The following is a 228,950-nucleotide window of genomic DNA, read 5'->3' as shown; positions in this document are numbered from 1 at the left end:
CGGGCATCAGCAGAACGTCGTCACCATGCAGGCCGCTCGCAAAGCAGTCCACCAAAGCGTCTTTCATCAAACGGATCGGGCCGTAGCCATGCGGCTGAAACATCAGCAGCAGGCGGCCGGGAAACGCGTGCATGGTTTCGAGCGTGGCCGATATCTTGTCGGGGTTATGGGCAAAATCGTCGATCACCGTCACGCCATTGACAGTGCCCACAACCTCCAGCCGCCGCCGGATGCCACTGAATTCACCCAGATAGAACGCGGCATCTGCCAGCGCCACGCCGCATGCCTTCGCGGCGCAGAGCGCGGCGAGCGCGTTGGCAACATTATGCAATCCTGGAACTTGCAGTTTCACCTCGACGGCCTCGCCGGTGTCGCGGGCCTTGATGCGGAAGGCGATGCCGGCCGGTGAGAGGGCCGGCGACGACGCGAGGAGATCAGCCCGCGCATCGGTCAGACTGTAGGTCGTCGCCTGGCCCGGCTTCAAATCGGGCACGAGTGCCGCGGTCTCCGGATTGTCGAGATTCAGCACGACGGTCTCTGCCTTGACGCTGAAGCCCCGGAACAGGCTACGCAGTTCGTCCAGCGATTTATGATCGAGCGAGATGTTGTTCACGACCGCGATACGCGGCTCAAAAAACGCAATCGAGCCGTCGCTTTCGTCCACTTCACTCACGAATGTCCCGCCCTCGCCGATCCTGGCGCTGGCGAACGGTGAGTCTGCAGCGGCGAAGTTCTTCATATCGGCGCCGTTCATGATGGTTGGGCTCTTCCCTGCGCGATGCAGGATCCAGCCGATCATGCCGACCGTGGTGGACTTTCCGCTCGTGCCGGCGACACCAACGCCCAAGGTGGCCTCGTTGAAGAGGTCGGCCAGAAGCCTCGCGCGCGTGGTAATGGAGGCGCCGACGCGCCGCGCGGCTTGCACGTCGGGGATCGTTTCCTCGACGGCGGCGGAGGTGACCAGGATTTGACCGGCCCGGCGAACGCCGCTGCCATCCTGCGGATGCAGCGAGACGCCGCGCGCGCGCAGAAAATCGAATCTTTCGGTGTTGCGCCCCTGGTCGAGCGCGCGGTCAGAACCCTCGACCCGATCGCCCCTGGCCTGAATGATCAGAGCGAGGGGGGTCATGCCACTACCGCCGACGCCGCAAAAAAAGTAATCTCCAAGCCGGGACATTGGCGGAATCTACAAGCGTTGCCGTTCAAGTGCAACGCGGGCGGGGCGGCAGGATGAGCAAGGAGAAGTGCCGGATCGGCGTCGTCGCGCCGGGGTCGCGGATGTCTCTGGAGGTCGCCGGGAAAGCGCAGGCGCTGGCGGCATCGCTGTATCCGGACAGGCCGCCGGAGATTTTCTTCCATCCGCAGTGTTTTGCTTCGCACGGGCATTTCGCAGGCGATGACGAAACGCGCGCGCAGGCCTTCCTCGACGTCGCCAATGACGAAAGTTTCGACGCGGTGTGGTTCGCACGCGGCGGTTACGGCTCCTGCCGTATGGTGGAGGCGGCGATGGCCGGCTTGACGCCGCCGTCGATGCGAAAGACCTATCTGGGTTATAGCGACGGCGGCACGCTGCTGGCCGCGCTCTATCAGGCCGGCTTCAATTCCGTGGCGCATGGTCCGGTGGTGCAGGACATCGTCCGGGCCGGGGGCGACGCAGCGATCGGACGGGCGCTCGCCTGGATCATCGACCGCGCGCCCGAAGCGTTGGAGCCGGCCGTCCGTCGTTCGGACAAGACGGCGGCATTCAATATGACGATCCTCAGTCACTTGCTCGGCACGCCGCACCAGCCCGACTTCGACGGCCATGTGCTGATGCTGGAGGAGGTGTCCGAGGCGATGTACCGGATCGACCGGTCGCTGTTTCACATCACTGGCAATCCCGGGGTCAGGCGGGCTGCCGGCATCATGCTGGGCCGTTGCAGCGACATCACGCCGAACGATCCGGACTTTGGCATGACCGAAGAGGAAGTCGCCCGCCACTGGTGCCGGAAGTCCGGCATACCCTGGTTGGGCCGTGCCGATATTGGACACGACGCCGGCAACAAGGTCGTGCCGTTCGGGCGCGCCCTCGTGAGCTAGCATGCCCGGAGCATTTCCGCCGTTAGTGCAATCCCACCTGTCCGGCTTCCCAGCCCAGCATCGCCTGCTTGCGGGTGATGCCCCAGTGATAGCCGGTCAGTGCGCCGCCCTTGCCGAGGGCGCGATGGCAGGGCACCACGAACGACACCGGATTGCGTCCGACCGCGGCGCCGACGGCGCGCGAGGCCTTCGGGTTCTGGATCTTGTTGGCGATATCCGAATAGCAGACCGCGCGGCCCATCGGGATCTTCAGCAAGGTCTCCCACACCCGCACCTCGAAATCGGTGCCGATCAGGACCACGCGCAGCGGCTGGTCCGGCCGCCACAGTTTGGTGTCGAAGATGCGCTGGGCGAGGCCTGCCGTGCCGTCGCGGTCCTCGACATAGGTCGCGTTCGGCCAGCGCCGCTTCATGTCGGCAAACGCCGCCGGCTCCTCGCCGGGATCGGCGAAGGCAAGGCCCGCGAGGCCGCGGCCGCTCGCGATCACGATCGCGGTGCCGAACGGCGAGGGATGGAAGCCGTAGCGCAAGGTCATGCCGGCGCCGCCGTTCTTCCATTCGCCCGGCGACATCGCCTCATGGGTGACGAACAGATCATGGAGCCGGCCCGGGCCCGACAGCCCGGAGTCGAGTGCTGCGTCGAGCACGCTGGCGGAGTCGCGCAGCAGGCCCTTGGCGTGATCGAGCGTCAGCGCCTGCATGAATGCCTTTGGCGTCAGCCCGGCCCAGCGGCGGAACAGATGGTGCAGTTCGTCCGGCGTTACGCTGGCGGCTTCCGCCATCGATTCGATGGTCGGCTGCGCGCGCCAGTGCTCGGAGATGAAGGCGATCGCGCGCCGCACCGAATCATAGTCGCGCAGCGCGGCGTTTAGGGGGCCCGGCTTGGTCAGGCGCTGGTCATTTATGGCGAGTGTCATCATGCTCCTTGATGTAGGACGCATCGGTCGTTCCAACCACCCGATTTCCGATAAGCGTTCACGCCACCGGATTATACGTCGGGCCGCGCTTGGCGGCCTGCAGGGCTGCCATTAAGGCCTTGGCAAAACTGGCCTTTTCGTCTGGCCCCAAAAAACTGCCGATCGAGACGCGGCGGCCTCTGGAGACCAGATAAAGCCCTTCGATGCCGAATTCGGCGTGGCTCTTCTGCTCAAACTGCACCCACAGGGGATTGAGCACCCACTCGACGACATGGCCGCGATGGCTGACCCGGCGCACGCGCAATTCCGATGCCGTCACCACGATGTCCTCGGTGGCCTTGGCGCGGCGGAAATTGATCCGGAACGCCCAGTAGATCACCAGCACGTCGAGGCTGAAGAAGCCGAACACCGGCCAGGCGCCCATCATCCAGAACGCTACGCCCGCGACAAAACTGACGACGCTAATGAACGCCATCAGCACCAGAAAGCCGGTGCGGTTGAGCGAACGGTGGGGCGTCAGCCGTGCCGAAAACAGTTTTGGCTCGGGCGGCTCCGGATCAAAGTCGTTGCTAGCGGTCATCACAGGTCAGTATACCCGGATCATGGCCAAAATCATCCGCGCTCAACGCGCCAAAAAAACCAGCGTTCGCTCCGCACCGAGGAAGCCGGCGAAAAAGGCGGCGGCCGGATCGTCGCCCAAATCCGCAGCGCCCAAAAAATCGGTCAAAAAATCGCCAAAGCCAAGGCCCTGGACCTCCGCCGAGGTCCATGAGGCCTTCAGCCGTTTTCGCAACGCCAATCCCGAGCCGAAAGGCGAACTCGAGCACCTCAACCCCTACACGCTGCTGGTCGCCGTGGTGCTGTCGGCGCAGGCGACCGACGCCGGCGTCAACAAAGCGACGCGCGCGCTGTTTCAAGTCGCCGACACGCCGCAAAAGATGCTCGCGCTCGGTGAAGACCAGGTCCGCGACTACATCAAGACCATCGGGCTCTACCGCAACAAGGCCAGGAACGTCATCGCGCTGTCGGAAAAACTGATTGCCGAATTCGGCGGCGAAGTGCCGCGCAGCCGCGCCGAGATCGAAACGCTACCCGGCGCCGGACGCAAGGCCGCCAATGTCGTGCTCAACATGGCCTATGGCGAACACACCATGGCGGTCGATACCCATGTGTTTCGCGTCGGCAATCGCACCGGTTTGGCGCCGGGCAATACGCCGCTCGAGGTCGAGCTTGGGCTGGAGAAAGTGATCCCGTCCGAGTTCATGCTGCATGCGCATCACTGGCTGATCCTGCACGGCCGCTACACCTGTCTGGCCCGCAAGCCGCGCTGCGAGTTATGCCTGATCAACGATCTCTGCCGCTGGCCGGAAAAGACGGTGTAGACTTTTCGCGAGCATCGTCTCTTCGTCATTCAATTTATAGTGATGCCCCGGCGTGCCCGGCATCGGCGGCATCCGAAATATTCGCCACACCGCGAGGTTCATATAACGAGGTACCAGACGCAGGGTGAGTGAGCAGGGTGAGTGATATGAATGACAAGGCCGCACTGGTCTCGCTTGCGACCTCGGTTCCCCCGCATCTGTTTCATCAGAAGCAAATCCTGGAAGCAGCCAGCAAGCTGTTGGCGGACCGCTATCCGCAGTTCGAAACCATGTCGAGCCTGTTTGCCAACACCGGAATACGCCACCGCTACGGCGTCAAACCGATGGAATGGTATCTCGAGCGGCGCGGCTGGCCGGAGCGAACGCGGGCGTTTCTCGAAGGCGCGGAGGCGCTGTTCGTCGACGTCGCGCGCAAGGCGCTGGCGCAGGCGGATCTTTCGGCCGGCGATATCGACACGGTCGTCACGGTATGCTCGACCGGCATTGCGACGCCGACGCTGGAAGCGCGGGTCGCGGGCCAGCTTGGTTTCCGCAGCGACGTGTCGCGCGTGCCGGTATTCGGTTTGGGATGCGCCGGCGGCGTCTCCGGCCTGTCGATCGCTTCAAGGCTGGCGCAGGCGCGGCCCGGCACCAATGTGCTGTTGGTCGCGCTCGAACTCTGCACCCTTGCAGTGCGCCATGATGAATTGACCAAGGCCAACGTCGTTGCTGCCAGCCTGTTCGGCGACGGCGCAGCTGCAGCCATTCTGCGCGCCGGCGACGGCGGCGCGACCCGGATCGAGGCCGCCGGCGAAAAGCAATGGCCCGATACGCTCGACATCATGGGATGGAGCGTCGATCCCGAAGGCTTTGGCGTGATCTTTCAGCGCACGATTCCCGATTTCGTCCGGGACAATATCGGGCCGGCCGTCACGGAAATTCTGTCCCGGATGGCGTTGTCGGCAAGCGATATCAATCGCTTCGTCTGTCATCCGGGCGGCACCAAGGTCATTCTAGCGCTTGAACGGGCGCTGTCGCTCGATCAGGGCACGCTCGACCATGAGCGCGAAGTTATCGCCGACTATGGCAACATGTCGTCGCCCACCGTGCTGTTCGTGCTCGAACGCGCGCGCGCCCACGGCCTGCCGTCGCGGTCGCTGCTGACCGCCCTTGGGCCCGGCTTCACCGCAAGCTGCGTCGCGCTGCGGCACGCTGCGTGAGCCTCGCGGCCGTCATTCTTGCGCTGGTCACGCTGCAGCGGATCGGCGAGCTCGTCTTGTCGCGATACAACACCGGCAGGCTGCTTGCGCGCGGCGCCATCGAGATCGGCGCCGATCACTATCCGCTGGTCGTGGCGGTCCATGCCGCCTGGCTGATCGCGCTGTGGGTCTGGGGTCGCGATCAGGACGTGAACCTCGTGGCGCTGTCGCTGTTCGTCGCGCTGCAGGGCTTTCGCGCATGGATTCTCGCAACGCTCGGGCCGCGATGGACCACGCGCGTCATCGTGCTGCCGGGCGAGCCGCTGGTCGCATCCGGACCCTACCAATATTTTTCGCACCCCAATTATGCCGTCGTCGCCGCCGAGATCGCGCTGCTGCCGCTCGCGCTGCATCTGCCTCTGCTGGCGCTGATCTTCACGGCCTTGAACGCCGCGGTGCTCGTGATCCGGATTCGCGTCGAGGCCCGCGCGCTGTCCGCCGTCGACGGTCAACGCGCATGCAGGGCGCCGTGAGCGAGCAGGCGGAGCCTCGAACGGTCGCGCCGGCCGTGGCGACATGGGCCGGCTTCCTGTTGATGTGCCTTGGCATGTTCATGGCCATCCTCGACATCCAGGTGGTCGCGACCTCATTGCCGGCGATCCAGCATGCGCTTGCGATTTCCCCGGACGCCATGAGCTGGATCCAGACCGCCTATCTGATCGCCGAGGTGATCGCGATCCCCTTGACCGGCCTGTTCACGCGCGTGCTGACCTTGCGGTGGCTGTTCGTAACAGCCGTCTCGCTGTTTACCCTGGCGTCGATCGGTTGCGCCTATAGCGGCCATTTTGCCGTGCTGCTGGTGTTCCGGGTGGTGCAGGGATTTTCCGGCGGTGTGTTGATCCCCGCGGTGTTTTCAGCGGTGTTCCTGCTGTTCCCGCCCCGGCTTCACGCCGTCGCCACCACGGTCGGCGGCGTGGTCGCGGTGCTGGCGCCGACCGTTGGACCCGTCGTCGGTGGCTGGATCACGGAAACCTGGTCGTGGCCGTGGCTGTTTCTGATCAACGTCATTCCCGGAATGATCGCAGCCTCGGCGGCACCGTTGCTGCTGCCGCGTCAGCAAACCGATCTGAACGAACTGACAAAACTGGACGGGTTAACGCTGATCCTGCTGGCGGCGGCGCTTGCCAGCCTCGAGATCGGGCTGAAGGAAGCGCCGCACCGTGGCTGGTGGTCGCTGACATGCATCGGCCTGTTGTCGGCAAGCGCCTTCGGTATCGCCCTCTCGGTCCGCCGCAGCTTGCGATCGGCGCATCCGGTCGTGCAACTCCTGACCTTGAAGCGGCGCTCGTTCGCGGCCGGCTGCGCCTTGAGCTTTTGCCTTGGCGTCGGCCTGTTCGGTTCGGTCTATCTGATGCCGGTGTTTCTCGCCTTCGTGCGCGGCCGTGATGCGTTCGAGATCGGCACCATCATGCTCGTCACCGGGGTCGCGCAACTCGTCACCGCGCCGCTCGCCGCGATCCTCGAAAACCGGATCGGCGCCCGCTTGCTGACGGCTTGCGGCTTCGCTCTGTTCGCGCTGGGGCTGGGCCTGAGCGCGTTTCAGCCTCGCACCGCCGATTTCGACGAGATGTTTTTGCCGCAAGTGGTGCGCGGCATCGCGATCATGTTCTGCCTGTTGCCGCCGACCCGCATTGCGCTCGGTGCGCTCCCGGAAGCGGAGGTGGCGGACGCCAGCGGCCTGTTCAATCTGATGCGGAATTTGGGCGGCGCCATCGGCATTGCTCTGATCGATACCATCCTGTACGGCCGGATCGGAATTTATGCCGAGGATTTTCGCACCCGCCTGCTGGCGGGAGATGTTACGGCCGCGAAGGCGATCGGGCTAAGCGTAGCCACGTTTGTGAACCGGCCGCCGGGACCGCCGGACGATGCTACCGTGGCATTCGTCCGGCCGATGGTCGAAAAAGCCTCGCTCGCATTGAGCATCAACGAGGCCTGGGCGATGCTCGCCTGCGTCGCGATCGCCGGACTGCTGTTGGTGCCATTGGCGCGGAACCGGTCGGGTTGACCCTGCGGCACCAGCCGCGCGGTATGCCTGATCGATCATCTCTGCCAGTGGCCTCACACGACGGTTTGCGGCATGCATCATGCCTTGATAGCCTCGTCCGGCATTCGGAAGAATGAGTGAGGGGATTGCCTTGAGTCAGCAGGAACAAACCAGCCCGCCGCCCGCAATGAAGATAGCTGTGGCGCCGCCTCCGCCGGCTGCTCCTCCGGCCTCACCGCCGCCGGCTGCCTTGCGCAATTCCTGGGGCCGTTTCGCGATTCCGCTGTTCGCGGTGCTAGCCGCATTCGGCTTCATCGCGCTGGCGACGCTGCGCTGGGATGCATGGGTCGGTAATGCCACGGTGCAGACCACGAATGACGCCTATGTCCGCGCCGAGATGACCCGGCTGAGCAGCCGGGTCGCCGGCGAAATCCTCAGTGTTGCCGCCAACGATTTCCAGCGCGTCAAGGCCGGCGATTTGCTGGTTCAGATCGATCCCGCCGACTACCAGGCCCAGGTCGCCCAGGCCGAGGCCAGCGTCGCCGCCGCGCAAGCCGCGCTCGACAATTTGAACAACCAGGTCGAACTGCAATACGCGACCATCGCGCAGGCCGAAGCCCAGCTTGTATCGGCGGCCGCGCAGGAGGTCGAGGCAAAGCAGGAACAGGAACGCCAGCAATCGCTGTCGCAGACCGAATCCGGCACAAGGCAAAAATTCGAACAGGCGACCGCGGCCTACGCCAAGGCGCAGGCCGATGTTCGCGCCAGCCGGGCCGTGATCGCCGCGCAGCGTCACCAGATGGAAGTGCTGGCCGGAACCAAGAAGCAACGCGCCGCCGACGTGCTGGGCGCGCAGGCCGCCCTTGCCTCGGCGCGGCTCAAGCTCGGCTATACCAAAATCGTCGCGCCGTTCGACGGCGTCGTCGGCGAGCGTCAGGTCCAGCCGGGCGATTACGTCAATATCGGCAGCAACCTCATCAATGTCGTGCCGCTGCCCAATGTCTATGTGATAGCCAATTACAAGGAAACCCAGCTCACGCGGGTCAAGCCCGGCCAACCCGTCGACATCACGGTCGACAGTTTTCCGAACCAGAAGCTGCACGGCCGCGTTGAGCGGGTCTCGCCCGCCAGCGGCTCGCAATTCGCGCTGCTGCCGCCCGATAACGCCACCGGCAATTTCACCAAAGTGGTCCAGCGCGTTCCGGTCCGGATCGAGCTCGACAAGAACCAGCCGTTGCTGGAGCGCCTGCTGCCGGGAATGTCGGTCGTGACCAACATTCAGACCGATGACTGACACGATCGCAGCCGACCAGGCGCTCGGGCCGGTCTCGCGCGGCGGCATCGCGCGCCACCCGCTGTTTGCGGTCGCCGCCGTGCTGCTCGGCTCTTTTCTGGCCAATTTCGACAGCCGGCTGACATCGGTCGGATTGCCGGATCTGCGCGGCGCCTTTTCGTTGGGGTTCGACGAGGGCGCCTGGCTCAGCACCGCGGCGATCGGTTCGCAGATCTTCATCGCGCCGGCCGTTGCCTGGCTCGCCACCGTATTCGGCCTGCGCCGCGTGCTTGGCATTCCAAGCCTTGCCTATGCCCTGGTCTCGCTGACAATCCCGTTCGTCCACGACTACACCACGCTGATCGCGCTCAGCGTCGTGCACGGCATGTTGCTGGGGACGTTCGTGCCCGCGACGTTGATGATCGTGTTCCGCAATTTGCCGATCCGATGGTGGCTGCCGGCGATCTCGATCTATTCCATCCGGGTCGGCTTCGCGCTCGACAGCGGCACCTCGCTGGTCGGCTTTTACGTCGATCATTGGGGCTGGCAGTGGCTGTACTGGCAGGGCGTGGCGATCGCGCCGCTGATGGGCTTGATGGTCTATCTCGGTACGCCGGCCGAACCGGTCAACCGCAACCTGCTGCGGGATGCCGACTGGGGCGGCATGCTGCTGCTCGGCACCTCGGTCTCGATGATCTATGCCGGTCTCGATCAGGGCAATCGGCTGGACTGGCTGGAATCCGGCACGGTCATGGCACTGCTGCTCGGCGGCGGCGTGCTGTTTGTCCTGTTCCTGATCAACGAGGCGCTGGTTCCGCAGCCTTGGGCCCACGTCAACGTGCTGTTCTCGCGCAATGTCGGGCTCTCGCTGGTTGTCATTCTGCTCTACACCCTCACCAGCCTGTCCAATTCATCGCTGGTGCCGAACTTTCTCAGCGTCGTCGGTCAGCTCAGGCCCGAACAGACCGGTGTGCTGCTGCTGACCTGGGGCGCGCTGCCGATGTTCGTGCTGGTGCCGGTATCGATCTTTCTGCTGCGGCATTTCGATCCCCGCACCGTGCTCGTAGTCGGGCTCTCGGCTTTCGCCACGGCCAATTTGCTGGGCACGCAACTCAGCCACGACTGGGCGCGCGGCGATTTCGTCACCATCGTCGTTTTGCTATCGATCGGGCAGGCGTTCACCTTGCTGCCGATCATCATCCTCGCTGTGTCCAATTCCGATCCGGCGCGCGCGACCTCGTTCGCCGCCTATATCCAGATCATGCGGCTCGGCGGGGCCGAGATCGGCGTGGCGCTGATGGGGACCTGGCTGCGCGTGCGCGAACAGATCCACTCCAATTATCTCGGACAGCACATTGAAAACGGCAGCGTCGATGTGACCCGCATGCTCAAGCAGCTCTCGGATTTCTTTGCCAGCCACGGCGCAGGAACAGCCGCAGCGCGCGCCATGGGAACGCTTTCGGCCCAGGTGGCACGCGAGGCGAATACGCTGGCCTATATCGACGGCTTCTGGCTGTGTTTCTGGCTGGCGATGGTCGCGCTGTTGCTCACGGCGTTGATCACCCGGGCGCCGCCGGGTCCGTTCACGCCGGCGCCGTTCGGTTTTGCCAAGGGTGTGCTGCGGAAGTGCGGCGTAGCTGTGCCGCCGTAAGCGGCAGATGCCGTCAGCGCGCGGAAACTTCCCGCCGCCGCGCCTGCTCGATCAGTTCCGGCCGCGGGCCGCTCAGTCGCTTGTGCATGTGAACCATGAAGGCCATGCCGAACAACGGCGTCGCCAGATTGACGATCGGGATCGATACGAAGGCTGCGATGATCAGGCCTGCGGTGAAGACGATGGCGGCGTTTTCCTTGCGCATCGCTTTGGCTTCCGCCGGCGAGCGGAACCGCATCGCCGCAAGTTCGAAATATTCACGTCCCAACAGCCACGCGGTCGCGATGAAAAACGCGATGAAGCCGGCGCCCGCGACGAACACGAAGGGCAGCGCGATCAGATAGACCAGGATGGTCAGCAGCGCGGTCTTGACGCCTTCCGGGATCGCTGTGCCGAGCGGCAGCGCGGTGCCGGGAAGCTCCGCCGGATAATGTTCGCGCTCGACATGATCGGCGACGTCGTCGACGAACACGCTGGCGACCAGCGAGGTGATTGCAGGCATCAGGAAGATGCCGCCGAGGCCGGCGGCGATCGAGATGATCCAGGCGAGGACATTGAGGGTCGAGTGGAAGCCGGGGCCCAGCATGGCCTCCGCCCAGGTTTCGCCATTCTCCGCAAGCCAGCTCAACAACCGCTGCAATCCGATCGCCAGCACGCTGACCAGCACCAGCGCCAGCCCGATCGAGCGCCACAGAATGGTGCGCATCGGCGGCGACAGGATTTGCGATAGCGCCTTGACGGCGGCGTCCAACATGGCGGTCTCATCCTTTGTTGCGAAGGTTTGTGATCTTCGCCTTCACCTTTTCGACGGCCACTTGCTTGACCGGTCCATATCCCCGAATTTCCATCGGCAGGGACGCGATTTCGGCCAGCGAACCGGCAGTCCCCGCATGTAGAAGGGGAAGCAGCTCCGTCAAGAGGGCTTCGTACCACGCGATCAAATTTCGTTCCATCCGGCGTTCGTGGGTGTAACCGAACAGGTCCAGCGGCGTGCCGCGCAAAATCTTCAGACGCGCCAGCATCCGGAAAGCGGGCTCGATCCATGAACCGAATTGCCGCTTCAACGGCCGGCCCCGCGAATCCCTGCCCGCGGACAGGAAGGGCGGCGCCAGATGATATTTGATGGTGAAGTCGCCTTCGAACTCGCGCCGCAGTTTGTCCTGGAGCCCGGTCTGCGTATGCAGGCGCGCCACCTCGTACTCGTCCTTGTAGGCCATGAGCTTGAACAATGCGCGGGCCACCGCTGATGTGAGCAACTCCGATCCGGCTGCCCGATCGCGCTCGGTCGCACGAACGCGGTCCACGGTGGCGCGATAGCGCGCGGCATATTCTGCGTTTTGGTAAGATGTGAGGAAATCGGCGCGGCGCGCGATGACCTGATCCAGCGTCTCCTCGGGCTGCGTTTGTCCCAATAGCTGCGCGGTGAAATGTTCATCGGCCACGGCAAGGCGGCCGCACGCAAGCGCCCGCTTGTTCTGTTCGACGGCAACGCCGTTGAGTTCGATCGCCCGCATCAACGCTTCCATCGAGACCGGAACCAGGCCCTGCTGCCAGCCGGCGCCGAGCATGATCACATTGGCGAAAACGGTGTCGCCGAACAAAGCGTCCGAAATCCGGTTGGCGTCGAAACTCCTGATATTTTGCGATCCAATGATGCGCGTGATGCTTTGCAGCCGCATCGGTCCGGCCAGGCTTGCATCCGGATTCCGCACAATGTCGCCGGTCGGCATCTCAGCCATGTTGATGACGGCGCGCATCGCCGGACGATAGGTCGTCGTTGCCTTGGATGAAGAGCTGACGACGATGTCGCAGCCGATCAGCGCGTCGGCGGCGCCGCGATCGATGCGGACCTGATTGATGTCGGAGGGCTCCGCCGAGAGCCGGATGAAACTCATGACCGGGCCGAACTTTTGCGCAAAGCCGGTGAAGTCGAGCACCGACGCGCCCTTGCCCTCGAGATGTGCCGCCATCGTCACCAGCGCGCCGACCGTGATGACGCCGGTGCCGCCGACTCCGGTGACGAGCAGGTTGAAGGGCGTGGTGATCTCCGCGCGTTCGGGTTCCGGCAGCGGCTTCGCCCGGGCCAGCACGTCGATTTCAAGACCCTGCTTCTTGCGCCGCGTAGCGCCTTCGACCGTGACAAAACTCGGGCAGAAGCCGTTGAGGCAGGAAAAGTCCTTGTTGCACGAGGACAGGTTGATCTGGCGCTTGCGGCCGAACGGGGTTTCCTTCGGCTCGACGCTGAGGCAGTTGGATTCGACCGAACAGTCGCCGCATCCCTCGCAGACGAGATCGTTGATGTAGGCGAATTTCGGCGGGTCGGCCAACTGACCGCGCTTGCGCCGGCGGCGTTTTTCGGTGGCGCACTCCTGCTCATAGATCAGGACGCTGACGCCGGGAATCTCGCGCAGCTCGCGTTGAACCGCGTCGAGCTCTCCGCGCGAATGGAAGGTGACGTCGGCGGGAAAATCCCGCGCATTGAATTTCTCGGGCTCGTCGGAAACGAACGCGATCCGCGCGACGCCGTTGGCGCGGACTTCGTGGGCGATGCCGTGGACGCTGATCGGGCCATCGACGGGCTGACCGCCGGTCATGGCGACGGCGTCGTTGAACAGGATTTTGTAGGTGATGTTGGTTTTGGCGGCGACCGCCTGGCGGATCGCCATCGATCCCGAATGATAATAGGTGCCTTCGCCGAGATTCTGGAAAACGTGATCGCGGCCGGTAAACAGCGAGGAGGCCGCCCAGTTCACGCCTTCGCCGCCCATCTGGATCAGCGACGTGGTCTCGCGATCCATCCAGCTTGCCATGAAATGGCAGCCGATGCCGGCCAGCGCGTGCGAGCCTTCGGGCACCTTGGTCGACGTATTGTGTGGACAGCCGGAACAGAAATAGGGCGTGCGGTTCGCGCCGGATATCTCGACGATGCCGGTGCTTTGTGGCGCAAATCTTGCGGCGCGGGACTGCAGGTCGAGATTCGGGAATATCGCATCCAGCCGCCGCGCCACGATCGGCGCCAACAGGCGCGGCGACAATTCGCCGACCCACGGCACCAAGGGTGCGTTGTTCTCGTCGGTCTTGCCGACCATCCATTCCGGCTTGTGGCCGGGATAATCGTAGAAATACTCCTTGAACTGGCTCTCGATGATGCCGCGCTTCTCCTCAATCACGAGGATTTCGCGTTTCTCGCGCACGAATTCCAGCGCGTCGTGGTGCGCCAGCGGCCAGACCATGCCGACCTTGTAGATATCGATGCCGAGCCGCCGGCATTCGGTCTCGCCAAGACCGATGAGCCGCAACGCTTCGATCAGATCGAGGTGAGCCTTGCCGGTGGTGACCAGTCCGTAGGTCGCATCCGGAATGTCGTAGATCTTGCGGTCGATCGGATTTGCCGCGGCGAAGGCCAGCACCGCATTCTTCTTGGCTTCGAGGCGGTGCTCGATCTGCGGACCGGGAAGATCCGGCCAGCGGTAATGCAAACCGCCCGGCGGCATGTCGTATTCGGGCCGGATGAAGTGACGCCGGGCGGGAAGATCGACCGAGGCGCAGGATTCCACGGTTTCCGAAATGGCCTTGAAGCCGACCCACATTCCGGAAAACCGGCTCAGCGCGTAGCCATATTCGCCGAGGGCAAGATACTCGCTGACGCTGGCCGGATTGAGCGTCGGGATGAACCACGCCATGAAGGCGACATCGGACTGGTGCGGCATCGACGACGAGACGCAACCATGGTCGTCGCCGGCGACGACGAGGACGCCGCCGTGCGGGGAGGAGCCGTAGGCGTTGCCGTGTTTCAGCGCGTCGCCGGATCGATCGACACCGGGGCCCTTGCCGTACCAGAGGCCGAATACGCCATCGACTTCGCGCTTCGGGTTGGTCTCGACCTGCTGCGATCCCAAGACTGCTGTCGCCGCGAGGTCTTCGTTGACGGCGGGGAGGAATTCGATACGGCGATCGGCTAAGAATTTTTTGGCGCGCCAAAGCTCCATGTCGACGCCGCCGAGCGGCGAACCACGGTAGCCCGAAACGAAACCGGCGCTGTTGATCCCATCAGCGATGTCGCGGTCGCGCTGATCGAGCAGGATGCGCACCAGCGCCTGGGTGCCCGTAAGGAACACCCGGCCGCTTTGCCTGATGTAGCGGTCCTCGAGCGAATAATGGTCCAGGTTCGGCTGCGGCGCGTCTGATATGTCCAGCATGTCCGTCGTCCTGATGAGGAGGTCGACGGAAGTATCTGCCAATTCACGGACAGGATTTTCCAGATTTCCCGGGAAATACGGGGATTTGGGTATAAATGTTCGGCAATTGGCCATATTCTGGATAAATTGTTCAGATCAGGGAAGGCCAGGAAATGATCGACCCGCTTGATGGGCGGCTGTTGCAGCAGCTCCAGCACGACAGCCGGCAGAGCAACCAGCAACTGGCAGACAGCGTCGGCATGTCCTCGTCCGCCTGCTGGCGCCGCGTCGCTTCGCTGGAGGCGGCGGGCGTCATTGCGCGGTACACGGCGCTGGTGGATCGCGAGAAGGCCGGGTTTTCGATGTCGGCCATCCTGCATGTCTCGCTCGACCGCCACGACGAGAAATTCGTCTCCGAATTCGTCGTGCGCGTTCGCAAGCGGCCGGAGGTTCTCGAATGCTTTGCGACCACCGGCGACGCCGACTATCACCTGCGGGTCGTCGTCAGCGACATGGCGGCCTACAACCGCTTTCTCGATGACTTCATGTTCAAGATCCCCGGCATCCGTCACGTGCGGACGAATGTGATCCTGAAAGAGATCAAATACGACGTCGCGCTGCCGTTCTGATTTCCCGGAAGTCCAGGACGCGGCGGCCTCGGAGCTACGGCTCCGCCACGATGCTGGCCCAGCAGGTGATGGCGCTGCAGACCGAGCTCCACCGCCCATAACCCTTGTAGATGGTGGCGGCGACCTGCGCCTGCTGCCGCAGCGTCCCTTCGGCCTTGATCTGCGGGTCGGAGACATTGCGGATCGCGAGCCAGCGCGGCGCGCTCTTGCTCATGTCCTTTGCCACCAGTCCCAGAATGGCGTCGCCCATTTCGGAAACGTCGCCGAGCCCCTGCAGCTTGTAGTGATTGTCCGACGTATCGAAGCCGAACAGGTCGGTGGTGACGACCGAGGATTTCAAATCCGCCGGCGCCACCTTGATGATCTTGGGCGGGCGCGTGTTGTCCTTCGGCAGCTGGGCGGAATTGGCCTTGAACAGCCCTTTTGCCACGGCAAATTTCGACGATTTGGCCGGAGAGCTGGTGTAGTGCGCCATCGCAAACGGCTGCTTCTTGAACTTCGAAGTACAGTCGAAGCGGACCACCGGGCTGACCACGACGTCGCCGACCTCGACTAGCTTGCCGATGCCGCCCGCGGTGCCGGTGGTAATCACCAGCTTCGGCTTCACTTCCTGGATGATCTGACGCCAGACGTCGATGTTCGGCAGTTGCGGACCATCCTGCGACATGTGGGAGTCCGACTTGAAGACCACGACCGATTTCTTGCCGATCTTCGTCGTCCAGTAGGCGCCGAGCCGTTTGGCCTGCAGCGCCGGGGCGCCTTTACGGAATTTCTTGGAAAGGGTCGCGAAATTGTGCGTGTAGGAAACGTAGTCGTTGCGGGAGTCCTTGCCGGGGGTGAGCACGCGGCTCAGCGCGTGGCCCTCGTCGACGGTCCAAGTCACCACCAGCACGTCGGCCTTCGGCAGCGGGCCGTTGCCCGTGCCTTTTGGCTTCGGTCCGGTCTGCGGCGCCAATCCCTTCGGCCACGGGATGTCGGTGAAGCGCGACAGTCCGGTCGCGGTGCTGAAGGCGACAAACTCGCGGCCTTCGGGCGCCTCCGAATCGAAGTCGATTATTTCGCGCTGGAAATCTTCCGGAGCGACCTTGGCGGAGCGCTTGACGGCGGATGCCGCCACCGTCTTGACGGTGAAGGCCGCGGCGGGCGGGGGCGTCGAGATCGGATCGAAGCCAAGATTTCTCTCAACCCATTTGCGATCGGCTATCATGGCGCACTCCTCGGTCCCCAAGGTTGCCCGCGCGCAGCCTATCGCGGGTTACGCCCGCGCGCAACCTAAGATCGAATGTCAGGAGCGCGCGATCAGGCGTCGAGCGGCTTGCCGCGGACGTTCGGACCGAAGGTCGCGATCGCGATGATGACCAGGATCATGGCCGAGGTAATCAGGCCGAACACTCCGTTGACGCCGCCGACGCGCAGCATGTAGGCGACGATGAAGCCCGAAAACATCGCGCTGACCCGGCTCATCGAATAGACGAGGCCCGACGCCCGGGCGCGGATCGCGGTCGGAAACACTTCGGTCTGATAGGCGTGATAGGCGTAGGACATCGTCATGTTCGCCGCCGTCAGCAGCACCCCGCTCAGGATCAACAGCGCCGGCGCGGTGAATTGCGAAAACGCCGCGCCGAACGCGATGATCGCCACGCAGGCGCCGCAGATGATCCATTTGCGCTCCAGCCGGTCGGCAAAGCTTGCGGCCAGCAGGGGTGCAATGGGATAGGCGAACGCGACGATGAAGGAATATTGCAGGCTCTTGGTGACGGTGATGCCCTTTTCGACCAACAGCGTCGGGACCCAATTGGCAAAGCCATAAAAACCAAAGGCCTGGCAGAAGTTGAACACCATGAACAGCACGACCAGCGACAGATAAGGCGGCCTGAACAGCTCCGCAAAACCCACTGCCGCAGGCGCACGTGCCGGCGTCTTGTTCGTGACGGGTTTCGGGCGCGCGGCGGCAGGGCCTGCGGCGGCTTCGAGCCTGGCCAGGATCTTCAACGCTTCATCGGTCCGGCCGTGGCGCGCGAGCCAGAGCGGGCTTTCCGGCACATACAGCCGCAACACCCAGATCACCATGCTGCCGGCGGCGCCGATCAGCACCACCCAGCGCCAGCCGTCGACGCCGTAGGGCTGCAGCGGCACCAGCCACCACGACAGGAACGCGACCAGGGGAACCGCGATGAACATCACGCATTGATTGACGGCAAAGGCGCGGCCGCGCATCCAGCTCGGCACCAGCTCGGTGATGTAGGCGTCGATGGTGATGATCTCGACGCCGATGCCGATCCCGGCGATGAACCGCCACAGCAAAAGGCCTTCGGACGACGTCTGACACGCCATGATCACCGACGCCGCGCTATAGCCGAGCAGCGCGAAGGTGAAGATCGCCCGCCGCCCGAACCGGTCGGCGAGAAAGCCGAGAAAAAAGGTGCCGACGAACAGGCCGGCAAAGGTCGCGGCCACGAAGGCGCCGATCCCCGAGAAACCGAAGAAGGCCTGCGTCGTGGTCGTTAGCAGGCCGCTGCGGTTGAGGCCGGGCGCGATATAGCCGGTGAAGAAAAGGTCATAGATTTCGAAACAGCCGCCGAGCGACAGCAGGATCACCAGCCGCCAGACATAGGACGAGGCCGGCAGGCTCTCGAGCCGCCGCGATATCTCGTCCGCCCCACCGGATGTGGCCGCGACATCGCTTGCCGCGCCGATTTCGATTGCGCTCATGAATTCCTCCCCGAAACACCCGATCAGCCGTCCTTCTTCGCGAGGACGTGCCAGCTGGAGCCATGTTTGGCGCTTACGAGCCAGAAATCCAGAAGAACATATCGATCAAAGCGTTCGATATCTTCGATAGCGTAGCAATTTAGATCAGCAGCGTCGCCTCCCAGGCGCCGCGCCCGACCTGCTCGGCGATCAGCGCCAGCATCAGCCGCCGCATTTCCTCCATCACATAGGTCATGGGCCGGTTGCGCAGCCGGCACAGATAGAGCGTGCGCGTCAAAGTGGGTTCGATCACCTCGCGGGCGATCAGCGTTCCCCCTTGAAGCTGTTCCTGCGCGAACAGCTTTGTCGCAATCGCGCAGCCCAATCCGGCCAGCAGCGCGCCGGTGGTGCCACTGATCGAGTTGAGATGCAGGATCGCATTGGCCTCGAGCCGCTTGAGCAGCACGGGATCGTCGAGCAAGGCGCGGGATGAGAGCCCGTGGCGCAGCAGGATCAGCGGCAGCCGCGTCAGCTCCTCGAAGGTGATCGGCGCCTTGCTCTTGCCGATCAGTTTTGCGGTGCCGACGCAAAACATCTGCTCTTCCAGCACCGGTTCGGCGATCAGGTCCTTTTCCGACGGCGGATTGTAGACCAGCGCGAGATCGACCTCGGAGGCCATCAGGTGCAGCAAGGTCGCGCCCGAGAGGCTCTCGGTCAGCGACAGCTTTAGATTGGGATATTTCGCCAGAACGGTCCGCATCAGGGGCACGCCGATCGCCTTGACGCCGGAATTCGCCATGCCGATCGAGATGTCGCCGGCGATGACGCTGCCGCCTGCCTTGATCTCGCGCTCGGCTGCCGCCATCGCGCGCAGGATGATGCGGGCATGCTCATAGAGCCGTTCACCCGCCGCGGTCGGTTCCATGCCGCGCGGCTTGCGCTCGAACAAGGGCATTGCGAACTCGGCTTCGAGGTTGGATATGTGATGGCTGAGCGCCGATTGCGCCACATTGGCCTGATCCGCCGCCCGCGACAGGTTGCGCTGCTCGTAAACGGCGATGAAATATCGAAGCTGGCGCGAATCCATTGAATTTGCGTTCTAGAAGGGTGAATGCACTATTCGACAGATTATATTTTTCAGATGGCGTGTGAAGGCCTAGCTTAGGACCAAGATCCAACAAGTACGGGAGAAGACATGACCGGGACGAGACTGCCGCTGGACGGCGTAAGGGTCGTCGAGATGACCCATATGGTGATGGGTCCGACCTGCGGCATGATTCTGGCGCAACTGGGCGCCGAGGTGATCAAGGTCGAACCGCCCGCCGGCGACAAGACCCGCTCTCTCGGCGGCATGGGAACCTCGTTCTTCCCGCTGTTCAACCGCGGCAAACGCAGCGTCGTTCTCGACTTCGCCAAGGCCGAAGACCGCGAGACGATGCATCGGCTGCTCGCCAGCGCCGACGTCTTTCTGGAGAATTTTCGCGACGGGCAGTTGGAGAAGCAGGGCCTCGGCACCGAAGAGCTGCGCAGAAAACATCCGCACCTGATCGTCGCTGGCCACAAAGGCTTTCTGTCCGGACCCTATGAACACCGCCCGGCGCTCGACGAGGTCGTGCAGATGATGTCGGGGCTCGCCGCCATGACCGGCACCCAGGAAAAGCCGCAGCGGGTCGGCTCGTCCGCCAACGACATCATGGGCGGCATGTTCGGCGCGATTTCGATCCTCGCCGCGCTGTACCAGAAGCGCGGCGGCAGCAAGGACGGCGCCGATATCCGCATCGGGCTGTTCGAGAACTGCCTGTTCCTGGTCGCGCAGCACATGGTCGAATATGAAATGACCGGCCGGAAGCCGCGCTCGATGCCGGAACGCGAGCACGCCTGGCCGATCTACGACATTTTCGACACCGCCGGCGGCGGCCGCATCTTCATCGGCGTCGTCACCGAGGGCCACTGGCAGAGCTTTTGCCGCGAGTTCGGCTTGCAGGAATTTTCCGACGATCCGACGTTGCGCAACACCACCGACCGCATTCTGGCGCGGGCCCGGATCATTCCGCGCGTGGCTGAAGTGATCAAGCGCTGGAACGTGGCGGATCTATCGGCCAAGCTCGACGAACTCAATATCTGCTTCTCGCCGATCAACCGCCCCGAAGATTTGTTAAGGGATCCGCACGTGCTGCGCCCCGGCGGGCTGGTGCAGAACTTCAATGCCGACGGTGCCCCGTTCCGGGTTCCCGCGCTTCCGATTGAATGGAATGGCGGTAATATCGGCGAAGGACTCAAAGTGCCTGTGCTCGGCGCCGACACCGATGCCGTTCGCGCCGAACTCGAACGACAGAATCGTTCCTCAACCGACAACGCTGCATGAGGCCTGAGATGACCCGCGTCCAAGATGTTTATCCCGACAACAAAGTGATCCTGCGCGAAGTGGGCCTGCGCGACGGCCTGCAGCTGGTGAAGAAGTTTCCCTCGACCGCAGCAAAACAGCGTTGGATCCGCGACGAATACGCCGCCGGCGTGCGGAATTTCGAGGTCGGCTCATTCCTGCCCGCCAAAACGTTTCCGCAATTCGTCGACGTGCGCGATATCGTCCAGGCCGTGGCGTCGCTGCCCGGCGCGTACGGTATCGCACTGGCGCTGAACGAGCGCGGCGTCAACGAGGCGCTGGCTTCTGGCGTTGCTGAAGTCGCCACCGTGGTCTCGGCGACCGAGGAGCACAGCCAGGCCAATGCCAACCGCTCGCGCGAATCCGCCATCGCCAACGTCAAGCGTCTCTGCGAATTGCGCGACGCCAGCGCGCACAGACCGGTCGTCAATGCCGCGATCTCGATGGCGCTGGGCTGTTCGATCGTCGGTCCCGTCGATCCCAATGAGGTGCTGCGGCTGACCGAAAAATTGTATGAGGCGGGCGTCGATATGGTCGCGATCGCCGACACCGTTGGCTATGCCGGGCCGAAGCAGGTGGGTGAGTTGACCAAGGGCGCGGTCAGGATCGCCGGATCAAAGCCGGTCTGCGTTCACCTGCACGATACCCGCGGCATGGGCATTGCGAACGCGTCCGCCGCGCTCGATGCCGGTGCGCGCGTGCTCGACGGCTCGCTCGGCGGGCTCGGTGGCTGCCCGTTCGCGCCCGGCGCCACCGGCAATGTGGTGTTCGAGGACCTCGTGTTCCTGTGCGAGAGCAAGGGATTTCCGACCGGCATCGATCTGGAGAAACTGATCGCGGTGCGCGCGATCCTGCGCGCGGAAATGCCGGGCGAGACGCTATATGGCGGGCTGGCCCGCGCCGGGCTGCCCTGCGGAACGGCGGCCAAGGCGGCGTGATAACCCGAAGCCGGCAGGCGATGCGGCTGAATTACAGCCGCGTCACCCGCAGCCGCAGCGCATTGCCGACCACGCTCACCGATGACAGCGCCATGGCAGCGGCGGCGATGATCGGCGACAGCAGCAGGCCGAACGCCGGATAGAGAATGCCGGCCGCAATCGGAATGCCCGCGGCGTTGTAGATGAACGCGAAGAACAGGTTCTGGCGGATGTTGCGCATGGTCGCCTGCGACAGAAGGCGGGCGCGAACGATGCCGCCGAGATCGCCCTTCAACAGCGTGATGCCGGCGCTCTCCATCGCAACGTCAGTGCCGGTGCCCATGGCGATGCCGACTTCGGCGGCGGCAAGGGCCGGGGCGTCGTTGAGGCCGTCTCCGGCCATGGCGACGATCCGGCCGGCCTTCTGCAACCTGGCGACCACCGCGCTCTTCTGATCCGGAAGCACTTCCGCCTCGACATCTGTGATCCCGAGCGTCCGCGCGACGGCGCTCGCCGTGGTGCGGTTGTCTCCGGTCAGCATGATGACCTTGACGCCCTCCGCCGCCAGCGCCTTCAACGCCTCCGGCGTCGTCGCCTTGACGGGATCGGCGATGGCAAACAGTCCGGCCAGTTTGCCGTCGACGGCGATGTTGATCACCGTGGCGCCGTCGCCGCGCAGGCGCTCGCCCTGTTCGTGCAACGCCTGCGTTTCGATGCCGAGCGACGCGAAATAGTTCGCATTGCCCAACAGAACCGTCTTGCCGTCGACCTTGCCGGTCGCGCCCTTGCCGGTCGGCGAATCGAAATCCTCGACCTTGGTCACATCGAGGTTGCGCTCGCGGGCGGCCCTGACGATCGCGTCGGCCAGCGGATGCTCACTGGCGCGCTCGACGCTGGCGGCCAGCCGCAGGATTTCGGCTTCCTGAAAGCCGGCCGCGGCAACGATCGAAACCACCTTCGGCTTGCCCTCGGTCAGCGTTCCCGTCTTGTCGACCACCAGCGTGTCGATTTTTTCCATCCGCTCCAGCGCTTCGGCGTTCTTGATCAGGACGCCGGCCTGCGCGCCGCGGCCGACGCCGACCATGATCGACATCGGCGTGGCAAGCCCGAGCGCGCAGGGACAGGCGATGATGAGCACGGAGACGGCGGCAACGAGGCCGAACGCCATCCGCGGTTCTGGTCCGAACCAGGCCCAGGCGGCAAAGGCGATCAGCGCCACGACGATCACGGTCGGCACGAACCAGCCGGCCACCTGATCGGCCAGCCGCTGGATCGGCGCGCGCGAGCGTTGCGCCTCCGCCACCATCTTGACGATCTGCGAAAGCAGCGTGTCGCGCCCGACCTTGTCGGCGCGCATCACAAACCCGCCGGATTGATTGAGCGTGCCCGCGATCACTTTGCCGCCGGTCTCCCTGGTGACCGGCATGGATTCGCCGGTCACCAGCGATTCATCAAGCGCGGAGCGGCCTTCGAGAATGACGCCATCCACCGGCACCTTCTCGCCCGGCCGGACGCGCAATCTGTTGCCGACCTGCAGGCTGTCGATTTCGACCTCGTGGTCGGCGCCGTCGTCGCCGATGCGCCGCGCGGTTTTGGGCGCCAGTTCGAGCAGCGCCTTGATGGCGCCCGATGTGGCCTCGCGCGCGCGGAGTTCGAGAACCTGGCCAAGCAGGACGAGCACGGTGATGACGGCGGCGGCTTCGAAATAGACCGCAACCGCGCCGCCATGTCCGCGGAAAGTCGCCGGAAAGATATCTGGCGCGATGGTGCCGACGAGGCTGTAGACATAGGCTACGCCGGTGCCCATCGCGATCAGGGTGAACATGTTGAGATTCCGCGTCACCAGCGATTGCCAGCCGCGCACGAAGAACGGCCAGCCCGCCCAGAGCACGACGGGTGTTGCAAAGGCCAGCTGAATCCAGTTCGACAAGGTCTGATCGATCAAGCCGTGCCCGCCGATCAGATGTCCGCCCATTTCAAGAACGACGGCCGGCAGGGCCAGCACAAGGCCGACCCAGAACCGGCGCGTCATGTCGGCAAGTTCAGGGTTGGGCGGCGTATCCAGGCTTACGACATCGGGCTCCAGCGCCATGCCGCAGATCGGGCAGCTTCCGGGGCCGGCCTGACGGATCTCTGGATGCATCGGGCAGGTGTAGATCGCGCCATCAGGCACGTCGGCTTTCGGCTTGCTGCCTTCGAGATAGGCTGCGGGATCGTCGGCAAATTTGGTCCGGCAGCCGGCCGAGCAGAAATGAAAAGTCTCGTCGCGGTAATCAAACCGATGCTTGCCGGTCGCGGGATCGACCGACATGCCGCAGACGGGGTCGCGCGCAGTTGCGTGGCTGTGGGCATGATGGTCGCCATGGCCGTGGGCGGCATGATCGTGAGCCCCGCTGCAGCAACCGGTCTTCGCTTCGCTCATCGCACCTTCCCAATATCCACTTGTAACCTATACCCTGGAGGGGTATATAGGCGGGATGCGAAAAGACATCAAGGCTTCCTGTCAAAAGCGCCTGAGCCGGATAGAAGGCCAGGTCCGCGGGCTGTCGAAAATGGTCGACGAGGACCGCTACTGCATCGACATCGTCACGCAGATTTCCGCGGTGCGTGCCGCGCTGCGGCGCGTCGAGGAAGAGGTGTTGAGGGATCACGTGTCGCATTGCGTCGAACATGCGATCACCAGCGGCAACAAGGCCGACCAACGGGAAAAGATCGCGGAACTGATGGCGGTGATTGGCCGGTCTGACCGCTAGTCTCACGCCGGCTGGCTCGCATGCTCGGAGCCCAAGCAGGAGTTGCAGCCTGAAGCTATCCGCATGCCCATCGCGCGTTGATCCGGATCACGCCTCTGTAATGGGACAGCGGAATATCCGCACCATGGCGACGCAGGGCCTTCCGTGCGACGGTTCCGTGCCCACATTGGCCGGAATGACGTCCTCCCGGCGTCAGGAATTCAGGAGTGCGCGATGGGATTTTACAACGACGTCATCCTGCCGAGGCTCTGCGATCTTGCGATGCGCAACAAGCAACTCCTGCCGTTTCGCGAGCGCGTGATTGGTGCAGCGGAGGGCAGGGTGCTCGAGATCGGTGTCGGCTCGGGATTGAACCTGCCGTTCTATCGTTCGTCCGTGCAGGAGGTCCTGGCGCTCGAACCGTCGCCACGGCTTGTGCGTATGGCGCGTGGCGTCTCAAACCAGGCGAAGACGCCGGTCAGCTTCCTCGAGGCTTCCGCCGAGGCCATTCCGCTCGACCAACATTGCGTCGATACCATCGTCACGACCTGGACCATGTGCTCGATCCCGCACGCCGCTACCGCACTCGCAGAGATGCGGCGCGTATTGCGGCCGGGCGGCAAGCTCCTGTTCGTCGAGCACGGTCAGGCACCCGACGCGGGCGTGCGCTGGTGGCAGGATCGGCTGACGCCAGTATGGAAATGCTGCAGCGGAGGCTGCCATCTCAATCGCCCGATTCGCTCGATGATCGAAGGCGCGGGTTTTGCTATTGACCGGATCGAGACCGGCTATATCCCGGGGCCGAGGCCGATGACGTTCATGTATGAAGGCAGCGCCCGGCCGAACTGATGATGCCGAGGAGAGGGCCATCGATGCACGGTCTAAGCGGCCACCTTCCCGCGGGGACGGGCGCGGCGCTCTGGGGGTCGCACCGAAACATACTCGACCGCGAGGAAATGCTCTGACACGGTCACGCGCTCGACCCGCGCGGCTTCGCTCACTTCCGCAACCGGAAGCGGCGCTTCTTGGTCAATCTCTTCAGGAACAGTTGTCGGCGACTCGATCTCTGGAAACACACCGAATTCGCCGGCTACCTCCTGGAGCGGCTTCTGCTTGTCGGCCCAGTGCAGGGCCAGATAGTCGAAGCCGTGCACGATGGTGGGTTTGACGACTTCGAAATAGGGCGAGATATCGAAATCGCGCGGCATGTACAGCGACGAATCGCGGATGTGCAGAATTTCGCGCCGGGCCTTCCGGGAGGCGGCGCGGGTGATCTTGGGCAGGATCGGATAGCGCACGGCGTCGAACGCCTGCGCGATCAGCGCCGAACAGATGATCTTGGTGGGATCGCCGGAGCCGAACGCAATTATGCGCCGCCGCCAGCGCTGCGGCACCGGCAACGGAATCAAATAGCGCAACAGATCGACGATGTTCTTGGTGTCGTAGCCGAAGCCGATCCGGTTGATGGCATAGCGGCACACCGTGGTGCGGTCTTCATAGGACAGCCCAACCGGGCGGCACACGCGGGTGTGATAGGGAAAATATTTCGACAGCGGCGCCGAGGTGACGCCTTCGCCGATATTGGCCTCGATCAGGACATGCGGCTCGCCGTCGGGTTCGGTCGCGCCATCGATTGCGCCGACATACAGCGCGGCATGCGACCAGGTCGACTGCGTGAGGTATTTGATGATGCCGGAAATCCGGTTGTTGCCTTCGACCAGCAGGACGTCGCCGGCCTGGATCACGCCACGCAGATGTTCCGGATCGCTGGGCGTGAACGGCTCATAGCCCGGGACTTCCTTCTGCAGGTACCCCGCAATCAGCTGGCCGATGGTATCGAGCATTACGCCCATGAAACTCTCCCCAAGAGCGGCTTCCCGTCCGCTTTTTTCTTGTCCCTTAGCATGGTCGCAAGCCGTTTCAATTTAGTTCATGCACCGCGTCGATCAATCATGATTGATTTACCATGAGTGTTGCTGCGCGCCGTGAGATGCGGCACAGTTCGCTAGCTGTTCTCTTTCTTTCAAGTCTCCGGAAACCATGACATGACAATGACCCGCCGCGATTTCCTGTCGGCGTCCGCTGGCCTCGCGGTGACGCCGATGCTTGGCGGCAGGGTTTTTGGCGCGCAATTGTCACGCGAGGCTGACATTGTTGTGATCGGCGCCGGCGCCGCCGGCATTGCTGCGGCGCGGCGGATCCAGGCCGCGAACCGCAAGGTGATCGTGGTGGAGGCGGCGAGCCAGATCGGTGGCCGCTGTCAGACCGATATCTCGACCTTCGAGGTGCCGTTCGATCGCGGCGCGCGCTGGATGCACAATCCCGAGACCAACCCGATGATCAGGCTCGCGCGCGCCGCGGGGCTTGAGATCACGACCGCGCCCTCAGGCCAGAAGATTCGCATCGGTCGCCGCAACGCTCGCCCAGGCGAAACCGAGGAATTTCTGGCCGCTCTGGTGCGCGCCAACCGCGCCATCGACGACGCCTCGCGCAAGGCCGACGTCGCCTGTGCGGCGGTGTTGCCAAAGGATCTCGGCGACTGGGCGGGCACGGCGGAGTTCTTGCTCGGCGCCAATTTTTCGGGCAAGGACCTCAAGGATGTCTCCGTCGTCGACAAGGCCCGCGCGCAGGATCGCAACACTGCGATCGCCTGCCGTCAGGGATTGGGCGCGCTGATCGCAAAACTTGGCGAACAGCTGCCAGTGTCGCTGTCGACACCGGCCAAACGCATTTCCTGGAGCAAACGCGACGTCACGGTGGAAACGCCGGCTGGCAAGATCGTCGCGCGCGCCGCCGTCATCACAGTGTCGAGCAATGTTCTCGCCGCCGGCAACTTGAAATTCGACCCCGACATCCCCAAGCGAACGTTAGATGCCGCCGCCAAACTGAGCCTCGGCAGCTACGACCGGATCGCGCTGCAGATATCAGGCAATCCGCTCGGCTTATCGCGCGACGACATCCTGGTTGAGCAGAGCAACTCAACGCGCACCGCGCTGCTCTACGCTAACATGGGCGGCTCATCGCTCTGCACGATCGACGTCGCAGGCTCGTTCGGCCGCGACCTGTCCGCGCAGGGCGAGCAGGCGATGGCGGCGTTCGCGGTGGAGTGGCTGACAAAGCTGTTCGGCAGCGATGTTGCCGCCGCCGTGAAGAAATCCAGCGCGACGCGCTGGAATGCCTCACCCCACGTGCTGGGCGCGATGTCGGTGGCCGCGCCGGGCGGGCAAGCCGCGCGCAAAATCCTCACCGATCCGATCGGCTGCATGTATCTCGCGGGCGAAGCGACCCATGAGACGCTGTGGGGAACCATCGACGGCGCCTGGGAGAGCGGCGAACGCGCGGCCGAAGCGGCGCTGCGGCGGATCGGCGCCCTGAGGGATGCCGAGCCAATGGAAGCGCCCGCGCGGGCACCGAAGCAACGGCGGCGTTCGGCGCCGGCAAGATCGGCAACGCCGATCAATTGATGGTAGGGCCGAAGCGCGGATCGCGTTACACCGGCAGCTTCAATTCCATCAAATCCCTGGCGATGATGAGGCGGCCTTTGAAGTGCTTTTTCGCCTCGCTGCTCCATTGCTCGTCCGTCACGTCGAGTTCGCCGGGCACGAGGTGGCTCATGACCAGCACCTTGACCTGCGCGGCGTCGGCGATGCGGCCGACGTCTTCGGCGGCGGCGGTGTGGCTCTCGAGCAGGTGCTTCTTGAGCGTGGCGCCGTTCTTGACCCGGGTCACCAGGCGATCGACCCACGGAAGATAGATCGCTTCGTGCACCAGCACGTCGGCTCCCTCAGCGAATTCGGCCAGCTTCGGATTGTAATTGGTATCGCTGGAGAACACGATCGTGCCATCCGGCGTCTCGAACTTGTAGGCGAAATTGTCAGTGATCGGCGGGTGCGGGGTCCGGAACGCGGTCACCTTGACGTCCGGCGTCTGCAGCACCACGCCGTCCTCGGTGATGTCCTTGGCGATCAACAGCTTGCGCGGATCGGGGCGGCCTTCGTCCTCGATGCGTGTATCGATGTCGAACTTGTTCAGCTCCCAATAAGTCTGCGTCATCGCCTCGATGCCCTTGGGGCCGAACGAGTGGATCGGCGACGACAGGCCGGTGGCCCAGGCGTTGTAGACGAGGTTGCCGTATTCGAGGTTGTGATCGGAATGGTGATGGCTGATGAAAATATACTTCACCGATTCCAGCGGCACGCCGGCGCTGACGAGTTGGTGGCTGACCCCCATGCCGCAGTCGATCACGAACGGCGTGTCGTTCACCATCACCAGATTGGCCGGGTTGGAAGGTCCGACGCCGACGCGTGGCCCGCCCTTGGTGCCGAGGAACACGATTTTCGTGCGCGGTTTCGTCGGTGCCTGCGCCAATAGGGCAGGCGCGGCCAGTGCTGCGGCACTGCCGAGCGCCAGTTTCAGCGCATTGCGGCGATCGATCATAACGCTCTCCCCCTGAATTTTCTTGTCCGTTGCAGCCAGCCTAGCCGCTGCGCAGCACGCCGTCGAGCGCCGGCAGGCCGATGAGAACCGCCGCCGCGATCAGGGCGTAGCAGATCGCGCGAAACAGCGCCTCGCTGGCCTTGCCGAACAAGGACGCGCCGAACCAGACGCCGATGGCGTAGACCGGGCCGACCACCAGCGAAAACTTGATCGAATCCGCCGTGATCAACCCGGTGAGGGAGTAACTCACCACGGAAAAGAAATCCGAGGCGCCGAAGAACAGCAGGATGTTGGCGCGCGCGATCGTGGAAGCGATCGGCCGTCCCAGCCAGTAGCCGACGATCGGCGGCCCGCCGGTCTGCGCCAGCCCGCTGCAAAAGCCGGATAGTCCGCCGATGCCGACGGAAATCGCCGCATGGTCCTTGCCCCGGTAGCGCCAGCCCGAAAGCAGCAGCAGCAACAGCGCGAACACGAATCCCGAGATGATCCAGCGTGTCGTCACCGGCTCGAGCCGGCTGAGGAAGTAGGTCCCGATCGGTACGCCCACCAGGGCGCCAACCACCATGACCGCGGTGGCCTTGCGGTCGGCCTGCTTCCAGGCATTTGGAAGCAGCGGCGCGGCCGCGATGAAATCGATAATCAGCAGCAGTGCGGCGACCAGACGAGGGGCGGCGATGCTGCTCGCCAGCGGCATGAAGATCAGCGCGGAGCCGAAGCCGGAAAATCCGCGCGCGGTGCCCGACACAAAGGCGATGGCGCAAACCGCGATCGCGGCGTTGAGGCTGACGTCGGAGGGGATGAGGCCCAAAGGACTCATCCCTATTCCCTGAGCATGATGTTATCGCCGCTCCACACGTTTCCGCATCATCCCCGCAATGTTCCGCCCGTCTTCTTCGTGACTTCAGCGACGATCTTCGCGGCGACCGCGTCGATCTCCTGATCGGTCAACGTCTTTTCGCGCGGCTGGATGATCACCGCAATCGCGATCGATTTTTTGGCCTCATCGATGCCCTTGCCCTCGTAGACGTCGAACACCGTGACATCCGTGACCAGCTTCTTGTCGACACCCTGCGCCGCGCGCGCGATGTCGCCGGCCTTGACGCCGCGATCGACGATGAAGGCGAAATCCCGCGACACCGGCTGGAATGCGGAGAGTTCAAGCACCGGCTTGGCGCGGGTCGGCCGCTGCTTGGCGTCGGGAACGCGGTCGAGGATCACTTCGAACGCGATCAGCGGACCATCGGCGCCGAGTGCCTCCAGCGCGCGCGGATGCAGCTCGCCGAAATATCCAAGCACGTTTTGCGGACCGATCTGGATCGTGCCGGAACGGCCCGGATGCAGCCAGCCGGGCCCGCCGGGCACGATTTGCAGTGCCTGCATCGGCGCGCCCGCGGCAGCGAGCACCGCAAACGCATCGGCCTTGGCGTCGAGCGCATCCGCCATGGCCGAACCCGACCAATGCCGCCCCATGCCCTTGCCGGACGCAAAGCCGTGGCGCACGCCGGCAGCCGCGACCAGTTGATTCTCGGGCTTGTCGCCCTTGAAGACCTGCCCGACCTCGAACAGCGCGACGTCGGACGAGCCGCGATTGGCATTTACCTGCGCGGCTGCGACCAGACCCGGCAGCAGGCTCGGCCGCATGTCCGAGAGATCCGATGCGATCGGGTTGGCCAGCGCGAGTTCGGCTTGGCCGCCGCCGAACAATTCGGCTGATGGTTTCGAGATGAACGACCACGTCACCGCCTCGACCATGCCGCGCGCGGCGAGCCCGCGCTTGGCGCGGCGGGTGCGGAGCTGGATCGTGGTGAGCACCGGCTTGCGCGGTGCGTCGCCGCGATCGAACGGCTTCATCGGCACCTTGTCGACACCGACGATCCGCACGATCTCCTCGACGATATCGGCCTTGCCGTGAACGTCGGTGCGCCACGACGGTATCGCGACCTTCACCATCGGGCCGCTGCCGGCCACCATGAAGCCGAGATGGCCGAGGATGCGCCGCACTTCGGGGAACGGCACCTCGATTCCGGCGAGGCGCTTGACCTCGGCGAGCGGGAAATCGATCACGCGGTCTTCGCCGAAGGGATTGCCGACGACGACGTTCTCCGACGGCGTGCCGCCGCACAATTCCAGCACCAGCCGGGTTGCCATCTCCAGCCCCGGCACCATGAAGGCCGGGTCGACGCCACGTTCGAACCGATAGCGGGCGTCCGAATTGATGCCGAGCTTGCGGCCCGACTGGGCGATGTTGATTTCGTTCCACAGCGCCGATTCGATCAGCACGTCTGTCGTGTTCTCGTCGCAGCCGGAGGCTTCGCCGCCCATGATGCCGGCCAGCGATTCGACGCCGTGTTCGTCGGCGATGACGCAGACCCCGCTGTCGAGCGTGTAGGTGCGGCCATCCAGCGCCAGCAGGGTCTCGCCGTCGCGCGCGCGGCGCACGGTGAGATTGCCCGTCACTTTCCTGGCATCGAACACATGCAAGGGACGGGCCCGGTCGTAGGTCATGAAGTTGGTGATATCGACCAGCGCATTGATCGGCCGCAATCCGATCGAGGTCAGGCGCTTCTGCAGCCACTCGGGCGAGGGGCCGTTCTTGACGCCGCGCACCAGCCGCAGTGCAAAGCCCGGGCACAGCGTGGCGTCCTCGACCGTCACCTTCACCGGGCAGGGGAATTCACCCTTGATCTGCTTGATGCCGGGGTCCCTGAACTTGCCCATATCGGCGGCGCTTAGATCGCGCGCGATGCCGTGCACGCCGGTGCAGTCCTGCCGGTTCGGCGTCAGATTGATCTCGAGCATGGGATCGCCGAGCCCGGCCCATTCCGCATAGCCTTTGCCGATCGGCGCATCGGCCGGCAGTTCCATGATGCCGTCATGGTCTTCCGAGATTTGCAGTTCGGCGGCCGAGCACAGCATGCCGCGGCTCTCGACGCCCCTGATGGTGCCGACACCGAGCGTGATGTTCTTGCCGGGAATGAAGGTGCCGGGAGCCGAGAACACGCTGATGAGGCCGGCACGCGCATTCGGCGCGCCGCAGACGACTTGCACCGGTGCGCCGCCGTCGCCGGTATCGACCATGCAGACGCGCAGGCGATCGGCGTTCGGATGCTGCTCGGCGGAGATCACGCGCGCGATGCTGAACGGCGAAAGCTGCTTCGCCTTGTCCTCGATACGCTCGACCTCGAGCCCGATCATGGTGAGCTTGTCGGCGAGCTTTTCCAGCGGCTCGTCGGTGTCGAGATGTTCTTTCAGCCAGGAGAGCGTGAATTTCATGGTCTTTGCTTCTCTTGTCCCCTCTCCCGCTTGCGGGGGAGGGTCAGGGTGGGGGCTCTCTCCGCGAGCGCGGTGGCAATTGTTTCGAGCACGCCGGTGCGATTTGTCATCACGTCGAGATTGCTGAAGCGAAGAACCTGAAACCCTCTGGCCTCAATCACGGCCGAACGAGTCGCATCGGCACGCTCGGCTTGATCGGAAAAATGCTGCCCGCCGTCGAGCTCGACCACCAGCTTTGCTGCATGACACACGAAGTCGGCGATGTAGTTTTTGATCGGTACCTGGCGCCGGAAGCCGGCGCCGTTCAGCCGGTGATCGCGCAGTTCTGACCAGAGAATTCGTTCAGCGTCGGTGGATTTCTTTCTGAGCTCGCGCGCGTTTGAGCGCGATTGAGAAGATACTCTCCACGTAGGTTCTTTCTCGTCGCCCATTGAGACCTCCGATGCGGAGAGACCCCCACCCCAGCCCTCCCCCGCAAGCGGGAGAGGGAGTCCGACCTCTCGGGCGGATGGAGTGGTCGTACCCGCGATTGTGATGAAAGCTTTTCGACCCGACGGCAGTCCATTCCCTCTCCCGCTTGCGGGAGAGGGTAGGGTGGGGGCTCTCTCCGCCATCGCGGTCTCGACGAGACTCACGAACTCAACCCTCCCGCCAGCGTCGGGACATCGAGCGGCTTGAAGCCGTAATGGGAGAGCCAGCGCACGTCGCTGTCGAACAGCTGTCGCAGATCGGACATGCCGTATTTCAGCATCGCGATGCGGTCGATGCCCATGCCCCAGGCAAAGCCCTGATAGACGTCGGGATCGATGCCGCAGGCGCGCAGCACGCTCGGATGCACCATGCCGCAGCCGAGAATCTCCAGCCAGTCCTCGCCTTCGCCGAAACGAATTTCGCCCTTGTCGCGGCGGCACTGGATATCCACCTCGAGCGACGGCTCGGTGAACGGAAAGAACGACGGCCGGAACCGCATGTTGATGTGATCGATCTCGAAGAACGCCTTGCAGAACTCGTGCAAAATCCATTTGAGGTGGCCGAGATGCGAGCCCTTGTCGATCACCAGGCCTTCGACCTGATGAAATTGCGGCGTGTGGGTGGCATCCGAATCGATGCGATAGGTGCGGCCCGGACAGATGATGCGGATCGGCGGCTTCTGGGTGAGCATGGTACGCACCTGCACCGGCGAGGTGTGGGTGCGCAACAGCATGCGCGAACCGTCTTCCCCAGGATTGAAGAAGAAAGTGTCGTGCATCTCCCGCGCCGGATGGCCCTCGGGGAAATTCAGTTTCGTGAAGTTGTAGTCGTCGGTTTCGATGTCCGGTCCTTCGGCGATCGAAAATCCCATGTCGGCGAAGATGACGTTGACCTCTTCGAAGACCTGGCTGAGCGGATGGATCCGGCCCTGCTCGGCCGGGGCGTCGCGCAGTGGCAGCGTGACGTCGATGGTCTCGGAGGCAAGGCGGGCGTCCAGTGCCGCCGATTTCAGGATATCGCGGCGCGCGGTCAGCGCCTGCGTGACCTTGTCCTTGGCGAGGTTGATCGCGGCGCCCTGCGTCTTGCGCTCGTCCGGCGACATCTTGCCGAGCGTCGACAGCAGCGCGGAGATCGAGCCCTTCTTGCCGAGCGCCGCAACGCGCACGGCTTCCAGCGCGGCCTCGTCGCCGGCGGCGGCGATTTCGGTGAGAATGGTTTGTTCGAGGGTTGCGAGGTCGGACACGGTCAAAATCTCTCTGCAAAAGGCGACCGGTTGTCGCCGCTCCCGGGCCAAAACGTCAAGCAAAAAGCCTGTAACAGGAAGCCGGCGATCCGGCGCGTTTGAACCCTTATCCCGGGCGCCCTACCAAGATGAGTTCGATCAAGGAGTGCGCGATGCGTTTTGGTCCCTCGGTAGCCGTTCTGGCCGTCATTTTGTCGTTCAGCGCCGGTCCCGCGCTCGCCTCGATCTGTCTCGGCAAATCGATGACCCTCGAGGAGACCATCGGCGCGATCAACACCACGCCGGGATGCGAGCGGGCGATGAAGCTGTTTCAGGACTGCGCATACAGCACCAGCGGCGATATCCATCTCGGCGCCGCGGTCGAGAAGAAATGCGAGGGCGATTTCCTGAGCCGCCTCAAGGCACCGCAAAAACGGGCCTATCAGCGCGAGATGGACGTTTGCGATCGAAAGTACCAGAACGAGTCCGGCACCATGTATCGCTCGTTCACGGCCTTTTGCCGGGCGGAAGTCGCCCAGCGCTACTCGCAGCGGGCGCTGAAAGCCGCGAGGCCGTTGAAGCCCCGGTAGCGCTGTTGCCTCAGGCCGCCAGTGCCTTAGGCCGCCAGCGCGGCCTTGGCCTTTTCAGCGATCGCCTGGAACGCCGCCGGCTCGGTGATCGCGAGATCCGACAGCACCTTGCGGTCGACCGTGATTCCCGATTTGGAGAGGCCGTTGATAAAGACGCTGTAGGTCATGCCGAACGGACGCACCGCGGCATTGATGCGCTGGATCCAGAGCGCGCGGAAGGTCCGTTTCTTGCGCTTGCGGTCGCGGAAGGCATATTGCCCGGCCTTTTCGACGGCGGCCTTGGCCGCGCGAATGGTATTCTTGCGGCGGCCGGAGAAACCCTTGGCGGCCTTGTAGACTTTCTTGTGCCTGGCGTGAGAGGTCACACCGCGTTTGACGCGAGACATGACTGTTATCCTTGATCTGAAAATTCGGTGACGGATTGCCGCGCGGACGCGGCCGGCTCAATGGGATCGCAAGAACGATCAGGCGTTCGGCAAGAAATACTTCTTGATGTTGTCGCCGTCGGTCTTGAACAGCACGCGGGTGCCGCGGAGCTGACGAATCTGCTTCTTCGTCCGCTTGATCATGCCGTGGCGCTTGCCGCGTTGGGCGGCCATTACTTTGCCGGTGGCAGTCACCTTGAAGCGCTTTTTAGCGCCTGACTTGGTCTTCAGCTTGGGCATTTGGCTCTCCTGTTGCCGCACAAAAGACGCGCCCGAGGGGCGCTTTTGCGGCGAAAATGCTCGTTAGAGCGTTGAAAATGCTTGGCTATTTCCGAAATGAGACAGCCCGCATGGACATCGACACGGCAGCCCTTGATCAGCCGGGCGATGAAGGCTGGGCTTATGGCAGACCAAGAGCGAATTGGCAACGATGAACCGCGGGACCCTCTGCTGTGACGTAGTCTCTGATATCTCTATTTCCTCAGCCCGGAACCGTAAGAAAATGACCAATTTTGATCGATCGATTGCTCGATTTGCTACCTTCTCCAACCTGCGTGCCCTGCGATGGCTACCGTTAATCGCGGCCCTTGCCGCGGGTGCGGCACCGGCTACCGCTGACGCGGCGACGAGAACCAGGCGCGCCACCGTGGTGGGTGCCTATGACGGTATCTGGAACACAGTCTTCGCCACCACGCGAGGCAATTGCAGTTCGGGCTATAGCGTCCCGTTCACGGTGAGGGGCAGCCGGGTCACATCGGCAGGCGGCGGCAGGGTTTCGGGTTCAATCAGCCGCGGCGGAGGCGTCGCCGTCAGCGTATCGGTTGGGGCTTCCCGGGCCAGCGGCGGCGGCCGGCTCGTCGGCAATAGCGGCGCCGGTTGGTGGAGCGGCATCATTACCGGTGATCGCTGCAGCGGCACCTGGCAGGCCACGCGGAGCTGATCCGCAAACGAAACCGGCCCGCCAGATGATCTGACGGGCCGTTGTTATTTCCAGCAATCACGGATTCGAATCAGCGCGGCGCCAGCACCATGACGACCTGGCGGCCTTCGAAACGCGCGTCCTGCTCGACCTTGGCGTATTCGGCGACGTCGGCCTTGACCTTGTCCAAAAGCTTGGTGCCGATCTCCTGGTGCGCCATTTCGCGGCCACGGTAGCGCAAGGTGATCTTGACCTTGTCGCCTTCCTCGAAGAACCGCTGCATCGCGCGCATCTTCACGTCGTAATCGTGATCGTCGATCATCGGCCGCAGCTTGATCTCCTTGATCTCGACGACCTTCTGCTTCTTGCGGGCTTCGGCGGCTTTCTTCTGCGCGGAATATTTGAACTTCCCGTAGTCCATGATCTTGCAAACGGGAGGATTGTTGTTCGGCGAAATCTCGACAAGATCCATGCCCGCTTCAAGGGCCATCTTGACGGCGACCACGGTTTCGACCGTTCCGTGGTTGGTGCCGTTCTGATCGATCAGCTGGATCTGCGCGTTGCGGATTTCATCATTGGTGCGCGGCCCATCTTTTGATGCGGTGGGCGGGGCTCTGTTGGGACGGCGAATGGGTAACTCTCCAAAGTTGTGAAGGAAGGCTATAGTTTGAAGCAATACGCGTCGACGGGCAAGCGAACTCGCGGCTTACGCGCGAAAACCGTCAAATGCGAGGCATTTTGGTCACGCCGGGCAAATATAGCGCGACGGGATGTTCCGCAAGGACAGACCGCCATCGGGATCCGTTAATCGATGGCGTGTGCTCATCGAAAAAGCAACGGGCAAGAGTCGAGCAAGAGTAGCTAAACCATGACCAATTCGGCGGTAATCGATAAGGAACCGGCCTTCATTGAGGTGGGGAAGGATGACGGCGGGCGCCGGATCGCGGTGCGCGCCCGCGCCGGGTCCGGCCCCGGGCTGTTCTGGCTCGGCGGTTTCAATTCCGACATGAAGGGCACTAAGGCGCTGGCGCTGGATGCGTGGGCTGCCGAGCAGGGCCGCGCCTGCGTCCGGTTCGATTATTCCGGTCACGGCGAATCCGGGGGTGCCTTCATCTACGGCACCATCGGGCGCTGGCTGGAAGAGAGCGTCGCGGTATTCGAGCGGTTCTGCCGAGGTCCGCAGGTCGTGATCGGCTCATCGATGGGTGGCTGGATGGCGCTGCTGCTGGCACGCGAAATCGCCAGGCGCGAGCCAAGCCACGCCTCGCTGGCCGGGCTGGTGCTGATCGCGCCGGCGCCCGACTTCACCGAACAATTGATGTGGAACGGCTTTTCGGAGGACATTCGCGAGGAGATCCGGACCAAGGGGGTGTGGCAGCGGCCGTCGGCTTACGGCGATGGCGCGCCGTATCCGATCACCCGCGCACTGATCGAGGAGGGCCGCAACCATTTGCTGCTCGGCAGCGCCATCGAGGTTGGATGTCCGGTCCGCATCCTGCAGGGCGCGCAGGATCCGGACGTGCCGTGGCAGCACGCCTTCGCGCTGGTGCACCGGCTGCCGAGCGAAGACGTGGTGCTGACCATGATCCAGGACGGCGACCACCGCCTGTCGCGCCCGCAGGACATCGCGCGGATCATCGCGGCGGTGGCGGAGATGGGGTAGATCTTCTTCCCTTCTCCCCTTGTGGGAGAAGGTGGCATAGGCGGCCTTCCGGCCGCCGTCTCTTCGAACGCCGATGCTTTGCATCGGCTATGGCGCCGGATGAGAGGTATCTCTCCGCGGACACCGCAGTTGCGGAGACGGACCCCTCACCCGTCGCCTCACTTCGTGAGGCGCCACCCTCTCCCACAAGGGGAGAGGGGAAGGAAGACACGGCTCGCTGTAACCGAGGATACACCATGCACATTCCGACCATGCTCCGCGCGTTCTGCGATGCCGTCGAACAGCGCAACGGCAAGGCGTTTTCGGAATTGTTCACCGAGGATGGCGTCTATCACGATGTGTTCTACGGCGCGTTCGCAGGCCGCGCCAACATAGCTGAAATGATCGACGACTGGTTCTATCGCACGGCGACCGATTTTCGCTGGGACATGCACGCGCCGGTCAGCGACGGCCATACCCTCTATGCGCGCTACACGTTCAGCTATCGTTCGACGTTGCCGGAAGCCAATGGGGCGCGCGCGATGTTCGAGGGGGTCGCGATCATGACGCTGCGCGACGGCAAGATCGCGACATATCACGAGGTCGCCAACACGGTGCCCGGCTTCGTCGACATGAACTTTGCGCCCGAGCGCATCGTCAGGATCGCTGCGAAACAGGGCGCGGCGCTGAAGGCTCGGCCCGAGATGGGGCGGCATCTCACTTAGCGGCCCGTCATTCCGGGTTCATCGCTGCGCGATGCCCCGGAATGACGAAGCATCGTTACGGCGGCGGCGGATTTGTCATCGGCTTGCGTTGCGCAAGGGCTGCGACCGTCGACGTGCCGATCGGGCCCTTTTCGTCATAGAGCCAGCACTCTCCGATCGCGATGCCATCGGTGGCATGATGGTTCACCACCTCGAACCCGATCCAGTTCGTCACCGGCAGGCGATGCAGATAGATCGTCACGTCGCTGTTGATGTAGCCGAGGCCCTGATCGCCGGCATTGGCGAAGGGGCTGGCGAAATCGGCGCCGGTGGCGACATGCACGAACGGCGTCACCGGCACGCCTTCGACGAGTTCGCGCACTTCGCTCATCCATAGCCGGCGCGGCCCGAGCGAACCCATGTGGCCTGCGATCGGCCGCGTGGTCCATTTGCCGTTCATGCCGAGCCTGGGATCGGTGGGTTTGGCAATGTCCGCCGGCCGCGGCACGTCCCAGTTCGGCGGCGACCACACATTGCCCGGCGCATTTTCCGTCTTGCGCAATAACTGGCAGGAAGCGCGCGCCATGCTGGTGCCGCCGGAGAAGAACTCGGCCTCGATCACCTTGATGCGCATCCCGTCACGGATGATTCTTGTCTTGACCTCGATCGGCGCCATTTTCGGCAGGCGAAACATGTCGACCGTCAATCGCACCGGCACGAAATCGTCCGAGCCGTGGCGCTGTTCGATCTCGAAGGCCAGCAGGCCGATGATGACGCGGCCGTGCAGCGAGTTGGGGTCCCACGGCCCGTTCGCGACGAACGTGGGGATGAAGGCGTCGCGGTCTTTGGTGAAGAAAGGCTGATTTTTCATGGCGCGCGACCATGGCGGAATTTGCGCGATGAAATCAAGGGTGCTGATCCTCATGGTGAGGAGGCGCGCAGCGCCGTCTCGAACCATGAGAGCCCGGCTCTCATCCTTCGAGACGCGCGCAAAGCGCGCTCCTCAGGATGAGGGACTGGCAGTGGATGAGCTGCCATTCCTCTCGCACGCTGTCATCGGCCTCGGTGCCAAGCGTCTTCGCCGCCAACGCGTCGAACTTCTCGCGCGCCAGCAATTGCGACAGCGCCCATACCGCAGCACCACGGACCAGCGGACTTTCGTCGCCGAGCAATCGTTCGGCCTCAAGCGCCAGGGCGGCCTGGTTCGAGTTGCCGATCGCAATCAGCACATTGCGAATAAAGCGATCGCGGCCGATGCGCTTGACCGGTGATTTCGCAAACAGCGCACGAAACGCCGTGTCGTCGAGCCGTGCCAATTCCGAAAGCTGTGGCGCACGCAATTGTTCGCGCGCGGCAAGTTTGGCTTCGCGCCCCCGCTGCGCGAACTTGTTCCACGGACACACGGCCAGGCAATCGTCGCAGCCATAGATGCGGTTGCCGATCGCTTTGCGGAATTCGTGCGGGATCGGGCCCTTGTTCTCGATCGTGAGATAGGAAATGCAGCGCCGCGCGTCGAGCTTGTAGGGCGCGGGAAACGCCGCGGTCGGGCAGATATCCTGACAAGCCTGGCATGAGCCGCAATGATCGATGTCGGATTCATCGCGCGGCAGGTCGGAGGCGGTGAAGATCGCGCCCAGGAACAGCCATGAGCCGAATTCACGCGACACCAGATTGGTGTGCTTGCCCTGCCAGCCGAGGCCCGCCGCCTGCGCCAGCGGCTTTTCCATTACCGCTGCGGTATCGACGAATACTTTCACCTCATCGCCCGTTGTCGCGACCAGCCATCGCGCCAGCGCCTTCAGGCGCTTCTTGATCACGTCGTGATAGTCGTCGCCTTGCGCATAGGCCGAGATCGCGCCGCACGAGCGTTTTTCAAGAATCTCCAGCGGATTTTCGTCGGGCCCGTAATTGACGCCGAGCATGATGATCGAACGAACGCCGGGCCACAGCACGCGCGGATCGGTGCGGCGCACGGGGCTGGCGGCGAGCCAGTCCATGGAACCATGGCCACCCGACTCGAGGAACTCGCGAAAGTATTTTCCGGCGGCAGCGATTGCCTCCGGATCGGTGACGCCGATGCAATCGAAGCCGAGCGAACGGGCCTGGCGCGCAAGCGCGGTTTTCAGATCGGCCGGGGAAAGCTTGACGGTTTCGTTCAGAAGTCGAGGTCCACGTAGGTCCGCGACGCCGGCACGCCCGCCAGCCATTCGCTCAGGAGCGGGCGGAACGACGGGCGGGATTTCACCCGCGCGTACCACGCCTTTGCCGCGTCGTCCTCGCTCCATGGCACGTCGCCCAGATAATCGATCGCCGAAAGATGCGCCGCGGCGGCGAGGTCCGCGTAACTGATCCGGTCGCCGGCGAGATAATTCCGCGTCCGCGCCAGCCAGCCGATATAGGTCAGATGATAGCGCACATTGACCTTGGCCGCGCGGATCACTTCCGCCGCCGGCGCGCCGCCGCCATACTCTTCGCTCATGAAGCGCTTGTAGATGCGCTCGGTCACCAGCGGATTGGAGGCCTCCTCGAAGAATTTATCGTTGAACCACGCCATCAGCCGGCGCACCTCGACGCGCTCCGCCATCGAAGCCGGCAACAGCCGCCGTTCGCCCGCCTCCAGGCCGTGCGCCTCGTCGAGATATTCGGCAATGATCCCGGCGCCCGGAATAGGAGGGAAGCCCTCCGCGATCAGCACCGGCGTCGTCGCCGCGGGATTAAGCGCGAGAAATGCTTCGCGCCGTTCCCAGACCCGTTCCTCGACCAGCCGCAGATCGAGGCCGTATTCGCCAAGGACCAGGCGAATGAAGCGCGAATGCGGGCAGAACGGATGATGAAACAGCGTGTACATGAAGTCCTTGGGTTAGTAAGTCTTGGGGTTAGTTCGCGGCGCTTAAGAAACCCTCAACCGGGCCGGGCCGCGTATCGAATGGGGTACACTGGAGCTTGTTCAACTCTGTTTGAATCAGGGCCGAGGCTCCAGCCTTAGTTTTGACGCGTTTTCCTTACGCGAACCAGCATCCACCCCGATCAAGTCCGGGACAGGCTCTCGCTCGAAAACGCTATAGCCAAGCAAGCGCCCGAGGCAACCTGTGTTTGCCGTTTTTTTGCGATTGCAGCAAAAGGGGGAATAGGCGAGAAGAGCCCGGATTTTCCAGTCAAAATGGACCCCATCATGATGTCGGATACATTGAGGGCGGTAATTCTTGGCATCATCGAGGGTGTCACGGAATTTCTGCCGGTTTCCTCGACCGGACATTTGCTGCTGGCGCAACGCTTCTTCGGGCTCGGCGAAGGCAGTTTCTGGCAGACTTTTGCGGTGTTGATTCAGCTCGGCGCGATCCTCGCGATCGTCGTGATCTATTTCGCCAAATTGTGGCAGATCGCGCTCGGCATGTTCACCAATCCCGCCGACCGGCGCTTCGTGATCGGCGTGCTGGTGGCGTTCCTGCCGGCGGTAATCATCGGCCTGATCGTCGGCAAGTACATCAAGGAAGTGCTGTTCAATCCGTGGGTGGTGTGCTTTTCGCTGATTGTCGGCGGCGCGATTCTGCTGTGGGTCGATCAGCTCGATCACAAACCGCACGAACACGATGCCACGAAATTTCCGCTGCTGATGTATCTGTGGATCGGCGTTGCGCAGTGCCTCGCCATGATTCCCGGCGTGTCGCGCTCCGGCGCCAGCATCGTGGCGGCGATGTTCCTGGGCGCGGACAAGCGCGCGGCGGCGGAATTCTCGTTCTTCCTGGCCATCCCGACCATGGTCGGCGCATTTGCCTATGATTTTTACAAGAACCGCGCCGAGATGACGACCGATCACGTGGGCATCATCGCGATCGGATTCGTGGTCTCGTTCATCACCGCGATGATCGTGGTGAAGACGTTCCTGAATTACGTCACCCGCCACGGCTTCAGGTTCTTCGCGTGGTGGCGCGTGATCGTCGGCACGCTCGGCCTGATCGCGCTGGCGATGGGCAGGTAGGAACTCCGCTGCGTCATCCTGAGGTGCGCGCTCTTGCGCGCCTCGAAGGATGAGTCACGCACACCGACTTTGTCATCCTTCGAGGCTCGCCGAAGAGGCTCGCACCTCCAGCGATAACGGCGAAGCCGTTACGCAGGGATGACGTGCCCAAATTACGCGCCATTCCTCTGGAATTGCCCGGCGGCGCGGAAGCGCCAGAGATATTGCGGGGCGATCGCTTCCATCGAATCCGGCGCGATCCCGAGCCCTTCCAGCGTCAGCCCCGCGGCCTTTGCCGCATCGGAGACCACATTGTCGGACCGCAACAGCACCACCTGGTCCGGCGTCAGCTTCAGCGCGCCCGGCGCGAACTGCAGGAACAGCGCCTGGAGCTGGGCCAGACCGAACGGCAGCGGAATCAGCATGCGCTTGCGCTCGGTGATATCCAGGATGATTTCCATGATCTCGCGCATGGTCAGCACTTCCGGCCCGCCGAGCTCGTAGGTCGCGCCAGCCTTGGCCTTGCCGTCGACTGCATCCGCAACTGCGCGGGCAACATCGCCGACATAGACCGGCTGCATCCTGTTCACGCCGCCGCCGATCAAGGGCAGAGCCGGCGACAGGCGGGCGAGCGCGGCGAAACGGTTGGTGAATTGATCCTCGGGCCCGAATACCACCGAGGGCCGCAGGATCGTGGCGGAGGGCACGGCCGACCGCACGGCCTGTTCGCCGGCGGCCTTGGAGCGCGCGTAAGCGGATAGCGAATTTTCGTCGGCGCCGATCGCCGAAACATGCACCATCCGGGCGCCTGCGGCCGCCGCCGCCTTGGCCACCGCGCCGGCGCCCCTGGCCTGCACTGCGTCGAACGTCTGCGCGCCGCCCGGGGCCAGAATGCCGACCAGGTTGATGGCGACATGGGAATCGCGCATCGCGGCCTCGACGGACGTCGGATAGCGCAGATTGGCCTGCACGGCGTGGATCTGGCCGACCCGGCCGAGCGGCTGCAGATGCCCGGCCAGTTCCGGCCGCCGCACCGCCACCCGGACCCGGTATTCGCGCTTGCAGAGCGCCCGCACCACGCTTCGCCCGATAAAACCCGATCCGCCAAAGACTGTGACGAGCGTTTCCAGGTTCGATGCCATAGGTCAGTTCCTGCGGGTCAAATTCAGCCGATAATGGGCATATTTAGCGGATTCGCGATACGCCATCATGTCAGCGCTGTACAGACCATTTGGACCGCAGTTTGCCAATTTGACAAGCGCGCCACCGGTCCTTAGTAACCGGCCCGGGCCCAGGTGGCGGAATTGGTAGACGCGCTGGCTTCAGGTGCCAGTGGCTTAACGGCCGTGAAGGTTCGAGTCCTTTCCTGGGCACCATTTTGCGCGGATTCGCGCAGAATGGTGCCGCCGCCCGGCGAGTCACGACCGCCGTCGTTTTTGGCGACCGGGTCGCCGCCGCAAGCCCAATGCCCTGTCTCAGACAGATCGCCTGCCGGTCCGCTTCGCGATCGGCTTCTGCACAAAGTACATTGTGATCAGCGAGACGATCGACGTCGCGACGACGATGTAGCCCAGCCAATCGAAATGCCGGAGCGAACCGTCCGGATTTTGCGCGATGATCGCTGCGGCGAAGACGGACCCGAGCCCGCCGGAGAACTGCTGCAGGGAAGCGCTGACCGCGCTGAACGAGCCGCGTTGACTGGCGTCGGGTATCGCCGAGATCAGCGCCTGCGACGGGATCATGCGCGAAAAGATGCCGACGAACATCAGGACGTTAACGATGATCGCGGTCGTCAATGTGACCTGACCGAGGTGGGTGTAGATCAGCACCATGACCACCGACACTGCGCTGCCGAACATGAAGGTGGGAAACTTACCGAAAGCGTCGCTCGCCCGGCCGACCAGCGGCCCGGTGAAAATGCTGAACAGGCCGGAGACGAGGTAGATCGTCGGAAGGTGCAGGATATCGATACCGAGATTATGCACGGTGTAGGCGCTGCCGTACGGCATCAGCATGAACCCGCCGGTTGCCAGCAGGGTCGTCACCGCGAAGGCCAGCGTATAGCGCGGCTGTCCGACCGTCGCGATCAGGTGCCGAAAGGCGTTTTTGTCCTGCTTGAGCCGCAGATGCGCGTTCACCGGCTGCATCACCAACAGGATGGCCGCCATGGTCGCGATCGACAGGCCGACGATCGCTCCGAAAGCTGTGTGCCAGCTCCAATGATTGGCGAGAAAAAGGCCGGCCGGAATGCCGAGCACCTGGCTGGCGGCGAAGGAGGTTTGGACGAAGCCCATCACGCGGCCGCGCAAATGTAGCGCAAAAAGGTCGGTGACGATGGCGAGCACGACGGAGCCGATCACGCCACCGAACAGGCCGGTCGCGATTCGGCCGAGCAAAAGCAAATGATAGTTCGGCGCCAGCGCGCAGAGCAGCGTTCCCAGCGTGAAGCCGACATAGAAGAACAGCAGAAGCCGCTTGCGGTCGAATCGATCGGCGAAGCCGGCGGCCAGGACGCCCGAAATCCCGGCGCTGAACGCGTAGGCCGAAACCGCCACGCCGAATTGGGCGGCGGTAATATTAAGTGCGGGCATCAGGATGGCGCCGAGCGGCGACATGATGGTGAAGTCGAGAATGATCGTGAACTGCGCGAGCGCAAGCAGCGCAATGAGGAGTGACTGGTAGCGTGAAAAACCGCGTTCCTGTTCCTGCTGGTCGTCGATTGGCGTGGCCAAAGTTTGTTCGGTCATGCAGACTCTTTTTGTGGCGGGAGAGAGCGGCGGTGCGGATCGCCGGCGGATGCCGTGCTTGCCCGCAACAGATAGGGTGGGTCTCGCGCGATTTCACGAGCCCGGCACGCTGCAAAGTTTCGCGTCGGCATGGTTGAGAGCGAAAAATGGCGAGAAGCAAGAGATTGTAGGATCCAACGCAACGTACCGAAAGGATGCGGCGCAAGGTTCCGAACGGATGCGATCTTGTTATTTCGATGACGTGAGGAGAAGTTTCAGCGCCTGCTCGGCGCGGTGCAGCGGCGTCGGATCGCGATAGGTCCGCGCCAGCAACAGCGCGCCTTCGACCTGGCTGAGCACGATGGTCGCAAACAGATTGGCTTCCGCCGCCGTCATGCCGAAGCGCTCCAGGCCGCGCTTGATTTCGTTTTCCCATTTTTGAAACGCGGTGCGCGTTGCAGCGCCAAGCACCTCGGACTGGGCGGAGGTCTCCAGTGCGGTGGTCGCAATCGGGCAGCCCTCCCGGTAGTCGGAGCGTTCGAGGTCCGCGGTCATGCCGCGCACGATCCGCACCAGAAAGACTTCGGCGCTCTCGGACGCTTCGGCGGCCCTCGCGATGCCTTGGCGCACGGCCTCGCCGGCCAGCGTCAACGCCGCCTCGCCGAATCTGCTCCTTGCCTCCGGGGAAATGGAAATACAGCGACCCGCGCGGCGAGCCTCCGGCGGCCAGAATGTCGTGCAGTGCGGTGCCGTGATAGCCCTGCTGGCGCAACAGTTTCGCCGCGGCGGCCAGTGTTTTTCCTTTGGAATCAGTAGCTTTGGCATGCAAAAAAATATCAGTTGCAAATCGGTATGTCGACCTTCATAATATGTAGGTCAGCATACATATTACAAAGGTCCTCGCTGCCGCCGGTCTCCCAACCCGTTTGCGCGGGTTCGTGACGATCACCGTGGCGCTGCCGATATTCGACATGTCGGTGCTGTCGCTTGGCGGTGTGACACCGCCACTCTTTCACCCCATCGCACTCGCGCTCATCGCCGTCACAGCGGCCCTGCTGTGGCGGCGTGCGGCGGCAACGGAGAAGGAAACATCGTGACTGTTCTAACCGAGCCAACGGCCCCCGCCGTCATCGCACCCTGGTACAGCCTGTTCAATGTCGCCAGCCGCGGCGACGTCAAAGCCATTCAGGAACAGATCCTGACCGAGGATTACGAATCCTGCGCCGGCTATCTGCCGGGCGAATGCTGGGGCCGCGACACCTCGATCAAGGTGGTCACGAATTTCGCAAACACGATTCCGGACATGAAACTCGACATCAAGGAAGTGCTGGTCGCGGGCGACCGCGTCATCGTGCGCGGCGAAGTGACGGGCACGCCCGCCGGCGAATTGTTCGGCGTGCCGCATAGCGGCAAAAGCTTTCGAATCATGGCCGTCGATATCCAGACCATCCGGGACGGCAAGATCGCGAAAACCTTCCACATGGAGAACCGGCTCAGCGCCATCGGCCAGCTTCGCGCCAAATAGCCGCCGCGCCGCCGGAAAATCGCGCCGATATGGCTGTTTTATAGCGTCCGGGGCGTGCCCGCCGCTCGCCTCACGGGGCTTTGGACGCTAGTGTCTCGCGTCGAATCGACCAAAGACACGAGGCTTCAATTCATGACCATCCGCCTGCATCGCGGCGACCTGCCCGATCTCTCCCGCTACAAGGAATCGGTTGCGATCGATACCGAGACCATGGGGTTGCACCCGCATCGCGACCGGCTCTGCGTGGTGCAGATGTCGAACGGCGACGGCAGCGCCGATGTGATCCAGATTCCGAAGGGTCACACCGACGCGCCGAACCTGAAGGCGCTGCTCGGCAATCCGAACATCACAAAAATCTTTCACTTCGCCCGCTTCGATCTCGCGGCACTCTACAACGCCTTCGGCGTGATGCCGCAGCCGGTCTACTGCACCAAGATCGCCTCCCGCCTCACCCGCACCTACACCGATCGGCATGGCCTGAAAGACCTGGTGCGCGAGGTGCTCAATATCGACCTGTCGAAGCAGCAGCAATCGAGCGACTGGGGCTCGCCAGCTCTCAGCGAGGCGCAACTGGCCTATGCTGCTTCCGACGTGCTGCATCTCCATGGCCTGCGCGAACGGCTCGATGCCATGCTGGCGCGCGAGGGCCGCACCGAACTGGCAAAAGCCTGTTTCGAATTCCTTCCGACCCGGGCCAGGCTCGATCTGGACGGCTGGGAGGCCGAGGACATTTTCGCGCATTCCTAACCGTGACCATTAGAAAGGCCGCCGAGGGTCGTTTCCGCCCCGTTTCCGTCACACTGCTGGGACCACGTCCGGGCTGCACTGTCAGGCAATGCCGGGTACAATGGCGGGATCGTCTCGCGCTTTGGAGCAGCGGTGAACTCGATACAGAACCCAGCCTACCTGATCGGACTGGAGGCGCGCTTTGCCCGCGCGGCGCGCCACAGCCGGATGGTGCGGCTGTTGCGCATCGCGGTTCCGGCGGCGGTCGTCCTGGCGCTCGCGGGCATCGTGCTGGTGTCGTCGGTCCTCAACCCGTTCCACAACATGCAATTCCCCAAGCTGCCGGTCGACATCGGAAATCTCGTGGTATCCGGCACCAAGGTCACGATGGAATCGCCGCATCTCGCCGGGTTTTCGACCGACCAGCGGCCCTACGAAATGTGGGCCAAGGCCGCGATCCAGGATCTGACCGATCCCGATCACGTCGAACTCAAGACGTTGCGGGCCAAGGTTTTGATGGAAGACAAGTCGACGGTTACGATGGACGCGCGCACCGGCTACTACGACAGCAAGCGGCAAATGCTGGACCTGCGCAAAGATATCTTCCTGCAATCCTCCACCGGCTATGAAGCCCGCATGTCGCAGGCCTATGTCGATATCAACAAGGGCACGGTGACGTCGGACGAACATGTCGACGTCAAATTGCTCAACGGAACGCTCACATCAGACAAACTCAGGATTCTCAACAGCGGCGAGGTGGTGCGGTTCGAAGGCAATGTCGTGATGAACCTGGACAAGCTGGGTGACGATAGCGCGTCCGGCCAGCCCGCTAACGAACCCGCTGCACCTGAACCTGCCGCGCCGCAGCCGAAGACGCGGTCGGTTGCCGCCAAACCGTCCCATACGAAATGATTTTCAAGATGAAGTTTTCTTCGCGCAGTTTTGCGGTAGCGGCATTCGCACTCGCGCTGATCGCCGGCGGCGAAGCCTGCGCGCAGGGTGCAGTGTCGGGCGTGCCCAACGCGATGCAGGGCTTTTCGCAGAACAGAGATCAGCCGATTCAGATCGAGGCCGCTTCGCTTGAGATGCGCGACAAGAAAAAGGAAGCGACCTTTGCCGGCAATGTGAAGGTGGTGCAGGGCGATACCACCATGACATCGAAAACGCTGGTGGTGTTCTACGATTCAAGCTCGTCATCAGCCACGCCGCCGGCAAATTCGAAGGGTACGAAATCCGCTCCGATGCAGTCGGCAACCCCCGGCCCGGGCGGCAGTTCGTCGATACGCCGGCTGGAGGCGAAAGGCAGCGTGGTCGTGACCCAGAAAGATCAAGTGGTGACCGGCGAAACCGCGATTTTCGACACCAAGGAAAACCTGATCACGATGCTCGGCGGTGTGGTCCTGACCCAAGGCAAGAATGTGTTGCGTGGCGACCGGCTGAAGGTGGACATGGCGACGGGCGTGTCGCGGGTGGAATCCGACAGCGGACGCGTCCAGGGCCTGTTCCAATCGTCAGGCCAAGGTGGGCCGGCAATACCCGGAGCACCGCTTCCCGCGGTCCCGCCGGCCCCGGGCGGCTCAAATAAACAGAAATAAGATCAATCACTTAAATACTATGTTGGGGTCGCGAGGTTGAAGCGCGCGGTGCGAGCCTGTATCTACTGAGCCGGTCTTGGTTGGGTATCGCCGCAGGGGATTGAGGCTGATCGCTGGGCAAGGGGCGCCCATTAATTCATGGTTCGCGAGCGAATCGAATCACCGCGGATGGGTCGCGGGATCACCGTGAAAGGCTTAAGCGAAGCGGGATGGTGGACATTCTCGGCATCTTCCGTCGACGTCCTGCGAAACGCGGTCCGGCAGGATTTGCGCGCTCGCGCGACGACATCACCGCGCTTGGCGACTCCTTCGGCGAGATGTTGACGAGCCCGGTGCGCGACGCGCCGCCGATGGCGCGTACGGCACCGGTGCCCGGGCTGGATCTGCCGATCCCGCAGCCGGCAGCCGAACGGCCCCGGGCGGAAGCCCCGCGTCCCAGCCCCAAGCCCGGCAAGCCTGCCGGCAAGACCAACGGCGCCGCCGCGCCGCGCCTGATCAAGCGGCCGGGCTATCTGGCTGTGCATAGCGTGGAAAAGAGCTTCGGCACCCGCCAGGTCGTGCGTGGCGTCAGCATCTATGTCCGGCGTGGCGAGGCGGTCGGATTGCTTGGGCCCAATGGCGCCGGCAAGACCACGGTTTTCTACATGATCACCGGCCTCATCAAGGCCGATCGCGGCGCCATCGAACTCGACGGCCACGACGTCACCAAGCTGCCGATGTATCAGCGCGCGCGGCTCGGCATCGGCTATCTGCCGCAGGAAGCCTCGATCTTTCGCGGCCTCACCGTCGAGCAGAATATTCGCGCGGTGCTGGAGGTGGTCGAGCCCTCCAGAAAAAAACGCGAGGCCGAACTGAATTCGCTGCTCGATGAATTCAACATCACGCGCTTGCGTAAAACGCCGTCGATCGCGCTGTCCGGCGGTGAGCGCCGCCGCGTCGAGATCGCGCGCGCGCTCGCCACGCGTCCCAATTACATGCTGCTCGACGAACCCTTTGCCGGCATCGATCCGATCGCGGTCGGCGACATTCAGGACCTGGTCCGCCACCTCACCAATCGCGGCATCGGCGTCCTGATCACCGACCACAATGTGCGTGAAACGCTCGGCCTCACCGACCGTGCCTATATCGTCTATGCCGGGGAAATCTTGACCGAGGGAAGTCCGGATGAGATCGTCAACAATCCGGATGTACGCCGTCTTTACCTTGGCGAGGAATTCCGCCTGTAGCCCATTTTTAGCGTTCGTCAAGCCGTGTACATCGGCTCCGGACTAATATAAGCAAGAATCGGACCAACTTTCAGGGAACGGTTCTTGCCTCCATGGCGCTAACGCAAAGACTAGAGTTCCGACAGTCGCAGTCGCTGGTGATGACGCCGCAGTTGATGCAGGCGATCAAGCTGCTGCAGCTGTCGAACCTCGACCTTTCGGCGTTTGTCGAGGAGGAACTGGAGCGGAACCCGCTGCTGGAACGCGCCAATGACGGACCGGAAGCGCCGGTCGCCGGCGAACCTACCCAGGAGCGGGCCGACGAACGGGCGGAATTCTCCGAATCCGGCGATTCCGGCAGTTTTGGCGACGATTCCGGCGCCGAATATGCCGCGGGCATGGCCGGCGGCTCCGTCGGCGACAGCTTTGAGCCCGGCCAGGAAGAGTGGATGAACCGCGATCTCGGCACCCGCACCGAGATCGAGCAGACGCTGGATACGGGCCTCGACAACGTATTCTCCGAGGAGCCCGCCGAGGCGGCCGCGCGTGCCGCGCAGGACGCGGCGCCGACCGCCTATACCGAATGGGGCGGCGGCGCCTCCAACGACGACGACTACAATCTCGAGGCCTTTGTCGCCGCCGAGGTCACCCTTGGCAGCCATCTCGCCGAGCAATTGTCCGTCGCTTTCACCGAGCCGGCGCAGCGCATGATCGGGCAGTATCTGATCGATCTGGTCGACGACGCCGGCTATCTGCCGCCGGATCTCGGACAGGCCGCCGAACGGCTCGGTGCGCCGCAGCAAGACGTCGATGCCGTTCTCGCGGTGCTGCAGAAATTCGATCCGCCCGGCGTTTGCGCGCGGGGCTTGAGCGAGTGCCTGGCGATCCAGCTGCGCGAACTCAACCGCTATGACCCCGCCATGCAGGCGCTGGTCGAGCATCTCGATCTCCTGGCCAAGCGCGACATCGCCAGCTTACGAAAACTCTGCGGCGTCGACGACGAAGACATCACCGACATGATCGGCGAGATCCGCCGGCTCGATCCAAAACCCGGTTTGAAGTTCGGCTCGGCGCGGACGCAAACCATGGTGCCGGACGTGTATGTGCGGCCGGGTCCCGACGGCGGCTGGCATGTCGAACTCAACAGCGATACGTTGCCGCGCGTGCTGGTCAATCAGGTCTATTATACCGAGCTGTCGAAGACGATTCGCAAGGACGGTGACAAATCCTACTTCACCGATTGCCTGCAGAATGCGACCTGGCTGGTCCGCGCGCTCGATCAGCGCGCCCGCACCATCCTGAAAGTCGCGACCGAAATCGTGCGCCAGCAGGACGGCTTCTTTACTCATGGCGTAGCGCATTTGCGGCCGCTCAACCTCAAGGCGGTAGCGGACGCGATCCAGATGCACGAATCGACGGTGTCGCGGGTGACGGCCAACAAATACATGGCGACCAATCGCGGCAGTTTCGAACTGAAATATTTCTTCACCGCCTCGATTGCGTCGGCCGACGGCGGCGAGGCCCATTCGGCCGAGGCCGTCCGCCACCACATCAAGCAATTGATCGATGCGGAAGCGCCCGCCGCGATCCTCTCCGATGATACGATCGTGGAACGATTACGCGAATCGGGCATTGATATCGCCCGCCGCACCGTTGCGAAATATCGCGAAGCGATGCGGATTCCTTCGTCGGTGCAACGCCGCCGTGACAAGCAAAGCATGCTCGGTAACGCCCTCTCAGCCCCTGCCGCATCCTCCGACCGGTCCCGCGATACCGCACCCGCCTGATTGCGTTCGCGTCAAATCGCGCGATAGTGTCGGTTCCCTTCCAGAGTGGTCGAGGCATCAAAGCAATCGAGGCACCAAATGACCCTTCGAATCTCGGGAAAAAGCATCAGCGTGGGCGAGGCGCTTCGCTCGCGCGTCAGCGAACGCACCGATGAGGTGCTGCGCAAATATTTCGATGGCAATTATTCCGGCCATATCACGCTGAGTAAGGATGGCTTCGGTTTCCGGACCGATTGCTCGCTGCACCTGGATTCCGGAATCACGCTCGAGGCCGATTCCAACGCCACCGACGCCTATGCCAGCGCCGACCAGGCGCTGTTGATGATCGAAAAGCGCCTGCGCCGCTACAAGAGCCGCCTGAAGGATCGCTCGGCCCGCAAGACCTATGTGGAGGCTACCGCGGCGTTGGCCGGGATGGGCGCACCGGTGCTCGACGCACCGAGCTATGTCATCGAGGCGCCAGGCGAAGGCGACGACGAGGTCACCGCGTACAGCCCCGTCATCATTGCGGAGGCGATCACGTCGCTGAAACGGCTTTCGGTCAGCGAGGCGGTCATGGAGCTGGATCTGACCGGGGCCGCCTGCCTCGTGTTCCAGCACGGCTCGAGCGGCCGGGTGAACATCATTTACCGGCGCACCGACGGCAATGTCGGCTGGGTCGACCCCCCGGCGGTTACCCCCTGACATATATGCCTGCAAGCATTGACGCCCGAAAAACCCCTCCCTATGGTCCGCCGCCCCTTAAGGATAGGGCCCGGAAACGGGCTCTCGGGAGTTGGCACCGGTCATGCGTTGGAGTAGAAGCCCCCAAATCGGGACCCCGGGCCTAAGCCCGCCTGCCGTCTCATCTTCTTGACGCCGCCGTACTAAAACCTATCTCGCACCCTGACGGTTCAATTCACCTCGGAACGCCCAATGACGATTACCGATCTGGTCGCACCCGAGGCGATCCTCCCGGCGTTGAAGGTCATCAGCAAGAAGCAGGCGTTGCAGGAACTTAGCGCCCGGGCCGCCACCTTGACCGGGCAGAACGAGCGCTCGATTTTCGAGGTGCTGCTGCAGCGGGAGAAGCTTGGAACCACGGCCGTCGGCTATGGCGTCGCCATCCCCCACGGCAAGCTGCCCAAACTGGAAAAGCTGTTCGGGTTTTTCGCCCGTCTCGAACGCCCGATCGATTTCGAGGCGATGGACGGTCAGCCGGTCGATCTCGTGTTCCTGCTGCTGGCGCCGGAAGGCGCGGGCGCCGATCATTTGAAGGCACTGGCGCGGATCGCGCGACTGCTGCGCGACCAGGACGTCGCCAAGAAGCTGCGCGCCTCGCGCGATGCCCAGGCGATCTATTCGGTGCTGGCCTTGCCGCCGGCGAGTGCGGCGTAGACAACACCCGACGGTCTCGATGTGCAGCGTTAGCTAAACGCTGGCGCGGCCAGCGAATGCGACAGGTAACGGACCGTTCTGCTGCCGCCATAGACACTCGCGCTACCGACCTCGACAAATCCTAACGCTGCATGAAATGCGTCCGATTCCGGGTTCGGAGGGCGCGTGTTGACTTCGCAGACGATACGTTCGTGTCCTGCCCGCACCGCATGTTCGAGCAGATCGTGATAGAGCCGGCGCGCGCAGCCGCGCCCGCGTGCGGATGATGCGACCGCGACCCGGTCCACGTAAACGAAGCGCGGATACCGCGCGCGAAACCAGAGGAAATTAGGACTGTCGTATTGGGCATCCTGGTCAAGGGCGAGGATGAACGCATCCAGATTGCCAATTCGTCGCGCGAGGAATGCCTGTTTGACGAGATGCTGGAGCCGCTCCGGCTCCAGCCAGGACAATTCCTGCGCATGGGCGTTGTTGAGGACGAGCAGCGTCTTGCCGAGCGGCGCGGTCGGTGATGCGTCCACGCCTGTGATGGATTGAAGCTCACCGTCAGTCATGTGACCCGTCCAGCGGCGTAGCCGTTCAACTTTCTAGGTTGGTGCGTACTGCATTTCGCCATTGCCAAATGACCAATCCTCCCGCGCCGAATCGATCAAATTGATGAACACGTCCTGCTTCCGCACGCCCGTTCGCGCGTGAAGATCGTCGGCGATCTTGCGGTAAAACGCCTTTTTCACGTCCGTGCTTCGTCCCGTGACCCAGAAAACCTGGATAAAAATGATGCCCGGCGTGTAGTCGATTCCAAGATAGCCTTCGGATGGGTAGATCAGCTGCTCGGCGGCGTGACGGGTGATGATCTGGAATTTGTCGTGTTGCGGCACTTTGGCAATTTCGATCATCGCGGCGTAAACGACTTCGCCGATTAACTGGGCCAATTCCGGTGTCGCGGTATTGCCGATATCTATTCTTACCAGAGGCATGGTGGACCTTTCGATCGATCGGCTGGGTTGAAGGCGCCTTAAGGCTGTGCAAGCTCAAACCTGTGCTGCCTTCCGGTTTAGCTTCGACTGAATCGCGTAAACGGCCGCTTTTTCATCTCCGAGCCGCGCCTGCATCGTCTGCTGCGCTTTCGCCCAAAGCGGAAGCGCCTTTTCAAACCTCGTCCTGCCCTTTGGGGTCAAGCTGACGAACTTGCTGCGCTCATCCTGTCCCCCGGACAGCTGCACATGGCCGGAGCGTTCGAGCACTTTCAGATTTCGGCCGAGCGTGCTCCGATCGAGATCGACGATGCGCGCCAGCTCGCTGATCGTCGGCTGCCCCGCTTCCGATATCCGGCGCAGCAGGCGGAACATCGTGATCTTCAGACCTGACGGCTCAAGTGCCTCATCATAGATCTGTGTCGCCGCCAGCGCCGCCTGCCGCAAGGACGTGCATAGACAGGGATCATCATTCATATTACGGGTATATACCCGTATATGCGTGCCGTCAACGAACCATCCATGCCAGGGAGACCAAAATGCCGACATATCACTGCACGTCGCCTGCCGGCCTGCTCGACGCAGCCAAGAAATCGGCGATCGCCGCCGAAATCACGCGCATCCATAATGCGGTGACCGGCGCGGCCTCGTTCTTTGCGCAGGTGATCTACACCGATGTTGCCAAAGGCAACCACTTCATGGGCGGCGCGCCGCTCTCATCGGAGCAGATCTTCGTTCACGGGTTCATTCGTGCCGGCCGCAGCGTTCCCGACCGCCAGCGGCTCGTGACCGAAATGGTGACCGCGATCGCCGATCTCTCGGGACTTACGAAGCGTCTGGTGTGGGTTTACGTGACTGAAATTCCGGCCAGGCAGATGGCCGAATACGGCCATATCCTTCCCGAGCCGGGCGATGAGAAAGCCTGGCTGGACGGGCTTCCGGCAGAAGACCGGGCCTACATGAACTCGGTTGGCAAATAAGAATGCACGCACGTGCGTGACGCGGCTCCAAGACAATACGGGCGTCTGTATCCGGCCAAGCCGGTCACAGACGCCCGCGCGCCTCGAATTCTGATGTAGCGCACTGTCAGCCGCGAACGGCTACAGTCAGTGACACCGGCAAGCCCAGGTCAGTGAACGCTGACGGCCTGCAGCTCGTTGCTCCATGCGTTCGCGACCGCCGCTTCGCGGCTGTCGGTCAGCATGATCGGCGTACCGTCGGCGGCATGCAGCGCGAAAAGCTTCAGTCCCGGCGCGATCTTCGGCGCCTGGGGAAACAGTCCCGGCACGTCTTCGGAACGGACTTGCTTTACATAGGCGATATGACCCTCGCCCAGATGGGCCAGCGCCTCGATCGTGACGCTTTCGGGTTCGAACGTCGTACTCACTTCACTCATGGTCTCGACTCCTCTGTCAGACTAAGCGGTCGAGTCCGCTCCTCGTTCCATTATTCATGTTCATTGATAGCAATTGTCTTAACGACCCTTTCAGGTTCCGGCCTGGCAAGGTCGATCGACAACAGCCCGTTTTTCAGATCCGCGCCCAGCACCTGCATCCCCTCCGCCAGCACGAAGGTGCGCTGGAAGTGGCGCGCGGCGATGCCGCGATGGATGTATTGCCGGGCCTTGTCGTCCTGCTGGCGGCCCCGGATCACGAGCTGGTTTTCCTCAATCGTTACATCGAGTTGGTCGCGGGTAAATCCCGCCACCGCCAGCGTGATGCGTAAGCGTTCGGGCTGGCCGTTGTTACGGTCGCACCGCTCGATATTGTAGGGCGGATAACCGTCGGCGCCTTTGACGACGCGATCGAGCGCACGCTCGATTTCGTCGAATCCCAGCAGGAACGGACTTGATAACGAAGGAACACGAGACATTACAAAGTCCTCTCGAAGCGACTTTGAGGGGCCCTTACGGCACCCCATTCGACTGGATGACGGTCCGCCGTCCGGTCACAAGGGAATATGGGGTCGATTCGGATAGGGTTCAAGCCTCTGTAGAACCGCGACAAAATGACCAAAAAGGTCATTCCGGGGCGCGTCGAAGACGCGAACTAGGTGCGCAATTGCGCACCTGAGAATCTTGAGGTTCTCCAATGCGCTAGTTGCGCATCTGAGGTTCGTGCTTCGCACGCCCCGGAACGACGGTCACGGGCCGATCCGTTTGCGGCCATCGGCGGTAAATAGATGCAGCTTGTCCGGCGCCGCGACCGCCCTGATCCGCTCGCCGATGGCGGGGCCGATGGCGCCGGGGATCCGCACCAGCACCTCGCCGGGCGGCAATTCGCCGGGGTTGGCGGCGACGCCCTGCACGTCGCGCTCGCGGGTGCCGTAGATGAAGGTTTCGGCGCCGACGCGCTCGATCGCCTCGACAGTGAGGCCAAGCGCGACGCCGCCGGCGACGGTTTCGTTCGAGACGACGAAGTCCTCGGGCCGGATTCCCAGAATGCCGGCTTCGTTGATACGGCTGTCGCCGGCCAATTGCGATTTGAGTTCATCGGCGCTTAGCTGCATCAGGTTCATCGGCGGGGCGCCGATGAAGGAGGCGACGAAGGTGGTCGCGGGCTTCTGGTAGATGTCGAGCGGATTGCCGATCTGCTCGACCTGGCCGCCATTCATGACCACGAGGATGTCGGCCAGCGTCATCGCCTCGAGCTGGTCGTGGGTGACGTAGATCGACGTCGTCGAGAGCCGGCGCTGCAATTTCCGGATTTCCACCCGCATCGCGATGCGCAGCTTGGCGTCGAGATTCGACAGCGGTTCGTCGAACAGGAACACCTTTGGCTGCCGCACGATGGCGCGGCCCATCGCGACGCGCTGGCGCTGGCCGCCGGAAAGCTGCCCCGGCCTGCGGTCCAGCATCGCGCCGAGTTCGAGAATTCGCGCGGCTTCCTGAACGCGGGTGTCGATTTCCGGCTGCGGCATGCGGCGGTTGCGCAGGCCATAGGCCATGTTGTTGTAGACGCTCATATGCGGATAGAGCGCGTAATTCTGGAACACCATCGCGATGTCGCGTTCGGCCGGCTCGACCTGGTTGACGATTCGTCCGCCGATGTCGATCTCGCCGCTCGAAATGGTCTCCAGCCCCGCCACCATGCGCAACAGCGTGGACTTGCCGCAGCCGGAGGGGCCGACCAGCACGCAGAATTGGCCGTCGGCGACGTCGACATCGACGCCTTTGATGGCCTCGAATCCGTTGGGGTAGGCCTTGCGGACGTTGCGGAGGGTTACGTTCGCCATTTCACTTTTCCGTCTCGATCAGGCCCTTGACGAAGAGGCGTTGCATCAGCACGACGACCGCGACCGGCGGCAGCATCGCAAGCACGGCGGTCGCCATCGCCACTTGCCACTCGGTCAGTGCGTCATGCACGTCGATAATCTTCTTGATGCCGATGACGATGGTCTGCATGTCGTCGCGGGTCGTAATCAAGAGTGGCCAGAGATACTGATTCCAGCCGTAGATGAAGAGGATGACGAACAGTGCTGCGATGTTGGTCACCGAAAGCGGCAGCAACGTATCCCAGAAAAACCGGATCGGTCCGGCGCCGTCGATTTTCGAGGCTTCGACCAGTTCCTTCGGCACCGTCATGAAAAACTGGCGAAACAACAGCGTCGCGGTGGCCGAGGCGATCAACGGCAGGATCAACCCGGCATAGGAATCCAGCATGTGCAGGTCGCTGGTGATCTTGTAGGTCGGAAAGATGCGCACCTCGACCGGTAGCATCAGCGTGATGAAGATGGTCCAGAACGCCGTCATCCGGAACGGGAACGAGAAGAACACGATCGCGTAGGCCGAGATGATCGAGATCGCGATCTTCCCCGCAGCGATTCCGAGCGCCATGACCAGGCTGTTCAGCATCATGCCGCCGACCGGCGCGCGCGTGGTCTTTCCAGTGCCGGACACGATGGTGTTCCAGTAGGTCTCGATCGCGTGCGAGCCCGGATAGAGCGGCATCTGGCCGTTGGCGATCACCGTGTTGTCGTGGGTGGAGGCGATGACGGCGAGATAGACCGGAAAGGCGACGATCGCGACGCCGGCCAGAAGGACCAGATGAGGCAGCAGGTTTCCAAATCGGCGATGCTCGACCATGGCGATCAGTAATGAACTTTCTTTTCGACGTAGCGAAACTGAAATGCGGTCAGCGCGACCACGATCACCATCAGGATAACCGACTGCGCCGCCGAGCCGCCGAGGTCGGTCCCGACCTTGCCATCCTGAAACACCTTATAGACCAGCGTTTGCGTGGCGCCGTTGGGGCCGCCGCCGGTCGCGGTGTCGATGATGCCGAGCGTGTTGAAGAAGACATAGGTGATGTTGACGATGATCAGGAAGAACGTCGTTGGCGACAGCAGCGGGAAGATGATGGTCCAGAACCGCCGCATCGGCTTGGCGCCGTCGATCGCGGCCGCCTCGATCACGCTCTTGGGGATGGCCTGCAGGCCCGCGAGAAAGAACAGAAAATTGTAGCTGATCTGATTCCAGACCGCGACGACGACAACGAGGATCATCGCGTGGGTGCCGTTGAGCACCGGATTCCAGTCGATGCCGTTGCGCTGCAGCGCGCGCGCAATCATGCCGAGGCCGGGCTGGAACATGAAGATGAAGAGCACGCTGGCAACCGCCGGCGCCACCGCGTAGGGGACGATGAGAAAGGTGCGATAGATCTGGACGCCCCGTATGTTGCGGTTCGCCATCACCGCGAGCAGGAGACCGATCGTCAGCGAGAAGAATGCCACCAGCGCCGAAAAGACAAAGGTGACGCCGATCGCGTGATAGTACTCGGGCGTTTGCAGCAGATTGATATAGTTTTCGAACCAGACGAACTCGGTGGAAAGCCCGAAGGCGTCCTGCACCAGAAACGACTGTTGCAGGGCCTGCAGCGCCGGCCAGTAGAAAAAGATCAGCGAAACCGCGAGCTGCGGCAGGATCAGAAGATAGGGCAGCAGCTTGCCTGAAAAGATCGCCCGGTTTTCCATGATGCCTCGCTGAACGGATCGCGGCCGGGGTCGACCCCGGCCACGATCCTCGTCGCCGTTACTTGGCGGCGGTGCGCTCAAACTGGCGGAGCATCGCGTTGCCGCGCGACACCGCGGCGTCGAGGGCCTCCTTCGCCGACTTCTTGCCGGCGAGAGCTGCCTCGATCTCCTCGGACCAGACATCACGCATCTGCACCATGCCGCCGAAGCGCAGGCCACGCGAATTTTCGGTCGGCGGCCTGTTGGTCAATTCCTTCAGCGGGACTTCCAGGATCGGATTCTTGTCGTAGAAGCCCGAGGTCTTGGTCTTGTCGTAGGCCGCCTTGGTGATCGGCAGATAGCCCGACACCTCGTGCAGATAGACTTGGCGATCGGTGTCCGACAGGAAGGTGAAGAATTTTGCAATTCCCTTGTATTCCTCCGGCGTCTTGCCGCCCATCACCCACAGCGAAGCGCCGCCGATGATGGAATTCTGCGGAGCGCCGTTGACGTCGGGGAAGTACGGCATCGGGACCGCAGTATAGGTGAACTTGGCGTTCGCCTTGACGTTCGGATAAAATGCCGAGGAGGTCATGTACATCGGACATTCACCCGACGTAAAACGCCCTTCGCCGGTGTTGGTGCGTCCCGAATAGTCGTAGCTCTTGTCCTTCTGCAGATCGACAAGGCCCTCGAGCAGCTTGGTCTGCAGCGGGGTGTTGAAGGCGAGCACGGTGTCGAAACCGTCCAGCCCGTTGCCCTTGCTGCCGATCGGCACGTTATGCCAGGCCGAAAATTGTTCGATCAGGCCCCAGGTAATCCAGGACGAGGAGAAGCCGCAGGTCGGGTTGGTCGTGTGCAACTTCCTGGCGTCGGCGAACACCTCCGGCCAGGTCTTCGGCGGCTCGGCGATATCGGCCTTCTTCAGCGCGTCGAGATTGATCCACATCACCATGCTCGACGAATTGAACGGAAACGACAGCATGTCGCCCTTCGAGGTCGAGTAGTAACCGGTGATCGCCGGCAGATAGGATTTGGGATCGAAGCTTTCGCCCTGCTCCTTCATCAGTTCGGAAACCGGTTTGACGGCGCCCTTGGCTGCCATCATGGTCGCCGTGCCGACCTCGAACACCTGCATGATGCCGGGCGCATTGCCGGCCCGAAACGCCGCGATCCCGGCATTCAGGACGTCGGCGTAACTGCCCTTGAAGCTCGGGACGATTTTGTAGTCGTTCTGCGAGGCATTGAAATCATTGGCGAGCTTGACCACGACGTCGTTGTTCGGGCCGGTCATCGCGTGCCACCACTGGATCTCGGTCACAGCGTGGGCAGGCGTTGCGAGCGCGAGCGTTGCCGCGACTGCCGCAGCAGCGCCGAGTTGTCGAAGAGCCATAAAATTCCTCCAGGTTGGGCCGTCATCTTCGTTTCGCGCGATAACAGCGGCGGATGACGTGCAAATGACCGTATAGGCGAAAGGATGCTATTGGGAAAGCACAGGCCAAGGGAAGCCGGAAAATAGGCTGAGGGTGCTATCGGATGCAACGCGCCGCGCATTTGCGGTGCACCGTCGAGCGACGCTGCACCCGCATCCGGGAGCCGGTATCGCGGCTCAGCGCTTCCGCTCGGGCCCGCTGACCACGCCTTTGGCCACCAGGGCGTCGATCTCGCCCTTCGAGTATCCGAACTCTCCCAGGACCTCGGCCGAGTGCTCCGAAAACTTCGGCGGCGTGCGGCGCAGGCTGGGTTTGGTCCGCTCGAGGCGGATCGGGGAGGCGACGCCCTTGTACCAATCCTTCTCGATGACATCGCCGCGATGGACGGTGTGGGGATTGGTGAGCGCCTGGTCGATCTTCTGCACCGGACCTGCCGGCAGGCCCGCGGCGAGCAGGCGATCGCAGAGCGGTTCGGCGTCGTGCTGGCTGAACACGGCGGCAAGCTCGGCGCGCAGCGCGTCGCGGTTGGCGATGCGGTCCTTGTTGCGGGCAAAGCGCGGGTCGGTGCCAAGTTCGGGCTTGCCGATCTCCCTGGCGAGCTTGCGGAAGGTGCCGTCATTGCCAACGCCGATGAAGATATCGTCGGTGCGGGTCGGGAAGATCGCGTACGGCACGAGATTGGGATGCTCATTGCCGGTGAGGCGGGGCGGCCTGCCATGCATGAAATAATTCGCGGTGTGCGGATGCATGATGGCAAGGCCGGTCTCGTACAGCGTCGTCTCGAGAAACTGACCGAGACCGGATCGCTGCCGCTCCGACAGCGCCATCAAAATGCCGATCGCCGCATAAAGCCCGGTTGAAATATCCACCAGGGGGACGCCGATCCGCATCGGGCCGCTTTCGGGCGAGCCGGTCGCGGCGATCATGCCGGTCATGGCCTGGATGATCGCGTCATAGCCGGGATTGCCGCCGCGCGGGCCGTCGCCGCCGAAGCCGGAAATCCGGCAATGCACGAGCTTTGGAAATTTCTCGCGCAGCACGTCGTTGCCGATGCCCCATTTGTCGAGCATGCCCGGCTTGAAATTCTCGATCAGGACGTCGGCGCTCTCCAGCATCTTCATCAACACCGCGCGCCCGCCTTCGGCGGCGAGGTCGAGTCCGATTGAGCGCTTGTTGCGGTTGATGCCGACGAAATAAGCGGCGTCCTCGTCGTGGAACGGAGGTCCCCAGTCGCGCACCTCGTCGCCGGCGGGCGGTTCGACCTTGATCACGTCGGCGCCATGGTCGGCCAGGATTTGCGTGCAATAGGGGCCGCCGAGCACGCGCGTCAGATCGATCACGCGCAGTCCGGTCATCGCGCCGGGAGCGGCTTGGGCATTCATGGAAACAACCTTCGCTCAGGTAGGATTCACGTAGAATTCCTGAGCTAGCGGTCTTCAGGCGCGGCAGCAATGGCTTGGCGCACGTAGGCGTATGCCGGGGTTGCCATCGGGGCGCGCCGGCCAAATTCCACGTCGCGAAAGGCCCGCCGATTTCTCGGCGGACCATTCGGCGAACTCGTTACACAACGGTCAGCTGGACATCCACGTTGCCGCGGGTGGCGTTGGAATAGGGGCATACCTGATGGGCCTTCTCGACCAGGGCCTCCGCTTCGGCGCGCGGAACGCCGGGCAGGGCGACCGCAAGGTCGACCGTCAGGCCGAAGCCGCCGGCCGCACGCGGGCCGATGCCCACCGTGGAAGTCACCGACGCATCCGCGGGCACCTTCGGGCCGCCCTGGGAAGCCACGAACTTCATCGCGCCAATGAAGCAGGCGGCATAACCGGCAGCGAACAGCTGCTCGGGATTATTGCCGGCGCCGCCGCCGCCACCGAGTTCCTTCGGGGTGGTGAGCTTGACGTCCAGGGCGCCGTCGAGCGTGGCGGCATGGCCATCGCGGCCTCCGGTGGCTTTGGCGCTGGTCTTGTAGAGCACATTGACGGACATGGTGATCTCCCTTGTTGCGGTTTCGATGATTATTATATTGCACGCAATTCAATTGTGTACAATATATATTATCTGGGCTCACATTTAATTGTTCGCAATTGAATGCCGGCGCGAGCCGTCCCAGTATGGACCCGAGTTCTATTCGCTGGCGAGGTTGCAAAATGGCTAGGAAGCAGGCGGCGGACCAGATGCTGCGGCTGGACAATCAAATCTGCTTCGCGATCTATTCCACCGCGCACGCGTTCAACCGCGTCTACAAGCCATTGCTTGACCGGCTCGGCCTGACCTATCCGCAATATCTGGTCATGCTGGTGCTGTGGGAACGCGACGACGTGCCGGTCAAGGATATCGGCGAACGGCTGCTTCTGGATTCCGGCACGCTGACGCCGCTGCTGAAGCGGCTGGAGGCGGCCGATCTCATCAAGCGCACGCGCAGCACCGAGGATGAGCGGCAGGTGCTGATCGCGCTGACGTCGCAGGGTCAGGCGCTTCGGGAAAAAGCCCGGAGCGTGCCGCAGTCGATCCTCGCCGCCTCGGCGTGCTCGATCGGCGAGCTGTCGGCGATGAAGAACGAGATCCTCGCGCTGCGCGACCGGCTGAATGCGGTGTTGGGGGAGTAGGGGGTGGGGCAGCCGTCAGAGGCGTTTTTTCGCGAATGCCCGGCCGGAGGGGGATTTGAGATACCGTTCGAATTCCAGCGCTTTGTATTTGTCGGGAAAGGCACAGTACCAGACCAATTGCCAAGGTTTGAACTTGGCGGTGTGGGTGGACTTGCCAGCATTATGCTCCGGCAGCCGCCGTTTTAAATCTGCGGTCGCGCCGACGTATTCCTGTTCGGGAAAATTGATGCTGCGAAGGATGTAGACGTACCACATAGGCGCTCACGGACGGGTGAGCCTAGATGCTAGATGGAATGTGCCTGCGTCCCCAGCCCGTCTTCGCCCTTTGGGCTACGCCGGGCACCACGCTTCGTCCTTCAGGCAACTCGTAGCTGCGCCACGCGTAGCCCGAAGGGCGAAGCGTGGTGGAGCCAGGCGGGATCGAACCGCCGACCTCTTGCATGCCATGCAAGCGCTCTCCCAGCTGAGCTATGGCCCCTTAACCTAACCCGCGGCACCTTGGGCGGCGCGCGGGGAAAAACCCTGAACACAGTTCAGGGCTGATCTCAAGTCTCTTCGTCGCCGCCGACGTCGCCAATGATATCGGTGACGTCCTCGTCGCCTTCTTCCTCGTCGGGGATGAAGGTGGAATCATCGTCGTCATCGTCTTCGATGGTCTCGTCGATCTCGATATCGTCTTCCGATTCGGGAACGGCGGCCTTGACCTTGCCGGTGTTCTCCTCGGCATCGGCCTCTTCCAGCGAGACCAATTCCTCGGCCTCGGCGGGCTCCGGCACATCGGCGGCGGTGGCGGCCGATGCGGCGGCGGCGCGCGCGGCATCGCCACGGGCGGCCCGCGGCGGCGCGATCGGCGCAATCGGCACCACTTCGCCGGTGTAGGGCGAGATCACTGGACTCTTGTTCAAGTCGTAGAATTTCTTACCCGTCGTCGGGCAAATACGTTTGGTTCCGAGATCGGATTTGGCCACGTGTGCAATCCTGGGGATTTCTGAAAAACGGTGCTTCACTTGGCTAGTTGAGGGGCTGCTGTCAATAGCGCTTTGCAGGCATTTGCTGACCGCGTGACGCCGTGTGGCCCATGTGATACTGCCGCCCGCGCAGAGGACACAATCTTGACCCATTCAGACGACCTTGCAGCCGCCCCCACCCCGCTCGAATCCCGCGCTAGCGGCCCCCTGACCGGGAAAGTCCGAGTTCCCGGCGACAAGTCGATTTCGCACCGCGCCCTGATCCTCGGGGCGCTTGCGGTCGGCGAAACCCGGATTTCCGGCCTGCTTGAGGGCGAAGACGTGCTCAACACCGCCAAATCCATGCAGGCGCTGGGGGCGAAGGTGGATCGGACCGGCCCGTTTGCCTGGACGGTACAGGGCGTGGGCGTGGCTGGCTTCGCCGAGCCGGCCGCGGCGCTGGATTTCGGCAATTCCGGCACCGGATGCCGCCTGGTGATGGGGGCGGTGGCCGGTTGCCCGATTACCGCGGTGTTCGACGGCGATGCTTCGCTGCGCACCCGGCCGATGCGGCGGATCCTCGACCCGCTGGAATTGATGGGCGCCAAGGCCGGCGAAGCCAAAGAAGGCGGCCGCCTGCCGCTGACGCTGCACGGCGCGCGCGATCCGGTGCCGATTCTCTACCGGACGCCGGTGGCGTCGGCGCAGATCAAATCGGCGGTGCTGCTGGCGGGATTGGCCGCGCCCGGCGTCACCACCGTGATCGAGCAGGAAGCCAGCCGCGACCACACCGAACTGATGCTGAAGCATTTCGGCGCCCGGATCGTCTCGACCGCGGAAGGCAGCCACGGTCGTCGGATCGCGCTCACCGGACAGCCCGAGCTGCATGGGGCTGAAATCGTGGTGCCCGCGGATCCATCCTCGGCCTCGTTCCCGATCGTGGCGGCGCTGATCGTCGAGGGCTCCGACATCGTGTTCTCCGATGTCATGACCAATCCGCTGCGCACCGGCCTGTTCACGACCCTGCGCGAGATGGGCGCTTCGATCGAGGAAAGCGAACTGCGCGGCGATGCGGGCGAGCCGATGGCGCAGCTGCGGGTGCGCGCCTCCAAGCTGCGCGGCGTCGAGGTGCCGCCGGAACGCGCGCCTTCGATGATCGACGAATATCTGGTGCTGGCGGTGGCGGCGTCGTTTGCCGAAGGCACCACCATCATGCGCGGCCTGAAGGAATTGCGCGTCAAGGAATCCGACCGGCTGGAAGCGACCGCCGACATGCTGCGCGTCAACGGCGTCAAGGTCGAGATATCCGGCGACGATTTGATCGTCGAAGGCCGCGGTCACGTGCCCGGCGCCGGCCTCGTCGCCACCCACATGGACCATCGCATCGCGATGTCGGCGCTGGTCATGGGGCTCGCGTCCTATCAGCCGGTCAAGGTCGACGACACCGCCTTCATCGCCACCTCATTTCCGGATTTCATTCCGATGATGCGCTCGCTCGGCGCGGAGTTTTCTAGCTGACCGGCATTGAGTGGAGGGAAAACACGGTGCGCCCAAACACGCTAGCCGAGGCCGTCGAAAGAATTAGGATGGGCACTTCGCAAGATGTAGCGTTGGCTGAATTCGTTGATGCGTTCGATCTCGCGCGGACGACCGAGGCGCGCTATGCGACGATCGCGGAGGAGCCAGCCTTGACCTACGACAAAAGGCTCGACGCGCTGGTTGGGGCGATTGCTGAATATCTTGCCAAGCAGCGTAAGCTGGGGCGCGTGCCGCCTTGGGTTGGAGAGTCGGCTCGTTACCTCGATCAGCCCTGGCATACCTGTTCCCCTGCCAATGCCGCCATGCGCGAATATCTCACCTTCAGCAGCCCCGGGGAATTCGCGTCGCGCAACATCTTCACCGAGGAACGGCCGCTGCGACGGGCGCGCGGTCTCCAATCAACCTAAGACACAGGCTTTCATGATCATCGCCATCGACGGACCGGCCGCATCCGGCAAGGGCACGCTGGGAAAACGGCTCGCCAAGCATTACGGCTATCGCCACCTCGATACCGGGCTGATCTACCGCGCCGTCGCCAAGGCGCTGCTGGATGCCGGCGCCGACCTCACCGACGAGGTGATCGCGGTCTCCGCGGCACTTGAGCTCGATCCGGAAAAGTTCGGCAATCCCGCGCTGAAAACCCAGGCGGTGGGTGACGCCGCCTCGGTGGTTTCGGCGATCCCGAAAGTGCGGGAAGTGCTGCTGAATTTTCAGCGCCAGTTCGCCGCCGATCCGCCGGGCGCGGTGCTCGACGGCCGCGACATCGGGACCGTGATCTGCCCGCATGCCGATGTGAAGATTTTTGTGGTGGCCGATCCCCACGTGCGGGCCCGCCGCCGGACGCTGGAAGCCCGCGCCCGCGGCGAAGAGGCCGATGAGGCCCTGGTGCTGGCCGATATTCTCAAACGCGACGAACGCGACCGCAATCGCGCGGTGGCGCCGTTGAGGCCGGCCCCCGACGCGCACACGCTCGATAATTCAAACCTCGATATCGAGGCCGGCGTGCGTGCCGCTATCGCGATCGTGGAGGCGGTCCGCGCAGCGCGCTAGGACGCTACGCGAGGCCTCGGATCAGGTCAGTTTAGTTCTTGTTAGTTCTTGGACCAATAGCGGTCGAACGGCAGTTCCTGGTCGGCCATGGTCACGACCGGCTGGGCGGCAGACATGGTGCGCATGGACCCGGCAGCACCGGGCATCGCGGCAATGGCGCTGCCGATGGTCAGAGCGGCGACGGCGGTCAGGACAATAAAGCTCTTCATGACGGTATTCCCCCTGTTTTAATTGAACGGTGCCATTGTGTGGGGGGCCGCTTAAGACCAGGTTCCGGAAAAGACATCGGTGGCGGCTTTCGCGGAATGCGGTCAACAACCCGTTGAAACGTCGATTTGTCGTCCCGGCGTTCAGTCCCCGTCAGCCTTAAAGCCCCGTAAATCAGGCATTTCCAGCTTGCCGAAAACGGCCTTGGGCGCTATATCCCGAGCCATCCGGGCCGCCATCGATGAGATCAGGGCTGTCCGAGCGGGCCGGCAGGAGGTTTGAACCCCCTGCCGTCATTGGAGGAAAGCCCGCTCCAGGTTCTTGAAGTCGATACGCTCGTTTCAGGCTCCGGATAAAATCAACGTATCGAACGTGCAGGCATGCTGCCGGCCCGCTTTTGCGACTTATCGCAAACAGCGGTCGTCAGGGTTTGCGGAACCCTGACACTTCACGCGCGATACGCCCTTTAACCCGAAAAGCCGGCGATACCCGCATCTGGAGAACATATGGCTTCGACTGCTGCTTCTTATAATCCTACCCGCGACGATTTCGCTGCGATGCTGGACGAGTCCTTCGCCGGCGGCAATTTGCAGGAAAGCTCCGTCATCAAGGGCAAGGTAGTTGCAATTGAAAAGGACATGGCCGTCATCGATGTCGGCCTCAAGACCGAAGGCCGCGTGGCGCTGCGCGAATTCGCAGGACCCGGCCGCGAGAGCGACCTCAAGGTCGGCGACGAGGTCGAGGTGTTCCTCGACAGAATCGAAAATGCGCTCGGCGAAGCCGTGCTGTCGCGCGACAAGGCGCGCCGCGAGGAAAGCTGGGGCAAGCTCGAGAAGGCCTTCAACAACAACGAGAAGGTCCACGGCGTCATCTTCAACCAGGTCAAGGGCGGCTTCACCGTCGACCTCGACGGCGCGGTCGCCTTCCTGCCGCGTTCGCAGGTCGACATCCGTCCGATCCGCGACGTCGCACCCTTGATGAACAACTCGCAGCCGTTCCAGATCCTCAAGATGGATCGCCGCCGCGGCAACATCGTGGTGTCGCGCCGCACGGTTCTCGAAGAGACCCGCGCCGAGCAGCGCCAGGAGCTGGTGCAGAACCTCGAAGAGGGTCAGGTGATCGACGGCGTGGTCAAGAACATCACCGATTACGGTGCGTTCGTTGACCTCGGCGGCATCGACGGCCTGTTGCACGTCACCGATATCGCCTGGCGCCGGGTCAATCACCCGACCGAGGTGCTCACCATCGGCCAGACCGTGAAGGTCAAGATCATCAAGATCAACCACGAGACCCACCGTATCTCGCTCGGCATGAAGCAGTTGCTGGACGATCCGTGGCAGGGCATCGAGGCGAAGTACCCGCTGAACGCGCGCTTCACCGGCCGCGTCACCAACATCACCGACTACGGCGCGTTCGTCGAACTGGAGCCCGGCATCGAAGGCCTGATCCACGTCTCGGAAATGTCGTGGACCAAGAAGAACATGCACCCCGGCAAGATCGTTTCGACCTCGCAGGAAGTCGAAGTGCAGGTCCTGGAAGTCGATTCGGTCAAGCGCCGGATTTCGCTCGGCCTCAAGCAGACCATGCGCAATCCCTGGGAAGTGTTCGTGGAGAAGTTCCCGGTCGGCTCGACCGTCGAAGGCGAGGTCAAGAACAAGACCGAGTTCGGCCTGTTCCTCGGTCTCGAAGGCGACGTCGACGGCATGGTCCATCTCTCCGACCTCGACTGGAAGCTTCCGGGCGAGCAGGTGATCGACAACTTCAAGAAGGGCGACATGGTCAAGGCCGTGGTGCTCGACGTCGATGTCGAGAAGGAGCGCATCTCGCTCGGTGTCAAGCAGCTCGAAGGCGACCCCTTCGCCGAGCCTGGCGACGTCAAGAAGGGCGCGGTCGTGACCTGCGAAGTGCTCGAAGTGAAGGAAGCCGGCATCGAGGTGAAGATCTCGGGCACCGACTTCACCACCTTCATCAAGCGCTCCGAACTGGCCCGCGATCGCAACGATCAGCGCGCCGAGCGCTTTGCCGTCGGCGAGAAGGTCGATGCGCGTGTGATCCAGTTCGACAAGAAGGCCCGCAAGGTGCAGGTCTCGATCAAGGCGCTGGAAGTCGCCGAAGAGAAGGAAGCCATCGCGCAGTACGGCTCCTCCGATTCGGGGGCGACGCTGGGCGATATTCTCGGCACCGCGCTCAAGAACCGCGACAAGTAAGCTTACGCTTTCTCGGTCACCATCAATCGGGCCCCGGTTTCGACCGGGGCCCTTTTTTGTTGCCGGATAACAGAACTCTCGTTCGTCATGCCCGCGCTTGTCGCGGGCATCCACGTCTTCCTTCTTCGAGCCAAAGACGTGGATGGCCGGGCATAGGCGAGCGGAAGCGATGCCGTCCTTCGGGCGGCTATGCCCGGCCATGACGACGGAGAGAGCGCCTCCGGGGCCTTGTTTTCTTCATATTGCATCGCAATTGATGTAATTGGATAAGGCGTTGGTGACGCTGCGGATGCAAAACGCGCGGGATATTTCAGGAGAATTTCAATGTCGCTTGATTCAGATGTGATCGTCGATCGCCGCAGGATCCGCCGCAAGCTGACCTTCTGGCGCGTGGCCGCCGCGGTGGTCGCGATTGCCGCGATTGGCGCCGTCGGCGTGATCGCGACGGGCGAACGCGGCTCGCTGACGGGCGGTGGCTCGATTGCACGCATCAATATCGAGGGCTTGATCCGGAGCGACCAGGAACGCGTCGCGGCGCTGGAGCGGCTGGAAAAATCGAAGGCTGCGGCGGTTATCGTGCATATAAACTCGCCGGGCGGCACCACGGCGGGCTCCGAGCAGCTCTACGACGCGCTGGTGCGCCTCAAAGCCAAGAAGCCGCTGGTCGTGGTCGTCGAGGGGCTGGCCGCGTCGGGCGGCTACATCACGGCGATTGCGGCCGATCACATCGTTGCCCAGCAGAGCTCGCTGGTTGGTTCGATCGGCGTGCTGTTCCAGTTTCCGAATTTCACCGAGCTTCTGAAAACCGTCGGCGTCAAGGTCGAGGAAGTGAAGTCTTCGCCGCTGAAAGCCGCACCCAACGGCTTTGAACCGACCAGCCCGGAAGCCCGCGCGGCGCTCGACGCGCTGGTGAAGGATTCCTACGCCTGGTTCCGCGGCCTCGTGAAAGAGCGCCGCGGCATGGACGACGCGCTGCTCGAAAAGGTCGGGGACGGACGGGTCTTCACCGGCCGCCAGGCGGTCGATCTCAAGCTGATCGACCAGCTCGGCGATGAGAAAGCCGCGATCGCATGGCTGGTCGCGGAGAAGAAGATCAAGAGCGATCTGCCGGTGCGCGATTTCAAGCTGAGCCCGCGCTTTGGCGACCTGACTTTCCTGCGAACGGCGGCTTCCATTACGTTGGATGCCCTCGGACTGGGCTCGGTGGCGCGCCAGATCGAGCAGGCCGGCGTGGCACAGGCGGTAGATCGCTTTGGACTCGACGGAATGCTGGCATTGTGGCGTCCCGCAGGACCGAATTGAACCGCGCGGGTGCGTCCTTGCCGCGGTTTCCCGCTGTGCTTGTATGGTCACAAACCCCCTTCGGGGCGTTTGTCACGTGCTTTCGCGTCGCCCAATTTTGATTTAGCGTCTTGACAGTTCAAGGCATTTTCACGGAAATGCATATCCGCACGCTCCCGGATCCCAGTTTCGATGATCAAATCCGAACTCGTTCAGCGCATCGCCGAGCACAACCCGCATCTCTACCAGCGGGATGTGGAGAACATTGTGAATGCGATCCTCGATGAAATCGTCGCAGCCCTGGCGCGCGGCGACCGGGTCGAACTGCGTGGTTTCGGCGCTTTCTCGGTGAAACATCGTCCCGCCCGGGCCGGCCGCAATCCGCGCACCGGCGCGCATGTGCCGGTCGACCAGAAGAGCGTTCCGTTTTTCAAGACGGGCAAGGAGATGCGCGAGCGTCTGAACCGCGACAGCGGCTCACCGGAAGCCGGCGCGTAGGGCGTTACGGGGTCCGACGATCGGGTGCCGTGTTGCGGGACATCTTCCCGCCAATCTCCATCAATACGAGAGATGGTCATGCGAAAATTCCTTACGGCGCTGGTCGTCATTCCCCTGGGGCTCATCTTCGTCGTATTCGCGGTCGCCAACCGTCATTGGGTGACGGTGTCGTTCGATCCGTTCAATTCCACCGATCCGACCGTCGCCGTGACGCTGCCGCTGTTCGTCGTGATCATCGCGGTGGCCATCCTGGGGGTGGCCGCGGGCGGCTCGGCGACCTGGTTCCGCCAGCGCCGCTGGCGCCGCGCCGCGCGCCAGCACGAGGCCGACGCTCGCCGGGCGCGGGCGGAAGCCGCCGATTTGCGGGCTGCTTCGCTGGCCTCCCGGGGCGAACCGCAGCGCCTGCCGGCATTGACGCAGCGCGGTATTTACGGGGCCGCCGGGCGAGACAAGCAGGGCGCGACGTTGTAGAACCCGCCCCGTCAGCTCCGTTCCAACCCTGTTCTGGCGGCTCAAACCCGCGCCCGAGAGACCATGTCCCTGCTTGTCAAAATTTGCGGCCTGTCCACGCGCGAGACGCTCGACGTCGCGCTGCAGGCCGGCGCGGACATGGTGGGCTTCGTGTTCTTTCCGCCGTCGCCCCGGCATCTCGGCCTCGAGACGGCGCGCGAACTGGGCAAGCAGGCCAAAGGCCGCGCGGTGAAGGTGGCGCTGACCGTCGATGCCGACGATGCGACGCTCGAAAACATCGTCGAGACGCTGCGGCCGGACATTTTCCAGCTGCACGGCAAGGAAACCATCGCGCGGCTGCGCGACATCAAGCAAAAATTCGGATTGCCGGTCATGAAGGTGCTTGCCGTCGAGACCGCGGCGGACCTTGCGGCCCTGCCGGGCTATGCCACCGTCGCCGACCGGATACTGTTCGACGCCCGCGCGCCCAAGGGCGCCACCCGTCCCGGCGGTCTGGGCGCGGTGTTCGACTGGCATGTGATGGAAAAGCTCGATCTCAAGCTGCCGTTCATGGTCTCGGGCGGGCTCAATGCCGACAATGTCGCCGAGGCCGTTCGCGTCACCCGCGCCGGCGGCGTTGACGTGTCCTCCGGCGTCGAGCGTTCGCCCGGCATCAAGGATCCCGAAATGATCCGCGCCTTTATCCGCGCCGCGCGCGCCACCGAACATGATGCGGCACTCACGGTCGCAGGTGCTCGATGATCGCGGCAGACGGCTCAACAGCGTCATGCCCGGGCGTAGCCGTCCGAAGGACGGCGTCGCTTAGTCTCGCCTATGCCCGGGCATCCACGTCTGTTGAAACTCACAGCAAGCAAGGCGTGGATGGCCGGGTCAAGCCCGGCCATGACGAAGGACAAAGATGAATCCCAATCTACCCAACTCCTTCCGCAGCGGTCCCGACGAGCGCGGGCATTTCGGCATTTTCGGCGGACGTTTCGTCGCGGAAACGCTGATGCCGCTGATCCTCGACCTGGAAAAGGCCTATGCCGACGCCAAGGCCGATCCGTCGTTCCAGGCCGAGATGAACGGTTACCTGAAGGACTATGTCGGCCGGCCGTCGCCGCTGTATTTCGCCGAGCGCCTGACCGGGCACCTTGGCGGCGCAAAAATCTATTTCAAGCGCGAGGAGCTCAATCACACCGGCTCGCACAAGGTCAACAATGTGCTCGGCCAGATCATGGTCGCCCGCCGCATGGGCAAGAAGCGCATCATCGCCGAGACCGGCGCCGGCCAGCACGGTGTTGCGACCGCGACCCTGTGCGCGCGGTTCGGGCTCGACTGCGTGGTCTATATGGGCGCGGTCGATGTCGAGCGGCAGCAGCCGAACGTCATTCGCATGGAGATGCTGGGTGCCAAGGTGATCCCGGTGCAGTCCGGATCGCGCACGCTGAAAGACGCGATGAACGACGCGCTGCGTGACTGGGTCACCAATGTGCATGACACGTTCTACTGCATCGGCACGGTGGCGGGACCGCATCCCTATCCGATGATGGTGCGCGATTTCCAGTCGATCATCGGCATCGAAACCCGCAAGCAGATGCAGGAGGCCGAAGGCCGCCTGCCGGATTCGCTGGTGGCCTGCATCGGCGGCGGCTCTAACGCGATGGGGCTGTTTCATCCGTTCCTCGACGACCCCTCGGTCGAGATCTTTGGCGTCGAAGCGGCGGGCCATGGGCTGACGCAACTGCATGCGGCCTCGATCGCCGGCGGCCGGCCGGGCGTGCTGCACGGCAACCGCACCTATTTGCTGATGGACGATGACGGCCAAATCCAGGACGCGCATTCGATTTCGGCGGGGCTGGATTATCCCGGCATCGGACCGGAGCATTCCTGGCTACACGAAACCGGGCGCGTCACGTATCTGTCGGCGACCGACGATGAAGCGCTGGCGGCGTTTCAATTGCTGTCGCGCCTCGAAGGCATCATCCCGGCGCTGGAGCCGGCACACGCCATCGCCAAGGTGATGGAACTCGCGCCGAAGCGGCCAAAAGATCATCTGATGGTGATCAATCTCTCCGGCCGCGGCGACAAGGACGTGCCGCAGGTCGGCGATATCCTGAAGGGCAAGAAGAAGTGACTGTCGGACGTCGCTCTTTCCTGCACCTCTCCTCTAGCACAGCGAATGCCGTACCATGACCACCCGTATCGACGCACGCTTTGCCGAACTCGCCAAACAGGGCCGCTCGGCCTTCGTCACCTTTGTGATGGCCGGCGATCCCGATCCAAAGACCTCGCTCGACATCGTCAAGGCGCTGCCGAAGGCGGGCGCCGACATTATCGAAATCGGCATGCCCTTCACCGATCCGATGGCGGACGGGCCGTCGATTCAGGCGGCAGGTCTGCGCGCGCTGAAAGCCGGCATGACGTTGAAGAAGACGCTGGAGATGGTGCGTGGCTTCCGCAAGGACGACAACGCGACGCCGCTGGTGCTGATGGGTTATTACAATCCGATCTACATCTACGGCGTCGACAAGTTCCTGGTCGATGCGAAGGCCGCCGGCGTCGACGGATTGATCATCGTCGATCTGCCGCCGGAGGAGGACACCGAATTGTGCCTGCCGGCGATGAAGGCCGGGCTCAATTTCATCCGCCTGGCGACACCGACCACCGACGACAAGCGGCTGCCCGCGGTGCTCGCGAATACGTCGGGCTTTGTCTATTACGTTTCGATCACCGGCATCACCGGCAGCGCCAGCGCCGACTCCAACGCGGTCGGCGAGGCCGTCGCGCGCATCAAGCGGCATACCAAGCTGCCGGTCTGCGTCGGCTTCGGCATCCGCACGCCGGAGGCCGCACGCGCGATCGCCGAAAATGCCAATGGCGCCGTGGTCGGCACCGCGCTGGTCGATGCCTTGCGCGCCAGCCTCGATGCCGAAGGGCGCGCGACCGCCAAAACCGTACCCGTCGTGGCCGATCTGGTATCCTCGCTGGCGCAGGGCGTCCGGGGAGCCAAACAGGCCGCGGAATAAGCCATAATTGCGGTGGAGAAGGCTGGGCATGATCCGGAAAAGCGGGTCCAGCTTTCCATAAAGATCATGCCTAACTAAAAGTCGGCGGCTTGCCGGGCTCGGTCCGGGCCGCCATATAGTCAAACGTAGCGTTTTCGAGCGAAGTGGGCATCGGTTCGCATGAAGAAAACGCGTCAAAATAAAACAGATGCGTATTTGACCGCATTTTGGAGCGAACCATGAATTGGCTCACCAACGTCGTCCGGCCGAAGATCCGCAACATCCTGCGCCGCGAAACGCCGGAGAATTTGTGGATCAAGTGCCCGGATTCCGGGCAGCTCGTGTTCTACAAGGACGTCGAGGCCAATCAGTTCGTCATTCCCGGCTCGAACTACCACATGCGCATGGGCGCGACAGCGCGGCTGAAATCGATCTTCGATAACGAGACCTGGTACGACATCGCGCTGCCGGACGTGTCCGCCGATCCGCTGAAATTCCGCGACGAGCGCAAATATGCCGACCGCATCAAGGATGCCCGCGCAAAAACCGGCCTGAACGACGCCATCAAGGTCGGCTACGGCAAGCTCGAAGGCGCCGGCGTCGTCGTCGCGGTGCAGGATTTCGATTTCATGGGCGGCTCGCTCGGCATGGCCGCGGGCGAAGCGATCGTGCGCGGGCAGGAGCTCGCGGTGGAAAAGAAATCGCCGTTCATCGTATTCGCCGCGTCCGGCGGCGCGCGGATGCAGGAAGGCATTTTGTCGCTGATGCAGATGCCGCGCACCACCGTCGGCGTGCAGATGCTGCGCGAGGCGAAGCTGCCCTACATCGTGGTGCTGACCAATCCGACCACCGGCGGCGTCACCGCGTCCTATGCCATGCTGGGCGATGTGCAGATCGCCGAGCCCGGCGCGCTGATCGGCTTTGCCGGCGCGCGCGTCATCGAGCAGACCATTCGCGAGAAATTGCCGGAAGGATTCCAGCGCGCCGAATATCTGCGCGACCACGGCATGGTCGACATGGTGGTGCATCGCCATGAGATGCGTCCGACGCTGGCGCGGCTCTGCCGCTTGCTGATGAAGTCGCCGGCGCCGGAAACCGCCTCGAAGCCCACACCGCAGGTTATCGATCCGGCCCAGATCGTGCAGGCTCCGGAAGCGGTGCCGGCAGCACCCCACGCGTGAACGCACCTGCGGCCAAACCGCAGCCTTCGGTCGGCGAATTGATCGCGCGGCTGTCGGCGCTGCATCCCAAACGCATCGATCTCAGCCTCGATCGCATGCATCGGCTGCTGGCCCGGCTCGACCATCCCGAACGCAAGCTGCCGCCGGTGATTCACGTCGCCGGCACCAATGGCAAGGGATCGACGATCGCCTATCTGCGCGCGATCCTCGAGGCCGCGGGCCTGCGCGTCCATGTCTTCACCTCGCCCTATCTGGTCCGGATCAACGAATGCTACCGCCTCGGCCATGCCGGCGGCGGCCGGCTCGTTGGCGACGACGAGTTGGGCGCCGTGCTCGAGCATTGCGAGCGCGCCAATGCGGGTGATCCCCTCACCATTTTCGAAGCCGAAACCGCCGCGGCCTTTTGCCTGTTCGCGCAGCATCCGGCCGACGTGGTGCTGCTGGAGGTCGGGCTCGGCGGACGGCTGGATTCCACCAATGTGATCGAGGCGCCGCTCGCGACCGTGATCGCGCCGGTCAGCATGGACCACACCGAATTCCTCGGCGACACGCTCACCGCGATTGCCGGCGAGAAGGCCGCGATCATCAAGCGCAACACGCCCGTGATCTGCGCCGAACAGTTTGCCGAGGCCATGGCGGTGGTCGAGGCGCAGGCGGGTCGCATGCGCGCCCCGCTGCACGCGGCCGGGCAGCAATGGCATGTCAGCGTCGAGCGCGGGCGGCTGGTCTATCAGGACGATCGCGGCCTGATGGATCTCGCCGCGCCAAAACTGTTCGGGCGGCATCAGTTCGACAATGCAGGGCTCGCGATTGCGACATTGCGTGCACAGTCCGTTTTCAGGATCGATGCGGCGGCGTTCGAGGCCGGCATCGTCAGCGCCGAATGGCCGGCGCGGATGCAGCGCCTGGTATCGGGCGCGCTGGTCGATCAGGGGCCAAAGGCTTGCGAGGTCTGGCTCGACGGCGGGCACAATGCCGAGGGCGGGCGGGTCGCCGCGGCCGCGCTCGGCGATCTCGAGGAGCGGGTGTCGCGCCCGCTAGTGGTCATCGCAGGCATGATGGCCAACAAGGATGCGGCTGGATTCCTCGCCAATTTCGCGGGATTGACGCGTCACATCATCGCGGTGCCGATACTGGATCGCGACAACGCGATGCCGCCGGACCGGCTGGCAGACGCCGCGCGCGCGCTCGGGATGCGCGTGGAGATCGCAGCCAGCGTCGAAGCCGCGCTGCAGACGCTGTCGCGCCTCGCCTATGAAGTGCCGCCGCGCATCCTGATTACAGGCTCGCTGTATCTCGCAGGCCATGTTCTGGCCATCAACGGCACGCCGCCGCGATAGATGCCTGGAATGACGATGCGCTTTGCAGCGATTGCGGATGTTCACGGCAACTATCTGGCGCTGGAAGCGGTTCTTGCCGATATCCGCACGCTAGGCATCGAAGAGATCGTCAATCTCGGCGACATGGCGAGCGGCCCGCTCGACGCGCGGCGGACGATGGACGCCCTGATGGCGCTCGATGCCGTACACGTGCTCGGTAATCACGACCGCTATCTGATCGACCAGGCGCCGGAGAAGATGGGGTCATGGGACCGGCCGGCGCATGCGCAGCTCGAGTCCAGGCATCTCGATTGGCTGCGTGCGCTACCGCCGACACGGGTGTATCGCGATCAGGTCTTTCTCTGTCACGCGACACCCGCGCATGACGAGATCTACTGGCTGGATACGGTTCTGCCCAACGGTACCGTGCGAATGTCCTCGCTGGAGGCGATCGAACAGGAGGCCAAAGGGATCACGCAGCCATTGATCCTGTGCGGCCATACCCATCTTGCGCGCGCGGTGCGGCTTGGCGACGGACGCCTGATCGTCAATCCCGGCAGCGTTGGCTCGCCCGGCTACCGCGATATCCATCCATTTCCGCATGTCGTCGAAGCCGGCACGCCGGACGCGCGCTACGCGATCCTCGAATTGGCCCGAGGCAACTGGCGCGTCACGTTTCGGCATGTGCCGTACGATCACGATGCGATGGCGGCGCTGGCCCGGCAGAACGGCCAGCCTGAACTCGCGTCGGCGCTGGCGACGGGCTGGATACGCTGAAAGCAAGACGGCCGGCTATTCGCCGACCGTCATACAAATTCAGAGCGAAAACGGATCAGACCGCCGCAGTAATCCACTGCTGCAGCTTCTGCTTCGGTGCGGCGCCGACCTGGCGCGAGGCCATCTCGCCGCCCTTGAAGATCATCAGGGTCGGGATCGACATCACGCCATACTTCGAGGCCGTCTTCGGGCTCTCGTCGACGTTGAGCTTCACGATCTTGACCTTGTCGCCCATCGCGCCGGAAATCTCGTCCAGCGCCGGCGCGATCATGCGGCATGGGCCGCACCATTCGGCCCAGAAATCGACCACTACCGGGCCGGTCGCATTGAGCACCTCGGCTTCGAAATCGGCGTCAGAAACCTTGCCAACGGCCATCGCAGTACCTCGTTCGGTTGAAAGAGTAGGGCGCGGATGAGAATCGCGCCTGACATGATGGGCTCAAACCTATGAACGCGATCCTGCCGGGTCAAGCACGGTCATCCCTTTGGATAAGGGTTGCCAGTTGCGCGTCCAGCGCAGGGGTAGAAATCTCCATTAATTCAGGGGTTTCGGTCCAAAGCAGCGCGGCCCGGACCGGCTTCTGGGGATAAAGTTTTCGTAGCACCGCCCGGTAGAGCGCAAGCTGCCGGACATAGCCTTGGGGTGCCTTTTCCGGGAGGCTCGGCGGGGCATGGTTGGTCTTGTAGTCGACGATCAGGACCTCTGACGGCGTCACCACGAGCCGGTCGATCTGTCCGGAAACCAGCGCTTTTGGCTGTCCCGGCCGCTCCAGCCGCCCGACGATTGACACTTCCGCGCGGCTGCCCGTCGCAAATACCGGCGCAAAGCGGGCATCCGCAATCAGGGCCAGCGCCGCTTCCGCCAGCGCGTTCTGCTCGTCCGCGCTCCAGCCGTCGGCATTGCGGGCGAGATAGGCCAAAGCGGCCTCGCGGCGGCGGTCGGTGGCGATATCGGGCAGCGATTGCAGCATCCGGTGCACCAGCGTGCCGCGCTGCAGGGCGCGGGCGCGCAGCGTGATCGATTCGCCGGTCCGGACCTGATGGCCGTCGCCATCGCCGGGATCGGAAGGGCGCAACAGGCCCCCGGCGGCCGTCTCCGAGGGCGCCGGCGTCCGCAGCCAGGATGGCAGGTCGATCGGCGCGGCCGCTGCCGAAGCCGCGACTGTGCCATTGGAGATCTCGGCCTCCTCGGCCCGCGCATAGCGCCTCACCACGCCATGAGGTGTTTGCAGCTCCGCAAGCTGCAGTCCGGAATTGGCGAGGCCTTTGGTGATCAGGTCGTACCAGGAGGATTTGCGCACGCTATTCATGTTGCCGGGCAGGCAGCCGCCAACGACCAGCCGGTCGGCGGCGCGCGTCATCGCGACATAAAGCAGGCGGCGGTATTCATCTTCGGTGTCGGCCAGCATCGCGATGCGCGCGGCGGCGACACTTAAGGGATCGTCAGCCTTCCGGCCGGCCCAGACCACGACACCGGGCGCATGCGGCCCGGCATTGCCTTGCGGCAGGTTGATCAGTTTCAGCCGCTGGGTGTCCGAAGGCGACGTCGTGGTGTCGACCAGGAACACGACGGAGGCTTCCAGGCCCTTGGCGCCGTGCACGGTCATGACGCGGACTTCGTCGCGCGAGATCTCCATGTCGCGCTTCACCTCGGTGTCGGCCGCGCGCAGCCAGGCCATGAAGCGCTGCAGCGAGGCCGGCGCCTTGCGCTCATAATTCAGCGCCAGCTCCAAAAATTCGTCGAGCGCGTCGTTGGCTTCATGTCCCAGCCGCTTGAGGATGCGCGTGCGGCCGCCGTCGCCACCGAGCAGCCAGGCGTAGAACGCGAACGGGGCTTCGCTCAGGCAATGGCGCTCGCAGTGCTGCAGACGCGTCAACGCATCCCGGAACTTGCCGTCCGTCGCGGCATGCGCGGTCAATGCCTCGCGCAATGGCATTTTGCGCTGCCAGGCCAGTTGGAACAGATCGTCGTCGGTGAGGCCGAACAGCGGGCTCTTGAGCGCCACCGCCAGCGCCAGATCGTCCTGCGGCAGCAGCAGCGCGTCGGCGAGGTTCATCAGGTCGATGATCGCGATGTGTTCGGTCAGCTTGAGCCGGTCGGCGCCTGCGACCGGGATACCGGCGTGCTTCAAGGCCTGGATCACCGCGTCGAACGCATTGCCGCGCCGCCGCACCAGCACCAGCACGTCGCCATAGCGCAGCCGGCGGCGGCCGCCGGTGCTGCCGGTCATGGAGCCGCCTTCCACCAGCGATTTGATCTCGGCCTGGATGCGCTTTGCCAGTTTCACTTCCGGGCTGGTCACCGAGACGCCGTCGAACGGCGCGCGCCAACCCTCGATATCCTGCTTGCCGTCGGCTTCCGCCAATTCCCAGAGGTCGATCAGGCCGGGACCGGCGTCGGCGAGCGAATGGTGGATCGGGTATCCGTTCTCGACCGCATGAATGCTGCGGTAGATCGCCTCGTCGCGAAACACGTGGTCGACCGATTGCAGGATCGTCGGTCCCGACCGGAACGAATAGGTGAACGATACCGGGTCGAATTTCAGTCCGGCGTCGGTGAACTTCTTCTGCAGGCCGCGGCGGCGCAGGTCGAATTCGCGCGGGGCGGCGCCCTGAAACGAGAAGATCGACTGCTTCTCGTCGCCGACCGCGAAGACTGTTCGCACCACACCGTCGCGCGCGCCGGCGCCCGAGGTGAATTCGGAGATGATGTGCGCGACGATGTCCCATTGCCGAGGGCTGGTGTCCTGCGCCTCGTCGATCAGCACATGATCGACGCCGCGATCGAGCTTGTAATGCACCCAGCCGGAAGAAACGCGGTCCAGCATCTCGAGGGTCTTGTCGATCAAATCGTCATAATCGAGCAGGCCGCGTTCCTGCTTCTCGCGCCGGTAGTTCGCCGCCGCCGCGGTCGCGATATGCAGCAGCGCCTCGGTACGGTCGCGCGTGATTACCGCGCGGCGTTTCTCGATCAAGGGATCGAGGCGACTGATTTCGGCTTCGAACAGACGGCCAATTGCAGGATTGTTGTCGACGAACTTTTTCGTCACCACCGATTTGCGGGGCTCGCGCGCGTCGGTGAGGAACACGCCGAGATATTCGTCCACTTGCGCGCTGCCGGTAAAGATTGCCGCTGCGCGCAGCCGGCCTGCCTGGTCCTGATCGGACTTATTACCGGTATCGAGAACAAGCGCCGTCTGCTCCCAGCGCGATCGCGGCAGATTCGGTCCATCCAAAATCTCGCGCTCGACGTCTTCGATGCGGTCGCCGGCGGCAACGCCGAGCGCGGCCGACATTTGCGCCGCTGCGGCGTGCGCGCTGCCGGCGGCATCGGTCCAGGCCATGAAATGATCGCGGCTGAGGCAGGCCTCGCGCACCACATCCTTGAAGGTGACGTCGGCGGCGCTGGCCATCGCCATGGTGAGCGCGCGGCCCGTGGCGCTGTCGGGATTGCGGGACGCCTCGAGCAGCACGGACAGATTGGCGCGCTCCATCATCTCGTTCTGGTCGCGGTCGTCGAGCACCGCGAACCGCGCCGGCACATTGGCCTCGAACGGAAATTGCTGCAGCAGGCGGGTGCACAGGGCGTGGATGGTCTGCACCTTCAGCCCGCCCGGCGTCTCCAGCGCGCAGGCAAATAGCTTTCGCGCGGCTTTCCGCAGCTTTGCATTGGTGTGCGGGATGCCCGCCTCGCGGATCGCGGCATCAAGCGCCTCGTCGCCAAGCGCGACCCAATGGCCGAGCGTGGAAAACACCCGCTCGGCCATGTTGGCGGCGGCGGCCTTGGTGAAGGTGATGCAGAGAATCTTTTCCGGCGGCACGCCTTGAAGCAGCAGCCGGATCACCCGTTGCACCAGCACATGGGTCTTGCCCGAACCGGCATTGGCCGAGACGAACGCGGAAGCCGCCGGATCGGACGCGCGCGCCTGCGTCGCGCGGACGGCATCGGGAATGGTGCGGGGTGCCTTCACCATTCCTCGATCCCCAGGCCGCCGGCCGCCGACCATTCCTTGATGCGGGCGAGGTCGTCGTAGGAGCCGTAGCGGTTCGACCACATCGACAGGCTCAACGAATTATACGCCTGTTCCTCGTCCTCGAATTTGCGGATCAGCTTTTCGAGTTCCAGCCGCGCATAGTCCGCCGCTTCATCGGGCGGCTGCGGCGCATCGTTTTGCTTGATCTTCAGCTCCAGCGATCGCTGCTCGCCCGGCGGATTGTTGCCGCTGAGCCGGACATAGACGAGTTCGCCGACCGAAGAATCCGCCGGAATGTCCTTAAAACCGCCTTCGCGCAAGATCGCCGCCTCCAGCGTCAGCTGTGGCGACAGGCCCATGCGGACCTGCTTGCCGGTCGGCGGCTGTCCGGTCTTGTAATCGAGAATCGCAAAGCTGCCGTCATGGCGGCGCTCGATCCGGTCGGCGCGTGCCGAGAGGATGAAAATGCGCTCATTGTCGAGGGGGATTCCGATCTCGCCCCGGATCTCGGCCTTGATCGCATCGATATTGCCGCGCCGCGCGATTTCCCAATCCGCAAACCATGCCGCGATGCGTTGAAAGCGCGGCCACCACAGCGCGCGCGCCTCCGGCCGCTCCATTAGCGGCGCAAAGTATTTCTCGCCGATGCCGCGCAGCGCCCGCACGGGATCGTCCGGCAGCGCGTTCGCGAAGGTATCGGTGAATTCGCCGAGCGCCTCATGGATCGCCGAGCCGCGATCCGCCGCCGACAGCGGCATGTCGACGGGATCGAGCGGGTCGAGCCGCAAAATACATTTGGCGTAGATCGTATAGGGATCGCGCAGCCAGTCCTCGATCGCCGTGACCGACAGTTTCAGCGGCCGTGTCGCGAGTGGCGGTTTTGGCGCGGGCTGCTGGATCGGTTCGACCTTGTCGGGCCGGTCCAGTTCGGCGGCGAAGCGAGCATAGTTTTCGCCCGCGCGCCTGGCGGTCTCCCAGCGATCTTCGCCTGCGACCGCTTCCAGCCGGTGCAGAAAGCGCGAGGCCACCGCCGGTGCGCCGCCGACCTTTGCTGAATGGGTCAGGATCACCTCGTCATGGCCGAGCAATTGCGCAAAATCGTGCGCGGAGAGGCCGATGCGCCGCTCCGGCAGATCGAGCCCGAGTTCGTGCCGCATCGGCCGGCTCAGCCAGGGATCGATCCGCGGCGAAGGCGGCCACACACCCTCGACCAGTCCGCCGAGAATGACGCGGTCGGATTCCGTCAATCGCGCTTCGAGCTGGCCATAGATATGCAGATGCGCGCTTGCCGATTCCGGCCGCCGCACCATGCGATCGGCAAACGCGGTCTGGAATACGTCGGGATAATCGCCAAGCTGGACCATCAGTCCGCTCGGCCGCCCATGGCCGAGCAAATCGTCGAACGCTGCGGCCAGCGCCGATCCCTGACTTTCCTCGAACACCAGCGCGACCCGGTTTTGATCGGATGACAGCGCCGTCAGTGCGTCGCGATGGCGTTGCGCCAGTTCGGCGAAGTCATGAGGTTTCGATGAGCCAAGGCTTTCGAGCGGCAAAAGCGCCTTCTGCAAGGCCGAGATCAGCGCCTGGGCCTGATCGAGCTCTTCATCCCGCAATTTTGCGCGCTGTTCGGCCGCATGAAGCGAGGAGGTTTCGCCGCTCCTGAGCTTTCGAAGTTCGGTGCGGAAGCGATCGAAGTCGCGCGCGAGGCCGCCGCTTCCCGATTGCGGCCGCGTGCCGCGCAAGATCGCCATTTCCAGCACTTCGATGGCGCGCCGGAACGCGCCATGCGCAGCCCCGAGCCGGAACAGCGGATGCTTCAGCAGCGCCAGCAGCGTCGGCGGCTCCAGTCCCTTCGCCGCGGCCTCGGCGGCCAGCCGCGCAAAATTGCCGGCCGCCGTGTCCATCAGCGCGTCGCCGCCGGAATCGTCGAATGCGAGATTCCAGCGGGTCAGCGCTGCCATCACCCGTCGTGCCAGCGCGCGATCCGGCGTCACCAGCGCTGCCGATTTGTTCAGATGCCGTGCCTCGCGCATGGCCACCGCAATCGCAAGTGCCTCCATCTCGGGGTTGGGCGCCTCGACGACGGCAAGATTGGTCATGCCGCCTGAAATCTTCGCGGATATCTCCGGCTGTTCCAGCCGTTCGTGCCATTGCTCGGTCGCGGTGGACGGCCGCATCGTCTCGGACACCAGCACCTCGCGTCCCCGCGGCGCCGGCGTCCCTAAGATTTCGACGTCGCCGCGTTTGATCCCGAACCGGTCCAGCAGTCCCTGCATGGCGTATTGCGGATGGTTCGAGGCCGGCGGCGTGGTGAATTTGCCTTGCGCGTCCCGGATGCCGCCGATGGTTTGCCAGGCGTCATCGTCGAGATCGGGATCGAGCCCCGGCAGCACCACCGCGCCTTGCTTGAGGAGGGCTACCGCATGCAGGAATTTTGCGGTGGCCGGCATCGAACCGGTCGAACCCGCCGCGATCACCGGACCATCGTGATGCGCCGTTAGCCGCGCGGCTTCCGCCTCGATCAACCGGTCGCGCCGCGCCGCCGGTTCGATCCTGCCGATTTCCTTCAAATGATTCGGCCACGCCTTGTGGGCGATGCGAAGGAAATCCAGCGAGTGCTGCCAATATTTGTCGAACTGGTCGGGCACCAGTTTGTCGAGCGCGTCCCACGCGACGCCGCGCGTGACCATGTCGTCCATCAGCCGCGCCAGATCGCCCGCCAAAGCCAGCGTCGATGCCGGGCCGCCGACCACGAGCGGCGCCAGCACCGGACCCTTGGCCCATGCCGCGACCAGTGTCGCGAGCGTCAGCCGGCGCTCGAGCTCGCCGAGCCGGGGCGGGATCTCCAGCGGCGCAGTGCCGCCGTATTGTTCGGAGCCTTCCGCAAAAGCCAGTTCGTCCTCGTCGATATCGCCGAGGGCGACGATACGCGGCAATATCGCCGCGTCGACGTCGAGCACGTCGAGAAAAATTTCACGCGCCAGCCGGCCGGCGCGCCGCGTCGGCAGATACAGCGTTGCCTGCGCCAGCTTTGCGGGGGTGCTGCGCGCCTCGAATCCGTCGACCAGCCCGCCATCGACCAAAGCGGCGATGACGGTGCGCAAGAACGGCACGGAGACTGGAACGCTGAAAACGCGCATGGGCTTCCTGATTCGGGATCGGGCTGTATCATGGCATGGGCACGTTTTGGGCGGCGATCTTTAATTCGTCATGCGCGGGCTTGACCCGCGCATCCATCAAAAGAGAGTTTTTGAAAGAGCGATGGATTGCCGGGTCAAGCCCGGCAATGACAGGGCCCCCTTACGCCACGCTTTCCAGAAACGCCTCTTCCGCGGCCTCTATCGCGTCCGGGGTTCCGACGTGCATCCACACGCCGTCCAGCCGCAGGCCGAACAGCCGTTCCTGCTCGTTGGCGCGGTCGAACATTTTCGTCAGCGAAAATTCGCCTTCGGGCGCATCCGCAAACAGCGACGGCGACATGATCGCAATGCCCGCATAGACGAACGGCACCACCTGATGCTCTTTGCGCTTGCGCAGCGCGCCATCCGCCAGCATCGCGTAGTCGCCGCGGCCGGCATAGCCGATGCTGCTGGTCGTCGGTGCCATCAGCAACAGGATATCCATGCGTTCGGGATCGAAGGCTTCGGCGAGCCGCGCCAGATTGGGCCGCACGCCGTCGATCCACATGGTGTCGGCATTGAGATGGAAGAACGGGGCGGGACCGAGCAAAGGCAGCGCCTTCACCACAGCACCGCCGGTGCCGAGCACCAGGTCGCGCTCATCGGAGATGATGACGCGCGGCCGGGCGCGGGCGGCGACGTGTTCGATGATCTGGTCGGGCAGATAATGCACGTTGACCACGGCTTCGGTGACGGCGGCGGCGGCGAGCTTGTCCAGCACATGGTCGAGCAGCGGCTGGCCCGCGACGGGTATCAGCGGTTTCGGCATATGGTCGGTCAAGGGGCGCATGCGCACGCCGAGACCGGCGGCGAGGATCATGGCTTTGGCAGGCGTGACTAACATCTGAGGGATTTCTCGAACCGTTTAATTCTGTGCGCGGTGGATCATATCACGGTGATTCGGCTGAACCAGCGACTGTGAGGCCATAGTCATCGGACATGACGGCCGTACGACGGCGGCAGCGATACAAAATTCAGGCTTCCGTGGTCTGCTCCGCACCGCGCTTGCCCGCCTTCTTCTTCTTGTCGCCCTGTTTCAGGAAATTGACGCCGATCTGGTCGCCATTGACCCAGGCCAGCTCGCAGCGGCGGTAGGCGAGGCCGGTGGATGACAGCAGCAGGAAGAATTCCTTGAGGTGCAGACCCTCGATGGAGCCCTCGACCGTGAGCTTGGCGCCGGTCTCGGAGACGTCTTCCATCACGCAGTCGCGCCGCCAGGTGCCGTCGATGCCCATCATGTGCGCCGTGAAACCGCGCTCAAATGTGACGCGCTCACCCTTGCGCCGTTCCGCAGCCGCCATGGTTGTGTTTTCCTGCTTCCAAGGAAGCCGCGTCCGCACGGGGACCACAGCCTGCTCCAGATTAAAGGCAGGCTGGCTAACAAGTGGTAAATCAGGGAACAGGCGGGGGGACGTTGGCGGCGTACCATGCGCGAAAGCCCGATAGGGCCGGGTGAGCCAGCGACCGGTTCAAATAGGTCCAGATCCGGGGCTGGTGACGCAGATAGTGCGGCTTGCCGTCGCGCCGGTTGAGCCGTGCGAAGGTGCCGAGCAGGCGGGTGTTCCGCTGCGCCGACATGATGGCGTAAAGCTCGGCAAAGTGGGCTGGATCGAAGTGCTCGTCGGCCATCCGCCGCGCCTTGATGTAGCGGGTCAACAGCGCGAGTTCGAGTTGCTCGGGGACGTCGATCCGCGCGTCCTGCAGCAGCGATACCAGGTCGTAGGCGGCAGGTCCCAGCACGGTGTCCTGGAAGTCGATGACTCCAACCCGCAATATTCCGCCCCGCTCGCCGAGCCAGATGATGTTGGGCGAATGGAAGTCCCGCATCACCCAGGTCCTCGCCGCCGCCGCGGGCCTTTCCAGCAGCTGGCGCCACATCGCGACGAATTCGGCGCGCAATTCCGGGGTCGGCTCGGTGCCGCGATCGGGCATGTACCACTCGAGCATCAGCCCGACCTCGACCAGCCACGCGTCGATGTCGAAGACCGGGATGTGGTAGGTTTCTTGCGGCGTCAGCAGCAGGATGTCGGGCAATCGCTCGCGATGCAGCGCCGCCAACATGTCGGTCGCGGCCTCGTAACGCTCCGCGATCGGCCGCGGCGGATCGCCTTCGACGATGCCGTCGCTGCCGAAATCCTCGGTGATCAGAAAGCCCTGATCGAGGTCGGCGTGCCGGATCGCAGGTGCCGAGAAGCCGCGCTCGCGCAGGCCGCCCGCGATCGCGACGAACGGCTTGACGTCTTCGGCGAGATGAACCGCCGCGCTGTAGGATTTGCCGCGATAGATCGCCGGTCCATCCGGGCGCCGCGGCGAATTCATCAGGATCTCTGTGCCATCGTCGCCGAGCAGCCGTGCATAGGAGCGGGTCGAGGCGTCGCCGGGCATGCGCTGGCGCTTCGCGTCCATATGACCGGCGCCGTCGAGAAACATGCGCAGCGCGCTCAGCCGTGCAACCTGCGCGGCTGCCTTGCCATGGCCGGTGATTTCAGCGGCGCGCGCGGAAGATCCGAACGCCGGACGGTGGCTGAACGCGATGTCGATGCGGTCGTCGGGAAGCGCGCCCTGGGCGCGCTCCGGCCATTCGATCAGCGCCAGCGTGCCCTCGGGCAGCGGCGACAGCCCGATCTCTTCCAGTTCGCTGGCATCGTTGATGCGGTAGAGATCGGCATGAATCAGCGGAAACGGCGCGAGATCGTAGCTTTGCGCCAGCGTGAAGGTCGGGCTTGGAACCTCCAGCGCATCGTCGTCGGCGAGATAGCGGATCATCGCGCGCGCCGCCGCGGTCTTGCCGGCGCCGAGATCGCCCGAGAGCGTGATGACGTCGCCGGCGCCGACCAGCAAGGCGAGGTCGGCCATCAAATGCGCAGTCGCCGTCTCGTTCGCCAGCGCAACCGAGAATGTCGCGGGCTCGGTCATTCGGCGGCGTTGCGGTGCGCGTTCTGGTCGATCGGAAAGTCGCACGTCACCGACGTGCCTTTGCCGACCGCCGAATCGACCCGCACCTTGCCGCCGTGCAGTTCGACAAAGGAGCGCACCAGCGACAGGCCGAGGCCGGCGCCGCGGTGCCGCGAGCCGTCGGTATGGCTCTCGAACCAGTCGAACACCTTGTCTTTCACGTCCGCCGGGATGCCGGGGCCGGAATCGGTCACGGTGAAAATGACGCGGTGATCGGCGCGCCTGGCGCTGATGGTGACGGCGGCATCATGCGGCGAGAAGCCGACGGCGTTGGCCAGCAGATTATAAAGCACCTGCACCACGCGGCGTTCGTCGCCGGTGAATTCGCCGATCTCGGGATCGATGTCGACCTTGAGCGCGATGCGATCGGTCGCGAGCCGGTCCTGAATGCCTTCGGCGGCGGCCTCGATGGCTTTTGCGATATTGACCGGGCCGAGTTCGAGCTTCATCGCGCCGGCATCGATGGTGGCGAGGTCGAGGATGTTGTTGGTGAGTGCGAGCAGCGCGTTGGTCGATTTGGTGACGTAGTCGAGATACTCGGCCTGCTTGGGCGTCAGCGGGCCGGTGGAGGGGTCGCTCAGGAAATGCGCGAAGCCGATGATGGTGGTGAGCGGCGCGCGCAGCTCGTAGGACACGTGGTGGACGAAATCCACTTTCATCTGGTCGGCGGCCTCGAGCGCTTCGTTGCGCTCGCGCAGCGCGCGCTCGACATTCTCGGTGTCCGAGATGTCCTGGAAGGTCAGCATGGTGGCGCCGTCGGGCAGCGGCATGGTCGTGCAGTCGAGCACACTGCCGTCCTTGCGTTCCAGCTTCAGCGCCACCTGGGCGCGGCTTTCGATCGCGGTGATCGCCTCGCGCAGGGTCCGCCAGGTCAGCGCGTTGTCGAACAGCGGCTTGCACCAGCTTTCCACGGTCTCGATATGCGGCTGTTCGCGCAACGCCTCGGGCGACAGCTTCCACATCTTGCAGAAAGCCGGATTGAACAATTGCACGCGGCCATTGCTGCCGAACACCGCGACGGCTTCGTTGAGATTGTCGAGCGTCTCACGCTGGGTGCGGGCCAATCCGTCGAGCCGCCGCGCCAGATCGAGGCTTTCCGTGACGTTGTCGAACAGATAGGTGACGCCGCCTTCGAGGTTCGGCGTGGTGACGACGGTGACGGCGCGGCCGTCGGGCAGGAACCAGGTGTAGGTTTGGGATTCGACGGCGCGATAGGCCTCGTGCAGCTTCGCCTTCCAGGCCCGGAAGTCCGGCTGTTCCGGCAGCTTGCGCGTGGCACGGAGCCGGTCGAGCACGCTCGAATCGTCGGGATTGGAGTCGAGAAACGTCTGATCGAGGCCCCACAGGCGCCGATAGGATTCGTTGTAGAAGGCGAGCCGCCGCTGCGCGTCGAATACCGCCACGCCTGACGACAGCTGGTCGAGGGTGCGGCGATGCGCCTCTGCCATCCGCTCCAGCGCGGCGCGCAACGCGGTCGCCTCGCTGGCGTCGATCGCGATGCCGGCGCTGCCGCCGCCGAGCTTCAGCGCCCGGATGTCGTAGATGCGCCGCTCGCCGCCGACCACGATCGGGAATCGCGCGGAAAAACTGGTATTGTCGTTCAGCGCCCGGCTCATCTCGGCGCGCTGGTCGTTTTCGAGCAGCTCGAGGTTGCGGTGGATGGCGTCCGCGACGCTGGTGCCCTCGGTCGCCCGGACATAGGCGGCGTTGGCATAGCGCAGGTCGCCCTGGGCGCTCTTGGCCCAGATCGGCCAGGGCGCGGCAGCGGCGAAATCGCGCAGCAGTTCGGTCTCTTCCTGCAGCGCCCTGTAGCGGAGATTCGATTCGGCGAGTTCCCGGCGCAAGCCCCCGAGTTCGCGAATCCTGATGATGGCCTGGCCGCCGATGGCGCGGCCCATGGCCTCGATCGCGCGGCCGTTCGAGGTCGAGAGGTTGAGCAGAAAGCCTTCGCCGGCCTCGCGCAGCGCATCGACGGCGTGATCCATCTGCAGCGCCGGTTCCGGCGGCAGCCAGGTTCCAAAGGCCAGGATACGCTGGGGCGAGTTTTGCTGGGCGTCCTGCGAGATCAGCAGCGAGGTGTCGCCGCTGATCTGGGGCCGGTTGTCACCCGCGGCCCATGAAATCAGGACCTGGGGTTCGGCGAACAGCAGCGTGCGCAGCCGGTCGGCCTGGACTTGCAGTTCGGCGATGTCGGAGCGCAACCGGACTTCGGTCTGGGTGGCGCGAACGCGGGTGCGCATCAGCAGGATCGCCGCCACCACGGAAAAGCCGACCAGCGACAGGGCCGTCGTCAGCACAGCGAATTCCTGATGATTGAGGTCGAACCAGGCCGAAACCACCCGTGAGAGCAGGGAATCGCCGGCAAAGGCAGGTTCCGGCGCCGACGATGAGGCCATGGCGAGTACAATCAGGCCGTTGCGCGCCAGTGAGGTGCACGACAGCAGGGTTCGACGCATCGCCGCGACTACGCCCGACATGATTTGCCCCAGAACGCACGACTCTGAGCCCGGCGTACTCCCCCGCCGCGCACGAATCGAGCAACAATATCCCCTTCGGGAGTCAGCGGGTAAGAGTCCAGACCGTGAACGTGAATCCCTCGGGGAAAAAATGCTCGGTGAAACGATATTCGGCGCGAATCATTTGAAAATGAATCCGCTTTTTTGCGGGCATTGGCGGCCGGTCGAGCCGAATCCTCTACTCAGCGACGCGCGGCAAGCTGCAATTTCATCACCGCGCGCCGAATTCGTCATCGCTTCCTGTCATGGCATCGGGCGCAGGTGACCTCGCTTTGCCCAATATGTCGCTCCGTTGTTTGATCCAAGACCGCGCCGGAATCCAGCCGGATTCCTGATCCATGTCCCGGCCCGGTAGCTCCCGTGCTCGTCACGGAGGTCGCCGGACAATATGAATATCTCCTCGCCGCCCGGACAGTCCATCTCGGCCGGCTGCCCGCCGGCCGCCAGCCGCTCGATCACGACGCATTCCCCGGTGTCGGAGGCCGCATGCAGCGGCAGTTGCTCAAGGCCGCCTGGATCGCGCGCTCTCCACGTCGTGTTTTTGGTGTCGATGACGACCCGCTGCGCTTCCGTCGGCGACATCTGCCGTAACTTGACCAGGATGGTGCATCCGGGCGCGGTTCGCGGCGTGTGACGGCTGCGCGGCGGGTTGCGGACATAGGTGCCTTCGCCGTAGTCGCCATACTCGTCGGAGAATACGCCGCCGAGGACCAGAAATTCTTCGCCGCGGGCGTGCTCGTGGGCGGGAAAGCTGCTGGCGGGCGCGTAACGCACAAGCGAGGTGGCGCGCGCGACCTCGCCGCCGATACGATCGAGCATGCGCCGCTCGACGCCGGCCTGCGGCGACGGAACCCAGGGCATCGTGTCGGTCGCGATCACGACGCGTTGCGCGAAGTCGGCGTTGATGAGTTCACTCGACATAGTGGGCTCTCCCTGGTTGTGACCCGCCCCGGCAAACCTCCCGGTGCAGCAGGGTGTACCTGCGAGGGCGGGCCATCTTCGTCAGATCCAGCGCAGGATGCGTGCGCGCCGCCGTCAGATCACGAAGTGCAGCAGGCGCGCGAAGAAGTATACCACGACCGCTGCCTTCGTTGCCGCGTTCGAGATGCCGAGCACATGCGCGGTGAGGACGATGGGCGCGAAGATCGCGAGGTTTTCGACGGCATTGGTGTGAGCCTACCGCGATCGCCGCACGGGGAGGCTGCCCGCGAAACGTCAGATCAAGCCGGATGGAAGGGCGTCAGCGTCCGGTCGAACCAAACCCGCCGCCGCCGCGGTCGGTTGCCGAAAGCGCAGTTACCGGAACGAGTTGCGCCTGCATGGCCGGCGCGATCACCATCTGGGCGATGCGTTCGCCGCGCCGGATCGGAAACGGCGCCTGGCCATGGTTGATCAACAGCACGTTGATCTCGCCGCGATAATCCGCGTCCACGGTGCCCGGCGAATTCAAAACGGTGACGCCATGCTTGGCGGCAAGGCCCGAGCGCGGCCGCACCTGCGCCTCATAGCCCGGCGGCAGCGCGATCGTCAGCCCGGTCGGCACCATCGCGTATTTCCCCGGCGGCAGGATCAGGGGCGTCTCTGCGGGCACGGCCGCCAGCAGGTCGAGGCCTGCGGCGTCCGCGCTCTGATAGGCTGGCAGCGCCATGCCCTCGCCGTGCGGCAATTGCCTGATGTCGACCTTGATCGTTGCACTCACGAAGCTTTCTCCACGGTCTTAGCAATCCGCGCCACCAATTCGGTCGCGACTTGTTCCTTGGTCATGACAGGCCAGGAATCAACGCTGATGTTGTCGGCATCCGCTCCCTCGCGCGTGAGCAGGTGGACGGTGTTGCGGTCGCCACCCATCACGCCGGCCGCGGGCGAGACATCATTGGCAACGATCCAGTCGCAGCCCTTGCGCGCGATTTTTGCCTTGGCGTTGTCGATCAGGTGCTCGGTCTCCGCCGCGAACCCGATCACCAGCGGCGGACGCTTGTCCTGCAACTTCGAAATCGTCGCCAAAATGTCGGGATTTTCGATCAGCTGTAGCGGCGGCATGCCGGCGGAAGTCTTTTTCAGTTTCTGCTCGCGTTCATCGGCGACCCGCCAGTCGGCGACCGCGGCGGCGAAGATCGCGATATCCGCAGGGAGCGCGGCTTCCACCCGATGCAGCATGTCGCGCGCCGACTCGACGCGCATGACCGTAACGCCGGGCGGATCGCGCAGTTCGACCGGGCCCGAGATCAGGATGACATCGGCGCCGGCGGCCTGCGCCGCCGCGGCAATCGCATAACCCTGCTTGCCGGAAGAGCGGTTGGCGATGTAGCGCACGGGATCGATCGGCTCGCGCGTCGGGCCTGCCGTGATCAGCACGCGCTTGCCGGCCAGCGGGCGCGGGTGCGGCGGGCGCAAAATGTGTTCGGCGGCAGCCGCGATTTCCGTTGGCTCCGCCATCCGCCCGACGCCGACTTCGCCGGCTTCGGCCATCTCGCCGGCATTGGGGCCGACGGTGGCGACACCGTCGCGCCGCAGCTGCATCACGTTGCGGCGGGTGGCGGGATTATTCCACATCAGCGGGTTCATCGCCGGCGCCAGCAGGATCGGCTTATTGGCCGCCAGCAGGACGGCGCTGGCGAGGTCGTCGGCGTGGCCCTGCGCCATCTTCGCCATCAGATCCGCGGTCGCCGGCGCCACCACGATCAGGTCGCAGTCCCGCGCGAGGCGGATATGACCGGCATCGAACTCGCTCTCGGCATCGAACAAATCGGTATAGACCCGCTCATGCGACAGCGCGCTGGCCGCCAGCGGCGTGACGAATTGCTGCGCGGCCTTGGTCAGCACGCAGCGGACCTCGATATGCCGCTCCTTGAGCCGCCGGATCAGGTCCAGCGCCTTGTAGGCGGCGATGCCGCCGCCGATCATCAGCGTGACGCGGGCCTGGCCGGTCTCGCTGGCGCGCCGGATAGCTGGCGAAGCAGCCTCGGCGGGAGCCAGCGCGGCGCCGGCCTGCACCGGACTACCCTCCAGATATTCGCGCAGGATGACCCGGACCTCTTCCTCGACCGAGCGGCCGTTCTTGGCGGAGCGAAGCCGTAAGTAGGTCTTGATGCCTTCGTCGAGCTTGCGGATGGTCAGGCTCGCCATGGCGGCCTCCAGAAAGTAGGTGTGATTGCAATGCTAGCACAAGGTGCAGGCAATGCAATCAAAGTTGCCGGACGGCGATCAAAATTCCGATAAAGGTCGCCGCGATGATCCAGAGCGCGATGGTGCGCCAGCGGCTCTTGCGGCCCTCGGTCCGGCCCATGGCCGCGATCGTCTCCGGCGACAATGTAACGCCTTCGCGGACCATCTTCTCCAGATGCTCCAGCACCGCCACCGAGCGCGCGGCGATCGCCGGCGCGCCTGTCAGCACCCGGCCAAGGTCGCCGGCGCCGGACATCGCGCCCTGGATGCGCCCGATCGGTCCGAGGTTGCGCTCGATCCATTCCCGCACCACGGGATCGGCGACCTTCCAGATGTCGAGTTTTGGGTCGAAGCCGCGCGCGACCCCTTCGACCACCACCATGGTCTTTTGCAGCAGGATCAGTTCGGGGCGGGTCTGCATGTCGAACAGGCCGGTGACCTCGAGCAGAAGCGTCAACAGCTTCGCCATCGAGATTTCCTCGGCGGTGCGGTTGTGAATCGGCTCGCCGATGGCGCGGATCGCCTGCGCGAAATTCTCCACCGAGTGATGACCGGGCACGTAGCCCGCCTCGAAATGCACCTCGGCAACGCGGCGATAGTCGCGGGTGATGAAGCCCAGCAGGATTTCGGCGAGGAAGCGCCGTTCCTTCAGGCCAAGCCGGCCCATGATGCCGAAATCGACCGCCACCAGCCGGCCGGTATCGTCGAGGAACAGATTGCCGGGATGCATGTCGGCATGGAAGAAGCCGTCGCGCAACGCATGGCGCAGAAAGCTCTGGATCACCTTGCGGCCGAGATCGGGCAGATCGATGTTCGACTGCGCGAGGCGGGCGTGATCGTTCAGCGCGATGCCGTCAATCCACTCCATCGTCAGCACGTTGTGGGTGGTGCGGTCCCAGTCGACGGTCGGCACACGAAAATCCGGATCGTCGCGCGTGTTCTCCGCCATCTCGGACAATGCGGCCGCCTCCAGCCGCAGATCCATCTCCATCGCGACCGAGCGCGACATCGTGTTGATGACCTCGACCAGCCGCAGCCGGCGCGCTTCGGCCGAATGGGACTCGGCATTGTACGCAACAAAGAAGAAATCGCCGAGGTCGCGGCGGAAGCGCGCGGCGACGTTGGGCCGGAGCACCTTGACCGCGACCGATTTGCGGACCCCGTCGCGCTCGGTCTCGCCGCGATGCACTTGCGCGATCGAGGCGGCGGCGACCGCCGGCCCCAGGCTCGCAAAGGCCTGCGCCACAGGCCGTTCCAGCGATTGGGCAATGACGGATTCGGCCTCGCCTTGCGAGAACGGCGGCAGCCGGTCCTGCAGGCTTTCCAGGTCGCGCGCCATCATGACGCCGACCACGTCGGGCCGGGTCGCCAGAAACTGCCCGAGCTTGAGATAAGCGGGGCCCAGCCGCGTCAGCGCCCGCGACAGCCGCTGACCGGACTTGGTGCCGGGCCGCTCGATCAATCGCGCCAGACGCAACGCCAACTGCCCGGGCGGCGGCACCAGGCTCGGATCGACGACGCCGAACACGCCCTCGCGCGCGAACACATAACCGGCGCGGACCAGCCGCGCGATGTGGGTCGTCGCAGAGATCACAAACGCCAGCCCGAATGCAACGCCACGATACCGCCCGAGAGGCTCTCCCACTTCACCCGCGAAAAGCCGGCGGCGCGGATCATCTCGGCAAAGGCACTGGGCCGTGGAAATTTCCTGATCGATTCGACGAGATATTGATAGGATTCGGCGTCGCCGGTGACGGCGCGGCCGAGCGGCGGGATTATCTTGAACGAAAACAGGTCGTAGATCCGGTCAAGCCCGGGGACATCGACGGTGGAGAATTCCAGGCACAGGAAGCGGCTGCCGGGCCGCAGCACGCGATAGGCCTCGCGCAGCGCCAGGTCGATCTGCGGCACGTTGCGGATGCCGAACGCGATCGTATAGGCGTCGAACGTGCGATCGGCAAACGCCAGCGCCTCGGCATTGCCCTCGACGAACGACACCTGCTCATCGAGATGACGGGCCGCGGCGCGGGTACGTCCGACCGCGAGCATGTCGCTGTTGATGTCACAGACGGTGGCGCGAAAACCCCGGCCGGCCGCCTTGGCGGCGCGGAACGCGATATCGCCGGTGCCGCCGGCAACGTCGAGTAGCGCAAACGGCGCATCGCTCTTCGGCGGATTGAGGGTGTTGATCATGATGTCCTTCCAGACCCGGTGCAGGCCCATCGACATCAAATCGTTCATCAAATCGTAGCGGGACGCCACGCTGTGAAATACATCGTTCACCAGCGTCTGTTTGTCCCCCAAGGGCACGTCCCTGAAGCCAAAATGCGTGGTTTGATCCGGCCGATCCATCAACTCATCTCCACTGGTGCCGCCGATTTGAAGTTTCTGCAGAATTTGCTGCAACTTCGATCAGAAACTTCAAATCGATCAGCGGCACCAGGATCTCTATTTACTGGTGCCCCCTGACTTTCCGAAGTTCGTACAGGAGGTGCTGCGAGGGTTTACGAACTTCGGAAAGGGGGCGCTGGCGGACCATAGCGCGCCCGCCGCAATGGCGCTATCACGTCACCTTCATAAGGTGAATGCCTGCATGCCCGAATTACCCGAAGTTGAGACCGTCCGCCGCGGCCTGCAGCCCGCCATGGAGGGGGCCAAAATCGTCAAAGCGGAGGCCCGGCGCAAGGATCTGCGGTTTCCGTTCCAAAAAGACTTTGTCGCGCGGCTGGAGGGCCAGATCGTGACCGGCCTCGGCCGCCGCGCCAAATATCTGATGGCGGATCTGACCTCGGGCGATGTGCTGCTGATGCATCTGGGCATGTCCGGCTCGTTTCGCGTCCAAAAAGCTGACGGCAACACGACGCCGGGGCAATTCCACCATCCGCGCAGCGAAACCCGCACGCATGATCACGTCGTGTTTCACATGTCATCGGGCGCTGCGATCGTGTTCAACGACCCGCGCCGCTTCGGCTACATGAAGATCATTGCCCGCAACGCGCTGGAGGACGAGCCATTGTTGAAGGGTCTCGGCCCCGAACCGCTCGGCAACGAATTCGATGCGGCGATGCTGGCGCGTTCCTGCGCCAACAAGAAGACCAGCCTCAAGGCCGCACTGCTCGATCAGCGCGTGGTCGCAGGGCTCGGCAACATCTATGTCTGCGAGGCGCTCTATCGCGCGCATTTGTCGCCACGCCGGCTGGCGGCGACGCTGGCTACCAAAAAGGCCGAGCCGACCGATCACGCCAGGCATCTGGTAAATTCGATTCATTCGGTGCTGAACCAGGCGATCAAGGCCGGCGGCTCATCGATCAGCGATCACCGCCAGACCTCGGGCGAGCTCGGCTATTTCCAGCACTCGTTTCAAGTCTATGACCGCGAAGGCGAAAAATGCCAGACCGCAGGTTGCAGCGGCATCGTACGGCGTTTCACCCAGAACGGGCGCTCGACCTTCTGGTGCCCGAAATGTCAGAAGTGATTGTCGTCAGGTAGTGCTACGGATGCGCCATCGCGAGCCACCGGGTCGGCGCAAAGCGCCGCCCGATGACAGGCTCCGCAATCCAGCGCGGCTCGCGGCTGGATTGCTTCGTGCGTCCGCCTTCGCTCGTTGAGCTACGTCGGACAGGTTGCTCCTCGCGGTGATGCTGCGGGAATGTTCGGTTAGGCCCTCACGGGCCCAGTACGGTGCAATGATGCCGGATTATGAAAATTATGGCTATTCCGGGAGAATACTGGCGTAGTTCAGCTGTATTACTTTCATAGACCGTGGAGCGAGAGACAAACATGATCAGTAACTGGCGGGATCGCGCGGGCACCAAGTTCCACTGTCAGAAACAGCCGGCGTCCTCGAGCCGCGGCATGGTGGTCAGCAATCATCCGCTGGCCTCGGCAGCAGGCGCCGAAATGCTCGCCGCCGGCGGCAACGCCATCGATGCTGCGATCGCGACGTTGTTTACGCTGACCGTGGTTGAGCCGATGATGGTCGGCATCATCGGCGGCGGCATGGCGCATATCCGGCTTGCCGATGGCAGCCATCGCTTCATCGATGGCCAGAGCACCGTTCCATCAGCGGTTCGGCCCGACACCTACACGTCGAAGCCGGGCTCGGCGCACGACGTGTTCGATACGATCGGCGACGAAAATCTGAATGGCCCGAAAGCGGTCGCCGTGCCCGGCTCGCTGAAAGCCTGGTGCGAGACGCTGCACCGGTTCGGGACCATGAGTCTCGCCGACGTGATGCAGCCCGCGATCAAGCACGCCGCGCGCGGCTATGCCGCGACGCCCTATTTGCACGAATGCATCACCGACTGCGCCGACGAGATGCGCAAGGACAAGGCGATCTCGGCGATCTATCTCCCCGGCGGGATGCCGATCAAGCCCGGCGAGCGCGTGATGCAGTCGGAATATGCGGAAACGCTGACCTATATCGCACAACATGGCGAGGCGGCGCTGTATCAGGGGCCGCTCGGCGACATCCTGGTCGACTACATGAAGACCAATGGCGGTTTCATCGCCCGCGAGGATCTCACCAGCTACAAGACCGTCGAGCGTCAGCCGGTCCGGGCCGATTATCGCGGCTGGGTCATCCTGGGGCCGCCGCCACCCGCCGCATCCGGCGTGCACATCGCGCAGATGCTGAATATTCTGGAAGGCTACGATATCGCCGAACTCGGCTTCGGCACCGCGGAGACGATTCACTATCTCGCCGAGGTCCTGAAGATCGCCTTTGCCGACCGCGCCGCCGCCAGCGGCGATCCCGATTTCATCAACGTGCCGGTGGAGCGGCTGACCTCAAAAGCCTATGCCGACGAGCGCCGCGGCGCGATCGATTCAACCCGGGCGCAGAAATGGGGCGCCGGCGTGCAACAGCTCGAAGGCGCACACACCACGCACATGACGGCGGCGGATGCGTTTGGCAACGTGGTCGCGACCACGCAGACCATCAACAATCTGTTCGGCGCCAAGATCATGATTCCCGGTCTCGGCACCGTGCCGAACAATTACATGAACTTGTATGATCCCCGTCCCGGCCATGCGCTGTCGCTGGCGCCGGGCAAACGCGTCACCACCTCGATGTCGCCGATGATGGCGCTGCGCGACGGCAAGCTCGCTTACGCGCTCGGCCTGCCCGGCGGAAAACGGATTTTCCCGAGCGCGCTGCAGGCGCTGGTCAATCTGATCGACCACGGCATGAGCCTGCAGGAAGCGGTCGAGGCACCGCGGGTCTGGACCGAGGGCAATGCGCTCGAGGTCGAACTGGCGGTGCCGGACAATGTTCGATCCCAACTCGCGTCGATGGGCCACAAGGTGCTGGCGGTGCCGACGGTCGCCGGCGGCATGAACGCGATCCAGTTTCACGACGACGGCCTAATGTCGGGCGCGGCCTGCTGGCGCGCGGATGGTACGCCGATCGGCATGGCCGGCGGGCTCGCGCGCGCGGGCGTGCGGTTCGGGCTGGCGTGAGGAGCGATGCGCGGCAGGATTAACGGACGTCATACCCGCGAAAGCGGGTATCCAGTACGCCGCGCCTTCTCGGCTATTTCACAGGTCTCTGGGATACTGGATCATCCGCTTTCGCGGATGATGACCACTAGTGATCTACTTCCTCACGCAGATCACGCGGACCACCGACGCTTTTGCATCCGACGATCCGCCCGATGCATTGACGCCATTGGCTTTGAGGAAATCGCGCACGGTGTCGGCCGGCACCAGCGTCGCCTGGGCAGGCGTGGCATTCGCCGGACCCGCAACCAGCACCGGCTTCAACAGGGCGATGCCGGCGAACTTGCCGTCGGCATCGACCGCCGCCGCGCCGGAAAAGCCGAGCGCCGGTGGCGGCGACAGCGCCACGTCGCTGCCGCCGCCGATCTGGGCCACCGTCGCCTTGACGCTGCTGACGGCCGCGCCGCCACCCTGGTTCTGCGGATCCGATATGCCGGTGAGGTCGAGCGCCGTCTTCGACGCGCCGCCCGTGAGGTTGAGCGGCTTCAGCCCGCGCGCGCCGTAGATGCGCAGCAAAGCGAGATCATGGTCCTTGTCCTCGGCGATCCGGTCGGCGTTGCCGTAGCCGCCGATCGTGACCGCCAAGCATTCGTCGGTGACCTGACGGTCGGTCACGATCGCGCCGTCGTCGCTGACCACGATTCCGGTACCGTATTCCACCGTCTTGCGCGGCGGGGGCCCTGCGACCTGCGCGCCGGTCGGGAACGCGTTGAAGGCGCTCGACATCGCGATCACGACAGGCTCGACGGTATTTTCCGTGGCCTGATCGTAGAGGATGGTGAGGATGCGGACCTCGTCACCCCTGAAGGTCCCGCGCAGATAGAATTTTTTCAGGCCCTGCAGGCCGGACAGCACGAAGAAGTCCGGCTTGACCACGGTGTAGTCGATGTTGCGCCCCGGCTCCTTCTTTTCCCGCTCGGCCAGTTTTGCGGTGGTGGGGTTGGCTTCCTTGCGCCGCGCCAGTTGAATCTGGATCGTTCCAGTGGACGAGGTCCATTTGGCGCCGTTGGCGTCGCTGGTCTGCTGTGGCGTCAGTTTTGAGGGAATGCCGAGCCGCATGCCGGTCCCGGGATCGGTGACGATCTTCCAGCCGACACTGTCTTGCCGCCGTTTGGCGGTGTCGGCGAGGATGCCCCGCTCCTGCGGATTGAGCACGCCGGTCGGCTTGCCGCCGCGGGCTTTCTGGAATTCCTTGATGGCGGCGACCATGCGCTCGCTGACATCGCCGGTGATGGCGCCATTATACTGGCCGACCCAGGCGAGATCCGACTGCAGCGCCAGGCGTTCCGCCTGCGCCATCGCATTCGCCGTCTCCTCCGGCTTTTGCATCGCGGGGCGGATCGGCACCGTCGTCACCACCTTCGGCTTGGCGCCCGCCGTGGTGGGCGCCGTCAGCTGCGCCTGCGCGGAGGCCCCCGGGACGACAAAAATGTTGGCCACGACCATCAATGTTGCTGAAAGCACGGATCTCATGACAAATCCCGGAAGCCATTGACGTGCCGACAATTAAGCACATCTGCTTGGTCGGCAACAACCGCGCCCCGGTTCAGGGAACGGGACGGTCCTCCCTCATCCTGAGGAGCCGCGAAGCGGCGTCACGAAGGATGGGCCAGGGGCTTCATGGTTCTCCTGGCGATGCGAAAGCATCGTCCGGAGACGCGCGAAGACGCGCTCCTCACCATGAGGATCGGATAATTGCGATGCGGCGGAAGGAAGTAATGCGACGATGCTGAGAGCCGACGAACTCGAACGCTACGCCCGCCATATCGTGTTGCGCGAGGTCGGCGGCCCCGGCCAGACCGCGCTGAAGGAAGCGCCCGTGCTGGTGATCGGCGCCGGCGGATTGGGCGCCCCGGCGCTGATGTATCTCGCCGCTGCCGGCGTCGGTACGCTCGGTGTGGTCGATGACGACATCGTCTCATTGTCCAATTTGCAGCGCCAGATCATCCACACCACCCCGGACATCGGACGGCGCAAGGTCGACAGCGCGGCCCTGCAGATCCATGCGCTCAATCCGCACGTGAATTTCGAGGCGCACGCGGTGAGGCTCGATGCGCGCAACGTGATGTCGCTGATCGGCGGCTACGACCTGGTGCTCGACGGCTCCGACAATTTCGAGACGCGCTATCTGGTTTCCGATGCCTGTTTCCTCGCCGGCAAGCCGCTGATCACGGCGGCGCTCGGCCAGTTCGACGGCTCGCTGACCACGATCCGCGCCCATGAGCGAAATGCCGAAGGCGAGTTCAATCCGACCTATCGCTGCCTGTTCCCCGAACCGCCGCCGCCGGGCACGGTACCGGCCTGCGCCGAGGCCGGCGTGATGGGCGCGCTGGCAGGCATGCTGGGATCGATGATGGCGCTGGAGGCGATCCGCGAAATCGTCGGTTTCGGCGAAGGCCTGGTCGGGCGATTGCTGATGGTCGACGCCCGCGCGATGCGGTTCGAGACCCTGCGCTATGCGCGCGATCCGCAAAATCCGCTCAACGGCGATGCGCCGACGATTACCGATTTGAGTTCGTATCGGTAGCCGTGAGGCGTTCCCCGGATGCTGCGCAGCGCCATCAGCGCGTTCACGCGCGTCTTCGACGCGCTATGTCTTGCGGCGTGATGCGCTGCTGATCCGGGGTCCATCCGTATCAACTCGCGCGTGGGTCCCGGCTCTGCGGCGCAGCGTGAAGAACGCTGCACCGCGTCCGGGACACGTAAACACCGATCGAAGGCTCACAGCATGCTGGGCAGCACGCGATCCGGCGGCTTGTGATTGTCGAGGAAGGTGCGGATATTGATGATCACCTTCTCGCCCATCTCGACGCGGCCTTCGATCGTGGCCGAGCCCATATGCGGCAGCAGCACCACCTTGCCGGCACGCGCCAGCCGCACCAGTTTCGGACTGACCGCGGGCTCGTTCTCGTAGACGTCGAGCGCGGCGCCGCCGATCTCGCCGGCTTCGATCAGCTTGATCAATGTGTCTTCGTCGATCACTTCGCCGCGCGCGGTGTTGACGATATAGGCCTCTTTCCGGATCAGTTTCAGCCGCCGTGCCGACAATAGATGGAATGTCGCCGGCGTGTGCGGGCAGTTCACCGAGATGATGTCCATCCGCGCCAGCATCTGGTCGAGGCTTTCCCAATAGGTCGCGCCGAGTTCTTCGGCGATGCGCGGCGCGACCGGACGGCGGTTGTGATAGTGGATTTGCAGCCCGAACACGTGCGCCCGCCGCGCCACCGCCTGGCCGATCCGGCCCATGCCGACGATGCCGAGGCGCTTGCCGCCGATGCGATGGCCGAGCATCCAGGTCGGCGACCAGCCCGGCCAGTTCTTGCCCTCGGTCAGGATCGTAGCGCCCTCGATCAGCCGTCGCGGCACCGCAAGAATCAGCGCCATGGTCATGTCGGCGGTGTCTTCGGTCAACACCTTCGGCGTGTTGGTCACGGTGATGCCGCGCGCATGCGCTGCGGTAACGTCGATATTGTCGACGCCGTTGCCGAAATTGGCGATCATCTTGATCTTGCAGTCGGGCGCTTTGAGAATCTCTTCGGTGATCTCGTCGGTGACGGTCGGCACCAGCACGTCGGCGGTGCAAACCGCTTGCGCGATCTGCTCCGGCGTCATCGGCGTATCGTCGAGATTGAGCCTGGCGTCGAACAGCTCGCGCATCCGGGTCTCGATCGAGTCCGGCAGCTTGCGGGTGACGACGACGAGAGGCTTTTTCTTAACCGACATGTTCTGCTCTCATGAAGCTCCGGCGTGCCAGGCTTTAGCTCGTCAAAGGCCGCGCCGTTCAGACCTCATTAACCCGGTTGTTCGACACTGCGATTGTCGCGCGTCCAGGTCTCTACGTGGGTGGCTTCCTCGGTCGTTTTCTCGGTCGTCGTCTTGGCGTTTTCTTGGGTTCCAGGAAAAACTTCGAGACAGGGTTCGAGAGAAAGTTCGGGGAAAAATTCGGCCGTTCTGGGTCTCAACCGTTCCGCTCTCTCTAGCAGAAGGCCGGGCCAAGACAAGAACCCCCGGGGATGGGATGCCGGGGTGCGACCGGGACGGACGCAGGGGTCTGGGGTTTTAGGCGTTGGCAGGCGGGTTCAACCCGAAGAATACGGGTTGAGGGTTTCTCGGCAGGAGACGGGTTGATGGCGTTGGGGCGTTTCTGTTTGGTCGCGGTGCTGGCGGGGTGCTGGCTTGGCGCGTCCGTCAGCACGGGATTTTCGGCCAAGGATTCGGCCGTCACCACCAGCGGCCTGCCGGTGCCGCGTTACGTCAGCCTCAAATCCGATCATGTGAATGTCAGGGCCGGCCCGACCAAGGACAATGACGTCGCCTGGGTCTACACCCGCTCGGGCCTTCCGGTCGAAATCACCGCCGAGTTCGAAAACTGGCGCCGGGTGCGCGATTCCGAAGGCGCCGAAGGCTGGGTCTATCATTCGTTGCTGTCGGGCCGCCGCACCGCAGTCGTCACCATGAAGACCAAGGACGAACTCGCGCCACTCTACGCTCGTGCCGATCCGGGCAGCGCGGTTGCCGCGCGCCTGCAGGCCGGCGTCGTGGCCCAGGTCAAGAAATGCGCGGCCGGCTGGTGCCGCGTCACCGGCGATGGCTTTGACGGCTGGATCGAGCAGCAGCGGCTGTGGGGCGTTTACGCCGATGAGAAGGTGGAGTGAGTATGCTGTCGTCCCGGCCCATATGCGCAATTGCGCATCAGGCGCCGGGACCCATACCGCGTGATTCATCGATGAGGCGCGACAGCGGACGCCTTCGCTAAACAACAAACATTTGTGGTTATGGGTCCCGGCGTTCGCCGGGGCGACGAGGCTCAGCGCTTCCTGCGCAGCCGCACGACCATGTCGACGCGGGCGATCTCGTAGCCATCAGGCACTTCCGGCATCTTCGACAGCACAAGATGCGGATCCGGAATGTCGACCAGCTCGTGATTGTTCTCGAGATAGAAGTGGTGATGCGCGGTGACGTTGGTGTCGAAATAGGTCTTGGTGCCGTCGACGCTGACCTGACGCAGCAGGCCGGCATCGGTGAGCTGGTTGAGGGTGTTGTAGACGGTGGCGAGCGACACCGGAACCTTGGCCAGGGTTGCTTCCTCGTAGAGCATTTCCGCGGTCAGATGCCGCGCGCCCTTGCCGAACAGCAGCCAGCCCAGCGCCATGCGCTGACGGGTCGGCCGCAGGCCGGCGGCCTGCAGCATTTCGTTGACGTCGTGCCAGGGACAGCCGGTCAGCGCCGGCTGATGTGCGGCACTGCGGGTTGCCGGATCGACGGCGTCATCGCTCAAAACCGTGATTTGGTTGGTCATATCTACTTTGGGTACCGCACGCGCTAATTTGGGCAACATTCTTGCCGAATATAGAAAGGAAGCCAGTTAGATGCAAGTTTTTCGCAACTAGAACCGGCCCAAGGGTTAAGGAGGAACCCGGTGGGACGCGGCGATTTACCCCGTTCCGGTGCTTTGCCGGCTGCGGAGGCCTATGTTACAGAGCGCGCGGACCACATATGCGATTTCGGCAGAGGCGATTGCCGATAGCACCCTAAGTAGCGCCAATTTGCGGGAAGCGGTCTTCCCGTGGGAAACAGGTCCGGTTCGCTCGAAAGCGCTCCATCGGGACATCTAGAGAGGCTGAAGACGATGCTGAATCGGCGCGGCGGTTATGAATATGAGGATTTGCTGGCGTGCGGCCGCGGCGAGCTGTTCGGCCCCGGCAACGCCCAGTTGCCGCTGCCGCCGATGCTGATGTTCGATCGCATCAGCGAAATTTCCGAGAGCGGCGGGGAATACGGCAAGGGCATCGTTCGGGCTGAACTCGACGTGAACCCGGATCTCTGGTTCTTCGGCTGCCATTTCAAGAACGATCCGGTCATGCCGGGGTGCCTCGGCCTCGACGCGCTCTGGCAGATGGTCGGCTTTTATCTCGGCTGGACCGGCGGCGAGGGACGCGGCCGTGCGCTAGGCCTCGGCGAGTTGAAGCTCGCCGGTCAGGTGCTGCCGAGCGTCCGCAAGATTGTGTACAACATCGATATCAAGCGCGTGATGCGCCTAAAGCTCTGGTTAGGCATCGCCGACGGCTGGCTTTCGGCCGATGGCGAGATTATCTATCGCGCGAAGGATCTGAGGGTCGGGCTGTTCAAGCAGGGCACCGACCCGGCTTGAGCAAGACCATCACGCTAGAACACACACACGCTAAAACATAACGGCAGGGCGAGGCGATCATGAGGCGGGTTGTCATCACGGGGATGGGTATTGTCTCGTCCATCGGAAATAACACCCAGGAAGTGCTGGCGAGCCTTCACGAGGCGAAGTCAGGGATTACCCGCGCGGAAAAATACGCCGAGCTCGGCTTCCGTTCGCAGGTGCAGGGCGCGCCGACGCTCAATCCGGCTGACGTGATCGACCGGCGCGCGATGCGGTTCCTCGGCGAGGGCGCGGCGTGGAATCACATCGCGATGGAGCAGGCGATCCAGGATTCCGGCCTGGAGCCTGCGGAAGTTTCCAACGTCCGCACCGGCATCATCATGGGCTCGGGCGGACCATCCGCGCGGACCATCGTCGAAGCCGCCGACGTCACACGCACCAAGGGACCGAAGCGGGTCGGACCGTTCGCGGTGCCGAAGGCGATGTCGTCGACGGCATCCGCCACGCTCGCCACCTGGTTCAAGATCAAGGGCGTGAACTATTCGATCTCGTCGGCCTGCGCGACCTCGAACCATTGCATCGGCAATGCCTATGAGACGATCCAGATCGGCAAGCAGGACGTCATCTTCGCCGGCGGCTGCGAGGAGCTCGACTGGTCGCTGTCGGTGCTGTTCGACGCCATGGGCGCGATGTCCTCGAAATACAACGCGACGCCGGCAACCGCCTCGCGCCCCTACGACGTCAGCCGCGACGGCTTCGTGATCGCCGGCGGCGCAGGCGTGGTCGTGCTGGAAGAGCTCGAACATGCCAAGGCGCGCGGCGCGCGCATTTACGGCGAAGTGGTCGGCTACGGCGCGACCTCCGACGGTTACGACATGGTCGCGCCGTCGGGCGAAGGCGCCGAGCGCTGCATGCGCATGGCGATGGCCACCGTCGATACCAAGATCGATTACATCAATCCGCACGCGACCTCGACGCCCGCCGGCGATCCGCCGGAAATCGAGGCGATCCGGAAAGTGTTCGGGACCGGCGACAAATGTCCGCCGATATCGGCGACCAAGGCACTGACCGGCCATTCGCTCGGCGCCACCGGCGTGCAGGAAGCGATCTATTCGCTTTTGATGATGAACAACGGTTTCGTGTGCGAGAGCGCCAACATCAGCGAACTCGATCCGGTGTTTGCCGACATGCCGATCGTGCGCAAGCGCATCGACAATGCCAAGCTCGGCACCGTGCTGTCGAATTCCTTCGGCTTCGGCGGCACCAACGCCACGCTGGTGTTCAAGCGGATGGATGCGTGAGATCTTTTTGTCATGCCCCGCGAAAGCGGGGCATCCAGTACGCCGCGGCCCTCGTGTTCCATCACAAACGCCTCGTGATACTGGATCACCCGCTTTCGCGGGTGATGACGTCAGGGATGAGTGGAGCGCGGTAATATGCAGGACCTGATGAAGGGCAAACGCGGGCTGATCACGGGCGTCGCCAATGATCATTCGATCGCCTGGGGCATTGCCAAAGCGCTGCACGCGCAGGGCGCCGAGCTGGCGTTCACCTATCAGGGCGATGCGCTGGGCAAGCGCGTCAAGCCGCTGGCGCAATCGCTCGGCGTCGACACGGTATTGCCGTGCGATGTCGAAGACCTCGATAGCGTCGATGCCGTGTTCGCGGCGCTGCGCGAGAAATGGGGTCAGCTCGACTTTCTGGTCCACGCCATCGCCTTCGCCGACAAGAACGAGTTGAAGGGACGTTATGCCGACACCTCGCGCGAGAATTTTTCGCGCAGCATGCTGATTTCCTGTTTTTCGTTCACCGAGCTTGCGAAGCGCGCGGCCGAACTGATGCCCGAAACCGGCGGCGCGATGATCACGCTGACCTTTGGCGGCTCGACCCGCGTGATGCCGAACTACAACGTGATGGGCGTCGCGAAAGCCGCACTCGAGGCGTCCGTGCGCTATCTGGCCTCCGATTTCGGCTCGCGCGCGATCCGCATCAATGCGATTTCGGCGGGTCCGATCCGCACGCTGGCGGGCTCCGGCATCGGCGACGCGCGCGCAATGTTTGCTTTCCAGCAAAAACATTCGCCGCTCGGCCGTGGCGTGACGCTGGATGAACTCGGCGGCTCGGCGCTTTACTTGTTGTCCGAGTTGTCGGGCGGCGTTACCGGCGAGATCCACTACGTCGATTCCGGCTACAACGTCATCTCGATGCCGCGGCCGGAAGATTTGAAGGCGGAGTAGGAACGCTCGACGCGGCCGTAGGGTGGACAAAGCGAAGCGTGCCCACCGCAACGAGTAACAATCGATCGAGATGGTGGGCACGGCGCAAGGGCGCCTTTGCCCACCCTCATATGAGGCCTTTTGAGTCAAGCGTCGCGCCGGAGGCTCGGGTTTAATTTTTGGTGTTCGGCGTAGAGGCGGCGCGCGGAGCCATGCGTAGCGCAGCGTGCCGCCGCGGTCGAGGCGCTCAGGGACTGGCTTCCGGCGATTTATGCAGCAGCTCACTGCATCACCTCATATCCGGTCGGACCGCTTTGGCCCGTACCCACATTCCGCATACTTGCGGCGAGGAAGCCATGAGGATGAGACCCATCTACGAAACAGCCTGTTTTTGGCCCAAGGGTGGCACGGTCACCATCCATCCCGCGCTGACCGCGGCAGATGCCGCGACGCCGACGCGTTGGTTGAAAGTTTAGACCTCTGCCGTCTTGAGCATCGCTCCCTCGGGTACAAGGCCGGTTGTGAGATAGTGCCAGAGCGCCACGATCAGCTTGCGCGCCAAGGCCACGATGGCGACGCGCTTGATGCGCTTGCTGGCATTGAGTGTGCGTCGCCGATACTCCTGGGTGAGTTTGCTGTCCGGCTGATGTCGCAGCCACAGCCAGGCCATCTCGATCGCGGCGCAACGGGCGCGCGGGTTGCCCGCCTTGCTGATCCCTTGGTCGCGATCGATCCCGCCGCTCTGCCATGGACTGGGCGTTAGTCCGAAATAGCTCGCGACCTCACGCCGATTGCGAAAGTCCTTGTAGAACACCTCGTTGGTCAGCGTCGTTGTGAACGCCGGGCCGAGGCTTTTGAGCCGGAGCAAGAGTTCGCTGCGCTGTGCCATCTGAGCCGCCGCTGAGGTCAGATCCGCCGGAGCCTGCGCCAGCGCATCAAGCTGCTCGCGCACCAGCATCAGCCGCGCGTGTTCGCGCTTGATCTCGGCCATGATCTGCGGCGGTACCGCCTGGCCTTGCCAGTCCCGCTGCTTCACCAGCCAGGTCAGCCAGTCGTGTCGGCGCGGGTTCCCCACCGCCATGCCCAACAGCCGCAGCAGCGCCTTGATCCGGGTGGTGTGAGCCGTCTGTTCCTTGGTCAGCCGGCCGCGTTCGCGGCTGGCGCGGCGGGCGTCCTCCTGCTCGGGGGTCGGCACCCGCACGATCCGCACCACCCGCGGCTCGCCGCGCAGGTACGCCATCAGCGTGCGCAGCATCTTCTCGCCATCGATCCGGTCGGTCTTCACCCGCCGCGCCCGCTGATCCACTGCAATACTCGCAGGGTCGAACACGTGGTTCGTGATCCCCGCCGCCATCAGAAGCCGATGCAGCCAAAACCCGTCGTAGCCCGCCTCATAGCAACTCACCACCGCCGGGACCGCTCCCAGCGTTCGCGCTGCCCGCTCACGCATCCGCTCGATCAGCGTCAGCAAGCCGACATGATCGCCGCCCTCCAGCTTATGGTGGGATATCTTATCCTTGTCCGGGCAGTGCATCGTCACTAGCCAACTCCTCTGGCTCAGTTCGATCGCTACAAAAATCGTGCTAACATTGCTCTTGATGGGCGTGCTTACGTGGGATGCTTGCATCTGACGTCTCCGCGGGTTCGAGTGTGGAAACCCAAACCTAGCGGATGCACGCCCATCGCCACATGGAATCTACGGATCACCCCGCCGCGATCTTTTCCGCGCGCTGGAACGCGGGCCGCGCCATGCAGCGTGCGATATAGGCGTCGAACGACGGCCGCGCCGGGATCATCTTGAACAGCCGGACCGCGAAATTCAGCCCCGAGCCGATCACGATATCCGCAGCCGAAAAGTTTTCGCCGAGGATCCACGGTCCCTTCTGCAGCGCGTTGTCGAGCACGTCGATCACCCGCTGCGCGTCACCCCAGCCGGCCGCGACCGGGTTCATCTCGATCTTGGTCGCAAGCTGCACCATCGCGGGCTCGATGCAGCCGGGGCCGAAGAACAGCCAGTACAGATACTTTGCGCGCAGGGGATCGCCGAGTGGCGGCGCCAGTTTCGCTTCGGGATAGCGCTCGGCGACATAGGCGCAGATCGCTGCCGATTCCGCGAGCGTGGCGTCGCCGTCTTTCAGCGCCGGCACCTTCCCCATCGGATTGATTGCGAGATATTCGATCCTTTTCTGCGCGCCGGTGGAGATGTCGGTCAGCACGCGCTCATAGGGCTGTCCGGTCTCTTCCATCAGCCACAGCGAAGAGAACGAGCGGGAGCGGGGCGACCAGTAGAGCTGCATCATGGTGCGATTCCTTCTTTCTTCCATCGATAATATTTCATGGCAAATCCCGTCATCGGCTCGACCTGTTCCTTCTCGAACACAAAGCCTTCGCGCTCGTACCAGCGCCAGGCCTTTTCGTTTCCGCGCACACAGCGCAGCCAGATTTCATCGGGCAGATGTTTTCGCGTGAAGGCCAGCAATTGCCGCCCGAGATTTTGGCCCTGATATTCCGGCGCGACGAAGAGCTGGTCGAGATAGCGGTCGCCCAGGTGCAGGGCCAGCATCGCCGCCAGCGTCCCATTGTCGTCGGCGACGTAGAGGCTCCAGCCCTTCTCGATCTCCTGCGGCACGCGCGCCCGCAATTTCGCCAGCAGGAAATTGCTGGCATCTTCGAGCCCGGTCGAAACCCAGCTGTTCATCCAGACGCACGCGACCTCGTCATATTCGTCGGCGCGGGCGGGGCGGATGGTTGGCGTGGGCATTGTCATCTCTCATCCAAATCGCGGAAAGCTACTCTACCAACAGTCGTCATACCCGCGAAAGCGGGTATCCAGTACGCCGCGGCTTCTCGGTCGATCACTTCTGTCTCTGGAATACTGGATCATCCGCTTTCGCGGATGATGACAGTTGTGGGTGCCGATGCACTGCGCCCAAACAAAAAGGGCGGCCTTTCGGCCGCCCTCCGTTATTCTCACGCTAGCGAAACTTACTCGCCGGCGGCTTCACGGGGTGCCGAGGCTTCCGCGGCCTTCTGCTTGGCCTCGAGGTCCTCGCCGGTGGCCTGATCGACCACCTTCATCGACAGCCGCGTCTTGCCGCGATCGTCGAAGCCGAGCAGCTTGACCTTGACCTTGTCGCCTTCCTTGACGACGTCGGATGTCTTCTGCACGCGGCTGGACGCGAGCTGGCTGATGTGGACCAGGCCGTCCTTGGCGCCGAAGAAGTTCACGAAGGCGCCGAACTCCATCACCTTGACCACGGTGCCCTCGTAGATCTGGCCGATCTCCGGATCGGAGGCGATCGACTTGATCCACTTGATCGCGGCCTTCATCGCCTCACCGTCGTTGGAGGCGACCTTGACGGTGCCGTCGTCCTCGATGTTGACCTTGGCGCCGGTCTTCTCGACGATCTCGCGGATCACCTTGCCGCCGGTGCCGATCACTTCACGGATCTTGTCGGTGGCGATCTTGAAGGTCTCGATGCGCGGCGCGTATTCGCCGAGCTCGGCACGGGCATTGGTCAGCGCCTTCGACATTTCGCCGAGGATGTGGATACGCCCATCCTTGGCCTGGCCGAGGGCGACCTTCATGATCTCTTCGGTGATGCCCTCGATCTTGATGTCCATCTGCAGCGAGGTGATGCCCTGGTCGGTGCCGGCGACCTTGAAGTCCATGTCGCCGAGATGATCCTCGTCGCCGAGAATGTCGGACAGAACCGCAAAGCGCGAACCTTCCAGGATCAGGCCCATCGCGATGCCCGCGGTCGGCCGCTTCAGGGGAACGCCGGCATCCATCAGCGCCAGCGAAGCGCCGCAGACCGAAGCCATCGACGACGATCCGTTCGACTCGGTGATCTCCGAGACCACGCGCACCGTGTAGGGGAATTCGTGGTGCGGCGGCAGAACGGGATGGATCGCGCGCCAGGCGAGCTTGCCGTGGCCGATTTCACGCCGCTTGGTGCCGCCGAGACGTCCGGTTTCACCGACCGAGTAGGGAGGGAAGTTGTAGTGCAGCAGGAACGTCTCTTTGTAGGTTCCCGACAGCGCGTCGATATACTGCTCGTCCTCACCGGTGCCGAGGGTGGTCACGACCATCGCCTGGGTTTCACCGCGGGTGAACAGCGCCGAACCGTGGGCACGGGGCAGCACGCCGACTTCGGCGACGATGTTGCGCACCGTCTTGGAATCGCGGCCGTCGATGCGCTTGCCGGTATCGAGGATGTTCCAGCGGACGATCTTGGCTTCCAGTTCCTTGAACACGCCGGCGATGCGCAGCTTGTCGTATTTCGGCTCCTGCCCTTCCGGGAAGTAGTGTGCCATCACCTTTTCCTTGGCCTTGCCGACCGCGGCGTAGCGGTCCTGCTTGACCGGGATCGCGTAGGCGGCGCGCAGGTCCTGCTCGATCAGGCCGAGAATTTCCTTCTCCAGCGCGCTTTCGTCGACGATCTTGACTTCGCGCGGCTCCTTGGCGGCCTTCTCGGCCAGTTCGATGATCGCCTTGATCACCGGCTGGAAGTGGCGGTGGCCGAACATCACGGCGCCGAGCATGATGTCTTCGTTGAGTTCCTTGGCTTCCGATTCCACCATCAGCACGGCGTCGGCGGTGCCGGCGACGACCAGATCAAGCTGGGTCTCGAGCATTTCGTCGAGCGTCGGGTTGAGCACATATTCGTCGTTGGCGAAGCCGACGCGGGCAGCGCCGATCGGGCCCTTGAAGGGGGCGCCGGAAATCGTCAGCGCCGCGGAAGCGGCGACCAATGCGACGATATCGGGATCGTTTTCCATGTCGTGCGACAGCACGGTGACGATCACCTGGGTTTCGTTGCGCCAGCCGTCGACGAACAGCGGACGGATCGGGCGGTCGATCAGGCGGGAGACCAGCGTCTCCTTTTCGGTCGGACGTCCCTCGCGCTTGAAATAGCCGCCCGGAATGCGGCCCGCGGCGTAGGTCTTTTCCTGATAGTCGACGGTCAGCGGCAGGAAGTCGACGCCTTCGCGCGGATTTTTCGCGGCGACGACGGTGGCGAGCACGATGGTCTCGCCATAGGTTGCCAGAACCGCGCCGTCGGCCTGACGGGCGATCTTTCCGGTTTCGAGCTTGAGGGGACGGCCACCCCAGTCGATCTCGACTGAATGAGAGTTAAACATTGTGGTCTTCTTTCATGGGTTCGCGAAAGAACGAACGCCTGAAGCACAAAGACCATGCGCAAGATTGCGGGACGCTGATCGCAATACGAGATCAGCATCCGGCGATCCTGCCATGGTCTTTATATTTCGGATGGCGGCCATCCTCTCGGTCGTACGGGCACCTTGCCCGTTATGCCCAGCGGCCGGATTGCTGCTGGACGTCTATGTTTGAGCGCGATCTTTTCGGAAAACCGGGATCCGCTTTTCCGTAAATCGTGCTCTTGCACATGATCGTCTTTCGAAAATCGAAAGTCCGGCTTTGCGGAAAATCATGCGAAAACGCGCGCCAGAAGCGCGCGTGAACCAGGGTATCAGCGACGAATGTTGTGCTTTTCGAGCAAGGCCTTGTAACGCGCCTCGTCCTTCCGCTTGATGTAATCGAGCAGGGAACGGCGTGTTGCGACCATTTTCAAAAGACCACGGCGTGAATGATTGTCTTTCACGTGGGACTTGAAATGTCCGGTGAGGTTGTTGATGCGTTCCGACAGGATCGCGACCTGAACCTCGGGCGAGCCGGTGTCGCCGGCCTTGTTGGCATTCGTCTTGATGACTTCCGCTTTGCGTTCTGCGGTAATCGACATCGTCAAACACTTCCATTGTTGCGAGCCGAACTGGCAGTCAGTCCGGTCAGGTTGAACACGCGCTTGGGGATGAGTTCGCCATTGCCAATTTCGGCGAGGGCCAGAAGCCGGCCTGCCACCGTGACATAGACTGTGCCGCTACTATTGGGCGCATCCCGTCCGCGCAACAAAACGGCCTGACCCCGGTGGAGCCTTGCCGCATCAGCCCGTGTGACGGCCAGTGCCGGGATGTCGTCCAGCGCGGTCTCAACGGGCAATAGCGCGTCGGCGAGGCTGCCCTCGCCCGACGCGGCTCTATTGCACAAAGCCTCCAACTGTTCCAGCGGAATCATGTCTCGTTCGGTAAACGGACCGACCAGGGTCCGCCGCAACGCGCAGATATGGCCGAAACAGCCCAGAATCCGGCCGATATCGCGGGCCAGCGCCCTTACATAGGTACCTTTTCCGCACTCGGCCTCGAACACGGACTGGCCGTTATCGCCATGTTCGACAAGGGTTAATTGGTGAATCTCGACCGGCCGCGGCTTCAATTCCACGGTCTCGCCGTCCCGCGCCAGATCGTAGGCGCGCTCGCCCTGGACCTTGATCGCCGAATATTGCGGCGGGATCTGCTCGATCAGGCCGGTGAATCGCGGCAGCAGGTCCCGGATCGCCTCGGCGGAGGGCCTGACATCGCTGGTCTGGGTCACCCTTCCTTCGGTGTCGTCGGTATCGCGTTCCTCGCCCCAGGCCACCGTGAAGCGGTAGCGCTTGCGGCCGTCCATCACGAAGGGAACCGTCTTGGTGGCCTCGCCGAGCGCAATCGGCAAGCCGCCAGAGGCGAGCGGATCGAGGGTGCCGGCGTGGCCGGCGCGCTTGGCGGAAAACAGCCGCTTCAACACCGCGACCGCGTGCGTCGAGGTCATGCCGATCGGCTTGTCGAGCACCACCCAGCCATGGACGTCGCGTTTGTCGCGGCGCGGCTGATTGTTCTGCCGCGGCTGCTTCTGGCGCGGGTCGTTGTTGCCGCGCCGCTGCTGCTCATCGCTGCGCGGTTCCTGAAAAATATTTTTCTGGACGTCGCTCGATTCAGCATTCGGCTGCTCGATCACGCTGTTTGCGGTGGTCACGATCATCACTTGTCGTCCGAATCGGGTGCGAGGTCTTTTTGCACCGCAGGTGTTCGCAGTAATTTCTCTATTCGTTCCGCTTCGTCGAATCGCTCGTCGACGCGGAAGCGAATATCAGGGGAAAATTTCAGGTTAACGCGGTGCGCGATCTCGCCGCGCAAATACTTCTTGTGGCGCTCGAGGGCGGCGATCACGACATCGGTGTCGCGTCCGCCGAGCGGCATCACGTAAACCGTTGCGAGCTTCAGGTCCGGCGACATTCGCACCTCGGGAACGGTGATGATGTGGCCTTCAAGATCGGGATCGTGGACGCTACCCTGCGACAGAATATCGGCGACGGCGTGGCGTACGGTCTCGCCGACGCGCAACTGACGTTGCGAGCCGCCGGGGGCGGAACTTTTCTGGTGATGGCGGGGCATTCTCAAAATCCCAATGTCTTCATCACCCGCAAAAGCGGGTGATCCAGTATCCCTGACCAAAATCAGTTCGCTGACTAGTAGATGCCCCGCCTTCGCGGGGCACGCCGGTTCAGATTGAAAATCCCAGGCGCTCTGTAAGACTTGGACTTACAGAGAGCGCTGGATGGTTTCGACGCGATAACACTCGATAACATCGCCGACGCGCATGTCGCCGTAATTCTCGAAAGCCATGCCGCATTCCTGGCCGGACTGCACTTCCTTCACTTCGTCCTTGAAGCGCTTCAGCGTCGAGAGCTTGCCCTCGTGCACGACGACGTTGTCGCGAATCAGGCGCACATTGGCGCCGCGTTCCACGGTGCCGTCGGTGACGCGGCAGCCGGCGACCTTGCCGACCTTGGATATGTTGAACACTTCCAGGATCTGCGCATTGCCCAGCATGGTTTCGCGCAGCGTCGGCGCGAGCAGGCCGGACATCGCCTTTTTGATGTCGTCGACGAGATCGTAGATGATGTTGTAGTAGCGGATCTCGATGCCGTTGCGCTTGGCCGCGGCCGCCGCTTCCTTGTTGGCGCGGACCGAGAAGCCGATGATGGCGGCGTTGAAGCCTTCCGCCAGCGTGACGTCGGATTCCGAGATGCCGCCGACGCCGGCATGCAGGATGCGGGCGGCGACTTCGTCGGTGCCGAGCTTTTCCAGCGAGCCGAGAATGGCTTCCAGCGAGCCCTGCACATCGGCCTTGACGATCAGCGGGAAATCCTTGCGGCCCGAGGTCTTGAGCTGCGACATCATCTGTTCGAGCGAGCCGCGCATGCCGGAAATCGAGGCAGCGGCGTTTTCGCGCTTCTGGTGGGCGCGATAGCTCGTGACCTGGCGGGCGCGGGCTTCGTTCTCGACCACGGCCAGACGGTCGCCGGCTTCCGGCGGGCCGTTGAAGCCGAGCACTTCGACCGGCACCGAAGGTCCGGCCTCGTCGATGGTGTCGCCCTGGTCGTTGATGAGGGCGCGGACGCGGCCCATTTCGGCGCCGGCCACGATGATATCGCCGACGCGCAGCGTGCCGCGCTGCACCAGCACGGTCGCGACCGGGCCGCGGCCGCGATCGAGCTTGGCCTCGATCACGGTGCCTTCGGCGGGACGTGACGCATTGGTCTTGAGGTCGAGCAATTCGGCCTGCAGCGCGATCATTTCCAGGAGCTTGTCGAGATTGGTCTTGTTCTTGGCGGAAACCTCGACGTCGACGACGTCGCCGCCGAACGATTCGACCTGAACCTCGTGCTGCAGCAATTCGGTGCGCACGCGCTCCGGCTTGGCGTCGGGCTTGTCGATCTTGTTGATCGCGATGATCATCGGAACCTTCGCCGCCTTGGCGTGGTTGATCGCCTCGATGGTCTGCGGCATGACGCCGTCATCGGCGGCGACCACCAGGATTACGATGTCGGTGACCTTGGCGCCGCGCGCGCGCATCGCGGTGAACGCGGCGTGGCCGGGGGTGTCGATGAAGGTGATCTTCTTGCCGCTTTCCGGCGAGGTCACCTGATAGGCGCCGATATGCTGGGTGATGCCGCCGGCTTCGCCGGAGACCACATTGGCGTGACGGAGCGCGTCGAGCAGCGAGGTCTTGCCGTGATCGACATGGCCCATCACGGTGACGACCGGCGACCGCGGTTCGGTATCGCCGGAGTCGTCGACCGCATCGAACAGGCCTTCTTCGACGTCGGAGGCGGCCACGCGCTTGACGGTGTGGCCCATTTCCTCGGCGATCAGCTGCGCGGTGTCGGCGTCGATCACGTCGGTGATCTTGTGCATCGCGCCCTGCTTCATCAAGAGGCGGATGACGTCGACCGCGCGTTCCGACATGCGGTTGGCGAGTTCCTGGATGTTGATGGCTTCCGGGATCACCACTTCGCGGATCAGCTTTTCCTTCGGCTCGTTGGCGGCGTGCCCCTTCAGGCGCTGGGTGCGGCGACGGAACGAGGCGATCGAACGCTCGCGGACGTCATCGGCATTGAGCGCGGTGACCAGCGTCAGGCGGCCGCGTTCCTTTTGCGGTCCAGGCTTCTGGGTTGTCTTCGGCGGCACCGCGGGGCGCATCGCGCCGCCGGGGCCACGGCGAACCTGGCGCGGGCCTTCATCCTCGTCGGAGGCGTCGGCGGCGACGCCGGGGGCGCGCGCCGGCGGCGTTGCAGCCGTCGTGGCCGGACGGGCCGCGGGCCGCGCCGCCGTGGCGGCGGTGCTGGCCGCCGGCTTGGCCTCGGCCTCGCCAAAGCGCTTTTTGGCCTCGAGTTCGGCCTTGCGTTTGGCTTCCTCTTCCTGCCGGTGACGTTCTTCCTCGGCCTTGCGGCGCGCTTCGGCGGCCTCGCGTTCGGCCTGTTCGATGCCTTCCTTGCTCGAGCGGCGCTTGGCTTCTTCCTCGGCCAGCCGCCGTTCCTCGATGTCGCGGACCCTGGCGTCGGCCAGTGCACTGGCGCGCGCGGAACGCTCATCCTCAGTCAGGGTACGCAGTACCACGCCCGAACCGCCGCGCGGCGCAACCGGAGCTGACGGGCGGGCGAGCGGGGCTTTCGGCGGCGCCGCCTTGGCGACCACCGGCTCGGGCGCATGCGCTTCCGTTGCGGGCCCGTCGCCGCCGACGCGGCGCTTGCCGCGCTTTTCGACCACGACCTGCTTGGTCCGGCCATGGCTGAAGCTCTGGCGTACGGTGCCCGTCTCGACGCGCGGCTTGAGCGTCAAGGTCTTGGTCGGGACACTCAAAGTCTTGTCGCCAGGCGTTTTGGTATCAACCATTCAGCAGTCCTAATCTCGTTTGCTTGTGCGTATCCGCACAGTCGTTGAAGCAAGTCTTGTTAGTCAGAATTTCTGGCCGCTACCTTCGGTCTTGTCGTCATCGGCCATCCGGTATCGGACCAGGATCTGGCAGCGCGACAGGAACGTCTTGCTCGCCGGGCCCGCGAGCAGGGCAGCATGTATCACATTTGACCGGCCCAGTGCCAAATCCAATTCTGCCGAGGTCAAAACATTGACGATCGGAAAATCCGGCGATTCAGCAATATTTCCGGCCTTTTGACGCACGATCGCGTCCAATTTGCGGATTCCGTCGGCCGCGCCGTCGGAAGCGTGGATCAGGGCCTGGGCCGCCCCTTGCGCGAGCAGGCCCTCGACCTTGGCAAAACCGGCGACGACCTGACCGGCCTTGGCGGCCATGGCCAGCGCCTCGGTGACGCCGCGAATCAGCAAAATTTCGGTGTCCGCGGGAAGGCTCGGCGCGGCGCGAACGTCGCGCTTGAAACCCTTGCTAAACTGGTGACGCCGCACCGCTTCCGCAACGGTCCGGCGCGAGGCCGAAACCCACAGGCCGCGGCCGGGGAGTTTTCGCTTCAAATCCGGGATCACCTCGCCCGTCGGGGCGACCACGAACCGGATCAGTTCGTCGATTCCGCGCATCTCGCGGGTGACCGCGCACATCCGCATGGTCGCGGACCTGTCGGTCCGCGGTCCATTGTCGAGATCGGGGTCAGCCACGGCAAGCATGCGCGGGTCATCTCCTTACGCCGTCAGGTCTTCGGGGGCTTCCGCCGCCTCGGACTGCTTGGCGAGGTCGGCCTCGGTGATCCAGCCGGCAATGACGCGGGCCTGCATGATCATGGCTTCCGCGTCGTCGCGCGAGATGTCGTTGGCGTCGAGAATGCCGGGATGCTTGGTCGGCTCGCCGCCTTCCTTGCGCTCGGTCCATCCGACCAGATCGTCGGTGGCGCAGCCGGCCAGATCCTCGACGGTCTTGATGTCGTTCTCGCCGAACTTCACCAGCATCTTCGAGGTCACGCCGGGCACCGTCTTCAAAGCGTCGTCCACACCGAGCTCCTTGCGTTTGTTTTCCAGCTCGGTTTCGAGCTGTTCCAGGTATTCTTTCGCCCTGTTCTGCAGTTCGTTGGCGGTTTCGTCGTCAAAACCCTCGATGCCGGCCAACTCCTTGATGTCGACCAGTGCGAGTTCCTCGACCGAGGTAAAGCCTTCCGACGCCAGCAATTGGCCGACCACCTCGTCGACATTGAGCGCTTCCATGAACACCCGCGTCGAGTTCTCGAAATCGGCCTGGCGGCGCTCGGATTCTTCCTGCTCGGTGAGGATGTCGATGTCCCACCCGGTCAGCTGCGAGGCGAGGCGCACGTTCTGGCCCCGGCGGCCGATCGCCAGCGACAGCTGGTTATTGGTATCGGGCACCACCACTTCGATCCGCTCGCGCTCTTCGTCGATCACGACCTTGGCGACTTCGGCGGGCGCCAGCGCGTTGACGACAAAGGTCGCGATGTCGGGCGACCACGGGATGATGTCGATCTTCTCGCCCTGCAATTCATTGACCACGGCCTGCACGCGCGAGCCGCGCATGCCGACGCAGGCGCCAACCGGATCGACCGAGGAATCCCGCGAAATCACCCCGATTTTCGCGCGCGAGCCGGGATCGCGGGCCACCGCCTTGATCTCGACGATGCCGTCATAGATTTCCGGCACCTCCTGCGCAAACAGTTTGGCCATGAATTGCGGATGGGTGCGCGACAGGAAGATCTGCGGCCCGCGGGTTTCACGGCGGACGTCGAAAATATAGGCGCGGACGCGGTCGCCGTTGCGGAACACCTCGCGCGGCAGCATCTCGTCGCGGCGCACGATGGCTTCGCCACGGCCGAGATCGACGATCACGCTGCCATATTCGACGCGCTTGACGATGCCGTTGACGATGTCGCCGATGCGGTCCTTGAATTCCTGGTATTGCCGGTCGCGCTCGGCCTCGCGCACCTTCTGCACGATCACCTGCTTGGCGGATTGCGCGGCGATGCGGCCATATTCCAGCGGCGGCAGCGTATCGGCGATGGTGTCGCCGACCTGGGCGCCCGGATTGGCGCGCTGCGCGTCCGCCAGCGAAATCTGGTTCGACGAGTTCTCGACGACGTCGACCACCAGCATGTGGCGCGACAGCCGGAGCTCGCCCTTCTTGGCGTCGATTTCGGCGTGAACGTCGGTCTCGCTGCCGTAACGGGCGCGGGCCGCCTTGGCGATGGCGTCTTCCATCGCCGCGATCACGATGCCGCGGTCGATCGATTTTTCGCGGGCGACCGCGTCCGCGATCTGCAGCAGTTCAAGTTTGTTGGCGCTGACAGCTGCCATGGCTCAGTCTCCTTCGCTGGGATCGAATTCGCCGCCGGGCAATCCTTGCGCGGCGAGGCGGTGTTTCTTGGTATTCTTCGGCAACGGCTTCTTCGGCAATTTCGGCTTCGGCTTGTTGCTTTTCGCCGGGTCGCTTTTCTTCGCATGCGGCGGGGGCGGCGGCGCCAGCCCGAGATTCTGCTTGAGCTCGCGCTCGGCTGCCTTGCCGCGCCGCATCGATTCCGCGACCAGCTCGTCGGTCAGCACCAGTCTCGCATCGGCGATGTCTTCCATCACCAGCAGCACATCGGCATCTTCGTCCGCGCGCGGGTCATCGCGATGCAGCCGCACCGCGTCGCCCTCGACACCTGCGAGGATGCCGCGGAACCGCTTGCGGTCCTGATGGGCGACCGCCATCTCGACCTTCACCAGATGGCCGGCATAGCGCTCGAAATCCGTACGCCGCACCAGCGGGCGATCGATGCCCGGCGACGAGATCTCCAGCCGATAGGCCTTCTCGATCGGATCGGCGACGTCGAGCACCGGCGACAGCGCCCGCGAAATCGCCTCGCAATCCTCGATCTGCATGGTTCCGTCGGGCCGTTCCGCCATGATCTGGACCGTGCAGCCGGATTCGGCGGATATCTTGATCCGGACCAGCCGGTAGCCCATGGCCTGCAGCACCGGACCGGCGACCGCCGACACGCGCGCAGCCAAGCCCGGCTCGACCACGAGACGAGGCTCGGCAAGCAGGTCTAGGTCCACGGAACCAGTAGTTGGATCGGTCATATCCAGGGTCAAAAGCGTCTTACGTGCATGGGTTGAAGCCGGGCCTTCACTGCGATCCGGCCGGTTCCCTGAACCGGGCCTGCCACCCGTTCCGGGCTGGGCTCGTTCAGGTAATAAAAAAGAGCGGGTCCGGGGGGGCCCACTCTCAATACGCGATCGTATGAGAACGATAAGTTGCCGCGGATATAGCGGTTTTCCCGCAATCCGGCAAGGCCCGGGACCCCGTTAAGAGCGATTTTACATCACCTGCGAAGCGATGCAAACCTAACCCTTCATTCACCTACCCCGCCTAGATTGCCGCAAAACCAGCCAATGCGGCCGGTTTAGGTAGGTTTATGACAACAGCGACCACGCTGATCCCCGGACTCGACGAGATCGTCCGAGGAGGCGACCCCAAACGCCGCGCCGATGCCGCGCGCCGGATCAGCGAGCTGTTCCTGCAGGGCGCAGCGACTTTCCGCGCCGATCACGTCGATCTGTTCGACGGTGTCCTGACCAGTCTGGTCCCGCACGCCGAATTCGCGGCGCGCGCCGATCTGGCCGAGCGGCTGTCGCTGCTTGCCAACGCGCCGCGCGGGCTGGTCGGACAACTCGCGCACGAGGACGAAATCGCGATCGCGGGGCCGTTGCTGCGCCGATCGCCCGTCATCACTGAGCAGGTGCTGATCGAAATCGCGGCGGCAAAGGGCCAGGGCCATCTGCTGGCGATGTCGGAGCGGCCGGCGCTTTCGCCCGATCTCACCGACGTCATCGTGCGCCGCGGCGACCGCGACGTCGTCCGGCGCGCGGCACGCAATGCCGGTGCACAGTTCTCGTCATCGGGCTATTCGACGCTGATCAAGCGCGCCGGCCAGGACGGCGTGCTGACGCTTGCGGTCGGTCAGCGCGACGATCTGTCGGCCGAGCAATTGAAGGATCTGCTGGCCGGTTCGATCGATGTCGTTCGCCGCCGTCTGTTCGATGTGGTCAAGCCCGCAAGACAATCGGCGATCAAGCGGGCGATGAGCGAAATCTCAGGCTTAACCGAGCGGGTCGAGAGCCAGCGCGATTTCGCGCCGGCCCAGCGCACGGTGCTGGCGCTGCACCGGGCCGGCGAACTGAACGAGAGCGCGCTGCTCGGCTTTGCCAAATCCTACAAATACGAGGAATCGGTTGCGGCGCTCTCCGCCATGACCGGCGTGAAAATCGCAACGCTGGACCGCCTGATTGCCGGCGAACGCTACGATCCGATCCTGATCGCCGGCAAGGCGGTCGGCCTCGAATGGGCGACCGTGCGTGCGCTGATCCTGCTTCGGCTGGGCCCGAACCGGGTGGCGTCGCCGGCCGACATCGAAAGCGCGCGCGTGAATTTCGCGCGCCTGATGCCGTCGACCGCCGAGCGCGTCGTCGGCTTCTGGAAGCTCCGCCCGTCGGGGTGAATTTCGACCGTCATTGCGAGCGGAGCGAAGCAATAGTGCTACGGCGTCATTCCGGGATGGTGCGCGAGCACCAGACTCGGAATCTCGAGATTCCGGGTTCGATGCTTCGCATCGCCCCGGAATGACGATGGAGAATGCTTCTTATCCGACTCTCCGAAACCGCAGATACGCCGCTTTCCGCCCCTCGCGCTCGGCTTTGCGTCCGTAGCGCGTCATGGTGTAGCCGGCCCAGGGCGAATGCCAATCCGCGGCGCGCTCTGCCGTCCACAAAAAATCCGGCGAGCGCAACAAATGCGCCAGCGTCCACGCGCAATAGTCGTCGATATCGCTGACGAAACGAAACTCGCCGTGCGGCTTGATGATGCGCGCCATCGCCGCAACCGTCGCGTCCTGCACGAAGCGCCGTTTCCAGTGCCGCCGCTTCGGCCAGGGATCGGGATGGATCAGGTCGATCCGGGCCATCGATCGCGGCGGCGCCCATGCCACCAGTTCGGCAGCGTCGCCGGCGTAAAGCCGGATGTTTCTGATTTGGGCGGCCTCGATCTGGGTCAGGATCTTGGCCATGCCGTTGACATAGGGCTCGCAGCCGATGAACCCGATGGTGGGAAATGCCTGCGCTTCGGCGATCAAATGCTCGCCGCCGCCGAATCCGATTTCGAGCCTGACATCGTCGAGCGGCATCCCGAAGAGATCGGCGAGACTGGCCGGCGCGGGGCTGCCGATATCGAGCGCCAGCTGCGGCAGCAGATGCGCGATCAGGTCGGCCTGGTGGATGCGCAGTTTGTGGCCCTTGCGGCGGCCGAAGAACGAACCGCGCGCGTGAGCGGCGGCGCCTTCGTCAGACGGGGTTTCGCGATCTTCGGGATCGCCAGGCAACGCGCTCATCGCAGCGTCTGGTACAGCCGATGCAGCAGCCGCGCCCGCGGCTCGATCGATGAAATGTACATCTGTTCGTAATGGGTGTGCGCGCCCTTGCCGTCGACGCCGAGGCCGTCGAGGGTTGCGGTATGAGGTGCGGTGAAATTGCCGTCGGAGCCGCCGCCGGTCGATGTATCCACCAGATCGAATCCGATTTCGGCCGCGAGCGTTTTTGCATGCTCGTAGAGCGCTGCGCCGGCGTTGCCCTTTTCGTAAGGCGGGCGGTTCAATTCGCCCGTCACCTTGACGGTGACGCCGTCGGTGCGTGATTTCAAACCGAGGATTTTCGGTACCAGCTCGTCGGAATCGGCAATGGTCGGCACGCGCATGTCGACCTCGGCATAGGCCTCCTCCGCAATCACGTTCGGCCTGGTGCCGCCCCTGACCACGCCGACATTGACGGTGATGCCGCGCTTGAGATCGTTCATCGCCTCCAGCGTCTGAATGATGTTGCCGAGTTCGCGGATGGCGCTGCGGCCGTCCCCCGGCCGCGTGCCGGCATGGGAAGGCACGCCCCGGATGAAAATCTCGAAGCGGCCGACGCCCTTGCGTCCGGTGACGATTTTTCCGCCGTCCCGCGCGGGTTCGGTCACCAGCACATATTTCGCTTTGCGTCCCTCGGCCTCGATCAGCGCCCGCGAGGTCGGGCTGCCGATTTCTTCATCGGAGACGTAGAGCTGGGTCACGCCCAGCGGCGAGCGCGCGCCATTGGCGCAAACCTGCCGGAAGGCGTGGTAGGCGAGATAGGCACCGCCCTTCATGTCGTAGATGCCGGGGCCGAACGCGACGTCGCCCTCGATCTTGAACGGCAGCCGTGTGATGAATCCCATTGGATGAACCGTATCGAGGTGACTCAGCACCAGGATTCCCGGCTCGTTCTGGCCCCATGCCGAACGCGCGACGAGATGGTCGCCGCATCCGCTTTGGCCCGCGATCCGCTCGACGGTCGCGGGCAGGTCGCGATAGCCCGCAGCGACGAGGTCGGCGAGCTTGTTGACCTGTTCGGGCGCGTCGGTCGGCGTCTCGATCTCGACCCAGCGGCGGATGCCGTCGAGGATCGATCCGGAATCAAAGCAATTGGCTGACGTGGCTGTCATCGGTGCATCTTGCCTAAAAAGAATTCAACCGGAGCATCGTTCTGATTGAATCAGAGCCGATGCCTGGATTCCTGTCTGACGCGTTTTCTACCGCAAATAAGTCCACGCAATTTGCATAAACTTGATTGCTATGCGAACCGGCATCCACTCCCGGATCAAGTCCGCATGCTTCGCTCGAAAACGCTCCAATGTCATGCGCCGACGCCCGCCTGTGCGTCAATTGCCACGTCAGGGGATGACAGCCGATCTCAGCGCTTGTCGGGGCCTTCGCGGGCGGCGATCTGTTCGACCAGTTCGACGATGCTGCGGCGGAGCTTGGCGTCGCCGATGCGCGTGAAGGCGCGCGTCAGAGCCAGGCCTTCCGAGGTTGCGAGAAAATCGGAAACATAGGCCGGCGAAGTGCCCTCGCTGAAGCCGTCGCTGTTGACGGCCCCGCTCGGGCCGCCATCGAACAGAAAGGAAACCGGCACCTGCAATATTTCGGAGATCTGCTGCAGGCGGCTGGCGCCGACCCGGTTGGTGCCCTTTTCGTACTTCTGAACCTGCTGGAAGGTGAGGCCCAATGCTTCACCAAGCTTTTCCTGGCTCATGCCCAGCATGATGCGCCGCATGCGAACACGGCTGCCGACATATTTGTCAACAGGGTTGGGCGCTTTGGTCGACATCTCCAACACTCCTAGGAGGCGCCCAGAGGATGAGGCATGACGAATGCGAAGTATGCCTCAGGCGCCAGTATCGTCAAATCCTGCTCGGAGGATCGGGAAGCATGCGGATGAGCAATGAACTGACTGGGGCTCTGTTCTTGATTGGAACCCTAGAATGCGAAGTACACGGACAGTCTGTCAACCCGTGGATTCGCGCATGCGGGAATTTCCACACCGGCAACATTCGGCAATGTGACGGCGTCAGGAATTTCGCCGCAAAGTCCTGCGCCGGATGACAAGCAACAAAGCGGCAACCACAATTGTGGCAGCCGGAATATCGCCGGTGCGCGCATAAACCGTCGGCGGAATTGCGGCAGGCAGGCCGGCATCCAGTACGCCTTCGATGCCAAGATCGAGCCGTGCGACAATTCGTCCCTCCGGATCGATGACCGCGGAAATGCCGGTGTTGGCTGCACGAACAACAGGCAACCCTTCTTCGATCGCGCGCAGGCGTGCCTGCTGCAGATGCTGATAGGGCCCCGTTGAAATTCCGAACCAACCGTCATTGGTCAGATTGACGATCCAGCCGGGTCGATCGTCGCGCGCCGAAATATTGCCGGGAAAAATCGCTTCGTAACAGATCAACGGCAGCACGCGGGGCGCGTCCGGTATTTCCATCGAGCGGCGGCGCGTGCCGGGAATGAATCCACCCTGAACTTTCGTGAGCTGCACGAAGCCGAGTTTTTCCATCAAGTCCTGGAACGGCAAATATTCGCCGAACGGCACCAGATGCAGCTTGTCGTAGACCGACAATACGCTGCCATCGTGGTCGATGACATAAATCGAGTTGTAGGCGCGCGTGATGCGGACGCCGGGCGGCACGTCAGGCGCGCGCACCGAACCGGTGATCAGCACGGTGCCCTTGGGTAGCAAATCGGCGATCTGCGCCATCGCATCGGCTTCGCGCGTCAGGAAGAACGGGAAGGCCGATTCCGGCCAGATCAGGATGTGCGCATCGCGCACGCCGGTGGATTGCGGCCCGGACGCGCGGTCGGACAGCGTCAGGTATTTTTGCATCACGTCCGGCTTGGCGGCGTAGTTGAAACGGACGTCCTGCTGCAGATTGGGCTGCATGATGCGCAGCTTGACCTTCGTCATCGCCGTCGGCAGCAGCGTCAGGCGGACGGCGCCGAAGATCCCCATGACGACGAGCAGCAGCAGCGCCGTCACCGGCGCGATCCAGGGCTTTCGTCCGCGCGAACTGCCCTCGATCAAAACGGCCGGGCTGGCGAAGATCGCAACGGTCAGGAACGTCATGCCCCACAGCCCGATCAGCGAGGCGGTCTGGGCCAGCGCCAGCGGCTCCGTCAGCGCGTAGCCGAATGCATTCCACGGAAATCCGGTCAGCACGTGGCCGCGCAGCCACTCACCTGCCGTCAGGCTGATCGCGAGCGCGAGCGGACGCGACGCGTCGCGGGTCCAGAGCAGGCGCGCCAGCGCGAAGCCGAACGCGGTGAACAAGGCGAGATAGGCCGGCAGGCCCAGCACCGCGAACGGCATCAGCCAGGCGAAGGTCGGTGCATCGACCAGGAAGGCGTAGCCGATCCAGTAAAGCCCCGGCACGAAATAGCCGAGCCCGAACCAGAAGCCCGACATCGCCGCCGCCGGCACGCCGCGCCATCGCCCGGCCGCGGCGCCGTCGATCAGCCAGACCGCGACCGGAAAGGTCAGGAACAATACCGGCCATGCATTGAACGGCGCCATCGCCAGCGCCGACAATGCGCCGGCGACCAGCGCAATGGCGGCGCGCTTCCATCCCCAGGTCAGGATGATCGCGAGAACGGCGGTGCGGAATTTTTTGGCGGATATCACTGCGAACCGGCTCCATCGCCGGGCGGCGGCGCGTTGTCATTGGCCTGCGGCGTGTTGCCGTCGGGGGAAGCTTCGCGGCGGCGGCTTTCGCGCTGCGTGCGCGCCGCGGGGCGTTCCTTGCGGATGGCGATGCGCAGGCGCTTGACCCGTCTCGGATCGGCATCGAGCACTTCGATCTCGAAATGACCCGGGCCCGAAATGACCTCGCCGCGCACCGGCAGGCGGCCGACCTGCGACACCAGATAGCCGCCAAGGGTCGCGACCTCATCGCTGGCTTCGCCGGTGATGAAATCCTCGCCGATCACCGAACGGACGTCGTCGAGGCTGGCGCGGGCGTCCGCGATGAAGGAATTGTCGGCCTGCCGCACAATCGCCGGCGGCTCGTCGCTGTCATGCTCGTCGTCGATTTCGCCGACGATCTGTTCGACGATATCCTCGATCGAGACCAGCCCGTCGGTGCCGCCATATTCGTCGACCACCAGCGCCAGATGGATGCGCGAGGCCTGCATCTGCGCCAGCAAATCGATCGCCCGCATCGACGGCGGCACGAAGAGCAGCTTGCGGATGATGTTGGCCTCGGCGAGCGGCAGCGCCAGATCGACGGCGCGCAAATCGAGCCCGGCCGGGAACGGTTTTTTGCGCCTGGTTTTTCCGGGTTCGCCGATCCGCGCCCGCGCGGTCATGAACGCCAGCAAGTCGCGGATGTGAACGATGCCTTCGGGATCGTCGAGGGTCTCGTTGTAGACGACGAGGCGCGAATGCGCCGCGCTCTCGAACAGGCTCATCAGCTCGCCGAGCGGAATGTCGCGCTTGACCGCGACGATGTCGGCCCGATGCACCATCACGTCGGCGATCCGCCGTTCGTGCAGGCCGAGGATATTGCGCAGCATGGTGCGCTCGATCGCCGAAAAGCCTACCTCGTCGGGCTGCGAGGCGTCGAGCACGACCTGCAGATCGTCGCGGACCGATCCCGGCTTCCAGCCGAACAGCGTGCGGATCGCCCGCGTCAGCCAGTTTTCGGCGGTCGGGCGCAGCACCTCGCCTTCCGGCACCACGGCGGGCAGATTGCGCGTGTTGCGCGGGTTGTCATGGATCGGATCGGAGTCCGGCATTTCAGTCCATCCGCTCCCGGTCCGCATAGGGATCGGGAATGCCGAGCTGCGCGAGAATCTCCTGTTCGAGACTTTCCATGGCTTCGGCGTCGTCGTCCTTTTCGTGATCGTAACCGATCAAATGCAGGAATCCGTGCACAGCGAGGTGGCTCAAATGATGATCGAACGGCTTCTGTTCGTCATCGGCCTCCTTGCGCGTCGTCTCAAAGGCGATGGCGATATCGCCGAGCATGCGCGGCGCATCGTCGTTCGCGCCCGCACCGGTCGGCTGCAGCGCCGGAAACGACAGCACGTTGGTCGGCTTGTCGATGCCGCGCCAATTGCTGTTGAGGGTACGGATGCCGGAATCATCGGTCAGCATGACCGCGAGCTCGGCGTCGCCGACGCCGGCATCGGCGATCTCGGCCGCAGCGCTGATGGCGCGATGGATCACCGCTTCGGCGTCGGGCTCGGTCTGCCAGCAGTCGGCGACAACCAGGACTTCGGTGAGGGGGAGAACGGAAGACACGATCGTTCCAGCGGTTTGCGTTCCAGAGTTTGGCGTTCCAGCATTTGGGTTGCGGCCGGAACCTGCGCGCCGCAGGTCCGCGGCCGAATATTTTGCTATCAAGATCTGCCGGTTGCCGGCTTTTGCGGCAATCCTTCGTAAGCGGCAACGATCCGCGCCACCAGTTCATGGCGGATCACGTCCTCGGCGGTGAATTTCACCTGCGCGATGCCGTCAACGCCGTCGAGCAGTTTTGCGGCCTCCGCCAACCCGGAGGTCTGGCCGTGCGGCAGGTCGACCTGGGAGGGATCGCCAGTGATGATCATGCGGCTGTTCTCGCCGAGCCGGGTCAGGAACATCTTCATCTGCATCGAGGTGGTGTTCTGCGCCTCGTCCAGGATGATGACGGCATTGGTCAGCGTGCGGCCGCGCATGAAAGCCAGCGGTGCGATCTCGATCTCGCCGGTCTGCAGCGCCCGCTCCACGATCCGCGAATCCATCAAATCGTACAGCGCATCGTAGATCGGGCGCAGATAGGGATCGACCTTCTCGCGCAAATCGCCGGGCAGGAAGCCGAGCCGTTCGCCGGCTTCGACCGCCGGCCGCGACAGGATGATGCGATCGACTTCCTTGCGCTCGAACAATTGCGCGGCATGCGCCACCGCGAGCCATGTCTTGCCGGTGCCGGCGGGACCGACCCCGAATACCATCTCATGGCGCTTCAGCGCGCGGATGTAGGAATCCTGGGCGGCGGTGCGCGCGCGCACCGGGCGCTTGCGCAGATTGATGGTCTCGAACGAGGTTTTGGCGGTCTTGGCGTCGAATTCGAACAGCGACCCCTGCGCGATCACGGCGCGGATGGCGCCTTCGACGTCGCCCTGCGCCAGTTCGTGGCCCTGGGTGGCCTGGGCATAGAGCGCTTCCAGCACGCGCCGCGCGGCGTCGCAGCCGTCGCGCGATCCGGCGATCGAGATGTGGTTGCCGCGCGAATCGACGACGACGCCGAGCCGCCGCTCGATCAGCGCCAGATTCTGTCCGTAAGGTCCGACCAGCGCGGACGCGGCACGGTTGTCGTCGAAGTCGATGACGACCTGTGTTTCCGGTGGAATTTGCATGTCGCGGTCAAATTTGCGGCTGGGAGCGAGTGAAGGTGAATCCGATGCGCTTTTGGGCAAGGGTTCAGGCTCCCGTGGTCATTGGAGAAAGAGGCGATGGCTCAGGCGGCGCGGCCGGAGCTGCGAGTTCGCCGAGCAGGCTGTAGCGCTCGAGGCTTTCGATGGTAACCGGCAGCACCTGTCCGATGATGTCCGGCGATGCCATCACATGCGCGGGCTGCAGCCAAGCGGTGCGGCCGACGATCTGGCCGGGGTTGCGGGCCGCGCGTTCGAACAGCACATCCACGGTTTTGCCAATCATGGCCTTGTTGAAGGCCGATTGCTGGCTGTCGATCAAATCCTGTAGCCGCACCAATCGCTCGTCCATCTCTGCCGCTGACACCGTCTCCCGCATGTCCGCCGCCGGCGTGCCCGGCCGGGGCGAATATTTGAACGAATAAGCGCCAGCGTATCCGATTTGCATGACAAGCGCGAGGGTGGCTGAGAATTCTTCCTCGGTTTCGCCGGGGAAGCCGACGATAAAATCCGATGAAAAAGCAATATCTTGCCGCGCGGCACGAAATCGGTCGATGACTTCGTGGTAATCGCGTGCGGTATGCCTGCGGTTCATGGCCGCAAGGACCCGGTCGGAACCGGATTGCACGGGCAGATGGACGAACGGCATCAGCGCCGGCAGGTCGCGATGGGCCTCGATCAGGGAATCATCGACGTCGCGGGGGTGGCTGGTCGAGTAGCGCAGCCGCACGATGCCGGGAATTTCGGCCAGCCGCTGCAGCAGCCGGCCGAGCGGCCACGCCCGGCTATCAGGACCTTCGCCATGATAGGCGTTGACGTTCTGTCCAATCAGGGTGATCTCGCGCACGCCATTGTCGGCGAGCCGCATCACGTCGTCGATGATCTTTCCGACCGGACGCGACACTTCCGCGCCGCGCGTGTACGGCACCACGCAGAAGGTGCAGAACTTGTCGCAGCCTTCCTGCACGGTGACGAAGGAAGAGATGCCGCGCGCGCGGATCGCCGCCGGCTTCGGAGGGGCCAAAAATCCGAACTTGTCCTCGACCGGAAATTCCGTCTCCAGCGCGCGGCCATGGCTTTTCGCGCGCGCCAATAGCTGCGGCAGATGATGGTAGCTCTGCGGACCGACCACGACGTCGACGGTCGGAGCGCGCCGGATGATCTCTTCGCCCTCGGCCTGCGCGACGCAGCCGGCGACCGCGATCTTCATCTCGCGGCCCTGGCGCGCGGCGTCATCCTTGACGACGCGCAGCCGCCCAAGCTCGGAATAGACCTTTTCGGAGGCTTTTTCGCGGATGTGGCAGGTATTGAGGATCACCAGATCCGCATCGTTGACGCTGGCGGTCTCGACAAAGCCTTCGCCCGCCAGGGTGTCCACCATGCGTTGCGCATCGTAGACGTTCATCTGGCAGCCATAGGACTTGATGTGCAGCTTGCGCGGCGGCTTCATGGAACCTGAATGCGGGGCTGGAATGGCGCCAATGCGGCGCTGGGGGTCAAATATAGCCTAAAGGGCGGAAAATCCAGCCACATAGCACGTCATTCCGGGGCGGTGCGCCGGCACCGAACCCGGAACCTCGAGATTCCGGGTTCGTGCTTCGCACGCCCCGGAATGACTAATTCTAATTTTCTCCGATTCGCCCGATCAGCCCCGGTAACCGACGCATATCGTCGAACGTTGCGGCGGCGCCGGCGGCGCGAAGCGTGTCGGCGGTGTCCGGACGGCAGTGGCTGCCACCGTGATAGCCGAGCACGGCCATCCCGGCCGCCAGCGCTGCGGTGACGCCGGCCACGCTGTCTTCGATCACGAGGCATCGCGCGGGCGATGCCTGCATCCGTTCCGCGGCGAATAGAAACAGATCCGACGCCGGCTTGCCGTGGCGCACCTGCACGGCGGAGAAAATGTGCGGCGCGAACCGGTCGTACAATCCGACCCGATTGAGACTGGCGCTGATCTTCTGCGGCGGGCCGCTCGACGCCACGCATTTGGGCAGCGCAATCGCGGCCAGCGCCGCGCCGATATGCGGCGTGGCTTCCAGCGATTCCGCAAACAACCGGAAAATCTCGCCATAGACCTGGGTGTGGAAATGGTCCGGCAGGCTGCGGCCGAGTTCCGCTTCGACCTCGCGCGTGGCCTGCCGCGTCGAGCGGCCGAGGAAACGATCGCACACCTGTTCCGGCGTGATCGGATAGCCGTGACGCGTCAGGGTTTCCGCATGCACGCGGCAGGAAATGACTTCGCTGTCGACCAGCACGCCATCGCAATCGAAGATGATGAGGTCGAAACTGGCGTTCAAGTTCTGCACGCTATCAGGATTTGTCGTCGTCCAGCGGCACGCAATACAATTCCAGCCGGTGGTCGACCAGCTTGTAGCCGAGCTTGCGGGCGATCTCGGCCTGCAGTTTCTCGATCTCTTCGGAGGTGAATTCGATCACCTTGCCGTCGCGCAGATTGATCAGATGATCGTGGTGGCTCTCGGGCATCTGTTCGTAGCGCGCGCGGCCTTCGCGAAAATCGTGCCGCTCGATGATCCCGGCATCCTCGAACAGCTTGACGGTCCGGTACACGGTCGAAATCGAGATCTTGTCGTCGACCATGACGCAGCGCCGGTAGAGCTCCTCGACGTCGGGGTGGTCGACCGAATCCGCCAGCACGCGGGCGATGACGCGGCGCTGCTCGGTCATGCGCATGCCGGTGGCGGCGCAGCGCGCCTCGATACCGGTATTCTTGAGCGCGGACGAAGATTTCAGTGCGGTCATGTATTTAGCCTTGGAGGCAGCCATTGAGGGCGATGTTGGGCTGTTTTGCCACCGCGCGCATATTACGACAAGTCGCGCCGCATCAGAAGCGCATTCAATTGCTCTCCGCCGGGCTGCTGGTAATAGCGCTCGCGGCGGCCAATGACGCCAAATCCGGCCCGTTCATACAGCCGTCGCGCCGGCTGGTTATTTTCCTCGACCTCCAGAAATATCCTGCGCACGCCGCGGCCGGCGAGATGGCCGAGATGCGTCAGCAACAGATGGCGCGACAGGCCACGGCCGCGCTGGGAGGCATCGATCGCGATCGACAATATTTCGGCCTCATCGGCGGCCAGCCGCGATACCGCAAAGCCGATCACCTTGCGTCCGAGCCGGAGGCGATGCACCAGCGTATTGCGCTCGGTCAGCATCGCCTCGAATTCGCCCTCGCCCCAGCCGCGGTGAAACGATGCGCCGTGCAACTGCGCCAGGCGCGCCGCATCGCGCAGGCTTGCGGGTTCGACCGCAGCGCTGCCGCCGCCCCACCAATCGGCAAGCCGGGAATCTGCAAACCATGCCATCATGGTGCAACGAACTGCGAGGGATTGGCCAGCGGGTCCTTCGGCGGCTTGGCGTCGGGGGCGCGCAGATAAAACGGCCGCGCCGGCGCCATATCCGGACTGACCGCGGCGCCCAGCCACGCCACCCAGCCGATGTCGGGCGCGGCCTGCGGATCGATCCGCAGCGGCGACGGCGCATCCGCCGGCCAGCGGTCGGCGAGGATGCTGGCGGCGTTGCCGACCAGATGCGGCGCGCCGAATTTCGCTGCCGCCAGCGCCTCGGCAATCGGCGCCACACGCGGCCGGATCAGCGAACTGCCGTCGCCGCTGACGACCTGGAAATAGACGTGATCATGCCGCGCATCGATCGCGGAGATGATCGGATGTTCGCCGTTGTCGGCCACGACCGGCGCGGCGTAGGCGGCCAGCGTGGTCAGCCCCACCACCGGCTTGCCGGCGGCGAGCGCGATGCCGCGTGCCGCCGAGAGGCCGACGCGCAATCCGGTAAAGCTGCCGGGCCCGGTGGTGACGGCGATGCGATCGAGCGCCGCGAAGGCGATGGTGGAGGCCTTCATCACGCGCGCGATCAGCGGCATCAGGGCTTCGGCATGGCCGCGCTTCATCGGCAGCGATTCCTGCGCGACGATCTTGCTCGCATCGGTGTCGAGCACCGCCGCGGCGCAGGCGTCCAGCGCCGTATCGATAGCCAGGATCAGCATGGGACGACGATATCATTGTCCACAGTGAAATACCCGTGTGTTCCCGTCGTCATGGCCGGGCATAGCCGTCTGAAGGACGGCGTCGCTTCCGCTCGCCTATGCCCGGCCATCCACGCCTTTGTTGCTGGGCAAAGCTACCGGGTCGCGCGAATGCGCGCCCGATGGCAGGCTCCGCGTGCCCACCGTTCGCCACAACGATTTCGTCGATAGATGGTGGGCACGGCGCGAAGCGCGCCTTTGCCCACCCTACGCTCTGAGCGTCCAGCCTCACATCGGCCGGACTTCGACCACGTCGGGCACGAAATGCCTGAGCAAATTCTGGATGCCGTGCTGCAGCGTCGCCGTCGATGACGGGCAGCCCGCGCACGAACCCTTCATGTTGAGATAGACGATCCCGTCCTTGAAGCCGCGGAAGGTGATGTCGCCGCCGTCATTGGCCACGGCAGGTCGCACCCGCGTCTCGATCAGGTCCTTGATGGTCGCGACCGTGTCGGCGTCGGCCTCGCTGAAGAACTCGTCTTGCTCGTCGAGCGCCTCGTCATTGCCGGCACTGCCGTCGGCGAGCAGCGGCGCACCGGACATATAATGTTCCATGATGGCGCCGAGGATCGCGGGCTTCAGATGCTGCCAGTCGCCGTCCGCCTTGGTCACGGTGACGAAATCGGCGCCGTAAAACACCCCGGTGACGCCGGGTACCTCGAACAGCCTTGTCGCCAGCGGCGAACGCGCCGCGGCTTCGCGGCTGGCGAATTCCATCGTGCCGGTGTCGAGCACAATGCGGCCCGGAATGAATTTGAGGGTGGCGGGATTGGGGGTGGCTTCGGTCTGAATAAACATCTGATATCTCCGGCGTCGCCGGTTCAAGGCCGGCGCGTGAGGTTCCCTTAGCAGATGGCGACGGGGAACGCACGGATCAAGGGCGCAGACCAGCGGTTCCAAAGCTGCATTAAAGCCTGCATGAAAGGCCGCATCGATCACCTGGCGGCTTACGAAAGCCCGTCGATATCGGCGTCGCTGAGGTCGCCCGGCACGATGACGATCGGGATCGGGAACGAGCCGGCGGCCTGGGCCATGATGGTAATCAGCGGGCCGGGGCCTTCGGGGCCGGGATTGGCCGCCAGCACCAGCATCGCGATATCGACGTCCTTGTCGATGACGTCGAGGATCTGTTCGGTCGGTTCGCCCTCGCGGATCGCCCGCTCCGGCGTGATCGCGGCAATGCCGTTGGCGCGGCCGGAGGCGCGATCGAGCGCCTCATTGGCGGCCTCTTCGGCCTCGGCGCGCATGATGTCGGCGACGCCCAGCCATTGCTGGTTCTGGTCCTCGATTTCGATGATGCGGAGCATCACCACGCCGCCGCCGACCCGAACCGCCCAGCGGCTGGCGTAATAGACCGCACGGTCCCATTCCGCGGTGTCGTCAACGATGACCAGACATTTTGGCTTGTGACCCGTCTGGTAGCTTCGTCGCTGGGTGGTCATGCATGTCCCGGTGCTGCGCCAAGCAAGCCGCATGCTGCCACGGCGCGGCCGCCTTCGACAAGCGGCGTCGCTGTGCAGCAATATTGCGGCAACGGAATCTCACCCTCCCCTGGAGGGACCCTCCAGGGGAGGGTGATCAGCCCAGCTGCGGAAGTCTTTTCAGCACGCAGTTAGCGCGGGCGGATGAAGCCGACGATATCCTTGGCCGCCCGCATGGTTTCGTCCGCAAGCGCCCGGGCGCGGTTGGCGCCGTCGATCAGGATGCTGTCGACATGGCCGGGATCGGCAACCAGCCGCTTCATCTCGGAGGCGATCGGCGAGAGTTTTGCGACGCACAGTTCCACCAGCGCGTTCTTGAAGCTGGAGAACTGCCCGCCGCCGAACTCGGCGAGCACCGCGGCTTTGCTGACGCCCGCCAGCGCGGCATAGATCCCGACCAGATTGTCGGCTTCGGGGCGCGGCTCGAGGCCCTTTTCTTCCGACGGCAGCGGCTCCGGATCGGTCTTCGCCTTGCGGATCTTCTGCGCGATGGTGTCGGCATCGTCGGTGAGATTGATCCGCGAATTATCCGACGAATCCGATTTCGACATTTTCTTGGTGCCGTCGCGCAGGCTCATCACCCGCGTCGCAGGGCCCGTGATCAAGGGCTCCGGTTGCGGAAAGAACAGTCCCTCATTGAAGCCGTGGCTGCGGATCGAATCGCCAAAATCGTTGTTGAATTTTTGCGCGATGTCGCGCGACAGTTCGAGGTGCTGCTTCTGGTCCTCGCCGACCGGCACGTGGGTGGCGCGATAGAGCAGAATGTCGGCCGCCATCAGCACCGGATAGTCGTAGAGACCCACCGACGCATTTTCGCGATCCTTGCCAGCCTTCTCCTTGAATTGCGTCATGCGGCTGAGCCAGCCGACGCGGGCGACGCAGTTGAAGATCCAGGCAAGCTCGGCGTGTCCCGAGACCTGGCTTTGGTTGAACACGATGTGCTTCTTCGGGTCGATGCCCGAGGCGATGAAGGCCGCGGTCACCTCGCGGGTGTTGCGCGCAAGCTCCGCCGGGCCGCCCCACACATCGACGCCCTGCGTGATTGCGTGCATGTCGACGACGCAATAGAGACAATTATGCGTCTCCTGCAGTTTGACGAAATTGACGATCGCGCCGAGGTAATTGCCGAGATGCAGATTGCCCGTCGGCTGGACGCCCGAAAAAACCCGTTCAACGAATGCCATTGTCAGCTTCCCGCCGATATCCCTTGGATTAGCGCCGTCGTTTGCCACTTAAGCTCCAGCCGTGCAAGCCTTGACCCTACAAGTCACGCGGCGCGGTTTTGCCGGATCGCGCCGACCGCCTCGCGCCAGCCGGTGACGCCGAAAAGCCCTAGAAACAGGCCGTAAAGCGCAATCCCGCCGGCAATCACCACCAGCAGGATCACGGCCTGCACGAGGCCATGCGCGCTCGCGCCCGCGGGCAGCGCGAAGGCCGTCGCCAGCCAGAGCAAGCCGCCCATCGCCAGCGCCGCAACCACAATGCGCGGCAGCCGCCGCCGCGCCGCGGCGTCGATCGAAAACCCGAAGGTCTCCGCCCCCCTGCGGACCAGCGTGAACGCGTTGCTCCATGCGCCGAGCGCGATGGCGGCGGCGATGCCGGGCGCGCCGAACCAATGGCCGAGCAGGAAGCCCAAGGCGATCGCGAGCACGATGGCTTTCAGCGTCGCCGTCAGCGGCGTCATCGTGTCTTCGCGCGCGAAAAATGCCGGCGACAGCGCCTTGACCAGCACATGGGCGGGCAGGCTGAGCGTCAGCCACATCAGCGCCTGCGCGGTCGCCGCGGTATCGCTTGACGTGAAGGCGCCGTGCTCGAACAGCATCCGCACGATCGGTGTGCTCAGCGCGATCAGGCCGAGCGTTGCCGGCAACGCCAGCCCGACGGCGAGTTCGAGGCCGCGCGATTCCGCATGCGCGGTCACGGCCGGATCGTCGCCGCGCAACGCGCGCGTCATCTCGGGAATGAGCACGGTGCCCATGGCAACGCCGACGATGCCGAGCGGCAGCTCGATCAGGCGGTTGGCGAAATAGAGCCACGATACCGCCGATGGCGATGACGAGGCGATGATCGCGCCTGCGACAACAAGCCATTGCGGCGCGCTGCTGGCGATCATCCCGGGGATCGCCCGGCCGAGAAAGCCGCGCATCTCGCCGTCGAACGAAATCCGCAAGGGGGTGGCGATGCCGCCGCCGCGCAACACCAGCATGGATAATTGCAGCAGGCCGGCGATGCCGATGGTGGCGGCCAGGATCAGCGCGGCATCGACGGCGTCCTGCCGCCATCCGAGCAGCACGGCCATCACAGCGATCAGCGCGATGTTGAACAGCAGCGGCGAGAACGCCGTCAGCGCAAAGCGGCCTTGCGCGTTCAGCAACGCCATCATGACCGTCACCGGACCGGCGAAGGCGAGATAGGGCAGCATCAGGCGGGCGTCGTTGACGGCAAGCTGCAGGGTTTCGTGCCCGGCAAAACCCGGCGCCAGCGCGGTGATGAGCAGCGGCATCAACAGGCCGATCAGCACGGACGCGGCGATCAGTGCCGCGCTGACGGTGCCGAGCACGCGGCCGGCGAAGGCCGCCGCGGCGACCGCGCCATCGGCGTCGCGCACCCGCAGCCATGCCGGCACCAGCGCCGCGTTCAGCGCGCCTTCCGTCAACAGCCTTCGCACCACATTGACCAGTTGAAACGCGACCAGAAATGCGTCCGCGACGGGACCGGCGCCGAGCAGCGCCGCGATGATGGAATCGCGCACGAATCCGAGCAGCCGCGAGGCCAGTGTTCCCGAGGATACCGTGAGGAAAGAGCGGATCATTTGGGCTTCTATAGAGCATGACCCGGAAAAGTGGTTACCGGTTTTCCGAAAAGGTCATGCTCAAACAAACAGAGCCTTGGCTTGCTGGCGCTAGGCGGGTCGTGATAGGCCGCAGCCTTATCAAAATTGCCGTAAACAGGACGGATAAATGACTGACGCAAAATACGACGTTCTCGGGATCGGCAACGCGATTTTCGACGTGCTGGTGCAGACCGACGAGGGTTTTCTCGGCCGCCACGGCATGACCAAGGGCGGCATGGCGCTGATCGACGAGGCGCGCGCCACCGCGATCTACGCCGACATGGGCCCGGCGACCGAAATGTCCGGCGGCTCGGCGGCGAATACGATTGTCGGCATCGCCAATCTCGGCGCGCGGGCGGCCTATGTCGGCAAGGTCAGGGATGACCAGATCGGCCGGCTCTACAGCCACGATATCCGCGCCGCCGGCGTCGCGTTCGAAACCCCGGCCGCCGCCGGCGGTCCCGCCACCGGCTGTTCCTACATTCTGGTGACGCCGGACGGCGAGCGCACCATGAACACCTATCTCGGCGCGGCGCAGGACCTGACGCCTTCAGATATCGACGCCGCCCAGATCGCGGCAGCGAGCGTGATCTATCTCGAAGGCTATCTGTGGGACCCCAAGAGCGCCAAGGAAGCCTTCGTCAAGGCGGCGACCATCGCGCATGGCGCCGGCCGCCAGGTCGCGCTGACCTTGTCGGATTCGTTCTGCGTCGATCGCTATCGCGACGAATTCCTCGACCTGATGCGCAAGGGCACGGTCGACCTCGTGTTCGCCAACGAGGCCGAACTGCATTCGCTGTACCAGACCTCGGATTTCGACACCGCGCTGAAGCAATTGCAGGGCGATACCAAACTCGGGGTCGTCACCCGCAGCGAAAAGGGCTGCGTGGTGGCGTCGAAGGACGGCGTCGTCGCGGTGCCGGCATTCCCGATTGAAAAACTGGTCGACACCACAGGCGCCGGCGACCTGTTCGCCGCCGGTTTCCTGTTCGGCCTGGTGCGCAAAGCCGGCTACGAGGCCGCCGGCCGTCTCGGTGCGCTGGCGGCGGCCGAAGTGATCCAGCACATCGGGGCACGGCCGCAAGTGTCGTTGAAGGAACTGGCGCAGCAGAACGGGTTGCCGGTGTAGGGCGGCTGAAGAGCGCAGATCTCTCAACCCGTCATGCCCGGGCATAGCCGTCCGAAGGGACGGCGTCGCTTCCGCTCGCCTATGACCCGGGCATCCACGTCTTTCTTGCTTGGATGGAGTCAGGACGTGGATGGCCGGGACAAGCCCGGCCATGACGAGCCTTGTTGAGCTGCGTCGCTCGCCCGCCCGACGGGCAAATCACTCAGACGAGTGGCGATTCCAATGTCGAGTCATTTTTTTACATCGAAGCGAAATTTTTCTGTTCATCCCGACGGGCAAATCAAAGCTACAACTCTCGCCGTCCCGGCCCGAAGAGGGGCGTTTCGCGATCGTCATTAACGCGGGGCGGGATGCGGTGGACGCGGCAGCGTCGGGCGCGATCGTCGTCGCAGGGCGGGTCCTTTGGACTCGTGAGCGAAGAGACGACGCACCAGACGAACGGCGCTGAGGCGTACGGCGAAATCGTGTGGTCCTGGCACCCGTTGCTGGTGCTAAGTCGGCGGAGGTTTCCGCAGGCCCGACCGGGTCCGGCAAAACCATTAATCCGTCGATGACGGTGGCAAAAGGAATTCGTCGCCGGGGAGAGCGCGTTATAAGCCGTAAAACCATTGCGCAGGGAATGCCGGAGTGCCTCCGCTGAACCTGTATGCTCGTGTGCGTTTCTTCGCACAGCTTTTGCACACGAGACCGCGGGTGCAGCGTGCATCCGGCATTCCCCGCGCCCTCTTTTCTTGTGGCGCGAAACCAAGGGCATCACCCGGGCGAACCGCGCCGCGGGATCGGGAAGGTGTGTCGGCAATTACCGCCGTCATTGCGAGGAGCGAAGCGACGAAGCAATCCATTCTATCTTTATGCGGCACGATGGATTGTTTCGCTTCGCTCGCAATGACGGTCCAGGCCTCAGTGATAGAACCGAGAAGCCGCGGCGTACTGGATACCCCGCATGCGCGGGGTATGACGACCGTCTTACGCCGTCTTCGCCGCCTTCAATCCAAGCTTGGCCTCGACTGCGTCGCGCATCAGGAACTTCTGGATCTTGCCGGTCACGGTCATCGGGAATTCGTCGACGAATTCGATATAGCGCGGGATCTTGTTGTGCGCGATCTGGCCCTGGCAGAAGGCGCGGACCTCGTCGGCCGTCAGCGTCTCGCCCGCGCGTATCCGGATCCAGGCGCAGAGCTCCTCGCCGTAGCGGTCGTCGGCGACGCCGAAAATCTGCACGTCCTGGATTTTCGGATGACGATAGAGAAACTCCTCGATCTCGCGCGGGTAGAGGTTTTCGCCGCCGCGGATCACCATGTCCTTGATGCGGCCGACGATGTTGCAATAACCCTCCGCGTCGATCACGGCGATGTCGCCGGTATGCATCCAGCCATTGGCGTCGAGCACGTCGGCGGTTTTTTCTTTCTCATCCCAATAGCCCAGCATGACGCTGTAGCCGCGGGTGCAGAGTTCGCCGCGCTCGCCGCGCGGCACGACGCGGCCTTCGAGATCGACAACCTTGACCTCGACATGGGGATGAATGCGGCCGACCGTGGACACCCGGCGCTCCAGCGGGTCGTCGGTGGCGCTTTGAAAGCTGACCGGGCTGGTCTCGGTCATGCCGTAGGCGATCGTCACCTCGCGCATGTTCATGGATTCGTTGACCCGCCGCATCACCTCGATCGGGCACGGGGCGCCGGCCATGATGCCGGTGCGCAGCGACGACAGGTTGAATTTGGCGAAGTCGGGATGGTCGAGTTCGGCGATGAACATCGTCGGCACGCCGTAGAGCGTGGTGCACTTTTCCCGCTCGATGGTCTGCAGCGTCACCAGCGGATCAAAACCTTCGCCGGGATAGACCATGGCAGCGCCCGAGGTAACGGCGGCGAGATTGCCCATCACCATGCCGAAGCAATGATAGAGCGGCACCGGAATGCAGATGCGGTCGGTTTCGGTCAGGCGCATCGCGCGGCCGACGAAATAGCCGTTGTTGAGGATGTTGTGATGCGTCAGCGTGACGCCCTTGGGCGATCCGGTGGTGCCGCTGGTGAACTGGATATTGACGGGATCGTCAAACTGCAGGGTTTTGGCCAATGCCGCCAGCGTATCACGGTGGCGCGCGCCGCCCATGCGCGTCACTTCGTCGAACGCGATGGTGCCCGGACAAGCCGGACCGCCGATCTGGATCACCGCGCGCAGTTGCGGCAAACGCGCCGCGCGCAAATCGCCGGGTGGCGCTTGCGCAAGCTCCGGCAGCAGCGTGTTCAGCATCTCCATGTAGTTGGAGGTCTTGAACGCGGTCGCGGTAACGATCGCGGCGCATCCGACCTTGGCGAGCGCGAATTCCAGTTCGCTGAGGCGATAGGCGGGGTTGATGGTGACGAGAATGAGCCCGGCCTTGGCGGCGGCAAATTGCGTCAGCGTCCATTCCGGCCGGTTCAGCGACCAGACGCCGATCCGCGCGCCGCGCTCGAGGCCGAGCGCGAGAAACCCGGTGGCCAGCGCGTCGACCCGCTCGGCCAATTCCGTCCATGTCCAGCGAACGCCGTGGCTCGGCGAAACCAGCGCCTCGCGTTTCCCCCAGCGCCGCACTGCCTGGTCGAGGCTGTGCCCGATGGTCTCGCCGAGCAGCGGCGCATCGGCGATGCCGCAAACATAGCTTTCCGCAAGTTCTGTCAAGGCAATGACTCCCTGCGTCGATGCGCGTGGGTGGGGGAAATGCAAACTATCGGCAAAATCGGGCAATCGGCAATGTCCCGGCGCGATCGTTCGACCGCGCCGGGAAGAAGGTGCGTGCGCCTAAGCCGCCTTCTGGCCGCTACCGGCATCGAGCCCGGCATAGACGCCACGCTCGAAGCCCGCATAGGCTTCCAGGCATTTCCTGTCCACGAACGGCAACAGCTGCATCAGGATCACGCCACTGACGTTACGCGACGGGTCGATCCAGAAGTAGGTGTTGGCAAGCCCAGCCCAGGCGAGGCTGCCGGCGTTGCGGCCCTCCGGCGTCTTGGCGGTATTGATCATGAAGCTGAGCCCCCACTTTTTCTCCATGCCGGGATAGAGATCGACATCGTTGGTCGCCCACGCGACCGCCGAGGTCATTTTGGTCATGTTGAGTTCGCCAACCTGGTTCTGTCCCATCATCGCGACCGTCTCGGGCGTCAGTACCTGGATGCCGTTGCCTTTTCCCTTGTTGAGGATCATCTGGGTGAATTTGATGTAGTCGCCTGCGGTGCCATAGAGGCCGCCGCCACCCATGTGGAATTCCGGATCCTGCTCGAGCTCGAACGGGATCGGCGCCAGCGATCCATCCTCGCCGCGTTGATGCATGCCGACGAGGCGCTTGCGTTGCGCATCGCCGAGCTTGAAGCCGGTATCGGTCATGCCGAGCGGCGCCAACAGGTGGTCGCGCAAATACGCGTCGAGCCGCTTGCCGCTCACCGCCTCGATCGCCTTGCCGACGAAATCGATATTGGTGCCGTATTCCCAGCGCGTGCCGGGATCGGACATGATTGGAGTTTTCAACGCGGCGTTCTTGCAACTGGTAATGTCGGGCGTGCCGGTCTTCTCCAGGTAAGCCGCCATGTCGCCGTTCCACAAATTGTAGCAGAAGCCGGCGGTATGCGTCATGAGATGGCGCAGCGTGATCGGCTTCTTCGCCGCGCGCAGTTTCGGTTCACCCCTGGCATCAAAACCTTCCAGCACCTGCGGGGCGGCGAGGTCCGGCAGCACCTTGCCGATCGGCTCGTCCAGCGACAGCTTGCCCTGCTCGACTAGCTGCATGCCGGCCGCCGCGGTGATGGCCTTGGTCATGGAGGCGATCCAGAACACGCTATCGGCGGTCATGGCATCGTCTTTTGCCAGGTCGCGTTTGCCGAACGCACCCTGATAGATGATGTCGTTGCCCGTCGCCGCGATCGCGACGACACCGGGAATCTCCTTGGCGTCGGTTTTCTGACGCAGAACCTGATCGATCTGAGCTTTGCTTTGCATGGGGGGTCGCCTCCGGTTTATTTTTTGGAGTGGGTCAATCTTCCTCCCGTCCGTCGCGTCCCGCAAGCGCGGGCAAGTGGCCGCGGCCGATGTCGCGATCTCGTGATGGGCACTGCAACGCGAAGGAGAGAAGCAACCCAACTGCAACACTTCGCCACAATTAGCGGTGGACGGAATGCAATGTCGGTGATCGGTCCGAGCATCCACGATAAATTGATCGCATTATGATTTGCGGTGCCGATTTTTGGAGTAAGACATTCAGATTCCAGCCCAAAATGGCGCTGCGGGCGCTGAATGATTTGATTCAAATGGTTGTAACTTTGGAAGTTCCGAGGGAGCGGTGATGATCTCGACGTGGAGTGAATGGAGGCGATATCCCCGCGCCGGGCGCGGCGAGAACATCGAAGCCCCGATCAGCCCTGGCCTTTACGAAGTACGCTATGCCGGTACCGGCGCACTGCATTCATTCGAGGCGGTCGATAACGTTGCCCAGGCGCTGGCGCTGCTGACGGTCGGTTCCAGGTCGTGGTTCGGCCGCCGCGATCCCGCTTCCCTGCCGGACCTTGAATACCGCACCTGCGCGACCTCGTCCCGGGCCGACGCCAAGGCCGCCGCGGAACGCATGATCGGCCGCCGCGAAACCTATATGAGCGGCGCGGCCTGATCCGAGACTGTCATTCCGGGGCGCACGAAGTGCGAACCCGGAATCTAGAGATTCCCCGGTGCGCAATGGCGCACCTGAGGTCTGGTCCTTCGGACCATCCCGGAATGACGAGCGTTGGTCCTCAAAATTGCTTGAAGCAGCCGCGCGTTTGCGGCCGATGCATTGAGGGCGGCTTCGGCCTATACTCGGGTCCAATAGCCAAGAAATCCGAGGAGTAACGCCATGACCCCGCCCGTCGCCGCACGCGCTTCGCAACCCGCCACACCCTCGCTTCGCGACCGCCTGAAGGATTCCTCGCTGCTGCGCGAGCAGTGCTATATCGACGGCGCCTGGACCGGCAAGGCATCGCGGCCGGTGACCAATCCGGTCAACGGCGTGGAGCTTGCGAAAATCCCGGTCATGAGCACGGCCGAGACAACGCAAGCCGTCGAAGCCGCCGAGCGCGCGTTTCCAGCCTGGGCCAAGCTTACCGCCAAGCAGCGTTCCAACATCCTGCGCAAATGGTTCGACCTGATCATCGCGAACCGCGAGGATCTCGCGCTGATCCTGACCTCCGAGCAGGGCAAGCCGCTGGCGGAGGCGCTCGGCGAAGTCGATATCGGCGGCGCCTATGTCGAGTTCTTCGCCGAAGAAGCCCGCCGCGTCTATGGCGAAACCATTCCGACCCAGCGGGCCGATGCGCGCCTGCTGGCGATCAAGCAGCCGATCGGCGTTTGCGGCGCGATCACGCCGTGGAATTTCCCGTGCTCGATGATCACCCGAAAAGTGTCGCCGGCGCTGGCCGCGGGCTGCACCGTAGTGCTCAAGCCCGCCAATGAAACGCCGCTGACCGCGCTGGCGCTGGTGGCGCTGGCCGAGAAGGCTGGCGTACCGAAGGGCGTGTTCAATATCCTGACTGGCAATTCGTCGGCGATCGGCAAAGTGTTGTGCGAGCATCCCGCCGTGCGCTTCGTCGGCTTCACCGGATCGACCGAAGTTGGGAAAATTCTCTATCAGCAGGCCGCGGTCGGCGTGAAGAAACTCGGCCTCGAACTCGGCGGCAACGCGCCGTTCGTGGTGTTCGACGACGCCGATATCGATGCCGCGGTCGAAGGCGCCATGGTCTCGAAATACCGCAACATGGGCCAGACCTGCGTCTGCGCCAACCGCCTCTATGCCCAGGACAAGATCTACGACAAGTTCGTCGAAAAGCTTTCGAAGAAGGTCGCGGCGATGAAGGTCGGCGACGGCACCGAAGCAGGCGTGGTGCAGGGCCCACTGATCAACATGGATGCGATCGACAAGGTCGAAAAACACATCGCGGACGCAGTCAAAGGCGGTGCCAAAATCGTCACCGGCGGCAAGCGCCATGCGCTCGGCGGCAGCTTCTTCGAGCCGACGGTTTTGTCGAATGTCGCGCCCGACGCCTTGGTCGCGCATGAAGAGACCTTTGGGCCGCTGGCGCCGGTGTTCCGCTTCAAGGACGAAGCCGATGTGATTGCGATGTGCAACAACTCGCCGTTCGGTCTGGCCTCGTATTTCTATTCACGCGATCTCGGCCGGGTCTGGCGGGTGGCGGAAGCGCTGGAATCGGGCATGGTCGGCGTCAACACCGGCCTGATCACGACCGAAGTTGCACCCTTCGGCGGCGTCAAGGAATCAGGCCTTGGGCGCGAAGGTTCGCATCACGGCATGGAAGAATATGTCGAGATCAAATACGTGATGATGGCGGGGGTGTAGGCCGGGAGGCGGCTAAAGGCTCTCCATGAACTGACGCAGCCGCGGCGCCCATTTGTGGGCGTCGAGGCCGGATGCCGAATGGCCGTACTCACTGTCGAGCAGGAAATAGTCGGCATCGACGCCGGCGGCCTTCAGTGCCGGCATCACGGAAGCCGCGAGTTCGGGTGGAAACAGTTTGTCGGTCCGGGACAGGACATAGAGGACCTTCGATTTGATCTGGCCGAGTTGCGCCGTGACGTCGAAGCCGCGCAGCGCCCTGGCCAGGGTGATCAACGAATTGGCATCGAAGCTTTCAGCCCATCGCTTCGCTTCCGCGCGGACCGCCGCTTCGATCCGTTCGGGGTCGGACATCGTGGTGCGCAGCCGGGTCTCGATGCCATAGGTCTTCAGCGTGGCAGAGCGGATCTGGATCATGCTCTCCAGCATCCCGCCATGATCGTAATAGTCGCCGCCGTTCCAGTTCGGATCCTGCGACAGCGTTGCGAGCAGGCGCGCTACGTTGCCTTCAGCGCGCTCGCGCGGCACGGCCGGAGACGTAACGACAGCGGCGATCCCGCGCATCATGCCGGGATAGTCGACCGCCCATTGAAAGCCCTGGAATCCGCCATAGGAGGGGCCAACGATCGCAACCAGTTTTTCGATGCCGAGGTCATCGACCAGCAGACGCTGGGTCGCGACGATGTCGCCGACGGTGATATCGGGAAATCGAGGTCCGTACCGCGTGCCCGTCTTGGGATCGATGCTCGCCGCATTGGTCGATCCGTAGGACGACCCCAGCATGTTCGGGCAAATGACGAAGAAACGGTTGGTATCGGCCGCCTTGCCGGGACCGACGAGTTCGTTCCAGCTTCCCTCGCCGGTCGATCCGCCGGGATCGATCATCTGCGGGCCGCTGGTGTTGCCATGCGTGACCAGCACCGCGTTGTCGCGCTGCGGTGATAGCTGGCCGAGCGTCTTGTAGGCGATCGTCACGGCCGGCATGACCGTGCCGCTCTGCAGGCGAAAATTCTCGATCTCAAAGGTCTTGATTGTAAAAGCCTTGGCGTCAGCCGTCGAAATGTGTGCCGTCATGTTCTCGACCCCGGTGGACGCAGTACCTCAGCACGCCAGCGGTCGAAATACAAAGCCCTATCTCCGCAGCACCGCGATGGTGCGGTTGGCGAAGGTCAGTCGCTCGGCCATGACCGAGACGAAATAGGTCAGCAGCTTGTGGCTGAGTTCGGGGGCGGCGGCCTTGATCGCCTCGAACTGATGGGTGTTCAGCACGTAGAGCACGCTCGCGACTTCGGCCTGGATCGTGGCGCTGCGCGGCGCCTGCGAGACCAGGCCCATTTCGCCGATCGTGGTGTAGCGGCCGAGGCTTCGCACCCGTGTGGTGCGGGCCTCATCCGCCGGAACCATGATGCCGACGCGGCCGTCCAGGATGAAGTGCATGGAATCGGCGGCATCGCCGGCGCGAACGATGATTTCACCGGCCTCGACCTCGATGCGATGGCAGCGGCGGACCAGTTCGTCAGCGTCATATTCGTCGCCGAGAATCTGGGCGAACCAGTCGCGCAGGCTGGCTTCCTCCTGTTCCAGCCCCTGATGTTGGGTAATGAGCTCGTTCTCGCACCATTCCAGGGCATGATCCAGTTCGGGAATGACACTCACCTCGTTCGAGATGAACTCGCTCGACCGCAGGACTTTCTCGGCCGCGGCGGAAAGATGCACCAGCACCAGCTTGACACCGAGGTCGTGCGCGCTGCGCTTGATCTGTGCGAAACTGTAGGCGGCCGATGAATCGATGCCGGTGACGAGCTTGAAGTCGAAGATGAGATAGCGGCATTCGGGACAGCGCTGCAACAGCGTCTTGACGTGCTGATAGAGCCGGTTGGCTGAACCGAAGAACAGATAGCTCTGCAGGTTCAGGCCCTGGATCTTGCCGCCATGGGCCAGCAGCACCTCCTGGTCGCCGCGCGAGCGATCCAGCGAGCTGCGGTATTCCGAGCCATCAAAGCTGTATTTGATCGATTCGATCCGCGCTGCGCTCAGCGCGAAGGTCGCGCAGCCGATCACGACGCCGATCAGCACGCCGGGAACGAAGCCCCACCCCACGATGATGACGATGATCGCCAGCAGCGACACATATTCGGTCTTTGAGAGCCGCTTCCGCGACTCAACGATCCATTTGTGCAGCTGGTCTGTGCCCAGATAGATCAGGAGGCCGCCGAGAACGAATTTAGGCATGTAGCCGAGCAGATCGGGCGCGACCGCCAGCATCAGCGCGGAAATGGCCGCGGCGGTGAGGCCGGAGAGGCGGCCAGTGCCGCCGCTGCCGAGATTGAGAATCGAGCGGCTGATGGAAATGCAGCCGGGATAGCCTGCCAATGCGCCGGCCAGGATATTGGCGAGGCCGGTGACGTTCAGTTCCCGCTCCAGATCGGCCTCGCGATGGACGGCGACTTCGATGCCGGTGGTGTTGAAAAGCGTGCTTGAGGCGGTGACGAAGATGACGGCAATCAAATTGCCGATCAGGTCCGGTATTGCGTACCAGGGATAGTGGCGGATTTCGCTGGCGTTCCACGGCAGCATGAAGTGGGTCGGCGGTGGCGGCTGAAAGGTCCAGCCCGACGCTTGAGCCTCTTCAGGCGAGATGCCGAAGATCCAGAATGCGAGATGCGCCGCGACCATGCCGCCGATCAGAATGACCGGCAACCCCAGCGAATGGCGCGAGCGATGCCAGGTCAAATTCAGGATCAGCGCCATGGCGCAGGCGGCGCTCAATTCGGACAACGTGGTGATGTTGGCGAACCGGTCGAGCGTTCCGAATTGCAACCGGTGACCGGTGATCACCCGGATGGCGCCCAGAACGATCAACAACCCGGTCGCGCCGAGAAATCCGCCGACGACGGGATAGGGGACATAGCGGATGGCGCGACCCATTCGCGTCACGCCGAAACCGCAGAGCACGACGCCGGTTGCCATGGTGGAAAAGCCGAGCGTGATCAGGGTAGGTGCGAGCAGCGGCGCCGAGGGATCGGTCGCCGCCATGCGCTCGACCAGTGAAGCGGCCAATATGCCGGTGGTCGCCGCCGTGGAGCTCTCGGGACCTCCGATCGCGAAGGGCAGGGAACTGCCCAGCGCGAGCACGGCGGCGACCACGGCCGACGAAATGAACGTGGCGGCGACGCCATAGGAAAGATACGGCGCCAGCGGCCCGGCGAAGATCAGCAGTGCGTAGGAAAGGCCGAATGTAATGCTCAGAACGCTCGCGGCGCTGCCGCCGAGAACATTGTTAAGTGCACGGCGTGCCCGCGGACCGAAATTAACGAATTGATTGACCATTTGCCCCTTGCTTCCGCTGTCAGTCGTAGACGACTGCCGAGCAGGGCGCCAACAAGATTTTTATAACAGCAGAACTCCCCGGGGTGGCGTCGGCGCAAATGCCCCGTCAACCATTCCCTGCCTCGCCGCCGAACGCGCCATGGCGGCCTGCGCCGGAGGCAAAGCGCGTCGCGCCGGACAGCGTCTCGCCCGAGGCGATGACCTTGAACCCACCGCGCATCTCATTGGCGATCGCCTCCTCCTCTTCGAGGTCCCATTGCCGCAGCGCCGACAGCCGGTCGGCGCGCAGGCAGGTCTGCGGGAAGCGCGCGATATCCTTTGCCAGCGCGATCGCATGCGCGCGGGCTTCGCCTTTCGGCACCAGGCGATTGGCCAGGCCCATGCGTAACGCTTCCGCGCCGCCGACCGGACGCCCGGTCAGGATCAGGTCGATCGCCTGGGAATGGCCGATCAGCCGCGGCAGCCGGATGGTGCCGAGATCGATCAGGGGCACGCCGAACCGGCGGCAGAAGATGCCGAAAGTGGCGTCCTCGGCGACCACCCGCATGTCCGCCCACAGTGCGAGCTCCATGCCGCCGGCGACCGCAAAACCTTCGACCGCCGCGATCACGGGTTTTGACAGCCGCAGGCGGCTCGGGCCCATCGGCGCGATCGAATCGTGGCCGCCGACCTCGCGTTTCTTGTTAGGATCGCCGGAGGCGACGGCCTTGAGATCGGCGCCGGCGCAGAAATAGCCACCGGTGCCGGTGAACACCGCCACCGAGGCTTCCTCGTCGGCATCGAAGGCGCGAAAAATGTCGTACAGCTTTCGTGCGGTGGCGCCGTCGACGGCGTTGCGGCAATGCGGACGGTTGATGGAAACGATGGTCACCGGCCCATCGCGTTCGACGAGTACGGCATCGGTCTCGGTCATGTCAGGCGTCCTCCATTTTATTGGTTGTCCGTGGTTGTCAGATGGACAAGCTCTTATGAGGCGAGCCTAGCGTTCCCTGTTATTCAATGCCATCGACAAGATCAGCCCCGGAATTTCCGGCGAGCGTCCTCGGCCCGGCACTCAAAAGGATGGCCCCGTTAAGGGGGCCATTCTTCATTAGTCGTCCCAATGACGGTGACGTTTGATGATTATCGTTCGGTCGCCATCATGGTTGTACCAGCCGCGATGCCAACCGCGATCATGTTCGTAGAATCCAACGCGAGGGCCGCGATAGTAGTCATCACGGTCGCGATAGTAATAGTCTCGGTCGCTGCCGACGCGGAAGCTGAAACCCTGCGCGCTCGCGACGGTAGGCGCCGCAACTGCGATGGTCGCTAACGTGGCCAGAACGCAAGAAAGCTTCTTCATATCGCTTCTCCTATCGTTGTTGCGCAGGGAGAAAACGTGTGAGCAATCGCCACGTTCCTGGAACTACATCGGAACTTTCTTGAATGGATATTCAGCTAGATTGCCTGTTTTTTGGATGTGATCGCACGCCGGATAGGAACTCCGATGAGAGCGAATCGATTGCGCTGGCGTCAGACCTTGAGTTCAGCGCCCGTCACCCGCCGATACGCTTCGAGATAGCGCTTGCTGGTCGCCTCCACCACGCTGGCCGGCAGCGGTGGCGGCGGGGCGTCGCCGTTCCAGCGGCCGGCGCGGCGCTCCGCGTCGAGATAATCGCGCAGCGGCTGCTTGTCGAAACTCGGCTGCGGCTGGCCGGGCTTGTAGACGTCGACCGCCCAGAACCGCGAACTGTCGGGGGTCATCACCTCGTCGATCAGGATGATGCGGCCACTGCCGTCGCGGCCGAATTCGAACTTGGTATCGGCGATGATGATGCTACGGTCGCGGGTGATCTTTTCGCCGAAATTATAGACCGCGCGCGCCATGCTCTCCAGCGTGTGGGCGACCTCGTCGCCCAGGATCTCACGGACCCGCGCCACCGTGATGTTCTCGTCATGGCCGGTCTCGGCCTTGGTCGCCGGGCTGAAGATCGCGGGCTCGAGCTTGGCGCTTTCGACGAGGCCCGGCGCCAGCTTCTCTCCGGCCAACGTGCCGTGTCGCGCGTATTCCTTCCACGCCGAGCCGGAAATATAACCGCGGATCACGCATTCGATCGGGAACACTTCTGTGCGCCGGCACAGCATCGCGCGCCCAAGGATATCGGCGCGATGGGCTTTCAGTGCGGGCACCTGCGCGATGATCTCGTCGGCGTCGGCGCTGATCATGTGATGCGGCACCACGCTTTCGAGTTGCCGGAACCACCAGGCGCTGATCTGGGTCAGCACCGCGCCCTTCATCGGGATGGTCTCGGCCATCACGACGTCGAACGCGCTGATGCGGTCGGTGGTCAACAGCAGCACGCGATCGTCGCCGACGGCGTAGATATCGCGGACCTTGCCGCGGCCGATCCGTGGCAAGGGCAAATCGCTGGCGAGCATCGCATTCATTCGGTCAGGCTTTCAAAGGCGATGCGCTCGCGCGAGAGGCGCGAGCGCAGGGAAGGGGATAGCGGAGGAGATAGCTCACTCCGGCAGCGGAATGAACTCATGTTCGTTGGGAACATGGGCGAAACGGCCGGTTTTCCAGTCCTGTTTGGCCTGTTCGATCCGCTCCTTGCTGGAGGAGACGAAATTCCACCAGATATGGCGCGGGCCTTCCAGCGCGTCGCCGCCGAGGAACATCATCCGGACCGGCTTGATTGCCTTCACCGTGATGCGGTCGCCGGGCCGGAAGACCAAGAGGCGCGGGCCTTCATAGCGCTCGTTCGCAATCTCGACCTCGCCGTCGACCAGATAGATCGCGCGCTCTTCATGGTCGGGATCGAGCGGCACGCTGGTGCCCTGTTCAGCGCTCACCTCGGCATAGAACCATGGCGATACCATCGTAACCGGTGAGGATATGCCGAACGACTGGCCGGCGATCACGCGCGCCGTAAAGCCCCGTTCCGCGATCATCGGCAGATCGCCGGCCGCGTAATGCTGAAACGACGGCGCGACTTCCTCCGATCCTGCCGGCAGCGCGATCCAGCTTTGCAGGCCCAGCATCTTCTGGCCGTCACGGCGCTGTACGTCGGGCGTGCGCTCGGAATGGGCGATGCCGCGGCCGGCGGTCATCAGATTCATGGCGCCGGGCTGGATCTCCTGGATGTTGCCCTCGCTGTCGCGGTGCATGATGCTGCCGTCGAACAGATAGGTCACGGTGGCGAGGCCAATATGCGGATGCGGGCGGACGTCCATGCCCTTGCCGGCCAAAAACTGCATCGGCCCGAAATGATCGAAGAAGATGAAGGGTCCGACCATCTGCCGCTTGCCATGCGGCAGCGCGCGGCGGACCTCAAATCCGTCGCCGAGATCGCGGGTGCGCGGCACGATGACGAGATCGAGCGCGTCGCAGGATTTGGCATCGCCGAGCACGGGGTCGTTGGAGGGTTGCCAGCTCATGGGGGGACTCCTTTGGTTTTGTCGCGATCATACTCCATCCGTCGTCCCGCGAAAGCCGTGTGTGGGTCTTGCAACGAACACCTCGACGTCATTGCGAGCAAAGCGAAGCAATCCATCTAGCCGCGCAAGGAAAGAATGGATTGCTTCGTCGCTTGCGCTCCTCGCAATGACGGCGGTAAGCAAATACACATAAGAATAGTTGCAGAAAATAAAGGCAGGAAACGATGATTCCTCCATTGAAGCCGGGTGCCAGGCTGTTGCAGCCCAACGGCCCGGTCATCGAGACCGAACGCTTGCTGCTGCGGCAATGGCGCGGTGACGATGTCGCGCCCAACACGGCGATGCTGGCCGATCCCGGCACCGCGCGGTTCATTACCGTGGACGGCAAGCCCGTTACAAGCGTGCTCAACGGATGGCGCAATGCCGCCATCATGGCCGGGCACTGGGTGCTGCACGGCGTGGGCATGTTCGTGGTCGAGGAAAAATCGAGCGGAAAATTTGTCGGGAGGGTCGGGCCGTGGTTTCCGCCGGGTTGGCCCGGCTTCGAGGTCGGCTGGGGCATCGCCACGGAATTTCGCGGCAAGGGTTTTGCGGTGGAAGCGGCGCGGGCGTCGATCGATTGGGCATTCGCGACCTTCGACATCGACCGGATCATTCATTGTATCGACCGCGAAAACACCGCGTCACAGGGCGTAGCGCGTCGGCTCGGCGCCAGCAAGGATGGCGAGTTCGATTTGTTCGGCCATGTCGCTGACGTCTGGGTGACGCACCGCAATACCTGGAAAGGCCAGGTCCGCCAAAATTGAACGGGCCGGCGATCTGCACTAAAACCATGATGCGCCGATAACCGCGCGGACCGGGTTCACTCGATGCTGCTTCCCACTGTCGATATCGCACTGCGCGCCGGAACCGTGGCGCTGCTGCTGGTGCTGGCGGCGTCGCTGTTTCGCGGCTTCGGGACCGTCCTTGCCGGACGATTGGCTGCGGCCTTTGCGCTGGGCTCGGCGGCGCACGCCGTGAGCTATTCGATCGGCGCCGCGTCGCCGGTGTCTATCTTGCATGCGCCGTTGATCGCGCTGTCGACCGGCAATGTGGTGGTGTTCTGGCTGTTCACCCGCGCGCTGTTCGACGATGCCTTCAAATTGCGCGCGTGGCATGGGCTGGTATGGGCGGCGGTGGCCGCGTTCAGCTTGGTCAATTGCCTGTGGATCGCGCCGGTGCCCGGCGGCAATCTGCGGATATCCATCATTGCGATCAACCTGCTGGCGCTCGGTTTTATTGCGCTTGCGGTCGTGCAAACCATCGCTTCGTGGTCATCAGATCTGGTCGAGGGCCGCCGCCGCATCCGGGTGTTCATCGTCGTCGCGGCCGCGCTGTACGGCGGTGTCAACGCCATTCTGCAGATGTTGCTGTCCGGTGGCGAAGCGGCCGGCGTCGCCAACACGGTGAATTCAGCCGTTTTGGCCGCCATCGTCGCCACGATTTCATGGTTGATGATGCGCGTGGACGGCGCCGATGTGTTTCCGGTCGCGGCCGAGATTGCCGCAGCGCCGGATGTTCCGAACCCATCGGCCGCATTTGAGCATTCAAACGACCAAAAACTGGTCGACGCACTGATGCGGCTGATGGCCGACGAGCGCATCTATCGCCACGACAACGTCACCATCGGCACGCTGGCGACCCGGCTCAAAATACCCGAATACAGATTGCGGCGGCTGATCAACCAGCGGCTCGGCTACCGCAACTTCAACGTCTTCCTCAACAATCACCGGATCGAGGAGGCCAAGGCGGCACTGGCCGACCCGACCCAGGCCGAAGTCCCCGTTATCACCATTGCGATGGATGCCGGGTTCCAGTCGCTGGGTCCGTTCAACCGGGCGTTCAAGGCGACCACGGGGGTCACGCCGACCGAATACCGCCGCCTGAACGCGACCGCGGCTTGATCGGTAAGTCGTTGTAATTTGATCAAGATTTCGGAATCGGCGAGGCCCTTCCAGGTTCCGGCTACTCTGATTTCCAAATCCGGCGAGCGGTGATCGGATTGTTCGCCATCATGGCCGGCACGCGCTCATGCGTCATGCCGGAGGCCAATGTGACCCGACGAAATCTGCTTCTCATTCTCACGACGACCACGGCCCTCAGCGCGCTGGCGCTGACGGCTGCGCGGGCCCGCGACGTGCCAAAGGTCGCCACGGGTTTCGTCGCCAACATCATCTGTTCGGAAACCTTTGTTTCCGGACAGGATCCGCAAAGAATTTTCTCGGAGACGACGGCGGCGATGCCGGGCACCGGCCTGATCTCCTGGGCACTCAATTATAGCGTCGATCGAACGCGCAAGGATGTCACGGTGTCGCTGCTCGGCCTTGGCCGCAGTCATGCCGTCTATCGCGAGGGCATGGGCTGTTATCTCGACCACGGTGGCGCGGTCGCGGATATTTCGCCGCCGGCGGCTGAAAGCAAGCCGATGCCGGCGTTGTTGCCCGACATCGCGGGACCTGGCGTCGCCACGCCGGCCAACCCCCAACTGGCCGCAGCGCTGGATCGCGCTTTCGCCGAGCCTTCAAGCCCGCCGTTCCGCCGCACGCGGGCGGTGGTCGTGGTCAAGGACGGCCACGTCGTGGCCGAGCGCTATGCCGAAGGCTACGGCATCGAGACGCCACTGCTCGGCTTCTCCGCGACCAAGTCGGTGATCTCGGCGCTGACGGGCATTCTGGTGCGCAAGGGCGCTCTTACGCTCGATCAGCCGGTGCCGATCGCGGCGTGGCAGGGCGCCGGCGATCCCAGGCACGCGATCACGGTCGATCATCTGCTGCGCCACACCGCAGGTCTTGCGATCGGCAGCTCGCTGGAGGCCTCGTTGGGCGCCGCCTTCGAGCCGGTCAATCGCATGAAATTCATGGAATCCGACATGGCGGCTTACGTCGAAAGCGTCGGGCTAGCGACACCGCCCGGCAGCACGTGGAATTACAATGACGGCAACTTCATCATTCTCTCGCACCTGATTCGCAATGCGGCCGGCGGCCATGCGTCTGACGTGATCCGGTTCGCGCGGCAGGAATTGTTCGCACCGCTCGGCATGCGCAACGTGACGCTCGAATTCGATGCTTCCGGTAATCCGGAAGGATCGAGCCAGATGCTGGCGACGGCGCGCGACTGGGTGCGGTTCGGCATGCTTTATCTCAATGACGGCGTGGTCGGCGGCAAGCGCATCCTCCCCGAGGGATGGGTGAAGTATTCGGCCTCGGCGACGCCGAACGCCTGGGTCGGATATGGCGCGGGCTTTTGGACCAACCTCGGCGACAGCTTTGGCGCCAATTACCGGATCGAACACGGCATGCCGCGCGATGCGTTCTTCGCCAAAGGGACCATCGGGCAATATGTCGTCATCGTTCCCTCGGAACGGCTGGTGATCGTCCGCCTCGGCCGCTCGCCCAACTGGCCGCCGGAGGTCGATGGCGTGTTCGGGCTTGTCAGCGATGTCGTTGCGGCAACCGGCGGCAAGGCCAGGCTGGCAGGCAGCGATGCGCCGCCCGTTTTGGCGTCGCGTCCTCCAAACGAGTGACATTTGCCACAGCCAGGACGCGACAATGTGAATTGAACTATTCGGCCGGCGACGGTTGGATGCCGCGCCGCCATCGATCGATGCGCGGCGCCATCCCCGCATATTTGCGAACGTCTTCTGCCGGAGGAAATGATGCCGAAAGCCTATTGGATCGTGCACGTCTCGGTCCACGATCCCGAGCACTATCCCGAATATCTGGCAGTTGCGATACCGGTGTTCGAGAAATTCGGCGCCAATTTCATCGTGCGGGGCGGCGCCTATGAGGTGATGGAAGGAACCGAGCGGGAGCGTAATTTCGTCATCGAGTTCAAGGACAGGGCCACCGCGACGGCCTGCTATCAGAGCCCGGAGTATCAGCGGGCGGTCGCGATCCGCAATAAATACTCGGACGCCGATCTCATCATCATCGACGGCGCCGCATGATGCAGGGCCGTATGGCCAAGGTTTATTGCCGGCCCAACTGCGTGGCTTGCTCGACGCGATCAAATCTTTCAAGTGAGAGAATCGCGTCCGCAAGCTGATCGGCGCGGCCGTTGAGCACGGGACGGGCGAGCGTCAAAAACTTCTGCTGCATCGCCTGTGCGTCCGGGAATGAATTCGGCTCGCCGGATGGATCGGCATAGAGCCGCTCGTGGACGCCATCATCGGTCGTGATTGAGACGCGCGCGCCAAAGGGATGGGTGCGGCCGATCTCGAGGCGGTCGTCCTGCACCACGTCGAACTTGTCGGCCAGCGCATTGACCGCGGCATCGCCGAGCCGCTCGTAATCGTCCCAGCCGAAGCGACCCTGGTCGAGCGCCAGCGCGCCGGTGAAGAACATCGAAAATTGCCCGCCAACGATCGACGTCGGATGCCGCTTGGTGGCGGCATCGCCGGTCAGCGTGATGCCGTTGCGGTGCAGGCCGATCTCGACCCGCCTGATCTGGTCCGGCGTCAGATTGTGCTCCCGGCGCATCGCGATCAGCGCGTCCAGGGCTGCATGGGTATAGCGGCAGCTCGGATAGGGCTTTACGCCGATCTTCAGGGTCTCGTAGATCTTGCCGAGTCCGGCGATCGCCTTGTCCGGATGCGCATCGTCGCTGTAGCCGACAAGAAGCCCATGCTTGCCCTCGACCGATTCGGTCGAGCCGACAAAATCGTTGCGCGCCAGGGTGGCTGCGATCACGCCATTCATCGCGGCCGCGCCGACCTGGTAGCGCTTGTTCCAGGCGCCGTTGACCAAAAATTGCAGCGATCCCGCGGCCTGGCTGCCGGAGACGCCGAAGGCTGCGATGATCTGGTCCTTCGACAGCCCGAACAGCTTTGCCGCCGCCGCAGCGGCGCCATAGGTGCCCGCAGTCGCGGTCGGGTGAAAGCCGCGCGCGTAATGCGAAGTGGGGTCGAGCGCGTTGCCGAGCCGGCAGCACACTTCATAGCCGGCCACGATGGCGGTGAGCACGTCGCGACCGGATGCACCGACCATCTCGCCGACCGCAAACGCCGCCGGCACCACGGGCGCGCTCGGATGCAGCGAAGAATCCGCATGCGTGTCGTCGAAGTCAAGCGAATGGCCGAGCGCGCCATTAAGGAGTGCGGCTACCGCCGGGGTCCAGGTCTTGGCATCGCCGAACACGGTGGAGTGGCCCTTGCCATCCAGCGCCAGCGATTCCAGCATTTTGAGCAGGGAGGGCGTCGATTCCGCGTCGCGCCGGGCCCGGATCGCGCTGCCGAGGAAGTCGAGCGTCAGCACTTTGGCGCGCTCGAGTACCTCCGGCGGAATATCCTCGAATTTCAGGTCGGCGACATAAGCTGCGAGCGTTGCGGTTTCGTTGGCCATCGTGTTTCCTCGTTTTGCCGCGCAGGGTAGGCGGGCTGATTTCGCGTTTCAAGCCGCCTCCGGGGGGCGGGCATCAGCTATGCTCAAAGCCGTCTATTACGGGTACAGTCTGCCGATTCCGGAACGCGACGCATGATGACCTTCTCAAAACGCATATTCGGCCGGTTCTGGGCCCGGAAGACGCAATTGGCGCTCGCGGTCAGGATTGCCGCGGCGGCCGTCGCCGCCTACGCGATCGCGGTCGCGTTGCATCTGTTGCTGCCGCTATGGGCGGTGCTGACGTCCCTGATCGTGACCCAGATGAGCGTCGGCCGGTCGCTGAAGGCGACCCGCGACTATATGCTCGGCACCATCGGCGGCGCGATCTATGGCGGCGCCATCGCGGTGCTGATCCCGCATTCCGGCGAGGGCAGTCTGCTGGCGCTGCTGGTACTGGCGGTGACGCCGCTGGCCTTCATCGCCTCCCTCAACCCCAGCCTCAACTCCGCCACCGTTACGGCCGTGATCGTGCTGCTGCTCCCGACCATGCATCACGGCAATCCACTGGATTCCGCGATTGATCGCGTCATGGAGGTCAGCGTCGGCGCGGTCACGGGATTGGTGGTTTCGTTCCTGGTGCTGCCGTCGCGCGCCGTCAACCAGATCCGCGCCAACGCGGCGCGCTTGCTCGAGCTGCTGGCCGCCGCATTCGCCGAATTGCTGGCTGGCCTGACGCGCGGTCTCGACAACGACGCCCTGCACCGCATCCAGGACGGCATCGGCGTGGCGGTGACTGGCCTGAACGCGACCGGCGCCGAAGCCGAGCGCGAGCGCTCAGCGCATTTGTCGTCGGGCCCGGACACCGGCCCATTGCTGCGGACCATCCAGCGGCTGCGCCACGACGTCGTGATGGTCGGGCGCGCCAGCGTGGTGCCGTTGCCGGCGAACGTGCAGGCCCGGCTGGCACGACCGCTGTCCGAGGTCAGCAACGCGATCGTCAGCTATATGCAGTCGGTTGCGGTGTCGTTGCGAAGCGGCGCCGGCTCCGCGGAAATCCAGCCGGTCGACGCGGCCTTGCAGGCCTATGCGACCGAAGTCGCCGCGTTGCGGAGCGATGGCTTGATCCGCGGCCTGCCGGTGGATGCGGCCGAGCGATTTTTCGCGCTCGGTTTTTCGCTGGAGCAGATGCGGCAGAATTTGAACGATCTCAGCCGCTGCCATGCCGACTGGTGCGAGGCGGCGGCCACGAAACCGGCCGACGCGAAGAGCTAGTTAGGCGCCGGCAACCTGTCGCAGCAGGGTGGGGACGATCAGGCGGTGAAACGGCAGGATGATCGCCAGATAGGTCCGGCCGAGCCGGTTATGCGTCAGCACCAGCGTGGTCGCGGTGACGTTCTGGGTGGAGGCACCGGAGGCCGCCACATCCACGACGATGCGAAAATCCAGATGCGTGTCGTTGAAGCCGGCGACCAGCCGGTCCGGGGTCGCGCTCAGAACCGGAAATATCCCGATCATTTCGCGGGGCGCGGTCTTGCTGGCGCCTGATGTCTTGAGGCCAAACGGCGTGACGAGAATATTGCGCAGGGTCAACAAGGCTTCGGCCCATCGCGGCTGACGCGCGAGCATGCGCTCCGCGGCGTGGCGCGCATCCAGCGCGTGACCGTCTGTTTCAAGGCGGAAGGCATCGACGAACTGCGCGCCGGGCAGCAGCGTATCGGTGTCGGTCTCGGGTTTGATCTCGCAGACTTTCATCGCGCGAGCCTGTTCGCCAGCAGCCGGAAACGCAAGACCAGAAGAACGGCATATACCGCGGTTCCGCACGACAGCCCGATCCAGACGCCGACCGCGCCCAATGGCGTCCGGAAACCGAGCAAGCAGGCGCATGTAAATCCGATCAGCCAGTAGCTGACGGTGGCGAACAACAGCGGTATCCGCGTGTCGTTCATGCCGCGCAGCGATCCGGCGACGACGGTCTGGATGCCGTCGGCGATAAAGAACGTCGATCCGACCAGCAACAGCGTTGCGGTGAGTTCGGCGGTGGCATCCGTGGTTTCGCCGAGGAAAATCGCGGCAATCGCAAAGCGTCCGAGGATCACGGCAAGCGTCATCGCGGACATGAAGACGATGCCGAGACCGGTCGCGACAAATCCGGCGCGCTTGACCGCCGGTGCGTCACCGCGCCCAACGGCGTGACCGACCCGCACGGTGGCCGCCATTGCGATCCCGAACGGCACCATGAACAGGATGGCCGCGATCTGCAGCGCGATCTGATGCGCCGCGAGCGCCGTCGTGCTGATCAGTCCCATCAACAGGCCGGCGGCGCCGAACAGGCCGTATTCCAGCAGGAACGAGAGCGAGATCGGCGCGCCGACGCGGACGAGTTGCCGCATCAGGTGCCAGTCGATGCGCCAGATGCGCCCCAGCACGTGATATTTCCGGAACGGGCGGCGGCGGGCGGTGAACCACAGCACTGCGAGGAACGTTCCGAGATTGACGATCGAGGTCGCAAGGCCGGCGCCAAACAGCCCGAGCTGCGGCAAGCCCAACGCGCCGTAAAGGAGCAGATAGACCAGCAGCGCATTGGCCGGGATCGCCGCCAACGTGATCCACAGGATCGGCTCCGGCCGGTTGACCGCGCTCATGAAGCCGCGGATCGCGATGAACCACAGCGCCGGCAGGACGCCCCAGGCGAGGCCGAACAGATATTGCTGGGCGAGATGGGCAGCCATCGGGGCCTGACCGAGCGCGAGCAGGATCTGCTCGCCGCGAAACGGCAACGCCATCAGCGGCAGGGCAATCAGCAGCGCGGCCCACAGGCCGACCCGAAGCGCCCGTCGCACCATGCGCGGATCGCGCGCGCCGAACGCTTGCGCGGCCAGCGGCGCCACCGCCGACACCAGTCCCATGCCAAAGGTAAAGCTGACGAAGAACACGGTATGCGCCAGCGATGCCGCGGCGAGCGCCTCGCTACCGAGCCGCCCGATAAACGCGATATCGGTGGTCATCATCGCGATCTGCCCGAGCTGCGTCAGCGCGAGCGGCACCGCGAGCTTGAGCGTCTCGCCAAGCTCGAGGCCGAGATGATGGCCGGATGCCAACGCCGCCGGGTGCGGCGTGATCGATGATAGGTCTACTTTTTCGGAAACGGCCATGGAACGAGACTAGCATTGCGTAAGGCGAAACAATGGAAGTCAAGCGGTGGGGACGTCAATCTGGCCCAAAATCCAACCTTCGCAATTTTTTGAGAACGTCATCGAACCAGGCGCCTCCGCCCGGCGCCCGTCGGAGACTTCGATCATTCCGCAAAGCCCAGCAACGGCGTCGAATGGGTCCTCGCCGTCTTCCCGTTCGCCAAAACCATGCAGTATGGACTGCTCGATTATCGGCAAAAACGTCACTCTGTGCCTGAACGACCAGGCCAACATTGCCTCGCCGCCAGCCCTCCGCCCATCTTGGGAGCGCTTCTTGACCGTGCGCCTCATACCAATGTGCTGGTAAGCTTCGCCGGGATAGGTTTCTGCGACCGTCAAGATATTCGAATCAAGCGATGACAGCGGACCATCGAATGGCCAGAGACGGGCTTGGCGCTCGAGTGCCGGTATCAATACTTCCCGCCAGCCGGAAAGCGCTGCTTTGCCCACCTGTTTTGGGCCTACCGTCCAGAAGATCGATTCTGCTCTCGATCGGATTTTTGTTTTTTTGTCGCATTCTCGTAGCAGTTCGCTGAAGGTCTTGCACTTCAGAGCACGGAGCAGATCGGCATGACGTCCACCGCGAGGATGTCTTCGATAGAACGGTTGAGCTGGAGATATGTCGGACAGAGTCTCTGCAGCCGTGAAGAAGAGTCGAGCCGGGTGAGAAGCCGGGTCGGAAAGAAGCTGGTAATATTCCAATCCTGTCTTTTTCAAATAGAATGATGGCAAACCGATTGGAAAGTCGAAGCCCGCCAACGTTTTCCTTCCCCGATCGAAGAGGAAATCTAGAAATTCGTTTACGGCCGGCGTCTGTCCTAGGCTGTCTACCAGCCAACCGTCTCTCGAACGGAGGGCGACCGCCGTCCAGCGCTTATTCGGTGAAATACTCCAGTCCGAATGAACGAGCCGATCAAAGGCCAGACGGGTACTCATCTGACCTCATGCCTCACACATCGACTTCGGCGCTGTGAGCTGTCCTGGATACATTCGCGGTTCGCTCTGCATCACAAATAAGATGTTGTTGGTCTCGCGAGGCAACGCACGAACCTGATCGTCTTTTCCGCGTCAGGTCCGTTCCGGCACCCGGGTGATCTTCGCGCCGAGCGCGTTGAGCCGCTCCTCGATGCGCTCATAGCCGCGTTCGATCTGGTCGGCATTGTTGATCGTCGAGGTGCCTTCCGCGGCGACGGCGGCCAGCAGCATGGCCATGCCGGCGCGGATGTCGGGGGATGTCATCGGCGCGCCGCGCAGCCGGCTAGGCCCGGCCACGATTGCCCGGTGCGGGTCGCACAGCACGATCCGGGCGCCCATCGAAATCAGCTTGTCGACAAAGAACATCCGCGACTCGAACATCTTCTCGAACATCAGGATCACGCCGTCGCATTGGGTCGCAGTGACGATCGCGATCGACATCAGATCGGCCGGGAAGGCCGGCCAGGGCTGGTCCTCGAGCTTTGGCACATGGCCGCCGAAATCGTCGTGGATCTTCATGGCCTGGCCGGACGGCACGACGAGGTCGTCGCCTTCGACGCCGCAGACGATGCCGAGCCGCTCAAAGCCCATCCGGATCGAGCGCAAATGCTCGACGCCGGCGCGCGCGATCCGAAGCGGCGACCTTGTCACCGCGGCAAGCCCGATCAGCGAGCCGACCTCGATGTGGTCGGGCTGGATCGCGTAGCGCGCGCCGCCAAGCGTCGCCGGTCCATGGATCACGATGGTGTTGGTGCCGATGCCTTCGATCCTGGCGCCGAGGGCGACCAGGAAGTGCGCGAGGTCCTGCACATGCGGCTCGGACGCGGCATTGCGCAAATAGGTGGTGCCGTGGGCGCCAACGGCTGCGACCAGCGCATTTTCGGTCGCGGTGACGCTGGGCTCGTCGAGGAAAACGTCGGCGCCCTTCAGCCGCGAGGCGCGGAATTCCAGACGGTGGGTCGCGGTGACGGTGGCGCCTAACTGCTCGAAGGCCAGGAAATGCGTATCGAGCCGCCGCCGGCCGATGACGTCGCCGCCGGGCGGCGGCAGCGCCACCTCGCCACAGCGGGCCAACAGCGGTCCGGCCAGCAGGATCGAGGCGCGGATCCGCGCGCACAGTTCCGGATCGAGATCGGCGGCGCGGATGTCTTTGGCGTGAATGACGAGCGTGTTGCGCTGTTGCCATTCGGCAGATGCGCCGACCGAGCGGACCAGCTCGACCAGGGTTTCGGTGTCGCGAATGCGCGGAACGTTTTCCAGCGTGACCGGGTGTTCGGTCAGCAGGGACGCCGCGATGATCGGCAACGCGGAATTCTTGTTGCCGGACGGCTCGATCGTGCCCGCGAGCCGGTGGCCGCCTTCAACAATGTATTGAATGGGCGGCACGGGCGCGTCCTGGCCTTACACGTCGACGTTGGCGCTGAGTGAATGTTCCTGGATGAAATCGCGGCGCGGCTCGACCACGTCGCCCATCAGCTTGGTGAAGATGTCGTCGGCCTCGTCGACCTCCTTGATCTTGACCTGCAGCAGCGAGCGCTCGTTGGTATCGAGCGTGGTTTCCCAGAGCTGGGAGGGGTTCATCTCGCCAAGGCCTTTGTAGCGTTGCATCGTCACGCCCTTGCGGCCGGCGTTGGTGACCGCGTCGAACAGGTCGACGGGACCGTGAATGGTGTCCTCGGAGTCCTTCCGACGAAGCTTGCCCCACTTCGCATAGAGCTTCTGCAACTTCGGCGTATATTCGTCGAGTTTGCGCGCGTCGGCCGAGCCCAGGAACGCATCGTCGATGACGGCAACTTCCTTCACGCCGCGCACGGTGCGCTCGAATCGGAAGCCCTGTCCCTCGGTGAAATATCCCTGCCAGCCGCGCTCAACCTCTTCAGTAAGATCATCGAGCCGGGTGGCTATGTAAGCTGCCGCAGCATTGGCTCGTTCCAGATCGCCATAAATATCCGACCGCAGCACGCCCGCAATAGTTGCCTGCTCGATCACCTTCCGATTATAGCGGCTGTGCAGGTTGCGCAGCAGGGCGCGGATGACGCGGGCATCCTCGACCAGCGCTCGAAGGTCGCTGCCCGCCCGATCTTCGCCCGTCCCCGATTTATACACACAGTCGTCCAGCCCGGTATCGATCAGGTAATCTTCCAGCGCGCGCTCGTCCTTCAGGTATTGCTCGGACTTGCCGCGCGAGACCTTGTAGAGCGGCGGCTGCGCGATATAGAGGTAGCCGCCGTCGATGACCTCGCGCATCTGCCGGTAGAAGAAGGTCAGCAGCAGCGTGCGAATATGGGCGCCGTCGACGTCGGCGTCGGTCATGACTATGATCTTGTGGTACCGCAGCTTGTCGATCGAAAAATCATCGCTGATGCCGGTACCGAGCGCGGTGATCAATGTGCCGATCTGTTCGGACGACAGCATCTTGTCGGGGCGTACGCGCTCGACATTGAGGATCTTGCCGCGCAGCGGCAGCACCGCCTGGAATTCGCGGTTGCGGCCCATCTTGGCGCTGCCGCCTGCGGAATCACCCTCGACGATGAACAGTTCCGACTTGGCAGGGTCCTTTTCCTGGCAGTCGGCGAGCTTGCCGGGCAGCGAGGAGACGCTCAGCGGATTTTTCCGGGTCAGTTCGCGCGCCTTGCGGGCGGCTTCGCGGGCGGCAGCGGCCTGGATCACCTTGCCGACGATCACCCTGGCCTCGGTCGGATGTTCCTCGAACCACGCGGCCAGCGCCTCGTTGAGCACGTTCTCGACCACCGGGCGCACTTCCGAGGACACCAGCTTGTCCTTGGTCTGCGACGAGAATTTCGGATCCGGCACTTTCACCGACAGCACCGCAGTGAGGCCCTCGCGGCAGTCGTCGCCGGTCAGCGCGATCTTTTCCTTTTTCGCGTTGGCCTCGGCATAGCCGTTGACCTGGCGCGTCAGCGCGCCGCGGAAGCCGGCGAGATGGGTGCCGCCGTCGCGCTGCGGGATGTTGTTGGTGAAGCACAGCACGTTCTCATGGTAGCTGTCGTTCCACCACAGGGCGGCCTCGACGCCGATGCCGTTCATCTCCGAGCGGACCATGATCGGGGCGGGCACCATCGCCTTCTTGTTGCGGTCGAGATATTTGACGAACACCTCGACGCCGCCATCGTAACGCATCGCCTCGCGCTTCTCGACCGCGTGGCGCATGTCGGAGAGCACGATGTTGACGCCGGAATTCAGGAACGCGAGCTCGCGCAGGCGATGCTCCAGCGTCGCAAAATCATATTCGACATTGGTGAAGGTTTCGGTGGAGGCGAGGAACGTGACCTCGGTGCCGCGCTTGCCATTGGCCTCGCCGACCGTCTTGAGCGGCGCCACCGCGTCGCCATGGGCGAATTCGATGAAGTGCTCCTTGCCGTCGCGCCAGACCCGCAATTGCAGCTTGCTCGACAGCGCGTTGACGACGGAGACGCCGACGCCGTGCAGGCCGCCGGAAACCTTGTAGGAATTCTGGTCGAATTTACCGCCGGCGTGCAGCTGGGTCATGATGACCTCGGCCGCCGAAATGCCCTCGCCCTTGTGGATGTCGACCGGAATGCCGCGGCCGTCGTCGCGCACGGTCACGGAGCCGTCGGCGTTGAGCACGACTTCGACGGCGGTGGCATGGCCGGCGAGCGCCTCGTCGATGGCGTTATCGACGACCTCGTAGACCATGTGGTGCAGGCCGGAACCGTCATCGGTATCGCCGATATACATGCCGGGCCGCTTGCGCACGGCGTCGAGGCCTTTCAAAACCCGGATCGATTCCGCGCCGTATTCGACGGGAATGGGATGCTCAGTGTCGGCAGGTGTCTGCCGGGCAGGTTCTGTCATGTGAAGCCTTCGAGGATGTCCCGAATCAGCTGCGCAATATGAGGCGCTGATTGATCTATTTGTGCCATGAAAGAGGCATTGCGCCTAGCGCAAAGTCTGTATCCACAAGCTATTGAATAGATGGTATTTTTTGGCTCTCTTTCAAGGTGCCCGAAGGCCGATTCCGGGCGCTTCGAAAAGCCCGATTCGAGGCCCGATTCCAGGCCATCGAAGTCCGCCTTTTTGGGGCCGCTGCGGGAGAAAATGGCAGACCGCCGCGAACCTGCTAGAGATGGCGGCAGTGCAGGTTGGCAACCCGATCTGCCTGCTGTCGCGTTCCCGGATTAGCCGCAATTGTCTTCACCCTCACCGCAATATCGGCCGGATGTCGACGGCCTCCGGGCCATCGCCGTGTTGCTGGTGATGAACTATCACGCGTTCCCGGAAGCGATACCGGGCGGCTTCATCGGCGTCGACATCTTCTTCGTGATCTCGGGATTTCTGATCACCGGCATCATCGCGCGCGAGCTCGACCTCAAGCGGTTCAGCCTGGTTGGCTTCTACGTCAGGCGGATCAGGCGCATTTTTCCGGCCTTGATCGTCGTGCTCTGCGCTGCGCTGGTGCTGGGCTCGTTATGGATGCTGCCGGCGGCCTATGCGCAGCTCGGCAGCGACGTCTTCGCCAGCGCGGCGTTTTTCGCCAACATCGCGCTGCTGCTGCAGTCCGGCTATTTCGATGTCGAATCGGCCAAAAAGCCGCTGCTGCATTTGTGGTCGCTGGGCATCGAGGAGCAATTCTATCTGTTCTGGCCGCTGCTGTTGATGCTGGCCGTCCGCTTGCGCCTGAGCATCGTGGCTGTCGCGTCGATCCTCGGCGTCGGGTCGTTCCTGCTTAACGTGGCGCTGATCGGCTCCGACCCGGTCGCGACCTTCTATCTGCCGTTCACGCGGGCGTTTGAACTGCTCGCCGGCGCGGTCCTGGCGCGCGGCTGGAGCGGGATCAGTCAGACCAGCGCGGCCGGCAATCTGCGCGCCTTGATCGGCGTCGGGCTGATCGCGGTTGCCGCCGCTGTGCTCGACCCCCATCGCGCCTTTCCGGGCTGGTGGGCGATCCTGCCGGTCGCGGGAGCCGCACTGCTGTTATCCGCACCCGGTGCCTGGTTCTGCCGCGTCGTACTCGCCAGCCGGCCGCTGGTCGGGATCGGGCTGATCAGTTATCCGGCCTATCTCTGGCATTGGCCGCTGCTGGTGTTCTTCACCATCATCAAGTTCAACCCGCTGACGCTGCTGGAACGCGAGTTGATATTGCTCGCCAGCGGGCTCCTGGCTTGGGCGACCTATCAATACGTCGAAAAGCCGTTTCGATTTGGCGCCCCGAGCCCGCGCCGGATTTTTGCCTTGTGTGCCGGCATGGTGCTGGTCGCCGTCGCTGGTTCCGCTATCGTTTGGGGACGCGGTTTCGATTTCCGGCTGCCGGCGGAAATGCGCGCGATGGCCAATGTGCCGACCCAAAATGCGAAATGGCGGTTTCACCGTTGCCTGCTCGATCTCAGCCACGAGATGTCGTTTGCCGATGACTGCGTCGATCGGACCCGGCGGCCGCTGGTTCTGGTGTGGGGAGATTCGACCGCAGGCGCGCTGATGCCGGGGCTGCTCAAGGCCCAGCAGACGCGAAATTTTGGCATCGGACAGCTCACCTCCAGTTCCTGCATTCCCGCGTTGAATGCCGACATCCCGTCCACGCCCAACTGCCGCGCCATCAACGACAAGGTGCTGTCGCTGGTCCGCGACATCAGGCCCGATATCGTGCTGCTGCACGGAACCTGGGAAAAGCACCTCGACCATGTGGCCGAAACGGTCGTGGCCCTGAAGACGTTGACCACCGCGCGTGTCGTGGTGCTCGGTGGGGTGCCAGCGTGGCGACGCGGGCTTCCGTCCGAGGTGCTTCACTACTTCATGCTGCATCGCCGGCTGATCCCGGCGCGATCGAACGCCGCCGCGCAATCAAACGGCTATGATGCGGTCATGCGCGCGAAACTGGTTCCGCTCGGCGCCGAATTCATCTCCGCGTCAGACGCGCTGTGCGATGAGGACGGTTGCGTGACCCGCATCGGCGATAGCGCCGGGGACATCTCGACCAGCGATCAGGTCCATCTCACCGAAAAAGGCTCGGAATATTTGGTCAATACGGTGATCGACCGCTTGCTCGGCGGGCCGGCGCCCGCGAGCAAGCCGTGAAAGCATGCCGCATTAATACATCTGCACCGGCAGCACCTCGCCATTGGGCGCAATCATCAGGCCCCAGGTTTCGTCGGCCGCGATCTCGATCTGGTTAGATCGGGCAGGGCCGCCCGCAATCTTCAGCGAGTACTGGTATTTGCCGGGCGGCAAGTCGAGCGTCGGTCCTTTCGGCGATTGCGGTCCGCCGGCGCCGGCTGCGATCTTGATTGTCTGCTTGTTGATGGTCACGGCGACTTCGCCGTCGCCCATATTGCCGAACATCAGCTTGGCCAGACCGGGCTTCGGCATGACGTCGGCCTTCGCCGCCGCCGCCGGATTCTTCTGCGCGAGGTTGATCGTCGTCTCGCCATTCTGGCGGCCGAGCTTCAGCACGGCCGGACCTTCGGGCGAGGTAAACGCCAGTTGTACCTGGTCCGCTTTCACGACGGCGTGCGCTGCCGTCTCCTTCCATCCACGTTTTGTGAGCTCGCTGCGATAGAAGGCGAGCACCGAGCCGAGCTCAGCGGGCACGCTCGCCCCAAGCTCGCGTCGGAACGGGGTCTGGCCGCCCGGCAGATGGGAGGCGCCCATCGAGCTTACGGTATGCCGCTTCGGCACCGGCAGCGCGGAATCGGGCTCGGCTTCGAGGTCTTCCACGGCGGCCTTGCCCGGCGACGTATCGGACGGTCCGCTGGCGGCCTGGCTGCCGGCAGAACCCGCCTTGGCGCGGGCCATCACGAGGCCCGATCCATCGGCGCTCACATTCACCTTGGGCCCCATCTGCATGGCCGTGAACGACAGCGCCTTGCCGCCCCTGGAGAACTCCATCACGACCATATTGGATTTGTTGATGACCGACGGCTGTTCTTTCCAACCCTCTGACTTCAGCAGGCCGCGGTAGAATGCCGCGATCGCCTTCACGCTTGAGGAAGAATCGAATTCGAGCTTGCCGTCGCCGCCGTCGAATTTCAGGTTCTCGGCGTTTTCCGGCACCGGCACCGGCGCGGATGAATTGGCGAGCGCATTCAGGGGCGCATCGGAAAGGCCGGCCGCCTGCGCTTTCCGCCGCACCTCGTCCGCGGCGATCATCTGCCTTGCCGTCGCCTCGGCATCCTTGAAGAAGTTGTCGTCGGCCTCCTTCTTCGCTTTGGCGCGCGCCGCCAGTGCCGCCTCCTTCACCTGCGTGACGAGAATGACGAGGGTCAGGTCGTATTTGCGGCTGAGCTTCAGCGTCGCGGTCTGGTCGGCGGAAGAAAAGTTCAGCGTGACGTTGTCGGGGGCAACGACGGCGCCCGCCGTCTCTTCGGTCCAGCTCCGCGCGCCAAGTTCGCGGCGATAGAAGCTAAGCACCGGAGCAAGTTCCGCCATCGCGGCCACGTCGATCTTGCGGCGAACCGAGTTGGAATCGCCGACGCCTTGCGAGCCCTTGGCCGGCTTCGGCCGCGGCAGGCCGGCGATCTCGGAATCGGCCTCCAGCGTTTGCGGCAACGCAAAGGGTGCGACCTGGATATCGACGCCGGTCCTGCCATCGGTCCGGCGCTGCAGCGTCAGCATGATCGGCTTCTGCCGGTAGAAACCCTCGCTGTCGGCATGGGTGTAATAGGCGCGCGCGCCGTTTCCGATCGTTTCGTTCAGCGTCGCGTTGGGCCAGTGCCCGGCGGCGTCGGCCGCGGTGAGTGGCTGCCAGCCGAGGGCGGCAAGCTCCTTGCGGAAGAAATCGAGGGTGGCGTCGAGCGCGGCCGGGGCGACGCAGCCGAGATATGGCCGGTTTTCGTCGAACACGATTTCGGTCGCGTCAGGTGGAAACGGGACATTCGCGGTGACCCGTTCGGACGAGTAGTACACCACCGACTGATCCGGCCGGCCGAGGCCCTGCGTGAAAGAGACGTAAAGCCCTTGCTGCGCCTTCTTGAAGGTCAGCGCGGCGCTCTTCTCATCGAGCGGCCGCAAATAGGGCACCCAGCCATTGGCGGCGAGCAGCTTTTTGGTCGCATCGGTGGTAATCGCTAGCACGGTCGGAACGCCATATCGCAGGCTATGCGGCTCGGTGCGGGCAACCTCTTCCACCGCGCCTTCGAGGCGCGGCAAGGTCCGAACGTCGACCAGGCCGTCGTCGGCCCTGGCGGCGATTGGCGCACTGGCCGCCATCAGCAAGATCAGCGGCAGCAGGCGTTTTCCGGCCGGGATGATCCGGCGCGACGTTCCGAGCATTTCTTGACTCCAGGGTTTGAGAGCACGCGACCACTGACGCACGACCCACGCGGCCGCCAGGCGGCGGCGACGTCAGTGGAACCATTGCCGAAAGCTAGTCGCGTGGTTGCAAGATTCGGTTCAAACCGGACCTATCCGCGCCCCTCAGGCGCGGCGGGCGATCTGGCCCGATTCCACGTCGAAAATCTCGCCGGTTGGGCCGATATCGGTGAACGCCGCAGGGTCGGCGCCGGTCATCCAGACCTGGGCGCCGAGTTTTGCCAGTTCCTCGAACAGCGCCTTGCGCCTGTTGGGATCGAGATGCGCCACCACCTCGTCGAGCAGCAGCAGCGGCACGATGCCGGTCATCTCGGCCACCAGCGTGGCATGCGCCAGCACCAGCCCAATCAGCAGCGCCTTTTGTTCGCCGGTGGAGGCGTCGCGGGCCGGCATGCTCTTTGGCGCATACATCACCTGAAGGTCAGTGAGGTGCGGGCCGTCCAGCGTGCGTCCGGCTGCTGCGTCGCGCGCCCGGCCGGCGCGCAAAATCTCGCGGTAGCGATCCTCCACCGCGGTCGCGGGCTCGCTGACCAGCGCATTTTCCATCCAGCCGTCGAGCATGATCTGCGCCGAGGGAAACGCCGAAGTCGCGCCGCGCTCCCGCAGCATCGCTGCGAGTTTGGTCACGGTCTGGCCGCGGGTGGCCGCGACCGCGACCGCCAATTCGGCGGTTTCGCGCTCGATCGCGTCACACCAATGGTCGTCGTAATTGCGCACCTCGAGCAGGCGGTTGCGCGAGCGCAACGAGCGCTCCAGCGCCGAAACGCGGCTGGAATGTTCGCTGTCGATCGCCAGCACCAGCCGGTCGAAGAACCGCCGGCGCTCGGACGCGGCGCCGAGGAACAGCCCGTCCATCGCAGGTGTCAGCCAGACCATGCGCAAATGATCGCCAAAGGCGGTTGCCGAGTTCACCGGCTCGCGGTCGATGCGGCAGCGCCGGCTCGTCGAGGCCGCCTCGCTGCCGGGCGCGTCGATGCCGGTGCCGAGCGTGGCCAGCCCCAGCGCGCCTTCGACTTCGGCGGAAACCGCCCAGGAGCCGTCGCCCTGATTGTCGGCGACGTCTTCCAGCGTGGCGCGCCGCAGGCCGCGTCCCGGCGACAGAAACGAGATCGCCTCGAGGCAATTGGTCTTGCCGGCGCCGTTCGGCCCGACCAGCACCACGACATCGCCGCGCGCCTGCAAACTCGCCGCGCGATAATTGCGGAAGTGCGTCAGCGACAGCCGGTGGATGCGGGAGGGGGTCATGTGAGGTTGTCATTGCCGGGCTTGACCCGGCAATCCATCGTCCGCGTCAGCGGACAATCTCTTCGTATAGATCCTTCCAGTCGGGATTGCTCGCGACGATCAGGTCGATTTTCCACTCGCGCGACCAATGTTTGATGTTCTTTTCGCGTTGAAGCGCGCCCGAAATTGTTTCGTGCGGTTCAAAATAAACCAGCGTCTTAATGCCATATCGTTTGGTGAAGCCATCTGCCAAACCCTCGCGATGCTCGTAGACCCGTCGCACCAGATTGTTCGTCACGCCGACATATAGCGTTCCACCAGGTTTACTTGCGAGGATGTACGCCCAATAGGTCATTTGGTTTGATGGATGGCCGGGTCAAGCCCGGCCATGACGAGAGGGGAATCACACCCGCATCGGCATCAGCACGTAGAGTGCGCCCTTGTTGTCCTTGTCCTGCACCAGCGTCGGCGAACCCGGATCGGCCAGCCTCAAGATCGCGACCTCGCCTTCGATCTGCGCGGCGATGTCGAGCAGATAGCGCGAATTGAAGCCAATATCGAGCGCGTCGGAGGCGTATTCGACTTCGAGTTCTTCGGTGGCGCTGCCGGAATCCGGATTGGTGACGGACAGCACCAGCTTGCCGGGGGACAGCGCGAGCTTCACCGCGCGGCCGCGCTCGCTCGAAATGGTCGAGACGCGGTCGACCGCGGCCTCGAAATCCTTCTTGTCGACGATGAGTTCCTTGTCGTTGTTCTGCGGAATGACGCGGCCGTAATCCGGAAACGTGCCGTCGATCAGTTTCGAGGTCAGCACCACATTGCCGATGGTGAAGCGGATCTTGCCCTGGGACAGTTCGATCGTGACTTCGGCCTCATTGTCCTCGATCAGCCGCTGCACTTCGCCGACGGTCTTGCGCGGCACGATCACGCCGGGCATGCCGGTAGCGCCCTTGGGCAGCGGTAGATCGATTTGCGCGAGGCGATGCCCGTCGGTGGCAACCGCGCGCAGCGTCGCCGTCTTGGCGGTGCCGGCCGCGTGCAGATAGATGCCGTTGAGATAATAGCGGGTCTCTTCGGTGGAGATTGCAAACTGCGTCCGATCGATCAGGCGCTTGACGTCGGCGGCGGCCAGCGTGAACGAATGCGTCATGTCACCGGCGGCGAGATCGGGAAAATCGCTCTCCGGCAAGGTCTGCAGCGTGAAGCGCGAACGGCCGGCGCGGATCGCCAGCACCGAACGGTCGCCGTCGCCTTCCAGCACGATCTGCGCGCCGTCCGGCAGCTTGCGGACGATGTCGTAGAACATGTGCGCGGGCACGGTGGTAGAGCCGCCGGTTCCGCCTTCCGCCGCCAGCGTTTCCGTCACCTCCAGATCGAGGTCGGTCGCCTTCAGCGACAGTTTGGCGTTTTCGGCGCGGATCAGCACATTGCCCAGGATCGGGATGGTGTTGCGGCGCTCGACCACGCGGTGGACGTGGCCCAGCGATTTCAGGAGTTGCGCGCGCTCGACGGTGACCTTCATTGCAATACCCGCCTGATCCCTAAGATGGAAAAGCCGGGCGGCCCTGAAGGCGCGCCGCGGCAATTGAAACCCGAAAAGCCGGATCAAAGCTGGATTTGATCAAATTCCCCGGGGGGACCGCAAGGTGGCGCGGATGCGCCCCAAGCGCAAGGGATTGCGACGCCGTTCCCCACGTTTTGCGAGGAGGAAGACCTTTTCCCGCCCCGGCTAGGGGCGGGAAAAGGAAGAATTCATTCCTGCAGCTGGCGCTTCAGCGATTCGACCTCTTCGGACAGCGCCGTATCCCTGGCGACCAGTGCCTCGATCTTGCGCACGGCATGCAGCACCGTGGTGTGATCGCGCCCGCCGAACCGGCGGCCGATCTCGGGCAGCGAGCGCAGCGTCAGCGTCTTGGCCAGATACATCGCGACCTGACGGGGCCGGACCACATTGGCGGTACGGCGAGAGGACAGCAGGTCCGAGCGGCTCACATTATATTGCCGGGCGACCACCCGCTGAATGTCCTCGATCTTGATCCGCTTCGGCTCCTGCGGACGGATCAGGTCGCGGACTTCGCGCTCCGCCATTTCCAGCGTCACCGGCTGGGCATTGAGTTTGGAGTGCGCCAGCAGGCGGTTGATGGCGCCTTCGAGGTCACGGCCGTTATGGGTGATGGTCCGCGCCAGATAATCCAGCACCGGTTCCGGTACGTCGAAGCTCGCATGATGGGCGCGGGCCGCGGCGACGCGCGATTTCAGGATTCCGAGCCGCAGCTCTTCGCCGAGCGAGCCCATCTCCACGACGAGGCCGCCGGCCAGCCGCGAGCGGACCCGATCGTCGAGGCTTTCGAGATCGGACGGCGGACGGTCGGCGGCGATCACCACCTGACGGCCGGCGTCGATCAGCGCATTCAGCGTGTGGCAGAACTCGGCCTGGGTCGATTTGCCCTGCAGGAACTGCAAATCGTCGATCACGAGCACGTCGATGCCGCGCAGTGCCTCCTTGAACGCCAGCGCTGTCTGCGTTTTGAGCGCGGCGACGAAGCCGTACATGAACTTCTCGGCGGTGAGATACAGCACCTTGCGTTCGGCGCCCGAGTTGCCGGCCCATGTCACCGCCTGCAACAGATGGGTTTTGCCGAGGCCGACGCCGGCGTGGATGTAGAGCGGATTGAACATCACGGCATCGCCGCGCCGGCCTTCGGCGACCTGACGTGCGGCGGCGTGCGCCAGCGTGTTGGAGCGGCCGATCACGAAACTTGCGAATGTCAGGCGCGGATCGAGCGGCGAGCCGCCCAGCGCATCATGGCTGGCGGACACCGGCGCGGTCGCGGTGGCCCGCAATTCGGGCGCGGGACGGCCATCGGCGCGCTCGGGACGGCGTTGATCGGCCGGCGCAGGAGCTTCCTTGACCGGGGCCGCGCAGCGCATCGCCGTGCGCACGGTGAGATCGACCCGATGCACTTCCGGCATTTCGGCCTGCCAGCAGGTCAGAACGCGGTCGGCGTAATGCGCCTGGATCCAGCTCTTGAGGAACCGGGTCGGAACCGACAGATGGACGCTTTCGTCCTGCACGCTCTCCAGGTCCATGCGCGCAAACCAGCTCGTATAGACGTCTTCGCCGACGCTCGAGCGCAACCGGCCTTTTACCCGCGACCAGCGATCCTGTTCGATATTTGTCATTGCCTGAGAACTTTTCTGAAAGAGTAGTGGTGTTGTGAAATCGCCGTGCAGGTTTCCTGCCACGGCGCGACCTCAAGCGAAGCTTCCCGCTCCGGACATAGATCAACCGTTCGGCGAAGACGCCGTCGGGCAAATCATCGGCTGGAGAAGAAGCGCCCGCGAGGTCAGCGCGTACTCGACGGTCTTTCCGGAGTTCGCGCAAAGGGCTGGGTAAAAGTGCAATCCAGGGTGTCGGATACGGTTCCGTTTGAAATCTGCAATTCGAATGCCGCGATGATTCCGTAAAGCATACTACCTCCCCCTCCCACCGCGATTACGCGCGGCGAGTTGTCAACTCGAAAGTGTTTTTCAAAGCCAGTCTGCCGCTACCGAACATCACAATGCCCAGCGCTGCCCCACCGCGTACCTCAGTCTGTCGTCTTCAACACGTTCGCGGGCTCCGCATTCCCATGCAATGGTTGCCGGCTGGCGCCGTATCTCCCTTGTCCGTAGCGCACGAAAGCCACGCCGAGAAATTTAGACACAGAACAGCCGTCCTCATATTGCTATGAGTTATCAACTTAGCATCGCTTGGAAAGCGTCGCTAACGCGCACACCGCCGCCGATTTGCACGTCCGCCCTTGGGTCTCAAACCGCGCTGATCTGGAGAGCCGTAGGCGTCGCGAACGATCTAAGAAATACACTATGCGCGAGTTCTGACAATCCGTTGAATCGACGGAGACGAACGAGTCTTCGCCGGTGTTGCCGCGCTGCAATTGCGAAATCGGAAAGCAAGTTTTTGAATCCGTGCACAGAATCGCGCGCGCCGGTCGCCGTCACAAATCTCGCGGCACCCGCAAAAAATATTCATAAAATATTTACGTTCGATCTCGCGCGAGCCAATTTTCAAACCGCTTGGACTTGCTATGGGGATAAGTGATTAGCGAAGCGAAGTTTTTCGCGGTTGTTTTTTCGGGTAACTCCCGCCCGGCTTTCGCGGATCGGAAACCAGGCGCTATGTCGTGTTCCCGGCATAACGAGCCGGTTTCTCGCATTCGAGCGCATAGCACTGCCGGTGCAACAACCAGCACCTCGTAAAAATACGGGCGTGAAGAAGCATGACACGCAGTCAGCTGTGCAGCAATCGAACAATCGAATATCAAAAAAGAAAAGCCCGGCTGAGCCGGGCTTTTTTGACGAATATCTTCTTCAGTCAGTTCATTTCGCAAGCTTGGCGATCTGGTGCGTCAGGCGCGACACCTTCCGGCTCGCGTTGTTCTTGTGAATGATGTTGCGCTGCGCTGCCTGCATCAGTTCTGGTTCCGCTTGCGCCATCGCCTTCAATGCCGCATCGCGATCGCCGCTCTTGATAGCTTCCTCGACGGTGCGAACCGCACCGCGCATCTGGGTGCGGCGCGACTTGTTGATGATGGTGCGGCGGGCAATCTTGCGGGTCGCCTTTTTGGCGGAAGTGGTATTGGCCATGTTCTCAACTATCCTTCGGCGCTGGTCGCTCAGTGGTCGGGCTTGAGCGCGCCGGCCGTTCAAATCGTGTGATCGACGCTGGTGTGTCTTACAAGGGTGTTCATCAAGGGCGTTCTTGAGGATGCCATGCTCCGGAGCGGAAAGGCTCACACAGCAGCAATGCTCAAAGAACAGCGGCGGCGGGATTGCGCCCGCCGCCATTGGGGGTCTTATAGAGGGCGCGCCCCGCACCGTCAACGCTTTCCGGGCTCCCCGAAGTTGCGGGAATCCGGCCGGAAAGGGCGCATAAGTTGCTGATGAGGTTGAATTTCTCCGGGCCGCCCGCTATTGGCTGACGGCCCAGGGCACCCGACAGATATTAAGGTGACGCATGATCCGCGGTTTCTTTCGACTTATCGGCCTGTTGCTGCTGGCCGGCGGATTTATCTTCATGGTCTATGACGGCGCCCGCTTCGTGGCCGACCAGACCCTGCGTTTCACCCGGTTCGGCCAGTTCTGGAACGATATTCACCAATCCAGCCAGCTGGCGTTCCGGACCTGGCTGGAGGGCAAGGCACCCTGGCTGTGGAACAGCGTCATCAAGATCATCCTGGACCAGCCGGTGTTTGCCGTGCTGGGCGTGGTCGGCATCTTGCTGATGATCTTGTTCCGGCCGCGCAAGCCGTTGATCGGCTATTCGCGCAACTGACCCCGGAGGTTGGACTGCACCGCAGCACCGGCCCACCAGGACGGCCGATCCAGCAAGGCTGCTGACTTAACAAAGCTCGCGCAATGGGGCTGCGGCGATCGGCGTAAAGATATATAGAAGTCAACCGGCCGACGCCTCTCCACCTCGGCCGATGTTCCGCCTGGAGGTCATCCATGTTGTTCATGCGCAAGACCACTGCGTTGCCGACTGCCGCTGAAGCGCTGCAAGGCCGCGCCACGCCGATGCCGACCGCCGCCACCCACTTCGTCAATGGCCGCAAGCTGCAGCCGCCTTATCCCGCAGGTCTCGAGCAAGCGGTGTTCGGGCTCGGCTGTTTCTGGGGCGCGGAGCGCAAGTTCTGGCAACTCGGCGAGGGCATCTACGCGACAGCGGTCGGCTATGCCGGCGGCCACACGGCGAACCCGACCTATGAAGAGGTTTGCTCGGGCCGCACCGGCCACACCGAGGTGGTGCTGGTGGTGTTTGATCCGAAGCAGATCGCTTACGAAAAACTCCTGAAGACGTTCTGGGAAAATCACAACCCGACGCAGGGCATGCGCCAGGGCAACGATGTCGGCACCCAATATCGTTCCGCGATCTACACCTTCGGCGACGCCCAGCGTAATGCCGCCGATGCATCGAGATCGATGTATCAGAAGGCGCTGACGGCAAAGGGTCTTCGCGCCATCACCACCGAGATCGCGCCGTCGGGCGAATTCTATTTCGCCGAGGACTATCATCAGCAATATCTCGCCAAGAATCCGGCCGGATATTGCGGGTTGCGCGGCACCGGCGTGTCGTGCCCGATCGGTGCGGATATAGCGGCCTGACTTCTTCCCTCTTCACCGCGTCCGCTAGCGTGGTGAGGCCGAAAAAACGATTTGTTAACCATAACCGGTGCAAGACTGGAGCTGTCTCGCTTTGAGGGATGGCTCCGGTGCGGGTTGCGCGCGCGTTTCGATTACCGATCACTGCGATCATGACCGCGCTCGCTCTGTCGGGCTGCATGCGCACGACCGGTCCCGTCGCTGTCGCGCAGCCGCAGAGCGATCTCGATTCCATGGCTTACGGCCAGACCTACGCGCCGGCCCCGGTGGCGGCCGCCGATTCCGGCGGCGGCGCGATCAGCGCGCTTCGCTCGGCCTTTGCTGCGGCCCCTCGCGGCTATTACGAGCCGGCGCCAGCCCAGGCGGTCTATGCAGCGCCGGTCGAACCGGTGCGATACGACGCGGGCTATCACCTCGATGCCGGCGACAAGCTGCGCGTCGTGGTCTACGGCCAGGATGGCCTTACCAATACCTATGCGATCGATGCCGGCGGTTCGATCACCATGCCGCTGATCGGTCCGGTGCCCGCGCGCGGCCGCACGCCGGCGGGGCTGGCGGCGGGGATATCAGCCAAGCTGCGCGGCGGCTTTATCCGCGACCCCTCGGTCGCGGTGGAAATCGAAGGCTACCGCCCGTTCTTCATCCTCGGCGAAGTCGCCGCTCCCGGCCAATATCCTTACGTCCCCAACATGACGGTCGAGAGCGCGGTGGCGATTGCTGGCGGCTTCTCGGCCCGGGCGCGGCGCGACAGCGTCACGCTGACGCATACCGACGAGTCCGGAACCGGGCGCTTTGTGGTTCCGCTCGGCACGCCGCTCAGTCCGGGCGATACGGTGCTGATCGGCGAGCGCTGGTTCTGAACCAACTCGTCATGCGCGGGCTTGACCCGCGCATCCATCCAACAAGCGAGTCTACCGAAAAAGATGGATTGCCGGGTCATAGGCGAGCGTAAGCGACGCCGTCCTTCAGACGGCTATGCCCGGCAATGACAAGTCTTATATCTTCAGATGCTTGGCGAAGAAATCCAGGCTGCGCGGCCAGGCGATGTCGGCACTGGTCTTGTCGTAGCTTGCGCGTTCGTCGCAGTGAAAGCCGTGCTGCGCGCCGGGATAGACGTGGATCTCGACCTCGGGCCGTTTCGTCTTGATGGTGTCGACATCGGTCAGCGGGATGCCCGCATCCTTTTCGCCGAAATGCAGTTGCGTCGGCACGTCGGGCGTGTCGTCCGCAAAGCGGACGATGGCGCCGCCGTAATAGCCGACCGCAGCCGACAGGCCCGACAATTTGGTCGCCGCCGCATAGGCGACGCTGCCGCCGAGGCAGAAACCGACGATGCCGACCGGCCCGACATTTTTGACCGCGTCGATCGCGGCCTGGGTGTCGAGCAGCATCGCGGCCCAGTCGGGATTGGCGACGAATTTGCGCGCGTTGGCAATCTCATCGGGCGAATAGCCACACTGGAAGTCCGGTTCGATGCGGTCGAAGATCGACGGCGCAATTGCGACATATCCGGCGCCGCCCAGGCGATCGCAGACCGCGCGAATGTGGTGATTGACGCCAAAAATCTCCTGGATCACGACGATCGCGGCTTTCGGCGCGCCGGCGGGGTCGGCGCGATAGCCGCCCAGTTTAAATCCGTCCGAAGCCGTCAGTTTGATATCTTGTCCCACGGGTCATCCATTTGCGTTGAGGGTTGCACGAAGTTTTTTTGAGATGATCAAAGCGGCCGGTTACTGCCACATCCAGTTGTGGCCCCAGTCGCCCTTCCAGCCGGCCAGCCTGCCTTTGCGGAACTGCAGGTAGAGCCGATCCTTGATGAAGAACAATCCGCTGCCGCCGACATTCCGGAACGTAAGGTAGATTTCATTGCCGGGGCGGCCGCTGACATAATTCAGCGGCGTGCCCAGCGCGCGCGACGCCTGTTCAGCGTCCATGCCGAAGGCCAGCGGCGTGTTGTTCGACAAGGTCGCGGTGAAGGATGGCGGGTAGGGGCCGCCGGTCGGCGGCAGGTGTTGCGCACCGGCCGGCACCGAGGCGCCGGCGATCACAAGCCATACGGCTACAGCAAGCGTTTTCATGACGCGGCCCTCTGCGGTGCGCTGGCGTCGAGACCGTCAAGGAACGGCAGCACCGCGTCGATAAAGGCCTGCGGCTGGTCGATGTTGACGGCATGTCCCGCGGCCGGGATCACCACTTTCCGGGCGCCGGGAATCTTCGCCGCCATATAGTCGGAGGCGGCCAGGAACGGCGTGTCGTCGGCGCCGACCACGACCAGCGACGGCACCTTGATATCGGGCAGCGATTCGATCACGCGGGCATCGCGCTGGGTCAACATGCCGCGTGCGGCGCGGGCCAGGCCCGAGGCATCGCGGTGGGTCACGCTGGAGCGTTCGCGGCTGCCCGACTTCAAAACCTCGAGACCCTCGCGCTCAAAGCGATCACCGGTGTCATGGGCGCGCTTGTTCCAGATTTCGCGGGCGTCGTCCTTCTTGAAGCCCGGTCCGGTGTCGATGATCAGCAGCGCCCGCACGCGCTCCGGATGAGTGCGATAAAACGCCAGCGACATGTAGCCGCCGAGCGACAGCCCGCCGACGATCGCCTGGGCGGCGCCGACTTCGTCAAGCAGCGTGGCCATATCGGCGACCGTCAACGCTTCGCTATAGGCCGCGGGATCGCTGGGGTAATCGGACTGGCCGTGGCCGCGCATGTCCCACAGCACGAGTTTGTGATGTTTCGAAAGCGCCTCGATCTGGCCCTGCCACATGTCAGAGGTCGATGAATAGCCGTGGGTCAGCAACAGCGGCGGGCCGTTGCCATGAACCTCGTAATAGATATTGACCCCGTCACGACTGAGCTTTGGCATTGCAGCTTCCCAAAGTGATGATGAGCCTTCCGGCCCGGAAGCATCCTAGCGCGATCCATTCGCCGTTGGGAAATGCAGAAACGGCAGGTGATGTCTGCGGCGGCGACCCCCATTGACAATACGATGACAAAATCGTGCCGCACCGCACAACGTTAGATTTCAAAATGACGTTCTCTTCGCGCAATCCCAAATTGCATTGCCTCTGGAAAGGAAGCGCCAATGGCGAGAAGGCCACCGGCGTCGGCGAGCCGGCGGTGACGGTGATCGCGCCTGCGCTCGGCAACGCGATCTTCAACGCCTGCGGCGCCCGCGTCCGCTCGTTGCCGATCACGGCGGAAGCGGTGAAGGCGAACATGAAGGCGTAAGGACGCTTACCTCGCGACAACAACGATCCGCCGGAGGTTCCTCCGGCGGATTTTTTTATGGGGCGATCGTGGGGGAGTATTGCGTCGCCGGCAGCCGTCATTGCGAGGAGCGTGAGCGACGAAGCAATCCAGTTTTGCTTGCTGCGCGATGGATTGCTTCGCTTGCGCTCGCAATGACCGCGGGGACGGGATCATTAAAATTGTAACATCATCACTAGGTTAACTTTCACGATGCCTCTTAAGCCGCAAGGAACGCCTTCTCCGGTAGCCTTTGGCGTCGGTCACTACTGCAAGGCTCTGGGGTCCCATGACAGCTTTAACCAACAAAACTTCGTCCAAACGCCGGCTGCTGCTGGCGTCGGATCGAAGCGATCAAAGCAGTGAATTGGCCAGCATTCTGCAGTCGGTCGGCGAGGTCGATACCATCACGACATCGCAAATTCCCGACGCGCCGGCGCACGATCTCTCGGGAATCGTGGTCGATATCAACCTGCGTTCCGCCGAGAGCGTGCAGCTCGTGCGCAACAAGCTGCGGGCCGAAGCCTACCGCGAGATGCCGCGGCTGTTTGTGCTTGCCGATGCGCTTCATCATGGATCGATGCAGGCCTGGGCGCTGGGCGCGACCGACACGATTTCGCGGCCGTTCGACGCGCAGGGCATTTTGCAACGCATCCGTGCCGCGTTTCCGGACAGCGATGGGTATGACGAGACCGATCGCGGCGAGGCCCTGAACCGGGGCGTTGCGGCGGCGCACGCCGTGATGGTCAAGATATTCGAGAAGCTTCCGGCGGGCATCCCGCTGAAATTCAGCGACGTCGTGGAAGCCGAAAACAAGATTCTGAAGGCCATCAAGCACTCCTCGCTGCGCGAATGGCTGACGACGGTCGGCTGTCATCACACCGATACCTATCGCCATTGCCTGTTTGTCACCGGCTTTGCGGTCGCCTTCGCACAGCATCTCGGCATGCGCGAGGACGACCAGCGGCGTCTCGCCCGCGCCGCCCTGCTGCATGACGTCGGCAAGGCGTTCATTCCGGTTAGCCTGCTGGACAAGCCGGGTCCGCTCACCGAGGCGGAAATGGAGCTAATGCGCGAGCATCCGCGCCGCGGCTACGAGGCGCTGTCGGCCCAGGGCGGCTTTCCGCCGGAGATGCTGGACGTGGTGCTGCACCATCACGAATTCCTCGACGGCACCGGGTATCCGAACGGGCTGAGCGGCAATCAAATCAGCGACATCGTCCGCCTGACCACGATCGTGGACATCTATGCGGCGCTGGTGGAGAAGCGGGCCTACCGGCTGCAGTTCACGCACGCCAACGCGTTCTCCATGATGGAAGAGATGGGCGGCCAGCTCGACCAGCAATTGCTGCAGGCGTTCCGCCCGGTGGCGTTCGGGTATAATTGAGCACTCACTCAATCCGGCGCCAACGCTCGCGTCCCCGGGATGATGCCCGCCTGCCGCCAGCCGCCAGCCGCTCAGCGCAAGTATTGGGGCTTCTCAGCCGGCTAGCTATCGGCGATCATCGCACGCGCGTTGCGCGCGTTCATCAACGATAACCGGCAGGAAACCCATGGACTTAAGGTTAGCCTCAGACGATGTCGATATCCCAGCCGACATTGCCGCCACCCTCGTCAACCCGGCCGCCTATGCCGATCACCGCATCCATGACAGCTACCGCTGGCTTCGCGCCAACAATCCGCTGGGAATTGCACGGACCGAGAAATTCGATCCGTTCTGGGTCGTCACCAAGCATGCGCATATCCAGGCCATCAGCCGCCAGAACGAGCTGTTCCACAATGCCGATCGCCCGACCATCGTGGCGTCGCGGGCGTTCGAGGAGCGCGCCCGCAAGATCACCGGCGGGCCCAATCTGGTGCGCTCGCTGGTTCAGATGGACGCCCCCGACCATCCGAAATACCGGGCGCTGACCCAAGGCTGGTTCATGCCGGCCAATCTCGGGAAATTCGAGGCGCGGGTTCGCGAGATTGCACGGCATACCGTGGCGCGCATGCTGGAAAAGGGCGGGAGTTGCGATTTCGTCGCCGACGCGGCGCTCGGCTATCCCCTGCACGTCATCATGGAAATTCTCGGCGTGCCGGAACGGGACGAGCCGAGAATGCTCAAGCTGACCCAGGAACTGTTCGGCGCGCAGGATCCCGATACGGCGCGGATCAGGGAGGCGCTCTCGCCCGAACAGTTTTCCGTCATGATGCAGGCGGTCGTGAACGATTTTGGCGCCTATTTCAGGGCAATCACCGAGGACCGGCGCCGCAGCCCGCGCGACGATCTGGCTACCGTGATCGCCAATGCCCGGATCGGCGGCGAATACATGCCCGACCATGACGCCACCAGCTATTACATGATCGTCGCGACCGCAGGCCACGATACGACGTCATCCTCGACCGCCGGCGCGATCTGGGCGCTTGCCGAAGACCCCGAACAATTCGCGCGCGTCAGGGCCAATCCGGAGCTGATCCCGGGGCTCGTCGACGAAGCGATCCGCTGGATGACGCCGGTCAAGCATTTTATGCGATCGGCCACCGCCGACACCGAATTGGGCGGGCGCCAGATCGCCGGGGGCGACTGGCTGATGCTGTGCTACGCGTCCGGCAATCGCGACGAGGATGTGTTCGACGAACCCTTCAAATTCCGCTGCGACCGCAAGCCGAACCGGCACATCGCCTTCGGCTATGGCGCGCATCTGTGCCTCGGCCAATATCTCGCCAAGCTGGAAATGCGGATCCTGTTCGAGGAACTGCTGCCGCGACTGAAATCGATCGCGCTCGACGGCGAGGTGAAGATGACGCAGGCCACCTTCGTCAACGGACCGAAGAAATTGCCGATCCGCTTCGAGCTGAACTGAAGACGATTCGGCGATAAGTCATCGCGCTCTGGAGCGTGATGATTTCGGGTTGGTTTTGCATTTGTCCCACAGTCGTCTGTCAACAGCCCGTCATTGCGAGGAGCGATAGCGACGACGCAATCCAGACTTTCTTTGCCGCTCTTGGATTGCTTCGCTTGCGCTCGCAATGACGCGGAAAGATTCCGATTGCCCGTGGTCTTGTCGTCCAACCACTATCCCAGCATCTTGCGCAACTCCGCCTTCGCCACCTTCTCCAGCGTCGAACGCGGCATCTGGTCGACGAATCGAATCTCGCGCGGCACCTTGAAATCCGCCAGCGACTTGCGGCAGGCGGCCATCACGGTGTCGTGCAGATCCTTCGGTGCGCCTTCGATGCCGGCCTGCGGAATGATGAAGACGACCGGCACTTCATCGAGCATCGGATGCTTCTTCGCCACCACCGCGGCCTCGCGCACGCCGGGCACCAGCGCGATCACCTGTTCGATCTCGGAGGCCGCGACGTTTTCGCCGCCAACCTTCAGCATGTCCTTGGCGCGGTCGCCGAACTTGATGAAGCCGTTGTCCAGGAGCGTGACGCGATCGCCGGTGACGAAAAAGCCGTGCTCGTCAAAGCTTTCGCTGGTGGCTCTCTGATTGTGCAGATACTCCGAAAACAGCGACAGCCCGGGAATGCCCTTGATGAGCAAATTGCCGGTGTCGCCGACTTCGGTAGTTCGGCCGTCATCGTCGGTGATGCGGATGGAATATTCCGCCGCCGCGCGGCCGATCGACATCGGCGTGTTGGGCTGGTCGACCTCGCCGATGATGCCGTGAGTGATGGTCTCGGTCATGCCCCACCAGCCGATGATCTTGATGCCGAACACCGCGAACGCCGGCGGGTCGTTCACGGCGGTGCCCCAGAGCCGGAATTTGTGGTTTTTGGGGATCTCGTGCTCCAGCAGCGCCTTCATGCAAAACGGGATGGTCGAGGTCCAGGTGCAGTTGTGCTCCAGCGCGACCGGCCAGAAGCGGCTGGCGGAAAACCGCGGCTGGATCACGCAGGACGCGCCGACCCACAGCGCCGCCAGCATCGAATAGGCCAGCGCATTGGTGTGGAACAGCGGCAGATAGGTCTGATGCACGTCGCCTTCATGCAGGTCCTGATGCGCGGCATTGATCTTGGCGCCCCACAGCGCGTTGGCATGGGTCCACAGCACCGCCTTCGGGCGCGAAGTGGTGCCGGAGGTGTATTGCACGCTGCAGGGCGCAAGCGGATCGACGCCGCGGCGCGGCCGGTCGACGCTGTCGGCGAACAGGGCTTCGAAACGCTCGGCGCGCGGCGCGCCGTTCGTGGGCGCAGCTCCAGCGTCGTGCGAAATCACCGCGATCCAGCGCAAGCCGCGGCAATGCGCCGAGATCATCTCGGCGTAGGCGGGCTGGGTGATCGCGGCCACCGCGCCGCAATGACCGGCGAAATATTCCATCTCTGCCGGCGCGGAGCGGGTGTTGGTGGTGACCGCGATGGCGCCGAGCTCGACGCAGGCGAACCAGGCCAGCATGGCCTCGATGCAGTTATCGAGATGGATCAGGACATACTCGCCGGGCCTGACGCCGCGTTTGACGAGGCCCGCGGCCAGCGCGCCGACGCGGTCGTGGAATTCGCCGTAGGACCAGCGCCGCGCCGGCGCTTCGAACGGGGCCCAGATCAGGAACGGATGGTCGCGGCGGGTCTCGGCGCGCATCCGTAAGAGCCACGGCACGTCCATTCCCGCGAACGGCCCGACGATGCCCGGCGTTGGCTGTGAAGCGGTCATTGATCCTCCCGTGCAGCGTTACAGCCGCCTTGGCTTTGCTTGGGAGTAGTTCTGCCACTGGATGGGGCGGGGGGCAAATCGGCAATAGTGGGCAGGTCTCTTTGCACGTCATTGCGAGCCAACGGGTCGCGCGAATGCGCACCCGATGACAGGCTCCGCGAAGCAATCCATATTATCCTTGCGGCGCTATGGATTGCTTCGTCGCTTCGCTCCTCGCAATGACGGGTTGGGGCTAACCCGCATCCCCCTCATACGACGAAATCTCGATCAAACTCCCGTCCGGATCCCGGCAATAGACCGAGTGCAGCGTGCCGCAGGCGCCTTGCTTGGCGACCGGGCCCTCCTCGATCGCGACGCCGTGCGCCTTGAGATGCGCGACCACCTGGTCCGGCGTGCTCGCGGTGAGGAAGCACAGATCGTCACTGCCTGCGGTTTCGTGATCGGCGGTGAACCATTCGACCTTGTCTGCATCGCGCGGCCGCACATTGATCTTCTGGTTTCCGAACAGCAGCGATGTCCGCGGCGTCTTGCCCTGGCCGGGGTCGAACACCCTGACCTCCATGCCGAGAATCGTGCGGTACCATTCGGCGGAACGCGCCACGTCGGCGACATTGATCACGAGATGATCGAGCGCATTCACCTTGACAGTCATGCCTAATCCTTTCGTCGCGGTCGGGAGTGCAAGTGTCGCACTGGCCGCTTCACGCTTTGTTTGTTACAACGCGGGCCGTTGTCAGTTCAATAGAAACGGATCGGGGTCTGAACCCGGTCACATCGGGAGAAACTAGATGATTTCACGCCGAACCGCGCTGGGCCTGATCGGCACCGGCGTATCCACGCTTGCGATTGGCCGCGCATTTGCAGCGGAGTATCCGGCCCGGCCGGTGCGCTTCCTGGTCGGCTATCCGCCGGGCGGCGCCACCGATATCATTGCGCGCCTGATCGGCCAGCGGCTGTCGGAGAAACTCGGACAGCAATTCGTAATCGAAAACAAGCCCGGCGCCGGCAACAATATCGGCACCGAGGCCGCGATCAACGCCGAGCCCGACGGCTACACCGTGCTGCTGGTCAACCCGGCCAACTACATCAACACCACGCTCTATGCGAACCTGAAATTCAATTTCGTCCGCGACGTCGCCCCGATCGCGTCCTTCAACCGGGTGCCGAATGTGATGACGGTTAGCAAGGACGTGCCAGCCAAAACGGTCGCCGAGTTCATCGAATATGTGAAGGCCAATCCGGGCAAGGTGAACATGGCCTCCTCGGGCAACGGCACCTCGGTGCATCTGTCCGGCGAGATGTTCATGGCGATGACCGGCACCAAGATGCAGCACGTGCCCTACCGCGGCGCCGCGCCCGCGATTACGGACATGCTCGGCGGCCAGGTGCAGGTGATCTTCGACAACATGCCCTCGATCATCCAGCACATCCGCTCCGGCGCCTTGCGCGCGCTGGCGGTGACGACGGCAGAGCCGTCCGCGCAACTGCCCGGCGTGCCGACGGTGGCCGAAACCGTTCCCGGCTATGAGGCGAGCGCACTGTTCGGCATGGGCGCACCGAAGAACATGCCTAAGGAGATCGTCGCCAGGCTCAATACCGAGATCAACGCAATCCTGGCCGAGCCAGACATGAAGAAGCGCCTGGTCGAACTCGGCGGCGAGCCGCTGATCCAGACGCCGGAAGCCTTTGGCGCCAACATCGTCGCCGAAACCGAGAAATGGAAGAAGGTGGTCGAGTTCGCTGGCCTCAAGGTGGAATAAGGCGCCTTCCCGGAACCTTATGACGGGCATCGCCGTTCTGCATTTCGGGGCGACGCAACAGCCGCTTCCGGCCAATGCGATGGAGGCACGATCATGCGCATGGTGATGTTGGTATTGATGGCGGCCGCTGCCGCCACCTTCGCCGGCTCGGCTCCCGCCGCGGCCTACGATTATCCCTGGTGCGCGCAGGGCAGGGGTTTCGGCTTTCCCGGCGACTGCTCCTATCAGACCTACGCCCAGTGCATGGCGAGTGCGTCCGGCCGCGCACTCTATTGCAACATCAACCCCCGCGCCGCGTACGGCCAGCAGCCGCGGCACGGGCGCCACTACCGGAATTATTACAACGACTGATTTTCGTTGCGGGTCGGCTTGACTCGCGGCGGTTGGGCATTATACTAAACCAAATGGTTAAGTATCGAGAAGAAGTGCTGGACCGCACCTTTGCCGCGCTGGCGGATCCGACCCGGCGCGCGCTGCTGGCGCGGCTGGGCGGCCGGGAAAGCGTTTCGGTGAGCGAACTGGCGCAGCCCTTTGCGATGTCGCTGCCCGCGATCATGAAGCATCTCGATGTGCTGTCGGATGCCGGACTGATCGCGCGCGAGAAGACCGGCCGCACGGTGGCGTGCCGGTTGACCGCCAAGCCAATGGAGCGGGCGACGGACTGGCTCAACCGCTACCAGCGCTTCTGGTCCGAAAATCTCGATCGCCTTGCCGCTTTTGTGGAGGAAGATCCATGGCCAGCCAACCAAATGTCGCCGCCGCCGCCGATCGCGCGGCGCGACCAAGCCTCACCTTCACGCGCCGGCTCAATGCGAGCCCGGCGAAAGTCTACGCCGCCTGGACCGACCCGCAAAAAATAATTCAATGGTTCGGGCGCGCCGACGCCCGGCGCGATTCGTTTCAGGCCGATATCGACCCGAAGGTCGGCGGGCGCTTCCGCGTCAGCTTCTCCACCGACCAGGAGTATTACCAGGTCGGCGGCGTCTATCGCGAAGTGGTGCCGAACCGGCTTCTGGTGTTCAGCTGGGCGTGGCACTCGACGCCGGAGCGTGAATCGCAGGTGAGGGTGTCGCTGCAGCCGGACGGCGATGGCACGCTCATGACTGTGCACCACGAGCAGTTGTTCGATTCTGCCGCGCGTGACGGCCACGAGCGCGGCTGGATGGCGTCGCTCGACCAGCTCGAAAAAAGTCTCGCCTGATACGCAAGAAGCAAGGAGCCTCTCATGCAACCGCACAAAATCGTCTCGCGCGCAGAGTGGATCGAGGCGCGAAAGGCCCATCTGGCGCACGAGAAGGAATTTACCCGCACCCGCGACCGGCTGAGCGAGGAGCGCCGCGCACTGCCGTGGGTCAAGGTCGACAAGGATTATCCGTTCGACGGGCCTGCGGGCAAGGTGGCGCTGGCCGATCTGTTCAAGGGCCACAACCAGCTCGTGGTGCAGCATTTCATGTTTGCGCCCGACTGGAACGAGGGCTGCAAGAGCTGTTCGTTCTGGGCGGATGGATTTGAGCGCATGATCCCGCATCTTGCCGCGCGCGACACCGCGCTGGTCGCGATCTCGCGCGCGCCGCCGGAAAAGCTCACCGCGTTCAAGCAGCGAATGGGCTGGAAGTTCGACTGGCTCTCATCGGCGAATAGTGATTTCAACTATGACTTCGCGGTTTCGTTCACGCCGGATGAAATCAAATCGGGCGCCAAGGTCTATAATTTCGGCACCTCCGGCTTTGGCGTCGAGGAGGCGCCGGGAATCAGCGTGTTTTACCGCGACGAAGCCGGCAGCATCTTGCACACCTATTCCTGCTTTGCGCGCGGCCTCGACATGATGAACGCCGCCTATCACTATCTCGACCTGACGCCGCTCGGGCGCCACGAGGAGGGCCTGCCCTATCCGATGGACTGGCTGCGGCTGTGCGACCAGTACCAGCCGGCACCGGTTCAGGCGTCGTGCTGTCACAGCTGAGCGCGTGATCACAGGCTGGTTCCACGGCAGAGCCTAGGGCGATACGATTTTTTGCCAGGCGTGCACGAACTGTTCACGCTTCAAGAGGTCGAGGTAAGTTAGCGCGGGCAGGCCCAATGTCGGAAAGCTGAGCACCCCCGGCCTGTCCGCGACATACCGCGTCTTTATCTGCTCGCGATCGGTGCCCAATCCCGTAACCGAAAGCCCAAACGCATCGGCGACAATCGCCTGGTCGGACTCGGAAAGAACGTAGTTGAGAAACTTCTTGGCGAGCGCCGGGTGCAGCGCCTTGCGCGGGATGACGATGTTGCGCGCGAGCAGGTCGCTACACGCCGCCGGGCTGCACGTAGCAATAAACGTAGCCGCCGCGGCTCAGGAACAGGATCCCGTGCCCGGTCGGATTCGATTTGTCCCATTTGAGCTTGTGGTTCGGAATCTCGATTTCCGTTCCGACGTCGACATGCGGCCGACGGCGCGGCTCGTCCGGCCGATCGTCCGTGATGGTCGCGTAGGTCTTTCCGTCCCTGACGTGAATCTCGTCGGCCCAATAGGCATCGGCTTCGCCACAACACGAAACCGCGGGATTATCCGGCTGCATCAGCGCTTGATACCATTCGCGGATCGCCGGATCTCCCGCCTCCCACTGTCCGAGATCGCGGGCATTTGAAACACCAAACATGCAACCGAACGCCAGACCGAGGACAATGCGTTTCATTCCGCACTCCCGAGTTTTCCAGCCGCGATATTCAAAAGCAATGTTTGTGCCGCGAATCAGTTAGTATCCGCATGATACGAGAGAAAATCGCGGCATGGCGTCCCGCAAGACTACGGACACGGGCGTCGCGTGCTGCCGGTGCAATGCGCCAGGCTGCTGCCCGGCGCACTCAAGAATCCTATCCCTGATTTGCGGGGAACGCTTCGCGCCGTCAGCTCCTATCCGAAACCGGATCGAGAATTTTTCCGCAATCTTCCGAAGACAAATCCAGGCAATCTGCGCCGCTCGATCGCTGCGCGAAGAGCGATCCGGCAAAATCCGGGTTGGACGAGCCTGCGCTCCGGTATAACAAGGAAGATCAGCCGGACAGGATCGATCAGGACGCCGGCCGAAACCCTGAGTGTCCGTCCATGACAGCTCGGTTCAGCCGGCGTGATGCCCTGGTGCAAACGGCAGCGGTCGCAGCCGCGAATGCGATGCCGGGCTTGTGTTTCCCCGGCCTTGCTGCGCCGTTCCGCGCGCTGTCTCGCGGCAGTGGAATCGACGCGGTCTTGCAAAAAAGCGTCGCGGCGGCGGCGGTGCCTGGCGTTGTCGCAATGGCCGCAACGGCGCAGTCGGTGATCTACCAGGGCGCGTTCGGCATGCGCGGCATGGGCGCGGCGCCGAAGCTCTCGGTTGATACGGTCTTTCGCATCGCCTCGATGGTCAAGCTGCTGACATCGGTTGCGGCCATGCAGCTTGTGGAAGGCGGCAAGCTTGAACTGGACGCGCCGGCCGAACGGATCGATCCGACGCTGGCATCGCCCTGGGTTCTCGCAGGCTTCGACCAAAAGGGCGCGCCGCAATTGCGCCTAGCGCAAAAGCCCATCACCTTGCGCAACCTGTTGTCGCACACATCCGGATTTAGTTATCAGCTTTGGGACCCCAACCTCGTTCGCTACCTCAAGCTCTCGCGCAAGGACCCTGCGCTGCCCCAAATGCCGCTGACGTTCGATCCCGGCACCAAATGGGCCTATGGCGGCAGCCTCGACCGGGTCGGCCGGCTGGTGGAAATCGTCAGCGGCGAGACGCTGGACCGCTATTTCCACGACCACATTCTTGCGCCGCTCGGCATGAAGGACACCGGGTTCACGGTCACCGAGGTGCAACGCGCACGCCAGGCGAGCCTGTATTTGCGCAAAGCGGACGGAGCGCTGGTTCCGCAGCCGATCGAGAAGCGAACGATCCCAAAGGTGTTCTCAGGGGGCGGCGGCATCTATTCGACCGCGCCGGACTACCTGACCTTGCTTCAGGCGCTCTTGAGCGGTGGGAGCCTTGCCGGAAAAAGCATCCTGCGGCCGGAGACGGTTGCGCTGATGTCGGCCAACCAGATCGGCAATATCGAAGCCGGCATCATGAAGACGACCAATCCGGCCTTGTCGAACGACGTCGATTTCTTTCCAGGTGTCCGGCTGCGATGGGGTCTCGGACACATGATCAACCTTGATCCGGTGCGGGAGGGCCGCAAGGCCGGCAGCCTGACATGGGCCGGGCTCTACAATACCTATTACTGGATCGATCCCGCGTCTGATATTGCCGGGGTGATCATGATGCAAATCCTGCCGTTCGCCGACGCGCGTGCGCTCAACGTCTATCGTCAGTTCGAGCATGGCATTTACCGCGCGCTCGGGCCGGCTTGACTCCAGGCATCGCGAGCAATTGCTGCGGGCGACGCCGGCGGCGAACCTTTGCGGGATCGAGGGTTGACACGGGCGGCGCGGCGGCGAGACTTGGGCCATGCGCATCACCCTCGTCCATGCCCTGAAACATTCGATCGTGCCGGTCGAGACCGCGTTCGCAAAACTTTGGCCGGAAGCGCGTCTGATGAATTTGCTCGACGACAGCCTGTCGGCCGATCTGGCGCGCGAGGGCCGGCTCTCCGAGGCGATGACCGAACGCTTTTTGGAATTGGGGCGCTATGCCGCCGGCACCGGCGCCGATGGCATCCTTTTCACCTGCTCGGCGTTCGGCCCCTGCATCGAAGCCGTGGCCCGCGCGCACGCGCCGATGCCGGTGCTCAAGCCCAATGAGGCGATGATCGAACAGGCCGTCGCACGAGGCCGCAGAATCGGCTTGCTGTCGACGTTTCCGCCGACATTGGCGTCGATGCCGCCGGAATTCCCCGCTTCCATCGAGATCGTGCCAAAGCTGGCGGAGGGCGCTTTGGCGGCGCTCGACCGCGGCGACCGCGCCGAGCACGATCGCCTGGTGACGGAGGCGTCAAAGGATCTGCGCGATTGCGACCTGATCGCGCTGGCCCAGTACAGCCTGGCGCCGGCGGCGGCCATGGTCGCCGAGGCAACCGGACGGCCGATCCTCACGACGCCGGACAGCGCGGTGCTGAAATTGAAAGCGATGCTTTCGGGGGGCTAGATGCCGCCGGTGCCGGGTCGCTCCGGTGATGACGGGGTCCGGCGGCGGGGAATACGCGACCGGGGCGGTCAGGCTTCTTTCTTCTTGACCGCTTTCTTGACGACTTTCTTGGCGGGCATTTTTGCGGGCGGTTGTTCCGCCGCGTTCTTGATCGCCCGGGCGTAGCTATCCGCGGTGTTTTCCGCCGAGTTCTGCAGCCGCTTCGCCGCGGCTGCGCCATGCAACATGGTGCTTTTGGCCATCAGCCTGAAGCGGTCCCTGGCTTCCTTGTCCTTCGCCTTGGCCGCCCGGGCCGCATACTGGTCACGCCGCTTCTTCGCGGCGGCGATCAGGCTCTTGTTTTGCTGCTTTGCGAGCTGCCGGATTACGACGTCTAGATCGGCTTCAGCCATTCCGGGTCACTCATCACCACACTGGCACCCCTCGGGGGTACGAAAATCCTGGCGCACCCGACACGATTCGAACGTGTGACCTTTGCCTTCGGAGGGCAACGCTCTATCCAGCTGAGCTACGGGTGCGTAGGGGCTCATTTAGCCGATTGGCCTGGTATCGGCAACGGCCTTGCGGGGGCCGATTTGGGAGGAGCAAGGCTCCAAAGGCACCGGTCAGACGTTCGAATCGTGCAGGGGGCCTGTGCCGAGCGTGCCGGGACTGTGGCACGAGCGATCCTCGGAGGGATGTCGCGGAAGATAGTTCATTGCCCGCCGGGAGTTGCCGGGGACGGCAAATCAGCCATGCTGCTGAGTAAAACAAACTGTTTGCCCGAAGGGAATACTTTGTAGTGTTTGGCAGAGCCTGATGTTCCCATGGAAGATCGAGCCATTTCGGAGGAACTTCTTCCATGGACAAGGATATCTTACGCAAACTGGAGGAACGTCTCGGGCCACTCCACGCAAGACAGCGATTGGGGATCGAGGCGGATCACGAAGCCCAAGTCTTTGGCCAGGGGCTGACCTTCTTTCATTTAGAGAACTTGTATCTGGCGCCCGCGATAATTCGAAATGCGCTGAAGCTAACGGGCCTCTATTGGCGTGCTCGCCGGAATGCAGAGCGGATTATTGTTCGGCGAAACGACGTGAAGTTTGCGGCGTTACCGTCGGTTTTCGACCGCTACATCATTCTTCATATCAGCGACCTGCATGTGGACATGAACGAGGTTGCCATGCGGAACCTGATCCAACTGGTCGGCAGTCTACAATACGATCTGTGTGTTCTAACCGGCGATTATCGAGGAAAGACTTTTGGACCGTTCGAGGCGGCCATAGAGGGCGTAGCAAAACTGCGAGCCCATCTAAAGCAGCCGATCTATGGTGTGCTCGGCAACCACGATACAATTCAAATGGTTCCGGCGATGGAAGCGATGGGAATACGGATGCTGCTCAACGAATGTGAAGTGATCGCGCGCGGTGATCAGCGCATCTTTCTGGCCGGCATCGATGACGCGCACTTCTTTAGGGTCGATAATATCGAAAAAGCGGCGTCGCAGATCCCCGATGGTGAGTTTTCTATATTGTTGTCGCATACACCGGAAGTATATCGCCAAGCTGCGCATGCTAATTTCAACCTGATGCTCAGCGGACATACACATGGTGGTCAGATCTGTCTGCCCGGATCTATTCCGATCAAGCTGGAGGCAATGTTGCCGCGGCGAATGGGGGCGGGAGCCTGGCAGTATCAAAACATGAGCGGCTACACTTCTGTAGGTGCGGGATCGAGCGTCGTTCCTGTGCGCCTGAACTGCCCGCCGGAAATCACCCTGCATTGCCTTCGGCGCGGCTGACCGCGAGCAATTGCAGTATAAGCAAATGTTGCATCGCCGCGGCGCTGAATCCTTCGGGGAGCGCCAACCGAACAAGTCCGTTTAGACCTCGCGGGTGTCAATGCTCGCCACGCGCACACCTCCTTTCGGAAAGAGCATCTGACTTCGGTGATTCCGTCTATTCGGCCAACGTCGCGATGTCGGCCAGCGGCCCCGCGCCGCCGGAGGGTGAGACGCAAATCCAACGCTTGAGCAGACCCGAACCAGAAATGCGAGAGGGCTCGAACCGGAAATGGCCGGAATCCTCTATAGTGCCCGTCGGAGCCGGATGCCCCCAGGGAAGGTCGAGCCGATTTGGGAGGAAGTTATTCCATGGACGAAGATGTCTTGCGCAAACTGGCAGAACGTCTCGGACCGCTCCACGCGAAACAGCGACTGGGCATCGAGACCGACTCCGAGGCGCAAATCTTAGGCCAAAGCCTCTTCCTCCTTCACATCAGGAATTGGTATCCGGTCCCTTCTGTCATTCGAAATACCCTGAAGCTGACCGGTCTCTACTGGCGCGGACGCCGGAATACAGAAAGCATTCTCATCAAGCGCAACGACGTTATGTTCAAGAACTTACCGCCGCTTTTTGACGGCTTCACTATATTACACATCAGCGACATGCATGTGGATATGAATGAGGGTGCAATGCGGCGCCTGATCGAACTCATCGGCGGCATGCGTTATGATCTATGTGTTCTAACCGGCGACTATCGAGGGAAGAGTTTTGGACCGTTCGCGGCAACCCTGGAGGGCGTCGCACGAGTGCGAGCTCATCTAAATGAGCCCGTTTATGGGGTGCTTGGCGACCACGATACCATCCAGATGGTTCCGGGGCTGGAAGCGATGGGAATACGGATGCTACTCAACGAGTGCACGGTGATCGAGCGCGGTGATCAACAGATCTATCTCGCCGGAATCGATGACGCGCGCCACTATAGGGTCGATAACATCGAAAAAGCTGCGTTGCAGATACCGCATGGCGAGTTCTCCATCCTGTTGTCGCACACACCGGAAATCTATCGCCAGGCGGCTCATGCCGATTTTAATCTGCTGCTGAGCGGACATACCCACGGTGGGCAGATCTGTCTGCCAGGGTCTATTCCGATCATACTTGATGCAGTATTGCCGCGACGAATGGGGGCGGGAGCCTGGCAGTATCACGGCATGAGCGGCTACACCTCGGTAGGTGCAGGATCGAGCGTTGTTCCTGTGCGCTTCAACTGTTCACCGGAAATCACCCTGCATTGCCTTCGGCGCGGCTGACTGCAAGCTAATATGGTTCATCGCGCACGTGGACCTTGTATAGAAGGCGGGACAGAATTAGCTCGCCGATAAAAAAGATCCCGACGCCAAGCGCTATGTCTGCGATCGTCAAGGAAAGTAGATCGCGGCATGCCAGCATCGGAAATAAGGATTCGGGCACCTGATCGAGGCAGAGCGCCTGGCTGCTCGGCGGAAAGTTCAGGCGGCGCTTCACGAAACTGGAGAACAGGTCCCCCGCCATTGCCGCGCCTGCCACGATAGCGCCGATAGTCAAATCCAGGCCGATAAGCGGGGCGCTTGCCGTCGTGATGAGGATCGAAGCCGTGATGCCGCGAATGGTTTTCGAGCGACCAAACAACGGCCGCCGATCAAAAAACTTGATTCCGCCATCCAGCGGGCGAGCAAAACGCTGGCCAAATATCTTCTTTGCGACGATCGGCGTGCCGTTGGCCAACGTCAATAGCGCCAATAACTGCAGTATGTGCAAAAAATGCATCCTCGCAGGCTATCGCAGCCCGCGCCGTTGCGCGACCCCTCATCGCCATCTCGTGATTCGGCGATCGTTGCCGGGTGGGGCTTGCACCCACCGGAAGGCGCCGCCCTGCACGGCGCACAACCGAAGCAGACATTTGACGCCCGGCGCGGCGAGCCACCCGTCATGAGGTGAGCGGGACAAAATCGTGCTCGCCCATCCCCTGCAAGACCAGAAATACGGCCGAGGTGTCACCGGCATTAACGACAAGGTGAGGCCGCCCCGGACGAACAGAATAGGTCATACCGACCGTCAGGCACACCTCTTCTTCCGGCTCGCGCGTAAAAACACGTATCGTTCCGTTGATGACGTAGAACGTATCCTGCGCTTCGGTGTGGTAATGCCAAGGTACCGTTTGGGTCGGACCGATCTGCATCTCGGCGATGCGGAAGCCGGGCCGTGCAGCGTGACAGGCGCGACGTTCAACATCATAGGTCCGGCCTGCGGAGTTTAGCGGCTGCATGTGAACTCTCTCCAATTCTGCGCAATATGTGGCGGTCAACCTCATTCCGGCTTGATATTGGCCAGCCGGATTACTTTGCCCCACTTCTCGGTTTCGTCGGCGATGAGCTTGCCGAAATCGGCGGGCGAGCCGCCAAGCGCGGTGCCATCCAGGTTGTTCCTGGGCGCACCGAGGCCAAAGACCGAGCTTGCCTCGTAGCCCGGAACGAACTCGCTTACGGTCGGGATGTCCGGCAGCGCGTCCGAGCGGGTCGCCGTAGTTATTGCGAGCGCGCGCAGCTTGCCGATCCCGATATACCCAATCAATAGGGCGAGGTTGGTAAAGAGGACCTGCACCTGCCCGCCGAGTAGATCGGTGAGCGCGGGCGTCACGCCGCGATAGGGCACGTGCACAATGTCGAGGCCGTCGGCCTCTTGCTTGAATAGCTCGGCGGTGATGTGGGTGATCCCGCCGACGCCGCCCGAACCGTAGGAGAGCTTGCCCGGATTCGCCCTGGCATAGGCGATGAACTCGGGAAGTGTCTTGGCCGGAACCGAGGGATGTACCACCATGACGAGGGCGCCGCGGATTAAGCCCGCGATCGGTGCGATGTCGCGAATGAAATTGAAATTGAGATTGTCGTAAAGCGTCGCATTGATCGCGTTCGGCGTACCGACCAGGAGCAGCGTGTAACCGTCCGGAGGCGCACGCACGACCGCCTCGGTGGCGATATTGCTGCCTGCGCCTGCCCGGTTCTCGATGACGAATGGCTGGCCGAGCCGCTCCGACAACCATTGACCGATCAGACGCGCGAGGATGTCGTTCGGGCCGCCGGCGGCAAATCCGACGATGATGCGCACCGGTCGCGACGGATAGGTTAGCGCCCAGGCGAAGCCCGATACGGCAGGGAGGGCCGCGGCGGCGGCTGCCAGATGCAGAAATTGGCGGCGTCGAAGGTTCATGGCGTCCTCCTCCGGTTCCGGGCTTGCGAGAGGTGCGGTCCTGGGTCGCCGGCTGTTCCGCGAGGTCGACGGCGAAAATACGTGAATGCTGCTATACGCGCATAATGCTATGTTTTGATATAGCTATATCAGTCTTGCAATGGGTGCCGAGATGCAGTTGTGCGATCGTATCGGACTCCGGATGAAGCTGCACGACCTCCATGTCCTGATGGCTGTCGTGCAGGCCGGCAGTATGAGCAAGGCGGCCGCGCTCCTCAACACAACCCAACCCGCCATTTCCAGATCAATCGCGGAATTGGAACGTACCATTGGCGTGCGACTGCTTGAGCGCAACCCCCAGGGCGTCGAGCCGACCGAGTACGGTCGCGCCTTGCTCGATGGCGGAGTGGCCGTATTCGATGACCTGCGCCAGGCGGTGAAGAACATCGAGTTTCTCGCCGACCCTACGTCCGGGGAAGTGCGGATCGGATGCACCCCCATTCTGGCCGCAAGCTTTGTTTCTGCCGTCGTTGATCGGCTCTCCCGGCGCTATCCGCGCATCGTGTTTCATCTCGTCACCGCATATCTGGAGCCACTGCGCCGTGAACTGAGCGATCGTAACGTCGATCTCTTGATCGTACGGAGATTCGGCCCCGCTGCAGACGAGCGACTGGACTTCGAATTTCTCTTTGATGACTCCTATGTCGTCGCAGCGGGCGCGCAAAATCAGTGGGTTCGGCGGCGCAGGATCGAGCTTGCCGAACTGGCGAGCGAATCGTGGACGCTGCCACCGCCGAAAAGCGTGATTGGGTCGATCGCAATAGAGGCGTTTCGCGCCTGCGGGCTCGATTATCCCCGCACGACTGTGGTTACCGATTCCCCCGAGGTGAGGATTAGTCTCTTGGCGACCGGGCGCTTTGTCACGATTTTCCCGGCGTCCATATTGAGATTTCCCATAATGCGCCCGGAGATCAAGGTCTTGCCCGTTAAACTGCAAATGGCCCAGGTGCAAAATGTAATCGTCACCCTAAAGAACCGCGCGATCAGCCCCGGCGCACGGCTTTTCATTGACTGCGCCCGCGAACTCGCAAAGCCGCTGGCGAAGCGAAAATGATAGATGCCCTGTCGAGTTGTGGCCCATCGTGTCGATCCCCGGGGTGGTACGGCACGGCGGCTATCGAGGGGGTTGTGTTCCAAGGTGGCGCCTCAGAGGCGGCGGGGTGTTTCGCGGTTCATGTTGCAGCGCTTCCATAAGATGCATTGCGGCGGCGGGCTGGCGCATCGCCCCTTTACTGCTCGCGGTACGGGCCGCCGGGCGCTAACATCGGGTTGTGCAATCGAACTGGATGTCGCCAATGAGCGGAGCGAGCGCGACATTTGCCTGGGGTAACGTGTCGGAGGACTTCGCTCTGTTCAGAACGCTCAGTTCGGAACAGCGGCTGAAGGCGCTCAACGCAATGGTCCGCCGCGATCTCGTGCGCGGGCAAATGCTCGTTGCACAAGGGGGCCCCTCGGACTCATTATTTATGGTGCTGCATGGTGCGCTCGCGGTGTGCAGGCACGGCGATCCAGAACCTATCGCCGAGCTGCGCGCCGGTGAAATAGTGGGTGAAATCGGTTTCTTCGCGAATGTTCCGCGCACCGCCGATGTGATCGCTATCCGCGACACCAGCGTGCTGGCGCTGACGCGCGCAGCCTACCAGGAGCTTGCCAGGGACGCCCCGGCCATCGTCGAGGCACTGCTTGCGGCCCTCGCGCGCCGTTTCGCCAAGGAGACTGCGCGCCTCACGCCGCTTCGCGCTTCGCCGAAGGCGCGAACCGTGGCGCTGATCGACGGTGGACGCGAGCCGGTGCCAGGCGCCTTTGATCGTCGAATACGTGATGGGCTCGCCGCTATCGATGCCGAGATCGTCGATCCCGTTCGAGTCAACGCCATGTTTCCTGGGCGAGCGCTGGACGCGCCAGAGGTCGCTGACTGGCTTAACAGACTCGAACACGCCGCGCCGCTGGTGGTTTACCTCGGAGGTCGCGAATCGTTGGCATGGGCGCGCAAGGCTATCCGCCAGGCCGACATGGTTGTGTTCGCGTGCCGTGGAGATGCCCCCGCGGGAGCCTTGACGGACGTCGAAGCGTTCGCTTGCGAGGTTCATCCGATGTCGGCGCGCCGCCTCGTTCGCGTTCATGACCGACGGAGCAGTCAGGTCAGTGGCACCGCGGCCTGGCTTGCCCGGCTGCCCTCCTTCATGCATCACCATGTTGCTCTGGAAGATCAGGTTGATATCGACAGTCTGATCCGTTTTCTGTCCGGCCGCGCGATTGGATTCGTGGCCGCCGGCGGCGGTAGCTTTGGAACCGCACATGTAGGTATCTACAAAGCTTTTCGTGAGCTCGGCGTGATGTTCGATATCTTTGTCGGCACCAGTGTCGGCTCAGCCATGGCGGCGGGATTTGCCAAGAATTTCGAGGCCGAGGATCTTGAGCGCGGCACACACGAAATTTTCGTCAGAAGCCGCAGCTTCCGGCGGCCAACCTGGCCGCGCTACGCCCTGCTGGATCACAAGGCTTTCGATCGTGCACTCGCCGATCAATACGGCCGCGACTGCCGGATCGAGGATTGCTGGCGGCCTTTCGCGGCGGTCGCAACCAATCTTTCGACTCACAGTCTGGAATTGATCCGGTCGGGACCGCTGTGGCAGGCGGTGCGTGCATCGAGTGCAATTCCTGGACTATTGCCGCCCTTCTATACGGCACAAGGCGCGATGCTTGTCGATGGATGCCTGATCGATAATGTGCCGCTGGCGCCGATGCATCAACTAAAGAGCGGTCCCAATCTGGTCGTGCATTTCGGCGAGCCGGCGGCCGAGATGTTCGACGTCGCGTATGAGGCGCTGCCTGGACGGATCGAGCTCTTTGCGGCCATGCTGATGCCGTTCCGCAAGAAGCTGCTTCCCGCCGCACCGAGTGCGGTCAACGTGCTGTGGCGAAGTCTCGTGGCGCATCAGCGTTACGATACTCTGCCGACCGCGCCGCTCGATTTGGTACTGCGGCCGCCCTGTCCGCCCGGAATCGATGTGACAGATTTCGACCGCCATACGGAGATTTTTGACGCGTCTTACCTGTGGGCTCGACAGGCTATCGCTGCGCTGGAGGCAGAGGGCAACGCGGCAGTCGCCGCCATCCTCGCCGACGGCAACCCGGCCACAGAACGACCTCGCCATCTCGTCGAATTCGCCGGCAACGCCCTATCCAGCTGAGCTTCGGGTGTGCAGGGGCTCATTTAGCCGATCGGCCCGGTGCGGCAACGGCCTTGCGGGGGGCTCGGAAAAGGGGGACCCGGGCGGAGGCCGCCGCCTTTTACCTGGGTCTAAACTTGCGAAGGGCCAAAAATCTGATCCGCCCCGGCCGATTGGTGCTAGTCTTTGCTCGTCTCGACCATCAATGGGAGCGCCTGATGTATAGAAAGGTTCTTCTCGCCTATGACGGGTCAATCGAGGGACGGCGCGCGTTGCGGGAGGGCGCCAAGCTCGCGCAACTTTGCCGTGCCGAGGTCTTTCTGCTCGCGGTCGTCGAGATCTCGTCCATCATGACCCCCGAGGCCGGGCTTGCGATCCCGATCGAGCAGCAAGCCGACGATTACAAAGCCATCCTGAACGAAGGCTCGGAACGGCTGAGGGCGTTGGGCTTTTCCCCGACGTCGCGACTGGAAGTCGGAGATGCCGGGCAAAAGATCGCGGAAGTCGCCGAGCAAATCGGGGCCCACCTCGTCGTGGTCGGTCATCGCCCGCAAGGGCCGCTGGCGCGATGGTTCGGTTCGGTCGGCAGCTACCTGGTCAAGCGGCTCCGCTGCAGCGTGCTGGTCGCCCAGACCGAAATCAGCGACGACGAGTTCGAGCAGCTGAAGCCGCCGATGGAAAGAGCGGCCTCGGGTTAGGCCGGATATTGCGCTGACGCCATCAGGCCGGAACGATGGTCTTGCCGATCGGCCAAAGTGCTATTCCGGCGAGCTTCAGATGCGCCCAGGCGAACGGAATGCCGATGATGGTCACGGCCATGACGATCGCGGTGATGACATGCCCGAGTGCCAGCCACCATCCCGCGAGCACCAGCCAGATGATGTTGCCGATCACGCCGAGCGGTCCGGTGCCGATATCCGACTGTCCGGTATAGGCATCGCGCGACACCGCTTTTTGGCCGAACGGAAACAGGGTGTAGGCCGCTATATTGAACGCGGCCCTGGCCCAGGGCAGGCCGATGATCGTGATCGCCATGATGACCGCGGCGACCAGCCAGCCGACAGCCATCCATGCGCCGCCGAGGACGACCCAGAGAATATTCAGGAGCAGTGAGACCGGGGACATGGCGCCATCTCTACCTTGCCAGACGCAGGATTGAAATCAAAAATCGCGGCACGGTGGAGGCCGGCTTGCGTCGGGGCTCCGCACCAAGCCGATTGCCGCGGGGAACCCAGACGGTAAACTGTTTCCCAATGCGATCAAGCAACCCGTCCAAAGGGAGAAGTGTCGATGCGTCCGCTCGAATTCGGCTGGTATCTGCCCACGCATGGTGACACCACGGCCTATGGCCTGATGGAGGCGCAAATCGCCGGGTCGCCTGAATTGTGCGACCGCGTGGTGCAGGCGGCGGAACTGGCCGGCTTCGAATATCTGCTGATCCCGGTGGGTTCGACCTGCTGGGAGGCCTGGATATCCGGCGCGTTCATGGCGGCGCGTTCATCGAAGATCAAGCCGCTGATCGCGGCGCGGCCGGGCTACATCAATCCGGTGCTGCTGGCCAAGATGATCTCGACCTTCGACCAGATGTCGGGCGGACGAATCTGCATCAACCTGATCGCCGGCCAGAACGAGAGTGAAGTCGAAGGCGAGGGCGTGCGTTATGCCAAGGAGGAGCGCTACGCGCTGATGGAGGAAGAGGTCTCGATCCTCAAGGCGCTCTGGACGACGCGCGGCCCGCTGAATTTCGAGGGCCGGTTTCACAAGCTGTCCGGCGCGCACATCAGGCCGCGGCCGCTGCAGCAGCCATTTCCAAAATTCTATCTCGGCGGCGGCTCGCGCCAGGCCTGGGAATTGTCGGCAAAGCATTCCGACGTGCATCTGTTCTGGGGCGATCTGCCGGAGCGCATCGCGCAGAACATCGCCGAGATCAGGCAGATGGCGCGCGCGCATGGCCGCGAGAACGAGATCGGCTTCGGGATGCGGCTGCAGGTGATCTGCCGCGAAAATGAAGCGGATGCGTGGGAGGCCGCAGATCAACTGGTGCGTCACGCCACCGAGCGGCAGAAGCAGGAGATGAAGACGCTCTACAACAGGTCCGAGGCGAATCAGCGCGTGCAGCAGCTCGCCCGCGAACATGGCGACCTGCTGCTGCCGCATTTATGGACCGGCATCACGAAAGTCCGTCCGGGCGCCGGCATCGCCGTGGTCGGCAATCCCGCCCAATGCGCCGGCACGCTGCAGCAATTCATCGATGCCGGCTGTCATTCGTTCTGCCTGTCCGGCTATCTGCATGACGAGGAGGCCGAGCGTTTTGGGCGGCTGATCCGGCCCATTCTCGCCGAAACCAATCGCAACCGGTGGGCGGCGTAAGGCGCGCCCGATAGTCGTTGCAGCGGACGACATCAGGCCAGCGCCTGCGCCTTTTTGCGGCTTGCACCGAGCAATCGCCTGACCTCGAGGGCCGGCTTGGCCGCGCTGAACAGGTAGCCCTGCATCTCGGTACAGCCGAGCTTCCGCAATATTTCCCGCTGCTGCTTGGTTTCGACGCCTTCGGCCGTGGTGGTCATGTTGCGCGCCGCGGCGATATTGACCACCGCCTGCACGATCGCCGCCGAGCCGTCGACCTCGATGTCGCTGACAAAGCAACGGTCGATCTTGATCTTGTCGAACGGGAATCGCTTCAAATAGCTCAGCGAGGAGAAGCCGGTGCCGAAATCGTCGAGCGCGATACGGACACCGATGGCGCGCAGCTGATGCAGGATCGCCAGCGCGGTCTCGTCGTCATGGATCAGCACCGCCTCGGTGATCTCGATCTCCAGCCGGCTTGGCGTGAGACCGGAGGCCGCGAGCGCACTGGCGATCCGCAGCGCCAGCGTCTGGTTCTTCAACTGTATCGGCGAGACGTTGACGGCAAGCCGGATCTGATGCGGCCAGGTGGCGGCCTCGACGCAGGCGGTTTGCAGCACCCAATCGCCGAGCTCGTTGATCAGACCGGTGTCCTCCGCCAGCGGGATGAACTCCGCGGGCGAGACCATGCCGCGTTCGGGATGACGCCAGCGCAGCAGCGCCTCGCAACCCGTTATCTCGTTGCTGCGGAGATCGAGCAGCGGCTGGTAATGGATTTCGAAACCGCCATCGACCATCGCCTGGCGCAGATCCCGTTCCATGGTGAGCCGGGCCTTGGCGCGGGCGTCCATGGCCGGCTCGAAGAAGCGATGGGTCCGGCGTCCTTCGGCCTTGGCGGCGTACATCGCCAGATCGGCGTTCTTGATCAGCTGATCGAGATCGGTGCCGTCCTGCGGCGCCAGCGCGATGCCGATGCTGGCGTCGGTGGAGAGATGATGGCCGAGGCACCGGCAGGGTTGCCGGATCGCGTCGTGGATTCGCGTCACGAATTCTATCGTGTCGGCGACACCGCCGACTGCGGTCTGGATCACCGCAAATTCGTCGCCGCCAAGCCGCGCGATGAGATCGGTCGGCTTGATGCAGTCCTTGATGCGGGCGGCCACGGTCTTCAACAGCTCGTCGCCGACATGATGGCCGAGCGAGTCGTTGATACCCTTGAACTCGTCGATATCGATATAGAGCAGGGCGAATTTTTCGCCCTTTACCGCCTTGCGAAGCTCGCGCTCGATTTGCTCGCGGAACAGCACCCGGTTCGGCAGGTCGGTCAGTGCGTCGTAATGCGCGAGGTGCGCGATTTTTTCGTTAGCACGCCGGCGTTCGGTGACGTCGTCGACGACGTGGATGATGTATCGCGTCTCGCCCGCGGAATCGCGAATTCCGATGCGTCTCGACGTGATGTAACGCGCGCCCATCGCCTGGGTTTTCCAGAGGTGTTCGTCTTTGAACAGTCCATCGGTGGATTGCAGCGCGGTCTCGTCATCGGCCGTGACGATCTCGGCGGAAGCCTTCGGAAATATATCGAAGGCCGTCTTGCCGACGATGAGATCGCGTGAAATGCCGAATTGTGCTTCGGCGACGCGGTTGACCAGGAGATAGCGGCGGTCATGCGTCCCCTTTACAGTGATCTGCGAGGGAATGTGATCGACGATCTCGCGCAGGAATGCATAGTTGCGGTCGCGCTCCTGTTCGAGTTTGCGGCGCTCCGTGATGTCTTCCATCGTGGCGACCCATCCGCCGTGCGCCAGCGGCTTGCTGATAGCCAGAAAGGAGCGCCCGTCCGCGCATTGCACGATGCTGTGGTCGACCTGGCCCTGTGCGATGTTATGCATAACGCCGGAACAGAATTCGTCCACCTCGCCTGCAAAGGACCCGGTGTCCTTGCGGTGCTGCATCAGCTCACGGAAATGACAGCCTGGCTTCACGACCTCCGTCGACAGGTTGTACATGTCGACGTAGCGCCGGTTGAAGGTGACAATGCGAGCTGAGGCGTCGAAGAGTACCAAACCCTGGATCATGTTGTTGAGCGCGGTGTCGAGCTGGCCCCTTTCCGATTCCAGCCGCTGCTGCGCTTCCCGGCTCTGCCGGGTCATCTGCCGGATGATCAGAAGCAGGATCAGGGCGATCACCAACGCGGCCAGGGTGGCGGCGGTGATCAGGAATCTGGTTTGCTCGCGCCAGTCGGCCAGCGCGGCCGAGACCGTGTTGGTCGCGACGACGACAATCGGAAAATGGCTGAGCTGCGCCGCGGAACCGAGCCGGTCCAGTTGGTCGACCGGGCTTTGCACCCGCAGCGTCTGCGGGCCTCCCTGACTCAGGACGCGCTGCAGCAGCGGCGCCGTTGGAAACTTCTGCCCGATCATCTGATCGACGTGCGGATAGCGCGCCAGCAGGGTGCCATCGGCATGAAACATGGAAATGGCTGCATCCATTCCGATGGCGACGGAGGCAAAGAATTTCTCGTAATTGGCGGGGTCGATGCGCCGCGTCATCACGCCGAGAAAGATCCCGTTTTCTCCGTTCAATCGATGGGCGATGACGGTGTTCAGGTTGCCGTCGAGATGGCTGCGAACCGCCTCGGTCAGAATTGCTTCCGATTGCGGGTTGGATTTGAAGCTCTTGAAGTAGGCCCGGTCGGCGATACTGAGGGGTGGTGCCGGCAAGGGTCTCGACCAGTTGATCAGGTCTCCGCCGGTATCGAGGATGGAGATGTCGCCGAGATAGGACAGTCCGCTGGTTTTGGATCTCAGGATCTCATGCGCTTGCGGACTCGACATCCGTTCCCGGAACGTCTGCGACGAGGTGATGCCGGAAATGCGCAGCTGGGAGATCACATCGGCCGCGATCTTCTCGGAGTCCTCGAACTGCTGGTCGAAATGGCGTGTGAGCAGCAGAACGGTATTCTGCAGCTCGCGCTCGCTGTTATGCAGCGCGCGCTCGCGGAATTCGCCGACCATCATGATGGTGCCGATGAAGATCGCCGCGACCAGCAACCCGCCGCAGAGCGCCAGCCAAAGCACCGGGCCCCGGATCGTCGCGGTACGGTCTCGTCCGGTCGCTGCGGCTTGTGACATCAAGCCTCTTATGTCGTTAAACGGATTGCGCATTCCCTTCCCCCCGAGGGAATTCATACGACGCAGAAATGACATAAGCGGTTAGGAAATCCGGTTACCCAAGACTTAATCGGGCTCGAGACTTAATCGGGCTCGAGGCTTAATCGGGCTTGAGGCTTGATCGGCGTTGCGCGGACCGGTCGCGGCCGCCCTGGCTCGAGGCTGTCGCGACGCGCGCTGGCGAAATTGCAGCCCTGATCCCCGGGCAGGGGCCGTTCAATACCCCATTGAACCAGTCGTCCATCGGGCTAGGCTATTTGCCGCAGGAATCAGCCAATGCGGCGACAAGCCCGCGCCTGTCAGGGAGAGAACAATGAAAAAATGGCTCGCCGTATTCGGTGTTGCGGCGCTCGTTGCAGCGCCGCCCACAAGCCGTGCGGAGGAAATCACCCGCTTTACGCCCTTGAAGGCCGAGCAATTGACCCCGCCGCAAAAGGCCTGGGCGGACATGATTGCAGTGCCGCCGCGCAACGCAAAATTCACCGCGCCGCCCTACCGCGCCTATATCCGCAGCCCCGATCTGGCGCCGCGGCTGTCGGCGCTGTCGGACTATCTGCGCTGGAATACCTCGCTGCCGCCGCGCCTGAGCGAACTTGCGATCCTGATCACCGCGCGGCAGTGGACTGCGCAATATGAGTGGTTCGCGCATTATCCGCTTGCGCTCAAGGGCGAGCTCGATCCCAAGGTGGCGGATGCGATCGCGGCCGGCAAGCGGCCCGACAATATGCGGGATGACGAGGCGGCGCTCTATGATCTGGTGACTGCGCTCTACCGCGACCGGAAGGTCACCGACCCCGTCTACAAGGCGGCGCTCGAAAAATTCGGCGAGCGCGGCATCATGGATATCATCGGCATCATCGGCTATTACGACCTGGTCTCGATGACGCTGATCACGATGCAGGCCGGGGCGCCGAACGACAGCGTGCCGCCGCTGCCGGCGCTTTCGAAATAGGTCGGTCAAGTCGGAATTCGATCGAGCGGCGGATGCGCCGTTCTTGTCCTCCCTCTCCCAGCTTGCGGGGAGAGGGTTGGGGTGAGGGGCTCTATCCGCGAAGTTGGTGTCAGTTGATGGATCTGTACCCCCTCACCCGGATCACATCTGCGATGTGATCCGACCTCTCCCCGCAAGCGGGGCGAGGTGACCGGGACGCCGGTGCCGCTTCAACTCATTGCCATCCACCGTGCTAGCCATCCAGGTCGGCAGGCTCGCGGGCGTTTTCGAAGGCGGCCATGGTTTCCCTGAGTTCGTCGAGGGCCGCGCCGAGTTCGCCGGGACGATCGGTGAATTCCTTCGCAAGAGCCTCGCGGCGCTTCTCGATTGCCCGATCGATCGAGGGACCGAAGCGTGCGGCCGACGCGATCTCCTTGGCGAGCCGGGTATATTCCAGCCACACCAGATACAGCATCAGCGGCGGCACCTGCTGCGCCGCCAGCATTTGGCTGTAGCGTGCATCGGCGCCCTCCATCGCCCACCATTGCTGGCCAAGAACGATGATCTTTCTGAAGGCGCTGAGCGTCCCCAGAAATTTCTCCCGGTTGACCTCCACCAGGCTGGCGCAGTGATTCAGCCAGTTGAAGCCGGCGACAACAGCGATCGCCAGATCGGCCATCGTTGAACCCGTGAATTCAATCACGGTATCGTCGTGGGGCCGTTGCCGGAGATAGGCGTCGAGCATTTCCGGCTGACGGGCGGGGTCGCCCAACAGTTCGAACTCCCGCCGGGGCACCACCATCACATAGCGCATGGCCTCCAGCCGGGTGTGGTCCCAAATGGCGCTGACATCGCCGCCGGCATCGGAGCCCGCGCGCTTGCAGGCCGGATAGATCAGCTTGCCCTCATCGACGTCGTCGAGGTACCGCGGAACGCGCGTCTCCAGGTCCTGCAACAGGGCCTGAGGGCCGAAGGGGGGTGCCTTGTGCGCCCGGTCCTTCGGGAGTTGCCAGCCGAACCAGTCCATTCAGACCTCAAACCTCGGGCCTCAAACATCAGGTCTAACTTGGGATCACCCGAACTCCAGTCTAGCGCATGATCGTGTCCCCGTCAGCGCCGATAGCCGCGGCCGCGCGAATAGCCGGCGCGGTTTTCCTGCGCCGGGCGGCTTGCGTGACTGCTGCGGGCCTCGCTGGCAAGCGGGATCGCCGGCGCGAGCTCCTCGAGGAAAATCGGGCGCGAGAAATAATAGCCCTGCGCGTAGCGGATCTTGGTCGCGGCCTGCAGATAGGCCAGCTCCTCGAAGGTTTCGATGCCCTCGGCGATCACGGTCATGCCGAGTGCTTCGCTGAGCGATTCGATCGCCCGCAGAATGCCCTGGCTGCGCGGACGCTGATGGATATCGGTGATGAAGGAGCGGTCGATCTTGATTTCATCGGCGGTGATGTCGGCCAGCGCCGACAATGACGAATAGCCGATGCCGAAATCGTCGATCGAGACACCGACGCCGAGCTTGCGAAAGATCGGCAGGATTTCATCCTGGAAAAGCGTCTTGGTGACGAAGGCGTCTTCCGTCACTTCGATCATGAACCGGCCCGGAAATCCGGTCGCCTCGAGCGCCTCCGCGAACGGCCGCATGAACTCGGGATTGCCGGCTTGCTTGGCCGCGACATTGATGCTGATCGTGGTATCGGGACCGAAGGTCTCGTTGATCAGGTCGATCGATTTGACGATTTCCGCCAGCACCAGATGGGTCAGCTCGTCGATCAGCCCGAGTTCGACCGCGAGATTGATGAACGTGCCGGGGGCCTGGATCACGCCTTCGTCGTCGCGCAGCCTGACCAGCGCCTCGATGCCCTTGACGTCCTTGGTCCGGATATCGACCTTGGTCTGGAAGGCACAGCAGAAGCGCTTTTCCAGAATCGCCAGCCGCAGCGATTGCTCGATCTTCATCCGCGCCAGCGCCTCACGCTCCATGCCGGCGTCGAAAAACGCCGCGGCGCCCTTGCTGCCGTTCTTGACGCGATACATCGCTATGTCGGCGTTCTGGCGCAGCAATTCGTAGCTTTTGCCGTGTTCGGGATAGAGGCTGACGCCGATCGAGGTGGAAGCGAATATCTCGGAACCATCGATGAAGAACGGCGCCTTCAGCCGCTGCAGGATGAAATGGATGTATTCGGCGACCTCGGCCTCGCTCCGGATCGGGTTGAGCAGCAGCAGAAATTCGTCGCCGCTGATTCGGGACAGCACGTCGGATTCACGCAGGTCAAGCGCCAGCCGCTTGGTGATCTCCACCAGCAGCGCGTCTCCGATCGCATGCCCGTAATAATCGTTGATATGCTTGAAATTGTCGACATCGAGAAAGGCGAGCGCGAAATGGCCCTGGACCGACTCGCACTGCAGGAGGCTGTTGACGCGATGCTCGATCACCCGGCGCGTCGGCAGGCCCGTCAGTTCGTCATAATAGGCCGACCGGAACAGCTGGTCCTCGAACGCCTTTTGTTCGGTGATGTCGGCGGAACTCGAAACCAGCAGATTGCGCTCGGCGACCCGTATCGGCCGATGCGCGGTGAGAAACACCTGTTTCACGGCGCCGGCGGTAATCGATTCTTCCAGAACGGCCGAGCGGCCGCAGCGCAGCAGCTCGAGGCAGGTATCGCGGCGATCGCTCGCTTGCGTAGGCGCCGGGGCGCTTGCGGCCATCTGGAGTAATGCTGCGGCGGCATCGTTCACCAGCAGGAATTCGCCACGCTCGTCCTGAACGGTTACGCCCGTTGGAAGCAGCCGGAACACATCCCTCAGAATGCTCAATTCGGAATCGAAAGCGCCTTCGTGGTCGGCCTTCGTCGCGGCGGCCTGAAGATCTGGTTTGGGGGGACTGTGCATGGCCGCCGAGCTTGCCAAAGTCTCTTGTAGTATTGGTTAAGTGGTACTGCGAAAAGCCGCGACAGTCATACACGCTTAGGTTTTCGATTGGTGTCGCCTCGATCGTTGTTAACAGAGTGTCAACGCGATCTCTCAGCGCTTGCGGAAATGATTGCGGTTCGCGCGTCTCGGCGCAAATCCGCTCAGCTCGCAGGGATGCGGCACTGCATGGTGCAGTGAACGCCGGTCTTCAGGAAGCTGATCTCGGTCTTGCCGTCGAACGGCCGGAGCGCGGATTTCAAGAGCTTGGTGCCAAAGCCCGGCTTCCCGACGTTTTCGACCGTCGGCCCTTCGGTCTCGTCCCAGGCGATGTTGAGGCGATCGTCCGACACCGACCAGGACACCTGCAACAACCCGCTGGCGGCAGAAAACGCGCCGTATTTGCCGGCATTGGTGGCCAATTCGTGAAACATCAGCGCCAGGCTGACCGCCAGCTTGGCGGGAAGGAACAGCGGGTCGCCGTTCAGGTTGAAGCGGACATGGCCGTAGGGTCCGAGTTCGGAGCGCAACAGATCCTTGATATCGCAACCGCTGACATCGACCCGCGCGATCAGATCGTCGGTCGCCGACAGCGAACGTATTCGATGATCGATGCTGGCCCAGATTTGCGGCTGCTCCTGCAAAACCTGATGCAGGACGGCGTGAATCGTCGATGTCTTGTTTTTCAGCCGGTGCTGCAACTCGTCGACGATGAGCTTGCGGTATTCCTCTTCCTGGATCAGGCGTTTTGCGATCTGGCGCTGCTGCGCGACCATGGTTCGGTAGTGCTCGACGCCCCATACGGTGATGCCGCAGACCGCCCAGAATATGAGCAGAAGCGCGAATCGCGCGGTATCGACCGCCGCCGCGCTGAAATTGACGGCGACACCGAGCGCGCCACCCGCCAGCGCTGTCGCTATCCCGATCCGGAAGCCGCCGAAGGCGGTGGCAAAGAACACGGCTGGAATATACGGCGTGAAAAATACGTCGGGGCGGATTTGGGCCAAACCCCACCGCGCCACGGTCGCAACAGCGAGGCAGCAGCCGGCGAAGCCTGCACCGAACAGGGCTGAGGGTTGGGAAATTCCCTGCCAGCCGCGCCTGAACTCGTCGATCAATTTCATCATCGGTGTCGTCACTTCACGTGATCCGCGAATCCAAAATAAGGCCGGTTGGTGCGGAAAGCGGGTATTTCGAGGCCGCCCGGGGCCGCCAGCGGGATAACGTGCATGGAACGAGCTCGCTTGCCTTGTTCCCGCCGGACGGGAATATTGCCTGATCATCGACCGAGAACCGAGCAACATCAAAGGGGAAACGATATGGGGCGCCTGGACGGCAAGGTTGTGGGGGCGGTCGACGGCGCGCGCCGGACAACAGTCCAGGGAGAATGACAATGTCCACAACATTTGACACCGGGCTGACGCGGATCGAGGCCCGTCCGCTGTATCTGGCTGTCATAGCCGGCCTCGCCTTTGCATTCGTGATCGGAAGGGCTTTGCCGTCGACAATGGAGGCGATCTCGGCCGTGATCGAGCCGCTATGCGCCTCCAGTGATCCCGCGGGATCGACCCTCGATACCGTCGAGCCGATCGGTTCCTACGCCCTGCCCAATGTTCCCGGCAAGCGCGTGACGATCGTGCGGGTGTTCTATGGCCCCGGCGGGTTTACCCGCGCGCACCGGCATGCGGGCTCCGTCACCGCCTATATCACCAAGGGCGAGATCCGCTCGCAGCTCGCCGGCGGTCCGGTCGAGACCTTCAAGGTCGGTCAGTCGTTCTTCGAGCCGCCCGGCGCCGTGCATCTGGTCTCGGCCAATGCCAGCAACGCCGAGCCGGCGGAATTGATCGCGGTGTTCGTGGCGGATGAGGGCGCGCAGCTCACGACCTTCGTGGAGTAGTGAAGCGTCACGCTCCAACTGTTTCGTCATCCTGAGAGGCTGTGAAGCTATCTCGGACCTCATCCTGAGGAGCGGCGTCTTCGCCGCGTCTCGAAGGATGGCCGCTAGTCCGTTGTTGCGTCCATCCTTCGAGACGCTTGCTTCGCAAGCTCCTCAGGATGACGGGTTTTGAGTTCGAGTGTGCTGCTTCGGCATTCAGCCTTCACACCGGCTTCAGGATCACCCGCAACCCGTCGCGCGGCTTCGGGATCGGCCACATCTGCCAGTCCGGCTGGTAGCCCGGCTCCAGCGAGACGCTCAGATTCTGCAGGAAATGCCGCGCGAAGCATTTGGCCTGCATATAGGCGAAGTGCAGCCCTAGGCACATATGCGCGCCACCGCCGAACGGCACCCAGGCGAAACGATGACGGTTGCGCTGCGCCTCTTCGGTGAAACGCGCCGGATCGAATGTTTCGGGCTCGGGCCAGATATCGGGCATGTGGTGGGTGAACAGCGGGTTGACGCCGACCATGGTGCCGGCCGGGATCGCGTAGCCCTTGAAGGTGAAATCGCGGATCGCGCGGCGCGGCATCGACGGCACCGGCGGCTTCAGCCGCAAGGCCTCCTTGAAGGCCATTTCCGACAGCGGCATGGCTTCGAGATTGTCGAAACTCGTCGGCGCGTCGGCGGCGATGCCGAGCTGTGTTACTTCATCGCGCAGCTTCTGTTGCCACTCCGGATGGGCGGCGAGTTCGCCCACGAACGATGTCAGCGACGAGGTCAACGTGTCGTGCGCGGCCATCATCAGAAAGCTCATATGGTCGATGATGTCCTGCGTCGACAACAGCGCGCCATCCTCATGGGTCGCCTGACACAGCTGCGAGAACAGGTCTTCGCCGCCTTTTTCGCGGCGGATCGGAATCTGTTCCGAAAAATAGGCGATGATCCGCTTGCGGCCGTTGACGCCGCGGGCCATCTGGGTGCCGGGTATCGGCCTTCGGATCACGGCGACCGAAGCGGCCACCATATCGACGAACGCGCGGGTGATGTCGTCGACCTCGGGACCGATGTCGGCGCCGAGGAATGATGTGGCGGCGAGATCGAGCGTCAGCTGTTTCATCGCCGGATAGAGCAACATCGGTCCTGGCTGCGCCTTCCACTGCGCGACGCGGCCGGCGATGCCCTTATCGAGTTCGGTCAGATAGGATTTCATCGGCCCGGATTTGAAGGCGACCGACAGCGCACGGCGGTGCAGGCGGTGCTCGTCGAAATCGAGCAGCATCAGGCCGCGCGGAAACAGCAACCCGAGAATCCGGCCCCAGCCGAGCGTGGAGGAGAATTGCCGGGCCTGATCGAACAGCACCAGTTCGTTGGCATCGGGCCCGAGCAGCACCAGGCTGGTCTCGCCGAACAAATGACTACGATAGACCAGGCCGTATTTGGCGGAATTGCGTTCGACATGGCCCTTGGGATCGGCAAGCACCTCGAGCGTCTTGCCGATCAGCGGCCAGCCTTCGTCGCCCGGAATATGTGTCAGCGAATTGCGCTTCGGCGGCGTGAAGCTGTAGGCGGGGGAAGCCACACTCTGCATCGACATGGCAATTGCTCCGGTTGGTCGCGACCGCATAGCCCAGGCAGGTAAATAGCCTCTTGTTTCGCTGCTGCAAAGGCCCAGCACCAAACGCCCGGTCATCCAAATCGCGCCACAAAGCCGGGAGGCCGTGCTAAGCTGGCAGATAATAACAGAAAAGGCAGGGAGAGCGCAGATGTCGAAGATAGTGGGTGGGATCGCGGTCGCGTTGGCGGCGTTCGGCTGGATCGCGGCCGGATCGACGGCGGGGCTGGCGCAGACCAGGCCTGCGGTCACGAGTTTGGGCCCCGATTTCCCGAAGAGCGGAATCTTCATCGGCAACAGCTTCTACTATTACAACAATGGCCTGCCCGGCCATGTATCGCTGATGGAAAAAGCCGCCGACCCCGATCACAAGCAGGATTACCGAAACACCATGGTGACGATCGGCGGCTCCGGCTTCGACTGGCACGACGTCGAAAGCTATTTCCGGCCCAACGCCGTCGGCAATTATTCCTTCGACGACCACAACAATGTCGTCTTCAACAAGCTCGACAAACTGTTCGACGTCGCCGTGATGATGGATTGCAGCCAGTGCCCGATCCATCCCAAGCTCAAATCCGTCTTTACCGAATATGCCAAAAAGAACAGCGAGATCGTCCGCTCCCACGGCGCAAGGCCGGTGTTCTTCATGTCCTGGGCCTATGCCGACAAGCCGGAGATGACGGCGCAACTGGCCGAGGCCTATACCATCGCGGGCAATGACAATAACGCGCTGGTTATTCCCGCCGGCCTCGCGTTTGCGCGCGCCATCGGCAAGCAGCCCGAACTCAATCTCTATGCGCCGGACAAGCGTCATCCGAGCCTGGCCGGCACCTATCTCGCGTCCTGCGTGGTCTATGCGGCGCTGACCGGCCGTTCGCCGGTCGGCAACCCCTATCTCGCCGGCATCGATGCGCCGACGGCGACGTTCTTGCAAACCGTGGCGTGGGAGACGGTGCAGGACTATTACGGGAAATAGGCGCATCCAGGGGCGCAACGGGAAATCAAATGAAGCGGCGTGAATTCATTGCCGGACTTGGCGCGGCGGCAACGTGGCCGCCGGCCGCGCGCGCGCAGCAGGCTGAGCGGACGCGGCGAGTCGGGATGCTAATAGCGAGCGACGAGAACGAGCCATTGGTGCGGTCGCGCGTGGCTGCCTTCCGGCAGGGGTTAAGTGACCTTGGGTGGTTCGAGGGCAGGAATCTTCAAATCGATTATCGTTGGACTGGCAACGATCCGGAGCGCACGGGACGCTGTGTGTCCGAACTTGTAGCGCTGGCACCCGAAGTGATCCTGGCTCACTCGCCCCCCGCGACGTTGGCATTGAGCAAAGCCACGCGATCCGTTCCGATCGTTTTTGTGCAGATCACTGACCCGGTCGGCGCCGGGCTGGTGGCCAACCTTGCACATCCCGGCGCCAACATTTCCGGATTTACAACTTTCGAATTTGCGATGGGCACCAAATGGCTGGACCTGCTGAAGGGAATTGCTCCGAACATTACTCGCGTCGCAGTCATGCAAAACGCGCAAAGCCCAACCTGGTCTGGCCAGTTGCAGGCCGTGGAAGCGGCGGCGCCCTCGTTGGGGACACGAATAGTTTCCGCAGGTGTGGAGAGCGCGGCAGATATCGAACGTTCGATCGCCGAATTCGGGCGCGAGACGAATGGCGGCCTGATCGTCATGCCCGATAGTCTCACGCTTATCCACCGCAAATTGATTGTGTTGCTGGCGGAACGCTATCATCTGCCGGCGATCTATCCTTTTCGATATTTTCCAGATGACGGCGGGCTCATATCCTATGGGATTGATCTCGCCGACGTCTGGCGGCGAGCGGCGACTTACGTTGATCGAATCCTCAAAGGTGCGGCGGCAGGCGACCTGCCCGTTCAACAGCCGACCAAATTCGAACTTGTGATCAACCTCAAGACGGCGAAGGCGTTTGGCCTTGAAATCCCGCCGACGTTGCTCGCCCGCGCCGACGAGGTGATCGAATGAGGAGGCCGAAAAATCATGACGAATGGTGATCGGAAACTGCCCGTCGGGCAAATCAGTATTTTGTGTCAAGTCCTTCGTTAGAAAAAATCCTGCTTGCCCTCATTGGGCAAATCAGTGGCATTTCTCCGCCCGTCTCACCCGACAAGAGGGGCGCTCGCGATCGTCACGAACGTGGGTTGAGATGCGGTGGACGCGGAGGTGCCTTTGACGAACGGCGCTGAAGCGGACGGCGAAGTCGTGTGGTTCTGACACCCCGATGCTGGTGTCAAGTTGCGCTGGATTTATCCGCGCAGCGACGGTGGCAAGAAAGCCCGTTCACCGGGGAGAGCACGAAGTAAGCCGTAAAACCATTGCGCAGGGAAGGCCGGATGTTCTCCGCTGAACCTGTATGCTCGTGTGCGTGTTCTTATGCACAAATTGCACGCGAGACCGCGGGTGCAGCGCGCACCTGGCTTTCCCTGCGCCCTCTGCTTCGAGAGAGGGCGAAGTTGATGCAAATCTCGGGCATTTCATGTCGCGAGAATGCGGGCGCATACCTTCCTGGCTGTTTGAAATTCGAGTCGGAAGCTAGCCCGTCATTGCGAGGAGCGTAGCGACGAAGCAATCCATCTCTCCGCAAGCGGCGACATGGATTGCTTTGCTCCGCTCGCAATGACGTTGAGAGAGCAGCGCGTGCGACGCCATCTCCGTCAGCCTGAGGAGGCCGCAACGCGGTCGTCTCGAAGGCCGACGGGTACCGGCGGGCCCGTGCCTCCCTCGAGGCGCGCAAGAGCGCGCACCTCCAGCGACAACGGCAACGCCGTTGCGCGGGGATGACGGATCAAACAGCGGCGGCCACGATAGTGCGCAAGCAGCGAGGTCCGCTCTGATCACGCCTTGCGCTTCGCCGCTTCCTTCTGCAGGTCCGGCGCGTTGATGGTCGGGATCGCCACCCGGCCGGGGCCGGTGAGTGTAAGCGCCTCGGCGGCCTTTTCATTCTCCATGATCTTGGCCATCACGGCCTGGCCTGCGCGCTCGAACACGGCGCGATTTTCGATCACGAATTTCTGCGATTTGCGCAGCCCCGCGACATAGCCGTTGATTTCCGGAATCACGTAGCGCGCCACCATGTCCCAGCTGCGGCGGGTATTTTCCGGGTTGGCCCAGTCATGCACGAAACCGACGATGGTGCCGACGCCGCCGGAGACCTCCATCAGGCTCTTGATGGTTTTGACGAGATCGTCCGGCGTGCCGATGGTGGAGGCGGCGTTCTCGCCGCCCGCGGTTTTCTCGATCGCGTCCTCGGGCGAGATGAAAGGCTCCAGACCCGGCCGCTGCAGCGTGCCGACATTATATTCGTTGTGCCAGCGCATCAGTCCGGCGCCGGCCTCGCGCCTTGCCTGTTCGCGGGTCTCGGCGATGTGCCAGCTCAACAGCACGCGCCAGTCGGACCGGCTCACGGTGGTGCCGGCCTTCCTGGCGGCGTCCTCGGCAAAACCCCATTGCGTCGGCAACGCCATCAGGCCCTGCGTCGACATCGAGCCGAGCGAAATGATGCCGATGCCGTATTTGCCGGCCAGCGTCATGCCCGACGGCGAAATCTGCGACGCCACCACGAACGGCATCTCTTCCTGCAGTGGTAGCAACTGCAGCGCGGCGTCGTTCATAGTGAACCAGTCGCTCTTGGCGGTGACGCGCTCGCCCTTGAACAGGCGGCGAATGATCGCGATCGCTTCGTCCTGGCGGTCGCGCTGCGTCATCGGATCGATGCCGAGCGTATGCGCATCCGACGCCAGTGCGCCTGGACCCGAACCGAAGATCGCGCGGCCGCCGGTCATGTGGTCGAGCTGCACCATGCGTTGCGCGACATTGAAGGGATGGTGGTAGGGCAGCGAGACCACGCCGGTGCCGAGCTTGATGCGCTTGGTGCGCTCGCCGGCGGCGGCCAAAAACATTTCCGGCGAGGCGATCATCTCCCAGCCCGAGGAATGGTGCTCGCCGCACCAGAATTCATCGAAGCCGAGCGCGTCGATCTGCTCGACGAAATCGAGGTCGCGGCGGAATTGCAGCATCGGATGCTCGCCGATGGGATGATGCGGGGCGAGAAAAGCTCCGAATTTCAGGCGCGCCATGGGTGTTCTCTCCGGATATATTGTTTGGCTTTGTTGTTCTTTGGGTTCAGCCCCCAAACTACGGGCTGGGAAGGGGCAACGCAATCGCGTAAAGCCGCCGGCGGCGCATGGTTGTCGTGCGCGTTTATGTGACATACCGTCGCCCGGAATTCTTCCCGGTAACGCTTGCGATAGCTGACGCCCGTAAACGACAATGAATCTGGCAAAACCCCGCATCGATATCGGCTTTGCGACCAACGACGCGCCGGCAGCGCTTGCGTTCTGGCAAAACCAGATCGGCCTGCCGTTCGACCACATGCAGCCGATCCGCCGCGGCTACAAGCAGCACCGGCACGACCTCTGCGGCTCGATCCTGAAGATCAATCAGGTCTACGAGCCGCTGCCGGACAACCCGCCATCGGGCTATCGCGAGCTTCTGATTGCCCGCGACGGCATTTTGGCGCGTGAGTCGATGATCGATCCGGACGGCAACCGGGTCTCGCTGGTGCCCAAGGCAATGTTCGGGATCGAACGCATCGGCATCCGTCTCGGCGTGCGCGACGTCGAGGCGCATCGGCGCTTTTACATGGAGGCGCTGGGATTGCCGCAAGGCGAGGCGGCCGGTGCCGCGATGACCTTCCTGGCGGGCGATACGGTGTTGATCGTCGAGCCTGCACCCGACGCGCCGGATGACGCGTCGTTCGAGGGCAAGGGCTGGCGCTACATCACCTTTCAGGTGTTCGAGGTCGATCGCGAGCACGCGCATGTGCTGGCCCATGGCGGCCGCGAGGCCCGCGCGCCGGTGACGCTCGGCACGACCGCACGGATTTCGATGGTGCGCGATCCCGATGGCAACTGGATCGAGCTGTCGCAGCGCGCTTCGCTCACCGGCTCGCTGGAGCCGTCGGCGCCGTAAACGCTGGCCGTCGAGCCGGGATCTTTTCTCAAATTTCCATTGTCAGGGTTGCACGTTCAAGGTCCGGACCACGCGGAAGCTGAAGCCGCCGCCGTCGACGATCGAGTCCTCGCGATAACCCGAGCGCAGCATGTTGGCCGACCAGTTCCATCTGCCGCCGCGCAAGATGCGCTTGTGGCAATCGCCTTCCAGCCATGGCGAACCATCGGTCGGCGTATCCTCGGTGTAGCGCTTGTTGAAGCAATCCTCGGTCCACTCGAACACATTGCCGTGCACCTGGTACAGCCCGAACGGATTCGGCGCGTAGGAATCCACCACCGCGGGGCCCTTGCTGTCCGGGCCGTGCGGCCCGCTGCCATAGGGGGTCGATGCCTGGTAGTTGGCGAGCTGTGCGGTAACCGTGTTGCCGAACCAGAACGGCGTCGTGGTGCCGGCGCGGGTAAAATATTCGCGCTCGGATTCGCTCGGCAGCCGGTAGGTGCGGCCGACCTTCTTCGACAGCCACGCCAGATATGATTTTGCCGCTTCGAAATTGATGCCCTGTGCCGGCATGCGGCCGCGGCCAAAACCGTTGTCGTCGCCCTTGTTGCCGCCGCAGCCGCCGTCGGCGAGACAGGCGTCCCATTCGTCGAACGAGACCGCGAAGCGGCCAACCGCGAACGGCCTGGCCAGAGTGACGCGATGGATCGGGTCTTCGCCCTTGAACCGGTCCGGCTCGTTGGCCGGCGTTCCCATCATGAACGAGCCCTTCGGCACGACCACCATTTCAGGGCAGGTGTCGCACTCTTTGAAACTGTCCTTCGGCCGCAAGGCCTGTTCGAGCTCAGGCGTCAGCGGCTGGACGCCTTTTTCGGCAAAGAACTGCCGCGGAAGCGGCGCGGGCGCAGTTTGCGCCGATTCCACCGCCGATTTCGGCTTCGGCCGCTCTTGCCTCGGCTTGGCCGATGCGCCGCCGGCGAATGAAACAACGAGCGCACCGGTGATGAGTGCGAGGAAGAGCCGCGATATTTCGGTCATGAACCATCCTTGGCGTGAACCAGCATTGCAGCTTGGTCGCGCGCGAAGGAGATCGCGTTCACCTCGAAGGCCGTCCCGAACGCGCGAAATGGCCGAACAGACTGCAGGAAGCCCCGATTCCCATGCAGCAATCGGGCCAAATTCCCAGCGATTGCTTACCTGCCAGGTAATCGCCGGGATGACCGGAATCAGTAGCCTGGGCGTGCAACGGATTTCGGACAGGACCGCCCAACATGCACCAGATCGTTTCAAACCCGGTGGATTCCTCGCGCCGCTGGTGGGTGCTGGCGATCGTCGTCGCCGCACAATTCATGTTCGGCGTCGATGCCTTCATCGTCAACGTCGCGATCCCGACGATTGCGGTCGAATTGCGCGCTAGCGCGGCGCAGATCGAGGCCGTCATTGCGATCTATCTGATCGCCTATGCCACGCTGGTGGTTACCGGTGGCCGGCTCGGCGATATCTACGGCACCAAGAATGTATTCATTGCCGGTGTGCTCGGCTTCACCGTCACCTCGCTGTGGTGCGGGCTGGCGCAATCCGGCCCGGAACTTATTCTCGCCCGGCTGGCGCAGGGCGCGACCGCGGCACTGATGGTGCCGCAGGTGCTCGCCACCCTTCATCTGCTGTTTACCGATTCGTCCCGCGCCCGCGCGTTCGGCATTTACGGCATCGTGCTGGGTTTGGCCGGTGCGGCCGGCTTCATGCTCGGCGGCGTGCTGGTGACGCTCGATCTTGCCGGGCTCGGCTGGCGCGCGGTGTTTTTCGTCAACGTGCCGTCCGGCGTCGTCATCATCGCTGCGGCGTTGAAGATTATGCCGACGGTGCCGCGTCGCGCCGGCGCGCGGCTCGACATGTCAGGTGCGATCGTGCTGTTCACGGGATTGCTGTGCCTGATCGGCCCGCTATTGTTCGGCCACGATGTGCACTGGTCGCCGTGGGTCTGGCTGGTGATGGCGTCGGGCGTTGCGATCATTGCCGGATTCCTCAGGCTCGAACGATCGGTCGCGCGCCGTGGCGGCATGCCGCTGATCGATCTGGCGCTGTTGTCGGATCTGGCCTTCATGCGCGGCCTGGTCGCCGTGTTCTTCTTCTTTTTCGCCAATCTGTCGTTCTATCTGCTCATGACCATGTTCATGCAACGCGGCTTGCAGATTCCGCCGCTGCACGCAGGGCTGGTGTTCGTGCCGCTGGCGCTGACCTTTGTCATCGCCTCAAGGCATAGTGGCGCGCGCGCCAGGCATCGCGGCACGCGGGTGCTGATCGAAGGCTGCGCGGTGCAGCTCGCCGGTCTTGCGGCGTTGGTGACGACGATCGAATCGGTGGCGGCGCCTTCCGCGATGTTGCTGGCGCTGGTGCTGATGGTCTTCGGCTACGGTCAGGGCTTGGTGATGGCGCCATTGTCGAGCGCCGTGCTCTCGACCGTGAAGCCGGCCAGCGCGGGCGCGGGCTCCGGCATGTACGGCACCACGGCGCAAATCGCCAACGCCGCGGGTGTGGTCGCAATCGGCGCGGTATTTTTCGCGATGGAAGCGGCTCACTCGGCGCAACTGGCGTTATTTGCAGCATGCGCATTGTTTGCGCTGTCGATCGGTATTTGCGCCGTATTTCTGTCATGGATGCGCCGCGCGACGGCCTGATCACGCATTAACGCCGATTCTCACAAATCCCTGGGGAACGACCGCACACGGCCTTTTCATTTTGCAGTGCAGCAACTATCTGCTCTTGGTGAGGTTAGAATGCAAATCACCTCGGGAGCTGCTGTTGTCCCTCGCCAAGAACATCGAATTTTTGCACCACCTGCCCAAGCTGAACGGCTTCAATGGTTTGGCCGCCTTTGGACGCGGCCTTGCGCCGGGCGCTCACAGTCCGCTGTTTGAGGTAACCGGATTCGGCACGAATCCCGGCGCGCTCAGGATGTTCTCCTTCGTACCTGAGCACCTCCAGCCCGCGCCCGCGCTCGTCGTGGTTCTGCACGGTTGCGGCCAGACCGCCGCCGGCTACGATCTCGGCACCGGCTGGTCGACGCTGGCAAACCATTACGGCTTTGCGTTGCTGATGCCCGAACAGCAGGCATCGAACAACGCCAACACCTGTTTCAACTGGTTCAATCCGGAAGACACCACGCGGGATCAAGGCGAAGCCTGTTCGATCCGGCAAATGATCGCGCACATGGTCGCCGATCACAAACTCGATCCCCGTCGCATCTACGTCACCGGGCTTTCCGCCGGTGGCGCCATGACGTCGGTGATGCTCGCGACCTATCCGGAAGTTTTCGCGGGCGGTGCCATCATCGCCGGCCTGCCTTACGGCATTGCCAGCAATGTGCGCGAAGCCTTGAGCGGAATGATGCAGTCATCGTCGCGTCCGGCCGGCGAGTTGGGCGATCTCGTGCGCAACGCCTCGAAGCACAAAGGTCCGTGGCCGAAATTGTCGGTGTGGCACGGCAGCGCCGATCGCACGGTCAATCCTGCGAATGCCGACGAGATCGTCAAGCAATGGCTCGACGTGCACCAATTGCCGCAGGCACCGATGTCGGCGGCGGATGTCGACGGTTATCCCCGCGAGGTCTGGTGGAACGCGGATGGCGAGACCGTCGTCGAGTCCTACACCATTACCGACATGGCCCACGGCACCCCGCTCGGGATCGCCGATAATGACGAGCGATATGGCGAGGGCGGCGCATTCCTGATCGAAGCGGGAATTTCGTCGTCCTATCACATCGCGAATTTCTTCGGCCTGACCGAACGTGTCAGGCAACCCAAGGCCGCCCCGACCGGAGTTTCGCGGGAACGCACCGGTACGATTTCGATGACGGTTCCGGTGCCTGCGCCAGAACCGGATCTCGCCGCGATCCTGTGGCCGCAGGCAGCGTCCAGCCGCCGTGCCGAGCCGCCGAAAAAGCCGCGTCGCCGCGCCATCGATGTCGGCGCTGTCATCACCCGGGCGCTGACCGCCGCGGGGCTGATGAAATAGGCGCAAGCTGCGGCGTTCGCGCGGCCTGCAGCGACGACGAAGCCGTATGACGGTGTGCTGATTCAATCCAAACTCATCGTGCGCTAGGCCGCAGTTTCGGCGATCAGTTCGATCGGCGTGACCGTGACCTCGCCGCCGGCGACCTGCCTTGTCTTTTCCGTGTAGTGCTTGAAGAAATCCCGCGCCTGCAGCGTCTTGACCGCGAGATCGTCGGCGGCCGAGGCGAGGTGGAAATAGCTGGAATCGTCGCGGTTCTTCATGCAGCGGTAGTTGATCCGCCCCTTCAGTTCGGGGTCATTGTCGATGGCTGAAATGAAGCGGCCGATCTCCCGGTGCCACTCCTCGGTCGTGCCGTTGGCAAACGCATATTTGATCATGAAGTGCTTCATTGACGGCTCCTTCGTTGGGCTGCATCGGATCATCTGGTGCGCTTGAGGGCGAAAACGCAAGTATGGACAAAATTGATAGTATGGACTTTCTTGTGCTTATTCCTATCCTCCCCGCCGGCAACGTATCGGAGGGCATGAGATGGCGAAGCCGAAATCAGCGTTGACCTGCGGCTGTCCGGTCGCGGCATTTCAGAAAATGATCAGCGGCAAATACAAGCTGCGCATCGTCTGGGACCTGAAGGATGGCCCGCTGCGCTACGGCGAAATCAGAACCGGCCTGTTGCGCGGCTCCGATGGCAGCTCCGAGATCGCGCCGCGCGTGCTCAGCCGCGAATTGAAGGCGCTGACCGAAACCGGGCTGATCGATCGCAAGGATTACGGCGTCGTGCCGCCCAAGGTCGAATATCGCCTGACCCGCAAGGGCAAGAGCTTTGTGCCCGTCATCGCCGCGATCCGCGACTGGGGCTCGCGCCATCTCGCTCAGGCTGGTTCAGGCGAAATGGCGAGCGGAATGGCGGCGGAATAGTCGCCGCCAGCTCTTTATTTTTGACGCGTTTTCTACCGCAGATAAGTCTACGAAATCTGCGTAAACTTGATTGCTACGCGAACCGGTATCCACCCCGGATCAAGTCCGGGGCAGGCTTTCGCTCGAAAACGCTCTACATCTCGCCGGTCAAAAACGGATTGGTCATCCGCTCCTGGCCGATGCTCGATCCGGCACCGTGGCCGCAGATGAAGCCGACATCGTCGCCGAGCGGCAGTAGCTTTTGGGTGATCGAATCGATCAGCGTGGCGTGGCTGCCGCCGGGCAGATCGGTTCGCCCGACCGAGCCGTTGAACAGGACGTCGCCGACATGGGCGAAGCGCAGCTCCTTGTTGAAGAACACCACGCTGCCCGGCGAATGGCCGGGGCAATGCAGGATGTCGAAGACGAGATCGCCGATCGAGACCTGGTCGCCTTCATCGAGCCAGCGATCGGGTCCGAAATTGCGCACGCCGGTCATGCCGAAGCGTTCGCCGCTGCTCACGACATTGTCGAGCAGATATTTGTCCGCAATGTGCGGGCCTTCGATCTTCACCTGCAGCGCATCGCGCAGCTCGGCGGCGCCGCCGACGTGGTCGATATGGCCGTGCGTCAGCCAGATCTTCTCGACGGTGACGCCGGTCTGCTTGATCGCGGCCTGGATCTTGTCGACGTCCCCGCCGGGGTCGATCACCACGGCCTTTTTGGTCGGCTCGTGCCAGATGATGGTGCAGTTCTGCTCGAACAGCGTCACCGGAACGATGATCGCGCCGGCTTTCGGTTTTGTCTCGGTTTTGTCATCCATGGGGGCACCATATTCTTCCCTGAAACGCCGTCAACACGAGGGGACGCCGTGCGATCCGGGCCGGGTCTGTGATAGGGTTGAACGCAACATTTAGTGCTCAAGGCCGAAAGCGCATCGGCCGCAGGCTTGGTTTTTTGACGTCGGCAGGCCGGAAATTGCATGAGTCAGGCTTCCACATCGCCGCTGGGCGGGACGCGTACAACGGCCCGCGCGTTTTTTGTCGCCGATCGCCTGAATACGTCGGGCCTCGAGCGCGGCGACGTGCTGGCGACGACGCCGCTGGCGTTTCGCGTCAACGAGAACGGCGTCGCCATTCTGTTCCGCTATGGCGTCGTCGTCCTGATCGGGCTGAATGCGCTGGAGGAGGACGAATTCCTGCGTAGCCTGCAATCGCGCATGACAGGACCCGCGGCCCGGCGCGAGGAGGAGATCGCGACCATCGAACTCGCCTCCGAGAAGGACGACCAGATTCCGCCGGGTGGTCCGATCTACCTGCAGAGTCTGTCGCCGGAGCGGCTGATCCTGGTTGGCGAGGCGCTGGCCAAGAGCGTCGTTCTGGCGCGGCACGAGCGCGAGGTTGCGGCCGTGTTCGACATGACCGAACCGTTCGCGCGCGAACTGGCGCAGAACGGGCAGATGCGCGGTGGCCGGAACGCGATCCTGAAGCACATCGGCAATGCGTTGTCGGTGCGGCATCGCGTCTCCGGTCCGGTCGAGGTGTCCGAAAAGCCCGATATTCTCTGGGACAAGCCGCAGCTCGAGCGGCTCTATGCCCGGCTGGAGGATGAATACGAGCTCAAGGAGCGAGCCGAATCGCTCAATCGCAAACTTGCGGTGGTCGCCGAGACGGCGCAGGTCTTGACCGATATCATCGATACCCGCCGCTCGCTGCGGCTGGAGCTGATCATCGTGTTCTTGATCCTGTTTGAGGTGCTGATCACCGTGTATCAGATCGCCATGACCCGGCATGGCTAAACGCGCAGGGCGTACGCATGGCAGGGGATTGTCCTGAAGAATCTGGTCAGCTTTAGCCCGACCGTTGCCCCTGCCTTGTTCAAGCCGGATTTGAAGGGTGATTTCCAAGGATGGATCAGGGCGACCAAAATTGGTGGCGGCACGGCGTTTTCTATCAGATCTATCCGCGGTCGTTTCAGGACACCAACGCCGACGGGGTCGGCGATCTCGCGGGGATCATCGAGCGGCTACCCTACTTGAGGGAACTCGGGATCGACGCGATCTGGCTGTCGCCGATCTTCCCGTCGCCGATGGCCGATTTCGGCTACGACATATCGGACTACACCGACATCGATCCGTTGTTCGGCACGATGGAGGATTTCGACGCGCTGATCGCCGCCGTCCATGACAGCGGCCTCAAGCTGATCCTCGACCTGGTGCCGAACCACACCTCGGACCAGCACCCCTGGTTCATCGAAAGCAGGAGCTCCCGCGATAACCGAAAGCGCGGCTGGTATATCTGGCGCGACGGCAAGCCGGAGGGCGGGCCCCCGAACAACTGGTTATCGGAATTCGGCGGCAGCGGCTGGGAACACGACGAGACGACCGGCCAATATTATTATCATGCCTTTCTCACCCAGCAGCCGGACCTGAACTGGCGCAACCCGCAAGTGCGTGAGGCGATCTATGACGTGATGCGCTTCTGGCTACGCAAGGGCGTCGATGGCTTTCGGGTCGATGTGATCTGGCATCTGATCAAGGACGCGAAATTCCGCGATAATCCGCCCAATCCACATTATGTCGAAGGACGGCCGCCGCACGAGGCCATCCTGACGCAGTATTCGACCGACCAGCCCGAGGTACATGAGGTGATCGCGGAGATGCGGCGCGTGATCGACGGGTTCGATTCCTGCGTGCTGATCGGCGAGATCTATCTGCCCCTGCACCGCCTGGTCGCCTATTACGGCAACGACCTTGCCGGCGCGCAGATGCCGTTCAATTTTGCCCTGTTGTCGACGCTGTGGAGCGCGCACTCGATCGAGAAGATCGTCGCCGATTACGAGCGCACGTTACCGGCGGGCGCCTGGCCGAACTGGGTGCTCGGCAATCACGACCGGCCGCGGGTGGCGAGCCGGGTCGGGCCTGAGCAGGCGCGCGTCGCGGCGATGCTGCTGTTGACCCTGCGCGGCACGCCGACGCTCTATTACGGCGACGAGATCGGCATGCGTCAGGCCATGATCTCGCCCGACCAGGTGCGCGACCCCTTCGAGAAGAACGTGCCGGGGATCGGCGTCGGTCGTGACGGTTGCCGCACGCCGATGCAATGGAGCGCGCGTCCGCATGCGGGGTTCTCGATGGCGAAACCATGGCTGCCGCTGGCGCATGATTTCGCGCGTGAGAATGTCATCAATCTCGATGCCGTCCGCGACTCGATCCTCAACTTCTACAAGGCGCTGATAGCGATCCGGAAGAAATTGCCGCAACTGGTGACCGGCGCTTACCAGCCGGTCGCAGCCCAGGGCGATATCCTGCTCTATCGCCGCGAGGGCGAGGGCGGCGCGGTCGTCATTGCGCTCAATCTCGGCGCCGAGCCCGCTTCGATTGCCTCGAGCTCGATCGGCTTCGGGCGCGAGATCCTGCTGTCGACCATGCTGGATCGGCAGGGTGAGCAGGTCCAGGGCACGCTCGATCTGCGCGGTAATGAGGGTGTGATTCTCGGGACGCCCGCTCACGCCGGGTGACTGGCCTTCCCTGTCGCATCCGCATCGATATCGCTGCGCTTGAGCAGATAGTCGAGGCCGCCGACGCGATACCATCGGTAGCCGTAACCTTCCAGCATCAGCGTATGCTTGCCGCGCTCATCGGCTTGGCTGTGATCCTCCGACAGCAGGTTGACCAGCAGCTTGCCGGCCTCGCCGGGCAGCCCGACCGCAAACGTGACTTCGCGTGGCTTCTCGTCGAGATTATGCACGAACAGCACCGAATTGTTGCGCCAGTCGTAGCGGATCACCAGCACCGCGGGATCGCGCGCCGCAATCACCTTGAAATCGCCCCAGCCGACCTCGGGGACTTCCTTCCGCATCCGGATGATGCGCTCGGTCCAGTTCAACATCGAATCGGGATCGCGGCGTTGTTTCGCGGCATTGACATGCTCGTAGCCATAAGGACCCTCGTCGATGACGGGCGAGCAGGGCTTGTCGCTCTCGGTGAATCCGGCATGCGGCTCGGTCGACCATTGCATCGGCGTGCGCGCGCAATTGCGCTCGGGCAGATCGAGATTGTCACCCATCGCGATCTCGTCGCCATAACGAATGACGGGTGTCCCCGGCAGCGTGCACATCAGGCTGTAGGCGAGCTCGAGTCGCCGCCGGTCGCCGCCCAGCATCGGCGCGAGGCGCCGGCGGATGCCGCGATCGTAGAGTTGCATATTCTTGTCGGGGCCGAACGCCTTGAACACGGTGTCGCGCTGCGGCTTGGTCAGCCGGCCGAGATCGAGTTCGTCATGGTTGCGGAGAAACAGGCCCCATTGCGCGGTCGCGGGCCGCGGCCTGGTCGCCGTCAGCGATTTCGCCAGCGGGCGGGTATCGGCGGAGGCCAGTGCATAAAACAGATGCTGGTTGACCTGAAAATTGAACATCATGTGCATGCGGTCGCCGTCGCGGCCGAAATAGTCCATGTCGGTTTCGGGCAGCACATTGGCTTCCGCCAGAATGATGGCGTCGCCTTTCCGCCATTGCAGGAATTCGCGGAACGAGCGCAGCATGTCGTATTGTTCGACGGGCTTCTTCACCTTGGCGCCCTTGGTCGCAATCACGAAGGGGACCGCGTCCATGCGAAAGCCGGAGACGCCGAGCTGGATCCAGAACCCCATGATCTTGAGGATTTCTGCCTGCACATGCGGGTTGGAGGTGTTGAGATCGGGCTGGAAATCGTAGAAGCGGTGGAAATACCAGGCGCCCGCTTCCTTATCCCGCGTCCAGGTCGATTTTTGCACGCCGGGAAATACCATGCCGGTGTTGGCATTCGCCGGCCGCTTGTCGGACCAGACATACCAATCGCGGTATGGCGAGTCCTTTGCGCTTCGTGCGTCGCGAAACCAGGAATGCTGGTCGGAGGTGTGGTTGACGACGAGGTCGATGATGACGCGGATGCCGCGCTGCCGGCAGCCATGGGTGAATTCGACGAAGTCGCCGAGCGTGCCGTAACGGGGATCGACGCCGTAATAATCCAAGATGTCGTAGCCGTCGTCCCGGCCGGGCGAGGGCTGGAACGGCATCAGCCAGATCGCGGTGATGCCGAGACCGTGCAGATAATCCAACCTCCGCAACAAGCCTTTGAAATCGCCGATCCCGTCGCCATTGGCATCCATATAGGTGCCGACGGAAAGGCAATAGATGACGCCGTTCTTGTACCAGAGATCGTCAATCATGCAGGGCAGCCCTCATCGGTCCGCCCAGGACGTCGTTAGCGGCCGATAGATAAGCGGTGAGGGGGCTGCGAAGTTCCGGCGAAATTCACCGTCGTCCCGGCCTTGAGCCGGGACCCAATAAGTTATGGGTCCCCGCCCCCGTGCGCAATTACGCGGTATTATGGCGCAAACGCCACTGGCCCTGCCTTGCGGCACTGGAATTGGAAGGGGTAGTGTTGGAGGAGATTTAGCCGCAAAGGTAGTTTTTATGCTCCAAAGGCTTCTGCGCCTAACGCACCCGGAAATCGCTTTTGGGTTTATGCTTGCTAGCGTTTTTTGGTTGGGGGTCTTGGGTTGGCAGGCGGCCTATACGCCTACTGAAATAGAGAAGCGCCACTGTGAGGAGGCCGCTCACAAGGGCGGCTTCAAAAGTGAAGAGTGCAAAACCATCTGGGAGCGGACGACGACCGACCCGGTCGCGTTTTTCACTTTCTGGCTCAGCATTTCCACTATCGGACTTTGGGTTGTCACTGCTAACGCGGCGCGAGACAGCAAGCGCGCCGCTAACATCGCTGAGGACGCTCTCGTTAAATTGGAACGGGCTTTCGTATCTTTCGCGTTCGATGTCTCTGGTGCAATCGGCCCCGGCGCACCTAATACCGCGGCTGGATGGCAGATTACCCCTGTTTGGAAAAATTCCGGAAAGACTCCCACTCGTGGGCTGCATACCCATGTCAGTTGGGATCATTTCCCAACTACTTTGCCTGCAAATTTCACCTTTCCCGATGGATGGTTTGATCCCAGCGCCCCAAGGATAAATCCTAGTAGTTATATTGGCCCCTTGGACTCTATCCGTAGCGATACTTTGTCCATCGAATCTGGAGTCTTGGAGGCCGCGCGACAGGACCATTTGTATATCTACGTTTGGGGATGGGTCGAGTATGATGACATTTTCGATAATACTCCGCCGCATCGAACCGAGTTCTGCCATCGCGTAGTGGTCTTTAACGATCCATACGCCGTTGTGCAAAATGCCGCCCCATTCGGACTGGCCCTGCAAAGCACCCATACCGGGGCCGACGAAGATTGCTACCGCCAAGCCCGCCCGCGCGAACTGCGAAGCCAGCCGATAGTTTAGACGCCACCGGGTCACTTTCGGACCCTGCGGCGTTTGCGCCATAATACCGCAATTGCGCACCAGGCGGGGACGACTCATGGAAAGATGCGGCGCTAAATTCTCACCGCCTGATCTGCGCCTTCAGCGTATCCTCCACCACGCGATCGAACGACAATGCACTCGGTGACGCCTTGGCGCGCTGCTCGGCGACGTATTTGTCCCGCATCGCCACCAGGGCCGAGAGCTTGTCGTCGAGCTCCTTGCGCTGGTTCATCTGCTTGTTGACTTCATCCATGCGGGCTTCCGGTTTCAACGCGCGCAAGCTGTCCGGCAATTCCTCGTCTTTCAGCGTGGCAAGCTTCTGCCGGCCGGCGACGATATCGCTGACCAGGTCGCCTTCGCCGGTGACGGCTTCCGAGGTCGCCTTGGCGCGCTTGTTGATGAAGCTCGCCATCTCGGAAGCCTGCGAGGGCGCTGCTGCCGCGACGTTCGACAGTTGCTGGGTCTTGTCCTCGGTGCGTTTCTGCAGCGCCCGCGGGCCGTAGGGGATCACGGTGCCGTTGATCTCG

210 protein-coding genes, 3 tRNA genes and 4 pseudogenes (2 of these 217 cut by a window edge) are annotated in these 228,950 nt (G+C 63.2%); 91 read left to right on the top strand and 126 right to left on the bottom strand.

All coding sequences use genetic code 11. The features are described from left to right. On the bottom strand, positions 1-1,129 hold the 5' portion of the coding sequence (locus tag V1289_RS20435) for a glutamate ligase domain-containing protein (RefSeq protein ID WP_334398557.1). The gene continues 227 nt to the left of window position 1, outside the view; 1,129 of the gene's 1,356 nt are visible here — the first part of the coding sequence; its start codon is at positions 1,127-1,129; the stop codon falls past the left edge of the window. Positions 1,130-1,230: 101 nt separating this feature from the next. On the opposite strand from V1289_RS20435, the gene V1289_RS20430 reads away from it, so the two are divergent. Then, positions 1,231-2,079, top strand: a complete 849-nt coding sequence (locus V1289_RS20430) for an LD-carboxypeptidase (protein WP_334398556.1) — start codon at positions 1,231-1,233, stop codon at positions 2,077-2,079. A gap of 22 nt (positions 2,080-2,101) precedes the next feature. Here the strand turns inward: V1289_RS20430 and V1289_RS20425 are convergent, their stop codons facing one another. Next, entirely contained in the window at positions 2,102-2,998 is an 897-nt protein-coding gene (locus V1289_RS20425; RefSeq protein ID WP_334407573.1) for a bifunctional helix-turn-helix domain-containing protein/methylated-DNA--[protein]-cysteine S-methyltransferase, read from the bottom strand. Positions 2,999-3,053: 55 nt separating this feature from the next. Beyond that, positions 3,054-3,575, bottom strand: a complete 522-nt coding sequence (locus V1289_RS20420; protein ID WP_334398555.1) for a DUF2244 domain-containing protein — start codon at positions 3,573-3,575, stop codon at positions 3,054-3,056. A gap of 22 nt (positions 3,576-3,597) precedes the next feature. Here V1289_RS20420 and nth point away from each other — a divergent pair, with 22 nt between their 5' ends. The 6 genes from nth to V1289_RS20390 all read left to right on the top strand — a co-directional run bounded on the left by nth (position 3,598) and on the right by V1289_RS20390 (position 10,526). Then, a complete protein-coding gene (nth, locus tag V1289_RS20415) occupies positions 3,598-4,377 on the top strand; it encodes an endonuclease III (RefSeq protein WP_334398554.1) in 780 nt (259 codons plus the stop codon). Between the two features lie 146 nt (positions 4,378-4,523). Further along, on the top strand, positions 4,524-5,576 hold the full coding sequence (locus V1289_RS20410) for a type III polyketide synthase (protein WP_334407571.1): 1,053 nt from the start codon (positions 4,524-4,526) through the stop codon (positions 5,574-5,576). Then, on the top strand, positions 5,573-6,088 hold the full coding sequence (locus V1289_RS20405) for an isoprenylcysteine carboxyl methyltransferase family protein (protein WP_334398553.1): 516 nt from the start codon (positions 5,573-5,575) through the stop codon (positions 6,086-6,088). Before V1289_RS20410 ends, V1289_RS20405 begins: the two co-directional genes overlap by 4 nt. After that, on the top strand, positions 6,085-7,623 hold the full coding sequence (locus V1289_RS20400; protein ID WP_442896040.1) for a DHA2 family efflux MFS transporter permease subunit: 1,539 nt from the start codon (positions 6,085-6,087) through the stop codon (positions 7,621-7,623). The genes V1289_RS20405 and V1289_RS20400 overlap by 4 nt, the downstream gene beginning before the upstream one ends. Before the next feature lie 130 nt (positions 7,624-7,753). Beyond that, entirely contained in the window at positions 7,754-8,896 is a 1,143-nt protein-coding gene (locus V1289_RS20395; protein ID WP_442896039.1) for an HlyD family secretion protein, read from the top strand. Further along, positions 8,889-10,526, top strand: a complete 1,638-nt coding sequence (locus V1289_RS20390; RefSeq protein WP_334398552.1) for an MFS transporter — start codon at positions 8,889-8,891, stop codon at positions 10,524-10,526. Before V1289_RS20395 ends, V1289_RS20390 begins: the two co-directional genes overlap by 8 nt. 13 nt (positions 10,527-10,539) lie before the next feature. Here the strand turns inward: V1289_RS20390 and V1289_RS20385 are convergent, their stop codons facing one another. After that, positions 10,540-11,280 carry a sulfate transporter family protein gene (locus tag V1289_RS20385; RefSeq protein ID WP_334398551.1) on the bottom strand — a complete coding sequence of 247 codons (741 nt, stop codon included), beginning with the start codon at positions 11,278-11,280 and terminating at the stop codon, positions 10,540-10,542. Between the two features lie 7 nt (positions 11,281-11,287). Continuing rightward, on the bottom strand, positions 11,288-14,725 hold the full coding sequence (locus tag V1289_RS20380) for an indolepyruvate ferredoxin oxidoreductase family protein (protein ID WP_334398550.1): 3,438 nt from the start codon (positions 14,723-14,725) through the stop codon (positions 11,288-11,290). A 152-nt stretch (positions 14,726-14,877) separates the two neighbouring features. Between V1289_RS20380 and V1289_RS20375 the strand changes: the two genes are divergently transcribed. Then, entirely contained in the window at positions 14,878-15,333 is a 456-nt protein-coding gene (locus V1289_RS20375) for an Lrp/AsnC family transcriptional regulator (protein ID WP_334398549.1), read from the top strand. 34 nt (positions 15,334-15,367) lie between these two features. Here the strand turns inward: V1289_RS20375 and V1289_RS20370 are convergent, their stop codons facing one another. From V1289_RS20370 to V1289_RS20360, 3 genes are all read right to left on the bottom strand, one after another. Next, on the bottom strand, positions 15,368-16,540 hold the full coding sequence (locus V1289_RS20370; RefSeq protein ID WP_334398548.1) for a phosphorylase family protein: 1,173 nt from the start codon (positions 16,538-16,540) through the stop codon (positions 15,368-15,370). A 92-nt stretch (positions 16,541-16,632) separates the two neighbouring features. Next, positions 16,633-18,045, bottom strand: a complete 1,413-nt coding sequence (locus V1289_RS20365) for an MFS transporter (RefSeq protein WP_334398547.1) — start codon at positions 18,043-18,045, stop codon at positions 16,633-16,635. A gap of 139 nt (positions 18,046-18,184) precedes the next feature. Beyond that, positions 18,185-19,111: a LysR family transcriptional regulator gene (locus V1289_RS20360; protein WP_334398546.1), complete on the bottom strand. Its 927-nt coding sequence runs from the start codon at positions 19,109-19,111 to the stop codon at positions 18,185-18,187. Between the two features lie 108 nt (positions 19,112-19,219). Between V1289_RS20360 and V1289_RS20355 the strand changes: the two genes are divergently transcribed. Then, positions 19,220-20,389, top strand: a complete 1,170-nt coding sequence (locus V1289_RS20355; protein ID WP_334398545.1) for a CaiB/BaiF CoA transferase family protein — start codon at positions 19,220-19,222, stop codon at positions 20,387-20,389. Between the two features lie 8 nt (positions 20,390-20,397). Continuing rightward, the gene (locus tag V1289_RS20350; RefSeq protein WP_334398544.1) at positions 20,398-21,345 is read left to right on the top strand and encodes a hydroxymethylglutaryl-CoA lyase; all 948 of its coding nucleotides are present in this window, start codon (positions 20,398-20,400) and stop codon (positions 21,343-21,345) included. A 31-nt stretch (positions 21,346-21,376) separates the two neighbouring features. Here the strand turns inward: V1289_RS20350 and V1289_RS20345 are convergent, their stop codons facing one another. Continuing rightward, positions 21,377-23,746, bottom strand: a complete 2,370-nt coding sequence (locus V1289_RS20345; protein WP_334398543.1) for a heavy metal translocating P-type ATPase — start codon at positions 23,744-23,746, stop codon at positions 21,377-21,379. 55 nt (positions 23,747-23,801) lie between these two features. Here V1289_RS20345 and V1289_RS20340 point away from each other — a divergent pair, with 55 nt between their 5' ends. Beyond that, positions 23,802-24,077 (top strand): metal-sensitive transcriptional regulator, encoded by a 276-nt coding sequence (locus tag V1289_RS20340; RefSeq protein ID WP_027540012.1) that lies wholly within the window; start codon positions 23,802-23,804, stop codon positions 24,075-24,077. Positions 24,078-24,290: 213 nt separating this feature from the next. Beyond that, on the top strand, positions 24,291-24,905 hold the full coding sequence (locus V1289_RS20335) for a class I SAM-dependent methyltransferase (protein WP_334398542.1): 615 nt from the start codon (positions 24,291-24,293) through the stop codon (positions 24,903-24,905). 32 nt (positions 24,906-24,937) lie between these two features. Here V1289_RS20335 and V1289_RS20330 read toward each other — a convergent pair whose 3' ends face one another. Further along, positions 24,938-25,909 carry a YiiX/YebB-like N1pC/P60 family cysteine hydrolase gene (locus tag V1289_RS20330; RefSeq protein ID WP_334398541.1) on the bottom strand — a complete coding sequence of 324 codons (972 nt, stop codon included), beginning with the start codon at positions 25,907-25,909 and terminating at the stop codon, positions 24,938-24,940. 192 nt (positions 25,910-26,101) lie between these two features. Between V1289_RS20330 and V1289_RS20325 the strand changes: the two genes are divergently transcribed. Continuing rightward, positions 26,102-27,520 carry a flavin monoamine oxidase family protein gene (locus V1289_RS20325; protein WP_334398540.1) on the top strand — a complete coding sequence of 473 codons (1,419 nt, stop codon included), beginning with the start codon at positions 26,102-26,104 and terminating at the stop codon, positions 27,518-27,520. A 25-nt stretch (positions 27,521-27,545) separates the two neighbouring features. Here V1289_RS20325 and V1289_RS20320 read toward each other — a convergent pair whose 3' ends face one another. From V1289_RS20320 to pheS, 5 genes are all read right to left on the bottom strand, one after another. Next, positions 27,546-28,493 carry an MBL fold metallo-hydrolase gene (locus tag V1289_RS20320; RefSeq protein WP_334398539.1) on the bottom strand — a complete coding sequence of 316 codons (948 nt, stop codon included), beginning with the start codon at positions 28,491-28,493 and terminating at the stop codon, positions 27,546-27,548. Between the two features lie 40 nt (positions 28,494-28,533). Further along, positions 28,534-29,310 (bottom strand): sulfite exporter TauE/SafE family protein, encoded by a 777-nt coding sequence (locus tag V1289_RS20315; RefSeq protein ID WP_334398538.1) that lies wholly within the window; start codon positions 29,308-29,310, stop codon positions 28,534-28,536. 47 nt (positions 29,311-29,357) lie between these two features. After that, a complete protein-coding gene (pheT, locus tag V1289_RS20310; protein WP_334398537.1) occupies positions 29,358-31,766 on the bottom strand; it encodes a phenylalanine--tRNA ligase subunit beta in 2,409 nt (802 codons plus the stop codon). Next, on the bottom strand, positions 31,763-32,197 hold the full coding sequence (locus V1289_RS20305; protein ID WP_334398536.1) for an endonuclease domain-containing protein: 435 nt from the start codon (positions 32,195-32,197) through the stop codon (positions 31,763-31,765). The genes pheT and V1289_RS20305 overlap by 4 nt, the downstream gene beginning before the upstream one ends. Before the next feature lie 200 nt (positions 32,198-32,397). Then, the gene (gene pheS / locus V1289_RS20300; protein WP_334398535.1) at positions 32,398-33,480 is read right to left on the bottom strand and encodes a phenylalanine--tRNA ligase subunit alpha; all 1,083 of its coding nucleotides are present in this window, start codon (positions 33,478-33,480) and stop codon (positions 32,398-32,400) included. 152 nt (positions 33,481-33,632) lie between these two features. Here pheS and V1289_RS20295 point away from each other — a divergent pair, with 152 nt between their 5' ends. Continuing rightward, complete coding sequence (locus tag V1289_RS20295) at positions 33,633-34,049, top strand: hypothetical protein (RefSeq protein WP_334398534.1); 417 nt, start codon at positions 33,633-33,635, stop codon at positions 34,047-34,049. 26 nt (positions 34,050-34,075) lie between these two features. On the opposite strand, the gene rplT is transcribed toward V1289_RS20295, so the two are convergent. Beyond that, on the bottom strand, positions 34,076-34,435 hold the full coding sequence (gene rplT / locus V1289_RS20290) for a 50S ribosomal protein L20 (RefSeq protein WP_309180845.1): 360 nt from the start codon (positions 34,433-34,435) through the stop codon (positions 34,076-34,078). A 78-nt stretch (positions 34,436-34,513) separates the two neighbouring features. Continuing rightward, positions 34,514-34,714 carry a 50S ribosomal protein L35 gene (gene rpmI / locus V1289_RS20285; RefSeq protein ID WP_100415670.1) on the bottom strand — a complete coding sequence of 67 codons (201 nt, stop codon included), beginning with the start codon at positions 34,712-34,714 and terminating at the stop codon, positions 34,514-34,516. A gap of 262 nt (positions 34,715-34,976) precedes the next feature. Between rpmI and V1289_RS20280 the strand changes: the two genes are divergently transcribed. Further along, positions 34,977-35,414 (top strand): hypothetical protein, encoded by a 438-nt coding sequence (locus tag V1289_RS20280; protein ID WP_334398533.1) that lies wholly within the window; start codon positions 34,977-34,979, stop codon positions 35,412-35,414. Between the two features lie 70 nt (positions 35,415-35,484). Here V1289_RS20280 and infC read toward each other — a convergent pair whose 3' ends face one another. Then, entirely contained in the window at positions 35,485-36,024 is a 540-nt protein-coding gene (gene infC, locus V1289_RS20275) for a translation initiation factor IF-3 (protein WP_074272152.1), read from the bottom strand. 237 nt (positions 36,025-36,261) lie between these two features. On the opposite strand from infC, the gene V1289_RS20270 reads away from it, so the two are divergent. Then, positions 36,262-37,056: an alpha/beta hydrolase gene (locus V1289_RS20270; protein ID WP_334398532.1), complete on the top strand. Its 795-nt coding sequence runs from the start codon at positions 36,262-36,264 to the stop codon at positions 37,054-37,056. 236 nt (positions 37,057-37,292) lie between these two features. Beyond that, a complete protein-coding gene (locus tag V1289_RS20265) occupies positions 37,293-37,760 on the top strand; it encodes a nuclear transport factor 2 family protein (protein WP_334398531.1) in 468 nt (155 codons plus the stop codon). A 55-nt stretch (positions 37,761-37,815) separates the two neighbouring features. Here V1289_RS20265 and V1289_RS20260 read toward each other — a convergent pair whose 3' ends face one another. The 3 genes from V1289_RS20260 to V1289_RS20250 form a co-directional block, all read right to left on the bottom strand. After that, on the bottom strand, positions 37,816-38,610 hold the full coding sequence (locus V1289_RS20260) for an acyl-CoA thioesterase domain-containing protein (RefSeq protein WP_334398530.1): 795 nt from the start codon (positions 38,608-38,610) through the stop codon (positions 37,816-37,818). Positions 38,611-38,710: 100 nt separating this feature from the next. Next, positions 38,711-39,946, bottom strand: a complete 1,236-nt coding sequence (queG, locus tag V1289_RS20255) for a tRNA epoxyqueuosine(34) reductase QueG (RefSeq protein WP_334398529.1) — start codon at positions 39,944-39,946, stop codon at positions 38,711-38,713. Next, positions 39,895-40,587, bottom strand: a complete 693-nt coding sequence (locus V1289_RS20250) for a glutathione S-transferase family protein (protein WP_334398528.1) — start codon at positions 40,585-40,587, stop codon at positions 39,895-39,897. The genes queG and V1289_RS20250 overlap by 52 nt, the downstream gene beginning before the upstream one ends. A 324-nt stretch (positions 40,588-40,911) precedes the next feature. On the opposite strand from V1289_RS20250, the gene V1289_RS20245 reads away from it, so the two are divergent. Beyond that, positions 40,912-41,718 (top strand): undecaprenyl-diphosphate phosphatase, encoded by an 807-nt coding sequence (locus V1289_RS20245; protein ID WP_334398527.1) that lies wholly within the window; start codon positions 40,912-40,914, stop codon positions 41,716-41,718. Between the two features lie 152 nt (positions 41,719-41,870). Here V1289_RS20245 and V1289_RS20240 read toward each other — a convergent pair whose 3' ends face one another. Continuing rightward, on the bottom strand, positions 41,871-42,839 hold the full coding sequence (locus tag V1289_RS20240; RefSeq protein WP_334398526.1) for a complex I NDUFA9 subunit family protein: 969 nt from the start codon (positions 42,837-42,839) through the stop codon (positions 41,871-41,873). Positions 42,840-42,986: 147 nt separating this feature from the next. On the opposite strand from V1289_RS20240, the gene V1289_RS20235 reads away from it, so the two are divergent. After that, a tRNA-Leu gene (locus tag V1289_RS20235) sits at positions 42,987-43,073 on the top strand. A gap of 99 nt (positions 43,074-43,172) precedes the next feature. On the opposite strand, the gene V1289_RS20230 is transcribed toward V1289_RS20235, so the two are convergent. The 3 genes and pseudogenes from V1289_RS20230 to V1289_RS49775 form a co-directional block, all read right to left on the bottom strand. Beyond that, positions 43,173-44,444, bottom strand: coding sequence for an MFS transporter (locus V1289_RS20230; RefSeq protein WP_334398525.1), 1,272 nt, complete (start codon positions 44,442-44,444; stop codon positions 43,173-43,175). A 228-nt stretch (positions 44,445-44,672) separates the two neighbouring features. Next, positions 44,673-45,074, bottom strand: coding sequence for an LmrA/YxaF family transcription factor (locus V1289_RS20225; protein WP_334398524.1), 402 nt, complete (start codon positions 45,072-45,074; stop codon positions 44,673-44,675). Between the two features lie 25 nt (positions 45,075-45,099). Next, positions 45,100-45,252: pseudogene (locus tag V1289_RS49775) on the bottom strand (TetR/AcrR family transcriptional regulator); the annotation flags it as partial. 109 nt (positions 45,253-45,361) lie between these two features. Here V1289_RS49775 and V1289_RS20220 point away from each other — a divergent pair. The 9 genes from V1289_RS20220 (at position 45,362) to ptsN (ending at position 52,638) form a co-directional block, all read left to right on the top strand. Then, positions 45,362-45,520, top strand: a complete 159-nt coding sequence (locus tag V1289_RS20220; protein ID WP_334398522.1) for a hypothetical protein — start codon at positions 45,362-45,364, stop codon at positions 45,518-45,520. Next, the gene (locus V1289_RS20215) at positions 45,517-45,948 is read left to right on the top strand and encodes an ester cyclase (RefSeq protein WP_334398521.1); all 432 of its coding nucleotides are present in this window, start codon (positions 45,517-45,519) and stop codon (positions 45,946-45,948) included. Before V1289_RS20220 ends, V1289_RS20215 begins: the two co-directional genes overlap by 4 nt. 132 nt (positions 45,949-46,080) lie before the next feature. Continuing rightward, a complete protein-coding gene (locus V1289_RS20210) occupies positions 46,081-46,695 on the top strand; it encodes a ribonuclease D (protein ID WP_334398520.1) in 615 nt (204 codons plus the stop codon). A gap of 132 nt (positions 46,696-46,827) precedes the next feature. Continuing rightward, positions 46,828-47,586 (top strand): LPS export ABC transporter periplasmic protein LptC, encoded by a 759-nt coding sequence (gene lptC / locus V1289_RS20205; protein ID WP_334398518.1) that lies wholly within the window; start codon positions 46,828-46,830, stop codon positions 47,584-47,586. 8 nt (positions 47,587-47,594) lie between these two features. After that, positions 47,595-48,269: an LptA/OstA family protein gene (locus V1289_RS20200; RefSeq protein ID WP_442896037.1), complete on the top strand. Its 675-nt coding sequence runs from the start codon at positions 47,595-47,597 to the stop codon at positions 48,267-48,269. A 209-nt stretch (positions 48,270-48,478) separates the two neighbouring features. Beyond that, positions 48,479-49,495 carry an LPS export ABC transporter ATP-binding protein gene (lptB, locus tag V1289_RS20195; protein WP_334398516.1) on the top strand — a complete coding sequence of 339 codons (1,017 nt, stop codon included), beginning with the start codon at positions 48,479-48,481 and terminating at the stop codon, positions 49,493-49,495. A gap of 92 nt (positions 49,496-49,587) precedes the next feature. Next, positions 49,588-51,261, top strand: a complete 1,674-nt coding sequence (gene rpoN / locus V1289_RS20190; RefSeq protein ID WP_334398515.1) for an RNA polymerase factor sigma-54 — start codon at positions 49,588-49,590, stop codon at positions 51,259-51,261. Positions 51,262-51,339: 78 nt separating this feature from the next. Next, positions 51,340-51,945, top strand: coding sequence for a ribosome hibernation-promoting factor, HPF/YfiA family (hpf, locus tag V1289_RS20185; protein ID WP_334398513.1), 606 nt, complete (start codon positions 51,340-51,342; stop codon positions 51,943-51,945). A gap of 231 nt (positions 51,946-52,176) precedes the next feature. Next, positions 52,177-52,638, top strand: a complete 462-nt coding sequence (ptsN, locus tag V1289_RS20180) for a PTS IIA-like nitrogen regulatory protein PtsN (protein WP_074272170.1) — start codon at positions 52,177-52,179, stop codon at positions 52,636-52,638. Between the two features lie 29 nt (positions 52,639-52,667). Here ptsN and V1289_RS20175 read toward each other — a convergent pair whose 3' ends face one another. The 3 genes from V1289_RS20175 to V1289_RS20165 are packed head-to-tail and all read right to left on the bottom strand — an operon-like array spanning position 52,668 to position 54,059. Next, a complete protein-coding gene (locus V1289_RS20175) occupies positions 52,668-53,192 on the bottom strand; it encodes a GNAT family N-acetyltransferase (RefSeq protein ID WP_334398511.1) in 525 nt (174 codons plus the stop codon). Between the two features lie 33 nt (positions 53,193-53,225). Beyond that, positions 53,226-53,615, bottom strand: a complete 390-nt coding sequence (locus V1289_RS20170) for a tautomerase family protein (protein ID WP_334398510.1) — start codon at positions 53,613-53,615, stop codon at positions 53,226-53,228. 54 nt (positions 53,616-53,669) lie between these two features. Continuing rightward, positions 53,670-54,059, bottom strand: coding sequence for a MarR family winged helix-turn-helix transcriptional regulator (locus V1289_RS20165; protein ID WP_334398509.1), 390 nt, complete (start codon positions 54,057-54,059; stop codon positions 53,670-53,672). A 92-nt stretch (positions 54,060-54,151) separates the two neighbouring features. On the opposite strand from V1289_RS20165, the gene V1289_RS20160 reads away from it, so the two are divergent. Then, a complete protein-coding gene (locus V1289_RS20160) occupies positions 54,152-54,592 on the top strand; it encodes a tautomerase family protein (RefSeq protein ID WP_334398508.1) in 441 nt (146 codons plus the stop codon). A 149-nt stretch (positions 54,593-54,741) separates the two neighbouring features. Here V1289_RS20160 and V1289_RS20155 read toward each other — a convergent pair whose 3' ends face one another. From V1289_RS20155 to V1289_RS20120, 8 genes are all read right to left on the bottom strand, one after another. Then, the gene (locus V1289_RS20155) at positions 54,742-55,008 is read right to left on the bottom strand and encodes a DUF1150 family protein (RefSeq protein WP_074272175.1); all 267 of its coding nucleotides are present in this window, start codon (positions 55,006-55,008) and stop codon (positions 54,742-54,744) included. 50 nt (positions 55,009-55,058) lie between these two features. After that, positions 55,059-55,484, bottom strand: coding sequence for an Hsp20 family protein (locus V1289_RS20150; RefSeq protein WP_309180825.1), 426 nt, complete (start codon positions 55,482-55,484; stop codon positions 55,059-55,061). A gap of 270 nt (positions 55,485-55,754) precedes the next feature. Continuing rightward, positions 55,755-56,846, bottom strand: a complete 1,092-nt coding sequence (locus V1289_RS20145; RefSeq protein WP_334398507.1) for a sn-glycerol-3-phosphate import ATP-binding protein UgpC — start codon at positions 56,844-56,846, stop codon at positions 55,755-55,757. A gap of 1 nt (position 56,847) precedes the next feature. Then, the gene (gene ugpE, locus V1289_RS20140; RefSeq protein WP_334398506.1) at positions 56,848-57,696 is read right to left on the bottom strand and encodes a sn-glycerol-3-phosphate ABC transporter permease UgpE; all 849 of its coding nucleotides are present in this window, start codon (positions 57,694-57,696) and stop codon (positions 56,848-56,850) included. 5 nt (positions 57,697-57,701) lie between these two features. Then, on the bottom strand, positions 57,702-58,583 hold the full coding sequence (ugpA, locus tag V1289_RS20135) for a sn-glycerol-3-phosphate ABC transporter permease UgpA (protein ID WP_334398505.1): 882 nt from the start codon (positions 58,581-58,583) through the stop codon (positions 57,702-57,704). Positions 58,584-58,641: 58 nt separating this feature from the next. Beyond that, on the bottom strand, positions 58,642-59,955 hold the full coding sequence (gene ugpB, locus V1289_RS20130; RefSeq protein WP_334398504.1) for a sn-glycerol-3-phosphate ABC transporter substrate-binding protein UgpB: 1,314 nt from the start codon (positions 59,953-59,955) through the stop codon (positions 58,642-58,644). A 216-nt stretch (positions 59,956-60,171) separates the two neighbouring features. Beyond that, a complete protein-coding gene (locus V1289_RS20125; RefSeq protein ID WP_334398503.1) occupies positions 60,172-61,377 on the bottom strand; it encodes a CaiB/BaiF CoA transferase family protein in 1,206 nt (401 codons plus the stop codon). Positions 61,378-61,555: 178 nt separating this feature from the next. Beyond that, the gene (locus V1289_RS20120) at positions 61,556-61,981 is read right to left on the bottom strand and encodes an organic hydroperoxide resistance protein (RefSeq protein WP_334398502.1); all 426 of its coding nucleotides are present in this window, start codon (positions 61,979-61,981) and stop codon (positions 61,556-61,558) included. 161 nt (positions 61,982-62,142) lie between these two features. On the opposite strand from V1289_RS20120, the gene V1289_RS20115 reads away from it, so the two are divergent. Beyond that, a complete protein-coding gene (locus V1289_RS20115) occupies positions 62,143-62,601 on the top strand; it encodes a MarR family winged helix-turn-helix transcriptional regulator (RefSeq protein ID WP_309180818.1) in 459 nt (152 codons plus the stop codon). A 15-nt stretch (positions 62,602-62,616) separates the two neighbouring features. On the opposite strand, the gene V1289_RS20110 is transcribed toward V1289_RS20115, so the two are convergent. The 3 genes from V1289_RS20110 to V1289_RS20100 form a co-directional block, all read right to left on the bottom strand. Beyond that, a complete protein-coding gene (locus V1289_RS20110; RefSeq protein ID WP_334398501.1) occupies positions 62,617-62,856 on the bottom strand; it encodes a GIY-YIG nuclease family protein in 240 nt (79 codons plus the stop codon). Between the two features lie 147 nt (positions 62,857-63,003). Beyond that, positions 63,004-63,079: transfer RNA gene (locus V1289_RS20105), tRNA-Ala, on the bottom strand. A gap of 67 nt (positions 63,080-63,146) precedes the next feature. After that, on the bottom strand, positions 63,147-63,569 hold the full coding sequence (locus V1289_RS20100) for a TIGR02300 family protein (RefSeq protein WP_309180816.1): 423 nt from the start codon (positions 63,567-63,569) through the stop codon (positions 63,147-63,149). Between the two features lie 144 nt (positions 63,570-63,713). Between V1289_RS20100 and aroA the strand changes: the two genes are divergently transcribed. The 3 genes from aroA (at position 63,714) to cmk (ending at position 66,137) form a co-directional block, all read left to right on the top strand. After that, complete coding sequence (gene aroA, locus V1289_RS20095; protein WP_334398500.1) at positions 63,714-65,066, top strand: 3-phosphoshikimate 1-carboxyvinyltransferase; 1,353 nt, start codon at positions 63,714-63,716, stop codon at positions 65,064-65,066. A 92-nt stretch (positions 65,067-65,158) separates the two neighbouring features. Further along, entirely contained in the window at positions 65,159-65,494 is a 336-nt protein-coding gene (locus V1289_RS20090) for a hypothetical protein (RefSeq protein WP_334398499.1), read from the top strand. A 13-nt stretch (positions 65,495-65,507) separates the two neighbouring features. Next, on the top strand, positions 65,508-66,137 hold the full coding sequence (gene cmk, locus V1289_RS20085; RefSeq protein WP_334398498.1) for a (d)CMP kinase: 630 nt from the start codon (positions 65,508-65,510) through the stop codon (positions 66,135-66,137). Between the two features lie 41 nt (positions 66,138-66,178). Here the strand turns inward: cmk and V1289_RS20080 are convergent, their stop codons facing one another. After that, complete coding sequence (locus V1289_RS20080; protein WP_334398496.1) at positions 66,179-66,346, bottom strand: hypothetical protein; 168 nt, start codon at positions 66,344-66,346, stop codon at positions 66,179-66,181. A 504-nt stretch (positions 66,347-66,850) separates the two neighbouring features. Between V1289_RS20080 and rpsA the strand changes: the two genes are divergently transcribed. The 10 genes from rpsA (at position 66,851) to V1289_RS20030 (ending at position 77,065) form a co-directional block, all read left to right on the top strand. After that, positions 66,851-68,551, top strand: coding sequence for a 30S ribosomal protein S1 (rpsA, locus tag V1289_RS20075; protein WP_074272187.1), 1,701 nt, complete (start codon positions 66,851-66,853; stop codon positions 68,549-68,551). A 324-nt stretch (positions 68,552-68,875) separates the two neighbouring features. After that, positions 68,876-69,853 carry a signal peptide peptidase SppA gene (sppA, locus tag V1289_RS20070; protein WP_334398495.1) on the top strand — a complete coding sequence of 326 codons (978 nt, stop codon included), beginning with the start codon at positions 68,876-68,878 and terminating at the stop codon, positions 69,851-69,853. 171 nt (positions 69,854-70,024) lie between these two features. Beyond that, a complete protein-coding gene (locus V1289_RS20065; protein ID WP_334398494.1) occupies positions 70,025-70,330 on the top strand; it encodes an integration host factor subunit beta in 306 nt (101 codons plus the stop codon). A gap of 78 nt (positions 70,331-70,408) precedes the next feature. Then, positions 70,409-70,801 carry a lipopolysaccharide assembly protein LapA domain-containing protein gene (locus tag V1289_RS20060; RefSeq protein WP_334398493.1) on the top strand — a complete coding sequence of 131 codons (393 nt, stop codon included), beginning with the start codon at positions 70,409-70,411 and terminating at the stop codon, positions 70,799-70,801. A gap of 63 nt (positions 70,802-70,864) precedes the next feature. Next, positions 70,865-71,542, top strand: a complete 678-nt coding sequence (locus V1289_RS20055; RefSeq protein WP_334398492.1) for a phosphoribosylanthranilate isomerase — start codon at positions 70,865-70,867, stop codon at positions 71,540-71,542. Between the two features lie 157 nt (positions 71,543-71,699). Continuing rightward, complete coding sequence (trpB, locus tag V1289_RS20050) at positions 71,700-72,917, top strand: tryptophan synthase subunit beta (protein ID WP_334398491.1); 1,218 nt, start codon at positions 71,700-71,702, stop codon at positions 72,915-72,917. A gap of 55 nt (positions 72,918-72,972) precedes the next feature. Continuing rightward, positions 72,973-73,809, top strand: a complete 837-nt coding sequence (trpA, locus tag V1289_RS20045; RefSeq protein WP_334398490.1) for a tryptophan synthase subunit alpha — start codon at positions 72,973-72,975, stop codon at positions 73,807-73,809. Positions 73,810-74,027: 218 nt separating this feature from the next. Beyond that, complete coding sequence (accD, locus tag V1289_RS20040; protein ID WP_334398489.1) at positions 74,028-74,969, top strand: acetyl-CoA carboxylase, carboxyltransferase subunit beta; 942 nt, start codon at positions 74,028-74,030, stop codon at positions 74,967-74,969. Then, positions 74,966-76,309 (top strand): bifunctional folylpolyglutamate synthase/dihydrofolate synthase, encoded by a 1,344-nt coding sequence (locus V1289_RS20035; protein ID WP_334398488.1) that lies wholly within the window; start codon positions 74,966-74,968, stop codon positions 76,307-76,309. Before accD ends, V1289_RS20035 begins: the two co-directional genes overlap by 4 nt. 15 nt (positions 76,310-76,324) lie before the next feature. Then, positions 76,325-77,065, top strand: a complete 741-nt coding sequence (locus V1289_RS20030) for a metallophosphoesterase family protein (protein WP_334407565.1) — start codon at positions 76,325-76,327, stop codon at positions 77,063-77,065. 55 nt (positions 77,066-77,120) lie between these two features. Here V1289_RS20030 and trxA read toward each other — a convergent pair whose 3' ends face one another. The 13 genes and pseudogenes from trxA to ubiE all read right to left on the bottom strand — a co-directional run bounded on the left by trxA (position 77,121) and on the right by ubiE (position 95,206). After that, a complete protein-coding gene (gene trxA / locus V1289_RS20025) occupies positions 77,121-77,441 on the bottom strand; it encodes a thioredoxin (protein ID WP_027538091.1) in 321 nt (106 codons plus the stop codon). Positions 77,442-77,510: 69 nt separating this feature from the next. Then, positions 77,511-81,039, bottom strand: a pseudogene (addA, locus tag V1289_RS20020) (double-strand break repair helicase AddA). Beyond that, entirely contained in the window at positions 81,033-84,179 is a 3,147-nt protein-coding gene (gene addB / locus V1289_RS20015; protein ID WP_334398486.1) for a double-strand break repair protein AddB, read from the bottom strand. The pseudogene addA and the gene addB overlap by 7 nt, the downstream one beginning before the upstream one ends. A gap of 160 nt (positions 84,180-84,339) precedes the next feature. Then, positions 84,340-85,062, bottom strand: a complete 723-nt coding sequence (locus V1289_RS20010) for a nucleotidyltransferase family protein (protein ID WP_334398485.1) — start codon at positions 85,060-85,062, stop codon at positions 84,340-84,342. Between the two features lie 130 nt (positions 85,063-85,192). Next, positions 85,193-85,519 carry a PilZ domain-containing protein gene (locus V1289_RS20005; RefSeq protein ID WP_334398484.1) on the bottom strand — a complete coding sequence of 109 codons (327 nt, stop codon included), beginning with the start codon at positions 85,517-85,519 and terminating at the stop codon, positions 85,193-85,195. Between the two features lie 91 nt (positions 85,520-85,610). After that, a complete protein-coding gene (tsaE, locus tag V1289_RS20000; RefSeq protein ID WP_334398483.1) occupies positions 85,611-87,134 on the bottom strand; it encodes a tRNA (adenosine(37)-N6)-threonylcarbamoyltransferase complex ATPase subunit type 1 TsaE in 1,524 nt (507 codons plus the stop codon). After that, a complete protein-coding gene (locus V1289_RS19995) occupies positions 87,131-89,650 on the bottom strand; it encodes a PAS domain-containing sensor histidine kinase (RefSeq protein ID WP_334398482.1) in 2,520 nt (839 codons plus the stop codon). The genes tsaE and V1289_RS19995 overlap by 4 nt, the downstream gene beginning before the upstream one ends. Before the next feature lie 282 nt (positions 89,651-89,932). Next, entirely contained in the window at positions 89,933-90,610 is a 678-nt protein-coding gene (locus tag V1289_RS19990; RefSeq protein ID WP_334398481.1) for a cupin domain-containing protein, read from the bottom strand. Between the two features lie 114 nt (positions 90,611-90,724). Then, positions 90,725-90,853: pseudogene (locus V1289_RS49770) on the bottom strand (MAPEG family protein); the annotation flags it as partial. A gap of 76 nt (positions 90,854-90,929) precedes the next feature. Continuing rightward, on the bottom strand, positions 90,930-91,388 hold the full coding sequence (gene dut, locus V1289_RS19985; protein WP_334398480.1) for a dUTP diphosphatase: 459 nt from the start codon (positions 91,386-91,388) through the stop codon (positions 90,930-90,932). Next, entirely contained in the window at positions 91,385-92,815 is a 1,431-nt protein-coding gene (coaBC, locus tag V1289_RS19980) for a bifunctional phosphopantothenoylcysteine decarboxylase/phosphopantothenate--cysteine ligase CoaBC (protein WP_334398479.1), read from the bottom strand. The genes dut and coaBC overlap by 4 nt, the downstream gene beginning before the upstream one ends. Before the next feature lie 58 nt (positions 92,816-92,873). After that, positions 92,874-94,448, bottom strand: coding sequence for a 2-polyprenylphenol 6-hydroxylase (gene ubiB / locus V1289_RS19975; protein ID WP_334398478.1), 1,575 nt, complete (start codon positions 94,446-94,448; stop codon positions 92,874-92,876). Continuing rightward, entirely contained in the window at positions 94,445-95,206 is a 762-nt protein-coding gene (ubiE, locus tag V1289_RS19970; protein WP_309180796.1) for a bifunctional demethylmenaquinone methyltransferase/2-methoxy-6-polyprenyl-1,4-benzoquinol methylase UbiE, read from the bottom strand. Before ubiE ends, ubiB begins: the two co-directional genes overlap by 4 nt. A 241-nt stretch (positions 95,207-95,447) precedes the next feature. Here ubiE and mutM point away from each other — a divergent pair, with 241 nt between their 5' ends. Together mutM and ggt are read left to right on the top strand one after the other, a co-directional pair. Beyond that, positions 95,448-96,329, top strand: a complete 882-nt coding sequence (mutM, locus tag V1289_RS19965; RefSeq protein WP_334398477.1) for a bifunctional DNA-formamidopyrimidine glycosylase/DNA-(apurinic or apyrimidinic site) lyase — start codon at positions 95,448-95,450, stop codon at positions 96,327-96,329. A gap of 305 nt (positions 96,330-96,634) precedes the next feature. After that, positions 96,635-98,314 carry a gamma-glutamyltransferase gene (gene ggt, locus V1289_RS19960; protein WP_334398476.1) on the top strand — a complete coding sequence of 560 codons (1,680 nt, stop codon included), beginning with the start codon at positions 96,635-96,637 and terminating at the stop codon, positions 98,312-98,314. Positions 98,315-98,449: 135 nt separating this feature from the next. Here ggt and V1289_RS19955 read toward each other — a convergent pair whose 3' ends face one another. After that, a complete protein-coding gene (locus V1289_RS19955) occupies positions 98,450-99,826 on the bottom strand; it encodes a serine protease (RefSeq protein ID WP_334398475.1) in 1,377 nt (458 codons plus the stop codon). A 253-nt stretch (positions 99,827-100,079) separates the two neighbouring features. Between V1289_RS19955 and V1289_RS19950 the strand changes: the two genes are divergently transcribed. Then, positions 100,080-100,880 carry a HesA/MoeB/ThiF family protein gene (locus tag V1289_RS19950; RefSeq protein ID WP_334398474.1) on the top strand — a complete coding sequence of 267 codons (801 nt, stop codon included), beginning with the start codon at positions 100,080-100,082 and terminating at the stop codon, positions 100,878-100,880. Between the two features lie 194 nt (positions 100,881-101,074). On the opposite strand, the gene V1289_RS19945 is transcribed toward V1289_RS19950, so the two are convergent. Continuing rightward, entirely contained in the window at positions 101,075-102,076 is a 1,002-nt protein-coding gene (locus V1289_RS19945) for a 2-hydroxyacid dehydrogenase (protein WP_334398473.1), read from the bottom strand. 404 nt (positions 102,077-102,480) lie between these two features. On the opposite strand from V1289_RS19945, the gene V1289_RS19940 reads away from it, so the two are divergent. Further along, complete coding sequence (locus V1289_RS19940) at positions 102,481-103,008, top strand: SH3 domain-containing protein (protein WP_309180790.1); 528 nt, start codon at positions 102,481-102,483, stop codon at positions 103,006-103,008. Positions 103,009-103,160: 152 nt separating this feature from the next. Here V1289_RS19940 and irrA read toward each other — a convergent pair whose 3' ends face one another. Beyond that, on the bottom strand, positions 103,161-103,652 hold the full coding sequence (irrA, locus tag V1289_RS19935) for an iron response transcriptional regulator IrrA (RefSeq protein ID WP_334398472.1): 492 nt from the start codon (positions 103,650-103,652) through the stop codon (positions 103,161-103,163). A gap of 330 nt (positions 103,653-103,982) precedes the next feature. On the opposite strand from irrA, the gene fabA reads away from it, so the two are divergent. The 3 genes from fabA to fabI all read left to right on the top strand — a co-directional run bounded on the left by fabA (position 103,983) and on the right by fabI (position 106,723). Continuing rightward, positions 103,983-104,504 carry a 3-hydroxyacyl-[acyl-carrier-protein] dehydratase FabA gene (gene fabA / locus V1289_RS19930; protein WP_334398471.1) on the top strand — a complete coding sequence of 174 codons (522 nt, stop codon included), beginning with the start codon at positions 103,983-103,985 and terminating at the stop codon, positions 104,502-104,504. Positions 104,505-104,563: 59 nt separating this feature from the next. Then, complete coding sequence (gene fabB / locus V1289_RS19925) at positions 104,564-105,787, top strand: beta-ketoacyl-ACP synthase I (protein ID WP_334398470.1); 1,224 nt, start codon at positions 104,564-104,566, stop codon at positions 105,785-105,787. A 135-nt stretch (positions 105,788-105,922) separates the two neighbouring features. Continuing rightward, entirely contained in the window at positions 105,923-106,723 is an 801-nt protein-coding gene (gene fabI / locus V1289_RS19920) for an enoyl-ACP reductase FabI (RefSeq protein ID WP_334398469.1), read from the top strand. A gap of 451 nt (positions 106,724-107,174) precedes the next feature. On the opposite strand, the gene V1289_RS19915 is transcribed toward fabI, so the two are convergent. The 11 genes from V1289_RS19915 to rimP all read right to left on the bottom strand — a co-directional run bounded on the left by V1289_RS19915 (position 107,175) and on the right by rimP (position 119,920). Continuing rightward, the gene (locus V1289_RS19915; protein ID WP_334398367.1) at positions 107,175-108,329 is read right to left on the bottom strand and encodes an IS110 family transposase; all 1,155 of its coding nucleotides are present in this window, start codon (positions 108,327-108,329) and stop codon (positions 107,175-107,177) included. Positions 108,330-108,405: 76 nt separating this feature from the next. After that, positions 108,406-109,002: a glutathione S-transferase family protein gene (locus V1289_RS19910; RefSeq protein ID WP_334398468.1), complete on the bottom strand. Its 597-nt coding sequence runs from the start codon at positions 109,000-109,002 to the stop codon at positions 108,406-108,408. Further along, a complete protein-coding gene (locus V1289_RS19905) occupies positions 108,999-109,463 on the bottom strand; it encodes a GNAT family N-acetyltransferase (protein ID WP_334398466.1) in 465 nt (154 codons plus the stop codon). Before V1289_RS19905 ends, V1289_RS19910 begins: the two co-directional genes overlap by 4 nt. A 224-nt stretch (positions 109,464-109,687) precedes the next feature. After that, positions 109,688-111,847, bottom strand: a complete 2,160-nt coding sequence (gene pnp / locus V1289_RS19900) for a polyribonucleotide nucleotidyltransferase (protein ID WP_074272226.1) — start codon at positions 111,845-111,847, stop codon at positions 109,688-109,690. A 350-nt stretch (positions 111,848-112,197) separates the two neighbouring features. Next, positions 112,198-112,467, bottom strand: a complete 270-nt coding sequence (gene rpsO, locus V1289_RS19895) for a 30S ribosomal protein S15 (RefSeq protein WP_074272228.1) — start codon at positions 112,465-112,467, stop codon at positions 112,198-112,200. A gap of 2 nt (positions 112,468-112,469) precedes the next feature. Continuing rightward, positions 112,470-113,582: a tRNA pseudouridine(55) synthase TruB gene (gene truB, locus V1289_RS19890; RefSeq protein WP_334398465.1), complete on the bottom strand. Its 1,113-nt coding sequence runs from the start codon at positions 113,580-113,582 to the stop codon at positions 112,470-112,472. Beyond that, positions 113,582-113,995: a 30S ribosome-binding factor RbfA gene (gene rbfA / locus V1289_RS19885; protein ID WP_309180782.1), complete on the bottom strand. Its 414-nt coding sequence runs from the start codon at positions 113,993-113,995 to the stop codon at positions 113,582-113,584. The genes truB and rbfA overlap by 1 nt, the downstream gene beginning before the upstream one ends. Before the next feature lie 147 nt (positions 113,996-114,142). Next, the gene (gene infB, locus V1289_RS19880) at positions 114,143-116,779 is read right to left on the bottom strand and encodes a translation initiation factor IF-2 (RefSeq protein WP_334398463.1); all 2,637 of its coding nucleotides are present in this window, start codon (positions 116,777-116,779) and stop codon (positions 114,143-114,145) included. Positions 116,780-116,842: 63 nt separating this feature from the next. Further along, positions 116,843-117,523 (bottom strand): RNA-binding protein, encoded by a 681-nt coding sequence (locus V1289_RS19875; protein WP_334398462.1) that lies wholly within the window; start codon positions 117,521-117,523, stop codon positions 116,843-116,845. A 15-nt stretch (positions 117,524-117,538) separates the two neighbouring features. Then, the gene (gene nusA / locus V1289_RS19870) at positions 117,539-119,152 is read right to left on the bottom strand and encodes a transcription termination factor NusA (RefSeq protein WP_334398461.1); all 1,614 of its coding nucleotides are present in this window, start codon (positions 119,150-119,152) and stop codon (positions 117,539-117,541) included. Between the two features lie 3 nt (positions 119,153-119,155). Next, complete coding sequence (rimP, locus tag V1289_RS19865; RefSeq protein WP_334398460.1) at positions 119,156-119,920, bottom strand: ribosome maturation factor RimP; 765 nt, start codon at positions 119,918-119,920, stop codon at positions 119,156-119,158. Between the two features lie 335 nt (positions 119,921-120,255). Here rimP and V1289_RS19860 point away from each other — a divergent pair, with 335 nt between their 5' ends. After that, positions 120,256-121,338: a DUF2336 domain-containing protein gene (locus V1289_RS19860; protein ID WP_334398459.1), complete on the top strand. Its 1,083-nt coding sequence runs from the start codon at positions 120,256-120,258 to the stop codon at positions 121,336-121,338. A 141-nt stretch (positions 121,339-121,479) separates the two neighbouring features. Here V1289_RS19860 and V1289_RS19855 read toward each other — a convergent pair whose 3' ends face one another. The 16 genes from V1289_RS19855 to murJ all read right to left on the bottom strand — a co-directional run bounded on the left by V1289_RS19855 (position 121,480) and on the right by murJ (position 136,948). Then, positions 121,480-122,223 (bottom strand): tRNA (guanine(46)-N(7))-methyltransferase TrmB, encoded by a 744-nt coding sequence (locus V1289_RS19855; RefSeq protein WP_334398458.1) that lies wholly within the window; start codon positions 122,221-122,223, stop codon positions 121,480-121,482. Further along, positions 122,220-123,353 carry a M20 family metallopeptidase gene (locus tag V1289_RS19850; RefSeq protein ID WP_334398457.1) on the bottom strand — a complete coding sequence of 378 codons (1,134 nt, stop codon included), beginning with the start codon at positions 123,351-123,353 and terminating at the stop codon, positions 122,220-122,222. Before V1289_RS19850 ends, V1289_RS19855 begins: the two co-directional genes overlap by 4 nt. Positions 123,354-123,601: 248 nt before the next feature. Then, positions 123,602-124,018 (bottom strand): helix-turn-helix domain-containing protein, encoded by a 417-nt coding sequence (locus tag V1289_RS19845; protein ID WP_334398456.1) that lies wholly within the window; start codon positions 124,016-124,018, stop codon positions 123,602-123,604. A gap of 240 nt (positions 124,019-124,258) precedes the next feature. After that, positions 124,259-125,869: an apolipoprotein N-acyltransferase gene (gene lnt, locus V1289_RS19840; RefSeq protein ID WP_334398455.1), complete on the bottom strand. Its 1,611-nt coding sequence runs from the start codon at positions 125,867-125,869 to the stop codon at positions 124,259-124,261. Beyond that, complete coding sequence (locus V1289_RS19835) at positions 125,866-126,981, bottom strand: hemolysin family protein (RefSeq protein ID WP_334398454.1); 1,116 nt, start codon at positions 126,979-126,981, stop codon at positions 125,866-125,868. Before V1289_RS19835 ends, lnt begins: the two co-directional genes overlap by 4 nt. A gap of 1 nt (position 126,982) precedes the next feature. Continuing rightward, positions 126,983-127,489: an rRNA maturation RNase YbeY gene (gene ybeY, locus V1289_RS19830; RefSeq protein WP_442896033.1), complete on the bottom strand. Its 507-nt coding sequence runs from the start codon at positions 127,487-127,489 to the stop codon at positions 126,983-126,985. A gap of 98 nt (positions 127,490-127,587) precedes the next feature. Continuing rightward, a complete protein-coding gene (locus V1289_RS19825; RefSeq protein WP_334398453.1) occupies positions 127,588-128,643 on the bottom strand; it encodes a PhoH family protein in 1,056 nt (351 codons plus the stop codon). Positions 128,644-128,647: 4 nt separating this feature from the next. Next, positions 128,648-130,048 carry a tRNA (N6-isopentenyl adenosine(37)-C2)-methylthiotransferase MiaB gene (gene miaB, locus V1289_RS19820; RefSeq protein WP_334398452.1) on the bottom strand — a complete coding sequence of 467 codons (1,401 nt, stop codon included), beginning with the start codon at positions 130,046-130,048 and terminating at the stop codon, positions 128,648-128,650. A 172-nt stretch (positions 130,049-130,220) separates the two neighbouring features. Further along, entirely contained in the window at positions 130,221-130,895 is a 675-nt protein-coding gene (locus V1289_RS19815) for an HAD family hydrolase (RefSeq protein WP_334398451.1), read from the bottom strand. A 13-nt stretch (positions 130,896-130,908) separates the two neighbouring features. Beyond that, positions 130,909-131,358 (bottom strand): Fur family transcriptional regulator, encoded by a 450-nt coding sequence (locus V1289_RS19810; protein WP_334398450.1) that lies wholly within the window; start codon positions 131,356-131,358, stop codon positions 130,909-130,911. A 62-nt stretch (positions 131,359-131,420) separates the two neighbouring features. After that, a complete protein-coding gene (gene rimI, locus V1289_RS19805; protein WP_334398449.1) occupies positions 131,421-131,921 on the bottom strand; it encodes a ribosomal protein S18-alanine N-acetyltransferase in 501 nt (166 codons plus the stop codon). Next, positions 131,918-132,616 (bottom strand): tRNA (adenosine(37)-N6)-threonylcarbamoyltransferase complex dimerization subunit type 1 TsaB, encoded by a 699-nt coding sequence (tsaB, locus tag V1289_RS19800; RefSeq protein WP_334398447.1) that lies wholly within the window; start codon positions 132,614-132,616, stop codon positions 131,918-131,920. Before tsaB ends, rimI begins: the two co-directional genes overlap by 4 nt. Positions 132,617-132,883: 267 nt before the next feature. Next, the gene (locus tag V1289_RS19795; protein WP_334398446.1) at positions 132,884-133,453 is read right to left on the bottom strand and encodes a NifU family protein; all 570 of its coding nucleotides are present in this window, start codon (positions 133,451-133,453) and stop codon (positions 132,884-132,886) included. Between the two features lie 149 nt (positions 133,454-133,602). Continuing rightward, on the bottom strand, positions 133,603-134,097 hold the full coding sequence (locus V1289_RS19790) for a universal stress protein (protein ID WP_334398445.1): 495 nt from the start codon (positions 134,095-134,097) through the stop codon (positions 133,603-133,605). Between the two features lie 170 nt (positions 134,098-134,267). Continuing rightward, positions 134,268-135,320 carry a tryptophan--tRNA ligase gene (gene trpS, locus V1289_RS19785; protein WP_334398444.1) on the bottom strand — a complete coding sequence of 351 codons (1,053 nt, stop codon included), beginning with the start codon at positions 135,318-135,320 and terminating at the stop codon, positions 134,268-134,270. 83 nt (positions 135,321-135,403) lie between these two features. Beyond that, positions 135,404-136,948 (bottom strand): murein biosynthesis integral membrane protein MurJ, encoded by a 1,545-nt coding sequence (gene murJ / locus V1289_RS19780; protein WP_334398443.1) that lies wholly within the window; start codon positions 136,946-136,948, stop codon positions 135,404-135,406. Positions 136,949-137,096: 148 nt separating this feature from the next. Between murJ and V1289_RS19775 the strand changes: the two genes are divergently transcribed. Continuing rightward, positions 137,097-138,098 carry an adenosine kinase gene (locus V1289_RS19775; RefSeq protein WP_334398442.1) on the top strand — a complete coding sequence of 334 codons (1,002 nt, stop codon included), beginning with the start codon at positions 137,097-137,099 and terminating at the stop codon, positions 138,096-138,098. A 966-nt stretch (positions 138,099-139,064) separates the two neighbouring features. Here the strand turns inward: V1289_RS19775 and V1289_RS19770 are convergent. Both V1289_RS19770 and V1289_RS19765 read right to left on the bottom strand, forming a co-directional pair. Then, the gene (locus V1289_RS19770; RefSeq protein WP_334398441.1) at positions 139,065-140,759 is read right to left on the bottom strand and encodes an AMP-binding protein; all 1,695 of its coding nucleotides are present in this window, start codon (positions 140,757-140,759) and stop codon (positions 139,065-139,067) included. 120 nt (positions 140,760-140,879) lie between these two features. After that, positions 140,880-142,073, bottom strand: coding sequence for a serine hydrolase domain-containing protein (locus V1289_RS19765; RefSeq protein ID WP_334398440.1), 1,194 nt, complete (start codon positions 142,071-142,073; stop codon positions 140,880-140,882). 343 nt (positions 142,074-142,416) lie between these two features. On the opposite strand from V1289_RS19765, the gene V1289_RS19760 reads away from it, so the two are divergent. Beyond that, a complete protein-coding gene (locus tag V1289_RS19760) occupies positions 142,417-142,737 on the top strand; it encodes a hypothetical protein (protein WP_334398439.1) in 321 nt (106 codons plus the stop codon). A gap of 222 nt (positions 142,738-142,959) precedes the next feature. After that, positions 142,960-144,456: an NAD-dependent succinate-semialdehyde dehydrogenase gene (locus tag V1289_RS19755; protein ID WP_334398438.1), complete on the top strand. Its 1,497-nt coding sequence runs from the start codon at positions 142,960-142,962 to the stop codon at positions 144,454-144,456. A gap of 12 nt (positions 144,457-144,468) precedes the next feature. On the opposite strand, the gene V1289_RS19750 is transcribed toward V1289_RS19755, so the two are convergent. The 6 genes from V1289_RS19750 to V1289_RS19725 form a co-directional block, all read right to left on the bottom strand. Beyond that, positions 144,469-145,527, bottom strand: a complete 1,059-nt coding sequence (locus V1289_RS19750; RefSeq protein ID WP_334398437.1) for an alpha/beta fold hydrolase — start codon at positions 145,525-145,527, stop codon at positions 144,469-144,471. A gap of 57 nt (positions 145,528-145,584) precedes the next feature. After that, the gene (locus V1289_RS19745) at positions 145,585-147,783 is read right to left on the bottom strand and encodes an SLC26A/SulP transporter family protein (RefSeq protein ID WP_334398436.1); all 2,199 of its coding nucleotides are present in this window, start codon (positions 147,781-147,783) and stop codon (positions 145,585-145,587) included. A gap of 106 nt (positions 147,784-147,889) precedes the next feature. Next, a complete protein-coding gene (locus V1289_RS19740) occupies positions 147,890-148,696 on the bottom strand; it encodes a crotonase/enoyl-CoA hydratase family protein (protein ID WP_334398435.1) in 807 nt (268 codons plus the stop codon). A gap of 177 nt (positions 148,697-148,873) precedes the next feature. Further along, a complete protein-coding gene (locus V1289_RS19735; protein WP_309180755.1) occupies positions 148,874-149,125 on the bottom strand; it encodes a hypothetical protein in 252 nt (83 codons plus the stop codon). Between the two features lie 170 nt (positions 149,126-149,295). Then, on the bottom strand, positions 149,296-150,210 hold the full coding sequence (locus tag V1289_RS19730) for a phosphoribosylaminoimidazolesuccinocarboxamide synthase (RefSeq protein WP_334398434.1): 915 nt from the start codon (positions 150,208-150,210) through the stop codon (positions 149,296-149,298). Between the two features lie 75 nt (positions 150,211-150,285). Further along, the gene (locus V1289_RS19725; RefSeq protein WP_334398433.1) at positions 150,286-151,203 is read right to left on the bottom strand and encodes a pirin family protein; all 918 of its coding nucleotides are present in this window, start codon (positions 151,201-151,203) and stop codon (positions 150,286-150,288) included. A gap of 224 nt (positions 151,204-151,427) precedes the next feature. Between V1289_RS19725 and V1289_RS19720 the strand changes: the two genes are divergently transcribed. The 4 genes from V1289_RS19720 (at position 151,428) to V1289_RS19705 (ending at position 155,188) form a co-directional block, all read left to right on the top strand. Then, positions 151,428-152,009 (top strand): GNAT family N-acetyltransferase, encoded by a 582-nt coding sequence (locus tag V1289_RS19720; RefSeq protein WP_334398432.1) that lies wholly within the window; start codon positions 151,428-151,430, stop codon positions 152,007-152,009. A gap of 63 nt (positions 152,010-152,072) precedes the next feature. Next, positions 152,073-153,146 carry an AraC family transcriptional regulator gene (locus tag V1289_RS19715; protein ID WP_334398431.1) on the top strand — a complete coding sequence of 358 codons (1,074 nt, stop codon included), beginning with the start codon at positions 152,073-152,075 and terminating at the stop codon, positions 153,144-153,146. Positions 153,147-153,295: 149 nt separating this feature from the next. Next, positions 153,296-154,765 (top strand): serine hydrolase domain-containing protein, encoded by a 1,470-nt coding sequence (locus V1289_RS19710; protein ID WP_334398430.1) that lies wholly within the window; start codon positions 153,296-153,298, stop codon positions 154,763-154,765. A gap of 132 nt (positions 154,766-154,897) precedes the next feature. After that, positions 154,898-155,188 carry a DUF1330 domain-containing protein gene (locus tag V1289_RS19705; protein WP_334398429.1) on the top strand — a complete coding sequence of 97 codons (291 nt, stop codon included), beginning with the start codon at positions 154,898-154,900 and terminating at the stop codon, positions 155,186-155,188. A 22-nt stretch (positions 155,189-155,210) separates the two neighbouring features. Here the strand turns inward: V1289_RS19705 and V1289_RS19700 are convergent, their stop codons facing one another. After that, positions 155,211-156,581, bottom strand: coding sequence for an MmgE/PrpD family protein (locus V1289_RS19700; protein WP_334398428.1), 1,371 nt, complete (start codon positions 156,579-156,581; stop codon positions 155,211-155,213). A 132-nt stretch (positions 156,582-156,713) separates the two neighbouring features. On the opposite strand from V1289_RS19700, the gene V1289_RS19695 reads away from it, so the two are divergent. Then, a complete protein-coding gene (locus tag V1289_RS19695) occupies positions 156,714-157,832 on the top strand; it encodes an FUSC family protein (protein WP_442896031.1) in 1,119 nt (372 codons plus the stop codon). Here the strand turns inward: V1289_RS19695 and V1289_RS19690 are convergent, their stop codons facing one another. From V1289_RS19690 to gyrB, 5 genes are all read right to left on the bottom strand, one after another. Then, complete coding sequence (locus V1289_RS19690) at positions 157,833-158,312, bottom strand: DUF2867 domain-containing protein (protein ID WP_334398427.1); 480 nt, start codon at positions 158,310-158,312, stop codon at positions 157,833-157,835. Further along, positions 158,309-159,712 carry an MATE family efflux transporter gene (locus tag V1289_RS19685; RefSeq protein WP_334398426.1) on the bottom strand — a complete coding sequence of 468 codons (1,404 nt, stop codon included), beginning with the start codon at positions 159,710-159,712 and terminating at the stop codon, positions 158,309-158,311. Before V1289_RS19685 ends, V1289_RS19690 begins: the two co-directional genes overlap by 4 nt. Before the next feature lie 39 nt (positions 159,713-159,751). After that, entirely contained in the window at positions 159,752-160,687 is a 936-nt protein-coding gene (locus V1289_RS19680) for a DUF429 domain-containing protein (protein ID WP_334398425.1), read from the bottom strand. A gap of 132 nt (positions 160,688-160,819) precedes the next feature. Beyond that, a complete protein-coding gene (gene murA, locus V1289_RS19675) occupies positions 160,820-162,112 on the bottom strand; it encodes a UDP-N-acetylglucosamine 1-carboxyvinyltransferase (protein ID WP_334398424.1) in 1,293 nt (430 codons plus the stop codon). A 15-nt stretch (positions 162,113-162,127) separates the two neighbouring features. Then, positions 162,128-164,563 (bottom strand): DNA topoisomerase (ATP-hydrolyzing) subunit B, encoded by a 2,436-nt coding sequence (gyrB, locus tag V1289_RS19670; protein ID WP_334398423.1) that lies wholly within the window; start codon positions 164,561-164,563, stop codon positions 162,128-162,130. 333 nt (positions 164,564-164,896) lie between these two features. On the opposite strand from gyrB, the gene V1289_RS19665 reads away from it, so the two are divergent. Beyond that, complete coding sequence (locus V1289_RS19665) at positions 164,897-166,780, top strand: acyltransferase family protein (RefSeq protein WP_334398422.1); 1,884 nt, start codon at positions 164,897-164,899, stop codon at positions 166,778-166,780. A gap of 12 nt (positions 166,781-166,792) precedes the next feature. Here the strand turns inward: V1289_RS19665 and V1289_RS19660 are convergent, their stop codons facing one another. The 6 genes from V1289_RS19660 to rpsT all read right to left on the bottom strand — a co-directional run bounded on the left by V1289_RS19660 (position 166,793) and on the right by rpsT (position 174,883). Continuing rightward, entirely contained in the window at positions 166,793-168,973 is a 2,181-nt protein-coding gene (locus tag V1289_RS19660) for a hypothetical protein (RefSeq protein WP_334398421.1), read from the bottom strand. 144 nt (positions 168,974-169,117) lie between these two features. Further along, positions 169,118-170,257, bottom strand: coding sequence for a DNA replication/repair protein RecF (recF, locus tag V1289_RS19655; RefSeq protein ID WP_334398420.1), 1,140 nt, complete (start codon positions 170,255-170,257; stop codon positions 169,118-169,120). Positions 170,258-170,303: 46 nt separating this feature from the next. Next, positions 170,304-170,591, bottom strand: a complete 288-nt coding sequence (locus tag V1289_RS19650) for a GIY-YIG nuclease family protein (RefSeq protein ID WP_334398419.1) — start codon at positions 170,589-170,591, stop codon at positions 170,304-170,306. Positions 170,592-170,639: 48 nt separating this feature from the next. Further along, positions 170,640-171,758: a DNA polymerase III subunit beta gene (gene dnaN, locus V1289_RS19645; RefSeq protein WP_334398418.1), complete on the bottom strand. Its 1,119-nt coding sequence runs from the start codon at positions 171,756-171,758 to the stop codon at positions 170,640-170,642. A 230-nt stretch (positions 171,759-171,988) separates the two neighbouring features. After that, complete coding sequence (gene dnaA, locus V1289_RS19640) at positions 171,989-173,419, bottom strand: chromosomal replication initiator protein DnaA (RefSeq protein WP_334398417.1); 1,431 nt, start codon at positions 173,417-173,419, stop codon at positions 171,989-171,991. 1,197 nt (positions 173,420-174,616) lie between these two features. After that, positions 174,617-174,883: a 30S ribosomal protein S20 gene (rpsT, locus tag V1289_RS19635; RefSeq protein ID WP_074272437.1), complete on the bottom strand. Its 267-nt coding sequence runs from the start codon at positions 174,881-174,883 to the stop codon at positions 174,617-174,619. A gap of 370 nt (positions 174,884-175,253) precedes the next feature. Between rpsT and V1289_RS19630 the strand changes: the two genes are divergently transcribed. From V1289_RS19630 to V1289_RS19620, 3 genes are all read left to right on the top strand, one after another. Further along, on the top strand, positions 175,254-175,571 hold the full coding sequence (locus tag V1289_RS19630) for a hypothetical protein (RefSeq protein ID WP_334398416.1): 318 nt from the start codon (positions 175,254-175,256) through the stop codon (positions 175,569-175,571). Between the two features lie 173 nt (positions 175,572-175,744). Beyond that, positions 175,745-176,401, top strand: a complete 657-nt coding sequence (gene msrA, locus V1289_RS19625; protein ID WP_334398415.1) for a peptide-methionine (S)-S-oxide reductase MsrA — start codon at positions 175,745-175,747, stop codon at positions 176,399-176,401. Between the two features lie 149 nt (positions 176,402-176,550). Next, positions 176,551-177,258, top strand: coding sequence for a polysaccharide biosynthesis/export family protein (locus V1289_RS19620; RefSeq protein WP_334398414.1), 708 nt, complete (start codon positions 176,551-176,553; stop codon positions 177,256-177,258). A 135-nt stretch (positions 177,259-177,393) separates the two neighbouring features. Here the strand turns inward: V1289_RS19620 and V1289_RS19615 are convergent, their stop codons facing one another. From V1289_RS19615 to V1289_RS19605, 3 genes are read right to left on the bottom strand one after another with little or no spacing between them, the layout of a single operon-like run. Next, the gene (locus tag V1289_RS19615) at positions 177,394-178,068 is read right to left on the bottom strand and encodes a dienelactone hydrolase family protein (RefSeq protein ID WP_334398413.1); all 675 of its coding nucleotides are present in this window, start codon (positions 178,066-178,068) and stop codon (positions 177,394-177,396) included. A 60-nt stretch (positions 178,069-178,128) separates the two neighbouring features. After that, a complete protein-coding gene (locus V1289_RS19610; RefSeq protein WP_334398412.1) occupies positions 178,129-178,476 on the bottom strand; it encodes a hypothetical protein in 348 nt (115 codons plus the stop codon). After that, positions 178,473-179,261, bottom strand: a complete 789-nt coding sequence (locus tag V1289_RS19605; RefSeq protein WP_334398411.1) for an alpha/beta fold hydrolase — start codon at positions 179,259-179,261, stop codon at positions 178,473-178,475. Before V1289_RS19605 ends, V1289_RS19610 begins: the two co-directional genes overlap by 4 nt. A gap of 164 nt (positions 179,262-179,425) precedes the next feature. Here V1289_RS19605 and V1289_RS19600 point away from each other — a divergent pair, with 164 nt between their 5' ends. From V1289_RS19600 to V1289_RS19590, 3 genes are all read left to right on the top strand, one after another. Continuing rightward, positions 179,426-179,626, top strand: coding sequence for a hypothetical protein (locus V1289_RS19600; protein ID WP_334408004.1), 201 nt, complete (start codon positions 179,426-179,428; stop codon positions 179,624-179,626). A gap of 307 nt (positions 179,627-179,933) precedes the next feature. After that, entirely contained in the window at positions 179,934-181,031 is a 1,098-nt protein-coding gene (locus V1289_RS19595) for an HD-GYP domain-containing protein (RefSeq protein WP_334398410.1), read from the top strand. A gap of 166 nt (positions 181,032-181,197) precedes the next feature. Next, the gene (locus V1289_RS19590; RefSeq protein ID WP_334398409.1) at positions 181,198-182,490 is read left to right on the top strand and encodes a cytochrome P450; all 1,293 of its coding nucleotides are present in this window, start codon (positions 181,198-181,200) and stop codon (positions 182,488-182,490) included. Between the two features lie 212 nt (positions 182,491-182,702). Here the strand turns inward: V1289_RS19590 and V1289_RS19585 are convergent, their stop codons facing one another. Further along, positions 182,703-184,283 carry an AMP-binding protein gene (locus V1289_RS19585; RefSeq protein WP_334398408.1) on the bottom strand — a complete coding sequence of 527 codons (1,581 nt, stop codon included), beginning with the start codon at positions 184,281-184,283 and terminating at the stop codon, positions 182,703-182,705. A gap of 232 nt (positions 184,284-184,515) precedes the next feature. Next, a complete protein-coding gene (locus tag V1289_RS19580; RefSeq protein WP_334398407.1) occupies positions 184,516-184,935 on the bottom strand; it encodes a VOC family protein in 420 nt (139 codons plus the stop codon). A 136-nt stretch (positions 184,936-185,071) separates the two neighbouring features. Between V1289_RS19580 and V1289_RS19575 the strand changes: the two genes are divergently transcribed. The 5 genes from V1289_RS19575 to V1289_RS19555 all read left to right on the top strand — a co-directional run bounded on the left by V1289_RS19575 (position 185,072) and on the right by V1289_RS19555 (position 188,006). Beyond that, positions 185,072-186,043 carry a Bug family tripartite tricarboxylate transporter substrate binding protein gene (locus V1289_RS19575; protein WP_334398406.1) on the top strand — a complete coding sequence of 324 codons (972 nt, stop codon included), beginning with the start codon at positions 185,072-185,074 and terminating at the stop codon, positions 186,041-186,043. Positions 186,044-186,136: 93 nt separating this feature from the next. After that, positions 186,137-186,394: a DUF3551 domain-containing protein gene (locus V1289_RS19570; protein ID WP_334398405.1), complete on the top strand. Its 258-nt coding sequence runs from the start codon at positions 186,137-186,139 to the stop codon at positions 186,392-186,394. A gap of 53 nt (positions 186,395-186,447) precedes the next feature. Continuing rightward, positions 186,448-186,903 carry an ArsR/SmtB family transcription factor gene (locus V1289_RS19565; protein WP_334398404.1) on the top strand — a complete coding sequence of 152 codons (456 nt, stop codon included), beginning with the start codon at positions 186,448-186,450 and terminating at the stop codon, positions 186,901-186,903. Next, entirely contained in the window at positions 186,900-187,244 is a 345-nt protein-coding gene (locus V1289_RS19560) for an SRPBCC family protein (RefSeq protein WP_334407559.1), read from the top strand. The genes V1289_RS19565 and V1289_RS19560 overlap by 4 nt, the downstream gene beginning before the upstream one ends. A 24-nt stretch (positions 187,245-187,268) precedes the next feature. Next, positions 187,269-188,006: a DUF899 domain-containing protein gene (locus V1289_RS19555; protein WP_334398403.1), complete on the top strand. Its 738-nt coding sequence runs from the start codon at positions 187,269-187,271 to the stop codon at positions 188,004-188,006. Positions 188,007-188,331: 325 nt separating this feature from the next. Here V1289_RS19555 and V1289_RS19550 read toward each other — a convergent pair whose 3' ends face one another. Continuing rightward, the gene (locus V1289_RS19550; protein WP_334398402.1) at positions 188,332-188,721 is read right to left on the bottom strand and encodes a hypothetical protein; all 390 of its coding nucleotides are present in this window, start codon (positions 188,719-188,721) and stop codon (positions 188,332-188,334) included. Positions 188,722-189,131: 410 nt separating this feature from the next. Here V1289_RS19550 and V1289_RS19545 point away from each other — a divergent pair, with 410 nt between their 5' ends. Both V1289_RS19545 and V1289_RS19540 read left to right on the top strand, forming a co-directional pair. Continuing rightward, on the top strand, positions 189,132-190,400 hold the full coding sequence (locus V1289_RS19545; RefSeq protein WP_334398401.1) for a serine hydrolase domain-containing protein: 1,269 nt from the start codon (positions 189,132-189,134) through the stop codon (positions 190,398-190,400). Positions 190,401-190,497: 97 nt separating this feature from the next. Continuing rightward, positions 190,498-191,133: an aspartate/glutamate racemase family protein gene (locus tag V1289_RS19540; protein ID WP_074272469.1), complete on the top strand. Its 636-nt coding sequence runs from the start codon at positions 190,498-190,500 to the stop codon at positions 191,131-191,133. 68 nt (positions 191,134-191,201) lie between these two features. Here the strand turns inward: V1289_RS19540 and V1289_RS19535 are convergent, their stop codons facing one another. Together V1289_RS19535 and V1289_RS19530 are read right to left on the bottom strand one after the other, a co-directional pair. Further along, positions 191,202-191,525 carry a hypothetical protein gene (locus V1289_RS19535; RefSeq protein ID WP_334398400.1) on the bottom strand — a complete coding sequence of 108 codons (324 nt, stop codon included), beginning with the start codon at positions 191,523-191,525 and terminating at the stop codon, positions 191,202-191,204. A gap of 49 nt (positions 191,526-191,574) precedes the next feature. Next, positions 191,575-191,651, bottom strand: a tRNA-Arg gene (locus V1289_RS19530). A gap of 323 nt (positions 191,652-191,974) precedes the next feature. Here V1289_RS19530 and V1289_RS19525 point away from each other — a divergent pair. Together V1289_RS19525 and V1289_RS19520 are read left to right on the top strand one after the other, a co-directional pair. Next, positions 191,975-192,913, top strand: coding sequence for a metallophosphoesterase (locus V1289_RS19525; protein WP_334398399.1), 939 nt, complete (start codon positions 191,975-191,977; stop codon positions 192,911-192,913). Between the two features lie 351 nt (positions 192,914-193,264). Next, positions 193,265-194,203, top strand: coding sequence for a metallophosphoesterase (locus V1289_RS19520; RefSeq protein WP_334398398.1), 939 nt, complete (start codon positions 193,265-193,267; stop codon positions 194,201-194,203). Positions 194,204-194,210: 7 nt separating this feature from the next. On the opposite strand, the gene V1289_RS19515 is transcribed toward V1289_RS19520, so the two are convergent. From V1289_RS19515 to V1289_RS19505, 3 genes are all read right to left on the bottom strand, one after another. After that, on the bottom strand, positions 194,211-194,699 hold the full coding sequence (locus tag V1289_RS19515) for a CDP-archaeol synthase (RefSeq protein ID WP_334398397.1): 489 nt from the start codon (positions 194,697-194,699) through the stop codon (positions 194,211-194,213). Positions 194,700-194,859: 160 nt separating this feature from the next. Next, positions 194,860-195,198 (bottom strand): cupin domain-containing protein, encoded by a 339-nt coding sequence (locus V1289_RS19510; protein ID WP_334398396.1) that lies wholly within the window; start codon positions 195,196-195,198, stop codon positions 194,860-194,862. A gap of 41 nt (positions 195,199-195,239) precedes the next feature. Next, positions 195,240-196,139 (bottom strand): Bug family tripartite tricarboxylate transporter substrate binding protein, encoded by a 900-nt coding sequence (locus V1289_RS19505; protein WP_334398395.1) that lies wholly within the window; start codon positions 196,137-196,139, stop codon positions 195,240-195,242. 181 nt (positions 196,140-196,320) lie between these two features. Between V1289_RS19505 and V1289_RS19500 the strand changes: the two genes are divergently transcribed. The 4 genes and pseudogenes from V1289_RS19500 to V1289_RS19485 all read left to right on the top strand — a co-directional run bounded on the left by V1289_RS19500 (position 196,321) and on the right by V1289_RS19485 (position 200,049). Continuing rightward, positions 196,321-197,232, top strand: coding sequence for a LysR family transcriptional regulator (locus V1289_RS19500; RefSeq protein ID WP_334398394.1), 912 nt, complete (start codon positions 196,321-196,323; stop codon positions 197,230-197,232). 232 nt (positions 197,233-197,464) lie between these two features. Next, positions 197,465-197,821: pseudogene (locus V1289_RS19495) on the top strand (cyclic nucleotide-binding domain-containing protein); the annotation flags it as partial. Between the two features lie 117 nt (positions 197,822-197,938). Then, positions 197,939-199,372: a patatin-like phospholipase family protein gene (locus V1289_RS19490; RefSeq protein WP_334407557.1), complete on the top strand. Its 1,434-nt coding sequence runs from the start codon at positions 197,939-197,941 to the stop codon at positions 199,370-199,372. A gap of 197 nt (positions 199,373-199,569) precedes the next feature. Further along, the gene (locus tag V1289_RS19485; RefSeq protein WP_334398393.1) at positions 199,570-200,049 is read left to right on the top strand and encodes a universal stress protein; all 480 of its coding nucleotides are present in this window, start codon (positions 199,570-199,572) and stop codon (positions 200,047-200,049) included. 22 nt (positions 200,050-200,071) lie between these two features. Here the strand turns inward: V1289_RS19485 and V1289_RS19480 are convergent, their stop codons facing one another. After that, positions 200,072-200,476, bottom strand: coding sequence for a YccF domain-containing protein (locus tag V1289_RS19480; RefSeq protein ID WP_334398392.1), 405 nt, complete (start codon positions 200,474-200,476; stop codon positions 200,072-200,074). A gap of 165 nt (positions 200,477-200,641) precedes the next feature. On the opposite strand from V1289_RS19480, the gene V1289_RS19475 reads away from it, so the two are divergent. Next, positions 200,642-201,721, top strand: a complete 1,080-nt coding sequence (locus V1289_RS19475; RefSeq protein ID WP_334398391.1) for an LLM class flavin-dependent oxidoreductase — start codon at positions 200,642-200,644, stop codon at positions 201,719-201,721. 32 nt (positions 201,722-201,753) lie between these two features. Here V1289_RS19475 and V1289_RS19470 read toward each other — a convergent pair whose 3' ends face one another. Further along, positions 201,754-204,861: a bifunctional diguanylate cyclase/phosphodiesterase gene (locus V1289_RS19470; RefSeq protein ID WP_442896030.1), complete on the bottom strand. Its 3,108-nt coding sequence runs from the start codon at positions 204,859-204,861 to the stop codon at positions 201,754-201,756. Positions 204,862-205,180: 319 nt separating this feature from the next. Between V1289_RS19470 and V1289_RS19465 the strand changes: the two genes are divergently transcribed. After that, complete coding sequence (locus tag V1289_RS19465) at positions 205,181-205,819, top strand: carboxymuconolactone decarboxylase family protein (RefSeq protein ID WP_334398389.1); 639 nt, start codon at positions 205,181-205,183, stop codon at positions 205,817-205,819. Between the two features lie 232 nt (positions 205,820-206,051). Here the strand turns inward: V1289_RS19465 and V1289_RS19460 are convergent, their stop codons facing one another. From V1289_RS19460 to V1289_RS19450, 3 genes are all read right to left on the bottom strand, one after another. Beyond that, the gene (locus V1289_RS19460; RefSeq protein WP_334398388.1) at positions 206,052-206,825 is read right to left on the bottom strand and encodes a hypothetical protein; all 774 of its coding nucleotides are present in this window, start codon (positions 206,823-206,825) and stop codon (positions 206,052-206,054) included. Between the two features lie 83 nt (positions 206,826-206,908). Further along, complete coding sequence (locus V1289_RS19455; RefSeq protein ID WP_334398387.1) at positions 206,909-208,684, bottom strand: putative bifunctional diguanylate cyclase/phosphodiesterase; 1,776 nt, start codon at positions 208,682-208,684, stop codon at positions 206,909-206,911. A 182-nt stretch (positions 208,685-208,866) separates the two neighbouring features. Then, positions 208,867-209,829, bottom strand: coding sequence for a sensor histidine kinase (locus tag V1289_RS19450; protein ID WP_334407555.1), 963 nt, complete (start codon positions 209,827-209,829; stop codon positions 208,867-208,869). A 266-nt stretch (positions 209,830-210,095) separates the two neighbouring features. Between V1289_RS19450 and V1289_RS19445 the strand changes: the two genes are divergently transcribed. Beyond that, positions 210,096-210,599 carry a cupin domain-containing protein gene (locus V1289_RS19445; protein WP_334398386.1) on the top strand — a complete coding sequence of 168 codons (504 nt, stop codon included), beginning with the start codon at positions 210,096-210,098 and terminating at the stop codon, positions 210,597-210,599. A 202-nt stretch (positions 210,600-210,801) separates the two neighbouring features. Here the strand turns inward: V1289_RS19445 and V1289_RS19440 are convergent, their stop codons facing one another. After that, positions 210,802-212,175 carry a cytochrome P450 gene (locus V1289_RS19440; protein ID WP_334398385.1) on the bottom strand — a complete coding sequence of 458 codons (1,374 nt, stop codon included), beginning with the start codon at positions 212,173-212,175 and terminating at the stop codon, positions 210,802-210,804. A gap of 169 nt (positions 212,176-212,344) precedes the next feature. Here V1289_RS19440 and V1289_RS19435 point away from each other — a divergent pair, with 169 nt between their 5' ends. Together V1289_RS19435 and V1289_RS19430 are read left to right on the top strand one after the other, a co-directional pair. Then, on the top strand, positions 212,345-213,169 hold the full coding sequence (locus V1289_RS19435) for a hypothetical protein (protein WP_334398384.1): 825 nt from the start codon (positions 212,345-212,347) through the stop codon (positions 213,167-213,169). A 29-nt stretch (positions 213,170-213,198) separates the two neighbouring features. Then, positions 213,199-214,185 carry an ABC transporter substrate-binding protein gene (locus V1289_RS19430; protein WP_334398383.1) on the top strand — a complete coding sequence of 329 codons (987 nt, stop codon included), beginning with the start codon at positions 213,199-213,201 and terminating at the stop codon, positions 214,183-214,185. A gap of 869 nt (positions 214,186-215,054) precedes the next feature. Here V1289_RS19430 and V1289_RS19425 read toward each other — a convergent pair. Then, on the bottom strand, positions 215,055-216,296 hold the full coding sequence (locus V1289_RS19425) for an LLM class flavin-dependent oxidoreductase (protein WP_334398382.1): 1,242 nt from the start codon (positions 216,294-216,296) through the stop codon (positions 215,055-215,057). A 193-nt stretch (positions 216,297-216,489) separates the two neighbouring features. Between V1289_RS19425 and V1289_RS19420 the strand changes: the two genes are divergently transcribed. Further along, entirely contained in the window at positions 216,490-217,191 is a 702-nt protein-coding gene (locus V1289_RS19420; RefSeq protein ID WP_334398381.1) for a VOC family protein, read from the top strand. A gap of 42 nt (positions 217,192-217,233) precedes the next feature. Here the strand turns inward: V1289_RS19420 and V1289_RS19415 are convergent, their stop codons facing one another. Then, complete coding sequence (locus V1289_RS19415; protein ID WP_334398380.1) at positions 217,234-218,208, bottom strand: formylglycine-generating enzyme family protein; 975 nt, start codon at positions 218,206-218,208, stop codon at positions 217,234-217,236. Positions 218,209-218,441: 233 nt separating this feature from the next. Here V1289_RS19415 and V1289_RS19410 point away from each other — a divergent pair, with 233 nt between their 5' ends. Both V1289_RS19410 and V1289_RS19405 read left to right on the top strand, forming a co-directional pair. Further along, positions 218,442-219,848, top strand: a complete 1,407-nt coding sequence (locus V1289_RS19410) for an MFS transporter (RefSeq protein ID WP_334398379.1) — start codon at positions 218,442-218,444, stop codon at positions 219,846-219,848. 124 nt (positions 219,849-219,972) lie between these two features. Further along, positions 219,973-221,184, top strand: a complete 1,212-nt coding sequence (locus V1289_RS19405; protein WP_334398378.1) for an extracellular catalytic domain type 1 short-chain-length polyhydroxyalkanoate depolymerase — start codon at positions 219,973-219,975, stop codon at positions 221,182-221,184. A gap of 83 nt (positions 221,185-221,267) precedes the next feature. Here V1289_RS19405 and V1289_RS19400 read toward each other — a convergent pair whose 3' ends face one another. Further along, complete coding sequence (locus tag V1289_RS19400; protein WP_334398377.1) at positions 221,268-221,573, bottom strand: hypothetical protein; 306 nt, start codon at positions 221,571-221,573, stop codon at positions 221,268-221,270. A 139-nt stretch (positions 221,574-221,712) separates the two neighbouring features. Between V1289_RS19400 and V1289_RS19395 the strand changes: the two genes are divergently transcribed. Next, positions 221,713-222,099, top strand: a complete 387-nt coding sequence (locus V1289_RS19395; RefSeq protein WP_334398376.1) for a winged helix-turn-helix transcriptional regulator — start codon at positions 221,713-221,715, stop codon at positions 222,097-222,099. A gap of 133 nt (positions 222,100-222,232) precedes the next feature. On the opposite strand, the gene V1289_RS19390 is transcribed toward V1289_RS19395, so the two are convergent. Continuing rightward, positions 222,233-222,901 (bottom strand): MBL fold metallo-hydrolase, encoded by a 669-nt coding sequence (locus tag V1289_RS19390; RefSeq protein WP_334398375.1) that lies wholly within the window; start codon positions 222,899-222,901, stop codon positions 222,233-222,235. A gap of 159 nt (positions 222,902-223,060) precedes the next feature. Between V1289_RS19390 and V1289_RS19385 the strand changes: the two genes are divergently transcribed. Together V1289_RS19385 and V1289_RS19380 are read left to right on the top strand one after the other, a co-directional pair. After that, a complete protein-coding gene (locus tag V1289_RS19385) occupies positions 223,061-223,876 on the top strand; it encodes an RMD1 family protein (protein WP_309180683.1) in 816 nt (271 codons plus the stop codon). Positions 223,877-223,986: 110 nt separating this feature from the next. Continuing rightward, positions 223,987-225,597, top strand: a complete 1,611-nt coding sequence (locus V1289_RS19380) for an alpha-amylase family glycosyl hydrolase (protein WP_334398374.1) — start codon at positions 223,987-223,989, stop codon at positions 225,595-225,597. Here the strand turns inward: V1289_RS19380 and V1289_RS19375 are convergent. Beyond that, entirely contained in the window at positions 225,585-227,285 is a 1,701-nt protein-coding gene (locus V1289_RS19375) for an alpha-amylase family protein (protein WP_334398373.1), read from the bottom strand. The two genes, V1289_RS19380 and V1289_RS19375, sit on opposite strands and share 13 nt — an antisense overlap. Positions 227,286-227,613: 328 nt before the next feature. Here V1289_RS19375 and V1289_RS19370 point away from each other — a divergent pair, with 328 nt between their 5' ends. Then, a complete protein-coding gene (locus tag V1289_RS19370) occupies positions 227,614-228,402 on the top strand; it encodes a hypothetical protein (RefSeq protein ID WP_334398372.1) in 789 nt (262 codons plus the stop codon). Positions 228,403-228,502: 100 nt separating this feature from the next. Here the strand turns inward: V1289_RS19370 and V1289_RS19365 are convergent, their stop codons facing one another. Further along, positions 228,503-228,950, bottom strand: partial view of a vWA domain-containing protein gene (locus V1289_RS19365; RefSeq protein WP_334398371.1) — the 3' end only. 674 nt of this gene lie beyond the right edge of the window; 448 of the gene's 1,122 nt are visible here — the last part of the coding sequence; its start codon lies beyond the right edge, outside the window; its stop codon occupies positions 228,503-228,505.

Origin of the sequence: Bradyrhizobium sp. AZCC 2289 (assembly GCF_036924615.1) — a bacterium.
Taxonomy (GTDB): domain Bacteria; phylum Pseudomonadota; class Alphaproteobacteria; order Rhizobiales; family Xanthobacteraceae; genus Bradyrhizobium.
The sequence above is the reverse complement of the archived record's forward strand: the minus strand, read 5'-3'. Positions and strand labels throughout refer to the sequence as shown.

Bases quoted from the DNA above. Each gene is read 5' to 3' on its own strand.
- V1289_RS20430 (WP_334398556.1), top strand. From the start codon at position 1,231: ATGAGCAAGGAGAAGTGCCGGATCGGCGTCGTCGCGCCGGGGTCGCGG.
- V1289_RS20425 (WP_334407573.1), bottom strand. From the start codon at position 2,998: ATGATGACACTCGCCATAAATGACCAGCGCCTGACCAAGCCGGGCCCC.
- V1289_RS20420 (WP_334398555.1), bottom strand. From the start codon at position 3,575: ATGACCGCTAGCAACGACTTTGATCCGGAGCCGCCCGAGCCAAAACTG.
- nth (WP_334398554.1), top strand. From the start codon at position 3,598: ATGGCCAAAATCATCCGCGCTCAACGCGCCAAAAAAACCAGCGTTCGC.
- V1289_RS20410 (WP_334407571.1), top strand. From the start codon at position 4,524: ATGAATGACAAGGCCGCACTGGTCTCGCTTGCGACCTCGGTTCCCCCG.
- V1289_RS20390 (WP_334398552.1), top strand. From the start codon at position 8,889: ATGACTGACACGATCGCAGCCGACCAGGCGCTCGGGCCGGTCTCGCGC.
- V1289_RS20385 (WP_334398551.1), bottom strand. From the start codon at position 11,280: ATGTTGGACGCCGCCGTCAAGGCGCTATCGCAAATCCTGTCGCCGCCG.
- V1289_RS20380 (WP_334398550.1), bottom strand. From the start codon at position 14,725: ATGCTGGACATATCAGACGCGCCGCAGCCGAACCTGGACCATTATTCG.
- V1289_RS20375 (WP_334398549.1), top strand. From the start codon at position 14,878: ATGATCGACCCGCTTGATGGGCGGCTGTTGCAGCAGCTCCAGCACGAC.
- V1289_RS20370 (WP_334398548.1), bottom strand. From the start codon at position 16,540: ATGATAGCCGATCGCAAATGGGTTGAGAGAAATCTTGGCTTCGATCCG.
- V1289_RS20365 (WP_334398547.1), bottom strand. From the start codon at position 18,045: ATGAGCGCAATCGAAATCGGCGCGGCAAGCGATGTCGCGGCCACATCC.
- V1289_RS20360 (WP_334398546.1), bottom strand. From the start codon at position 19,111: ATGGATTCGCGCCAGCTTCGATATTTCATCGCCGTTTACGAGCAGCGC.
- V1289_RS20355 (WP_334398545.1), top strand. From the start codon at position 19,220: ATGACCGGGACGAGACTGCCGCTGGACGGCGTAAGGGTCGTCGAGATG.
- V1289_RS20350 (WP_334398544.1), top strand. From the start codon at position 20,398: ATGACCCGCGTCCAAGATGTTTATCCCGACAACAAAGTGATCCTGCGC.
- V1289_RS20345 (WP_334398543.1), bottom strand. From the start codon at position 23,746: ATGAGCGAAGCGAAGACCGGTTGCTGCAGCGGGGCTCACGATCATGCC.
- V1289_RS20340 (WP_027540012.1), top strand. From the start codon at position 23,802: ATGCGAAAAGACATCAAGGCTTCCTGTCAAAAGCGCCTGAGCCGGATA.
- V1289_RS20335 (WP_334398542.1), top strand. From the start codon at position 24,291: ATGGGATTTTACAACGACGTCATCCTGCCGAGGCTCTGCGATCTTGCG.
- V1289_RS20330 (WP_334398541.1), bottom strand. From the start codon at position 25,909: ATGGGCGTAATGCTCGATACCATCGGCCAGCTGATTGCGGGGTACCTG.
- V1289_RS20325 (WP_334398540.1), top strand. From the start codon at position 26,102: ATGACAATGACCCGCCGCGATTTCCTGTCGGCGTCCGCTGGCCTCGCG.
- V1289_RS20320 (WP_334398539.1), bottom strand. From the start codon at position 28,493: ATGATCGATCGCCGCAATGCGCTGAAACTGGCGCTCGGCAGTGCCGCA.
- V1289_RS20315 (WP_334398538.1), bottom strand. From the start codon at position 29,310: ATGAGTCCTTTGGGCCTCATCCCCTCCGACGTCAGCCTCAACGCCGCG.
- pheT (WP_334398537.1), bottom strand. From the start codon at position 31,766: ATGAAATTCACGCTCTCCTGGCTGAAAGAACATCTCGACACCGACGAG.
- V1289_RS20305 (WP_334398536.1), bottom strand. From the start codon at position 32,197: ATGGGCGACGAGAAAGAACCTACGTGGAGAGTATCTTCTCAATCGCGC.
- V1289_RS20295 (WP_334398534.1), top strand. From the start codon at position 33,633: ATGCGTTTTGGTCCCTCGGTAGCCGTTCTGGCCGTCATTTTGTCGTTC.
- rplT (WP_309180845.1), bottom strand. From the start codon at position 34,435: ATGTCTCGCGTCAAACGCGGTGTGACCTCTCACGCCAGGCACAAGAAA.
- rpmI (WP_100415670.1), bottom strand. From the start codon at position 34,714: ATGCCCAAGCTGAAGACCAAGTCAGGCGCTAAAAAGCGCTTCAAGGTG.
- V1289_RS20280 (WP_334398533.1), top strand. From the start codon at position 34,977: ATGACCAATTTTGATCGATCGATTGCTCGATTTGCTACCTTCTCCAAC.
- V1289_RS20270 (WP_334398532.1), top strand. From the start codon at position 36,262: ATGACCAATTCGGCGGTAATCGATAAGGAACCGGCCTTCATTGAGGTG.
- V1289_RS20265 (WP_334398531.1), top strand. From the start codon at position 37,293: ATGCACATTCCGACCATGCTCCGCGCGTTCTGCGATGCCGTCGAACAG.
- V1289_RS20260 (WP_334398530.1), bottom strand. From the start codon at position 38,610: ATGAAAAATCAGCCTTTCTTCACCAAAGACCGCGACGCCTTCATCCCC.
- queG (WP_334398529.1), bottom strand. From the start codon at position 39,946: ATGGCTGGCGGGCGTGCCGGCGTCGCGGACCTACGTGGACCTCGACTT.
- V1289_RS20250 (WP_334398528.1), bottom strand. From the start codon at position 40,587: ATGTACACGCTGTTTCATCATCCGTTCTGCCCGCATTCGCGCTTCATT.
- V1289_RS20245 (WP_334398527.1), top strand. From the start codon at position 40,912: ATGATGTCGGATACATTGAGGGCGGTAATTCTTGGCATCATCGAGGGT.
- V1289_RS20240 (WP_334398526.1), bottom strand. From the start codon at position 42,839: ATGGCATCGAACCTGGAAACGCTCGTCACAGTCTTTGGCGGATCGGGT.
- V1289_RS20230 (WP_334398525.1), bottom strand. From the start codon at position 44,444: ATGACCGAACAAACTTTGGCCACGCCAATCGACGACCAGCAGGAACAG.
- V1289_RS20210 (WP_334398520.1), top strand. From the start codon at position 46,081: ATGACCATCCGCCTGCATCGCGGCGACCTGCCCGATCTCTCCCGCTAC.
- V1289_RS20200 (WP_442896037.1), top strand. From the start codon at position 47,595: ATGAAGTTTTCTTCGCGCAGTTTTGCGGTAGCGGCATTCGCACTCGCG.
- lptB (WP_334398516.1), top strand. From the start codon at position 48,479: ATGGTGGACATTCTCGGCATCTTCCGTCGACGTCCTGCGAAACGCGGT.
- rpoN (WP_334398515.1), top strand. From the start codon at position 49,588: ATGGCGCTAACGCAAAGACTAGAGTTCCGACAGTCGCAGTCGCTGGTG.
- hpf (WP_334398513.1), top strand. From the start codon at position 51,340: ATGACCCTTCGAATCTCGGGAAAAAGCATCAGCGTGGGCGAGGCGCTT.
- ptsN (WP_074272170.1), top strand. From the start codon at position 52,177: ATGACGATTACCGATCTGGTCGCACCCGAGGCGATCCTCCCGGCGTTG.
- V1289_RS20175 (WP_334398511.1), bottom strand. From the start codon at position 53,192: ATGACTGACGGTGAGCTTCAATCCATCACAGGCGTGGACGCATCACCG.
- V1289_RS20170 (WP_334398510.1), bottom strand. From the start codon at position 53,615: ATGCCTCTGGTAAGAATAGATATCGGCAATACCGCGACACCGGAATTG.
- V1289_RS20160 (WP_334398508.1), top strand. From the start codon at position 54,152: ATGCCGACATATCACTGCACGTCGCCTGCCGGCCTGCTCGACGCAGCC.
- V1289_RS20155 (WP_074272175.1), bottom strand. From the start codon at position 55,008: ATGAGTGAAGTGAGTACGACGTTCGAACCCGAAAGCGTCACGATCGAG.
- V1289_RS20150 (WP_309180825.1), bottom strand. From the start codon at position 55,484: ATGTCTCGTGTTCCTTCGTTATCAAGTCCGTTCCTGCTGGGATTCGAC.
- V1289_RS20145 (WP_334398507.1), bottom strand. From the start codon at position 56,846: ATGGCGAACGTAACCCTCCGCAACGTCCGCAAGGCCTACCCCAACGGA.
- ugpE (WP_334398506.1), bottom strand. From the start codon at position 57,696: ATGGTCGAGCATCGCCGATTTGGAAACCTGCTGCCTCATCTGGTCCTT.
- ugpA (WP_334398505.1), bottom strand. From the start codon at position 58,583: ATGGAAAACCGGGCGATCTTTTCAGGCAAGCTGCTGCCCTATCTTCTG.
- ugpB (WP_334398504.1), bottom strand. From the start codon at position 59,955: ATGGCTCTTCGACAACTCGGCGCTGCTGCGGCAGTCGCGGCAACGCTC.
- V1289_RS20125 (WP_334398503.1), bottom strand. From the start codon at position 61,377: ATGAATGCCCAAGCCGCTCCCGGCGCGATGACCGGACTGCGCGTGATC.
- V1289_RS20120 (WP_334398502.1), bottom strand. From the start codon at position 61,981: ATGTCCGTCAATGTGCTCTACAAGACCAGCGCCAAAGCCACCGGAGGC.
- V1289_RS20115 (WP_309180818.1), top strand. From the start codon at position 62,143: ATGGCTAGGAAGCAGGCGGCGGACCAGATGCTGCGGCTGGACAATCAA.
- V1289_RS20110 (WP_334398501.1), bottom strand. From the start codon at position 62,856: ATGTGGTACGTCTACATCCTTCGCAGCATCAATTTTCCCGAACAGGAA.
- cmk (WP_334398498.1), top strand. From the start codon at position 65,508: ATGATCATCGCCATCGACGGACCGGCCGCATCCGGCAAGGGCACGCTG.
- V1289_RS20080 (WP_334398496.1), bottom strand. From the start codon at position 66,346: ATGAAGAGCTTTATTGTCCTGACCGCCGTCGCCGCTCTGACCATCGGC.
- rpsA (WP_074272187.1), top strand. From the start codon at position 66,851: ATGGCTTCGACTGCTGCTTCTTATAATCCTACCCGCGACGATTTCGCT.
- sppA (WP_334398495.1), top strand. From the start codon at position 68,876: ATGTCGCTTGATTCAGATGTGATCGTCGATCGCCGCAGGATCCGCCGC.
- V1289_RS20065 (WP_334398494.1), top strand. From the start codon at position 70,025: ATGATCAAATCCGAACTCGTTCAGCGCATCGCCGAGCACAACCCGCAT.
- V1289_RS20060 (WP_334398493.1), top strand. From the start codon at position 70,409: ATGCGAAAATTCCTTACGGCGCTGGTCGTCATTCCCCTGGGGCTCATC.
- V1289_RS20055 (WP_334398492.1), top strand. From the start codon at position 70,865: ATGTCCCTGCTTGTCAAAATTTGCGGCCTGTCCACGCGCGAGACGCTC.
- trpB (WP_334398491.1), top strand. From the start codon at position 71,700: ATGAATCCCAATCTACCCAACTCCTTCCGCAGCGGTCCCGACGAGCGC.
- trpA (WP_334398490.1), top strand. From the start codon at position 72,973: ATGACCACCCGTATCGACGCACGCTTTGCCGAACTCGCCAAACAGGGC.
- accD (WP_334398489.1), top strand. From the start codon at position 74,028: ATGAATTGGCTCACCAACGTCGTCCGGCCGAAGATCCGCAACATCCTG.
- V1289_RS20030 (WP_334407565.1), top strand. From the start codon at position 76,325: ATGCGCTTTGCAGCGATTGCGGATGTTCACGGCAACTATCTGGCGCTG.
- trxA (WP_027538091.1), bottom strand. From the start codon at position 77,441: ATGGCCGTTGGCAAGGTTTCTGACGCCGATTTCGAAGCCGAGGTGCTC.
- addB (WP_334398486.1), bottom strand. From the start codon at position 84,179: ATGCGCGTTTTCAGCGTTCCAGTCTCCGTGCCGTTCTTGCGCACCGTC.
- V1289_RS20010 (WP_334398485.1), bottom strand. From the start codon at position 85,062: ATGTTAGTCACGCCTGCCAAAGCCATGATCCTCGCCGCCGGTCTCGGC.
- V1289_RS20005 (WP_334398484.1), bottom strand. From the start codon at position 85,519: ATGGCGGCTGCGGAACGGCGCAAGGGTGAGCGCGTCACATTTGAGCGC.
- tsaE (WP_334398483.1), bottom strand. From the start codon at position 87,134: ATGACCGAGCCCGCGACATTCTCGGTTGCGCTGGCGAACGAGACGGCG.
- V1289_RS19995 (WP_334398482.1), bottom strand. From the start codon at position 89,650: ATGTCGGGCGTAGTCGCGGCGATGCGTCGAACCCTGCTGTCGTGCACC.
- V1289_RS19990 (WP_334398481.1), bottom strand. From the start codon at position 90,610: ATGTCGAGTGAACTCATCAACGCCGACTTCGCGCAACGCGTCGTGATC.
- coaBC (WP_334398479.1), bottom strand. From the start codon at position 92,815: ATGGCGAGCCTGACCATCCGCAAGCTCGACGAAGGCATCAAGACCTAC.
- ubiE (WP_309180796.1), bottom strand. From the start codon at position 95,206: ATGGATCGGCCGGATCAAACCACGCATTTTGGCTTCAGGGACGTGCCC.
- mutM (WP_334398477.1), top strand. From the start codon at position 95,448: ATGCCCGAATTACCCGAAGTTGAGACCGTCCGCCGCGGCCTGCAGCCC.
- ggt (WP_334398476.1), top strand. From the start codon at position 96,635: ATGATCAGTAACTGGCGGGATCGCGCGGGCACCAAGTTCCACTGTCAG.
- V1289_RS19955 (WP_334398475.1), bottom strand. From the start codon at position 99,826: ATGAGATCCGTGCTTTCAGCAACATTGATGGTCGTGGCCAACATTTTT.
- V1289_RS19950 (WP_334398474.1), top strand. From the start codon at position 100,080: ATGCTGAGAGCCGACGAACTCGAACGCTACGCCCGCCATATCGTGTTG.
- V1289_RS19945 (WP_334398473.1), bottom strand. From the start codon at position 102,076: ATGTCGGTTAAGAAAAAGCCTCTCGTCGTCGTCACCCGCAAGCTGCCG.
- V1289_RS19940 (WP_309180790.1), top strand. From the start codon at position 102,481: ATGGCGTTGGGGCGTTTCTGTTTGGTCGCGGTGCTGGCGGGGTGCTGG.
- irrA (WP_334398472.1), bottom strand. From the start codon at position 103,652: ATGACCAACCAAATCACGGTTTTGAGCGATGACGCCGTCGATCCGGCA.
- fabA (WP_334398471.1), top strand. From the start codon at position 103,983: ATGCTGAATCGGCGCGGCGGTTATGAATATGAGGATTTGCTGGCGTGC.
- fabB (WP_334398470.1), top strand. From the start codon at position 104,564: ATGAGGCGGGTTGTCATCACGGGGATGGGTATTGTCTCGTCCATCGGA.
- fabI (WP_334398469.1), top strand. From the start codon at position 105,923: ATGCAGGACCTGATGAAGGGCAAACGCGGGCTGATCACGGGCGTCGCC.
- V1289_RS19915 (WP_334398367.1), bottom strand. From the start codon at position 108,329: ATGCAAGCATCCCACGTAAGCACGCCCATCAAGAGCAATGTTAGCACG.
- V1289_RS19910 (WP_334398468.1), bottom strand. From the start codon at position 109,002: ATGATGCAGCTCTACTGGTCGCCCCGCTCCCGCTCGTTCTCTTCGCTG.
- V1289_RS19905 (WP_334398466.1), bottom strand. From the start codon at position 109,463: ATGCCCACGCCAACCATCCGCCCCGCCCGCGCCGACGAATATGACGAG.
- pnp (WP_074272226.1), bottom strand. From the start codon at position 111,847: ATGTTTAACTCTCATTCAGTCGAGATCGACTGGGGTGGCCGTCCCCTC.
- rpsO (WP_074272228.1), bottom strand. From the start codon at position 112,467: ATGTCGATTACCGCAGAACGCAAAGCGGAAGTCATCAAGACGAATGCC.
- truB (WP_334398465.1), bottom strand. From the start codon at position 113,582: ATGATCGTGACCACCGCAAACAGCGTGATCGAGCAGCCGAATGCTGAA.
- rbfA (WP_309180782.1), bottom strand. From the start codon at position 113,995: ATGCCCCGCCATCACCAGAAAAGTTCCGCCCCCGGCGGCTCGCAACGT.
- infB (WP_334398463.1), bottom strand. From the start codon at position 116,779: ATGGTTGATACCAAAACGCCTGGCGACAAGACTTTGAGTGTCCCGACC.
- V1289_RS19875 (WP_334398462.1), bottom strand. From the start codon at position 117,523: ATGCTTGCCGTGGCTGACCCCGATCTCGACAATGGACCGCGGACCGAC.
- nusA (WP_334398461.1), bottom strand. From the start codon at position 119,152: ATGGCAGCTGTCAGCGCCAACAAACTTGAACTGCTGCAGATCGCGGAC.
- rimP (WP_334398460.1), bottom strand. From the start codon at position 119,920: ATGACCGATCCAACTACTGGTTCCGTGGACCTAGACCTGCTTGCCGAG.
- V1289_RS19860 (WP_334398459.1), top strand. From the start codon at position 120,256: ATGACAACAGCGACCACGCTGATCCCCGGACTCGACGAGATCGTCCGA.
- V1289_RS19855 (WP_334398458.1), bottom strand. From the start codon at position 122,223: ATGAGCGCGTTGCCTGGCGATCCCGAAGATCGCGAAACCCCGTCTGAC.
- V1289_RS19850 (WP_334398457.1), bottom strand. From the start codon at position 123,353: ATGACAGCCACGTCAGCCAATTGCTTTGATTCCGGATCGATCCTCGAC.
- V1289_RS19845 (WP_334398456.1), bottom strand. From the start codon at position 124,018: ATGTCGACCAAAGCGCCCAACCCTGTTGACAAATATGTCGGCAGCCGT.
- V1289_RS19835 (WP_334398454.1), bottom strand. From the start codon at position 126,981: ATGCCGGACTCCGATCCGATCCATGACAACCCGCGCAACACGCGCAAT.
- miaB (WP_334398452.1), bottom strand. From the start codon at position 130,048: ATGAAGCCGCCGCGCAAGCTGCACATCAAGTCCTATGGCTGCCAGATG.
- V1289_RS19810 (WP_334398450.1), bottom strand. From the start codon at position 131,358: ATGACCGCACTGAAATCTTCGTCCGCGCTCAAGAATACCGGTATCGAG.
- rimI (WP_334398449.1), bottom strand. From the start codon at position 131,921: ATGATGGCATGGTTTGCAGATTCCCGGCTTGCCGATTGGTGGGGCGGC.
- tsaB (WP_334398447.1), bottom strand. From the start codon at position 132,616: ATGCTGATCCTGGCTATCGATACGGCGCTGGACGCCTGCGCCGCGGCG.
- V1289_RS19795 (WP_334398446.1), bottom strand. From the start codon at position 133,453: ATGTTTATTCAGACCGAAGCCACCCCCAATCCCGCCACCCTCAAATTC.
- V1289_RS19790 (WP_334398445.1), bottom strand. From the start codon at position 134,097: ATGACCACCCAGCGACGAAGCTACCAGACGGGTCACAAGCCAAAATGT.
- trpS (WP_334398444.1), bottom strand. From the start codon at position 135,320: ATGGCATTCGTTGAACGGGTTTTTTCGGGCGTCCAGCCGACGGGCAAT.
- murJ (WP_334398443.1), bottom strand. From the start codon at position 136,948: ATGATCCGCTCTTTCCTCACGGTATCCTCGGGAACACTGGCCTCGCGG.
- V1289_RS19775 (WP_334398442.1), top strand. From the start codon at position 137,097: ATGACTGACGCAAAATACGACGTTCTCGGGATCGGCAACGCGATTTTC.
- V1289_RS19765 (WP_334398440.1), bottom strand. From the start codon at position 142,073: ATGCAAAGCAAAGCTCAGATCGATCAGGTTCTGCGTCAGAAAACCGAC.
- V1289_RS19760 (WP_334398439.1), top strand. From the start codon at position 142,417: ATGATCTCGACGTGGAGTGAATGGAGGCGATATCCCCGCGCCGGGCGC.
- V1289_RS19755 (WP_334398438.1), top strand. From the start codon at position 142,960: ATGACCCCGCCCGTCGCCGCACGCGCTTCGCAACCCGCCACACCCTCG.
- V1289_RS19750 (WP_334398437.1), bottom strand. From the start codon at position 145,527: ATGACGGCACACATTTCGACGGCTGACGCCAAGGCTTTTACAATCAAG.
- V1289_RS19745 (WP_334398436.1), bottom strand. From the start codon at position 147,783: ATGGTCAATCAATTCGTTAATTTCGGTCCGCGGGCACGCCGTGCACTT.
- V1289_RS19740 (WP_334398435.1), bottom strand. From the start codon at position 148,696: ATGACCGAGACCGATGCCGTACTCGTCGAACGCGATGGGCCGGTGACC.
- V1289_RS19735 (WP_309180755.1), bottom strand. From the start codon at position 149,125: ATGAAGAAGCTTTCTTGCGTTCTGGCCACGTTAGCGACCATCGCAGTT.
- V1289_RS19730 (WP_334398434.1), bottom strand. From the start codon at position 150,210: ATGAATGCGATGCTCGCCAGCGATTTGCCCTTGCCACGGATCGGCCGC.
- V1289_RS19725 (WP_334398433.1), bottom strand. From the start codon at position 151,203: ATGAGCTGGCAACCCTCCAACGACCCCGTGCTCGGCGATGCCAAATCC.
- V1289_RS19720 (WP_334398432.1), top strand. From the start codon at position 151,428: ATGATTCCTCCATTGAAGCCGGGTGCCAGGCTGTTGCAGCCCAACGGC.
- V1289_RS19715 (WP_334398431.1), top strand. From the start codon at position 152,073: ATGCTGCTTCCCACTGTCGATATCGCACTGCGCGCCGGAACCGTGGCG.
- V1289_RS19705 (WP_334398429.1), top strand. From the start codon at position 154,898: ATGCCGAAAGCCTATTGGATCGTGCACGTCTCGGTCCACGATCCCGAG.
- V1289_RS19700 (WP_334398428.1), bottom strand. From the start codon at position 156,581: ATGGCCAACGAAACCGCAACGCTCGCAGCTTATGTCGCCGACCTGAAA.
- V1289_RS19695 (WP_442896031.1), top strand. From the start codon at position 156,714: ATGATGACCTTCTCAAAACGCATATTCGGCCGGTTCTGGGCCCGGAAG.
- V1289_RS19690 (WP_334398427.1), bottom strand. From the start codon at position 158,312: ATGAAAGTCTGCGAGATCAAACCCGAGACCGACACCGATACGCTGCTG.
- V1289_RS19685 (WP_334398426.1), bottom strand. From the start codon at position 159,712: ATGGCCGTTTCCGAAAAAGTAGACCTATCATCGATCACGCCGCACCCG.
- V1289_RS19680 (WP_334398425.1), bottom strand. From the start codon at position 160,687: ATGAGTACCCGTCTGGCCTTTGATCGGCTCGTTCATTCGGACTGGAGT.
- gyrB (WP_334398423.1), bottom strand. From the start codon at position 164,563: ATGACAGAACCTGCCCGGCAGACACCTGCCGACACTGAGCATCCCATT.
- V1289_RS19660 (WP_334398421.1), bottom strand. From the start codon at position 168,973: ATGCTCGGAACGTCGCGCCGGATCATCCCGGCCGGAAAACGCCTGCTG.
- recF (WP_334398420.1), bottom strand. From the start codon at position 170,257: ATGACCCCCTCCCGCATCCACCGGCTGTCGCTGACGCACTTCCGCAAT.
- V1289_RS19650 (WP_334398419.1), bottom strand. From the start codon at position 170,591: ATGACCTATTGGGCGTACATCCTCGCAAGTAAACCTGGTGGAACGCTA.
- dnaN (WP_334398418.1), bottom strand. From the start codon at position 171,758: ATGAAGGTCACCGTCGAGCGCGCGCAACTCCTGAAATCGCTGGGCCAC.
- dnaA (WP_334398417.1), bottom strand. From the start codon at position 173,419: ATGACAAATATCGAACAGGATCGCTGGTCGCGGGTAAAAGGCCGGTTG.
- rpsT (WP_074272437.1), bottom strand. From the start codon at position 174,883: ATGGCCAATACCACTTCCGCCAAAAAGGCGACCCGCAAGATTGCCCGC.
- V1289_RS19630 (WP_334398416.1), top strand. From the start codon at position 175,254: ATGATCCGCGGTTTCTTTCGACTTATCGGCCTGTTGCTGCTGGCCGGC.
- msrA (WP_334398415.1), top strand. From the start codon at position 175,745: ATGTTGTTCATGCGCAAGACCACTGCGTTGCCGACTGCCGCTGAAGCG.
- V1289_RS19620 (WP_334398414.1), top strand. From the start codon at position 176,551: ATGACCGCGCTCGCTCTGTCGGGCTGCATGCGCACGACCGGTCCCGTC.
- V1289_RS19610 (WP_334398412.1), bottom strand. From the start codon at position 178,476: ATGAAAACGCTTGCTGTAGCCGTATGGCTTGTGATCGCCGGCGCCTCG.
- V1289_RS19605 (WP_334398411.1), bottom strand. From the start codon at position 179,261: ATGCCAAAGCTCAGTCGTGACGGGGTCAATATCTATTACGAGGTTCAT.
- V1289_RS19600 (WP_334408004.1), top strand. From the start codon at position 179,426: ATGACGTTCTCTTCGCGCAATCCCAAATTGCATTGCCTCTGGAAAGGA.
- V1289_RS19595 (WP_334398410.1), top strand. From the start codon at position 179,934: ATGACAGCTTTAACCAACAAAACTTCGTCCAAACGCCGGCTGCTGCTG.
- V1289_RS19590 (WP_334398409.1), top strand. From the start codon at position 181,198: ATGGACTTAAGGTTAGCCTCAGACGATGTCGATATCCCAGCCGACATT.
- V1289_RS19585 (WP_334398408.1), bottom strand. From the start codon at position 184,283: ATGACCGCTTCACAGCCAACGCCGGGCATCGTCGGGCCGTTCGCGGGA.
- V1289_RS19580 (WP_334398407.1), bottom strand. From the start codon at position 184,935: ATGACTGTCAAGGTGAATGCGCTCGATCATCTCGTGATCAATGTCGCC.
- V1289_RS19575 (WP_334398406.1), top strand. From the start codon at position 185,072: ATGATTTCACGCCGAACCGCGCTGGGCCTGATCGGCACCGGCGTATCC.
- V1289_RS19570 (WP_334398405.1), top strand. From the start codon at position 186,137: ATGCGCATGGTGATGTTGGTATTGATGGCGGCCGCTGCCGCCACCTTC.
- V1289_RS19565 (WP_334398404.1), top strand. From the start codon at position 186,448: ATGGTTAAGTATCGAGAAGAAGTGCTGGACCGCACCTTTGCCGCGCTG.
- V1289_RS19555 (WP_334398403.1), top strand. From the start codon at position 187,269: ATGCAACCGCACAAAATCGTCTCGCGCGCAGAGTGGATCGAGGCGCGA.
- V1289_RS19550 (WP_334398402.1), bottom strand. From the start codon at position 188,721: ATGAAACGCATTGTCCTCGGTCTGGCGTTCGGTTGCATGTTTGGTGTT.
- V1289_RS19545 (WP_334398401.1), top strand. From the start codon at position 189,132: ATGACAGCTCGGTTCAGCCGGCGTGATGCCCTGGTGCAAACGGCAGCG.
- V1289_RS19540 (WP_074272469.1), top strand. From the start codon at position 190,498: ATGCGCATCACCCTCGTCCATGCCCTGAAACATTCGATCGTGCCGGTC.
- V1289_RS19535 (WP_334398400.1), bottom strand. From the start codon at position 191,525: ATGGCTGAAGCCGATCTAGACGTCGTAATCCGGCAGCTCGCAAAGCAG.
- V1289_RS19525 (WP_334398399.1), top strand. From the start codon at position 191,975: ATGGACAAGGATATCTTACGCAAACTGGAGGAACGTCTCGGGCCACTC.
- V1289_RS19520 (WP_334398398.1), top strand. From the start codon at position 193,265: ATGGACGAAGATGTCTTGCGCAAACTGGCAGAACGTCTCGGACCGCTC.
- V1289_RS19515 (WP_334398397.1), bottom strand. From the start codon at position 194,699: ATGCATTTTTTGCACATACTGCAGTTATTGGCGCTATTGACGTTGGCC.
- V1289_RS19510 (WP_334398396.1), bottom strand. From the start codon at position 195,198: ATGCAGCCGCTAAACTCCGCAGGCCGGACCTATGATGTTGAACGTCGC.
- V1289_RS19505 (WP_334398395.1), bottom strand. From the start codon at position 196,139: ATGAACCTTCGACGCCGCCAATTTCTGCATCTGGCAGCCGCCGCCGCG.
- V1289_RS19500 (WP_334398394.1), top strand. From the start codon at position 196,321: ATGAAGCTGCACGACCTCCATGTCCTGATGGCTGTCGTGCAGGCCGGC.
- V1289_RS19485 (WP_334398393.1), top strand. From the start codon at position 199,570: ATGTATAGAAAGGTTCTTCTCGCCTATGACGGGTCAATCGAGGGACGG.
- V1289_RS19480 (WP_334398392.1), bottom strand. From the start codon at position 200,476: ATGTCCCCGGTCTCACTGCTCCTGAATATTCTCTGGGTCGTCCTCGGC.
- V1289_RS19475 (WP_334398391.1), top strand. From the start codon at position 200,642: ATGCGTCCGCTCGAATTCGGCTGGTATCTGCCCACGCATGGTGACACC.
- V1289_RS19470 (WP_442896030.1), bottom strand. From the start codon at position 204,861: ATGCGCAATCCGTTTAACGACATAAGAGGCTTGATGTCACAAGCCGCA.
- V1289_RS19465 (WP_334398389.1), top strand. From the start codon at position 205,181: ATGAAAAAATGGCTCGCCGTATTCGGTGTTGCGGCGCTCGTTGCAGCG.
- V1289_RS19460 (WP_334398388.1), bottom strand. From the start codon at position 206,825: ATGGACTGGTTCGGCTGGCAACTCCCGAAGGACCGGGCGCACAAGGCA.
- V1289_RS19455 (WP_334398387.1), bottom strand. From the start codon at position 208,684: ATGCACAGTCCCCCCAAACCAGATCTTCAGGCCGCCGCGACGAAGGCC.
- V1289_RS19450 (WP_334407555.1), bottom strand. From the start codon at position 209,829: ATGATGAAATTGATCGACGAGTTCAGGCGCGGCTGGCAGGGAATTTCC.
- V1289_RS19445 (WP_334398386.1), top strand. From the start codon at position 210,096: ATGTCCACAACATTTGACACCGGGCTGACGCGGATCGAGGCCCGTCCG.
- V1289_RS19440 (WP_334398385.1), bottom strand. From the start codon at position 212,175: ATGTCGATGCAGAGTGTGGCTTCCCCCGCCTACAGCTTCACGCCGCCG.
- V1289_RS19435 (WP_334398384.1), top strand. From the start codon at position 212,345: ATGTCGAAGATAGTGGGTGGGATCGCGGTCGCGTTGGCGGCGTTCGGC.
- V1289_RS19430 (WP_334398383.1), top strand. From the start codon at position 213,199: ATGAAGCGGCGTGAATTCATTGCCGGACTTGGCGCGGCGGCAACGTGG.
- V1289_RS19425 (WP_334398382.1), bottom strand. From the start codon at position 216,296: ATGGCGCGCCTGAAATTCGGAGCTTTTCTCGCCCCGCATCATCCCATC.
- V1289_RS19420 (WP_334398381.1), top strand. From the start codon at position 216,490: ATGAATCTGGCAAAACCCCGCATCGATATCGGCTTTGCGACCAACGAC.
- V1289_RS19415 (WP_334398380.1), bottom strand. From the start codon at position 218,208: ATGACCGAAATATCGCGGCTCTTCCTCGCACTCATCACCGGTGCGCTC.
- V1289_RS19410 (WP_334398379.1), top strand. From the start codon at position 218,442: ATGCACCAGATCGTTTCAAACCCGGTGGATTCCTCGCGCCGCTGGTGG.
- V1289_RS19400 (WP_334398377.1), bottom strand. From the start codon at position 221,573: ATGAAGCACTTCATGATCAAATATGCGTTTGCCAACGGCACGACCGAG.
- V1289_RS19395 (WP_334398376.1), top strand. From the start codon at position 221,713: ATGGCGAAGCCGAAATCAGCGTTGACCTGCGGCTGTCCGGTCGCGGCA.
- V1289_RS19390 (WP_334398375.1), bottom strand. From the start codon at position 222,901: ATGGATGACAAAACCGAGACAAAACCGAAAGCCGGCGCGATCATCGTT.
- V1289_RS19385 (WP_309180683.1), top strand. From the start codon at position 223,061: ATGAGTCAGGCTTCCACATCGCCGCTGGGCGGGACGCGTACAACGGCC.
- V1289_RS19380 (WP_334398374.1), top strand. From the start codon at position 223,987: ATGGATCAGGGCGACCAAAATTGGTGGCGGCACGGCGTTTTCTATCAG.
- V1289_RS19375 (WP_334398373.1), bottom strand. From the start codon at position 227,285: ATGATTGACGATCTCTGGTACAAGAACGGCGTCATCTATTGCCTTTCC.